The 222,029-nt window shown below is 62.1% G+C and carries 223 protein-coding genes and 1 tRNA gene (2 of these 224 running past the window's edge); 117 read left to right on the forward strand and 107 right to left on the reverse strand.

All coding sequences use genetic code 11. The features are described 5' to 3' along the window. From F1002_RS00545 to F1002_RS00565, 5 genes are all read left to right on the forward strand, one after another. Positions 1-388, forward strand: partial view of a 16S rRNA (uracil(1498)-N(3))-methyltransferase gene (locus tag F1002_RS00545; RefSeq protein WP_150427086.1) — the 3' portion only. It extends 350 nt beyond the left edge of the window; the window shows 388 of its 738 coding nt (coding positions 351-738); its start codon lies off the left edge, out of view; the stop codon is at positions 386-388. A 3-nt stretch (positions 389-391) separates the two neighbouring features. Further along, entirely contained in the window at positions 392-1,900 is a 1,509-nt protein-coding gene (pap, locus tag F1002_RS00550; protein WP_150427087.1) for a polyphosphate:AMP phosphotransferase, read from the forward strand. After that, on the forward strand, positions 1,897-3,216 hold the full coding sequence (gene argA / locus F1002_RS00555) for an amino-acid N-acetyltransferase (protein ID WP_150427088.1): 1,320 nt from the start codon (positions 1,897-1,899) through the stop codon (positions 3,214-3,216). The genes pap and argA overlap by 4 nt, the downstream gene beginning before the upstream one ends. A gap of 29 nt (positions 3,217-3,245) precedes the next feature. Further along, positions 3,246-3,518: an oxidative damage protection protein gene (locus tag F1002_RS00560; protein WP_150427089.1), complete on the forward strand. Its 273-nt coding sequence runs from the start codon at positions 3,246-3,248 to the stop codon at positions 3,516-3,518. A gap of 116 nt (positions 3,519-3,634) precedes the next feature. Next, complete coding sequence (locus F1002_RS00565; RefSeq protein ID WP_150427090.1) at positions 3,635-4,210, forward strand: 3'-5' exoribonuclease domain-containing protein; 576 nt, start codon at positions 3,635-3,637, stop codon at positions 4,208-4,210. Between the two features lie 7 nt (positions 4,211-4,217). On the opposite strand, the gene F1002_RS20900 is transcribed toward F1002_RS00565, so the two are convergent. The 4 genes from F1002_RS20900 to F1002_RS00580 all read right to left on the reverse strand — a co-directional run bounded on the left by F1002_RS20900 (position 4,218) and on the right by F1002_RS00580 (position 7,155). Next, entirely contained in the window at positions 4,218-4,385 is a 168-nt protein-coding gene (locus F1002_RS20900; protein WP_191090263.1) for a hypothetical protein, read from the reverse strand. Positions 4,386-4,399: 14 nt separating this feature from the next. After that, on the reverse strand, positions 4,400-6,322 hold the full coding sequence (locus tag F1002_RS00570; RefSeq protein WP_150427091.1) for a PhoX family phosphatase: 1,923 nt from the start codon (positions 6,320-6,322) through the stop codon (positions 4,400-4,402). 140 nt (positions 6,323-6,462) lie between these two features. Continuing rightward, positions 6,463-6,912 (reverse strand): GNAT family N-acetyltransferase, encoded by a 450-nt coding sequence (locus F1002_RS00575; RefSeq protein WP_150427092.1) that lies wholly within the window; start codon positions 6,910-6,912, stop codon positions 6,463-6,465. Between the two features lie 3 nt (positions 6,913-6,915). Then, entirely contained in the window at positions 6,916-7,155 is a 240-nt protein-coding gene (locus F1002_RS00580) for a hypothetical protein (protein WP_150427093.1), read from the reverse strand. 158 nt (positions 7,156-7,313) lie between these two features. Between F1002_RS00580 and F1002_RS00585 the strand changes: the two genes are divergently transcribed. Next, on the forward strand, positions 7,314-9,137 hold the full coding sequence (locus F1002_RS00585) for a GGDEF domain-containing protein (protein ID WP_223879403.1): 1,824 nt from the start codon (positions 7,314-7,316) through the stop codon (positions 9,135-9,137). A 70-nt stretch (positions 9,138-9,207) separates the two neighbouring features. Here F1002_RS00585 and phoR read toward each other — a convergent pair whose 3' ends face one another. The 8 genes from phoR to F1002_RS00625 all read right to left on the reverse strand — a co-directional run bounded on the left by phoR (position 9,208) and on the right by F1002_RS00625 (position 16,337). Then, complete coding sequence (phoR, locus tag F1002_RS00590; RefSeq protein ID WP_150427095.1) at positions 9,208-10,500, reverse strand: phosphate regulon sensor histidine kinase PhoR; 1,293 nt, start codon at positions 10,498-10,500, stop codon at positions 9,208-9,210. A 6-nt stretch (positions 10,501-10,506) separates the two neighbouring features. Further along, positions 10,507-11,193, reverse strand: a complete 687-nt coding sequence (gene phoB / locus F1002_RS00595) for a phosphate regulon transcriptional regulator PhoB (protein WP_150427096.1) — start codon at positions 11,191-11,193, stop codon at positions 10,507-10,509. After that, on the reverse strand, positions 11,190-11,879 hold the full coding sequence (phoU, locus tag F1002_RS00600; RefSeq protein WP_150427097.1) for a phosphate signaling complex protein PhoU: 690 nt from the start codon (positions 11,877-11,879) through the stop codon (positions 11,190-11,192). The genes phoB and phoU overlap by 4 nt, the downstream gene beginning before the upstream one ends. A 12-nt stretch (positions 11,880-11,891) precedes the next feature. Beyond that, positions 11,892-12,671 (reverse strand): phosphate ABC transporter ATP-binding protein PstB, encoded by a 780-nt coding sequence (gene pstB / locus F1002_RS00605; protein WP_150427098.1) that lies wholly within the window; start codon positions 12,669-12,671, stop codon positions 11,892-11,894. Between the two features lie 41 nt (positions 12,672-12,712). Continuing rightward, on the reverse strand, positions 12,713-13,651 hold the full coding sequence (gene pstA / locus F1002_RS00610) for a phosphate ABC transporter permease PstA (protein WP_150427099.1): 939 nt from the start codon (positions 13,649-13,651) through the stop codon (positions 12,713-12,715). A 1-nt stretch (position 13,652) separates the two neighbouring features. Then, positions 13,653-14,588, reverse strand: coding sequence for a phosphate ABC transporter permease subunit PstC (pstC, locus tag F1002_RS00615; RefSeq protein ID WP_191090264.1), 936 nt, complete (start codon positions 14,586-14,588; stop codon positions 13,653-13,655). 83 nt (positions 14,589-14,671) lie between these two features. Then, positions 14,672-15,670 carry a PstS family phosphate ABC transporter substrate-binding protein gene (locus F1002_RS00620; protein WP_150427101.1) on the reverse strand — a complete coding sequence of 333 codons (999 nt, stop codon included), beginning with the start codon at positions 15,668-15,670 and terminating at the stop codon, positions 14,672-14,674. Positions 15,671-15,776: 106 nt separating this feature from the next. Beyond that, positions 15,777-16,337, reverse strand: coding sequence for a hypothetical protein (locus F1002_RS00625; protein WP_150427102.1), 561 nt, complete (start codon positions 16,335-16,337; stop codon positions 15,777-15,779). 130 nt (positions 16,338-16,467) lie between these two features. On the opposite strand from F1002_RS00625, the gene rpiA reads away from it, so the two are divergent. The 3 genes from rpiA (at position 16,468) to F1002_RS00640 (ending at position 19,297) form a co-directional block, all read left to right on the forward strand. Continuing rightward, a complete protein-coding gene (rpiA, locus tag F1002_RS00630) occupies positions 16,468-17,136 on the forward strand; it encodes a ribose-5-phosphate isomerase RpiA (protein ID WP_150427103.1) in 669 nt (222 codons plus the stop codon). Positions 17,137-17,185: 49 nt separating this feature from the next. Next, the gene (locus F1002_RS00635) at positions 17,186-17,716 is read left to right on the forward strand and encodes a hypothetical protein (RefSeq protein WP_150427104.1); all 531 of its coding nucleotides are present in this window, start codon (positions 17,186-17,188) and stop codon (positions 17,714-17,716) included. A gap of 147 nt (positions 17,717-17,863) precedes the next feature. Next, positions 17,864-19,297, forward strand: coding sequence for an esterase-like activity of phytase family protein (locus F1002_RS00640; RefSeq protein WP_150427105.1), 1,434 nt, complete (start codon positions 17,864-17,866; stop codon positions 19,295-19,297). A 57-nt stretch (positions 19,298-19,354) separates the two neighbouring features. Here F1002_RS00640 and purT read toward each other — a convergent pair whose 3' ends face one another. Next, positions 19,355-20,554 carry a formate-dependent phosphoribosylglycinamide formyltransferase gene (purT, locus tag F1002_RS00645; protein WP_150427106.1) on the reverse strand — a complete coding sequence of 400 codons (1,200 nt, stop codon included), beginning with the start codon at positions 20,552-20,554 and terminating at the stop codon, positions 19,355-19,357. Between the two features lie 107 nt (positions 20,555-20,661). On the opposite strand from purT, the gene F1002_RS00650 reads away from it, so the two are divergent. Beyond that, positions 20,662-22,296 (forward strand): glycosyltransferase family 39 protein, encoded by a 1,635-nt coding sequence (locus F1002_RS00650; RefSeq protein WP_223879404.1) that lies wholly within the window; start codon positions 20,662-20,664, stop codon positions 22,294-22,296. After that, positions 22,293-23,126, forward strand: a complete 834-nt coding sequence (locus F1002_RS00655) for a phosphatase PAP2 family protein (protein ID WP_150427108.1) — start codon at positions 22,293-22,295, stop codon at positions 23,124-23,126. Before F1002_RS00650 ends, F1002_RS00655 begins: the two co-directional genes overlap by 4 nt. Positions 23,127-23,157: 31 nt before the next feature. Here F1002_RS00655 and F1002_RS00660 read toward each other — a convergent pair whose 3' ends face one another. Further along, the gene (locus tag F1002_RS00660) at positions 23,158-24,486 is read right to left on the reverse strand and encodes a heavy metal sensor histidine kinase (protein ID WP_150427109.1); all 1,329 of its coding nucleotides are present in this window, start codon (positions 24,484-24,486) and stop codon (positions 23,158-23,160) included. Next, the gene (locus tag F1002_RS00665; RefSeq protein ID WP_150427110.1) at positions 24,483-25,166 is read right to left on the reverse strand and encodes a heavy metal response regulator transcription factor; all 684 of its coding nucleotides are present in this window, start codon (positions 25,164-25,166) and stop codon (positions 24,483-24,485) included. Before F1002_RS00665 ends, F1002_RS00660 begins: the two co-directional genes overlap by 4 nt. Before the next feature lie 146 nt (positions 25,167-25,312). Between F1002_RS00665 and F1002_RS00670 the strand changes: the two genes are divergently transcribed. The 8 genes from F1002_RS00670 to F1002_RS00705 all read left to right on the forward strand — a co-directional run bounded on the left by F1002_RS00670 (position 25,313) and on the right by F1002_RS00705 (position 35,393). Continuing rightward, entirely contained in the window at positions 25,313-25,690 is a 378-nt protein-coding gene (locus F1002_RS00670) for a hypothetical protein (protein ID WP_150427111.1), read from the forward strand. 133 nt (positions 25,691-25,823) lie between these two features. Continuing rightward, entirely contained in the window at positions 25,824-26,168 is a 345-nt protein-coding gene (gene czcI / locus F1002_RS00675) for a cation efflux protein, CzcI family (RefSeq protein WP_150427112.1), read from the forward strand. A 125-nt stretch (positions 26,169-26,293) separates the two neighbouring features. Next, positions 26,294-27,613, forward strand: a complete 1,320-nt coding sequence (locus F1002_RS00680) for a TolC family protein (protein WP_150427113.1) — start codon at positions 26,294-26,296, stop codon at positions 27,611-27,613. Positions 27,614-27,628: 15 nt separating this feature from the next. Beyond that, positions 27,629-29,227, forward strand: coding sequence for an efflux RND transporter periplasmic adaptor subunit (locus tag F1002_RS00685; RefSeq protein ID WP_150427906.1), 1,599 nt, complete (start codon positions 27,629-27,631; stop codon positions 29,225-29,227). Between the two features lie 16 nt (positions 29,228-29,243). Then, positions 29,244-32,447, forward strand: a complete 3,204-nt coding sequence (locus F1002_RS00690) for a CusA/CzcA family heavy metal efflux RND transporter (RefSeq protein ID WP_150427114.1) — start codon at positions 29,244-29,246, stop codon at positions 32,445-32,447. A gap of 432 nt (positions 32,448-32,879) precedes the next feature. Then, positions 32,880-33,305 (forward strand): hypothetical protein, encoded by a 426-nt coding sequence (locus F1002_RS00695; protein ID WP_223879405.1) that lies wholly within the window; start codon positions 32,880-32,882, stop codon positions 33,303-33,305. Positions 33,306-33,403: 98 nt separating this feature from the next. Next, positions 33,404-34,213: a UDP-2,3-diacylglucosamine diphosphatase gene (locus F1002_RS00700; RefSeq protein ID WP_223879406.1), complete on the forward strand. Its 810-nt coding sequence runs from the start codon at positions 33,404-33,406 to the stop codon at positions 34,211-34,213. A gap of 1 nt (position 34,214) precedes the next feature. After that, positions 34,215-35,393: a glycosyltransferase gene (locus tag F1002_RS00705; protein WP_150427115.1), complete on the forward strand. Its 1,179-nt coding sequence runs from the start codon at positions 34,215-34,217 to the stop codon at positions 35,391-35,393. Between the two features lie 41 nt (positions 35,394-35,434). Here F1002_RS00705 and F1002_RS00710 read toward each other — a convergent pair whose 3' ends face one another. Further along, positions 35,435-36,751, reverse strand: coding sequence for a carbohydrate porin (locus tag F1002_RS00710; RefSeq protein WP_150427116.1), 1,317 nt, complete (start codon positions 36,749-36,751; stop codon positions 35,435-35,437). Positions 36,752-36,870: 119 nt separating this feature from the next. Here F1002_RS00710 and F1002_RS00715 point away from each other — a divergent pair, with 119 nt between their 5' ends. Continuing rightward, on the forward strand, positions 36,871-38,004 hold the full coding sequence (locus tag F1002_RS00715) for a glycosyltransferase family 1 protein (RefSeq protein WP_150427117.1): 1,134 nt from the start codon (positions 36,871-36,873) through the stop codon (positions 38,002-38,004). On the opposite strand, the gene F1002_RS00720 is transcribed toward F1002_RS00715, so the two are convergent. The 7 genes from F1002_RS00720 to glyQ all read right to left on the reverse strand — a co-directional run bounded on the left by F1002_RS00720 (position 38,001) and on the right by glyQ (position 44,158). After that, the gene (locus F1002_RS00720; protein WP_150427118.1) at positions 38,001-38,627 is read right to left on the reverse strand and encodes a hypothetical protein; all 627 of its coding nucleotides are present in this window, start codon (positions 38,625-38,627) and stop codon (positions 38,001-38,003) included. The genes F1002_RS00715 and F1002_RS00720 overlap by 4 nt on opposite strands. 71 nt (positions 38,628-38,698) lie before the next feature. Further along, positions 38,699-39,082, reverse strand: coding sequence for a lactoylglutathione lyase (gene gloA, locus F1002_RS00725; RefSeq protein WP_150427119.1), 384 nt, complete (start codon positions 39,080-39,082; stop codon positions 38,699-38,701). Positions 39,083-39,092: 10 nt separating this feature from the next. Continuing rightward, entirely contained in the window at positions 39,093-39,809 is a 717-nt protein-coding gene (locus F1002_RS00730) for a M48 family metallopeptidase (RefSeq protein ID WP_150427120.1), read from the reverse strand. Further along, positions 39,790-40,539 carry a 1-acyl-sn-glycerol-3-phosphate acyltransferase gene (locus tag F1002_RS00735; RefSeq protein ID WP_150427121.1) on the reverse strand — a complete coding sequence of 250 codons (750 nt, stop codon included), beginning with the start codon at positions 40,537-40,539 and terminating at the stop codon, positions 39,790-39,792. The genes F1002_RS00730 and F1002_RS00735 overlap by 20 nt, the downstream gene beginning before the upstream one ends. After that, positions 40,536-41,087 (reverse strand): D-glycero-beta-D-manno-heptose 1,7-bisphosphate 7-phosphatase, encoded by a 552-nt coding sequence (gene gmhB, locus F1002_RS00740; protein ID WP_150427122.1) that lies wholly within the window; start codon positions 41,085-41,087, stop codon positions 40,536-40,538. Before gmhB ends, F1002_RS00735 begins: the two co-directional genes overlap by 4 nt. Before the next feature lie 15 nt (positions 41,088-41,102). After that, positions 41,103-43,211, reverse strand: a complete 2,109-nt coding sequence (gene glyS / locus F1002_RS00745) for a glycine--tRNA ligase subunit beta (RefSeq protein WP_150427123.1) — start codon at positions 43,209-43,211, stop codon at positions 41,103-41,105. Between the two features lie 2 nt (positions 43,212-43,213). After that, positions 43,214-44,158, reverse strand: a complete 945-nt coding sequence (gene glyQ, locus F1002_RS00750) for a glycine--tRNA ligase subunit alpha (protein WP_150427124.1) — start codon at positions 44,156-44,158, stop codon at positions 43,214-43,216. Between the two features lie 129 nt (positions 44,159-44,287). On the opposite strand from glyQ, the gene F1002_RS00755 reads away from it, so the two are divergent. The 4 genes from F1002_RS00755 (at position 44,288) to msrA (ending at position 49,008) form a co-directional block, all read left to right on the forward strand. Next, entirely contained in the window at positions 44,288-44,965 is a 678-nt protein-coding gene (locus tag F1002_RS00755) for a TetR/AcrR family transcriptional regulator (RefSeq protein WP_223879407.1), read from the forward strand. Next, positions 44,962-47,538 carry a PEP/pyruvate-binding domain-containing protein gene (locus tag F1002_RS00760; protein WP_150427125.1) on the forward strand — a complete coding sequence of 859 codons (2,577 nt, stop codon included), beginning with the start codon at positions 44,962-44,964 and terminating at the stop codon, positions 47,536-47,538. Before F1002_RS00755 ends, F1002_RS00760 begins: the two co-directional genes overlap by 4 nt. Positions 47,539-47,702: 164 nt before the next feature. Next, positions 47,703-48,389: a transglycosylase SLT domain-containing protein gene (locus F1002_RS00765; protein WP_150427126.1), complete on the forward strand. Its 687-nt coding sequence runs from the start codon at positions 47,703-47,705 to the stop codon at positions 48,387-48,389. A 70-nt stretch (positions 48,390-48,459) separates the two neighbouring features. Next, positions 48,460-49,008: a peptide-methionine (S)-S-oxide reductase MsrA gene (gene msrA / locus F1002_RS00770; RefSeq protein ID WP_150427127.1), complete on the forward strand. Its 549-nt coding sequence runs from the start codon at positions 48,460-48,462 to the stop codon at positions 49,006-49,008. 238 nt (positions 49,009-49,246) lie between these two features. Here the strand turns inward: msrA and lnt are convergent, their stop codons facing one another. From lnt to miaB, 5 genes are read right to left on the reverse strand one after another with little or no spacing between them, the layout of a single operon-like run. Beyond that, positions 49,247-50,707 (reverse strand): apolipoprotein N-acyltransferase, encoded by a 1,461-nt coding sequence (gene lnt / locus F1002_RS00775; protein WP_150427128.1) that lies wholly within the window; start codon positions 50,705-50,707, stop codon positions 49,247-49,249. Then, entirely contained in the window at positions 50,688-51,533 is an 846-nt protein-coding gene (locus F1002_RS00780; protein ID WP_150427129.1) for an HlyC/CorC family transporter, read from the reverse strand. Before F1002_RS00780 ends, lnt begins: the two co-directional genes overlap by 20 nt. Before the next feature lie 5 nt (positions 51,534-51,538). After that, positions 51,539-51,904, reverse strand: a complete 366-nt coding sequence (gene ybeY, locus F1002_RS00785) for an rRNA maturation RNase YbeY (protein WP_370452081.1) — start codon at positions 51,902-51,904, stop codon at positions 51,539-51,541. A 55-nt stretch (positions 51,905-51,959) separates the two neighbouring features. Next, positions 51,960-52,952, reverse strand: a complete 993-nt coding sequence (locus F1002_RS00790; RefSeq protein ID WP_150427131.1) for a PhoH family protein — start codon at positions 52,950-52,952, stop codon at positions 51,960-51,962. Further along, a complete protein-coding gene (miaB, locus tag F1002_RS00795) occupies positions 52,933-54,270 on the reverse strand; it encodes a tRNA (N6-isopentenyl adenosine(37)-C2)-methylthiotransferase MiaB (RefSeq protein ID WP_150427132.1) in 1,338 nt (445 codons plus the stop codon). Before miaB ends, F1002_RS00790 begins: the two co-directional genes overlap by 20 nt. 119 nt (positions 54,271-54,389) lie before the next feature. On the opposite strand from miaB, the gene F1002_RS00800 reads away from it, so the two are divergent. The 5 genes from F1002_RS00800 to F1002_RS00815 all read left to right on the forward strand — a co-directional run bounded on the left by F1002_RS00800 (position 54,390) and on the right by F1002_RS00815 (position 59,957). After that, positions 54,390-54,466: transfer RNA gene (locus F1002_RS00800), tRNA-Met, on the forward strand. Positions 54,467-54,566: 100 nt separating this feature from the next. Then, positions 54,567-56,765: a hypothetical protein gene (locus F1002_RS21120; RefSeq protein WP_223879408.1), complete on the forward strand. Its 2,199-nt coding sequence runs from the start codon at positions 54,567-54,569 to the stop codon at positions 56,763-56,765. Further along, positions 56,743-57,255 carry a hypothetical protein gene (locus F1002_RS00805; protein WP_223879409.1) on the forward strand — a complete coding sequence of 171 codons (513 nt, stop codon included), beginning with the start codon at positions 56,743-56,745 and terminating at the stop codon, positions 57,253-57,255. Before F1002_RS21120 ends, F1002_RS00805 begins: the two co-directional genes overlap by 23 nt. 1,364 nt (positions 57,256-58,619) lie before the next feature. Next, positions 58,620-59,492, forward strand: a complete 873-nt coding sequence (locus tag F1002_RS00810) for a DUF6731 family protein (protein ID WP_150427134.1) — start codon at positions 58,620-58,622, stop codon at positions 59,490-59,492. Positions 59,493-59,495: 3 nt separating this feature from the next. Continuing rightward, positions 59,496-59,957: a hypothetical protein gene (locus tag F1002_RS00815; protein WP_150427135.1), complete on the forward strand. Its 462-nt coding sequence runs from the start codon at positions 59,496-59,498 to the stop codon at positions 59,955-59,957. Positions 59,958-60,039: 82 nt separating this feature from the next. On the opposite strand, the gene F1002_RS00820 is transcribed toward F1002_RS00815, so the two are convergent. The 3 genes from F1002_RS00820 to ahpC form a co-directional block, all read right to left on the reverse strand. After that, a complete protein-coding gene (locus F1002_RS00820; protein ID WP_150427136.1) occupies positions 60,040-60,528 on the reverse strand; it encodes an acyl-CoA thioesterase in 489 nt (162 codons plus the stop codon). Between the two features lie 72 nt (positions 60,529-60,600). Then, positions 60,601-62,154, reverse strand: a complete 1,554-nt coding sequence (ahpF, locus tag F1002_RS00825) for an alkyl hydroperoxide reductase subunit F (protein WP_150427137.1) — start codon at positions 62,152-62,154, stop codon at positions 60,601-60,603. A 124-nt stretch (positions 62,155-62,278) separates the two neighbouring features. Further along, positions 62,279-62,842, reverse strand: coding sequence for an alkyl hydroperoxide reductase subunit C (gene ahpC, locus F1002_RS00830; RefSeq protein WP_150427138.1), 564 nt, complete (start codon positions 62,840-62,842; stop codon positions 62,279-62,281). A 306-nt stretch (positions 62,843-63,148) separates the two neighbouring features. Between ahpC and F1002_RS00835 the strand changes: the two genes are divergently transcribed. The 5 genes from F1002_RS00835 to F1002_RS00855 all read left to right on the forward strand — a co-directional run bounded on the left by F1002_RS00835 (position 63,149) and on the right by F1002_RS00855 (position 67,581). After that, complete coding sequence (locus F1002_RS00835; protein WP_150427139.1) at positions 63,149-63,409, forward strand: chaperone NapD; 261 nt, start codon at positions 63,149-63,151, stop codon at positions 63,407-63,409. After that, positions 63,406-65,919, forward strand: a complete 2,514-nt coding sequence (gene napA, locus F1002_RS00840) for a nitrate reductase catalytic subunit NapA (RefSeq protein WP_150427140.1) — start codon at positions 63,406-63,408, stop codon at positions 65,917-65,919. The genes F1002_RS00835 and napA overlap by 4 nt, the downstream gene beginning before the upstream one ends. 66 nt (positions 65,920-65,985) lie before the next feature. Beyond that, positions 65,986-66,426, forward strand: a complete 441-nt coding sequence (locus tag F1002_RS00845; RefSeq protein ID WP_150427141.1) for a nitrate reductase cytochrome c-type subunit — start codon at positions 65,986-65,988, stop codon at positions 66,424-66,426. Then, positions 66,423-67,064 carry a NapC/NirT family cytochrome c gene (locus F1002_RS00850; protein WP_370452082.1) on the forward strand — a complete coding sequence of 214 codons (642 nt, stop codon included), beginning with the start codon at positions 66,423-66,425 and terminating at the stop codon, positions 67,062-67,064. Before F1002_RS00845 ends, F1002_RS00850 begins: the two co-directional genes overlap by 4 nt. 217 nt (positions 67,065-67,281) lie before the next feature. Beyond that, entirely contained in the window at positions 67,282-67,581 is a 300-nt protein-coding gene (locus F1002_RS00855; protein WP_150427142.1) for an HU family DNA-binding protein, read from the forward strand. Between the two features lie 160 nt (positions 67,582-67,741). Here the strand turns inward: F1002_RS00855 and F1002_RS00860 are convergent, their stop codons facing one another. Further along, positions 67,742-68,053, reverse strand: a complete 312-nt coding sequence (locus F1002_RS00860; RefSeq protein ID WP_150427143.1) for a hypothetical protein — start codon at positions 68,051-68,053, stop codon at positions 67,742-67,744. Between F1002_RS00860 and F1002_RS00865 the strand changes: the two genes are divergently transcribed. The 20 genes from F1002_RS00865 to F1002_RS00960 all read left to right on the forward strand — a co-directional run bounded on the left by F1002_RS00865 (position 68,052) and on the right by F1002_RS00960 (position 89,993). Next, on the forward strand, positions 68,052-69,215 hold the full coding sequence (locus F1002_RS00865) for a UbiH/UbiF family hydroxylase (protein WP_150427144.1): 1,164 nt from the start codon (positions 68,052-68,054) through the stop codon (positions 69,213-69,215). The genes F1002_RS00860 and F1002_RS00865 overlap by 2 nt on opposite strands. An 8-nt stretch (positions 69,216-69,223) precedes the next feature. Beyond that, entirely contained in the window at positions 69,224-69,928 is a 705-nt protein-coding gene (locus F1002_RS00870; RefSeq protein ID WP_150427145.1) for a DsbC family protein, read from the forward strand. A 73-nt stretch (positions 69,929-70,001) separates the two neighbouring features. Then, positions 70,002-71,972: a diguanylate cyclase gene (locus F1002_RS00875; RefSeq protein WP_150427146.1), complete on the forward strand. Its 1,971-nt coding sequence runs from the start codon at positions 70,002-70,004 to the stop codon at positions 71,970-71,972. A 303-nt stretch (positions 71,973-72,275) separates the two neighbouring features. After that, positions 72,276-72,722 (forward strand): division/cell wall cluster transcriptional repressor MraZ, encoded by a 447-nt coding sequence (gene mraZ / locus F1002_RS00880; protein WP_150427147.1) that lies wholly within the window; start codon positions 72,276-72,278, stop codon positions 72,720-72,722. Next, positions 72,719-73,645 (forward strand): 16S rRNA (cytosine(1402)-N(4))-methyltransferase RsmH, encoded by a 927-nt coding sequence (gene rsmH / locus F1002_RS00885; RefSeq protein WP_150427148.1) that lies wholly within the window; start codon positions 72,719-72,721, stop codon positions 73,643-73,645. Before mraZ ends, rsmH begins: the two co-directional genes overlap by 4 nt. Beyond that, positions 73,645-73,926 carry a cell division protein FtsL gene (gene ftsL / locus F1002_RS00890; protein WP_150427149.1) on the forward strand — a complete coding sequence of 94 codons (282 nt, stop codon included), beginning with the start codon at positions 73,645-73,647 and terminating at the stop codon, positions 73,924-73,926. Before rsmH ends, ftsL begins: the two co-directional genes overlap by 1 nt. Continuing rightward, positions 73,926-75,674 carry a penicillin-binding protein 2 gene (locus tag F1002_RS00895; protein ID WP_150427150.1) on the forward strand — a complete coding sequence of 583 codons (1,749 nt, stop codon included), beginning with the start codon at positions 73,926-73,928 and terminating at the stop codon, positions 75,672-75,674. The genes ftsL and F1002_RS00895 overlap by 1 nt, the downstream gene beginning before the upstream one ends. After that, complete coding sequence (locus F1002_RS00900; protein WP_150427151.1) at positions 75,671-77,149, forward strand: UDP-N-acetylmuramoyl-L-alanyl-D-glutamate--2,6-diaminopimelate ligase; 1,479 nt, start codon at positions 75,671-75,673, stop codon at positions 77,147-77,149. Before F1002_RS00895 ends, F1002_RS00900 begins: the two co-directional genes overlap by 4 nt. Then, complete coding sequence (murF, locus tag F1002_RS00905) at positions 77,146-78,516, forward strand: UDP-N-acetylmuramoyl-tripeptide--D-alanyl-D-alanine ligase (RefSeq protein WP_150427152.1); 1,371 nt, start codon at positions 77,146-77,148, stop codon at positions 78,514-78,516. Before F1002_RS00900 ends, murF begins: the two co-directional genes overlap by 4 nt. Next, complete coding sequence (mraY, locus tag F1002_RS00910) at positions 78,516-79,619, forward strand: phospho-N-acetylmuramoyl-pentapeptide-transferase (protein ID WP_150427153.1); 1,104 nt, start codon at positions 78,516-78,518, stop codon at positions 79,617-79,619. The genes murF and mraY overlap by 1 nt, the downstream gene beginning before the upstream one ends. Continuing rightward, positions 79,619-80,971, forward strand: coding sequence for a UDP-N-acetylmuramoyl-L-alanine--D-glutamate ligase (murD, locus tag F1002_RS00915; protein ID WP_150427154.1), 1,353 nt, complete (start codon positions 79,619-79,621; stop codon positions 80,969-80,971). Before mraY ends, murD begins: the two co-directional genes overlap by 1 nt. Further along, positions 80,968-82,131: a putative lipid II flippase FtsW gene (gene ftsW / locus F1002_RS00920; RefSeq protein WP_150427155.1), complete on the forward strand. Its 1,164-nt coding sequence runs from the start codon at positions 80,968-80,970 to the stop codon at positions 82,129-82,131. The genes murD and ftsW overlap by 4 nt, the downstream gene beginning before the upstream one ends. Positions 82,132-82,234: 103 nt before the next feature. After that, positions 82,235-83,293 carry an undecaprenyldiphospho-muramoylpentapeptide beta-N-acetylglucosaminyltransferase gene (gene murG, locus F1002_RS00925; RefSeq protein WP_150427156.1) on the forward strand — a complete coding sequence of 353 codons (1,059 nt, stop codon included), beginning with the start codon at positions 82,235-82,237 and terminating at the stop codon, positions 83,291-83,293. After that, a complete protein-coding gene (gene murC / locus F1002_RS00930; protein WP_150427157.1) occupies positions 83,290-84,681 on the forward strand; it encodes a UDP-N-acetylmuramate--L-alanine ligase in 1,392 nt (463 codons plus the stop codon). Before murG ends, murC begins: the two co-directional genes overlap by 4 nt. After that, the gene (locus F1002_RS00935) at positions 84,678-85,583 is read left to right on the forward strand and encodes a D-alanine--D-alanine ligase (protein ID WP_150427158.1); all 906 of its coding nucleotides are present in this window, start codon (positions 84,678-84,680) and stop codon (positions 85,581-85,583) included. Before murC ends, F1002_RS00935 begins: the two co-directional genes overlap by 4 nt. 15 nt (positions 85,584-85,598) lie before the next feature. Further along, on the forward strand, positions 85,599-86,339 hold the full coding sequence (locus F1002_RS00940; protein WP_150427159.1) for a cell division protein FtsQ/DivIB: 741 nt from the start codon (positions 85,599-85,601) through the stop codon (positions 86,337-86,339). A gap of 4 nt (positions 86,340-86,343) precedes the next feature. Further along, positions 86,344-87,573 carry a cell division protein FtsA gene (gene ftsA / locus F1002_RS00945; protein ID WP_150427160.1) on the forward strand — a complete coding sequence of 410 codons (1,230 nt, stop codon included), beginning with the start codon at positions 86,344-86,346 and terminating at the stop codon, positions 87,571-87,573. Between the two features lie 37 nt (positions 87,574-87,610). After that, the gene (ftsZ, locus tag F1002_RS00950; protein ID WP_150427161.1) at positions 87,611-88,798 is read left to right on the forward strand and encodes a cell division protein FtsZ; all 1,188 of its coding nucleotides are present in this window, start codon (positions 87,611-87,613) and stop codon (positions 88,796-88,798) included. Between the two features lie 85 nt (positions 88,799-88,883). Beyond that, a complete protein-coding gene (gene lpxC / locus F1002_RS00955; protein WP_150427162.1) occupies positions 88,884-89,798 on the forward strand; it encodes a UDP-3-O-acyl-N-acetylglucosamine deacetylase in 915 nt (304 codons plus the stop codon). 6 nt (positions 89,799-89,804) lie between these two features. Continuing rightward, complete coding sequence (locus tag F1002_RS00960; protein ID WP_150427163.1) at positions 89,805-89,993, forward strand: hypothetical protein; 189 nt, start codon at positions 89,805-89,807, stop codon at positions 89,991-89,993. Here the strand turns inward: F1002_RS00960 and F1002_RS00965 are convergent. Beyond that, positions 89,980-90,414: a DciA family protein gene (locus F1002_RS00965; RefSeq protein ID WP_191090265.1), complete on the reverse strand. Its 435-nt coding sequence runs from the start codon at positions 90,412-90,414 to the stop codon at positions 89,980-89,982. The genes F1002_RS00960 and F1002_RS00965 overlap by 14 nt on opposite strands. Positions 90,415-90,424: 10 nt before the next feature. Here F1002_RS00965 and F1002_RS00970 point away from each other — a divergent pair, with 10 nt between their 5' ends. The 4 genes from F1002_RS00970 to ydiK all read left to right on the forward strand — a co-directional run bounded on the left by F1002_RS00970 (position 90,425) and on the right by ydiK (position 96,639). Continuing rightward, positions 90,425-91,345, forward strand: coding sequence for a M23 family metallopeptidase (locus F1002_RS00970; protein ID WP_223879410.1), 921 nt, complete (start codon positions 90,425-90,427; stop codon positions 91,343-91,345). 100 nt (positions 91,346-91,445) lie between these two features. Then, positions 91,446-94,157 carry a preprotein translocase subunit SecA gene (gene secA / locus F1002_RS00975; RefSeq protein WP_150427165.1) on the forward strand — a complete coding sequence of 904 codons (2,712 nt, stop codon included), beginning with the start codon at positions 91,446-91,448 and terminating at the stop codon, positions 94,155-94,157. Positions 94,158-94,208: 51 nt separating this feature from the next. Next, the gene (gene argJ / locus F1002_RS00980) at positions 94,209-95,447 is read left to right on the forward strand and encodes a bifunctional glutamate N-acetyltransferase/amino-acid acetyltransferase ArgJ (protein WP_150427166.1); all 1,239 of its coding nucleotides are present in this window, start codon (positions 94,209-94,211) and stop codon (positions 95,445-95,447) included. Between the two features lie 43 nt (positions 95,448-95,490). Continuing rightward, positions 95,491-96,639: an AI-2E family transporter YdiK gene (gene ydiK, locus F1002_RS00985; RefSeq protein WP_150427167.1), complete on the forward strand. Its 1,149-nt coding sequence runs from the start codon at positions 95,491-95,493 to the stop codon at positions 96,637-96,639. Here the strand turns inward: ydiK and F1002_RS00990 are convergent. Beyond that, entirely contained in the window at positions 96,586-97,179 is a 594-nt protein-coding gene (locus tag F1002_RS00990) for a class I SAM-dependent methyltransferase (RefSeq protein WP_150427168.1), read from the reverse strand. The genes ydiK and F1002_RS00990 overlap by 54 nt on opposite strands. Continuing rightward, entirely contained in the window at positions 97,176-97,556 is a 381-nt protein-coding gene (gene apaG, locus F1002_RS00995; protein WP_150427169.1) for a Co2+/Mg2+ efflux protein ApaG, read from the reverse strand. The genes F1002_RS00990 and apaG overlap by 4 nt, the downstream gene beginning before the upstream one ends. Positions 97,557-97,592: 36 nt before the next feature. Between apaG and rpe the strand changes: the two genes are divergently transcribed. Further along, complete coding sequence (gene rpe, locus F1002_RS01000) at positions 97,593-98,294, forward strand: ribulose-phosphate 3-epimerase (RefSeq protein WP_150427170.1); 702 nt, start codon at positions 97,593-97,595, stop codon at positions 98,292-98,294. A gap of 95 nt (positions 98,295-98,389) precedes the next feature. On the opposite strand, the gene F1002_RS01005 is transcribed toward rpe, so the two are convergent. Further along, entirely contained in the window at positions 98,390-99,292 is a 903-nt protein-coding gene (locus tag F1002_RS01005) for a LysR family transcriptional regulator (protein ID WP_150427171.1), read from the reverse strand. A gap of 340 nt (positions 99,293-99,632) precedes the next feature. Between F1002_RS01005 and gdhA the strand changes: the two genes are divergently transcribed. The 3 genes from gdhA to F1002_RS01015 all read left to right on the forward strand — a co-directional run bounded on the left by gdhA (position 99,633) and on the right by F1002_RS01015 (position 101,497). Continuing rightward, positions 99,633-100,976: an NADP-specific glutamate dehydrogenase gene (gene gdhA / locus F1002_RS01010; protein WP_150427911.1), complete on the forward strand. Its 1,344-nt coding sequence runs from the start codon at positions 99,633-99,635 to the stop codon at positions 100,974-100,976. Positions 100,977-101,083: 107 nt separating this feature from the next. Then, on the forward strand, positions 101,084-101,233 hold the full coding sequence (locus F1002_RS20905; RefSeq protein WP_191090266.1) for a hypothetical protein: 150 nt from the start codon (positions 101,084-101,086) through the stop codon (positions 101,231-101,233). A gap of 6 nt (positions 101,234-101,239) precedes the next feature. Next, positions 101,240-101,497: a hypothetical protein gene (locus F1002_RS01015; RefSeq protein ID WP_150427172.1), complete on the forward strand. Its 258-nt coding sequence runs from the start codon at positions 101,240-101,242 to the stop codon at positions 101,495-101,497. Positions 101,498-101,564: 67 nt separating this feature from the next. Here the strand turns inward: F1002_RS01015 and F1002_RS01020 are convergent, their stop codons facing one another. Next, on the reverse strand, positions 101,565-102,476 hold the full coding sequence (locus F1002_RS01020; RefSeq protein ID WP_150427173.1) for a LysR family transcriptional regulator: 912 nt from the start codon (positions 102,474-102,476) through the stop codon (positions 101,565-101,567). A 115-nt stretch (positions 102,477-102,591) separates the two neighbouring features. Here F1002_RS01020 and rnk point away from each other — a divergent pair, with 115 nt between their 5' ends. From rnk to F1002_RS01040, 4 genes are all read left to right on the forward strand, one after another. After that, a complete protein-coding gene (rnk, locus tag F1002_RS01025; protein ID WP_191090267.1) occupies positions 102,592-102,999 on the forward strand; it encodes a nucleoside diphosphate kinase regulator in 408 nt (135 codons plus the stop codon). 93 nt (positions 103,000-103,092) lie between these two features. After that, entirely contained in the window at positions 103,093-103,338 is a 246-nt protein-coding gene (locus tag F1002_RS01030) for a hypothetical protein (RefSeq protein WP_150427174.1), read from the forward strand. A 77-nt stretch (positions 103,339-103,415) separates the two neighbouring features. Continuing rightward, entirely contained in the window at positions 103,416-104,102 is a 687-nt protein-coding gene (locus tag F1002_RS01035; protein ID WP_150427175.1) for a 2-phosphosulfolactate phosphatase, read from the forward strand. A gap of 211 nt (positions 104,103-104,313) precedes the next feature. Beyond that, on the forward strand, positions 104,314-105,174 hold the full coding sequence (locus F1002_RS01040) for a THxN family PEP-CTERM protein (RefSeq protein ID WP_191090268.1): 861 nt from the start codon (positions 104,314-104,316) through the stop codon (positions 105,172-105,174). Between the two features lie 55 nt (positions 105,175-105,229). On the opposite strand, the gene F1002_RS01045 is transcribed toward F1002_RS01040, so the two are convergent. Then, positions 105,230-106,018, reverse strand: a complete 789-nt coding sequence (locus tag F1002_RS01045) for an enoyl-CoA hydratase (protein WP_150427177.1) — start codon at positions 106,016-106,018, stop codon at positions 105,230-105,232. 166 nt (positions 106,019-106,184) lie between these two features. Here F1002_RS01045 and F1002_RS01050 point away from each other — a divergent pair, with 166 nt between their 5' ends. The 3 genes from F1002_RS01050 to F1002_RS01060 all read left to right on the forward strand — a co-directional run bounded on the left by F1002_RS01050 (position 106,185) and on the right by F1002_RS01060 (position 111,233). After that, a complete protein-coding gene (locus F1002_RS01050; RefSeq protein WP_150427178.1) occupies positions 106,185-107,180 on the forward strand; it encodes an SGNH/GDSL hydrolase family protein in 996 nt (331 codons plus the stop codon). 85 nt (positions 107,181-107,265) lie between these two features. Continuing rightward, positions 107,266-110,739, forward strand: coding sequence for a DNA polymerase III subunit alpha (gene dnaE, locus F1002_RS01055; protein WP_191090269.1), 3,474 nt, complete (start codon positions 107,266-107,268; stop codon positions 110,737-110,739). Then, the gene (locus F1002_RS01060) at positions 110,736-111,233 is read left to right on the forward strand and encodes a WbuC family cupin fold metalloprotein (protein WP_150427179.1); all 498 of its coding nucleotides are present in this window, start codon (positions 110,736-110,738) and stop codon (positions 111,231-111,233) included. The genes dnaE and F1002_RS01060 overlap by 4 nt, the downstream gene beginning before the upstream one ends. A gap of 57 nt (positions 111,234-111,290) precedes the next feature. On the opposite strand, the gene F1002_RS01065 is transcribed toward F1002_RS01060, so the two are convergent. Then, positions 111,291-112,808 carry a methyl-accepting chemotaxis protein gene (locus F1002_RS01065; RefSeq protein ID WP_191090270.1) on the reverse strand — a complete coding sequence of 506 codons (1,518 nt, stop codon included), beginning with the start codon at positions 112,806-112,808 and terminating at the stop codon, positions 111,291-111,293. A 219-nt stretch (positions 112,809-113,027) separates the two neighbouring features. After that, positions 113,028-113,453 carry a Cd(II)/Pb(II)-responsive transcriptional regulator gene (gene cadR / locus F1002_RS01070; protein ID WP_150427181.1) on the reverse strand — a complete coding sequence of 142 codons (426 nt, stop codon included), beginning with the start codon at positions 113,451-113,453 and terminating at the stop codon, positions 113,028-113,030. Positions 113,454-113,560: 107 nt separating this feature from the next. Between cadR and F1002_RS01075 the strand changes: the two genes are divergently transcribed. Continuing rightward, entirely contained in the window at positions 113,561-115,792 is a 2,232-nt protein-coding gene (locus F1002_RS01075; RefSeq protein WP_223879411.1) for a cation-translocating P-type ATPase, read from the forward strand. Between the two features lie 106 nt (positions 115,793-115,898). On the opposite strand, the gene F1002_RS01080 is transcribed toward F1002_RS01075, so the two are convergent. Both F1002_RS01080 and F1002_RS01085 read right to left on the reverse strand, forming a co-directional pair. Beyond that, entirely contained in the window at positions 115,899-116,486 is a 588-nt protein-coding gene (locus F1002_RS01080) for a response regulator (RefSeq protein WP_150427182.1), read from the reverse strand. 142 nt (positions 116,487-116,628) lie between these two features. Further along, positions 116,629-117,228, reverse strand: coding sequence for a peroxiredoxin (locus tag F1002_RS01085; RefSeq protein ID WP_150427183.1), 600 nt, complete (start codon positions 117,226-117,228; stop codon positions 116,629-116,631). A gap of 188 nt (positions 117,229-117,416) precedes the next feature. On the opposite strand from F1002_RS01085, the gene F1002_RS01090 reads away from it, so the two are divergent. From F1002_RS01090 to F1002_RS01115, 6 genes are read left to right on the forward strand one after another with little or no spacing between them, the layout of a single operon-like run. Next, the gene (locus tag F1002_RS01090) at positions 117,417-118,862 is read left to right on the forward strand and encodes a NuoM family protein (protein ID WP_150427184.1); all 1,446 of its coding nucleotides are present in this window, start codon (positions 117,417-117,419) and stop codon (positions 118,860-118,862) included. A 1-nt stretch (position 118,863) separates the two neighbouring features. Continuing rightward, complete coding sequence (locus tag F1002_RS01095; RefSeq protein ID WP_150427185.1) at positions 118,864-121,881, forward strand: DUF2309 domain-containing protein; 3,018 nt, start codon at positions 118,864-118,866, stop codon at positions 121,879-121,881. Continuing rightward, on the forward strand, positions 121,878-123,404 hold the full coding sequence (locus F1002_RS01100) for a proton-conducting transporter membrane subunit (protein ID WP_150427186.1): 1,527 nt from the start codon (positions 121,878-121,880) through the stop codon (positions 123,402-123,404). Before F1002_RS01095 ends, F1002_RS01100 begins: the two co-directional genes overlap by 4 nt. Then, positions 123,401-124,915 (forward strand): NuoM family protein, encoded by a 1,515-nt coding sequence (locus F1002_RS01105; protein ID WP_150427187.1) that lies wholly within the window; start codon positions 123,401-123,403, stop codon positions 124,913-124,915. Before F1002_RS01100 ends, F1002_RS01105 begins: the two co-directional genes overlap by 4 nt. Next, positions 124,912-126,369 (forward strand): NuoM family protein, encoded by a 1,458-nt coding sequence (locus F1002_RS01110; protein ID WP_150427188.1) that lies wholly within the window; start codon positions 124,912-124,914, stop codon positions 126,367-126,369. The genes F1002_RS01105 and F1002_RS01110 overlap by 4 nt, the downstream gene beginning before the upstream one ends. Before the next feature lie 43 nt (positions 126,370-126,412). After that, positions 126,413-127,564, forward strand: a complete 1,152-nt coding sequence (locus tag F1002_RS01115) for an FIST signal transduction protein (protein WP_150427189.1) — start codon at positions 126,413-126,415, stop codon at positions 127,562-127,564. Positions 127,565-127,577: 13 nt separating this feature from the next. On the opposite strand, the gene F1002_RS01120 is transcribed toward F1002_RS01115, so the two are convergent. Continuing rightward, positions 127,578-127,916 (reverse strand): zinc ribbon domain-containing protein YjdM, encoded by a 339-nt coding sequence (locus F1002_RS01120; RefSeq protein ID WP_150427190.1) that lies wholly within the window; start codon positions 127,914-127,916, stop codon positions 127,578-127,580. A 12-nt stretch (positions 127,917-127,928) separates the two neighbouring features. Beyond that, a complete protein-coding gene (locus F1002_RS01125; protein WP_150427191.1) occupies positions 127,929-129,620 on the reverse strand; it encodes a SulP family inorganic anion transporter in 1,692 nt (563 codons plus the stop codon). 108 nt (positions 129,621-129,728) lie between these two features. Here F1002_RS01125 and F1002_RS01130 point away from each other — a divergent pair, with 108 nt between their 5' ends. Beyond that, positions 129,729-129,920: a CopG family transcriptional regulator gene (locus F1002_RS01130; protein WP_150427192.1), complete on the forward strand. Its 192-nt coding sequence runs from the start codon at positions 129,729-129,731 to the stop codon at positions 129,918-129,920. Between the two features lie 20 nt (positions 129,921-129,940). Here the strand turns inward: F1002_RS01130 and F1002_RS01135 are convergent, their stop codons facing one another. Continuing rightward, positions 129,941-130,267 (reverse strand): hypothetical protein, encoded by a 327-nt coding sequence (locus tag F1002_RS01135; RefSeq protein ID WP_150427193.1) that lies wholly within the window; start codon positions 130,265-130,267, stop codon positions 129,941-129,943. Between the two features lie 408 nt (positions 130,268-130,675). Continuing rightward, positions 130,676-132,784 carry a methionine--tRNA ligase gene (gene metG / locus F1002_RS01140; protein ID WP_150427194.1) on the reverse strand — a complete coding sequence of 703 codons (2,109 nt, stop codon included), beginning with the start codon at positions 132,782-132,784 and terminating at the stop codon, positions 130,676-130,678. A 197-nt stretch (positions 132,785-132,981) separates the two neighbouring features. On the opposite strand from metG, the gene F1002_RS01145 reads away from it, so the two are divergent. From F1002_RS01145 to F1002_RS01160, 4 genes are all read left to right on the forward strand, one after another. Then, positions 132,982-133,665, forward strand: coding sequence for a response regulator transcription factor (locus F1002_RS01145; RefSeq protein ID WP_150427195.1), 684 nt, complete (start codon positions 132,982-132,984; stop codon positions 133,663-133,665). A 77-nt stretch (positions 133,666-133,742) separates the two neighbouring features. Next, entirely contained in the window at positions 133,743-134,834 is a 1,092-nt protein-coding gene (gene apbC / locus F1002_RS01150) for an iron-sulfur cluster carrier protein ApbC (protein ID WP_150427196.1), read from the forward strand. A gap of 71 nt (positions 134,835-134,905) precedes the next feature. Beyond that, positions 134,906-135,472 (forward strand): dCTP deaminase, encoded by a 567-nt coding sequence (dcd, locus tag F1002_RS01155; protein WP_028994900.1) that lies wholly within the window; start codon positions 134,906-134,908, stop codon positions 135,470-135,472. Between the two features lie 74 nt (positions 135,473-135,546). Then, positions 135,547-137,775 carry an arginine/lysine/ornithine decarboxylase gene (locus F1002_RS01160; RefSeq protein ID WP_150427197.1) on the forward strand — a complete coding sequence of 743 codons (2,229 nt, stop codon included), beginning with the start codon at positions 135,547-135,549 and terminating at the stop codon, positions 137,773-137,775. A gap of 71 nt (positions 137,776-137,846) precedes the next feature. On the opposite strand, the gene F1002_RS01165 is transcribed toward F1002_RS01160, so the two are convergent. Genes F1002_RS01165 through F1002_RS01175 form a run of 3 tightly spaced genes read right to left on the reverse strand, consistent with a single transcriptional unit; the run spans position 137,847 to position 140,713 of the window. Next, on the reverse strand, positions 137,847-138,323 hold the full coding sequence (locus tag F1002_RS01165) for a dihydrofolate reductase (protein WP_150427198.1): 477 nt from the start codon (positions 138,321-138,323) through the stop codon (positions 137,847-137,849). Beyond that, positions 138,320-139,915 (reverse strand): glucose-6-phosphate isomerase, encoded by a 1,596-nt coding sequence (gene pgi, locus F1002_RS01170; RefSeq protein ID WP_150427199.1) that lies wholly within the window; start codon positions 139,913-139,915, stop codon positions 138,320-138,322. Before pgi ends, F1002_RS01165 begins: the two co-directional genes overlap by 4 nt. A 3-nt stretch (positions 139,916-139,918) precedes the next feature. Then, the gene (locus tag F1002_RS01175; RefSeq protein WP_150427200.1) at positions 139,919-140,713 is read right to left on the reverse strand and encodes a thymidylate synthase; all 795 of its coding nucleotides are present in this window, start codon (positions 140,711-140,713) and stop codon (positions 139,919-139,921) included. Positions 140,714-140,839: 126 nt separating this feature from the next. Here F1002_RS01175 and F1002_RS01180 point away from each other — a divergent pair, with 126 nt between their 5' ends. Further along, entirely contained in the window at positions 140,840-142,390 is a 1,551-nt protein-coding gene (locus F1002_RS01180; RefSeq protein WP_150427201.1) for a hypothetical protein, read from the forward strand. Between the two features lie 9 nt (positions 142,391-142,399). Here the strand turns inward: F1002_RS01180 and mog are convergent, their stop codons facing one another. Beyond that, positions 142,400-142,984 carry a molybdopterin adenylyltransferase gene (mog, locus tag F1002_RS01185; protein ID WP_150427202.1) on the reverse strand — a complete coding sequence of 195 codons (585 nt, stop codon included), beginning with the start codon at positions 142,982-142,984 and terminating at the stop codon, positions 142,400-142,402. After that, complete coding sequence (gene yjgA / locus F1002_RS01190) at positions 142,977-143,513, reverse strand: ribosome biogenesis factor YjgA (RefSeq protein ID WP_150427203.1); 537 nt, start codon at positions 143,511-143,513, stop codon at positions 142,977-142,979. The genes mog and yjgA overlap by 8 nt, the downstream gene beginning before the upstream one ends. 69 nt (positions 143,514-143,582) lie before the next feature. Between yjgA and pmbA the strand changes: the two genes are divergently transcribed. Beyond that, positions 143,583-144,926 carry a metalloprotease PmbA gene (pmbA, locus tag F1002_RS01195; RefSeq protein WP_150427204.1) on the forward strand — a complete coding sequence of 448 codons (1,344 nt, stop codon included), beginning with the start codon at positions 143,583-143,585 and terminating at the stop codon, positions 144,924-144,926. 98 nt (positions 144,927-145,024) lie between these two features. After that, entirely contained in the window at positions 145,025-146,113 is a 1,089-nt protein-coding gene (locus F1002_RS01200) for a TRAP transporter substrate-binding protein (protein ID WP_150427205.1), read from the forward strand. A 192-nt stretch (positions 146,114-146,305) separates the two neighbouring features. Here the strand turns inward: F1002_RS01200 and F1002_RS01205 are convergent, their stop codons facing one another. The 7 genes from F1002_RS01205 to F1002_RS01235 form a co-directional block, all read right to left on the reverse strand. After that, a complete protein-coding gene (locus F1002_RS01205; protein WP_223879412.1) occupies positions 146,306-147,622 on the reverse strand; it encodes a citrate transporter in 1,317 nt (438 codons plus the stop codon). Positions 147,623-147,893: 271 nt separating this feature from the next. Continuing rightward, positions 147,894-148,670 carry a ferredoxin--NADP reductase gene (locus tag F1002_RS01210; RefSeq protein ID WP_150427206.1) on the reverse strand — a complete coding sequence of 259 codons (777 nt, stop codon included), beginning with the start codon at positions 148,668-148,670 and terminating at the stop codon, positions 147,894-147,896. A gap of 25 nt (positions 148,671-148,695) precedes the next feature. Beyond that, on the reverse strand, positions 148,696-149,385 hold the full coding sequence (locus tag F1002_RS01215) for a response regulator (protein ID WP_150427207.1): 690 nt from the start codon (positions 149,383-149,385) through the stop codon (positions 148,696-148,698). After that, a complete protein-coding gene (locus F1002_RS01220; RefSeq protein WP_150427208.1) occupies positions 149,382-150,869 on the reverse strand; it encodes a DUF4118 domain-containing protein in 1,488 nt (495 codons plus the stop codon). The genes F1002_RS01215 and F1002_RS01220 overlap by 4 nt, the downstream gene beginning before the upstream one ends. Positions 150,870-151,002: 133 nt before the next feature. Then, positions 151,003-151,467, reverse strand: coding sequence for a Dps family protein (locus F1002_RS01225; RefSeq protein WP_223879413.1), 465 nt, complete (start codon positions 151,465-151,467; stop codon positions 151,003-151,005). A 156-nt stretch (positions 151,468-151,623) separates the two neighbouring features. Then, positions 151,624-153,087, reverse strand: a complete 1,464-nt coding sequence (locus F1002_RS01230) for a TRAP transporter large permease subunit (protein ID WP_150427210.1) — start codon at positions 153,085-153,087, stop codon at positions 151,624-151,626. Next, positions 153,087-153,680, reverse strand: a complete 594-nt coding sequence (locus F1002_RS01235; RefSeq protein ID WP_150427211.1) for a TRAP transporter small permease subunit — start codon at positions 153,678-153,680, stop codon at positions 153,087-153,089. Before F1002_RS01235 ends, F1002_RS01230 begins: the two co-directional genes overlap by 1 nt. Positions 153,681-153,824: 144 nt before the next feature. Between F1002_RS01235 and F1002_RS01240 the strand changes: the two genes are divergently transcribed. From F1002_RS01240 to ribD, 4 genes are all read left to right on the forward strand, one after another. Then, positions 153,825-154,439 carry a histidine phosphatase family protein gene (locus tag F1002_RS01240; RefSeq protein ID WP_255584420.1) on the forward strand — a complete coding sequence of 205 codons (615 nt, stop codon included), beginning with the start codon at positions 153,825-153,827 and terminating at the stop codon, positions 154,437-154,439. A gap of 41 nt (positions 154,440-154,480) precedes the next feature. Further along, positions 154,481-155,731 (forward strand): serine hydroxymethyltransferase, encoded by a 1,251-nt coding sequence (gene glyA / locus F1002_RS01245; RefSeq protein WP_150427213.1) that lies wholly within the window; start codon positions 154,481-154,483, stop codon positions 155,729-155,731. Positions 155,732-155,815: 84 nt separating this feature from the next. Next, complete coding sequence (gene nrdR / locus F1002_RS01250) at positions 155,816-156,280, forward strand: transcriptional regulator NrdR (RefSeq protein ID WP_150427214.1); 465 nt, start codon at positions 155,816-155,818, stop codon at positions 156,278-156,280. Further along, positions 156,277-157,365, forward strand: a complete 1,089-nt coding sequence (gene ribD, locus F1002_RS01255; RefSeq protein ID WP_150427215.1) for a bifunctional diaminohydroxyphosphoribosylaminopyrimidine deaminase/5-amino-6-(5-phosphoribosylamino)uracil reductase RibD — start codon at positions 156,277-156,279, stop codon at positions 157,363-157,365. Before nrdR ends, ribD begins: the two co-directional genes overlap by 4 nt. On the opposite strand, the gene F1002_RS01260 is transcribed toward ribD, so the two are convergent. The 4 genes from F1002_RS01260 to F1002_RS01275 all read right to left on the reverse strand — a co-directional run bounded on the left by F1002_RS01260 (position 157,280) and on the right by F1002_RS01275 (position 161,434). Then, entirely contained in the window at positions 157,280-158,107 is an 828-nt protein-coding gene (locus tag F1002_RS01260) for a molybdopterin-synthase adenylyltransferase MoeB (RefSeq protein WP_223879414.1), read from the reverse strand. The two genes, ribD and F1002_RS01260, sit on opposite strands and share 86 nt — an antisense overlap. Before the next feature lie 66 nt (positions 158,108-158,173). Further along, positions 158,174-158,575 carry a hypothetical protein gene (locus F1002_RS01265; protein ID WP_150427216.1) on the reverse strand — a complete coding sequence of 134 codons (402 nt, stop codon included), beginning with the start codon at positions 158,573-158,575 and terminating at the stop codon, positions 158,174-158,176. A 22-nt stretch (positions 158,576-158,597) separates the two neighbouring features. Then, entirely contained in the window at positions 158,598-160,022 is a 1,425-nt protein-coding gene (locus F1002_RS01270; RefSeq protein WP_150427217.1) for a S41 family peptidase, read from the reverse strand. Next, complete coding sequence (locus F1002_RS01275; protein WP_150427218.1) at positions 160,019-161,434, reverse strand: murein hydrolase activator EnvC; 1,416 nt, start codon at positions 161,432-161,434, stop codon at positions 160,019-160,021. The genes F1002_RS01270 and F1002_RS01275 overlap by 4 nt, the downstream gene beginning before the upstream one ends. 75 nt (positions 161,435-161,509) lie before the next feature. Here F1002_RS01275 and F1002_RS01280 point away from each other — a divergent pair, with 75 nt between their 5' ends. The 6 genes from F1002_RS01280 to F1002_RS01305 are packed head-to-tail and all read left to right on the forward strand — an operon-like array spanning position 161,510 to position 164,445. Beyond that, complete coding sequence (locus F1002_RS01280; RefSeq protein ID WP_150427219.1) at positions 161,510-161,827, forward strand: helix-turn-helix transcriptional regulator; 318 nt, start codon at positions 161,510-161,512, stop codon at positions 161,825-161,827. Positions 161,828-161,836: 9 nt separating this feature from the next. Further along, positions 161,837-162,256 (forward strand): rhodanese-like domain-containing protein, encoded by a 420-nt coding sequence (locus tag F1002_RS01285; RefSeq protein ID WP_150427220.1) that lies wholly within the window; start codon positions 161,837-161,839, stop codon positions 162,254-162,256. After that, positions 162,253-162,513 carry a glutaredoxin 3 gene (gene grxC / locus F1002_RS01290; RefSeq protein WP_150427221.1) on the forward strand — a complete coding sequence of 87 codons (261 nt, stop codon included), beginning with the start codon at positions 162,253-162,255 and terminating at the stop codon, positions 162,511-162,513. The genes F1002_RS01285 and grxC overlap by 4 nt, the downstream gene beginning before the upstream one ends. 32 nt (positions 162,514-162,545) lie before the next feature. Beyond that, positions 162,546-163,007 (forward strand): protein-export chaperone SecB, encoded by a 462-nt coding sequence (gene secB / locus F1002_RS01295; protein ID WP_150427222.1) that lies wholly within the window; start codon positions 162,546-162,548, stop codon positions 163,005-163,007. An 11-nt stretch (positions 163,008-163,018) separates the two neighbouring features. Beyond that, positions 163,019-163,459 (forward strand): SH3 domain-containing protein, encoded by a 441-nt coding sequence (locus F1002_RS01300; protein WP_223879415.1) that lies wholly within the window; start codon positions 163,019-163,021, stop codon positions 163,457-163,459. Continuing rightward, the gene (locus F1002_RS01305; protein WP_150427224.1) at positions 163,456-164,445 is read left to right on the forward strand and encodes an NAD(P)H-dependent glycerol-3-phosphate dehydrogenase; all 990 of its coding nucleotides are present in this window, start codon (positions 163,456-163,458) and stop codon (positions 164,443-164,445) included. The genes F1002_RS01300 and F1002_RS01305 overlap by 4 nt, the downstream gene beginning before the upstream one ends. Here the strand turns inward: F1002_RS01305 and F1002_RS01310 are convergent. Both F1002_RS01310 and F1002_RS01315 read right to left on the reverse strand, forming a co-directional pair. Further along, the gene (locus F1002_RS01310) at positions 164,442-164,906 is read right to left on the reverse strand and encodes a tRNA (cytidine(34)-2'-O)-methyltransferase (RefSeq protein WP_150427225.1); all 465 of its coding nucleotides are present in this window, start codon (positions 164,904-164,906) and stop codon (positions 164,442-164,444) included. The genes F1002_RS01305 and F1002_RS01310 overlap by 4 nt on opposite strands. A 44-nt stretch (positions 164,907-164,950) precedes the next feature. Further along, positions 164,951-165,667 (reverse strand): ComF family protein, encoded by a 717-nt coding sequence (locus tag F1002_RS01315; RefSeq protein ID WP_223879416.1) that lies wholly within the window; start codon positions 165,665-165,667, stop codon positions 164,951-164,953. Positions 165,668-165,751: 84 nt separating this feature from the next. Here F1002_RS01315 and bioB point away from each other — a divergent pair, with 84 nt between their 5' ends. Together bioB and F1002_RS01325 are read left to right on the forward strand one after the other, a co-directional pair. Further along, entirely contained in the window at positions 165,752-166,738 is a 987-nt protein-coding gene (bioB, locus tag F1002_RS01320; protein WP_150427227.1) for a biotin synthase BioB, read from the forward strand. Further along, positions 166,735-167,613: a methyltransferase domain-containing protein gene (locus F1002_RS01325; RefSeq protein ID WP_150427228.1), complete on the forward strand. Its 879-nt coding sequence runs from the start codon at positions 166,735-166,737 to the stop codon at positions 167,611-167,613. The genes bioB and F1002_RS01325 overlap by 4 nt, the downstream gene beginning before the upstream one ends. 11 nt (positions 167,614-167,624) lie before the next feature. On the opposite strand, the gene F1002_RS01330 is transcribed toward F1002_RS01325, so the two are convergent. The 5 genes from F1002_RS01330 to F1002_RS01350 form a co-directional block, all read right to left on the reverse strand. After that, positions 167,625-168,290, reverse strand: coding sequence for a sulfite oxidase heme-binding subunit YedZ (locus F1002_RS01330; protein WP_150427229.1), 666 nt, complete (start codon positions 168,288-168,290; stop codon positions 167,625-167,627). Position 168,291: 1 nt separating this feature from the next. Further along, positions 168,292-169,245 carry a protein-methionine-sulfoxide reductase catalytic subunit MsrP gene (msrP, locus tag F1002_RS01335; protein WP_150427230.1) on the reverse strand — a complete coding sequence of 318 codons (954 nt, stop codon included), beginning with the start codon at positions 169,243-169,245 and terminating at the stop codon, positions 168,292-168,294. A 98-nt stretch (positions 169,246-169,343) separates the two neighbouring features. Then, complete coding sequence (locus F1002_RS01340) at positions 169,344-170,186, reverse strand: HDOD domain-containing protein (RefSeq protein ID WP_150427231.1); 843 nt, start codon at positions 170,184-170,186, stop codon at positions 169,344-169,346. 1 nt (position 170,187) lies between these two features. Further along, complete coding sequence (locus tag F1002_RS01345) at positions 170,188-170,619, reverse strand: CBS domain-containing protein (protein WP_150427232.1); 432 nt, start codon at positions 170,617-170,619, stop codon at positions 170,188-170,190. Positions 170,620-170,740: 121 nt separating this feature from the next. Further along, on the reverse strand, positions 170,741-171,376 hold the full coding sequence (locus F1002_RS01350; RefSeq protein ID WP_150427233.1) for a cytochrome c: 636 nt from the start codon (positions 171,374-171,376) through the stop codon (positions 170,741-170,743). 108 nt (positions 171,377-171,484) lie between these two features. On the opposite strand from F1002_RS01350, the gene yihA reads away from it, so the two are divergent. Together yihA and hemB are read left to right on the forward strand one after the other, a co-directional pair. Beyond that, the gene (gene yihA / locus F1002_RS01355) at positions 171,485-172,147 is read left to right on the forward strand and encodes a ribosome biogenesis GTP-binding protein YihA/YsxC (protein ID WP_150427234.1); all 663 of its coding nucleotides are present in this window, start codon (positions 171,485-171,487) and stop codon (positions 172,145-172,147) included. Between the two features lie 133 nt (positions 172,148-172,280). Next, on the forward strand, positions 172,281-173,285 hold the full coding sequence (gene hemB, locus F1002_RS01360; RefSeq protein WP_150427235.1) for a porphobilinogen synthase: 1,005 nt from the start codon (positions 172,281-172,283) through the stop codon (positions 173,283-173,285). A 48-nt stretch (positions 173,286-173,333) separates the two neighbouring features. Here hemB and slmA read toward each other — a convergent pair whose 3' ends face one another. From slmA to F1002_RS01435, 15 genes are all read right to left on the reverse strand, one after another. Further along, on the reverse strand, positions 173,334-173,942 hold the full coding sequence (gene slmA, locus F1002_RS01365) for a nucleoid occlusion factor SlmA (protein WP_150427236.1): 609 nt from the start codon (positions 173,940-173,942) through the stop codon (positions 173,334-173,336). A gap of 35 nt (positions 173,943-173,977) precedes the next feature. Continuing rightward, positions 173,978-174,616 carry a pyrimidine 5'-nucleotidase gene (locus F1002_RS01370; protein ID WP_150427237.1) on the reverse strand — a complete coding sequence of 213 codons (639 nt, stop codon included), beginning with the start codon at positions 174,614-174,616 and terminating at the stop codon, positions 173,978-173,980. 64 nt (positions 174,617-174,680) lie between these two features. Beyond that, on the reverse strand, positions 174,681-175,568 hold the full coding sequence (gene argB / locus F1002_RS01375) for an acetylglutamate kinase (protein WP_150427238.1): 888 nt from the start codon (positions 175,566-175,568) through the stop codon (positions 174,681-174,683). Between the two features lie 82 nt (positions 175,569-175,650). Further along, the gene (locus F1002_RS01380; protein WP_150427239.1) at positions 175,651-175,992 is read right to left on the reverse strand and encodes an Hsp20/alpha crystallin family protein; all 342 of its coding nucleotides are present in this window, start codon (positions 175,990-175,992) and stop codon (positions 175,651-175,653) included. Between the two features lie 60 nt (positions 175,993-176,052). After that, positions 176,053-176,505 (reverse strand): dihydroneopterin triphosphate diphosphatase, encoded by a 453-nt coding sequence (nudB, locus tag F1002_RS01385; RefSeq protein WP_150427240.1) that lies wholly within the window; start codon positions 176,503-176,505, stop codon positions 176,053-176,055. After that, complete coding sequence (locus F1002_RS01390; RefSeq protein WP_150427241.1) at positions 176,502-176,930, reverse strand: barstar family protein; 429 nt, start codon at positions 176,928-176,930, stop codon at positions 176,502-176,504. Before F1002_RS01390 ends, nudB begins: the two co-directional genes overlap by 4 nt. 5 nt (positions 176,931-176,935) lie before the next feature. Beyond that, positions 176,936-177,292 (reverse strand): ribonuclease domain-containing protein, encoded by a 357-nt coding sequence (locus F1002_RS01395; RefSeq protein WP_150427242.1) that lies wholly within the window; start codon positions 177,290-177,292, stop codon positions 176,936-176,938. A gap of 11 nt (positions 177,293-177,303) precedes the next feature. Then, complete coding sequence (gene aspS / locus F1002_RS01400; RefSeq protein ID WP_150427243.1) at positions 177,304-179,103, reverse strand: aspartate--tRNA ligase; 1,800 nt, start codon at positions 179,101-179,103, stop codon at positions 177,304-177,306. Between the two features lie 18 nt (positions 179,104-179,121). Continuing rightward, positions 179,122-179,736 (reverse strand): DUF502 domain-containing protein, encoded by a 615-nt coding sequence (locus F1002_RS01405; protein ID WP_150427916.1) that lies wholly within the window; start codon positions 179,734-179,736, stop codon positions 179,122-179,124. Next, positions 179,736-179,990: an FmdB family zinc ribbon protein gene (locus tag F1002_RS01410; protein ID WP_150427244.1), complete on the reverse strand. Its 255-nt coding sequence runs from the start codon at positions 179,988-179,990 to the stop codon at positions 179,736-179,738. The genes F1002_RS01405 and F1002_RS01410 overlap by 1 nt, the downstream gene beginning before the upstream one ends. Before the next feature lie 70 nt (positions 179,991-180,060). After that, entirely contained in the window at positions 180,061-180,912 is an 852-nt protein-coding gene (locus tag F1002_RS01415; RefSeq protein WP_150427245.1) for an A24 family peptidase, read from the reverse strand. Next, the gene (locus F1002_RS01420; protein ID WP_150427246.1) at positions 180,912-182,135 is read right to left on the reverse strand and encodes a type II secretion system F family protein; all 1,224 of its coding nucleotides are present in this window, start codon (positions 182,133-182,135) and stop codon (positions 180,912-180,914) included. Before F1002_RS01420 ends, F1002_RS01415 begins: the two co-directional genes overlap by 1 nt. 15 nt (positions 182,136-182,150) lie before the next feature. Continuing rightward, positions 182,151-183,866 (reverse strand): type IV-A pilus assembly ATPase PilB, encoded by a 1,716-nt coding sequence (gene pilB / locus F1002_RS01425; protein WP_150427247.1) that lies wholly within the window; start codon positions 183,864-183,866, stop codon positions 182,151-182,153. Positions 183,867-183,942: 76 nt separating this feature from the next. Then, positions 183,943-185,214, reverse strand: coding sequence for an HlyC/CorC family transporter (locus F1002_RS01430; RefSeq protein ID WP_150427248.1), 1,272 nt, complete (start codon positions 185,212-185,214; stop codon positions 183,943-183,945). Between the two features lie 3 nt (positions 185,215-185,217). After that, entirely contained in the window at positions 185,218-186,057 is an 840-nt protein-coding gene (locus tag F1002_RS01435) for an inner membrane protein YpjD (RefSeq protein WP_150427249.1), read from the reverse strand. Between the two features lie 29 nt (positions 186,058-186,086). Here F1002_RS01435 and ffh point away from each other — a divergent pair, with 29 nt between their 5' ends. Continuing rightward, a complete protein-coding gene (gene ffh / locus F1002_RS01440; protein WP_150427250.1) occupies positions 186,087-187,454 on the forward strand; it encodes a signal recognition particle protein in 1,368 nt (455 codons plus the stop codon). Between the two features lies 1 nt (position 187,455). Here the strand turns inward: ffh and F1002_RS01445 are convergent, their stop codons facing one another. Both F1002_RS01445 and F1002_RS01450 read right to left on the reverse strand, forming a co-directional pair. Next, complete coding sequence (locus F1002_RS01445) at positions 187,456-188,067, reverse strand: lytic transglycosylase domain-containing protein (RefSeq protein WP_150427251.1); 612 nt, start codon at positions 188,065-188,067, stop codon at positions 187,456-187,458. Further along, complete coding sequence (locus tag F1002_RS01450; protein WP_150427252.1) at positions 188,055-189,785, reverse strand: proline--tRNA ligase; 1,731 nt, start codon at positions 189,783-189,785, stop codon at positions 188,055-188,057. The genes F1002_RS01445 and F1002_RS01450 overlap by 13 nt, the downstream gene beginning before the upstream one ends. A 111-nt stretch (positions 189,786-189,896) precedes the next feature. Here F1002_RS01450 and F1002_RS01455 point away from each other — a divergent pair, with 111 nt between their 5' ends. From F1002_RS01455 to coq7, 3 genes are read left to right on the forward strand one after another with little or no spacing between them, the layout of a single operon-like run. Further along, positions 189,897-190,445, forward strand: coding sequence for an RNA pyrophosphohydrolase (locus F1002_RS01455; protein ID WP_150427253.1), 549 nt, complete (start codon positions 189,897-189,899; stop codon positions 190,443-190,445). Positions 190,446-190,447: 2 nt separating this feature from the next. Beyond that, positions 190,448-190,966, forward strand: coding sequence for a CNP1-like family protein (locus F1002_RS01460; protein WP_150427254.1), 519 nt, complete (start codon positions 190,448-190,450; stop codon positions 190,964-190,966). A 9-nt stretch (positions 190,967-190,975) separates the two neighbouring features. Next, positions 190,976-191,599 (forward strand): 2-polyprenyl-3-methyl-6-methoxy-1,4-benzoquinone monooxygenase, encoded by a 624-nt coding sequence (coq7, locus tag F1002_RS01465; RefSeq protein ID WP_150427255.1) that lies wholly within the window; start codon positions 190,976-190,978, stop codon positions 191,597-191,599. A gap of 10 nt (positions 191,600-191,609) precedes the next feature. On the opposite strand, the gene F1002_RS01470 is transcribed toward coq7, so the two are convergent. Continuing rightward, positions 191,610-192,038 (reverse strand): OsmC family protein, encoded by a 429-nt coding sequence (locus F1002_RS01470; RefSeq protein ID WP_150427256.1) that lies wholly within the window; start codon positions 192,036-192,038, stop codon positions 191,610-191,612. Between the two features lie 499 nt (positions 192,039-192,537). Here F1002_RS01470 and rplM point away from each other — a divergent pair, with 499 nt between their 5' ends. Further along, positions 192,538-192,966: a 50S ribosomal protein L13 gene (gene rplM, locus F1002_RS01475; RefSeq protein WP_150427257.1), complete on the forward strand. Its 429-nt coding sequence runs from the start codon at positions 192,538-192,540 to the stop codon at positions 192,964-192,966. A 9-nt stretch (positions 192,967-192,975) separates the two neighbouring features. Then, a complete protein-coding gene (rpsI, locus tag F1002_RS01480; protein ID WP_150427258.1) occupies positions 192,976-193,368 on the forward strand; it encodes a 30S ribosomal protein S9 in 393 nt (130 codons plus the stop codon). A gap of 131 nt (positions 193,369-193,499) precedes the next feature. Here the strand turns inward: rpsI and proB are convergent, their stop codons facing one another. The 4 genes from proB to rplU form a co-directional block, all read right to left on the reverse strand. Continuing rightward, the gene (gene proB, locus F1002_RS01485) at positions 193,500-194,618 is read right to left on the reverse strand and encodes a glutamate 5-kinase (RefSeq protein WP_150427259.1); all 1,119 of its coding nucleotides are present in this window, start codon (positions 194,616-194,618) and stop codon (positions 193,500-193,502) included. Further along, positions 194,615-195,688: an Obg family GTPase CgtA gene (gene cgtA / locus F1002_RS01490; protein WP_150427260.1), complete on the reverse strand. Its 1,074-nt coding sequence runs from the start codon at positions 195,686-195,688 to the stop codon at positions 194,615-194,617. Before cgtA ends, proB begins: the two co-directional genes overlap by 4 nt. Positions 195,689-195,820: 132 nt before the next feature. Next, positions 195,821-196,084: a 50S ribosomal protein L27 gene (gene rpmA, locus F1002_RS01495; protein WP_150427261.1), complete on the reverse strand. Its 264-nt coding sequence runs from the start codon at positions 196,082-196,084 to the stop codon at positions 195,821-195,823. Between the two features lie 21 nt (positions 196,085-196,105). After that, positions 196,106-196,417 (reverse strand): 50S ribosomal protein L21, encoded by a 312-nt coding sequence (rplU, locus tag F1002_RS01500; protein WP_011289195.1) that lies wholly within the window; start codon positions 196,415-196,417, stop codon positions 196,106-196,108. 128 nt (positions 196,418-196,545) lie between these two features. On the opposite strand from rplU, the gene F1002_RS01505 reads away from it, so the two are divergent. Beyond that, complete coding sequence (locus tag F1002_RS01505) at positions 196,546-196,890, forward strand: FKBP-type peptidyl-prolyl cis-trans isomerase (protein ID WP_150427262.1); 345 nt, start codon at positions 196,546-196,548, stop codon at positions 196,888-196,890. Continuing rightward, entirely contained in the window at positions 196,887-198,167 is a 1,281-nt protein-coding gene (locus tag F1002_RS01510) for a pseudouridine synthase (RefSeq protein WP_150427263.1), read from the forward strand. The genes F1002_RS01505 and F1002_RS01510 overlap by 4 nt, the downstream gene beginning before the upstream one ends. Positions 198,168-198,248: 81 nt before the next feature. On the opposite strand, the gene F1002_RS01515 is transcribed toward F1002_RS01510, so the two are convergent. The 6 genes from F1002_RS01515 to F1002_RS01540 form a co-directional block, all read right to left on the reverse strand. Continuing rightward, positions 198,249-198,686, reverse strand: coding sequence for a MaoC family dehydratase (locus F1002_RS01515; protein ID WP_150427264.1), 438 nt, complete (start codon positions 198,684-198,686; stop codon positions 198,249-198,251). Positions 198,687-198,757: 71 nt separating this feature from the next. Then, positions 198,758-199,957 carry an ABC transporter permease gene (locus tag F1002_RS01520; RefSeq protein WP_150427265.1) on the reverse strand — a complete coding sequence of 400 codons (1,200 nt, stop codon included), beginning with the start codon at positions 199,955-199,957 and terminating at the stop codon, positions 198,758-198,760. A 1-nt stretch (position 199,958) separates the two neighbouring features. Then, positions 199,959-201,167 carry an ABC transporter permease gene (locus F1002_RS01525; protein ID WP_150427266.1) on the reverse strand — a complete coding sequence of 403 codons (1,209 nt, stop codon included), beginning with the start codon at positions 201,165-201,167 and terminating at the stop codon, positions 199,959-199,961. Continuing rightward, positions 201,154-201,843 carry an ABC transporter ATP-binding protein gene (locus F1002_RS01530; RefSeq protein ID WP_150427267.1) on the reverse strand — a complete coding sequence of 230 codons (690 nt, stop codon included), beginning with the start codon at positions 201,841-201,843 and terminating at the stop codon, positions 201,154-201,156. The genes F1002_RS01525 and F1002_RS01530 overlap by 14 nt, the downstream gene beginning before the upstream one ends. A gap of 4 nt (positions 201,844-201,847) precedes the next feature. Next, complete coding sequence (locus F1002_RS01535; protein WP_150427268.1) at positions 201,848-202,996, reverse strand: efflux RND transporter periplasmic adaptor subunit; 1,149 nt, start codon at positions 202,994-202,996, stop codon at positions 201,848-201,850. 9 nt (positions 202,997-203,005) lie between these two features. Continuing rightward, on the reverse strand, positions 203,006-203,593 hold the full coding sequence (locus tag F1002_RS01540; protein ID WP_150427269.1) for a hypothetical protein: 588 nt from the start codon (positions 203,591-203,593) through the stop codon (positions 203,006-203,008). Positions 203,594-203,803: 210 nt separating this feature from the next. Here F1002_RS01540 and F1002_RS01545 point away from each other — a divergent pair, with 210 nt between their 5' ends. From F1002_RS01545 to F1002_RS01570, 6 genes are all read left to right on the forward strand, one after another. Beyond that, on the forward strand, positions 203,804-206,959 hold the full coding sequence (locus F1002_RS01545) for a response regulator (protein WP_191090273.1): 3,156 nt from the start codon (positions 203,804-203,806) through the stop codon (positions 206,957-206,959). Further along, positions 206,956-208,041, forward strand: a complete 1,086-nt coding sequence (locus F1002_RS01550) for a two-component system response regulator (RefSeq protein ID WP_150427271.1) — start codon at positions 206,956-206,958, stop codon at positions 208,039-208,041. The genes F1002_RS01545 and F1002_RS01550 overlap by 4 nt, the downstream gene beginning before the upstream one ends. Positions 208,042-208,047: 6 nt before the next feature. Continuing rightward, positions 208,048-209,331: a hypothetical protein gene (locus F1002_RS01555; RefSeq protein WP_150427272.1), complete on the forward strand. Its 1,284-nt coding sequence runs from the start codon at positions 208,048-208,050 to the stop codon at positions 209,329-209,331. A 78-nt stretch (positions 209,332-209,409) separates the two neighbouring features. Next, positions 209,410-209,754 carry a hypothetical protein gene (locus tag F1002_RS01560; RefSeq protein ID WP_223879417.1) on the forward strand — a complete coding sequence of 115 codons (345 nt, stop codon included), beginning with the start codon at positions 209,410-209,412 and terminating at the stop codon, positions 209,752-209,754. A 263-nt stretch (positions 209,755-210,017) separates the two neighbouring features. Beyond that, positions 210,018-210,362, forward strand: a complete 345-nt coding sequence (locus tag F1002_RS01565; protein ID WP_150427274.1) for a RidA family protein — start codon at positions 210,018-210,020, stop codon at positions 210,360-210,362. Beyond that, a complete protein-coding gene (locus F1002_RS01570) occupies positions 210,359-210,808 on the forward strand; it encodes an MEKHLA domain-containing protein (protein ID WP_150427275.1) in 450 nt (149 codons plus the stop codon). Before F1002_RS01565 ends, F1002_RS01570 begins: the two co-directional genes overlap by 4 nt. Positions 210,809-210,819: 11 nt before the next feature. On the opposite strand, the gene F1002_RS01575 is transcribed toward F1002_RS01570, so the two are convergent. Next, positions 210,820-211,134: a hypothetical protein gene (locus F1002_RS01575; protein WP_150427276.1), complete on the reverse strand. Its 315-nt coding sequence runs from the start codon at positions 211,132-211,134 to the stop codon at positions 210,820-210,822. A gap of 67 nt (positions 211,135-211,201) precedes the next feature. Here F1002_RS01575 and F1002_RS21365 point away from each other — a divergent pair, with 67 nt between their 5' ends. Further along, positions 211,202-211,330, forward strand: a complete 129-nt coding sequence (locus tag F1002_RS21365; RefSeq protein WP_255584426.1) for a hypothetical protein — start codon at positions 211,202-211,204, stop codon at positions 211,328-211,330. A 40-nt stretch (positions 211,331-211,370) separates the two neighbouring features. On the opposite strand, the gene F1002_RS01580 is transcribed toward F1002_RS21365, so the two are convergent. The 6 genes from F1002_RS01580 to F1002_RS01605 all read right to left on the reverse strand — a co-directional run bounded on the left by F1002_RS01580 (position 211,371) and on the right by F1002_RS01605 (position 217,118). Beyond that, the gene (locus F1002_RS01580; RefSeq protein ID WP_150427277.1) at positions 211,371-212,186 is read right to left on the reverse strand and encodes a peptidoglycan DD-metalloendopeptidase family protein; all 816 of its coding nucleotides are present in this window, start codon (positions 212,184-212,186) and stop codon (positions 211,371-211,373) included. Between the two features lie 70 nt (positions 212,187-212,256). Beyond that, entirely contained in the window at positions 212,257-213,111 is an 855-nt protein-coding gene (locus F1002_RS01585; RefSeq protein ID WP_150427278.1) for a neutral zinc metallopeptidase, read from the reverse strand. A 12-nt stretch (positions 213,112-213,123) separates the two neighbouring features. After that, entirely contained in the window at positions 213,124-213,936 is an 813-nt protein-coding gene (gene pyrF, locus F1002_RS01590) for an orotidine-5'-phosphate decarboxylase (protein ID WP_150427279.1), read from the reverse strand. Then, entirely contained in the window at positions 213,933-215,102 is a 1,170-nt protein-coding gene (locus F1002_RS01595; protein ID WP_150427280.1) for a class I SAM-dependent methyltransferase, read from the reverse strand. The genes pyrF and F1002_RS01595 overlap by 4 nt, the downstream gene beginning before the upstream one ends. Next, entirely contained in the window at positions 215,102-215,311 is a 210-nt protein-coding gene (locus F1002_RS01600) for a hypothetical protein (protein ID WP_150427281.1), read from the reverse strand. Before F1002_RS01600 ends, F1002_RS01595 begins: the two co-directional genes overlap by 1 nt. Before the next feature lies 1 nt (position 215,312). Then, entirely contained in the window at positions 215,313-217,118 is a 1,806-nt protein-coding gene (locus tag F1002_RS01605; RefSeq protein WP_150427282.1) for a glutamine--tRNA ligase/YqeY domain fusion protein, read from the reverse strand. Between the two features lie 69 nt (positions 217,119-217,187). Here F1002_RS01605 and crcB point away from each other — a divergent pair, with 69 nt between their 5' ends. Beyond that, entirely contained in the window at positions 217,188-217,595 is a 408-nt protein-coding gene (gene crcB / locus F1002_RS01610; protein WP_150427283.1) for a fluoride efflux transporter CrcB, read from the forward strand. Positions 217,596-217,682: 87 nt separating this feature from the next. Next, the gene (locus tag F1002_RS01615) at positions 217,683-217,937 is read left to right on the forward strand and encodes a hypothetical protein (RefSeq protein WP_150427284.1); all 255 of its coding nucleotides are present in this window, start codon (positions 217,683-217,685) and stop codon (positions 217,935-217,937) included. A gap of 13 nt (positions 217,938-217,950) precedes the next feature. Here F1002_RS01615 and F1002_RS01620 read toward each other — a convergent pair whose 3' ends face one another. The 3 genes from F1002_RS01620 to F1002_RS01630 form a co-directional block, all read right to left on the reverse strand. Beyond that, entirely contained in the window at positions 217,951-218,796 is an 846-nt protein-coding gene (locus F1002_RS01620; RefSeq protein WP_150427285.1) for an alpha/beta hydrolase, read from the reverse strand. Positions 218,797-218,815: 19 nt separating this feature from the next. Next, entirely contained in the window at positions 218,816-219,202 is a 387-nt protein-coding gene (locus tag F1002_RS01625) for a DUF1294 domain-containing protein (protein WP_223879418.1), read from the reverse strand. A 77-nt stretch (positions 219,203-219,279) separates the two neighbouring features. Beyond that, complete coding sequence (locus F1002_RS01630; protein WP_150427287.1) at positions 219,280-219,549, reverse strand: hypothetical protein; 270 nt, start codon at positions 219,547-219,549, stop codon at positions 219,280-219,282. Positions 219,550-219,645: 96 nt separating this feature from the next. Between F1002_RS01630 and F1002_RS01635 the strand changes: the two genes are divergently transcribed. Together F1002_RS01635 and hrpA are read left to right on the forward strand one after the other, a co-directional pair. After that, positions 219,646-220,113, forward strand: a complete 468-nt coding sequence (locus F1002_RS01635; protein WP_150427288.1) for a VF530 family DNA-binding protein — start codon at positions 219,646-219,648, stop codon at positions 220,111-220,113. 29 nt (positions 220,114-220,142) lie between these two features. After that, positions 220,143-222,029, forward strand: the 5' end (the start) of a protein-coding gene (hrpA, locus tag F1002_RS01640; protein WP_223879419.1) for an ATP-dependent RNA helicase HrpA. 2,061 nt of this gene lie beyond the right edge of the window; 1,887 of the gene's 3,948 nt are visible here — the first part of the coding sequence; the start codon lies at positions 220,143-220,145; its stop codon lies beyond the right edge, outside the window.

The raw sequence follows: 222,029 nt of genomic DNA on the forward strand, positions 1-222,029 counted from the left end.
GCGTCTGGCCGGAGAGCGGGCAGCCAAGCGCGTGGCGCACTGGCAGGGCGTGGTGGCTTCGGCCTGCGAACAGTGCGGGCGCAATCAGGTACCGCTGGTGGCGCCGGTGGAAAAACTGGAAAGCTGGCTGGCCAGGCCGGCAAACGGCGCCTTGCGCCTGATGCTCGATCCGGAGGCGGAAACCAGTTTCGCGTCGATTCGGCCGGAAGGGGCGGTGCAGTTGCTGATCGGCTCCGAGGGGGGGCTTGATCCGCAGGAAATGGTCGCCGCCAGGCAGGCCGGCTTCCGCGCCGTGCGCATGGGGCCGCGCGTGCTGCGGACGGAAACGGCTGGCTTGGCCGCTTTGGCGGTGATGCAGGCCTTGTGGGGTGATTTCAGGGAGGGGTAAATCATGTTTGAATCGGCAGAACTGGGCCACAAGGTCGACAAGAAAACCTTCAAGACCGAAGTCCCGAAGCTGCGTGCCGAACTGCTCGATGTCCAGTACGACATGCTGCAGAACAAGGAATTCCCGGTCGTCATCCTGATCTCCGGGGTCGACGGCAGCGGCAAGGGCGAGACCATCAACCTGCTGTATTCGTGGATGGATCCTCGCCACATTTCGACGCTGGCGTTTTCGGCGCCGAGCGACGAGGAGTCGTCGCGGCCTACCATGTGGCGCTACTGGCGCGCCCTGCCGCCCAAGGGCAAGGTCGGCATCTTTGCCGGTTCCTGGTATTCGCAGCCGATCACCGACCGCATCAACGGGGAAATGCGCCGCTCGGAACTCGACGGGCGTCTGGACGACATCAACCGCTTCGAAACCATGCTGGTCAACGAGGGAGCGCTGGTCCTCAAGTTCTGGTTCCATCTGTCCAAGGAAGGGCAGAAGACCCGTTTGAAGGCGCTGGAGAAAGACCCGCGCACGGCCTGGCGGGTGACCAAGGAAAGCTACGACCGCCTGAAAACCTACAACCGGCTGCAGCAGGTGGCCGGGCATGTGCTGCGGGTGACCAATACGGCGCATGCGCCGTGGATCATCGTCGAGGGAACCGACGACGAATACCGCTCGCTGACGGTAGGGCGCATCGTTCTCGAGGCCATGAAGCGCCGCCTGAACCAGGAAGGCCTGCAGCGCGTGCCGGTCGCTCCGCCCATCGTGCATCCGATCGACGAAAAGAACGTGCTCAGCGAACTCGATCTGACGCAGACGCTCGCCAAGCAAACCTACGAGACGCAACTGGCCAAATACCAGGCACGCCTGTCGGAACTGGTGCGCGACCCGCGCTTCGTCGGCCGGCGTTCGCTGGTGCTGGTTTTCGAAGGCTCGGATGCGGCGGGCAAGGGCGGCAGCATCCGTCGCGTTGCGGCGTCGATGGATGCCCGGCAATACCAGATCGTACCGATTGCCGCCCCGACCGAGGAAGAACGGGCGCAGCCTTATCTCTGGCGCTTCTGGCGCCACATGCCGCGCACCGGCAGGGCGGCGATCTTCGATCGTTCATGGTACGGCCGCGTGCTGGTCGAGCGGGTCGAGGGTTTCTGCAGCGAAGCGGACTGGTTGCGTGCCTACGCGGAGATCAACGATTTCGAACATCAGCTGTCCGATGCAGGCGCGGTGGTGATCAAGTTCTGGCTGCAGATCAGCGCCGACGAGCAGTTGCGCCGTTTCAAGGAGCGCCAGGCCACCGAGTTCAAGCGTTTCAAGATCACCGACGAGGACTGGCGCAACCGCGACAAGTGGGACGAGTACGTGTCGGCCGTGTGCGACATGGTTGACCGGACGTCAACCGGCTTGGCGCCCTGGACGTTGGTTGAGGCCAACGACAAGAACTTTGCCCGGGTTAAAGTGCTGAAAACCATTTGCGAGCGTCTGGAAGCAGCGCTCAAGGACGACGACGGGAAAACCACCGAAAAATGAGCGATACCCCTTACGACGAGCATTTCGTCTCCTGGTTCCGGGCGGTCACGCCCTACATCAATGCCTTTCGCGGCAAGACCTTCGTCATTGCCTTCGGCGGCAAGGCCGTCGAAAGCGAGTTCGCCAAGACTCTGGCCTACGACGTCAACCTCCTGGTCAGTCTGGGTATCCGCCTGGTGCTGGTGCATGGCGCGCGACCGCAGATCGAGGAAGAGTTGCGCGAAAAGAACCTGGAATCGATCTACCATCGCGGCTACCGGGTGACCGATGCGGCAGCGCTCGATTGCGTGCTCGATGCGGTGGGCAGCGTTTACCTCGAAATCGAGGCCATGCTGTCGCAGGGTCTGCCCAATACGCCGATGGCCAACAGCCGCATCCGCGTCATCGGTGGCAACTTCATCACCGGCCAGCCGATCGGCGTGCTCGACGGCATCGACATGCAGTACGCCGGCAAGGTGCGCAAGGTCGATAGCGAGGGCATCAACGCCCAGCTCGGCCTGGGCAACATCGTGCTCCTCAACTGCGAGGGACCGTCGCCGACCGGCGAAATCTTCAACCTGCAGATGGAGGAGGCCGCCGAAGCGGTGGCGACGGCCATCAAGGCCGACAAGCTGGTCTATCTGACCGACAGCCACGGCGTCACCGACAAGGATGGCGAGCTGCTGGACGCGATGACCGCCGACGAGGCCTCCCAATTGCTGCGCGATGCCGAATGGCTGAGCGCCGACATCCGCCGTTACCTGCCCTGCGCGGTGCGTGCCAGCCGGGCCAGTGTCGGCCGGGTGCACCTGATCAGCTTCGAGCAGGACGGCGCCTTGTTGCGCGAGCTGTTTACCCACGACGGCGTCGGCACCGTGGTTACCCGGGAGTCGCTGGAAAACATCCGCGAGGCGAAGCCGGACGATATCGCCGCGCTGATCGCGCTGATCGAGCCGATGGAAGAGGAAGGCATCCTCGTGCATCGGCCGCGCGAACTGCTCGAGCGCGAAATCGACCATTTCTCGATCATGCTGCACGACGGCATCATCGTCGGCTGCGCCGCGCTCTATTCGCATTCCGAGGAAGAGGCGGAGCTGGCCTGCCTGGCTGTCAGCCACGAGCATCGCGAGTGGGGTTACGGCGAGCAGTTGATGAAGCGCATCGAAAAACGCGCCCGCAAGGCCGGCGTCAAGCGGCTGTTCGTCCTGACCACGCGTACCGAGCACTGGTTCGTCGAGCGTGGCTTCAAGCTTGGTTCGGTCGACGACCTGCCCGCTGCCAAACGGGATATGTACAACTATCAGCGGAGGTCCAAGGTCCTGTTCAAGACCTTATAATCCTCCCCGTTAACCCCACGGAGTTTCACATGGCACGTACCGTCAATTGCGTCAAACTTGGCCGCGAGGCCGAAGGTCTCGATTTTCCGCCGTATCCCGGCGCGCTGGGTCAGCGCATCTTCGAGAATGTCTCGAAGGAAGCCTGGCAGCAGTGGATCAAGCTGCAGACCATGATCATCAACGAAAACCGCCTCAACCTGGTTGATGCCAAGCATCGCAAGTACTTGGCCGAGCAGGTGGAGAAGCACTTCTTCGGCGAAGGCGCCGACCAGGTTCAGGGTTACGTCGCCCCGAAGGCCTGATCCCGGCTGGCAGAAAGAAAAAACCCGCTGCGGCGGGTTTTCGTCTTTCTGGCGCGGCCTCCGCATGATCATCCCCCGGCTTGGCAAGGGGCTCGACCAGGCCCAATAATGCCTGCATGACCGCAAAGACTGCACTACCCGAAATCTATGTCAGCACCGATGTCGAAACCGACGGCCCGGTGGCCGGGCGACATTCCATGCTGAGTATCGGCTCGGCGGCATATGCCCCGGACAAGACCCTGCTCGGGACGTTTTCAGCCAATCTGGAAACGGTGCCCGGCCTGATGGCGGACGAACACACCGCCAAGTGGTGGGCGACGCAGCCGGCGGCGTGGGCGGCCTGCCGGCTGGATCAGGAAGCGCCGGCAGCGGCCATGCGGCGTTATGTGGCCTGGCTGAAGGCGCTGCCGGGACGGCCGGTGTTCGTGGCCTATCCGGCGGCCTTCGATTTTCCCTTCGTCCAGTGGTATCTCGACAGCTATGCCGATGAAAATCCGTTCGGCTATGCAGTCATCGATATCAAGACCTACGCCATGGCCGTGTTGCGCCGGCCTTACCGGGCCTGCGGCAAGCAGGCGATGCCGGCCGACTGGTTCGACCCGGCGCCCCATACCCATGTCGCGCTGGACGATGCGCTGGAACAGGGGGCGCTCTTCTGCAACATGCTGGCGGCCAATCTGGCGCGCCGCTGAAGCGTCGTCAGAACAGCCGGTGCAGCGTGTACAGAATGAACAGCGTGGTCGGCACGGCAAGGGCCAGTGCGAGGATGGCGCTAGTCCGCTTGAGGCCGGCGGCCTGCTCCTCGATGAATTCCTCCATGCCGTCGAACAGTTCGGGAAAGGCAGCGATGTCGTTGCGCTTTTCCATGGATCCTCCTTGCTTCAGCCGGTGACGGGTTTGCCGTCGTGGCGGGTGATGACGAGTGTGGCGGAGCGCGGGCGGCCGCCGGTTGCGGTCGGGAACTGATTGGCCGGCCAGGCCGAAACCGCGGTCGGGGCGTCGGGAGACGAGCGCTCGCTGGCCGTTTCACCGGGATGCTGGATGTTGACGAACAGCGTCCGGCCATCCGGAGTCGCCGTGATGCCGGTCAGTTCGCACCCCCTGGGCCCGGTCAGGAAACGACGGGTTTCTCCGCTCTTCACATCGGCGAGCAGCATCTGGTTGTTGCCGAGCCGCGCGTAGTCGCCCTGGTTCAGCACACTGGTCGACACGTCAGTCTGTATCCACAGGCCGCCGTTCGGGTCGAACCACAGGCCGTCCGGGCTGCCGTAGGCATCGCCCTTGATGGTGCCGCGCTTGCTGTCGTCGGCTGCCTGCGGATCGCCGGCGAGGGCGAAGATGTCCCAGGCAAAACTGTCGGCGGCGGCGTCGCGACCGGCTTCTCGCCAGCGGACAATGTGGCCGAAGACGTTGGCGGCGCGGGGATTGGCGGCATCGGTGCCGGGTGCGCCATCAGTGCCGCGCTTGCTGTTGTTGGTCAGCGTGACATAGACCTCGCCGCTTTGCGGGTGGACGGCGATCCACTCGGGGCGGTCCATTTTCGTCGCTCCGGCGATGTCGGCCGCCTGCCGGCAGCGAATGGCGACGTCGCCCTGGTCGGCGAAGCCGTTTGCCGTATCGAGCATTCCTCCGGGGTGGGACTCCCCGTGGCGTAGCGGCAGCCAGCGACCGGCACCGTTGTCCTCGAAGCGGGCGACGTACAGCGTGCCGTGGTCGAGCAGCGTGGCGGTATCGCTCTTGCCCGCCACATAGCGGTCGCGGGAAACGAATTTGTAGATGTACTCGAAACGCTCGTCATCGCCCATGTAGACCACGACACGGCCATCCTTGGCCAGGGTGACGGTGGCGCCTTCGTGCTTGAAGCGGCCGAGGGCGGTCCGTTTGACCGGTGCCCGCTCCGGATGCCACGGGTCGATTTCGACGATCCAGCCGAAGCGATTGCCTTCGTTGGGGTGGCGCGCCAGGTCGAAGCGTTCGTCATGCTCGTGCCAGCGGAAACCGAACCCGGCTTCGCTGAAGCCGTAGCGCTTCTGGTCGGCGCTCAGGGCCTTCGGGGCCTTGAAATAGCCGTTGAAATTCTCTTCGCAGGTCAGATAGGTGCCCCACGGCGTATGGCCCATGGCGCAATTGTTCAGTGTGCCCAGAACGATGTCGCCGCGCGGGTCGTAGGCGGTGCGCATGGCCGGGTTTCCGGCGGCAGGGCCGGCGGTGCGGCACGGTGTGCTCGCCGTGATGCGGCGCGCCCAGCGCGACGGGCGGACGACCTGCCAGGAGCCGCCCTTGTCCTGCCGTACCTCGATGACCGAAACGCCATGCGCCGCCTGCGATTTGGCGACCTTGGCGGCGCTCCAGTCCTGCATGCCGCCAACGTGAAGCAGGCCATCGTCGGTGTATTCGTGGTTGATGCACATCAGGCCGTGCGTCGACGAGGGCTTGCCCCGCTCGACAAAGGGGAAGAAGTGCATGCCGTCGTGATGCATGCCGGCTTGCTGCGACTGCGCGGTGGCATCGTCGCCGGCGTCGGCCCGGGCGGCGGGGCCGGCTGATACCGGGTCGCCCCAGGCGTAGAGCAGGCTGGCCGCGTGGCCGGGCGCCACGCGTACCTCATCGGCAGTGGAGACGGCCAGCGAAACAAAGTCGGCCAATGCACCCGATGCGCGCCCGGTGCTGGCGGCCAGTACGGGCAGGGGGACGCCAGCCGCGGCGGTACTCAGGATGGCGGCGGACAGCAGGCGGCGGCGGAAAGGATCGGCCGGCGCATCCTCCGCAATGGCGTCAATCGGGTCGAAGCAGGTGTTGGACATGGCGTTCAGGGTTGTGGTGTCGTCGTGATGGACAAACTATCGCCAGTCAATGTTGCAGGGGCGTGACGGTTTTCCGGGCGCCTGGCTTGCCATGGAGATCATGCGACAGGGTGAGGCAGGAATGCTTTTCGCGATGTCCGCTAAAAACGGCACAGCATCAGATGCTTGCCGTCGATATGGCCGTTGCGCAATTCGCGGAAACCCAGGTCGCGAAAACGCCGGGCCTTGCTCGCCGAAACGAGGATGCGCCCCGACTTGAAGGTGGCCTTCAGCCAGTCGAGGCGTGCCTTGATCAGCGCCCGGCCGATGCCTTGTCCGCGCTTTTCCGGGGCGACGGCGGAGAGGTAGAGGATGTGCGTCCGCGAGGCCCAGTCGGCGGCCTTGACGCCGCCGAGGGCGATGATCTGGCCGTTTTCGACGGCGATGAAAAAGCGCCGGTAGTACACCGGGTCGTCGCAACGCAACTCGCGGCGGATACGCTCGAGGTTGTAGCGCTCGGGGTCGGCAAAGGTGTTGGCGATCAGCGTGGCGCACGTGTCGAGCAAGATCTCGCTGCTGGTGTCCAGCGTATCGATACGGAACTTGGCCATGTTTCAGCCACTGGCCTGTGCATGTTGCCGCAGGCGTCGCGCAAAGTCGGCCGCCCGGTTCGCCGCTTCGTGATTGATGCGGGTCTGCTCCTCGCCGAACGCATCGCGTTCACGCGGGCTGCGCACCGCCGCCTCGATGCTGCGCACGCAGCGCCAGCGCTGTCCCTGGCGGGTCGGGAACAGGCGCATCTGCTCGATCGGATGGTGGGCGCGACAGCAATAACAGAACTTCATTTCCGGCATTGCAAGCTCCTTGGCGAACGGGTCACAGGACGTGATTCCGAGGATGCTGTTTCATTGTTACGGCCGGATGACGTCCCGGGAATCCTTGTCACGGCGTTGAAATCAAGCCTGCCTAAACTGGATGTTCAGTTTTTTTTGGATACGCTATGAGTTGTGTCATGGATGATGAGCGGGCCGAGTTGGAGCGACTGCTCGACGAAGCCCTTCTCAAACCGGTGTTTCAGCCCATTCTGGATTTCCGGGTGCGCGCCATTCTCGGCTATGAAGCCTTGATCCGTGGGCCGGAAGGCAGCCCGCTTTCCCGTCCGGACCAGTTGTTTGGCGTGGCTGCCCGTTGCGGCCTTTCGCTCAGGCTCGAACATGCCTGCCGCGAAGCCAGCCTGCGCGCCTTCGCCAGCCAGCGGCTGGCCGGCAAACTCTTCCTCAATGTGACGCCGGACTGTCTGCTCGATCCCCGGCTGATGAACGGCCGTACCCGCGATCTGCTGAGCGAACTGGGCATTGCGCCGAACCGGGTGGTGCTCGAGTTGACGGAGAACCAGCAGATCAGCGATATGCCTGGAATACTGGAGGTTCTGCTCCACTATCGTGGGCGAGGCTTCCAGATCGCCATCGACGATCTGGGCGAGGGCTTTGCCAATCTGCGCATGTGGTCGGAACTGCGGCCGGAGCTCGTGAAGATCGACAAGCATTTCGTCCACGGCATTGCCGATGACCGGATCAAGTTCCATTTCGTGCGCGCGATGCAGGACCTCGCCGAGATCGGCAATGCCTTGCTGGTCGCCGAAGGCATCGAGCGCGAGGAGGATTTCGTCTGTATCCGCGATATGGGCATCGCCTGCGGTCAGGGTTACTTCATCGCCCATCCGGAGGCCACCCCGATCCGCCAGTTATCGCGCCGAACCCTGTCGGCGCTGGACCAGCAGTCGCTGGCGCTGTCGCCGATGACGGGCGGCCCCGGGCGCCTGCCGACGGCCCGCAGCCTGCTCAAGGCCATCGTCCCGGTTCCCATCCATGCCAGCAACGCGGCAGTGATCGAGCGCTTCGAGGCCGATCCGTCGCTCGAGGTCCTGCCGGTCGTGCAAGGAAGCCAGCCGGTCGGCATGATCAACCGTCACAGCATGGTCGACCGCTTTGCCCGCCCGTTTCGCCGCGAGCTGTTCGGCCGCAAGAGTTGCGAGCTGTTCATGGATCACGCGCCCCTGGTGGTCGACCAGCATGCCACCATCCAGGAGTTGGCGATGATGTTGTCGCTGGCCCCCCGGCACTATCTGCTCGACGGTTTCATCGTTACCGGCGATGGCGAATACCTGGGTGTCGGCAGCAGCCACGACCTGATGGGAATGATCACCGAAATGCAGATCAGCGCCGCGCGCTATGCCAATCCGCTGACCCAGCTGCCCGGCAACGTCCCGATCAACGAGCATGTCGACCGCCTGCTCGCCGCCGGCAGCCCTTTCGTCGCGGTCTATGTCGATATCGACAATTTCAAGCCTTTCAACGACACCTATGGTTACCGGCGCGGCGACGACGTGATCCAGACCCTGGCTCGCCTGCTTTGCGAACAGGTCGACGAGCGCCTTGATTTTGTCGGGCACATCGGCGGCGACGATTTCTTCGTCATTTTCCGGAGTGCCGACTGGGAAATGCGCTGCTGGGAAACCATTTCGCGTTTTGCCGAGTCGGTGACCAACATGCTCGGCGTCGACGAGCGGCTGAGTGGCGGCTATATGGCGGAAAATCGTCGCGGCGAGCTGAGCTTCCATCCGTCGCCGACCCTGTCGCTGGGTGCCGTGCGGGTCGGTCCCGGCGATTGCGAGTCGCATCGAGAAGTTGCCGCCGCCGCCTCGGGGGCCAAGAAGCAGGCCAAGAAGCGCAGCCGTTCGGGTGTTGGCGAGCCGGCGGGAGGCTGCCTGTTCATCGAGCGCCGGCGATTGGGAGACGGGGCGAGCCACCTGTTTGCCCGGCCGCTGGTCAACTGAACGCTGCCCCGGTCCGGGGCAGCCTTTGCTTCGGAGAACGATCGGGCCGGGCAGCGATTCGCCCGGCTACTCAGGCGTTGGCCACCCGGCTGGCGGGGAAGCGTGCGGCGAAGCGACTGCCGACGCCGACTTCGCTCCTGATGTCGAGCTGGGCCTGGTGGCGGTTCAACGAGTGCTTGACGATGGCCAGGCCGAGGCCGGTGCCGCCCGAGTCGCGCGAGCGGCCACGGTCGACCCGGTAGAAGCGTTCGGTCAGGCGGGGGATGTGCTTGGCGTCGATGCCGGGACCGGTGTCCTGGACGGCGAATTCGGCACCCTGAGGCGAGCTTTTCCAGCTCAACGTGATCTTGCCGCCGGGCGGCGTGTAGCGCACGGCATTGGTGACCAGATTGGCCAGGGCGCTGACCAGTTCGGGTTCCGATCCGCGCAGGTCGCCGCTGCCATCCGACTCGACCGTGATGGTGTGGCGTCCGGCGGACAGGGCCTCGGCATCCCGGCGCAGCTTGTCGATCAGGTTGGGCATGTCGACGACGTTGTCGTCGGGCGGCGGCGCCGATTCGATGGACGACAGGGTCAGCAGGTCCTGGACGATGGATTGCATGCGCTGCGACTGGCCAACCATCATGCCCAGGTAGCGTTGGCGTTCGTCGTCGTCGAGGGCGATTTCCTGCATCGTTTCGAGGAAACCGGCGAGCACGGTCAGCGGCGTGCGCAGTTCGTGCGAAACGTTGGCGACGAAGTCGCGGCGCGTCTGGTCGAGGCGGTCGGCCTGGGTGATGTCCTTGATCTGCATGAGCCGGCGGCTGCCGGCGTAGGGAATGACATGGATGGCGTAGACGCGATCCTTGTAGCGTTCCGGGCGCAGGGTCAGCGGGCGGCTGAAGTCGAGGGCTTCGAGATAGGCGACGAATTCGGGCTGACGTACCAGATTGAGGATCGATTGCCCCTGGTCGGTATCGAGCTTCAGGCCGAGCTGGGTTTCCGCCGTGGTGTTGCAGAACATGATGTTGTTCTGCAGGTCGAGCATCACCACGCCGTCGGTCAGCGCCTGGGCGGCGGCACGCAGCAGCTGGATGGTTTGGTCGCGGTACTCGATCTGCGAGCGCAGTTCCTTCTCGTGGCGGTACAGGCGGCCGAAGATATCGTCCCAGGCGCCTTCGCCCTCCAGGCTGGCGTCGACCACCGGATTGCGCGTCCACCGGTCGAGCCGGGAAAAGTGGCGGAAGTGGATCAGTTGCTGCAGCATCAGGCCGACGCAGAAAACGGCCCAGCCATGCCAGGGACGGGAAAAGATGCCGACCGGGATGGCGATGGCCGCCGCGATGGCGGCCAGGATCACGGCGCGAATGACGAGCGAGGTCAAGAGAGGTCAGGCTCCCCGGAAGCGATAGCCGGTTCCACGCACGGTTTCGACCCGCTCATGGTGGCCGGATGTCTCCAGTGCGGCGCGCAGGCGGCGGATATGTACATCGACCGTCCGTTCCTCGATGAAGACATGATCCCCCCAGACCTCGTCGAGCAACTGGGCACGCGTGTAAACCCGTTCGGCATGGGTCATGAAGAAGAACAGCAGGCGGAATTCGGTCGGTCCCAGTTCGATCGGCAGGCTGCCGGCGAGCACGCGGTGGGTGGCCGGATTGAGCGAGAGGTTGCCGACCTCGACCGCCTCGCCGGCCAGGTGCGGGGCACGGCGGCGCAGTACGGCGCGCACGCGGGCGACCATTTCCTTGGGCGAGAACGGCTTGGTGATGTAGTCGTCGGCACCGGCTTCCAACCCTTGCACCTTGTCCTCTTCGTGGACGCGGGCGGTGAGCATGATGATCGGCAACTCGCGGGTCCGTTCGTCGGCGCGCAGCTTCTTGGCCAGCGCAACGCCGGACTGGCCGGGCAGCATCCAGTCCAGGATGACCAGGTCGGGCAGCGCGGCACGGATGGCGGATTCGCCTTCCTCGGCGCTGCCGGCGCGGACGACCAGGAAGCCGGCGTGCTTGAGGTTGATGGCGACCAGTTCCTGGATCGCCGGTTCATCCTCGACGACGAGAATCGTCGGGGTCACTTGGCCTGCCCCTTGACGTGGCGGATGTCGCGGCCTTCGACAACGAAGACGACCTGTTCGGCGACGTTCTTCGCGTGGTCGCCGATGCGTTCGATGGCGCGGGCGATGGAGATGATCTCGATCGACGTGGTGATGGTGCGCGGGTCTTCCATCATGTGGGTGATCAGCTGGCGGATGATCGACTTGAATTCGGTATCGACGTCACTGTCGGCACGGATCACCTCCTGGGCCTGGGCGGTGTCGAGACGGGCGAAGGCGTCGAGCGACTGGCGCACCAGGTTGAGCGCGGCTTCGGCCAGGTGGCGGATGCCAATACCGTACTGGGCAGGCAAATGGCCGGCTTCGTAGATGCGGCGCACGCCCTTGGCGATCTTCTTGGCCTCGTCGCCGGCGCGTTCGAGATCGGTGACGATCTTGCTGATGCCGAGCACCAGGCGCAGGTCGGAAGCGGTCGGCTGGCGCTTGGCGATGACGTGGGCGCAATCGTCGTCGATGGCCTTTTCCAGATCGTTGATCTTGCGGTCGGCTTCGACGATGGATTTGACGCTGGTCACTTCGCCCGAGCTGTAGGCGTCGATGGCGGACGAAACCTGGGTTTCGACCATGCCGCCCATCTGCAGGACGTGGGTACGCAGGCGGCCGAGTTCTTCGTCGAACTGGCTGGAGAGGTGCTGGTTTTCGTTCATGTCGGGTCTCCCTTAGCCCATGCGGCCGGTGATGTAGTCTTCGGTGCGCTTGTCGTTCGGCTTGATGAAGATTTCGTCGGTCTTGCCGAACTCGATCATCTCGCCCAGATACATGTAGGCAGTGTAGTCGGAGACGCGCGCTGCCTGCTGCATGTTGTGGGTGACGATGAGGATGGTGACGCGCTTCTTCAGTTCGTGCACCAGTTCCTCGATGGCGCCGGTGGCGATCGGGTCGAGCGCCGAGGTCGGCTCATCGAAGAGCAGCAGTTCGGGGTCGGTGGCCAGGGCGCGGGCGATGCACAGACGTTGCTGCTGGCCGCCGGACAGGTTGGAGGCGAGTTCGTTCAGACGGTCCTTGACCTCGTCCCACAGGGCGCCGCCCTTGAGTGCCTGCTCGACCTTGTCGTCGAGGACGCGCTTGTTGTTCTCGCCGCGCACGCGCAGGCCGTAGGCGACGTTTTCGTAGATGCTCTTCGGGAAGGGGTTCGGCTTCTGGAAGACCATGCCGACGCGCATGCGCACTTCGATGGGGTCGACTTCCGGCGACAGCAGGTTGGTGTTGTCCGGGTAGAAGCGGATCTCGCCCTCGTAGCGGTTGCCCGGGTAGAGGTCGTGCATGCGGTTGAAGCTGCGCAGGTAGGTCGATTTGCCGCAGCCGGACGGGCCGATCAGTGCGGTGACCTTCTTGTCGTAGATCGGCATGTTGATGTTCTTCAGGGCCTTGGCTTCGCCGTAGAAGAAATTGAGGTTGCGGGCTTCCGCCTTCAGCGCGGGTTGGTCATGAATCTGCATGGATAACTCCGTTCGATATTCGGTTCGGGCAGCGTGTTCGCTTACCACTTGATGTTCTTGCGCATCTTGTAGCGCAGCCAGATGGCGATGCCATTCATCGACAGCACCATGACCATCAGCACAAAGCCGGCGGCGGCGGCGTTGATTTCGAAGGCCGGGTCGGGGCGCGACGTCCAGTTGAAGATCTGGATCGGCATGACCGTGAAGGGCGACATCAGCCAGTCGAACAGGCCCGCATTGACGCCGGCGCTGACTTCGGTGAAGGGAGCGGGCGGCAGGAAGGCGATGAAGGTCAGGGCGCCGATGGTGATGATCGGCGCCGTTTCGCCAATGGCGCGGGCCAGGCCGATGATGACGCCGGTCAGGATGCCGGGCATGGCGTAGGGGATGATGTGGTAGCGGCAGGTCTGCCAGCGCGTCGCGCCGACGGCCATCGAGCCTTCGCGGATCATTGCCGGGATGGCGCGGATCGCTTCGCGGGTCGACACGATGACGATGGGCAGGATGAGCAGGGCGAGCGTCAGGCCGGCGGTCAGGATGCTCTGGCCGAAGCCGAAGGCATAGACGAAGATGCCGAGCGACAGCAGGCCATAGACGATGGACGGCACGGCGGCCAGGTTGGTGATGTTGATCTCGATGATCTCAGTCACCCAGTTGCGCTTGGCGTACTCCTCGAGATACACGCCGGCCGCGACACCGAGCGGGACGGCGGCGAAGGCGGTCACCGTCATCACCAGCAGCGAGCCGACCCAGGCCGACAGGATGCCGGCATTGGCGGCGCGCCGCGAGGCGAAGTTCATGAAGAAGTCGAGGTTGAGCCGCTCGGCGCCCCGCATCACCATGTCGCCGACGAGCAGGAAGATGACGATTAGGCCGATGCCGAGAAAGAAAATGCCGAGCGCCTGGAAGAGCGTGTCCTTGAGCTTGCCCTTGGCGATCAGCGCGCGGACTTGCTCGGCAGTCAGAGTGGAATGTTGCATATCAGTAGTTCTCCCGGAACTTGCGGCGCAGCCACTGGCCGAGGATGTTGAAGCAGAGGGTGATCAGGATCAGCGTCAGGCCGGCGGCGAAGATGGTCTGGTAGCCGATCGAGCCGTGCGGCAGGTCGCCCAGGGCCACCTGCACGATGTACGAGGTGATGGTGGCGGCCGGTTCGGTCGGGTTCCAGGTCAGGTTCGGCTGCATGCCGGCGGCGACGGCGAGGATCATCGTTTCGCCGACGGCGCGCGAGATGGCCAGGATGTAGGAAGCGGCCAGGCCGGAGAAAGCGGCCGGCACCACGACGTGGATGGCGGTGTACAGCTTGGTTGCACCCATGGCGTAGGAGCCTTCGCGCAGGCTCATCGGCACGGCACGCATGGCGTCCTCGGACAGTGAGGCGATGTAGGGCACGATCATGATGCCCATGACCAGGCCGGCGGAGAGCAGCGAGAAGCCCGGCAGTTCAGGAAAGATCTTCTGCAGCAGCGGGGTGACCATGAGCAGGGCGAAGTAGCCGAAGACGATGGTCGGGATGCCGCCGAGCAGTTCGAGGACCGGCTTGGCGACTTCGCGAAGCCTCGGTTTGGCGAATTCGGACAGGTAGATGGCGATCACCGTGCCCATCGGGATGGCGACGGCCAGGGCGACGGCGGACGACACGACGGTGCCGGAAACCAGGACCATGATGCCGAAGTGGGCATCGTCGAACAGCGGGGTCCATTGGGTGTCGGTCAGAAAGTCGACGATGCTGACGTTCTGGAAGAAATTGATCGACTCGGAGACGAGTACGTAGACGATGCCGACCGTGGTCAATACGGAGACGGCGGCGGCAGCGAACAGCAGCATCTCGATGATGCGCTCGCTGGCATGGCGCATGGCGTTCTTGGCCAGGCGGTCGCTGACCGTGGGTAGGTCGGAAGCGTTGTTTGCAGACATGGCGTGTGAATTCACGGACGGAATTCCCTATGATAAAAGCCCGACCCGATTCGGGGCGGGCTTTTGTGAGACGGAGACAGGAATCAGAGCTTGGCTTCGCGCTTCATCAGCTCTTCGATGGTGATGCCGACTTCGTTCTTGCCGCCGAACACGGAGCCGTACTTCTTCTTAGCGACGTGCTCGAGGTTGCCGGTGTAGGCGGCGGCCGGCAGCGGAACGTACTTCACTTCCTTGGTCAGCTTGGCGGCGTTCTTCATGTAGAACTCGATGAATTCCTTCACTTCCGGCTTGTCCAGCGACTTGGCCTTGATATAGACGAAGATCGGACGCGACAGCGGCTGGTAGGTCGACTTGATCACCGATTCCTCGGACGGCTCGACGGCGGCGTTGGTCTTCGGATTGACGATGGGCAGGGCCTTCAGGCGGGCCTTGTTTTCGGCGTAGTAGGCGTAGCCGAAGTAGCCGATGGCATTGACGTCGCGCGAGACGCCCTGGACCAGCACGTTGTCGTCTTCGGAGGCGGTGTAGTCGCCGCGCGAGGACTTGGCCTTGCCGACGACGGCTTCGGTGAAGTATTCGAAGGTACCCGAATCGGCGCCGGCGCCGAACAGCTTGATCGGGGCGTCGGGCCAGGCCGGGTTGATCTGGTTCCACTTGGTGACCTTGCCCTGGGCGGCCGGTTCCCACATGGCCTTCAGTTCGGCGACGGTGGCCTGCTTCAGGAAGGTGTTCTTGGGGTTGATGACGACGGTCAGCGCATCGAAGGCAACCGGCATTTCGACGTACTGCACGCCGGCAGCCTTGCAGTCTTCCATTTCCTTGGCGGTGATCGGGCGCGAAGCGTTGGAGATGTCGGTTTCGTCGCGGCAGAATTTCTTGAAGCCGCCGCCGGTACCCGAGATGCCCACGGTGACCTTGATCACGTTCTTCTTGGCTTTCTGGAATTCCTCGGCAACGGCTTCGGTGATCGGATAGACCGTCGAAGAGCCGTCGATCTTGATGACCTGGGCCTGGGCGGCCTGGGCGCCGAGTACGGCGATACCGGCAACGGCCAGGGTGGAAGCGAGCTTGGAATATTGCATGGGGTAACTCCTGCACGGGTTGGGTTTTTCGATGTGTGCAGGTTACCGGCCGATTATTACAGCCACGTGACAGGCTGTAATAATCGGGATTTTTACGCCTTTCGGCCTACTTGGTGGGGCGTCCCGTCTTGATGCGCTCGACGCGGCCCATCACGGCTTTCAGTTCGACATCGTTGAGCGCCGCGAGCAGGGCGATGCCGGCGCGCAGCAGTTCGCTCTTCTTAACCTCGTTGCCCAGCGCGGCGAGACGCTTCTTCAACTCTCCGATGCGGGCATGTTCGGCCTCCGGCATGGCATAGCTGTCGCGCACCAGCTTGATCTTCCTGGCTTTGGCCGGTTTCCCTTTTTTCGGAACGTCCTGCTTCATGACCTTCGGCTGGTCGTACTGGATCGCCTGCGCCTTGCTCAGGGCTTCGGCCAGAACCTTCTGGTGCTTGGCGACGGTCTCCTCGACGGCGCTCGGTTTGCGCGGCGCGCGGGGTTTGGTCGTCGGGGCGGCGGCTGGCTTTGCGGCCGCCCGGGGAGCTTTGGCTACCGACGGGGGGGTGTTGTTCTCTGCGGCCGGAGCCTGGGCGGCGGCCTTGGGGGCCGTGCGCGGGATCAGCTTTTTCGGTGCCTTGGCGGCACTCGCCGGTCCGGAGGGCGTTTTTTTGACGGTATCGTTCATCGCGTGTTCTCCCTGAAAAACGGTATGGCTAGTTTAGCGATTCGAGTTGTCCGCAACGTTAAACTTTTATGACCATTTCGCATCCCGGCGGCGGGGTAAAATGCGCTCCAAAACCATCAGGAGCGACAGCATGACCCAGGACGAACTCAAACAGGCGGTAGCCCAGGCCGCTGCCGATTACGTGGCCCGGAGCGCCCCCGCCGGCAGCATCATCGGCGTCGGCACCGGATCGACGGCCAACTTCTTCATCGATGCGCTGGCCGCCATCAAGGATCGCTACAAGGGGGCCGTGGCCAGTTCCGAAGCCACCCGCAAACGCCTTGAAGGCCACGGCATCGCCGTTTTCGATCTCAACGACGTGAGCGACATTCCGGTCTATGTCGACGGGGCAGACGAGATCGACGGCGGCCTGAACATGATCAAGGGCGGTGGCGGCGCGCTGACGCGCGAGAAGATCGTCGCGGCGGTGGCACGCGAGTTCGTCTGCATCTGCGACGCGAGCAAGCGGGTCGACGTGATGGGCAAGTTCCCGCTGCCGGTCGAGGTCATCCCGATGGCCCGCGCGCATGTAGATCGCGAACTGTCCAGGCTGGGCGGCACGCCGGTGCTGCGCGAGGGATTCGTCACCGACAACGGCAACGTGATTCTCGATGTGAAGGGCTTGTCGATTACCGACCCGAAAGGGCTGGAAGCGCAGATCAACCAGATCACCGGGGTGGTGACCAACGGCCTGTTCGCCGTTCGTCCGGCCAACCTGTTGCTGCTCGGTACGCCCGAGGGCGTGCGTTCGATCCGCTAGCCAGCTGTTTTTCCCGGCAGTCCGAGGCGTTCATTCACCGGAGTTTCCCATGTTGCTGTCTGCACAAGAAATATCGCTGGCCCGTGAACGCCTGTTGAACACCCAATTGGCGCTTTCCCTTGCCTGCATCGAGTCGGCGCGCCAGCTGACGCTTGCCGCCGCCGCGGCAGGCCGCGCGGGCCTGCAACAGGGAGGCGAGCACTGCGCTCGGCTGCCTGTGCTCGCGCCGGAACAGGCCGCGCAGCGCTCCGCCGCCCTTGTGCTGGATCAGGCGGCAAGGGCAGGCCGGTTGTTCCGGGAGGCCGTGCTGGTGGTCGGTGAAATGCAAAAAACGGTGATTCGATGCAGCGAGATGCAGGCACGTATTTTCGATGCCATGGCCGTCGCCGCGATCGAGCGTATCCGGAAAACCTCCCCGTGGGAGGCGGAACCGACCCTGGATGCATGGACGGAGTCCCTGGCCACGACAGAGCGCGCGTTGCGCGAACTGAGCGGGACTGCCATCGAGACCATCGAGCGTCTGGGGAACGGAATAAGCGATGCATCGTACGCACGCCCCGGCGGCTTGCCTTCGGCCTGACGGAGGTATTTTCCCGCCACGATCGGAACCCGGCACAAGCCGGGTTTTTTTGTCTGTCAAACCGGCGTAACACACGGCTTTTAATCTCGGACCTCGCAAGCGCCTCTCAGGTGGCTTGCATCCAAAAAATACGACGGGGGTCCGATCATGTTGCACCAATTTTCGCTGGCCGCGCTATTGCTGGCCGTATCCGTTTCCGGCCAGGCTGCACCGCTGTTGATTGCGACCGGGACTCTCGGTGGCACGACCGACAAGTCCGGTCTGGGCAGCTTGCTGGAAAACGGCGTCGATGCCAACAACGTGCTCGGCGGCACCGGCTCAGGGCTGGCCTGGGCCGGCGGCAATACCTTTCTTGCACTGGCCGACCGCGGCCCGAATGCCGCCGCGTGGAATGCGACTCTGGACAACACGACGTCGTACATCCCGCGCTTTCAGACCATGACGCTGGGACTGAGCCAGAGCGTCAGCGGAAACAATTACAGCTACGCCCTGACCCCGACCCTGAATGCGACGACCTTGCTCTACAGCGCCTCACCGCTGAACTACGGGGCTGCGACGCCGGTGGACAACGCGGCCGGCCGCTATTATTTCTCGGGCCGCTCCGACAATTTTGCGGCGGGCGGCTCGGCCAACCCCCTCAACGCCCGCCTCGACCCGGAAGGTATCCGGGTTGCCAACGACGGAAAGAGCGTCTTCATCTCCGACGAATACGGCCCCTATGTCTACCAGTTCAATCGCGCCACCGGCGAGCGCATGGCTACCTTTGCCCTGCCTCCGGCAATAGCGGTCGTTACGCCGGCTGCCACGGGGGCGGCCGAGATCGGCGGCAACACCAGCGGGCGCGTTGCCAACAAGGGTATGGAAGGCCTGGCCATCACGCCGGACGGCAAGACGCTGATCGGCTTCATGCAAAGCCCGTTGATCCAGGATGGCGGCGACGGCGGGCGCGCCAACCGGATCGTCACCATCGACATCGCCACCGGCAAGACGCGCCAGTTCGTCTACGACAACTACCTGGCGGATACCAGGAAGACCTACAACAGCAGCGAGATTCTGGCCATCAACGACCATGAATTCCTGGTTCTCGAGCGCGATGGCAAGGGCAAGGGCGACGGCTCCAAGGCCGTGGTCAAGCGTATCTACAAGATCGATCTCAGCGGCGCGACCGAAGTAGGCGCACTGAACAACGGCAACGGCATCAGCGGCGAAAGCGCCTTGCTGCCATACGCGGTCAACAAGACCCTGTTTCTCGATCTCAAGGTCGCGCTCAATGCAGCTGGCGTGGCCGATGCGAATATTCCGGCGAAACTCGAAGGCATGGCCTTCGGCGAGGATATTCTTGAGGGCGCGACGCGTTATCACACCCTGTATGTCGCCAACGACAACGATTTCCTGCCCGGTACGGCGGGGGACAACCTGTTCTACGTCTTCAAGTTCACCGACGGCGATCTGGGCAAGACCGGCGGCTTCGTCAATCAGCAGATATCAGCCGTACCGGAGCCGGGCAGTCTCGCCCTGATGGCGGGTGCCTTCGGTCTGCTGGGCCTGAGCCGGCAGCGCAAGCAAGCCTCCGTCTCCTGACCGCACCCTATCCTCTTGTGCCTTGGGGCTGGCGGCCTGGCCGACCAGCCTCTTTTTTCATGGCTTGATCGGGCGTACCTTGCCGGCGGCCAGTTTGGCGCGCTCGCGGGCCTGATCCGTGTTGTCGCCATTCGCTACGGCAACGCCCATGCGGCGCTTGACGAAGGACTCCGGCTTGCCGAACAGGCGCAGGTCGCTGCGCGGCACGGCCAGCGCTTCGGCCAGCCCGGCGAAGGCGATGCCTTTTTCTTCCATGCCACCGTAGATGACGGCCGAAGCGCCGGGTTCGCGCAGGGCGGTATCGACCGGCAGGCCGAGAATGGCGCGGGCGTGCAGTTCGAATTCCGAAAAGCGCTGCGAGCAGAGGGTGACCAGGCCGGTGTCGTGCGGCCGCGGGCTGACTTCGGAGAACCACACCATGTCCCCCTTGACGAACAGTTCGACGCCGAACAGGCCGCGCCCGCCCAGGTTGCCGGTCACGGCAGCGGCGATTTCCTGTGCCCGCTGCAGCGCGGCCGGGGTCATCGCCTGCGGCTGCCACGATTCGACGTAGTCGCCGGCAACCTGAACATGGCCGATGGGTTCGCAGAAGTGCGTTGCCACGTCGCCGGCCGCATTGCGGGCGCGAACGGTGAGCAGGGTAATTTCGTAATCGAAGTCGATGAAGCCCTCGACGATCACACGTCCCTGATTCACCCGGCCGCCGCTCGCCGCGTAGTCCCAGGCCTGCTGCACGTCGTCCGGGCCGCGCAGCAGCGACTGCCCCTTGCCCGACGAGGACATGGTCGGCTTGACGATGCACGGGTAGCCGATGCCGCCATCGATGGCGGCCTGCAGTTCGGCCAGCGAATCGGCAAACCGGTAGGGCGAGGTGGGCAGGCCGAGTTCCTCGGCGGCCAGGCGGCGGATGCCTTCGCGGTTCATGGTCAGCTTGGCGGCGCGGGCGGTCGGGATGACTTCGGCAAGGCCTTCCTGCTCGATCTCGACCAGTGTGTCGGTGGCGATGGCCTCGATCTCCGGCACGATGAGGTGCGGCTTTTCCTGTTCGACCAGCTTGCGCAGCGCGGCACCGTCGGTCATCGAGATGACGTGGGCACGATGGGCGACCTGGTGGCCGGGGGCATTTTCGTAGCGGTCGACGGCAATGACCTCGACGCCCAGGCGCTGCAGGGCGATGATCACTTCCTTGCCGAGTTCGCCGGCGCCGAGCAGCATGACGCGCAGGGCGGAAGGGGAGAGCGGGGTGCCGATATTCATGGGATGTCCTTGCCGGGCGGTAAGCGGAAACGGCCGAATTTAGGCGTCGGGCCGCCCAGCGTCAAGCATCGCCGGGGCGATGGGGTCGCTGCCTTATAATGCCGGCCATGCAAGCCCGTTCCCTTCCCTTCGCCATCGAGCGTTTCCTGCTGTCGCCGCTCAGCCTTGTGCTGGCCGTGCTGATCGCTTTCGTGCTGAATGCCTACAGCCTGCCGCTGACAGACGTCGATGAGGGCGCCTTTTCGGAGGCGACGCGCGAGATGATGGCGCGTGGCAATCTGGTGTCGCCTACCCTGAACGATGCGCCGCGCCACGACAAGCCCATCCTGATCTACTGGGCGCAGGCCGTGTCGGTCAGCGTGCTCGGCGTCAGAGAAATCGGCTTCCGCCTGCCGTCCATCGTCTTTGCCGTGCTGTGGATGCTGGCGCTCTACCGCTTCTGCGCGCGCCATGCCGACCGGCGGACGGCGCAGGTGGCGGCGCTGGTGATGGCGCTGTCGCTGGCTGTCGGCTTCATTGCCAAGGCGGCCATTTCCGATGCCCTGCTCAACCTGTTCATCGCCCTGTCGATGTTCGGCATCTATGACTATTTTTGCGCCGAGCGCGACGGTCGGCCGACCCGGCGCCTGCTCTATTACACCTACGCCATGCTCGGCCTCGGTTTCCTGACCAAGGGGCCGGTCGCCGTCTTCTTCCCGCTGCTGGTCAGTGGCCTGTTCTTCGTCTCGGCCGGCGCCTGGCGGGCCTGGTTGCGCGCCCTCTTTTTCTGGCCGGGCTGGCTGGTCTTCCTGGCCATCGTCGTGCCCTGGCACGTGGCGGTCTACCTCGACCAGGGCGACGCCTTCTTCCGCGGCTTCTACCTCAAGCACAACGTCAATCGCTACTCGAACACCTTCGAAGGCCACGGCGGCAAATGGTACTACTACCTGGTTGTACTGCCCTTCGTGCTGATGCCCTTCTTCGGGTGGCTGCTGGCCATCGTCGGCAAGGTCGGCAACCGGCTGCGGCGGACGCCGCTCGGCGCCAGGCAGGGCGACGGGCTGTTCGAACGCTTCCTGCTCATCTGGTTTGTCGTCGTCTTCGTCTTCTTCTCGTTTTCCGGCACGCAACTGCCGCACTACCTGCTCTACGGCTGCACGCCGGTCTTCATCCTGCTCGCTGCCTATCGGCCGGAAAGCGAGCGGCGCTGGCTGGCTTACCTGCCGCTGATTCTCTTCGCGCTGGTTTTGGCAGCCCTGCCGGAAATCCTTGCCTTGGCCGCCGGCAAGGCCGGCAAGCCGTTCGAGAAGACCCTGCTCGACGGCCTGGTACTGGCTTTTTCCGACGAGGCACGCTGGCTGCTGCCGCTGCTGGCGGTCGTTTCCATCGGGCTGGCGCTGTGGCGCAGCCTGCCGGTGTGGCAGGGCGTGGTGCTGGCCGGCCTGGTACAGGCACTGATGGTGACGGCCGTCATCGCCCCGCGCGCCATTGGCGTCACGCAGGGGCCGATCCGTGAGGCGGCCCGCGTGGCCAACGAGGCCGGCGGCAATGTCGTCGCCTGGCGCATCATCATGCCCAGCTTCAGCGTCTACCGGCAGGCGGCAACGCCGACGCGCGTGCCGGTCGAAGGCGAACTGGTACTCACCCGTACCGACCGCCAGCCGGAAGTCCAGGCCCTGCTCGCACCCGGCTTGCAGATGCGGAACCTGTACCAGAAGAGCTTTGTGACGCTGGCCCGCGTCGAGCGCGAGGAGCGGCCGTGAAGGACGACGCACTGCACGCCCGGCGTCCGGGCTTCGATGCCGCTCTGCTCGTCTGCTGCCTGGTGATGGCGATGGCACTGGCCGGCATCTGGTTCGGCGGTGCCTGGCAGGGTGGTTTCCTTTCCGGGCAGGCGCTCAGCAGCCATCTGCCGCCGGTTTTCTGGGAGTCGTTGACCACGCTCGGCGACGCCCGCGTCCAGCTTGCCCTGGTGCTGCCCTTCTGCCTGCGTTATCCGCGCGTGTTCTGGGCGCTGTTCCTCGGTGCATTGGTGGCTGCCGCGATCAGCCGGGGGCTCAAGGTGGCCTTCTCCTTGCCTCGCCCGGCGGCCGTGTTCGATGCGGCGCAAATCACCGTCATCGGCGCCAAGCTGACGGCGCACAGCTTTCCCTCCGGGCATACGGTATCGGCCTTTTCCTTTGTCGTCGCCTGGCTTGCACTGTTCGGCCTGCGTGCGGCACCGCTGGTCCTGATTGCGCTGCTGGCCGGTTTCTCGCGCGTGGCGGTCGGTGCCCACTGGCCGGTCGATGTGCTGGCCGGCGCCATGATCGGCCTGTTTGGTGGCTGGCTGGGCTTGCGCCTGAGCCGCCATTTTTGCTGGGGCCTGGGGGTGCGTGCCCACTGGTTCCTGATCGTCCTTTCCGTCATTGCGGTCGCGACCTTGCCATTCGACGGGCAGGGCTATCCGGATTCGCTGGCCTGGCGCGTGACGGCCTGCCTGTGGGGGCTGGGCGGCTTCGTCGCGGTCTATCTGCTGCCGCTGTTCCGGCAGGGGTGGCGCGGCGTGAATCGGGATTTATTGCGCTTGGCCCAAAAAACCGGACAGGCTTGAGGACAACGACCGCTCGGGGCGCCGGGCGGCCTCAGGCCAGGCGTACGCCGATCCTGGTTTCGCCCCGGGCCGATTGCGCGAATGCCTCACCGCCGTGCATGCGGGCGATGGCGCTCACGATGGCGAGGCCCAGTCCGTGATTCTGGTGGCCCTGGCTGCGCGCGGTGTCCACACGAAAGAAGCGGTCGAAGATTTGGGGCAGGCTGTCCGCCGGAATGGCCTCCCCGCGGTTGATCACCGAGAGTTCGATTCGTCCGTCGGCTTCAGGCCTGATGCGGATCACGATGGCGCTTCCGGGATAGGCGTGTCGGGCCGCATTGTTCAGCAGGTTGGACAGCAGGCGTCGTAGCAGCGCCACATCGAACTGGCCGGCCGCATCGCCGTCGATGGACCATTGAAGGTCGGTTTCCATGAATACGGCTTCGTAATAGTCGGCTACTTCGGCGCAAAGTTGCGCCAGGCTGGCAATGGGCGTCCGTCGGGCCTTGGCGCCCCGGTCGGCTTGCGACAGGAACAGCATGTCATTGACGATGCCCGACAGGCGGTGCATTTCCTCAAGATTCGAACCGATGCAGTCGCGCAGGTTTTCCTGCGTGTCGTTGCCGCGCAAGGCCAGCTCGCTGCTGGCGATGATGTTCGCCAAGGGGGTTCTCAATTCGTGGGCGACGTCGGCATTGAAGCCTTCGAGCTGTCGGTAGGCTTTTTCGAGTCGGTTCAGCAAATCGTTGAACTGATCGACAAGAACCTGCAACTCGGCGGGAATTCCCTTCGTTTCCAGGCGCTTGTCGAGGGAGAGAATGGCCAGGCTGCGCGTTTGTTCGGCCAATGTGCGAATCGGTGAGAGTCCCAGATATACGATCAGGTAACCGCCCACGGTGATCGCCGCACTGCCGATCAACGCGGCCGCCCAGAGGATGGCGGCCAGGCGGTCCAGGATCGCTTCGTCGGGCGCCGTGTCGAGCGCCAGTTCGGCAACGGTGAAGTCGGGTTGGCGCGCCAGCTCGGGAAGCTCGAACGAGTAAAAACGGGCCTGGGCCGGCCACGACCCCGGCGTCGACACGAAACGGGCTTCCCCGGATTGCTTGAGTAACTTGAGGTGCAAGTCCCGGTTGATCTTCAAGAGATCTTCCAGGTCGTGTTCCAGCGTTCCCGGCCGCAGGTGCGCCGGTGTTTCTTCAAACAGGTGCCGGATGGCCGTACTGAACTTTTCGAGGCGCAGATCCTGCTGTGTTTCGAGATTGGCTTTGACCGAGAAAAACACCCCGAGGCACAAACAGCCGAGGACCCCCAGGCTCAGGGAGGCGAGCCAGCGTATAAGGCGGGCGCTGAGTGTCGGATTGTTCTGACGGCCGAGTTTCATTCGCGCTTTTCGAGGACATAGCCCATGCCGCGTACGGTGTGCAGCAGCTGGAGGTCGAACGGAGTATCCATCTTGGCGCGCAGCCGTTTGATCGCGACCTCGACCACATTGGTATTGCTGTCGAAATTCATGTCCCAGACCTGCTCGGCGATTTCGGTCCTGGACAGGACTTCGCCCTGCTTTCTCAGAAACAGCGACAGCAGCAGGAACTCCTTGGCGCTCAGGTCGATGCGCTGGCCGTTCCGGGAAACCTTGCGGCGCGCCAGGTCCATTTCAAGGTCGTGCAGGCTCAGGCGGTTCGACGGGGTTTCCTGTTGGGGCGGCGCCGAGCGGCGCAGCAGTCCCTGAATCCGCGCGATCAGTTCGGAAAAGGCGAAGGGCTTGACCAGGTAATCGTCGGCGCCGGTCTGCAAGCCGTTGACCCGGTCTTCCACCTTGCCCAGCGCGGTGAGCATCAAGACCGGTGTTTGCTTCTTGGTCCGCAAGGCTGCCAGCAGGGAGAGTCCGTCCATGCCCGGCAGCATGGAGTCGAGGATGATGGCTGCGTAATCGAACTCCAGACTCATGTGGAGTCCGGTGACGCCGTCGTGGGCCAGGTCGACGACAAAGCCGGCGGTGCCCAGCCCCTTCTGCAGGTACTGGGCCAGTTTTTGTTCATCCTCGACAACCAATAGCTTCATATCGTCCCGAATTGAAAGATGTCAATTTTGTAAACTTCCTGTTGGCGTTCTGTCAGTGCCCGTTTTTTATAGTTCATCCATGCCGTTTCGTTGTCCGGCATGTCGCATAAGCCGATGAACCGCATGATCAGTGAAGGAGTTTTATCATGAACGTCAAACAAGTGCTTGCCCTCCCGGCTCTCTGTGCCGGATTGCTTCTGTCGGGCCAGGTTTTGGCCGAGTCCGTCATTCACGCCGCCCCGGGCGGCGCGACCAATATCTACCCGGAACACAAGCCAGGCAGCAAAAGTGCCCAGCAGGTGCAACAGGAGTTCGATAACTTCCGCCGCAATCCCGTCAGCGCGGATGGCCTCTATCGTTACGTAGGCGGCGATCAGGGCTGGGTACTCGCCCAGCACGAATATGCCTACCGCGACGGGAAATGGCAACACGTCGACAAGCTTCCGCACGATACGCCCGCGCCCTCTCTGAACATGACGCCGGAAGAACGGAAGCAGCGCGAGGCCATGTACCCCCCGGGTTAACCGGCCGTCAGGGGAAAGTCATGTTGCGTAGCAGACATCGGCCGGGGGAAACCCCGGTCGCCCGCACCCTGTCTTTCCACGCGCAATCGTCAGCCGGTCCGTAGCTTGAGCATCTTTCGATTCCCTTGATTCCATGCGTCGTTGGCTATCCGTTTTCCTGTTGATCCTCTTGCCGCTCCAGATGTCCTGGGTGGTGGCAGCGAGTTATTGCCAGCACGAAGCAGGGGCGCCTCACCACCTGGGGCACCATGAGCACAAACATGCGGCGGATAACGGCGAACAGCGTGCCGACGCGACGCCCGCCGATGCGGAAAGCGATTGTCCGTTCTGCCATGCCGCGAGTGTCGCCGCCTTGGTCTCTTTCGGCAGTGCCTTGCCCGAGGTCCGCTCCGTGACCGATTACTGCCGAACCAGCGGCCTCCTGGCCTCTCTGCCCGGCGACCAGCCCGAACGTCCCAATTGGAGCCGCTCCGCCTGACCGGCGGGGCTTGGGCATTTTCCCAGTCTTGAGTGCTGCGGCCGACGCCGCGCCCCCGTGCCATGCCGCTTGCCGGATGGTGCCCCGCCGATTTCCCAACGTGTCCTTCATCACCGGAGAATCGGATGTATTCAAAAAAACTCGCTGCCAGGCTGCTGTGCCGAACCCTGTTCGGACTCGCGGTCTTTGCCGGCGCACCGCTCGAGGCGCAGACGGTCGATTCATCGCCGTCAGTGCCTTCCCCCGTGTTGGCCCTGGAGGCCAGCCCGTCCCTGACCTTGTCGGCGGCGATTGATCTTGCCCTGACATTCAATCCGGAACTGTCCGCCGCGGCCAACGAATTGCGCGCCTTCGAAGGGAGCGTGATCCAGGCGGGCATCCTGCCCAATCCGGAAATATCGACGTCCGTCGAAGATACCCAGAACAAGGCCTCCCGGACGACGACGATCCAGCTCAGCCAACGGATCGAACTCGGGGGCAAACGCTCGGCCCGTATTGCCTCTGCCGAGCGGGGCCGCGATGTGGCTACCGCCGATCTGGCCGCCAAGCGCCTGGACGTGCGGGCGAGCGTGACGGGAGCTTTCTTCGATGTTCTGGTTGCCCAGGAACGCATCCAGCAGGCCGACGACTTGCTCGGCCTTGCCCGGCGCGTCACGCTGGCGGCTTCGCGGCGGGTGAGCGCCGGCAAGATATCGCCCGTCGAGGAAACCAAAGCCCGTGTCGCGGAAGCCTCGGCGCGGGTGGAGTTGAACCAGGCGCAACGAGAGCTGGCCGCTGCCCGCAAACGCCTGGCGGCCAGCTGGGGGAGTTCGACGCCTCGCTTCGGACAGGTCGAAGGCCGTACCGACAGCCTGCCGCCGCTTCTTTCCAGCGAAGAGATCGCCAGCCGCCTGAGTGCTTCCCCGTCGCTTCTTCGCGCGCGCCATGAGGCTGAACGTTTTGCCGCGCTCGCCGACCTGGAGCGCACGCGCCGGGTGCCTGACCTGACCGTCAGCCTGGGGTCGAAAACGTCCGAAGAGCTCGGGCGCAGCCAGACCATTGTCGGTATTTCGATCCCCTTCCCGATCTTCGATCGCAACCAGGGCAACGTGCTTGAAGCCCAGCGCCGGGCCGACAAGGCGCGGGACGAGCTGGGCGCCACCGAGGTTCGCTTGGGGGCGAACGTGACGCAGAACGAAGAACGCCTGAAGGCGCTGATCGTCGAGGCGGAAACCCTGCAAGCCGAGATCGTGCCGGGCGCCCGCAGCGCCTATGAGGCGGCCAGCAAGGGATTCGAGCTGGGGAAATTCAGTTTCCTGGAGGTACTGGACGCCCAGCGCACCTTTTTCCAGGTCAGGGCGCAGTACCTGAGAAGCTTGTCCGACGCGCATCGGACTGCTGCCGAACTGGAGCGTGTCCTGGGCTCCGTCGATTCAACCGCATCTGCCGCATCCGGCCGTCCGTAGGAGCACCTCGTGAAAATGAATTTCAACAAGAACACCTTCCGTCTTCCGCGGAAACAAGGGCTTGCCATTGCGGTAATCGTGGCGGCGGGGATTGTCCTGGGGGGCTGGATTCTCTGGGGCGGGACATCGGCGCCGAGCGGCGAGCAGCATGAGCACGCCAGCCACGCCGAGGCCAAGGGGCATGCCGATGCCGAGCACCATGGCAGCCAGGCAGGCGATGGGCATGACCATGCCAAGGAGCATGGAGATACCGAACACCACGAAAGCGCGCCCAAATCCGGGCCGCATGGCGGCAGGCTTTTTTCCGAGGACGGCTTCGGTCTGGAATTGCTGCTCTCCGAGGAAGGGGGCGAGCCGGGTTTCCGCGTCTGGTTGTTCCAGCAAGGAAAGCCGCTTGCGCCAAGCGCGGCAAAAGTCTCGATGGTATTGACGCGACCGGGCGGCGAGAAGCAGGACATCCTCTTCGTGGCCGAGAAAGACTACCTGAAGAGCACGGGCCCGATCGCCGAGCCGCATGTGTTCGAAGCATCCCTCTCGGTCCTGCTGGGGAACACCCCGTTCCTGTTCATCGATATCCGGGAAGAGGGAAAAATCGAGCTGACGGACGAACAAATCAAGGCGGCCGCCATCGGTATCGAGAAAGCGACGCCCGCCAAAATCAAGGTCGCCGCTCAGTTGCCCGGTGAGATCCGCTTCAACGAAGACCGTACCGCGCACGTCGTTCCCCGTGTGGCCGGCGTCGTCGAGAGCGTTCCCGCCAATCTCGGGCAGCCGGTCAAGCGCGGCCAGGTACTGGCGGTGATCGCGAGCATCGCGCTTTCCGAGCAGCGCAGCGAACAGCTGGCGGCCCAGAAGCGTTTGTCGCTCGCCCAATCGACCTATGAGCGCGAAAAGAAACTCTGGGAGGAAAAAATCTCCGCCGAGCAAGACTATTTGCAAGCCCGGCAGGCCCTGAGGGAAGCCGAAATCGCCGTTGCCAACAGCCAGCAAAAGTTGGTGGCGCTGGGGGCTGGCGCCACGGGTTCCGGGCGCCTCAACCGCTACGAAATCCGTGCTCCCTTTGACGGCATGGTCGTCGAGAAACACATCGCACTGGGTGAGGCGGTGAAGGAAGACGCCAGCATTTTCACCATTTCCGACCTGTCTTCCGTCTGGGCCGAGATCATTGTCCCGGCCAAGGATCTGAACATCGTTCGGGTGGGTGAAAAGGTGGTCGTCAAGGCGACGGCCTTCGACTCCCGGGCCGAAGGCAGCATTTCCTACGTCGGGGCATTGCTCGGACAGGATACGCGTACGGCCAGGGCGCGGGTTACCTTGGCCAACCCCAATATGGCCTGGCGTCCCGGGCTGTTCGTCACGGTCGATGTGGTTTCCGGCGAGGCCGAGGTGCCCGTCAGCGTTCTTGCCGAAGCCATCCAGACGATAGGCGACAAGAGCGTCGTCTTCATCAGGGTCTCCGACGGCTTCGTCGCGCAACCGGTGCGCCTGGGGCGCTCCGACGGCAAGCGCATCGAAGTGCTGAGCGGCTTGAAGGCGGGAACCCCTTATGCCGCGTCGGGCAGCTTCGTCCTGAAGTCGGAACTCGGCAAGGGCAGCGCCGAGCACAGTCACTGAGGCGGGAGAGAACAACATGTTTGAACGCATCATTCGCCTCGCCATCGAGCATCGCTGGCTGGTTTTGCTGGCCGTGCTCGGCATGGCCGGCCTGGGCATCTACAACTACCAGCGCCTGCCGATCGACGCCGTGCCCGACATCACCAACGTCCAGGTGCAGATCAATACGGCTGCACCCGGCTATTCGCCGCTGGAAGTCGAGCAGCGGGTGACCTTTCCGGTCGAGACCGTGATGGCCGGGCTGCCGCATCTGGAGCAGACCCGTTCGCTGTCGCGTTACGGCCTGTCGCAGGTCACGGTGATTTTCAAGGATGGAACGGACATCTATTTTGCCCGCCAGCTGGTCAATCAGCGGATCCAGGAAGCCAAGGAAAAACTCCCCGAGGGCATCGCGCCGGCCATGGGGCCCATCTCGACGGGGCTGGGCGAGATCTATCTCTGGACGGTGGAAGCGGAGGAGGGCGCCAGGAAACCGGATGGCACCGCCTATACGCCGACGGATCTTCGCGAAATCCAGGACTGGATCATCAAGCCGCAACTGCGCAACGTGACGGGCGTCACCGAAATCAACTCGATCGGCGGCTTCGCCAAGGAGTATCAGGTGGCGCCCAGCCCGGAAAAGCTGGCTTCCTACGGGATGACGCTGCAGGACGTGGTGCTCGCCATTGACCGCAACAACAGCAACGTCGGCGCCGGCTACATCGAAAAGCGCGGCGAGCAGTATCTGATCCGCGCGCCGGGCCAGGTCCGCAGCATGGAGGATATTCGCAATGTGATCCTCGGCAACGTCCAGGGCGTGCCGATCCGTATCCGCGATGTGGCCGAGGTCGGTATCGGTCGCGAGCTGCGCACCGGCGCCGCCACCGACAACGGGCGCGAAGTCGTCCTTGGCACCGTGTTCATGTTGATCGGCGAGAACAGTCGCACCGTCTCCCGGGCGGTCGACAAGAAGATGGCCGACATCAACCGCAACCTGCCGGAAGGGGTCAAGGCGGTGACCGTCTACGACCGCACCGTCCTGGTGGACAAGGCGATCAATACCGTCAAGAAGAACCTCCTGGAGGGGGCGGTTCTGGTCATCGTCATTCTGTTCCTGTTCCTCGGCAATATCCGCGCCGCGGTGATCACCGCCATGGTGATCCCGCTCTCCATGCTGTTCACCTTTTCGGGGATGGTGAGCTACCAGATCAGCGCCAACCTGATGAGCCTCGGCGCACTCGACTTCGGGATCATCATCGATGGCGCGGTCGTCATCGTCGAGAACTGTGTTCGCCGCTTGGCCCATGCCCAGGCGAACCATGGACGGCCGTTGACCCGGAGCGAGCGCTTCCACGAAGTCTTTGCCGCGTCGAAAGAGGCTCGCCGGGCGCTGCTCTTCGGTCAGCTGATCATCATGATCGTCTATCTGCCGATCTTCGCGCTCACCGGCGTCGAAGGAAAAATGTTCCACCCCATGGCTTTCACCGTGGTCACCGCGCTCGTCGGCGCCATGATCCTCTCCGTCACCTTCATTCCCGCCGCCGTCGCACTGTTCATCGGCACCCGGGTGAACGAAAAGGAAAATGTCCTGATGCGGGCCGCCAAGCGCTGGTATGAGCCGACGCTGGCCTACGTCATGGCCAACAAGCCGGTGGTGCTGGTGTTCACGACGGTCATGGTCCTGCTTTCCGGCTTGCTCGCTACCCGCTTGGGGAGCGAATTCGTCCCGAGCCTGAACGAGGGCGATTTCGCGATTCAGGCGCTGCGTATTCCCGGCACGAGCCTGTCGCAGTCGGTGGCCATGCAGCAGGTTCTGGAGAATCGCCTCAAGGCCGAGTACCCGGAAATCGAGCGGATTTTTGCGCGAACCGGTACGGCCGAAATCGCCTCCGATCCGATGCCGCCCAACATTTCGGATGGCTACATCATGCTGAAGCCCGAGGCGGAATGGCCCGAACCGCGCAAGTCCCGGGACGAACTGCTGGCCGCCATCCAGAAGACCGTCGGCAAGCTGCCGGGCAATTCCTACGAGTTTTCCCAGCCGATCCAGTTGCGCTTCAACGAGCTGATCTCCGGAGTGCGCAGCGATGTCGCCATCAAGATATTCGGCGACGACATGGATGTCATGAACGATACGGCCGGCAGGATTTCGGCCGTGCTGGAAAAGATCCCGGGCGCTTCCGAGGTCAAGGTCGAGCAGACGACGGGCCTGCCCATGCTGACCGTGAATATCGACCGGGAGAAAACGGCGCGTTACGGACTCAATGTCGGCGACGTCCAGGAGACGATCTCGACGGCGATTGGCGGTCGCGAAGCCGGAACCATGTTCGAGGGCGACCGGCGCTTCGATATCGTCGTGCGTTTGCCGGATACGCTGCGCTCCGATCTCGAATCCTTGAAACGTCTGCCGATTGCCCTGCCGAAGGGGGGCGTCGCTGGAAACGGGGGAGAGGCGCGCACGGCCTATATTCCCCTGAGTGAAGTCGCCAGTCTCGACATTGCGCCGGGGCCGAATCAGGTCAGCCGGGAAAACGGCAAGCGGCGTGTCGTGGTGAGCGCGAACGTGCGGGGACGCGATATCGGCTCCTTCGTCGGCGAAGCGCAGGTCCGTCTGGCCGAGGTCAAGATTCCGAGCGGCTACTGGACGGCCTGGGGAGGGACTTTCGAGCAGCTGGAATCGGCCTCGAAACGTCTCACCATCGTGGTGCCCGTGGCCTTGCTGCTGGTGTTCACGCTGCTGTTCGTGATGTTCGGGAACGCGAAGGACGGGCTGCTGGTATTTACCGGCATTCCCTTCGCGCTGACGGGCGGCGTTGTAGCGCTCTGGTTGAGGGATATTCCGCTCTCGATCTCGGCCGGCATCGGTTTTATCGCCCTGTCGGGCGTGGCCGTGCTGAACGGCCTGGTGATGATTTCCTTCATCCGCAATTTGCGTGAAGAAGGGCGCTCCCTGGATGAAGCGATCCACGAAGGAGCGCTGACGCGACTGCGTCCCGTGCTGATGACAGCATTGGTCGCCTCGCTCGGCTTCGTGCCGATGGCGATCGCCACCGGTACGGGGGCGGAAGTCCAGCGCCCGCTGGCCACTGTGGTGATTGGCGGCATCCTGTCGTCGACGGCACTGACGCTGCTCGTGTTGCCGTTGCTGTATCGCCTTGCGCACCGCAAGGATGCCGATGCGGCAACGCTCTTGCCTCCGACGGAGAAACCGGCCGGGCCGGGTGTCTCCTCCCATTCATGAGCGGGGCCCGGTTTTGTCCGTATTGCAGCAAGGTGCAACCGTCTTGGGGTTTATGCCAGCCATGCGTATCGAGTCCCTGTTCCACAGCCACCTTGAGCTCCGGTTCCTCATGCTGACCCTGGCGCTGATACTGACCTTCCTGGTGCTTTTCGGATGGGTTTGCTGGTGGGAAGACCGCCGCGGCAAGGCGCCCAAGTATTCGAAGAAGCTTCGGCGGCGCCTCCAATGGGGGAAGCGGAAGTTGAAGCGAAACCCCAATGATCCGGGGCGGAACGCATGAGTGCGTGCCGTCTCGATCTTCCCCGCGTTTGTCTTGCGGAAGCAGGCGCCGGGGACGTCAGGCGGAAGGTTGCACGAAGGTCGGCAGCCTATCCGTGCATGACGAAGAAGCCGATTTCCGTTAGCCGATAGATCAACCGACATGGAGTCCACATGAAACATTCCACCGTCCTCTCCGCCTTGCTTCTTGCTTTCCTCATCAATCCCGCATCCGCCGCGGAAGACCACAAAGGCCATGCCCATGCCGAGAAACCGGCCCAGGCCCACGCGCATGATGCGAAGCCCCGGCAGGGGGGCGTCGTTTCGGTCGTCAAGGACATCAACTACGAGCTGGTGGCGAGGCCCGATTCGCTCACGCTCTACGTGACCGATCACGAGCAGCCTGTCGATACCCGGAATGCCTCGGCGACCATCACGCTGTTGTCCGCCTCGGGCAGGACCGAGGCCAAGCTGCTGCCTGCGGGCGGTAACCTGTTGCGAGCCTCGGGCGCGTTCACTATCCAGGCCGGCACCAAGGCTGTCGCCCTGGTCAGGCTGGGTGGAAAGTCCAGCCACGAAGTCCGGTTCGTGCTGAATTAGGTCGCGGCCGGGCAAACGCCTTTCCGTTCCGGGGGGCTGCCATCAAACCGTAACCCGCCCGTAACCAACCGGTCACGGGCGGGTCGTATCTTGGTGCGATGCCCAAGGTCAGATCCGTCTTTCTTTCCGACATCCACCTCGGCACGCGGGCGTGCCAGGCGGAGCGTCTTCTCGAGTTCCTCCGCGAGCATCCCGCCGAACGGACTTACCTGATCGGCGACATCATCGACTTCTGGGCGATGAGTCGCAGCATCTGCTGGTCGCAGGCGCAGAACACGGTGGTCCAGAAGCTGCTGCGCCGGGCGCGGCATGGCGAGCGGGTGGTGTTCATTCCCGGCAACCACGACGAGGCGCTGCGCGAGTATTGCGGCATCGTCTTCGGCGATGTCGAGGTGGTCGACGAAATCGTCCATGAGACGGTCGACGGCCGTCGCTTCCTGCTCATCCACGGCGACCAGTTCGATCAGGTGACGTGTCATCACCGTTGGGTGGCCATCCTGGGCGACAAGGCCTACGACCTGCTGGTGCGTACCAATCACTGGCTGTCGTGGGGGCGCCGCAAGCTGGGTATTCCCGGCTACTGGTCGCTGGCCGGCTACGCCAAGCGCAAGGTGAAGACGGCGCTCAATTTCATTTTCGATTTCGAGGAATCGGCCATCCACCACGCCCGGGAACGGGGGCTGGACGGCGTGATCTGCGGCCATATCCACTGGGCCACGATCCGCGACATCGGCGGCCTGACCTATGTGAATTGTGGCGACTGGGTCGATTCCTGCACGGCCATCGTCGAGCATCCCGATGGCCGCCTGGAACTGGTGCGCTGGGGGGAGCCGGCTGCACCGGCCCTGCCGGTCGCGCCGGTCGATGTTCCGCTGGCGGCCCGGATCGAAGAAACACAGGAGGCGTGACATGCGTGTGCTGATGGTTTCCGATGTCTATTTCCCGCGCGTCAATGGCGTCTCGACCTCGATCGAGACCTTCCGGCGCTCGCTGCTGGCGCAGGGCGTCGGCGTGAAGCTGGTCGTACCCCGCTACGGCGACGAAGCCGAGGAGCAGGGGATTGTCCGGGTTGCCGGGCGTCCGGTTCCCGGCGATCCGGAGGACCGCCTGGTCGGCTGGCGTGCCATGCACCGCGCCGTCCTGGCCGAAGCGGCGGATTGCGACCTGATCCATGTCCAGACGCCGTTCGTCGCGCATTATGCCGGGCTGAAGGCCGGCGGGGCGCTCGGTTTGCCGGTCGTGGCAACCTATCACACGCTGTTCGAGGAGTATCTGCAGCACTATGCCCCTTTCCTGCCGGCCGACTGGTTGCGCGGCCTGGCGCGCCGCGTATCGCGCCGGCAGTGCAACGCGCTTGACGCGGTGGTCGTGCCGTCGACGGCCATGCGCGAGCGTCTCGAATCCTATGGTGTGACTTCGCCGCTCCACGTGCTGCCCACCGGCATTCCGCTGGCCCAGTTCGCCGGCGGCAACGGCCTGGATTTCCGCCGTCGCCACGGGATACCCGAAGACCGTCCGCTGGCCTTGTTCGTCGGCCGGGTGGCGCATGAAAAGAATATCGGCTTCCTGCTCGAAGCCATGGTGCATGCGCGGAAGCTGCGCCCGGACCTGTTGCTGATGATCGCCGGCGAGGGACCGGCGATGGGCGATCTGCAGAAACAGGCGGCGACCCTGGATTTGACCGGATCGGTGCGCTTCGTCGGCTATCTCGACCGCCGCCAGGGGCTGCCCGACTGCTATGCGGCCGCCGACGTGTTCGTCTTTGCGTCGCGCACCGAAACACAGGGCCTGGTCCTGCTCGAAGCCATGGCAGCAGGTCTGCCGGTCATCGCGCTCTCGGAGATGGGGACGACGGATATCCTGGCGCCGGGACGCGGCGCCTTTTCACCGCCTTGCGACAGCGAGGCATTTGGTGAAATGCTGGGCCATTTCATCGATCACCCTGCGGCCTGGCGCCATCTCGGCGACGAAGCGCCGATCTACGCGCAGGAATGGAGCGATGCGGCGATGGCCTGGCGCCTTGCCCAGCTGTACCGGCAGGTCGCCGGGAAGCCGGGCGCGGCATCGCCGCAGACGGTCACTGCCTGAGATCGCGTCTGGCCCGCTCGATGGCCGACGCGGCGGGTCGCTCAGAACTCGGCGTGCAGGCGCACTGAATAGATGTTGGCCGGGCCGCGGTCGGCGTTGTAGGCCGGATTCCCGATGTGCTGGTAGTTGGCGGTCAGCCACAGGCCGGCCAGGGCCTTCCAGCTGTAGTAGGTTTCAAAGATATGTTCGGGGCCGTAAGCCAGCTTGCCGTCGCCGATGAAGAAGGAGAGGCCGCCCTGGGCGAGATAGTCGCGGCGTTCGCTGGAAATGGTGTTGCGCATCCAGGCGATGCCGACGGTATCGTCGGGCCGGTTCCAGCGCCCGCCCTTGAGCGACAGGCCGGTCGAGAAGGAGCCGTCGGCCTCGGTGAAGGCATAGGTTTCGGTGCGTCCGTCGGCATGCATGGCGCGCAGGAACCAGCCGAGATCGTCGGCGACTTCCTGCTCGAGGTTGATGCCGAAGCCGTATTTGATACGTTCGCCGTTGCGCACATGGTTGATGGCCTGCACGTCGACGCCGGAGTTGGCGGCAAGCCAGTCGCTTGCCTCGGTGTAGGCGGCGAGCTTGGCGCGGTTGCGGAAGGCGAGCAGGCGGACCTTGCCTGGCCGCTCGGCGATCTTGTGGGCGTGTTCGATTTCGATCTGGTCGCCGTAGTGGCGCAGGATGCGGAAATCGACCTCGGTACCGTTCGGCAACTTGGGGCCGGTCATGCGCCCGAAGCGCAGCACCCAGTCGCCCTGGTACCACTCAGCGGCAAAACCCCAGCCGAAGCCGCGCGCGTCGGCGGCATAGTCGTAGGCGGTGTGCGCCATGTTGCTCCAGTTCATGAACTGGGTGCGCGGGTCCTTGGCGTAGGCGTTGTCGTCGAAGATGTCGAGGGCCGAGAAATTGCCGACCGTGAGCACGAAGCGATCCTTCGCGACGCGCCCCGCCATTTGGTTGAATTCGGATTCCTGGTATTCGGTTTCATCGCCCAGGCCCCAGGTCTGGCGCAGGAACAGGCGCTGGCGGTAGGCCTTGATGCTGTTGCCGGAGACGCGCGTCGCCTCACCGTTGGAAAAGCCGCCCAGGCCGACCAGACCGGACATCGGGTCACCCTGGCCGGCCTCGACGTTGAGGTAGGCCTCGGCACCTTTCCACAGTCGGGCGCCGAGATAGGCGGTGGACGTGAAGGTGTAACTGCTGTCGCCATCGCCGTTCAGACTGTTCTTGTCGCCGTAGGTGGAGCGGAAGTTCTTCAGTTTCTGCCCGATATACGTGGCCTGGCCCTTGAGCTGCCAGTCTTCGTGGACTTCTTCGGCGGCTTGAACGGTCGTTGCGATGCTCAGGGTGAGCACGAGGGCGGGATGGAGGCGCATGGCAGGGCGACAAATGGCAAACGGCGGATTATAGGGGGGGAACGTGACAGCCGGGTGACGAATTCTGTCATCGGGATGTCGCGATGGCTGGCTACGCTCCCTGCCAACCGGGAGCCATCATGCACACTTCGAATCTGCTCGATATCGCCTTTGTCACCGAAACTTTTCCCCCTGAAATCAACGGCGTCGCAATGACGGTCGGCCGGCTGGTCGGCGGCCTGCGCGAACGCGGGCACCGCGTGCGCGTGATCCGTCCCCGGCAAGGTCAGATTGACGCCGGCAGCGAAGAGGAACTGGCCTTGCCGGGCCTTCCCCTGCCGGGCTATGCCGGCCTGCGTTTCGGATTGCCGGCCGGTAGGCGTTTGCATCGCGAATGGAAAAAGCGCCGGCCGGATCTGGTGCATGTGGTCACCGAGGGGCCGCTCGGCTGGTCGGCCGTCAACGTGGCGCGCCGCATCGGTATTCCGGTGACTTCCGGCTTTCATACCAATTTCGACCGCTACAGCGTGCACTACGGACTGGGCTGGATGCGGCCGGCCGTTGCCGCTTATTTGCGCAGCCTGCATCGGCGCACATTGGCGACGATGGTGCCGACGGCGGCGCTGGCTGCCGATCTGGCCGGCGAAGGTTTGAACGGCGTGCGGGTTGTCGGCCGCGGCGTCGATACCCAGCTCTTCGACCCGCAGCGGCGTGATATGGTCTTGCGCGCCAGCTGGGGTGCCGCCCCCGATATGCCGGTTTGCCTCTACGTCGGCCGGCTGGCGCCGGAAAAGAACTTGAAGCTGGTCGAGCAGGCGTTCGCGGCCATCCGCCAGCGGCACGCACGGGCCATGATGGTGTGGGTTGGCGATGGTCCCTCGGCTCGGCAGCTCGCGATCGATCATCCGGACCATCATTTCGCCGGCATGCGTACCGGAACCGATCTGGCCGCCCATTACGCCAGCGCCGATCTCTTCCTGTTCCCCAGCCTGACCGAAACCTACGGCAATGTCGTGCCCGAGGCGATGGCCAGCGGCTTGCCGGTTCTCGCCTATCGCAGCGCCGCGGCCGCCGAACTGATTGTCGATGGCGACAATGGGCGGCTGGCGCCTCCCGGCGATGGCGAAGCCTACATCCGCATTGCCGGCGAGATGGCTGTGGCCGCAGGGGAGTGGTCGCGCATGGGTGCTGCCGCCCGGGAGTCGATGCGCGCGCATCGCTGGTCGTCCGTTGTCGAACGCTTCGAGGCGGTGGTGCGCGAAGCCATGCTCTAGTTTCCGTCGCGACCCGCGCCGTTTATCCGGGAAATCTCGACGATCTCGTTCCGGTCGGCGGTCAGGATGCGTTCGACCCGGTCCTGCCAGAGCGTGCGGAAGAGATGGCTTTCCTCCGCACTGGCGGTGCCGAGGATGACGTTCGGCAGCAGTTCGCCCAGGCGCGGGTCACCAGCCACCTTGTGCAGGCGTGCCACGCTATCCACCGCGGCACCGGTGTCGCGCCGGGTGAGGCGGATGCCGGAGACCTCCCGGAGTCCGAAGGAAAGCAGGTTGCGCCGACCGTATTGGCCGCCGAGTCCCTTGAAGCCGCCGGCAGCGGCGGCGCCCGTGAGCAGCGTCGCAACGCTGGCGATGACCCCGGCAACGCCTTCGTCGACGGCTTCGGGCAAGGCCACGGCAATGTCGCCGCGAACCGGTGTCGCGTCGCCGTACAGGGCCTCCAGCCCGCAGGCCACGGCCAGCCAGGCACCGGCTACCGTCGGACAGGCGTGGCCGGCCAGCTTGACGGCATCGGCAAAGCTGTAGTCGATCAAGCCATCCTCCGCGGCCCCGAGTACTTCCGCGAGCGGGTCGTACAGGGTGATGACGGGGAGGCGGGCGATATAGTCGGGCAGGTTCATGGCGGTCTCCTTTGGCCGGCATTGTTCTGCACCGCCGGAAATACCGCCTTGATGTGGATTGCCCGGGGCGATTACGCGCGCTGGATCAGTTCGATCTTGTAACCGTCCGGGTCTTCGACGAACGCAATGACCGTGCTGCCGTGCTTCATCGGCCCCGCTTCGCGCACGACCTTGCCGCCGCGCGCCTTGATTTCGGCGCAGGCGCCCGCCGCATCGGGGACGGCCAGGGCGATGTGGCCGTAGCCATTGCCCAGTTCGTAGTGCGGCGTATCCCAGTTGTGGGTCAGTTCAAGGACGGCTTCCTTGTCCTCGCTGCCATAGCCGACGAAGGCCAGCGTGAAGCGGCCTTCGGGATAGTCGCTGCGGCGCAGCAGCTGCATGCCGAGGATTTCGGTGTAGAAGGCGATCGACTTGTCGAGATCGCCGACGCGAATCATGGTGTGGAGGATGCGCATACGGGTTCCTTTACAGACGGGGGATGATCAGGGCTTGCTGGCGCAGGGCAAGGCGCAGGGCGCGCCAGTCCGGGCAGAGTTGTTCGACGACAGACCAGAAACGCGGGCTGTGGTTCATTTCCTTGAGGTGGGCGAGCTCGTGGCAGACGACGTAATCGACGACCGGTAGCGGCATGTGGATCAGGCGCCAGTTGAGCGAAATGCCGCCATGGTGGCTGCAGCTGCCCCAGCGCGTACGGGCCGACGACAGGCGCAGCGGCGGCACCGGCACGCCCAGCCGGGGCGCATGCACGGCAAGCCGCTCGGTAAAGATGGTTCGTGCCTTGTCGCGCAGCGCCTTTTCCAGCAGCTGCGCGGGCGGCAGATTGGCGCCGGGATGCAGGTAGATGGTGGTGGGGCCGAATTGCCAGCGGGCGCGGCCGATCGGGGTGAGGACGATGCGCCATGGCTCGCCGAGAAGCGGCATGGTGGTGCCGTCGGCAATCGGCGGCGCTTCGGGCGGTGTGCGTTCGCGCCAGGCGGCCAGCTTGTCGAGCACCCACTGGCCATGTTGGCGGATCAGGCTTTCGATATCGCCGAGCCGGGCGCGCGGCGGGGCGCCGACACGCAGGCCACGGTGGTCGATGGACAGGCCGATGGTTCGCCGTGCGCTGCGCCGCAGTTGGTAGGCGACCGTCTGGTCGCCGATGACAACGCTGCGCGCAGTTTCAGGTGCGGCTGGCGGCATCCGGGTAGCGATGCGGGGAGATGCGGTGCATTTCGCCTTCGATCCAGGCTTCGGCCTTTTCATTGACCTCCGCCTCGGTCATGCCGGTGGCGTCGAAGGCAGGGCCGATACTGATGGTGACGGTGCCCGGCTTCTTCAGGAAAGCCTGGCGCGGCCACAACTCGCCGGCATCGTGGGCGATGGGCACGACCTTGCAGCCGACACGGGTGGCCAGATAGGCGCCGCCCGGCTTGTAGCGCTTCTTCTGGCCTGGCGCCACGCGCGTGCCTTCGGGGAAGAGAATGACGTAGAAGCCCTGCTTGAGACGCTCGCGGCCCTGGCTGACAACCTGATCGAGCGCATCCTTGCCGGCGGCACGGTCGATCGAGATCATCTTCATGGCGGCCAGGCCCCAGCCGACGAACGGCACCTTGAGCAGTTCCTTCTTCAGCACGAAGACACAGTAGGCGCCGGCCGGCACGCAATCCTGCAAGGTCATTGTCTCCCACGCGGACTGGTGCTTGGAGAGGATGACGCAGGGCTCGGCCGGCATGTTTTCGCGGCCGATGACTTTCGGGCGGATGCCGAGGATGTTCTCGACGCCGAACTGGGTGCCGAGGCGCCACAGCTTGCCAAAGCGATAGGCCCAGATGCCGCGCAGAAGCGGTCCGGCGATGACCACCAGGGGAGCGGTCAGCACCGACCAGACGATGGCGTAGGCCATGAACAGGGTCGAGCGGATGGCGTTCATTTCTTGGCCTTGGCAAGGATGTGATCGACCGCCGCGGCGAGGTCGGCGAATTCCAGCGTGCCATCCGGCAGGCCGCCGTCGGCCTTGGTCTTCTCGCCCTTGCCCGACATCACCAGCATGGGCTGGCAGCCGAGCGCGACGCAGGCCTGCAGGTCGCGCAGCGAGTCGCCGATGGCCGGAACCCCGGTCAGGTCGATATTGAGCGTTTCCGAAATGCGTTTGAACATGCCCGGCTTGGGTTTGCGGCATTCGCACTTCGAGTCCGCCGCATGCGGGCAGTAGAAGATGGCATCGATCTGGCCGCCGACGGCGACCACCGCCTTGTGCATCTTTTTGTGGATGCTGTTCAGGGTATCCATGTCGAACAGGCCGCGCCCGACGCCGGACTGGTTGGTCGCGACAACCACGCGGTAGCCGTTCTGCTTCAGCCTGGCGATGGCTTCCAGGCTGCCCGGGATGGGCTTCCATTCTTCCGGGCTCTTGATGAACTGGGCGGAATCGAAATTGATCACGCCGTCGCGGTCGAGAATGACGAGCTTGGTGGGCATGGCGACCTCCCCGGGTTAGGCGGACAGCTTCGACAAGTCGGCGATCTGGTTCATCGCCGCATGCAGCTTGGCGAGTAGGCCGAGGCGGTTGGCACGCAGGGCCGGATCGTCGGCATTGACCATCACCCCGTCGAAGAAGGCGTCGACCGGGCTGCGCAGCGCGGCGAGCGCGGTCAGCGATTCGGTGTAGTCGCCGGTGACGAAGGCGGCATCGGCCTGCGGCACGACCTCGACCAGCGCGTCATGCAGGGTGACTTCGGCTGCTTCCTGGAGCAGGGCGTTGTCGACGACCGCTTGCGGCCACAGATCGAGCTTCTTCAGGATGTTGCCGACCCGCTTGTTGGCGGCGGCCAGCGCAGCGGCTTCCGGCAGCGTCGAGAAGGCGCGAACGGCGGCCAGGCGCTTGGGGATGTCGCCCAGACGCTGTGGGCGCTGCGACAGGACAGCATCGACTTCCTGGGCGGTGTAGCCCTGGTCGCGCAGGTTGCCGGCCAGACGGTCGTAGATGAAGTCGGCCAGGGCGTTGATGTTGAGCTGGAAGCCCTCGATCCCGTTGAAACGGGCGAAGGTGGCGTCCAGCAGTTGATGCAGCGGCAGGTCGAGATCGCCTTCCGCCAGCATGCGGATGACGCCCAGCGCATGGCGGCGCAGCGCAAACGGGTCCCTATCGCCGGTCGGGATCTGGCCAATGCCGAACATGCCGACCAGGGTTTCCAGCTTGTCGGCCAGAGCGACGACGGTGCCGACGCGGCCGCGCGGCAGGCTGTCGCCGGCGAAGCGCGGCTTGTAGTGGTCCTCGATGGCATCGGCCACGTCGGCGTTCAGGCCGTCGTGCTGGGCGTAGTAGCGGCCCATGATGCCCTGCAGTTCGGGGAATTCGCCGACCATGTCGGTCAGCAGGTCGGCCTTGGACAGCACGGCGGCCTGTTCGGCCTGCTGCGTCAGCGCGCCGCCGCCGAGGTGCTCGGCAATGGCGCGGGCAATCGCGGCGACGCGCTGCATGCGCTCGCCCTGGGTGCCCAGCTTGTTGTGATAGACGACCTTGGCCAGGCCGGCGACGCGGGATTCCAGCGACTTCTTGCGGTCCTGGTCGAAAAAGAACTTGGCGTCGGCCAGGCGCGGACGGACGACGCGCTCGTTGCCGCCGATCACGGCGGAAGCGTCGTCCGGGCTGATGTTGCTGACGACGAGGAACTTGTTGGTCAGCTTGCCGGCGGCGTCGAGCAGCGGGAAGTACTTCTGGTTCGCCTTCATGGTCAGGATCAGGCATTCCTGCGGCACGGCCAGGAATTCGGCTTCGAACTGGCCGATCAGCACGTTCGGGCGCTCGACCAGCGCGGTGACTTCATCGAGCAGCGCCTCGTCCTCGATCGGCTTGCCGCCGGCCTTGGCTGCTGCGGCTTCGAGCTGGTGCACGATCTCGGCGCGGCGCTCGGCGAAGGAGGCAATGACCGAACCATCCTTGAGCAGGGTGGCGGCGTAGCTGTCGGCATCGGCGATCACGACCGGATCGACGGCCGCTTCAAAACGGTGTCCCTTGGTGGCGCGACCGGAGTCCATGCCAAGTACGGACACCGGCACCACGTCGGTACCGTGCAGCGTAACGAGCGCATGCGCCGGGCGCACGAAATTGACGGTGCTCCAGCCATCGGCCAGCTGGTAGGTCATGACCTTGGGGATGGGCAGCGCGGCCAGTGCGGCCTCGACGGCCTTCTGCAGGCCTTCGGCCAATGTGGCGCCTTTGGCTTCGCTGTCGTACCAAAGCACCTCGGCCTTGCCGTCGTTTTCACGGCGCAGGCTGGCGACGGCGGAAGCGTCGGCGCCGAGGGCACCCAGTTTCTTGAGCAGTGCTGGCGTCGCGTTGCCGTTGGCGTCAAGGCCGACGGCGACCGGCATGAGCTTTTGCTTGACCTGCGCATTCGGGGCGACCGCTTCGACGTTGGTGATATGCGCGGCGAGGCGGCGCGGCGAAGCGTAAGGGGTGACGGTGCTGTCGCCCAGCAACAGGCGGGAGGCGGCAAGGGAGTTGGCCAGCGCGGCGGAAAAGGCTTCGCCCAGCTTTTTCAGCGCCTTGGGCGGCAGTTCTTCAACGAACAGTTCGACGAGGAGGTTCTTGGCGGTCATGATCAGGCTGCTTTCTTGGCGTTCTGTTCTTCGAGCTTGGCCAGCACTTCGGCGGCCCATTCCTTCGGCGCCATCGGGAAGCCGAGGCGGGCGCGGGAGTCGAGGTAGGCTTGCGCCACGGCACGGGCCAGATTGCGGATGCGGCCGATGTAGGCAGCGCGCTCGGTCACCGAGATGGCGCCGCGGGCGTCGAGCAGGTTGAAGGTGTGGGCGGCCTTGAGCACCTGTTCGTAGGCGGGCAGCGCCAGCTGGGCGCCCATCAGGTGCTGGGCCTGCTTTTCGTGCGCGCCGAAGGCGTGGAACAGGAAATCCACGTCGGAGTGCTCGAAGTTGTAGGTCGATTGCTCGACTTCGTTCTGGTGATAGACATCACCGTAGGTCAGGCCGTCGGTCCACACGAGGTCGTACACGTTCTCGACACCCTGCAGGTACATGGCGAGGCGTTCGATGCCGTAGGTGATTTCGCCGGTGATCGGCTTGCAGTCGATGCCGCCGACCTGCTGGAAGTAGGTGAATTGGGTGACTTCCATGCCGTTCATCCAGACTTCCCAGCCCAGGCCCCAGGCGCCCAGCGTCGGGTTTTCCCAGTCGTCCTCGACGAAACGCACGTCGTTCTTCTTCAGGTCGAAACCGAGAGCCTCCAGCGAACCGAGGTAGAGCTCGAGGATGTTGTCCGGCGCCGGCTTGAGCACGACCTGGTACTGGTAGTAGTGCTGCATGCGGTTCGGGTTCTCGCCGTAGCGGCCATCCTTGGGGCGGCGCGAGGGCTGCACGTAGGCAGCCTTCCAGGGTTCCGGGCCGATGGCGCGCAGGAAGGTCGCGGTGTGGCTGGTGCCGGCGCCGACTTCCATGTCGTACGGCTGGAGCAGGGCGCAGCCCTTGTCGCCCCAGTATTGCTGGAGACGCAGGATGATCTCTTGGAACGTGGGTTTCTTGCTGGTGGTCATGGGACGCACTCGGTCTTGATTCGAAACCCTCGATTTTACTTGCTTTTCCCGGCTATGTTCAGGGCTTCGCCCGCGCTTGCAAAATAGTGAACGACGTTCAATAATTAACGACGTTATGAAATTGTGGCGATGGCGATCGTCGTCGCACCGATGTTCAGGAAAGGAGTCGTCAGCATGGCGAAGCAGGTCAACACGAGCGTCGATCTTCCGGCCGAAGCCGGCCGTCGCGAACGCAAGCGCTTGCAGCAACTCGATCATCTGGCCGATACCGCGTGGGCATTGTTCGAGATCGAGGGCTTCGAGGCGGTGACCATGGAGCGCATCGCGACGGCGGCCGATGTCTCCAAGGTCACGCTGTACCGGCACTTCCCGGTCAAGGAGGCCTTGCTGCGCCATGTCTTTCACGGTGAATTGCGCGAGGCCTGGGCGGCCATCCAGCCGGAACTGGCGCAGGCGGCAGCCGGGCGGGCGCGACTGGCGCGCTTTCTCGAACTGCAGGCGGCGTGGTGCGAGAGCCGACGAAATTTTTTGCTGCCCTACGTCCGTTATCGCCTGGCCGATCATCGTCTGCCCGCCGACGGGCGCGAACGCAGCGGCATGGACCTGATCTTCGCCGAGCTGATCGCGCAGGGCCAGGCGGTAGGCGACTTCCGCGCCGATCTGCCGGCCTCCGTGCTGGCGATGCACTTCCAATTCGCCCACCTGGCCACCCTGTTGCGCTGCCTGAGCGACGAACGGCTATCGTTGGCCGCCGAGTTCGTCACCATGCTCGATCTGGTCTGCAACGGCTTGGGAGGGCGGCGATGATCAGCGAATATGCCTTGGTTTCGGCTGGCGAAACATCGCTGACTACGCCGGAACAGGTCGGCGGGAAGGGTTGGCGACTCGGGCAATTAAGGCGCTACGGCCTGCCGGTGCCCGATTTCTTCGTCATTCCCGCCGCGTGGAGCCGGCAGCGGAACGATGGCGTGGCGCCTGCCTTGCTCCAGCAATTGCAGGACGAACTGGCTGCCCGCGGCTGGCAGCAAACGGCGCTTGCCGTACGGTCGTCGGCTGTCGGTGAGGATGCGGCAAATGCCTCCTTTGCCGGGATCTATCGTTCCTGCCTGAATGTGACCGGCGCATCGGCGCTGGTCCACGCGGTGGCCGACGTATGGAGCTCTCTCGATACGCCGACGGCCGCCGCCTATCGTCAGCGTTTGCAGATTCAAGGCGAGCCGGTGATGGCGGTGGTCGTCATGCCGCTGCTCGCTGCCCAGGCGTCGGGCATCGGCTTCACCTGCGACCCGATCAGCGGCCGTGACGACCGTATCGTCGTCCATGCCCACTGGGGGCTCGGTGAAACGCTGGTTGGCGGCGAAGCGGCCGGCGACGAGTATGTGTTTGCCGAAGATTCGACCGATACCTGGCGCCTGATCGAATCCCGCTCGGGCAGCAAGGCGGCGATGTCCGTCCCGGCACCCGGAGGCGGCACGCAGCGGCTCGCGGTTCCTGCTGAACGGGCGGCGGCCCGGGTACTGGAGAATGTGCGGGCCGAATTACTGGCGGCGTTGCTGCGCGATGCGGCGTTGGCCTGCGATTTCGTCGAGCCTTTCTACGACCTCGAATGGGTGTGGGATGGCGGGCAATTCTGGCTGACCCAGGCGCGGCCCGTGACCCGGCGGCCGCACTATACCTACCCCAGCTTGCGCCAGCAGCCGGCGATCTGGACGCGTGGCAATACCTGCGAAGTGGTGCCCGAGCCCTTGCAGGCGATGGACTGGAATTTCTCTCGCCGCGGCTGCAACGACCTGCTCGAGCAGGGCTGGAAGCTGGCCGGCTACCCGCTGTTGCCCGGCGTGCAGCGTGCCGGGCTGTTCGACGGCAGGCTCTACCTCGAAGCATCGATCATGCAGTGGGAGGCCTGGGACGGCATCGGCCTGCCGCCCGAGCGTATCAATGCCCTGATGGGCGGCCACCAGCCGGTCATCGCCACGGCACTGCCGACCTGGCGCCAGCGCTTGGCGAGGGGCGCCAACACGCTGCGCTACCTACGCCATGCCCCGGCCATGGGGCGCCGCGGCGATGCAGAGGTGGCCGAGGCGCTGGCCGTTGCCCGCGAGTTGCGCAATGCACCCTTGCCGGAAAGCAATGCCGATATCACGGCATTGCTTCATCGCCTGCTCCGGCCGGCCCGCGAATTTGTCGGCATGTTCTTCCTGCAAGGCTCGGGCGGCAGCAGTTTGAGCTTGCTGCTCGATACGCTGGAGCGGGCCTTCCCCGGCGAGAGTGCGGCCATCGGCTCGGCGCTGCTGGCCGGCGGCGAGCCGAGCGTGACGGCGCAGCAGGGGTACGCGCTGCTCGAACTGGCCCGCCTGTCCAAGTCGGTGGCGCCCGGAAAGTCGTGGCTGGACGATCCGTGCTTTGCCGGGGCTTTTGCGGCCTTCCTGGATCAATACGGGCATCGCGGTCACTACGAAACCTATCTGCGCAGCCCGCGTTGGCATGAGCAGCCCGAGCGCCTGCTCGAACAGCTGCCGGCCTTGGCCGAGGTCGATGCTCAGGCGATGCGCACCCGGCAGCAAGCCGCGGCCGCAGCGGCGTGGGAGCGCATCCGTCGTGAGTTGCCGTTCTGGTACCGGCCCCTGCTGCGCGCCCAGGTCAAGGCTGCGAATCGCGACAGCAATCGGCGCGAGGCGGCGCGCAGCGCGATCGTTTCGTTGCTGTCGGCCGGCCGGCGTCTGTGGCTGCTGATTGGTGAGCGGCTGGTCGGCGAGAAGGCGCTCGACCGGCCCGGCGATATCTTTCATCTGATGCCCGGCGAGGTAGAGCGCTATGCTCTGGGCAGCCTGCCCCTGGCCGGGCTGCGCGCCCGTGTGGCGGATCGCGGGGCGCTGTTTGACCGTTGGCAGGCGACCGAGCCGCGCGAATGGCTGGCGCTGGTGCCGCACGGACAAACGGCGCAGGTGCCGCAAGCGATGGAGGCGCGATCGGTGAGACCGGGCGACGGGCGAGTGTTCCGTGGCGTCGCCACCGGCACCGGCGTGGTACGGGGCAGGGTCCGCCGCCTGCGCCATCCGTCCGAAGGGCTGGCCCTGCAGCCCGGCGAGATTCTCGTCGCGCCATCCACCGATCCCGGCTGGACGCCCTTGTTCCTCAAGGCTGGCGGACTGGTCGTCGAAACCGGTGGCTACCTGTCGCACGGCGCCATCGTTGCGCGCGAATTCGGGTTGCCGGCGGTGGTTAACCTGCCGGGCATTCTGGCGATACTCGAAGACGGTGACGAGGTTGAAGTGAACGGCTTGCAGGGAACGGTAAGCCGACTGTCGTGTTGTCGCGACGCAACATCCAATTCGTTAGATGAAAGGGGTTTGGTTGACCTAGATCAACTAAATCAATAAACTGGGTTGATGTTGCGGTGCAACATCGGCTACGCGGCGCCTGTTTTCTCCTGGCCTCGCTTTCGGGAAACCTTCCCTCCTCTTGCTTCCCGCCGATGTCGTGCCCCCCTGTAACCGTTCGCTGCGAGGTCGTTTTTCGCAGTGGCAACAGTCAAGGAGGTCGCATGAACGCTACGACCCTTACTTCGCCTTCCCTGCAGCGTGTTTCCGCGCTGGTGATGGTGGTTTTCCAAAAATTGCTGATGGCTGCCGGCGTGGTTTTCATTGCCGGGGTGATCGGCATCCAGAGCGGATTCATCGGCCCCGACGTGCCCTTGATCCAGAAATTGTGGCCGGCCGAAGAAGTGCTGGTCGACGAAGTCGATGTGGTCGAGGCTGATGAAGATGCCTCTGCCGAGGTGCTGGCGCCGCGTCTGCGTGGTGCCATGGACTACGTGACCCGCCGCTACAAGGTCTCCACCGAGGCGGTGCAGCCCATTTTCGCGACGGCGCAGGCCATCGGTCGGGAACTGCACATCGACCCGCTGCTGATCATCGCCGTCATTGGCGTCGAGTCGGGGTTCAACCCCTTCTCGCAAAGCGTCTTTGGCGCCCAAGGGCTGATGCAGGTGGTGCCGCGCTTCCATCAGGACAAGCTGCCGGAGGAGAGTGCTTCCTTCCTCGATCCGGTTACCAATGTCCAGATCGGGGCGCGGGTGCTGAAAGAGTCCATTCGCCGGCAGGGTGGCCTGGAAGAAGGCTTGCAGCAATTCGGCGGTGCCCTCGGCGATGCCGGCCGGCGTTATGCCGGCAAGGTGCTGGCCGAGCGTCAGCGTCTGGAGCAGGCGGCACAGCGTTTGCGCGCTGCCTGATACCCCGTCGGTCGCGGGAACTCCTTCGGCGCAGCAAGGTCGGAGCAGCATCCCCACGATACGTAGAGCCATGGAGCAAGCCCAACTGTCCGTAGCCACCCTGGCAGGTGGCTGTTTCTGGTGCCTGGAGGCTGCCTTCGAGCAACTCGAGGGCGTTGTGTCCGTATTGCCCGGCTACATGGGCGGCCATGATCCACGTCCGAACTACGAGGCGGTTTGTCGCGGCGATACCGGGCATGCCGAAGTGGTGCAGCTCCGTTTCGATCCGGCCATCATCGATTACGAAACCCTGCTGACGGCGTTTTTCACCATTCACGACCCGACGACCTTGAATCGGCAAGGCCACGATGTCGGCACCCAGTATCGTTCGGCCATCTACTTCCACGACGAGGGGCAGCGGGCGACGGCCGAGGTCCTGATCGCCCGCCTGAACGCCGAAGGCATCTGGTCGGCGCCTGTCGTGACCGAGGTGACAGCGGCGACGACCTTCTTCCAGGCCGAGGAATACCATCACCAGTATTTCCGCCGCAACCCCAATCAGGGCTATTGCGTGGCGGTTGTCGGACCCAAGGCGGCCAAGCTGCGCAAGGCCTTCGCCGATCGCCTCAAGGCAGGCTGATCCGGGGCCGCACTGAGGCGGCTTCGGGTCGGTCTGCTGACCACGCTGGTGCGGAAATTATTCGGGACGACTCTTTTTGGTGCGACGCAGCAATTCCCAGCTGGCGATCAGTGCAAGCGGTGAAAAGGCCCCGGCCGTGACGCCCAGGAAGATTTCGGTCAGTCCGCCGTCCATGATGTGTGCTCCTGCAGAGGGTTGATGCCTTCCTCTCTGCATGGAGCGTGCCAGCAAACAATTTCTAGCGTCTGCGCACCAGTCCGGCCAGCAGCAACAAGGCGATCAGGGCGATGGCCGGCCAATCTCCCAGCCGGCCGTACGGCGTCATGCCGCCATGGGCCCGGATGCTGCCATTCAGCACGCCGGTCGTGAACGGCGGCAGGGCGGCCTGCACGGTGCCGTCCGGGGTGACGATGGCGGTCATGCCAGTGTTGGTGGCGCGCAACATCGGGCGGCCGGTTTCCAGGGCGCGCATGCGGGCGATCTGCAGGTGTTGCGGCTGGGCCAGCGAATCGCCGAACCACGCGGTGTTCGACAGGTTGGCCAGGATGCCCGCCTCGGGCAGGGCGCGGATGATCTCGCTGCCGAAAACGTCCTCGTAGCAGATGTTGGCCGCCACCTGCTGTCCGGCAACGGCCAGCGGCGCCTGCTTTTCCGGGCCGCGCGAGAAGGACGAGGCCGGGATGTTGGCGTAGGCCATGAACCACGCGAAGCCGGGCGGGATGAATTCGCCGTAGGGCACCAGGTGGCTCTTGCTATAAGCCTGCAGCGGCGAGGCGCCGAGACTGACGGCGCTGTTGTAATAGGCGTTGCCGTCGCCCGTCAGCGTGCCGAAGATGACGTCGCCGTTCTGGCGGCCGGCCAGCGACTTCAGCGCGTCGATGTAGGCTTCCGGCAACTGCTCGAGGAAGACCGGGAAGGCGGTTTCCGGCAGGAGCGTCAATTGCGCCGGATTGGCCTCGATCAGTTCGCGATAGAGGTTCAGGGTGCGGACGAAGGCCTCGGGCCGGAACTTCATTTCCTGCGGGATGTTGCCCTGGATCAGTGCGACGCTGACCGGTTCGCCTTGGGGCGTCGTCCATTCGATCTGGCGCAGGGCGAATCCGGCGCTGGCCAGCACGGCCAGCATCGGCAAGCCGATCCGCCAGCGCAGCAACAGGGCGCCGCTCAACGCAAGCAGCGCCGACAGCCCGAATACGCCAAGCAGCGGGGCAAAGCCGGCCAGCGGGCTGGGCGGTGTCTGCGAATAGCCGATGGCCAGCCATGGAAAGCCGGTGAACAGCCAGCTGCGTATCCAGTCGCCGGCGGCGAGCAGGCCCGCGAAGAGGGCTGCCTGTTGCCAGAAACCGGCCGGCTGCCAGCGCTTGAAGACCCAGCCGGCGGCCATCGGAAACAGCGCCATGACCGTGCAGAACAGAAAGGCCGCCGGCCCGGCCAGCCACCACGGCATGCCGCCGAATACGGACAGGCTGACATAGACCCAAGACACGCCGCACAGGAAGAAGCCGAGCCCGAAGGCAAGCCCGGTCAGCCACCCCTGGCGGGGTGATTCGGCGCGCCGCAGCAGGGCGAAGAAACCTGCCCAGACGGCCGGTGCCAGCCAGAACAGTTCGAGCGGGGCGAAACACAGCACGCCCGCCGCGCCCAACAGGGCGGCCAGGGCAAGGCGTGCCGGCGACCGCTCAGGCAGTCTCGTCAGCACCGGTCTGCGGCTTGGGTGGATCGACGAGCAGGGTGTACAGCCGGCGGCTGTCGGCACGCAGTACCTGGAAGCGCATGCCGTCGATGTCGACGACCTCGTTGCGTTTGGGGACGCGGCCAAGATGGCGCAGCACCAGCCCGCCGACGGTGTCGAACTCGTCGTCGGAGAAGGTCGTCGAGAAGGCTTCGTTGAAGTCTTCGATCTCCGTGCGCGCCTTGACACGGTAACGGCCGGTCGAGTCCTGGCGGATGTTGTCGTGCGCTTCGTCGAAGTCGTATTCGTCCTCGATGTCGCCGACGATCTGTTCCAGCACATCCTCGATGGTGACCAGGCCGGCGACGCCGCCGTATTCGTTGACCACGATGGCCATGTGGTTGCGCGACACGCGGAATTCGCGCAGCAGCACGTTCAGGCGCTTCGATTCCGGAATGAAGACGGCCGGGCGCAGCCAGTCGCGCAGGTCGAAGCTCTCTTCGGTATGGATGCGCAGCAGGTCCTTGGCGAGCAGGATGCCGAGCACGTTGTCGCGGTCACCATCGACGACCGGAAAGCGCGAGTGGGCGGCCTCGATGACGGTCTTGACGATCTCGTCCATCGGATCGTCGACGTCGATGACGTCCATCTGGGCTCGCGGGATCATCACGTCGGTGACGCGGGTGTCGGAGGCGGCCAGCGCGCCTTCAATGATGGTCAGCGCATCGGCGTCCATCAGGTTGCGCTCGTAGGCCGAGTGCAGGATTTCAAGCAGCTGCTCGCGATCTTCGGGTTCGCGCAGCAGCAGGGAAGTCAGTCGTTCGATGAAACTCGGTTTACTGTCACTGTCCATATTTTTCAGGCGGCGTACGGGTCGGGATAGCCCAACGCGGCGAGGATTTCCTTTTCTTCGTTTTCCATGGCGTCGGCATCATCGTCATTGTCATGATCCCAGCCTTGCAAATGCAGCATACCATGCACCGTCAGGTGGGCGTAATGCGCCGCCAGCGGCTTGTTCTGCTCGGCCGCCTCGCGTGCCACGACACTCGGGCAGATGACCAGGTCGCCCTGTGTTACCGGTTCGACTTCATAGGGGAAGGACAGCACGTTGGTTGCGTAATCCTTGCCGCGGTACTCGTTGTTCAAGGCCTGGCCTTCTTCGGCATCGACCAGGCGGATCGTCACTTCGCCGCCGCCGACCAGCGCAGCGCGGGCCCAGCGCACGAAATCCGCCCGCAAGGGTAGGCCCTCGCGGTTACAGGCATATTGCACGGACAGGTTAAGCCGATTGCTGGCGTTTTTCATAGGCGTCGACGATGCGGGCGACCAGCGGGTGGCGCACCACATCTTCCTTCTTGAACTGGGTGAAGGCGATGCCGCGCACGTCGCGCAGCACCTCGATGGCCTCCTTGAGGCCGCTCTTGTGCCCCTTGGGCAGGTCGATCTGCGTCACGTCGCCGGTCACCACGGCCTTGGCGCCGATACCGATACGGGTGAGGAACATCTTCATCTGTTCCGGCGTCGTGTTCTGCGCTTCGTCGAGAATGATGAAGGCGTGGTTCAGCGTGCGGCCGCGCATGAAGGCGAGCGGGGCGATCTCGATGGCGCGCTTTTCGTACAGCTTGGCGACGCGGTCGGCGCCCATCAGGTCGTACAGCGCGTCGTATAGCGGGCGCAGGTAGGGGTCGATCTTCTGCGTCAGATCGCCAGGCAGAAAACCGAGGCGCTCGCCAGCTTCGACCGCCGGGCGGGTCAGGATGATGCGCTCGACCAAGTCACGCTCGAAGGCATCGACGGCGCTGGCGACGGCCAAGTAGGTTTTGCCGGTGCCGGCCGGGCCGATGCCGAAGGTGATGTCGTGTTCCTGGATCTGCTTCAGATACTCGACCTGGCGCGGCGTGCGGCCGTGCAATTCGGTCTTGCGGGTAACCAGTTGCGGCCCGTCCACCGGCCCTTCTGCGCTTCGCGAGATGCGGCGTACCGGAGCGTTGAGGAATTCGATCAGGCCGAGCTGGATTTCATCGACCGACAGCGGTTCGCGCGACAGGGCATAGAAGTGGCGGAGGGCATCCGCCGTCAGTTGCGCCTTTTCGCCGGTGATCGAGATACGTTCATTGCGGCGACGGATGATCACGTCGAAACCGGTTTCGATCTGCCGGATGTTCTCGTCGAGCGGACCGCACAGGTTGGCCAGCAAGGTGTTGTCGACCGGCGCGAGGGCGAACTCGACCGGTCTTTGTTTCGGGGCTGGCTTAACCTTCGCTGATGACAATTTCGCCTCGCAGGCTGTGCGGCAACGCTTCGGTGATGCGAACGTCGGCAAAGGTGTTGATCAGGCGCGGATTGCCGGCGAAATTGACGATGCGGTTATTGTCCGTGCGGCCGGCCAGTTCATTGGCATCCTTCTTCGACGTGCCTTCGATCAGGACGCGCTGCACGCTGCCGACCATCGATTTGCTGACGGCTTGCGCCAGTTCGTCGATGCGCTTCTGCAGGCGTGACAGGCGGGCCGACTTGACCTCGGCTGGCGTGTTGTCCTCCAGTTCCAGCGCCGGCGTGCCGGGGCGCGGGCTGTAGATGAAGGAGAACGAGGCGTCGAACTCGACGTCGTCGATCAGCTTCATGGTCTTCTCGAAATCCTCGTCCGTTTCGCCCGGGAAGCCGACGATGAAGTCGGTGGACATCGAGATGTCCGGCCGCGCGGCACGCAACTTGCGGATGATGGACTTGTATTCGAGCGTCGTGTAACCGCGCTTCATGGCCGCCAGCACGCGGTCGGAACCAGCCTGCACCGGCAGGTGCAGGTGCGACACCAGCTTCGGCACCTTGGCGTAGGTGTCGATCAGTCGCTGCGACATTTCGCGCGGATGTGAGGTAGTGTAGCGAATGCGCTCGATCCCTGGGACTTCGGCGATGTACTCGATGAGCATCGCGAGGTCGGCCTTCTCGTCGGTACCTTCCATGTCGCCACGGTAGGCATTGACGTTCTGGCCGAGCAGGGTCACTTCGCCGACGCCATGGGCGGCCAGGTCGGCCACTTCAGTCAGCACGTCGGTGAATGGACGCGATACCTCGCCACCACGGGTGTAGGGCACGATGCAGAAGGTGCAGAACTTGGAACAACCTTCCATGATCGACACGAAGGCGGTGGCGCCCTTTACTTCGGCCGGCGGCATGGCGTCGAACTTCTCGATCTCCGGGAAGGAGACGTCCACGGCTGCCTTGCCCTTTTCTTTGCGTTCGGCAATGAGCTGCGGCAGGCGATGCAGGGTCTGCGGGCCGAAGACGATATCGACGTAAGGCGCGCGGGCGACAATGGCGTCACCCTCCTGGCTGGCGACGCAACCGCCGACGCCGATGACCAGGTTCGGGTTCTGTTGTTTCAGGTGCTTGACCCGGCCCAGGTCGTGGAAAACCTTCTCCTGCGCTTTTTCGCGCACGGAGCAGGTGTTGAACAGGATGATGTCGGCTTCTTCGGGGTTGTCGGTTTTGACGACGCCTTCGGAGGCGTTGAGCACGTCGGCCATCTTGTCCGAATCGTACTCGTTCATCTGGCACCCGAAAGTGCGGATGAAAAGCTTCTTGGTCATGGAAATGCTTTGAAAATCAGTGGGTGCCGCTTGGGCAAGCCGGCCGCAGAAAAGTTGCGCATTATAACGCGGTTGACCATCCATCCGTCGCCCCTCTATAATTCGCGCCCTCCAAGTGTGGTGATGTAGCTCAGACGGTTAGAGCGATGGATTCATAACCCATAGGTCGGCAGTTCGATTCTGCCCATCACCACCAAAGCATACATAAACTCCTGTTATTATGAGAAACCCTCAGAATAACAGGAGTTTTTTTGCTCATGGGTGTGGCTCAAACTGTGGCTCAGAAAGAGTCCAAAATGCCCAAGTATGTTGAGCGCCGCGGCAATGTATTCTGCTTCCGCAGACGTGCCCCTTCCCCCCTCAAGCCTGGCGATACGATTTACCTGGATGACCGAAAAGAATCGGTTCACGCCAATGGCTATGTTCGTTTTTCCCTGGAAACCTCTGACGTCAAGGTCGCCGGCCAACTGGCGCGCAAGTACGCCCACCTTCTCGATGAAGCCGCCAAGGATGCCGCGGCCGGTGTGTTCAGGCCCAAAATGAAGGACTGGGCACCGGCTAAGCCGCTGGAGCCCGGGGCGCCAACGCCGGAAGAAATACGCTTCGCCGCAGAGTCGATGTATGTGAGTCTTCTCGGGACTGATGAGCTCGTCTTCAATAGCAGCCTGCAGAGGGCATTCGACCAGGCTTTCAGTGGCGCAGCGCCAGCAGACGAGGACGATGAAGAGCGTCAGTCTGACCGGCATCATTGGTCCGCTTCCGATTTGCCTCCACTGACACCGCAAGGCCAGGCAAAACTCATTAAGGACTGGATTGGTCCGATTACGTTTGCGCTCTACCAGCACACCGGCAAAACCATCACTGACCCAGGGCCAGCACTTCTCCCGTTCGCTGATGCTATTCGGCGCTTCGTAATCGCTATGGAAAAGCGGCGTGTTGAAGCGCATGTCCCAACCCCTGTACAACCCCACAAAGGTGAAATCTGGACGTGGCAACAAGCGCTTGAGTACAGCTTTGACCAACGGCCGAATTTGAGTGAGGCGAGCCGTGCAAACTATCGGATTGCTTGGAATAGTCTCGCTGAGTCGGCCAAAGGCACACCTGCCGGATTGACGAAGGCTGCAGTCGTTGCCTGGCGGGATGGGATGTTTAAGAACCTGGCGCGACGGACGGCAAAAAGTCGACTGACTCAAGCCGGGTCTATCTGGCGGGAGAGTTTAATCAACGCCAAGATTCCTCCAGGGGTAGCCGACCCATTCGTGGGCCTGCAGGTTCGTGTTGATGATAGTAAGGTGGGTACATCAAGGGAAGAGTTCAGCATCGACGAGCTTAAAAAGCTGTTTGGTGCCCCGCCTGTTAGCACAGAGCGTGCTGTAAGCGTTCAGGCTGGCTATTGGCTTCCATTGCTTGCGTTGTTCCACGGTTCTCGTCTGGAAGAGATTGCCGGGCTTGAAGTTCGAGACATCGAGGATTGGGGTGACTCGCTCGTTATGCATATCCGTGAGAACTCCATTCGAGAGAAGTTAAAGCATCGAAAACTCTCTGAGCGTTCAACCCCTATTCACCCGAAACTGATTGAATTGGGCTTCAAGGATTATGTCGAGGCAGCACGCGCGTCCGGGTTAGAGCGCTTATTCCCATGCTTCTCGCGCGGCGCCACATTCGGCGAGGCGTTTGTGGCGCATGCAAAGCAGTTGTTGTCACCGGCTGAAGGGCGTCTTGTTGGCATGCACTGTTTTAGACATTGCTGGGAAACGGCGCGCCGCAACGGTCGATTGGACACCTCGGCCGCTCAGTACATTACTGGAAGAAAGATGGAAAGGGGCTCGTCGGCTGATTACGGTAGCAATGCAGACCGGGGAGTCAGAGATACCGACGCCGCAAATTTCGCACAAGGCCACTTTATGGGCCGCGGGCAGGTCAACGGCGAGACCGAAATCATCGGTGCAAGCGCCGGAGGCCGTGTCTGGTCAAATGGAAAACTCTCAATTCCCGACATCCTGGACTGGATGCGTGCGCTACATGAACGTATAACCGCTGACCAGGTAAGCATCGGTCGGTCAGGCCTAGACCTGTTGTCATACGGGGAAACGCTTCTGAAAATTCCTGCCTCCACATGCATGGCTGACTGGCCTAAGGCTGCTTACAGGGACAATCCTTTGGTGCTCATTGGTGAAGGGGATGGTCTTGTTAGGACATGCTTATTGGACCTCGAAGTAACGGACATTGTCGTAAATGCGGATGGCGCCTCAATGACTTTTCGAATTGGTGAGGGCGGAAATAGTCAGCGAATTAGATACCGATTAAATCAAAGTCCGCACTACACGACTCTAGACGATGCACCACTTAGCCGACTGGCTGGGGCTGGCAGTGTGCGTCGGCATCGGGCAGAGCAAGACATTGGCGAAGCTGGCCAATCACGCTGCCAAGAAGAATCTGGCGGGTGCCAATGGGGTGTGCGACTTAACCACGATGACGCTTGCAGCACTGGATGAGCTATTCGAGCGCATCGAAGTCGGTGAGGTCTGGGGCATCGGGCGAAAGATAAATGCTGGGCTTGAAGCGATTGGCATTCGTACCGTTCGGCAACTACGAGATGCCGACGCGGAACTGATGCGGACCAAGTTCTCTGTTGTCGTTGAACGGACAGTACGCGAGCTGCGTGGTGTGTCCTGCCTGGAGCTACAGGAGGTGGTGCCCGGGAAGCAGCAAATCATGTCGAGCCGGTCGTTCGGCCAACTGGTCTATGAGTTGTCGGAGCTTGAGGAGGCGGTTGCCAATTACGTTGCGAAAGCGGCTGAGAAGTTGCGTGCGCAGGATTCACTGGCCGGCGCTGTTCAGGTCTACATACGAACGAACGTGTTCAAGCCCGAGGTGCCCCAATATCAACGAGCCGTCACGGTACCGCTTCCTGAGGCGAGTTCAGATACGAGAGTGCTCATGGGGCGTGTGGCGCTTGGGTCATATTTGCATGCAAGGGAGTAAGTGCAGTGATGCACGCGGTCAGGGAGCATGGTCGTGATAACCCCATCCTCATTGATACTGACGTAAGCGCCCTGGCACGGGATGAGTACTCGATGTCGATTTACCTTGGGGCTGCTTGCCAGTAGGTCAAGTTTTAAGGTTTCCCACGCTTGGCGAGCCGTGCTGCGGGAAAGGGAATCTGGCACCCGGCGTTTAATCCAGGCCAAGGTGGCTGCTTCGCCATATTTGTCCGAGATGAGCATCCAGTTGTTGCCGTTCCAGGTATAGATGACCTCGTTGATGCAAATGTACATCTCGTCGTCATTCATCGTTTTTAGGAAGTTCTGCATGTCGAGTTTTGTGCTCATGGTTTTCTTTCAATTCTTTGGTTGCTTGATTGTTGGGTGGGGCAGGGACACTGGTCGGCACCGGCCCGCGAAGTGGTTTTCGGCTGGCGCAGACGCGCCGAAGCCTGGCTGGCAGATAGCCGGCCAAAGGTGTTGCTAAATGCCGCAATCGAATGCGGCGAACATCGGAACATCGGAACAAGTGCGGAACACGCACAGCGAACGCGATGTAAAGCAAATCCGAGTTGTTAAAGAACAAGCACTGGAAAGGAAGAAAGTCGAACCAGAACGGCTTGACTGAATTGGTTCTGATGAACCAATAACTCCCGAACAGCGCTGACCAATCCCAAAGGGCGTAGTAATCCCATTGGCAGTAATGCCTTTGGGTAGTCAGCAGCTCGTGGCCATGGGCTGTACGAGAGTGAAGGTTGAGCCTTGCGCTCAGCTAGATTTGGGAATTTATCGCCGCGCGACATTTTTGTCAATAATGTTCAAATTATCACAAATATAACGGGCGTGTATGCCTGCTGGCGGATGTTCGGAATTAACGTCCGCTGATGCCTTGAGCTGCTCCCTGGTTGCCCTAGAGTCGGCAGGCTGACGAAGTGCTAACAGCTTGACTCCAAAGAGGCAGAATCGAACAGGTGACAACCAAAAACTGCTTGTATTTGGTGTTTTTTTTTAAAGTCTGTATAATGCGCCCCGGTAAGTTGGAGGTGTTTGAGTCATGGCTCTAGGGGTTGTGGCTCAAATTTAGGTTGGAATTGTGGCTCATGAGCTTTGTGAGCCAAAAATAGTGCCTTGTTTTCATTAGTTTTTCGATTCAAGCCCTGATTCTGCCCATCACCACCAGCAATACATGCGAAAGCCCAACCCTAACCGGTTGGGCTTTTTGCTTTCTGGTCCATTTCTGGTCCAGTACCGCCCTGTTTGCTGCCCTTCCGGCTCCCTTGCGTATGCCTATTGTGTATGCCAATTTTCTATTGGCGTCTGTTGCTGAAGGTGAAACAATCTCGCTATTGATCTTGGGAGGGATGCATGAGCAGGAAGGTAACTGTCAATTTATTCGAGGTGTCGAGAACAGAAGGTACGCAACCATTAAGCGCTACCCTCGACGAATTCGCCGCCTTGACCTTGGATCAACGGCTTCGGACGGATGTGCGTCTTGAGCATATCGACAAGCATCCACCAGACACTGTTCTCCCTTTCGTGGTGTATCTGCTGAATTTTGCAAAGGCGCGGGAAATTGGACCTGGCAAAATGGCAGCAGACCACCCTGTCTCCGATGTCGGGCTCAGCCCGGATGAACTATTCGGCGAGGAAACCGCAGCCCTTTATATCCCAGCAAAAAACTGGATTCTGGTCTTGAACAACCACTATGGAATTGGTCCAAGCAGAATGGCGACCTACTTCAATGCACTAGATCCGGGCAGTGACAGACACTTTTTCTACACTATCGCCCCAAAGATAGATCAGTCTGCCCTCGAAAAAATGCAAGCTATGCCTAACTTTGCCGAGGTCGAGATCACCGCAAATGTCGGTGCTTTTGAAACGGGCGAGATGGTTGGTGAGTCTGTGTATGAGGCAACTAGTGGCGTTGGTGCGCAACGCTTGAGTCTGAAACTATGTGCTAATGAGGCCCATAAAAAGGGGCACGTACTGAATCTTCAGAATATTCGTGGCTTTATTGATCGAGTGTTGGCAAGGAGTGATGACGTATCGGTACTGAAGGTCAAGTCTGCTGATCAGGCGGCTACTGATCAGGATAGAGTCATCAATCTGATTGAACACAAAATCAAGTTAAGGTATTCCGATAGCGCTCTGCAGGTATTCAACCATCGTTACACCTTGGCGTCCAAAATTAACTTATTGCGCCAATCCTGTAGGTATTGGCTCGATACGTTGACTTAAATAATGATCAGCAAACTAACCATCGAGCGGTTTGCCCCATATGTTGTGGGTTCAATCGCTGCTTTTATATGGTGGTTTAACGACCTATCGATTCCCGCCGCTTTTGCGAAAGAGCTCTTGTCAGCAGTAATTTCTGCGGCATCGGTCTGTGCGGGCTTCCTGACTACTGCATTGTCAATATTAATGACGCTGGGGTCGAGCGCAATCGGGAGGCAAATTGAGAGACGCAATAAGACCTCTCTGTTGTTCGGATATCTTCGAAATGCGATATACAGTTGCCTTTTGTTAGCAGCTGCTTGCGTCGCTTCTTATTTCTGGATAGAGGAAAACACGGGTATACCAACCCTTGCTTCGACCGTTTTGATTGGGATTTCACTATTCAGTATTGCTTCAATTGTGCGGATTATTGAAATTCTGATCCGTATATTTCAAGCCATGTCATCATCGTCGAATGGCGCTGGATAGTCGCCACAACATCAAATTTCTCAGTCCAACGCAGCCATATGCAAATCACATTGCTTTTTGTCGATGAGGATACGCTCTGAAATTAACCAGTGCTGCCGGCTAGCTGTTGCTTGTGCTTGGTCTCGAATTCCTTGCGTAGTTCCCGGCGCAGCTGAGCCCCCTGATAGCGACGGATATCGTCCGGGGTCTTGGGTTCGAGCGGCGGGACCGGGGTGGTCTGGCCGTTGTCGCCAACTGCCACCATTGTGAAAAAGCAGCTATTGGCGTGGCGGACGACCTGGTCGCGGATGCTTTCGGCCAGGACCTTGACGCCGATTTCCATCGAGGTGTTGCCGGTGTAATTCACCGAGGCGAGGAAGGTCACCAGTTCGCCGACGTGGATGGGCTGGCGGAACATGACCTGGTCGACCGACAGCGTGACGACGTACTGACTGGCGTAGCGGCTGGCGCAGGCGTAGGCAACCTGATCGAGCAGCTTGAGGATGGTGCCGCCATGGACGTTGCCGGAAAAATTGGCCATGTCCGGTGTCATCAGCACGGTCATGGCGAGTTGGTGTTTTGGTAAGTCCATTTTGCGGTTTCCGAAAGAAAAACGGCCAGGGACGGGTTGCCGTCGCTGGCCGTAGTTTAAGACATGGGCGAATCAGGCCGGAGCCGAGCTGCGGATCAGGTGGTCGAAGGCCGACAGCGAGGCGGTGGCGCCCGCACCCATGGCGATGACGATCTGCTTGTAAGGCACGGTCGTGCAGTCGCCGGCGGCGAAGACGCCGGGAACCGAGGTGTGACCCTTGGCATCGATCTCGATTTCGCCGAAGCGGCTCAGGTCGACCGTTCCCTTCAGCCAGTCGGTATTGGGCAGCAGGCCGATCTGGACGAAGATGCCTTCCAGCTCAACGAACTTGACCTCCTCGCTGTTCCGGTCCTTGTAGACAATGCCGTTTACCTTCTGGCCGTCGCCGGTCACTTCGGTCGTTTGGGCCGACTTGATGACCGTGACGTTGGGCAGGCTGTACAGTTTTTTCTGCAGGACGGCATCGGCGCGCAGGGTGTCGGCGAATTCGAGCAGGGTGACGTGGGCAACGATGCCGGCCAGGTCGATTGCCGCCTCGACGCCCGAGTTGCCGCCGCCGATGACCGCGACGCGCTTGCCCTTGAACAACGGGCCGTCGCAATGCGGGCAGAAGCAGACGCCCTTGGCCTTGTATTCCTTTTCGCCGGGCACGTTCATTTCGCGCCAGCGGGCGCCGGTAGCGAGGATGACGGACTTGCTCTTCAGCGTGGCGCCATTTTCCAGTTCCACTTCGATCAGTTCGCCCGGGGTCAGCTTGGCGGCGCGCTGCAGGTTCATGACGTCGACTTCATAGTCCTTGACGTGCTGTTCCAGCGCGGCGACCAGCTTGGGGCCTTCGGTGTGGCTGACCGAGATGAAGTTCTCGATGCCCAGCGTATCCATGACCTGGCCGCCGAAGCGTTCGGCGACGATGCCGGTGCGGATGCCCTTGCGGGCCGCGTAGATGGCGGCCGCGGCGCCGGCCGGGCCGCCGCCGACGACGAGCACATCGAAGGCGTCCTTTTTGCCCAGTTCTTCGGCTGCACGGGCGGCTGCCCCGGTGTCGACCTTGGCGAGGATTTCCTCGATGAGCATGCGCCCGGCGCCGAATTCGGCACCGTTCAGGTAGGTGGTCGGCACGGCCATGATCTGGCGGGCGTTCACTTCGTCCTGGAACATCGCGCCGTCGATCATCGTGCTCGTCACGCCGGGGTTGAGGACGGCCATCAGGTTGAGCGCCTGCACGACATCCGGGCAGTTGTGGCAGGACAGCGAGATGTAGGTTTCGAAGTCGAAGCTGCCGGGCAGTGCCTTGATCTGGTCGATGACCGACTGCTCGACTTTGGGCGGATGACCGCCGGTCTGCAGCAGGGCGAGGACGAGCGAGGTGAATTCATGCCCCATCGGGATGCCGGCAAAGTGGATGCGCGGCGCTTCGCCGGGCAGGCCGATGGCGAAGGAGGGACGGCGGGCGGCGTTGCCGTTCTCGCGCAGGCTGACCTTGGCGGAGAGGCTGGCGATATCGACCAGCAGGTCGCGCATTTCGCGGGCCTTGGCGCTGTCGTCGAAAGAGGCGACGAGTTCGATCGGGCGTTGGAGTTTTTCGAGATAGGCCGACAACTGGGCCTTGATGTTGGCGTCAAGCATGGTTTTTCTCCCTTTGCTGAATTTCACTGCAATGGCCCGCAGGTCGGGGCATTGCAGTGAAATCCCGCCGCCGGGGGGCGGCGGGTTTCTTTATTTCTTTGAATCTCTGTTGGCGGTTGGATGATTAGATCTTGCCGACCAGGTCCAGCGACGGTGCCAGGGTCTTTTCGCCTTCCTTCCACTTGGCCGGGCACACTTCGTTCGGGTGGCTGGCGGTGTATTGGGCGGCCTTCAGTTTGCGCAGGGTTTCGGAGACGTCGCGGGCGATTTCGTTGGAGTGGATTTCAACGGTCTTGATCACGCCGTCCGGGTTGATGACGAAGGTGCCGCGCAGGGCTAGGCCTTCTTCAGGGATGTGCACGCCGAAGGCGTTGGTCAGGGCATGCGTCGGGTCACCGACGAGCGGGAACTGGGCCTTGCCGACGGCCGGCGAGGTTTCGTGCCAGACCTTGTGCGAGAAATGGGTGTCGGTGGTGACGATGTACACCTCGGCGCCGGCCTTCTGGAACTCGGCGTAGTTGTTGGCGGCATCCTCGATTTCGGTCGGGCAGTTGAAGGTGAAGGCGGCCGGCATGAAGATCATGACGGACCACTTGCCCTTCAGGCTGGCGTCGGTGACTTCGATGAACTTGCCGTTGTGGAAAGCCTGGGCCTTGAACGGTTGAACCTGGGTGTTGATGAGCGACATTGCGTTTCTCCTTGCTTGGGTTTGGGTGCGTTGCTACGTTTGGGACAGAACGAATCTTAGGTAAACCTCCAGCATTGATCCAATTGATTGCTTCAATGTTGGTGATAGCGTTTGAGAATTGCCCGGGGAGAGAAGTTCGCTTCGCGGCATAGTTCAAAAGCACTAGATTTGTTTGGTCGTTGGTATTAGTGTGAGTCTTTCGTCCGGGTGGAATTGACTCAAATCAAGTGAATAGCCCTACTATTCAGAGAGATTACGCCCCGTGGCAGCAGAGGCTGCCGTCTGCATTTCAGGAGCTTGTCCAACATGAATATTTCCAGTGCCATTCTGCACATTGCACCGGCCCGTTTGGCGGAGGCGCGCGAAGCACTGCTGGCGCTTTCGGGGCTGGAAATTCATGCCGAATCTCCAGAGGGAAAAATGGTCGTCGTGCTCGAAGATGACGATCTGGAATCGGCTGCCAATAAATATGTAGCCCTGCATGGTGTTCCCGGCGTCGCAACGGTGGCCATGGTTTATCAGTACAGCGACGACGAATCAGTAGAAACCGAGGAGGTACAGGCGTGAAACTCAATCGACGCGATTTCATCAAGGCCAATGCGGCCGCGGCGGCCATGTCGGCAGCCGGGATGGCCGCTCCGGGAACGGTGCTGGCGCAGGGTAAGGACGATATCCGCTGGGACAAGGCAGCCTGCCGCTTCTGCGGCACCGGCTGCGGCGTGCTGGTCGGTACCCAGGAGGGCCGTGTGGTGGCCACCCAGGGTGACCCGGATGCACCGGTCAACCGAGGCCTGAACTGTATCAAGGGTTATTTCCTGTCCAAGATCATGTACGGCTCGGACCGCGTCAAGACGCCGCTGCTGCGCATGAAGGACGGCAAGTACGACAAGAACGGCGATTTCATGCCGATCTCCTGGAAGCAGGCCTTCGACATCATGGAAGAGAAGTGCAAGGCAACGCTTAAGGCCAAGGGGCCGAACGGCATCGCCATGTTCGGCTCGGGCCAATGGACGGTCTGGGAAGGCTATGCAGCAGCCAAGCTGTGGAAGGCCGGCTTCCGCTCCAACAACCTCGACCCCAACGCCCGTCACTGCATGGCTTCCGCCGTGGCCGGCTTCATGCGTACCTTCGGCATCGACGAGCCGATGGGTTGCTATGACGATATCGAGCACGGCGACGCCTTCTTCCTGTGGGGCTCGAACATGGCCGAGATGCATCCGATTCTCTGGACGCGCATCACCGACCGCAAGCTGTCGAACAAGAACGTCAAGGTGGGTGTCCTGTCCACCTTCGAACACCGCTCGTTCGAGTTGGCCGACATCCCGATGGTGTTCAAGCCGAATACCGATCTGGCGATCCTCAATTTCATCTGCCACCATATCATTTCGACCGGCAAGGTGAACCAGGACTTCGTCAGCAAGCACGTCAAGTTCAAGAAAGGTGAAGCCGATATCGGTTTCGGCCTGCGTCCGAACCACGAGCTGGAAAAGAAGGCGACCAATAACGGTTATCCGGGTGAAGATGGCAAGCCGAAGGGCAATCCGGGCAAGGCCGACGACATGACTTTCGACGACTTCAAGAAGTATGTCGCCGACTATCCGGCCGACAAGGTCGCCAAGATCTCCGGTGTTCCGGCCAAGGACCTGATCGCCATGGCCGAGCTGTACGCCGACCCGAAGGTCAAGTGCGTGTCCTTCTGGACCATGGGCTTCAACCAGCATACGCGCGGCACCTGGGTCAATAACATGATCTACAACGTGCACCTGCTGGTCGGCAAGATTTCCGAGCCGGGCAACAGCCCGTTCTCGCTGACCGGCCAGCCGTCCGCCTGCGGCACGGCGCGCGAAGTCGGTACCTTCGCCCACCGCCTGCCGGCCGACATGGTCGTCACCAATCCGGAGCACCGCAAGCACACCGAGGAACTCTGGCAACTGCCGGATGGCACCATTCCCGACAAGATCGGTTTGCACGCCGTGGCCATGGCGCGCGCCCTGAAGGACGGCAAGGTCAATTTCTACTGGCAGCAGTGCAACAACAACATGCAGGCCGGTCCGAACATCAACCAGGAGCTGTATCCGGGGTGGCGCAATCCGGATAACTTCATCGTCGTCTCCGATCCGTACCCGACGGTTTCGGCCATGGCCGCCGACCTCATCCTGCCGACTGCCATGTGGGTTGAAAAGGAAGGTGCCTACGGCAACGCCGAGCGCCGCACCCAGATGTGGCGCCAGCAGGTCAAGGCGCCGGGCGAAGCCCGTTCCGACCTTTGGCAGGTCATGGAGTTCGCCAAGCGTTTCAAGATGGAAGAAGTCTGGCCGGCCGAACTGCTCGCCAAGGCACCCAAGCTCAAGGGCAAGACCTTGTTCGACGCCCTGTTCGCCAACGGGACGGTCAACAAGTTCCCGGTCAAGGACACCCAGGCTGGTTTCGACAACGACGAATCCAAGCACTTCGGCTTCTATGTCCAGAAGGGCCTGTTCGAGGAATATGCGGCCTTCGGTCGCGGCCACGGTCACGATCTGGCACCGTTCGACACCTACCACAAGGCGCGCGGTCTGCGCTGGCCGGTGGTCGAAGGCAAGGAAACGCTGTGGCGCTTCCGCGAAGGCTACGATCCGTATGTCAAGAAGGGCGAAGGCGTCAAATTCTACGGGCACAAGGATGGCAAGGCGATCATCTTTGCCTTGCCGTATCAGGACCCCCCGGAAATGCCGGACAAGGAGTACAACCTGTGGCTGTCCACCGGTCGGGTGCTGGAGCATTGGCACACCGGTTCGATGACCCGTCGCGTGCCGGAACTCTACAAGTCCTTCCCGGATGCCGTGGTCTTCATGCACCCGGACGATGCCCGGGACCGTGGCCTGCAGCGCGGCATGGAGGTCAAGATCGCCTCCCGTCGCGGTGAGGTGGTCATGCGTGTCGAAACGCGCGGTCGCAACAAGCCGCCGCGTGGCCTGGTCTTCATTCCGTTCTTCGATGCCGGTCGCCTGGTCAACAAGCTGACGCTGGATGCGACCTGTCCGATTTCCAAGGAAACGGACTACAAGAAGTGCGCGGTCAAGGTGACCAAGGCCTGATGCCTGAAACGACAATAACGAACAGCGACCGGCGGCATCTGCCGGTCGCCACTCGGAGGTGAAAAGATGAAATTGATTACCACTCTGGCCTTGGCCGCCGGCATCGCCCTGGGCGGCATCGGCATGGCCAGCGCACAGGAACTGGTCAACGAAATTGGCGGCGTGACGATCGAGGGCAACTCCAAGGTCAACATGTTCAAGCCCGAGAAGGATCAGTCCAATATCCAGCGCAACTTCCAGAAGCAGCCGCCGCTGATCCCGCACAGCATCAAGGGTTACAACATCACGCAGAACTTCAACAAGTGCATGGACTGCCACTCCAAGGAGCGTGCCGAGGAAACCGGCGCCACCAAGGTCGCCAAGTCGCACTACCTCGATCGGGAGGACAACAAGTTGAAGAACATCTCGCCGCGCCGCTATTTCTGCATGCAGTGCCACGTGCCGCAGTACGACGCCAGGCCGCTGGTCGAGAATACCTATAAACCAGCCGCCAAGAAGGGGGAATGATGAGTCTCGAAAAATACATGCCCGCCTGGGTCAAGCGTATCGGCCTGGTCAGTGTCCTGTTGATTTTCCTCGCCGGTATCGTGTTCTGGGGGGGCTTCAACTGGGCTCTGGAGGCAACCAACAAGGAATCCTTCTGTATCTCCTGTCACGAAATGGAAGAAAACGTATTCCGGGAATATCAGAATACGGTGCATTACACCAATCGGACCGGCGTGCGCGCAACCTGCCCGGATTGCCACGTACCCAAGGAATGGGGCCCGAAGATGATCCGCAAGATCCAGGCTTCCAACGAAGTCCTGCACAAGATCCTTGGTACCATCGATACGCCGGAGAAGTTCAACAAGAAGCGTCATGAGCTGGCGCAGCATGAATGGGACCGCATGAAGGCCAGCGATTCCCGCGAATGCCGCAACTGCCACAACTATTCGTACATGGACTACACCGAGCAGGGCGACCGTCCGGCCCGCATGCACCCGAAGGCATTCGACGAAGGCAAGACCTGTATCGACTGTCACAAGGGTATTGCTCACCAGTTGCCGCAGATCGACCAGCATATCGGCAAGCAGAACGAAGGTGCACTGGAGATTTCGCACGGCGAGAAGCCGAAGGCTGCCGAAGAGGCTTCCGAGAAAAAGTAAGCTTCAGCGCAAGGGCATAAAGGGAACCCCGGTCTCAAGCCGGGGTTCTTGTTTTAGATAGCCCGATATGACGTATCCAAATTACAAAAATTCACGCCGGAACCTCTATAAACCCGCACCGGGACAACACTTATTCAAAAAGGTGTGCTACTTTTACCGTGCTGCCGTCAAGACGGCCAGTTTTCTTAAACGTTAGTAGGTAACAGGAGGCACTTAGATGAATAAATCCGAGCTGGTCGAAGTTGCTGCAAAAGAAGCTGGTATCACCAAGGCTGCTGCTGACAAGGCGTTGTCCGCCATCATCGGCGCAGTGGTCAAGACCGTATCCAAGGGCGAGTCTGTTACGCTCGTGGGTTTCGGGACCTTCAAGTCCGCAAAGCGCGCAGCGCGCACCGGCAAGAATCCGAAAACCGGTGCCACGCTCAAGATTCCCGCTACCACGGTGCCGAAATTTACAGCGGGTACGGCTTTCAAGGCTTCCGTTGCTGCCAAAAAAACTGCAGCCAAGAAAAAGTAATCTCGGTGTTTTTCAAATGCGGGGTTCGCCGATGGTGGGCTCCGCTTTTTAATTTCCAATGAACGATTCCAATCCTGAAAACCTTCCCGAAGACATCCCGGATAGCCAGCCCGTCGTAACGCCGCCGCTTGATTTGCGGCGTCGCCTCCGTGAATTGCTATCAGTTCCAGAGCGTGATCGCACCGACGAGCAATGGGACGAAATCATCGAGCTGGAAATCCAGCTTGCGCCAGGTAACCGTGTCTCCGGCAATGAATCGCATGGCGGTGGTGCGCCGGGGCGTGGCAACGCCCAGCACGGCAAGCAGGGTGCTGGAGGTGGCGGTGGTGGTGGCGGTCAGCAGCAGAAAAAGCATCGGCCGCGCGCCAACAATAATCGCCGGCCGCGTCAAAACAAGCCGCAGTCCGGTGGTGGCGGCAATCCTGCCTGAATCGCTTGTTTCATTCTCCTGAACCGGCATAATTGCCGACATGCAGCAGTTTGATCTGATCATTGTTGGCGGCGGACTTGCCGGGGCGAGTCTGGCGCTAGCCCTGCGCGATACCCGATTGCGTATTGCGCTGGTGGAAAGCCAGCCGCCGAAGCGTCCGGATGGCTGGGACGCTCGTATTTATGCGATCAGTCCGGCGAATATCGAATTTTTGAGCCGCATAGGCGCCTGGCGCCATCTCGACGCTTCTCGTATTGCGCCCATACGGGCGATGGAGGTTTTTGGCGACAGTGGCGGCAAACTCGGATTTTCGGCGTACGAAACCGGCGTGCCGGAATTGGGAAGCATCCTGGAATCTTCGCTGATGGCTTGCGAGTTTTGGGAGAGTGCCAAGCGGCAGAGCAATCTGGCGCTTTTCTGTCCTGCTCGTTCCGAGGCAGTCGAGTTTCGCCACGATGCCGCCGTATTGCGACTGAGCGACGGAACCTTGCTTGCGGCGCCCTTACTGGTGGGGGCCGATGGGCGCGATTCATGGGTTCGCGAGTCGGCCAGTTTGTCGGCAATCAATACGCCGTACGGTGAAAAGGGTGTGGTTGCCAATTTCGTCACCGAGAAACCGCATCGTAACTGCGCCTATCAATGGTTCAGGGATGATGGCGTGCTGGCATATCTGCCGCTGCCGGGAAACCATATATCGATTGTCTGGTCTACGCCCGATGCTCATGCTGACGAGTTGTGTGCCCTCGAACCCGGTCGCTTCTGCGAGCGTGTTGCCGAGGCGGGAAGCCAGACCCTCGGAGGCCTGCAGTTGCTAACGCCGCCTGCCGCCTTTGCGTTACGTCTGATGCGGGTGCCTCAGACGGTGGCGCCGCGTCTGGCGCTGGTTGGCGATGCGGCGCACGGTATTCATCCGCTTTCCGGGCATGGCATCAACCTCGGTTTTCAGGATGCGAGCACGCTGGCCTCACTGCTGTCGGCTGCGCAGCCTTGGCAGGATATCGGCGAAATGAGATTCTTGCAGCGCTATCAGCGGGCCCGGCGTGAGGAAACGCTGTTGATGCAGTCCACCACGGACGGACTGCGCCGCCTGTTCCGCGGCTCTTCTCCTGGCATGAGGCCTTTGCGCAATTGGGGCCTGACGCTTATGGATGGCCTTCCGTTTATCAAGAACGCGCTGGCGCGCTATGCGCTGGGCGGGATTTAGGAGCTTTCATGTTGAAGTCGATATTGTCCCTGTCGTTGGCCATGGCCTGCGCTTCGTTTGCCATGGCCGATGAGGCGGATATTCGGAAAGTCATGGAAGCCAAGCTTGGCACGAAGGTGGAGGGTGTGGCGAAGTCGGGCTATCTCGGGCTTTACGAGGTGTATGCGGATGGCACGATTTTCTACACCGACGAAAAGGTTTCCGCCATTGTGGTCGGCGGGCAGCTGATCGATGCGAAGACCATGAAGAACGTGACCGACGAGCGCATGCGGAAGCTGACGGCGATCCGTTTCGGCGACTTGCCGCTGGAGCGTGCCATCAAACAGGTCCGGGGTGATGGAAAGCGGGTTCTCGCTACCTTCGAGGATCCCAATTGCGGTTATTGCAAACGCCTAGCCAAGGAACTGCAGAAGCTCGACAACGTCACGGTCTATACCTTCCTGCTGCCTATTCTCTCCGAAGATTCCGTGCGCAAGTCGCGACAGATCTGGTGCGCACCGGACCGGGCAAAGGCCTGGAATGACTGGATGGTCGATGGCAAGGCGCCGGCCGGGCGCGAGGACTGCGACACGTCGGCGATTACCAAGAATCAGGATTTTGGTCGCAAGCTGAACATTTCCGGGACGCCCACCTTGTTCTTTGGCGACGGGGAGCGCATTCCGGGGGCTGTCCCCCTGGCGCGAATCGAGCAGAAGCTGAATCAGGTCAAGTAAGCATGCAGCACTGCCACACATTCAAGGAGACGTGTGGCAAGGGGTTGCCGGGCCGGTTCGGAGATCGTGCCTGATGGAAAGAGAAGCCTTCGGCCAGTTTTTGCTGCGGGCTTATCGCTCATCCAGCTTCCGGCTGATTCTTTTTTGCATCCTCACTTGGCTGGGGGTGGCTTCCCTGGTTTTTTTCCTGCTTCATGAGGGGCGGCAGCAGATCGAGCGCAAGGCCGAGATCGAGGTGCTGGGCGTTTCTGCCATCCTCGAGGCTCGCTTGTCCGGCGTATTCCAGCGCGTTCAATCCGATCTGGAGCAGCTGGCCGCAACCCTGCCGGCGGAGGCTTATGCGCCAAGCGCCGCGCCGGCTTCCCGAGGGGATGTCATCCGGACGCTGCGCATGCATTCCCGGCGCTTTTCCGAAGTGGCCGGGTTTCGTGTGCTCGACGCGAATGGCGTCTTGGTTTTCGACTCCAGAGGGGCAGCGGCAGGGAATAGCTTCGCTCAGCGAGACTACTTCAGGGTTTTTGACCGGGGAGGTGGAAACGAGCTTTTCTTTTCCGAGGTACACACTGATCCATTGCTGGGGCATTGGGTGCTCGGGGTGTCGGTCGCCGTTCGTCGCGATGGCGGAAATCTGGCGGGCGTGATTGTCGCGCTCCTCGATCTGTCCCATCTTTCATCGTGGTTTGAAAGTGTCGCCGTTGGGGAGCGGGGCGTCGTGTCGTTGCGCCGGCTCGAGAACGGTGAAGTGCTGTTGCGGCGGCCATTCTTGCCGGAACAGGCCAACAAGCCGCTGCCGGCCGATCCCTTGCAAAGGCAGGTGGAGTCGGGCGGGCGCTCGGGTTTCGTGCGTTTCCATGGGGTGACGGACGGGGTTGAACGGGTTTTCAGCTATCGCCGACTTGCCGACTATCCCTTGTATGTGGCGGCCGGGCTGGCGACAGAGGACTATCTTGTGGAGTGGCGTCGTACCCGGCTTTTTGGATGTCTGGCGGGGTTGGTGCTGTTCCTGGCCTTGGCCTTGTTACTGACGCGTGTTCTCAAGGCGGGAGGGCGAGAGGCGGAGACGGCAGGCCGGTTGCGCGAAAGCGAGGCACGCTATCGCATGCTGGCTGAAAACAGTCATGACGTCATCTGGACAGTCGATATTCCCTCACGCAGCTATACCTATGTCAGTCCGTCGGTTGGCGGAATGACCGGCTTTGCGCCGGAGGAACTGGTTGGTCAGCCCTTCGACGTACGCCTGACGCAGGAGTCTGCGCTACGCCTGGCGCGTGAGATCGATCTCCGCCTGCGCCGCATCGCTTCGGGGGACCGGGCGGCCAGCGTGGTGGTGAGCGAATTCGAGCTGGTTTGCAAGGATGGTGCGCAGATATCCACCGAAGTGGTATCGAGCTATCTGCTGGATGCGGATGGCGTGGCGAGAACGATTCTGGGGATCACCCGCAATATCAGCGAACGCAAGGCCGCCGAGCATGCGCTGAAAGAAAGCAACCGTCAGCTGCATGCCCGTATCGAGGAAATCGGTCGGTTGCAGGTCGCCCTTCAGGAATTGGCTGTTCGTGACAGTCTCACGGGGCTGTATAACCGTCGCTATCTCGACGAAACGCTGGACCGCGAAGTGTCGCGGGCACGGCGTGAAGGCAATCCCTTGTCGCTGGTCATGCTCGATATCGACTACTTCAAGCGGGTCAACGATACCTACGGTCATCAGGTGGGCGATGAGGTCCTGCGTACGCTCGCCGCGACGTTGTCGGCCGACATCCGGGCCGAGGACGTGCCTTGCCGCTACGGCGGTGAGGAGTTCCTCATCCTGCTGCCCAACATGCCGCTCGAGACGGCGATGATGCGTGCCGAGGCGTGGCGGGCGGCTGTCGAGAGACTGTCGATCGCGCATGGTAATTTCCAGCTGACCTTTAGCATTTCGCTCGGCGTCGCTGCCTATCCCGACCATGGCAAGACCCCTGACGAACTGACGCGCTGCGCCGACCGGGCGCTTTACCAGGCCAAGCACGACGGCCGTAACCGGGTCTCCGTCCACAGCCTCTGATCGACGCCCGGCAGCCTCGGCGCGTTGCGCCCGGGTGATTCCACATACCCCACTATTTACCACGCCAGCATGCTGGACGTGGTGGTCTTTTGACTTCGATCAACTCCTGATAAGTCACTTTAACAGTCCATTTTCTACTATTGATTTTTAAGGGAAAATTTTTCAAAAAATGGCTATCAAAACACTCCGTAAGTCCTTGTTGCATAAGAAAAAATTCGAGATTCTGCTATTGACGGAGGGGGTTTGTTGTTTTAAAGTGGGTAAACGTGTTGAAAAGTGGGTAAACGGGGAGCAAGACGAGGGATGTTCGAGGGCGCTGCGGCACTCAATCTGGATGCGAAAGGGCGGCTTGCCATTCCGGCAAGGCATCGCGAAGCCCTGCTCGCGGCCAGCGAAGGCTCGCTCGTCCTGACGGCGCACCCGCATCGCTGCCTGTTGCTTTACCCGTCGCCGGCCTGGCAGCCGATTCGCGACCAGATTCTCAAGGCCTCCAGCCTCGACCCGCGTGCGGCGTCGATCAAGCGTGTGCTGGTTGGTAATGCCCGTACCGAGGAGCCGGATTCTGCCGGCCGCATTCTGGTTGCTCCGGAACTGCGCGACTATGCCCAGCTCGAAAAGACCGTTTACCTGGTTGGTATGGGGTCGCATTTCGAGATCTGGAGCGAGGCCGGCTGGAAGCAGCAAAACGACCTAGCGGCGGAGGCCCTTTCGGGTGACATGCCGCCCGGCTTCGGAGATCTCGTGCTGTGACGCAGGGCAGCGCCCACGTCACGGTGCTGCTCGATGAGGCGGTGGAGTCCCTGGCGATCAAAGCTGACGGCGTTTACGTTGACGCGACGTTCGGTCGCGGCGGTCACAGTCGTCGCATTCTTTCCTGTCTGAATGAGCGGGGGCGCCTGGTGGCGCTTGACCGTGATCCGCAGGCGATTGCCGCGGGCGAGGCGATTGGCGATTCCCGTTTCCAGTTGGTGCACCGCGCTTTCGGCGAGTTGGCCGAGGCGGCGCATGAGGCCGGGATTTCCGGGGTTGATGGAATTTTGTTTGATGTAGGGGTGTCGTCGCCGCAAATCGACGACGGGGAGCGCGGCTTCAGCTTTCGCTACGACGCGCCGCTCGACATGCGTATGGATACGACGCAGGGAGAGACGGCGGCCGAGTGGCTGGCGCGGGCCGAGGTGAGGGACATAACGGAGGTCATTAGAAACTATGGCGAAGAACGGTTTGCTTTCCAGATTGCAAAGAAGGTTGTGGCTGCTCGGCTCGAACAACCTATTGTCACAACAGGTCAGTTCGCGGCCCTCGTACGCGAGGCCGTGCGCACCCGTGAACCAGGGCAGGACCCGGCGACGCGCAGCTTTCAAGCTCTACGGATTCATATCAACCAAGAGCTCCGCCAGCTGGAGGTAGCCCTGCCGCAGGCGCTTAGTCTGCTCAAGCCGGGTGGCCGTCTGGCAGTGATTTCCTTCCATTCGCTCGAGGACCGCATCGTCAAGACTTTCATGCGGGCGCAATCGACGCCGGATGCACTGCCCAAGAACCTGCCGTTGCGGGCCGATCAATTGCCGAAGCCCAAGCTTCGCCTGGTCGGCAAGGTGGTCAAGCCCGGTGCGGCCGAGATCGAAGCCAACCCCCGGGCGCGCAGTGCCGTCATGCGCGTGGCCGAGAAGTTGTAATGCTGCGTTTCAACATGATCCTTCTCCTGATCGTCGTCATTTGCGCACTGGGTGCGGTGACCTCCCAGCACCGGGCGCGCAAGCTGTTCCAGGCGCTGGAGGCGGAGCAGGAGCGGGCGCGTCAGTTGGATATCGAGTACGGTCAGCTGCAGCTGGAAATGTCGACCTGGGCAAATCATCCGCGGATTGAAAAAATTGCCCGCGACCGGCTGCGCATGGTGGCGCCAGACGCGCTGGGGCGTGTCGTGCAGCCGCAGGCACCCCGGAAGGGAGGGCGCTGATGGTTGTGCGCCGTCGTCCGCAGCGCGGTCATCGCTTTACTGAAAGTCCGGTCTTGCAACTAGCCTTGCAAGGTTGGCGTTCGCGCATGGTGGGCCTGCTCCTGATGGGCGCCTTCCTTGCGCTGGTGATGCGCGGTTTCTACCTGCAGGTGATTCATAACGATTTCCTGCAGCAAAAGGGCGACTCGCGCTACCTGCGCGACATCGAAATTTCCGCTTCGCGCGGCAAGATTGTCGATCGCAACGGCGACATGTTGGCCGTGTCCACCCCGATGAAGACCATCTGGGCCATTCCCGGCGATGCACGGACGATGAATGGCGAGCAGAAGCGCCAGTTGGCCGCGCTGCTCGACATGGGCATTCGCGAACTGGATGGCAAGATCGCCAGCGAAAAAACCTTTACCTTCATCAAGCGCCAGGTTTCACCGGAAACGGCTGAGCGCATCGCCGCGTTGAAACTGCCGGGCATCCATCAGGAGCGCGAATACCGCCGTTTCTATCCGACCGGCGACATGACGGCGCACATCGTCGGCTTCACCGGCGTGGACGACAAGGGCCTGGAAGGCGTCGAGCTGGCCTTCCAGAGCAGCCTGCTCGGCCGTTCCGGCAGTCGCACGGTCATCCGCGACCGTCGGGGCAATATCGTCGAGGATGTCGGTGCCACCAAGCCGCCGCAGGATGGCAAGGATGTTCGCCTGGCGCTCGATTCGAAAATCCAGTATCTGGCCTACACGCAGTTGAAGGAAGCCGTCGAAAAGCACGGCGCCAAGGCAGGGGGCGCCGTCGTCATCGATGCGCTGAACGGCGAAGTGCTGGCGCTGGTCAATTGGCCGACCTACAACCCGAACAACCGGGAAAAGCTCTCCGGCGCGCAATTGCGTAATCGTGCCATCACCGATACCTACGAACCGGGCTCGGTGATGAAGCCGTTTACGGCCGCGCTGGCGCTGGAGCGCGGCAAGGTCCGTTTCGATACGGTGATCAATTGCGCCCCGGGCAGGATGACCATCGGTCCGGCCACCATCTCCGATGCGCACCCGCACGGTGCGCTGACGGTTGCCCAGGTGATCCAGAAATCGTCCAACGTGGGTACCGCCAAGATCGCCCTCGGTTTCTCGCCCAAGGAAATGTGGGACATGTTCGACAGCGTCGGCTTTGGCCAGGCGCCGAATCTCGGTTTTCCGGGGGAGGTGAATGGCCGCCTGCGTCCCTGGAAGAACTGGCGCCCGATCGAACAGGCGACCATGTCCTACGGGCACGGGATTGCCGTGAGCCTGATCCAGATGGCGCGAGCCTATACGGTATTTGCCCGTGACGGCGAATTGATGCCCTTGTCGTTGCTCAAGGTTGACGACACGCCGCCGCGGGGCGTGCGTATCTTTTCACCGCAGACCGTCAAGGAATTGCGTGCCATGCTCGAAATGGCCGCCGGTCCCGAAGGTACGGCGCCCAAGGCACGCGTTCCGGGATATCGCGTCGGCGGCAAGACGGGCACGGCCCACAAGATCGAGGACGGTGTCTATGCCCGTAAATACGTGGCTTCGTTTGTCGGCATCGCGCCGATCAGCGATCCGCGTCTGGTCGTCGCCGTGATGATCGATGAGCCGAGCGCCGGCAGTCACTACGGCGGCGATGTGGCCGGTCCGGCATTTTCCCAGATCATGGGCGGCGCACTGCGCACCCTGGGCATTGCGCCGGATGCGCCGATCCAGGTGGCGACCGCCGAGCAGGAAAAGGGAAAGCTGTGAGTAACCCGCGCGAAATTCTCGACCGGTTCGACGCGTTGGGCGTTTCTCCGACCGGCGTAGCCGACGACAGTCGCCAGGTTCGTCCGGGCGATCTGTTTCTGGCTTACCCCGGCGACCTCTCCGACGGTCGTCGCTACATCGCCGATGCGCTGGCGAAAGGGGCCGTGGCCGTGCTCTGGGAGCCGGGTGGCGATTTTGCCTGGGATGCGGCCTGGAACGTTCCGCAACTGACGCATACGGCATTGCGTTCCCTGGCCGGACCGCTCGCCCACGCCGTGTACGGCCATCCCAGCGAGGCCCTGTCGCTGATCGCCATTACCGGCACCAACGGCAAGACGACGATCAGCCAATGTCTGGCGCGCGTCTATCCCAAGCCCTGCGCGATCATCGGTACGCTGGGTGCCGGTTTCCCGGATGCGATGACCGAAACCGGCTTCACGACGCCCGAGGCGACCACCCTGATGCGCTATCTGGCCGGCTTCCGCGAGCAGCAGGCGGCGGCCTGCGCACTGGAGGCCAGCTCCATCGGCATCGAGGAGGGGCGCATGAACGGTGCGCGTGTCGATGTGGCGGTATTCACGAACATCACGCGCGATCATCTCGATTATCACGGGACGATGGATGCCTATGCGGCGGCCAAGGCGAAGCTGTTCCATTGGCCGCGCCTGCGCACCGCCATCGTCAATCTGGACGACGCGTTCGGTGTGCAGTTGATGCGCGAAACCTCGGCGATGCGCGTTCTGGGTTACTGCATCGGCGAACAGCGTCGCGATTTCCATGCCGTGGTGCGTGCCGAGGATCTGGTCGATACGCCTTTCGGCCAGCGTTTCAACCTCGTCCTGCCGAATGGTCGGGCCATGGTCGATACCGTGCTGGTCGGGCGTTACAACGTTTCGAACCTGCTGGCGATTGCCGGCGTCCTGTTCGATGCCGGTTTGTCGGCCGAAGATGTGGCCCTGCGCTTGTCCGAGATCACTGCGCCGCCGGGACGGATGGAGCGTGTCGGCGGCAATGGCGAACCGCTGGTTGCCGTCGATTACGCCCATACGCCGGACGCGCTGGACAACGCGCTGACCGCGTTGCGCGATGTGGCCGCCGCGCGTGGCGGGCGCCTGTGTGTGGTATTCGGCTGTGGTGGCGATCGTGACAAAGGCAAACGCCCGCAAATGGGCGCGGTGGCCGAGCGCCTCGCCGACCGCGCGCTGGTGACCAGCGACAACCCGCGCAGCGAGGAACCGCTTTCGATTCTCAACGACATCGCGGCCGGCATGACGCACGCCGATCTGGAGGTCGATCGCGCTGCGGCCATTCGCCGGGCCATTCTTGAGGCCGATGTCGGCGATGTGGTCCTTCTCGCCGGCAAGGGTCACGAACCATACCAGGACATGGGCGGGGTCCGTCTGCCCTTTTCCGATGTCGAACAGGCCGAATCGGCCTTGGCGCTGCGCCGCAGCAAACAGGGGGATGCGGCATGAACTGGCTGCTTTCGCAAGTCGCACAGGCTGTTCAGGGTCGCCTGATCGGTGCCGATCTCAACCTGGAAGGTGTATCGACCGATACCCGGGCCATCGCCAAGGGGGCGCTGTTCGTCGCGCTGGCCGGCGAACGTTTCGATGCCCATGATTTTCTGGCGCAGGCTGTTGCAGGTGGAGCAGTCGCCGTACTGATTTCCGATGAGGCCAAGCGGCCTGCCGGCGTACCGGCCGTGGTGGTCGACGATACGCGTTTGGCGTTGGGTCGCCTGGCTGCCGCCTGGCGTGCCCGGTTCACCTTGCCCGTCATCGCCGTTACCGGCTCCAATGGCAAGACGACGACCAAGGAAATGATCGCCGCCATTCTCAAGGCGGCCTTCGGTGCCGCCGTGCTATCGACGCGCGGCAACCTGAACAACGACATCGGTCTGCCGTTGACGCTGCTCGGCCTGAGCGCATCGCATCACGCCGCGGTGATCGAGATGGGCATGAACCACCCTGGCGAGATCGCCTACCTGGCGCGCATCGGTGCGCCGACGGTCGCCATGGTCACCAATGCCCAGCGCGCTCATCTGGAAGGCATGGGCGACCTGGATGAGGTGGCTCGCGAAAAAGGCGCCATTTTCAGTGGGCTGCAGGACGGCGGTATTGCGGTTATCAACGCCGATGATGCCTATGCCTCGGCCTGGCGCGGCATGGTCGATGGCCATTCGGTGCGTACCTTCGCCATCGACGGTGCCGCCGATGTGGTCGCCGGCGTTCGCCAGCATGGACTGGAGACCGAACTGGATCTGCAGGCGCCCGAAGGGATGGCGACGGTCAAGCTGCGCATTCCCGGGCGTCACAACGCCCGCAATGCGGTTGCTGCCGCGGCCGCCTGTCTGGCCGCCGGTATCCCGCTTTCAGCCGTCAGTGAAGGCCTGGCCGCGTTTTCCGGCGTCAAGGGTCGCCTGCAGCGGCGCGCCGGCAAGCAGGGAGCCGAAATCCTCGACGACACTTACAACGCCAATCCGGATTCCGTGCGCGCCGGCATCGACGTGCTGGCCTCGACCATCGGCCGCAAGCTGCTGGTGCTGGGCGACATGGGCGAAATCGGCGAGGCCAGCGGCCAGTATCACGACGAGATCGGCGGCTATGCCAAGAGCCAGGGCATCGACCGCCTGTTCGCGTTGGGCGACACGTCGCAACTGGCGGTACGCAACTTCGGCGAAGGTGCTCGGCACTTCTGCAATGTCGACAAGCTGATCGCCGCCGTCGACAAGGAATTGGGGCCCGATACCACCGTGCTGGTGAAGGGCTCGCGCTTCATGAAAATGGAACGGGTGGCCGATGCCTTGGCAGCACCTGTCGCTCCCGAGGAGAAAAACTGATGCTTCTCGCATTGGCCCAATGGCTCGCCCAGGACGTTCGCTTCTTCAACGTCTTCAACTACATCACGCTGCGCGCCGTGCTGGCGGCGATGACGGCGCTGCTCATTTCGCTGGCCGCCGGGCCGCGCGTCATCCGCTGGCTGGCCGCCAAGAAGATCGGCCAGGCAGTGCGCACCGACGGGCCGCAGACCCACCTCGTCAAATCGGGAACGCCGACCATGGGCGGCGTGCTGATCCTGATCGCCATCGGCATCACCACCCTGCTGTGGGGCGACCTGACCAACAAGTACGTGTGGACCGTGCTGGTTGTCACCCTCGGCTACGGCATCGTCGGCTGGTACGACGACTGGAAGAAGGTGGTCTATCGTGATCCGAACGGGCTGGCCAGCCGCTGGAAGTTCTTCTGGCAGTCGGTGCTCGGCATCGGCGCCGCCCTGTTCATCGCCTTCTCGGCCAAGAGCCCGGCGCAGACTGAGCTGATCATCCCCTTCATCAAGACGATCAGCTATCCGCTCGGCGTCGTCGGTTTCATCACGCTGACCTACTTCGTCATCGTCGGCACCAGCAATGCGGTGAACCTCACCGACGGGCTGGACGGGCTGGCGATCATGCCGACCGTGATGATCGCCTCGGCTTTCGCGCTGATCGCCTACGTCACCGGCCACGCCGTGTATGCCAAGTACCTGCTGATCCCCTACGTGCCGGGGGCCGGCGAGCTGTGCATCCTGCTTGGCGCCATTGCCGGGGCGGGCCTCGGTTTCCTGTGGTTCAACGCCTATCCGGCCGAAGTGTTCATGGGCGACGTTGGTGCGCTGGCGCTCGGCGCGGCGCTCGGTACGGTGGCGGTGATCGTCCGTCAGGAAATCGTGCTGCTCATCATGGGAGGCGTCTTCGTCATCGAAACCCTGTCGGTGATGTTGCAGGTCAGCTATTTCAAATACACCAAGAAAAAATACGGCGAGGGCCGGCGCATCCTGCGCATGGCGCCGCTGCATCACCACTTCGAACAAACCGGCTGGAAGGAGACGCAGGTCGTCGTCCGCTTCTGGATCATCACCATCATGCTCGTGCTGATCGGGCTGTCTACCTTGAAGCTGCGCTAATGGAACTCAAGGGCAAACGCGTTCTGGTTGTCGGACTCGGCGAGTCCGGGCTGGCGATGGCCAAGTGGCTGCATCGCCAGGGCGCGTTCGTCCGCGTGGCCGATTCGCGTGCCAACCCGCCCAACGGCGAGGCCCTGCAGCAAGCGGCGCCGGGCGCCGAGCTGCTGGCCGGACCATTTGCCAGCCGGCCGTTCGCCGAGGCCGAACTGGTCGCCCTGTCGCCGGGCGTCCCCAAGGCGACGCCGGAAATCGCCGCCGTCGCCGACAAGCTGGTCTCCGAAATCGAATTGTTCGCCGCCGGTGTGCGCGAGCAGGTGCCGGGTTCGCAGATCGTCGCCATCACCGGCAGCAACGGCAAGACGACGACCACCGCACTGACCGCGCATCTGTTGAACGGTGCCGGCGTACCGGCCATCGCCTGCGGCAACATCTCGCCGTCGGCTCTTGATGCCTTGATGGATGCGCAAGATGCAGGCATGCTGCCGGAGGTGTGGGTCGTCGAACTCTCCAGCTTCCAGCTCGAAACGACGCACCATCTGAAGGCCGCCGCCGCGACCGTGCTCAACCTGTCCGAGGATCACCTCGACCGCTACGAAGGCAGCCTGGCCAACTACGCCGCCGCCAAGTCGCGCGTGTTCCAGGGCAAGGGCGCGATGATCCTCAATCGCGACGACGACTGGTCGATGGGCAACGGCCGTTGCGGCCGCAAGATGATCACCTTCGGCCTCAACCCGGCGCCGCGCGGCGTCGATTACGGCTTTGCCGACGGCGCCATCGTGCGCGGCAAGGAAGCGCTGGTCACCCTGGCTGACCTGCAGTTGTCCGGCCTGCACAATGCAGCCAACGCCATGGCCGCCCTGGCGCTGTGCGAGGCGGTCGGTGTTACGCCGCAGCGCCTGGTCGCACCGCTGAAAAGCTTCAAGGGTCTGCCGCATCGTGTCGAGACTGTCGCCGAGATCGACGGCGTGCTCTACGTCGATGATTCCAAAGGCACTAATGTCGGTGCCACGCTGGCCGCCATCGAAGGCATGGGCCGCAAGGTCGCCATCGTCCTCGGCGGCGACGGCAAGGGGCAGGACTTCTTGCCGCTCAAGCCGGCGCTGGAAAAGCACGGTCGCGCCGTGGCGCTGATCGGCCGTGATGCCGCCGCCATCGGCATGACGCTCGAAGGCAGTGGCGTACCAACCTGCATCGTCGGTGACATGGAAGCCGCCGTACGCTGGTTGGCTGCCCAGGCAAAGGCCGGAGATTGCGTGCTCTTGTCGCCGGCCTGCGCCAGCCTCGACATGTACAAGAACTACGCCCACCGGGCGCAGGCCTTCATCGATGCGGTGGAGGGCTTGAAGTCATGATGATCGGTGCCCTCGACGCGCCGCGCCGCCAGGTGGCCGAGATCGACTACGCCCTGCTGTGGAGCGTATTGATCCTGCTGTTCACCGGCCTGGTCTTCGTCTATTCGGCGTCCATCGCGATTGCCGAAGGCGGGCGTTCGACGGGTCATCAACCAGCCTACTACCTGATCCGTCAAGGCATCTTCCTGTGCATCGGCCTGGTTGCCGCCGCCGTGACCTTCCAGGTGCCGCTGAAACTCTGGCAGCGTTACGCCCCGTACCTGTTCATGGCTGGCGTCTTCTTGCTGGCATTGGTGCTGATTCCCGGTATCGGTCGCGACGTCAATGGCGCACGTCGCTGGATCTCGCTCGGTTTCGCCAACCTGCAGCCGTCCGAGTTGATGAAGCTGTTCGCCGTGCTCTACGCCGCCGACTACACGGTGCGCAAGATCAACGTCATGCATGACCTGAAGCAGGCCTTCCTGCCGATGTTCGGCGCCATGGCCATCGTCGGCATGCTGCTGCTCAAGGAGCCGGACTTCGGCGCTTTCGTGGTGATCATTTCCATCGCCATGGGCATCCTCTTCCTTGGCGGCCTCAAGGCCCGCCTGTTCGCTATGCTGATCGTCGGGCTGCTGATCGCTTTCACGATCATGATCATCGTCTCGCCCTACCGCCGCGACCGTGTATTCGGCTTCATGGACCCGTGGGCCGATGCCTTCGGTCGCGGCTATCAGCTGTCGCATTCGCTGATCGCCTTCGGTCGCGGCGAATTGTTCGGCGTTGGCCTCGGGGCCAGCGTCGAGAAGCTGTTCTACCTGCCGGAAGCGCACACCGACTTCCTGCTCGCGGTCATTGCCGAGGAACTCGGCTTTTTTGGCGTGCTCGCCGTGATCGCGCTGTTCGCCGTACTGGTGCAGCGCGCCTTCGCCATCGGTCGCCAGTGCGTGCAGCTCGATCGCCTTTATCCGGCCCTGGTGGCGATGGGCATGGGCGTCTGGTTCGGCGTGCAGTCCTTCATCAACATGGGCGTCAACATGGGCCTGCTGCCGACCAAGGGGCTGACCCTGCCGCTGATGAGTTTCGGCGGCTCCGGCGTGGTCGCCAACTGCATCGCGCTGGCCATACTGCTACGCGTGGATTGGGAAAACAGGCAGCTAATGAGAGGTGGGAAGCTATGACCACTTTTGTGCTGCCTGTTTCGGCGAAGGCTAACTTGCGAAGCAAGTTAAGGGCTATGCCCGGCCGTAGCCAAAATCGCCAATTGATGCGCGGAGGCAAGCTATGAGCAAGACCATCCTCGTCATGGCCGGCGGCACCGGCGGCCATATTTTCCCGGCTCTGGCCGTCGCGCACAAAATGCGCGATGCTGGCTGGCGCGTGGTATGGCTGGGCAATCCGGAAGGCATGGAAGCCAAGCTGGTGCCTCAGCACGGATTCGAGATGGTGTGGGTCAAGTTCTCGGCCCTGCGCGGCAAGGGCATCCTGCGCAAGCTGTTGCTGCCGCTCAACCTGCTGCGCGGTTTCTGGCAGGGGCTGAAGGCCATCCGTCAGGTCAGGCCCAATGTCGTGCTCGGCATGGGGGGCTACATCACTTTCCCGGGCGGCATGATGGCCGCGCTGACCGGCGTGCCGCTGGTCCTGCACGAGCAGAACTCGGTTGCCGGTCTGGCCAACCGCGTGCTGGCCGGTGTGGCCGACCGCATCGTGACCGGCTTCCCGAATGTTCTGAAGAAGGGCGAATGGGTCGGTAATCCGGTGCGGCCGGAAATCACGAAGATCGCAGCCCCGGCCGAGCGTTTCTCCGAGCGCAGCGGCGCCCTGCGCATCCTGATCATCGGCGGCAGCCTGGGGGCGCAGGCGCTGAATGAGTTGGTGCCCAAGGGCATGGCACTGCTCGGTGAGGCCGAACAGCCGCAAATCGTCCATCAGGCAGGCGAGAAGCACATTGACACCCTGAAGGCCAATTACGCGGCAGTCGGTGTCCAGGCGCACTGCGTTTCCTTCATCGAGGACATGGCCGGTGCCTATGAGTGGGCCGATCTGGTGATTTGTCGCGCTGGCGCGCTGACCATCGCCGAACTGGCCGCCGCGGGGGTGGCCAGCATCCTCGTGCCTTTCCCGCATGCGGTCGACGACCACCAGACCGGCAATGCCAGGTTCCTGGTCGGCGTCGGCGGCGCCTTCCTGCTGCCGCAGACCGAATTGACGGCCGAATCGATCGCGTTGATTCGCAACTATTCCCGGGGCCAGCTGCTGGAAATGGCCGAGAAGGCGCGCAGCATGGCCAAGCCCGATGCGACCGAGGCTGTCGCCCAACTTTGCACGGATATCGCCAAATGAAACACAAGGTCAAGAATATTCACTTCGTCGGCGTCGGCGGTTCGGGCATGAGCGGCATCGCCGAAGTGCTGGCCCACCTCGATTTCACCGTTACCGGTTCGGATATCGCCGCCAGCGCGACGACGCGCCGCCTGGAAGGCGAGGGCGTCAAGGTAATGCTCGGACACGCTGCCGAAAACATTGCCGGGGCCGATGCGCTGGTCGTGTCGACCGCCGTCAAGGCAGACAACCCGGAAGTGGTGGCTGCCCGCGAGCGGAAAATCCCGGTCGTGCCGCGCGCCCAGATGCTGGCCGAGCTGATGCGCCTGAAGAGTGGCATCGCCATCGCCGGCACGCACGGCAAGACGACGACCACCAGCCTGGTCACCAGCATCCTGGCCGAAGGCGGCGTCGATCCGACCTTCGTCATCGGCGGCCGGCTGAATGCCGCAGGTGCCAACGCCCGCCTGGGTAGCGGCGATTTCCTGGTGGCCGAGGCGGATGAGTCGGATGCCTCCTTCCTGTTCCTGTCGCCGGTCATCTCGGTGGTCACCAACATCGATGCCGACCACATGGAGACCTATGGCCACGACTTCGAGCGTCTGAAAACCGCCTTCGTCGATTTCCTGAACCGGCTGCCCTTCTACGGCGTGGCAGTGGTCTGCGGCGACGACGCCAACGTGCGCGACATCCTGCCGCGTGTGCCGAAGCAGATCATCACCTACGGCCTGTCGCCGGAAAACAACTTCTACGCCGAGAACATCGTCGCCGAGGACGGCCGGATGCGCTTCGACTGCGTGCGCGTCAATGGCACGACGACCCGCCTGTCCATCGTGCTCAACACGCCGGGCCTGCACAATGTGCTCAACGCGCTGGCCGCGATTGCCGTGGCGACCGAAGTGCAAGTGGCCGACGAGGCTATCGTCAAGGCGCTGGCCGAGTTCAAGGGCGTTGGCCGCCGCTTCCAGCGGTACGGTGAGGTCGCCTTGCCGGCCGGCGGCAATTTCACGCTGGTCGACGATTACGGCCATCACCCGGTCGAGATGGCAGCCACCGTGGCTGCCGCCCGGGGTGCCTTCCCGGGACGCCGGCTGGTGCTGGCTTTCCAGCCGCACCGCTACACGCGGACCCGCGATTGCTTCGAGGATTTCGTCAAGGTACTGAGCAGCGTCGATGCGTTGTGCCTGGCCGAGATCTACGCGGCCGGCGAAGCCCCCATCGTCGCGGCCGACGGCCGGTCGCTGGCCCGCGCCCTGCGCGTCGCCGGCAAGGTCGAGCCGGTCTTCGTCGAGGACATTGCGGCCATGCCGCAAACGATTATGGATGTTGCCCGCGATGGCGACGTAGTATTGACCATGGGTGCCGGTTCGATCGGTGCGGTGCCCGGCAAGCTGGTGGAAGGCAAATGAGCAGTTTCGGTAAAGTCGCAGTCCTCTTTGGCGGAACCTCCGCCGAGCGCGAGGTTTCCCTGAACAGCGGTTCGCGGGTACTGGCCGCGCTGCAGGGGCAGGGCATCGATGTCCATGCCTTCGATCCGGCCACGCAGACCCTCGACGACCTGAAGGGCTATGACCGGGCGTTCATTGCGCTGCACGGCCGCCATGGCGAGGACGGCACCATCCAGGGTGCCCTCGAGTTCATGCACATCCCCTACACCGGTTCCGGTGTGCTGGCCTCGGCGCTGGCCATGGACAAGTTCCGCACCAAGCTGATGTGGCAGGCGGCCGGCTTGCCGGTTCCCGAATATGCCCTGCTGACGGCCGAATCCGATTTTGCCGAAATCGAGGAGCAACTCGGTCTGCCGCTCTTCGTCAAGCCGGCGCGCGAAGGCTCTTCCATCGGCGTGACCAAGGTCAAGGAACGCGGAACGCTCAAGGCGGCCTATGAGGAAGCGGCGCGCCACGATTCGCTGGTCATCGCCGAAAAGGGCGTGATGGGCGGCGAATACACGGTCGGCATCGTCGGCGACGAGGTGCTGCCGATCATCAAGATCGTGCCGGCGACCGAATGGTACGACTACGAAGCCAAGTACAACCGCGATGACACCCAGTATCTGTGCCCCTGCGGCCTGCCGGAAGCCAAGGAAATGGAAATCCGCAAGGGCGCGCTGGAAGCCTTCCGCATCCTCGGCGGCCGCGGCTGGGGGCGCGTCGATTTCCTGATGGACGAGGCCGGCAATCACTACTACCTGGAAGTGAATACCGCGCCGGGCATGACCGACCATTCGCTGGTTCCGATGGGCGCCCGCGTCGCCGGAATGGAATATCCCGCGCTGGTTCGCCGCGTGCTCGAACTGGCTGCCAACGATTAACGACAGAGACGATGAATGTGGAACAAACCGCACCTGCTCAACGCCATCGCCGACCTGCTGATGCTGGTCGCGGCTGCGGCGTTGCTGGCTGCAGCCGCGGTCTGGCTGGTGCGGGTGCCGTCCTTGCCAGTGCGTCACGTGGTATTCGCCGACACATTGGCACATACCCGGCGTGCCGAGGTGGAGCAGGTGTTGCCGGCATCGCTGAAGGGCAATTTCTTCAGCATCAATCTGGAGTCGGTGCGCGGTGCGCTGGAAAAGCTGCCCTGGGTGCGCAAGGTGGATATCCGTCGCCAGTGGCCGGATCGGCTCGAGATCAGCATCGAGGAGCACAGGCCGGTCGCCCGCTGGGGCGAGGGGCGGGGCGAACTGGTGAACAGCTATGGCGAGGTTTTTGCGGCCAGCCTGCCGGAGAGCGAGGCGAGCGCCATGCCGCTGCTCTTCGGGCCGCTCGGCACGGCGCCGGAGGTGCTGAAGGAATACGGCGCGCTGCTTGGTGCCTTCAAGGCGGTCGGCGAAGTGCCGGTGCAGGTGACCTTGTCGCCGCGCCTGGCATGGACCTTGAAGCTGCAGAACGGCATGTTGGTCGATATTGGCCGCGAGCAGGCCAAATCGCCAGTCGGCGTGCGGCTGGCGCGCTTTATCGAGGTGTATCCGGAGATGGTCGCCAAGCGGGTGGTCAGGCCGGCCGTGGTGGATTTGCGGTATCCGAATGGCTTTGCGATGAGGGTCGCGGCCGAGGGGAAGGGAAAGTAAGGACATGAGCAGGGATAACAAGGATTTGGTCGTCGGCCTGGATATCGGTACCTCGAAGATCGTTGCGCTGGTCGCCGAGATCGACAACGAGGGCCAGCTAAACGTGATCGGCATGGGCTCGCAGGATTCCAAGGGCCTGAAGAAGGGCGTGGTGGTGAACATCGAGGAAACGGTGCACACCATCAGCCGCGTCATCCAGGAGGTCGAGTTGATGGCCGACTGCAAGGTGAGCAACGTCTATACGGGCATCGCCGGCAGCCACATCAAGAGCTTCAACTCCAACGGGATGGTGGCGATCAAGGACAAGGAAGTGACCGCCAGCGATGTCGATCGCGTCATCGAGACGGCACGCGCCATGCCGATTCCGGCCGATCAGGAAATCCTGCACATCCTGACGCAGGAATTCGTCATCGACGGCCAGGACGGCATCCGCGAGCCAATCGGCATGAGCGGCATGCGCCTGGAGGTGAAGACGCATATCGTCACCGGCGCCGTGTCGGCCGCCCAGAACATCGTCAAGTGCGTGCGCCGCTGCGGCCTGGAAGTGAATGACCTCGTGCTGCAGCCGCTGGCCTCCAGCTACGCCGTGCTGTCCGAGGACGAGAAGGATCTCGGCGTCTGCCTGATCGACATCGGCGGCGGCACGACCGACATCGCGGTGTGGACGCAGGGCGCCATCCGCCACACCTCGGTGATCCCCATCGCCGGTGATCAGGTGACCAACGACATCGCGATGGCCCTGCGCACGCCGACTCGCGAAGCGGAGGACATCAAGTGCAAGTACGGTTGCGCCTTGTCGCAACTGGCCGATATCAACGAAAACCTCGATGTGGCTGGCGTCGACGACCGTCCCAGCCGCAGCCTGAGCCGCCGTGCGCTGGCCGATGTGATCCAGCCGCGCGTCGAGGAGCTGTACGAACTGATCCAGAACGAATTGCGCCGCGCCGGCTTCGAGGAAGTGTTGTCCTCCGGCATCGTGCTGACCGGCGGCGCCAGCGTCATGCCGGGCATGGTCGAGCTGGGTGAGGAAATCTTCCATATGCCGGTTCGTCTCGGCAACCCGAAATACCACGGCAGCCTGGCCGACGTCGTGCAGAGCCCGCGCTTCTCGACGGCTTTCGGTCTGCTGCTCGAAGCGCAGGCCCAGCGCAAGCGCGGCCAGAAGATTCAGGAAAAGCAGGGCATCAAGGATGTCTTTTCCAGCATGAAAGATTGGTTCGTCAAGAACTTTTGATTTTTGAATTTAAACGGTTTTTTCAGAGGAGGTAGTCATGTTTGAGATCATCGAGAAGGACGAGGACGTCGGCACGATCATCAAGGTGTTCGGGGTCGGCGGTGCGGGTGGCAATGCCATCGAGCACATGATCAACGAAGGCGTGAACGGCGTTGAATTCATCGCCGCCAACACCGATGCGCAGGCCCTGAGCCGCAATGCGGCATCGAGCAAGCTGTCGCTGGGCAAGAGCGGCCTGGGTGCCGGCGCCAAGCCGGAAAAGGGCCAGGAAGCCGCGCAGGCGCACCGCGACGAAATCCGCGCTTCGCTGGAAGGTGCCCACATGGCCTTCATCACCGCCGGCATGGGCGGCGGCACGGGGACCGGTGCTGCCCCGGTGGTGGCCGAGATCGCCCGTGAAATGGGCATCCTGACTGTCGGCGTGGTCACCAAGCCGTTCAGCTTCGAAGGCGGCAAGCGCATGAAGGCAGCCGAAGCCGGCATCGCCGAATTCTCCAAGCACGTCGATTCGCTGATCGTCATCCTCAACGACAAGCTGATGGAAGTCATGGGCGACGACGCCGATGTCGACGATTGCTTCAAGGCGGCCGACGATGTGCTGAAGAACGCCGTCGGCGGCATTGCCGAAATCATTACCTACCCGGGCCTGGTCAACGTCGACTTCGAAGACGTCCGTACGGTCATGGGTGAAATGGGCCGTGCCATGATGGGCTCCGCCGCCGCTGCCGGCGTCGACCGTGCCCGCATCGCCGCCGAGCAGGCCGTTGCCTCGCCGCTGCTCGAAGGCGTCAATCTGTCCGGTGCCAAGGGCGTTCTGGTGAACATCACCGCCGCCAAGGGCAACCTGAAGATGAAGGAAGTCAACGAAGTGATGAACACCGTCAAGGCCTTTGCTGCCGAGGATGCTCACATCATCTTTGGTGCCGTTTACGACGAACTGATGGGCGACGCCCTGCGTGTCACCGTGGTTGCCACCGGCCTTGGCCAGGTTGCCGCTGCCGTACGTAGCAAGCCGGAAGTGTTTACCCAGCCGGTGCTGGTCCAGGCGCAGGCTACCGGTACGCACGATGCCGTCGCCTTCGGTGCCGGTCCGTCCATCGACTACAACCAGATCGCCGATGTGCCGGCCGTGGTGCGTAAACGCAACGTTACCGTTGAAGCCCTTGCCAATAGCGGCGTTGACCGCTACGACATCCCGGCTTTCCTGCGCAAACAGGCGGATTAAGGCATCACAAAAGCTTTCTCTGAAAAAGGGCGGCGGCGGCTTGTGTTACAATCCGCCGCCTTCCCCAATCATTCAAACACTTAGCATGCTCAAGCAACGCACGCTCAAGACGGTTATTCGTGCCTCAGGTGTCGGCCTGCATGGCGGCGTCAAGGTCAGCCTGACCCTGCGCCCGGCAGCCCCGGATACCGGCATCGTTTTCCGTCGCGTCGATCTGCCGGAGCCCAAGGATATTCCCGCCAAGGCCGTGCTGATTGGCGATACCCGCATGTGCTCCTGTCTCGAAGTGGACGGAGTCAAGGTGGGGACCATCGAACACCTGATGTCCGCCCTTGCCGGGCTGGGCATCGACAATTGCTGGATCGACCTGGATGCGCCGGAAGTGCCCATTCTCGACGGTTCGGCAGCACCCTTCGTCTTCCTGATCCAGTCCGCCGGCATCGAGGAACAGAACGCCGCGAAGAAATTCATCCGCGTCACCCGGCCCATCGAGGTCAAGGATGGCGACAAGTGGGCGCGCTTCGTGCCCTACGACGGCTACAAGCTGGCCTTCTCCATCGTCTTCAACCATCCGGCCATCGACAAGTCGGCCCAGAAGGCCGAAATCGACTTCGCGGAGCAGTCCTATGTCCGTGAGGTGTCGCGTGCCCGTACCTTTGGGTTCATGCAGGAAGTCGAATACCTGCGCGAAAACGGCCTCGCCTTGGGCGGCGGTCTGGAAAACGCCATCGTCCTCGACGAATTCCGCGTGCTGAACCAGGATGGCCTGCGTTACGGCGACGAGTTCGTGAAGCACAAGATTCTCGATGCGGTGGGCGATCTCTATCTGCTTGGACATCCGCTACTCGCCGCCTATTCGTCGCACAAGGGCGGCCATGCTCTGAACAACCAGCTGGCCCGCGCCCTGCTCGAGCAGCGGGATGCGTGGGAATTGACCACCTTCGATGAGGCGGCTCAGGCGCCAAGTGGTGTCACCCGCTGGCTGGCTCAGGCTGCCTGAGTCGCCATGTGGCTGCTGCGTCTGTTGGCAGTCGTTGTCGTCATCGCCATCGGCGTCGGGCTGCTCGTCTATGCCTTTACCGGCAATCGCCAATATCTCGCCTTCAGCTGGCGCCTGTTCCGCTACGGAGTCGTGTTTGCGCTGCTGATCTTTGCGCTGATGTTTGTTGAGCGACTGGCGATCATTCCGCTCTAGCGGCGCGCTCCAGCAGGGTTTTCAAGGCCTTTCGCAAAGGCCCCTCTGGCAGGTTGTCGGCCGTCGATTCGAGCAGGCCAAATGCCTTGCCGGACAGCGGCTTCAATGTTGAACTCGTTGATTGGTAAGGGATTTGGCGGGGTTGCACTTTGACTTCCAGGGCGCTACACTCCGCCCCTCCCTTGGATAATTCGTTGCACAAGCGCTGGCTCATCTGGCGAATCTTGGCGGCGACCGCACCGTTGTCGGTGTGGATAACGATAGTCCCCGACTTGTAATTGGCAACGCGTGCGGCGTGGCGCAACCCGGCAGGGGCGACCGCTTCGAACCGCCGCGAGAGCTTTTGCAGCAGGCGTGCGTGGGCCATGATGCGGCTCGTCGTCGCATCGCTGTTGAGGTATTGCTCTGGCCCTTTGTACATAGGAGGTTCCGTGCAGATTATTCTCGTTTCGCGCCATCTGAAGGCGGCGCGCACGATCACCATTATGCCCCGGCATGTGCTCGCGACGGTATTCGCGCTGCTGGTGCTGGTGTTTTCCACCTCGGCCCTGTTCTCGTGGTTGTCGGTGGCGCTGCGTTTGCCGTTGGTCGAGGACCTGCTGGTGACCTTGCATTTGCAGGAAGATCGCAAGACGCGCGATCATGTCGACAGCAACCTGCAATTGATGGCAACACGGCTTGGCGAACTTCAGGCGCAGGTGTTGCAGCTCGATGCGCTGGGCGAGCGTCTTTCCGGTCTGGCCGGCGTCAAGCGCGAACGTCGGGCCGACACGCTCAAGGCGGCGCAAGGCGGACCCTATGTGCCAGTGTCGATGAGCGCAGGGGATTTGCAGAAGGAAATCGAACGATTGGCCGCGCTGGTCGACCGGCGGAGCGATGATCTGGCACAGGTCGAATTCAAGCTGCTGGAAAAGCGGGTCCGAGACCGTCTGCTGCCAACGGTTCTGCCGGTCAAGGATGGCTATCTCGGTTCGCCTTTCGGCCATCGTGCCGATCCGATCATGGGTGTGCGGGCCATGCACGAAGGGATCGATTTCAATGCGGAAACGGGGACGCCGGTCGTTGCGGCGGCCGATGGGGTCGTTCTGGTGGCGGCTTACCATCCCGAATTTGGCAACATGATCGACATCGACCACGGCGAAGGCCTGGTTTCCCGCTATGCGCATCTGTCGCGCATCGATATCAAACCGGCGTCGCTGGTGAAGCGCGGGCAGTCGATCGGAGCCGTCGGTAATACCGGGCGCTCCACCGGGGCGCACCTGCATTTCGAGGTTCGCATGCAGGGCGTTGCCCAGAATCCGGCCCATTTTCTCAAGCAGGGCGAGGAATACGCGCATCTCAAGCGCCGCTAGCCTGATCTGGATCGTCTTGATTTAGGTCGTCATCATCGGGTAATGGGGGCGTGTTAGAATCGACGCTTTGCCGCCACCCGCGCAACCACCTTACATCGCGATGATATCCGGCCTACTCAAGAAGATTTTCGGCAGCCGCAACGATCGGCTGATCAAGCAATACTCCCAGACCGTCAAGCGCATCAATGCGTTCGAGCCGGCCCTGCAGGCGCTCTCCGACGAGCAATTGCAGGCCAAGACTGACGAGTTCCGCCAGCGCCATGCCAACGGCGAGTCGCTCGACGACCTGCTGCCCGAGGCATTCGCCGTCGTCCGCGAGGCCGGCAAGCGTGTCCTCGGCATGCGCCACTTCGACGTCCAGATGATCGGCGGCATGGTTCTGCACTACGGCAAGATCGCCGAAATGCGCACGGGTGAAGGCAAGACGCTGGTCGGCACACTGCCCGCCTACCTCAATGCCATTTCCGGCAAGGGCGTGCATGTCATCACGGTCAACGACTACCTGGCGACCCGTGACTCCGAGTGGATGGGGCGCCTGCACCGCTTCCTCGGCCTGTCGGTCGGCGTCAACCTGTCGCAGATGGACCACGAGGCCAAGCAGGCCGCCTACGCTGCCGACATCACCTACGGCACCAATAACGAATTCGGCTTCGACTACCTGCGCGATAACATGGTCTATACGGCCGATCAGCGCGTGCAGCGCGGCCTGAATTTCGCCATCGTCGACGAAGTGGACTCCATCCTCATCGACGAAGCGCGCACGCCGCTGATCATTTCTGGCCAGGCCGACGACCACACCGATCTCTACCTGCGCATGAAGGCCGTGGTGCCGCAACTGACCCGCGCCATGGAAGAGAACGGCGAAGGTGACTACTGGGTCGACGAGAAGGGCCATCAGGTTCATCTGTCGGAAACCGGCTACGAACACGCCGAGCAGCTGCTGGCCGAACATGGCCTGCTCAAGGAAGGCTCCAGCCTCTACGACGCCGCCAATATTTCGCTGATGCACCACCTGAATGCCGCCCTGCGCGCGCTGTCGCTGTTCCATAAGGACCAGCACTACGTCGTGCAGAACGGCGAAGTGGTCATCGTCGACGAATTCACTGGCCGTTTGATGGCCGGCCGCCGCTGGTCGGATGGCCTGCACCAGGCTGTCGAAGCCAAGGAAGGCGTCGACATCCAAGCCGAGAATCAGACCCTGGCCTCGATCACCTTCCAGAACTATTTCCGGATGTACAGCCGCCTGTCCGGCATGACCGGTACAGCCGACACCGAAGCCTACGAATTCCAGCAGATCTACGGCTTGGAAACCGTCGTCATCCCGACCCATCGGGCGATGGTCCGCAAGGACATGAACGACCTGGTGTACAAGACGGCCGACGAAAAGCATGCGGCGATCATTGCCGACATCAAGGATTGCTCGAAGCGCGGCCAGCCGGTGCTGGTCGGTACGACGTCGATCGAGAATTCCGAACTGCTGTCGCACCTGCTCGACAAGGAAAAGCTGTCGCACCAGGTGCTCAACGCCAAGCAGCACGCCCGGGAAGCCGAAATCGTCGCCGAAGCCGGTCGTCCGGGAATGATCACCATCGCCACCAACATGGCCGGTCGCGGTACCGACATCGTGCTGGGCGGCAGTATCCAGAAGCAGATCGACGCTGTCGCCAACGACGAGGTACTGGCGGCTGCCGACAAGGAAGCGCAGATCGCCGCATTGCGCGCCGACTGGCAGAAGGTGCATGAACAGGTCCTGGCCTCCGGCGGCCTGCACATCATCGGTTCCGAGCGCCACGAATCGCGCCGTATCGACAACCAGCTGCGCGGTCGCGCCGGTCGCCAGGGCGATGCCGGTTCCTCGCGCTTCTACCTGTCGCTCGACGACCAGTTGCTGCGCATCTTCGCCGGTGAGCGCCTGCGCGCCATCATGGACAAGCTGAAGATGCCGGAAGGCGAGGCCATCGAGCATCCGCTCGTCACCCGTTCGCTGGAATCGGCGCAGCGCAAGGTCGAGGCCCGCAACTTCGACATCCGCAAGCAATTGCTGGAATATGACGATGTTTCCAACGACCAGCGCAAGGTGATCTACCAGCAGCGCAACGAATTGCTGGAAACCGAAGATATTTCCGAAACCATCTCGGCCATGCGCCAGAGTGTCATCATCGAAACCTTCCGCACCTATGTGCCGGAAGAGTCGGTCGAAGAGCAATGGGACATGGAAGGACTGGAGCGCGCGCTCGCTTCCGAACTGCAGATCGCGGCCCCGGTCGCCCAGTGGTTCAAGGACGAGCCGACGCTGTCCGACGAGGAGATCCTCGCGCGCATCATCAAGGATGCCGACGAGGTCTATCAGGCCAAGGTCGAACTGGTTGGCGCATCGACCTTCCATCAGTTCGAGCGCAATGTCATGCTGCAAAGCCTCGACAGCCATTGGCGCGAGCACCTGGCGGCACTGGATCATCTGCGTCAGGGCATCCACCTGCGCGGCTACGCCCAGAAGAACCCGAAGCAGGAATACAAGCGCGAGGCATTCGAACTGTTCGAGGGGCTACTCGACCTGGTCCGCCGCGAAGTGACCCGCATCGTCTATACCGTGCAGATCCGTTCGCAGGAAGACGTCGAGGAAACCGCGCCGCATGCCGATGTGCAGAATGTGCAGTACCAGCATGCCGGTTACGACGAGGCGCTGGGTGAGGGCGAGGCGCAGCCGCAGGCTGTGGCACCGGCCGATGCCGGCCCGAAGATCGGCCGCAACGACCCGTGTCCTTGCGGCTCGGGCAAGAAATACAAGCACTGCCACGGAAAACTGTCCTGATCTGAACCCCAAGGCACCCGTCGGTGCCTTGATGCTTTTGGAGCCACGAGAATGCCTGTCAATTACGCCACGCCTGCTGTCGATCAACTCTTTCCGGTCCCTGGCGTCCGTCTTGGTGTTGCCGAAGCCGAAATCCGCAAGAAAAACCGCCGCGACCTGACCCTGGTGGCGCTGGATGCCGGCTGCACGGTGGCGGGCGTATTCACGCTGAACCGTTTCTGCGCTGCGCCGGTACAGTTGTGCCGCAAGCATCTCGCCGGCGGCAAGGAAATCCGCGCGCTGGTCATCAATACCGGTATCGCCAATGCCGGCACTGGCGAGCCGGGGCGCCAGACGGCCCAGGCCAGTTGTGCTGCCGTCGGCGAACTGTTGGGTATCGCCGCCGATCAGGTGCTGCCGTTCTCGACTGGCGTCATTCTCGAACCGCTGCCGGTCGATCGCCTGAAGGCCGGCTTGCCGGCCGCCCAGGCCGATCTGAAGGCCGACAACTGGCACGCCGCGGCGCACGCCATCATGACCACCGATACCGTCGCCAAGGCCGCTTCGCGCCGCGTCACCGTCGGCGGCAAGACGATCACGGTGTCCGGCATTTCCAAGGGCGCCGGCATGATCAAGCCGAACATGGCCACCATGCTCGGCTTCCTGGCCACCGACGCCGGTATTGCTCAGCCCCTGCTCGACAAGTTGGTCAGGGAAGCGGCGGATGCCTCGTTCAATTGCATCACGGTCGATGGCGACACCTCGACCAACGACTCCTACGTGATGATCGCTTCCGGGCAGTCCGGCGTCAGTTTTGCTGCGGAAAGCGATGCCGGCTGGGCCGAGGTCAAGGCGGCGATCATTGCCGTCTCCGTCGAACTGGCGCAGGCCATCGTGCGCGATGGCGAGGGCGCTACCAAGTTCATCACCGTCGCGGTGCAAGGCGGCAAGACGATCGAGGAGTGCCGCCAGGTCGGATACGCCATCGGCCATTCGCCGCTGGTCAAGACGGCTTTCTTTGCGTCCGATCCCAACCTCGGTCGCATTCTCGCCGCCGTCGGCTACGCCGGCATCGCCGATCTGGATGTCGATGGCGTCAAGGTCTGGCTCGCCAGTGGCGAAAACAGCGTGCTGGTTGCCGAAAACGGCGGCCGTGCCGCTGCCTACCAGGAAACTGATGGCGCCCGTGTCATGGCCCAGGCAGAGATCACCGTTCGCGTCGACCTCGGCCGCGGTGCCGCTCAGGCCAGCGTCTATACCTGCGATTTCTCGTACGACTACGTCAAGATCAACGCGGACTATCGTTCCTGATCCGCCGGGCGCGGAACGATCCGGCCCGACTGGAGTCAAGCGCATGACCAACATTCGCCGTGACTTGGCCAGGAATACCCTGGCCATCCTGTGCATTCTCGGGCTGATCGGTCTGAGCCTGTGGGTGCTGCGTCCGTTCCTGGCCGCTTCGGTGTGGGCGGCGATGCTGGTGGTTGCCACCTGGCCTCTGTTCGTCAGCCTGGAAGCGCGTCTGGGTAATCGGCGGAGCATCGCTGTGCTGATCATGAGCGTCGGCATGCTGCTCCTGTTGGTGCTGCCCTTGTGGCTGGCACTGGATACCATTCTAGATCACGCCGGGGAGCTGACGGCCGCCGGCAAGTCGGTGGCGAGCAATGGCCTTCCTTTGCCGCCCGACTGGGTCAAGACACTGCCCCTGCTGGGCGAGCGTCTGGCTGCCGCCTGGAGCCAGATGGCTGCCGGAGGCGCGGCCGGTATTGTCGCCAAGGCCACCCCCTATGCGGCCGATGCCGGTAAGTGGGTGCTCGCTCAGGTGGGTGGATTGGGCGGCATGCTGATCCAGTTCCTGCTGGTGGTCACGATCTCGGCCATCCTGTATTCCGGCGGTGAAACGGGGGCGCGCATGGCACGTCGTTTCGGGCGTAGGCTGGCCGGCGAACGGGGCGAGAATTCGATCGTTCTGGCCGGCCAGGCCATTCGCGGTGTGGCACTGGGTGTTGGTGTCACTGCCATCGTGCAGACCTTGCTCGGCGGGCTGGGTCTGGCCGTCGCCGGCGTGCCCTTCACCTCCTTGCTGTCGGCGCTGATGCTGATGCTGTGCATTGCGCAAATCGGTCCCATGCTGGTTCTGCTGCCGGCGGTCGGCTGGATGTATTGGATGGGTGATACCGGCTGGGCGACCTTCCTGCTGGTGTGGAGCCTGATCGTCGGCACCCTGGATAATTTCCTGCGCCCCATGCTCATCAAGCGCGGTGCAGACCTGCCGTTGCTGCTGATTTTCGCCGGTGTTATCGGTGGCATGCTGGGCTTTGGTCTGATCGGTATTTTCGTCGGCCCGGTCGTGCTGGCGGTGACCTGGACGCTGATGTTGGCCTGGATCGAGGATGCGCTGGGCAAGGATGAATCGCCGCCCGAAGCCATTGACGAACCGGCTGCCGTTTCAGAGCCGCCGCAGCCTGATCATCCGGAACCAGCCGCCGGCCAGGGTGGGTAGGTCGTGCTCCAGCGCCAGGCCGGGCGTTGCGACGAGTAAATCCTCGAACACCACATCCAGTCGCGTCGCGACACGACGCAGCAGCGGGTTGAACAGGCGGCGCATCAGTGCCGGCTGCCCACGACGCAGGAATTTGTCGAACACCAGGATGCTGCCGTCGGGCCGCACGACGCGTGCAATCTCGGCAAAGCAATCCGTCGGTTGCGGCACGACGGCCAGAATCAGATGCAATACCGCATGGTCGAAGGCGGCGTCGGCAAATGGCAGGCGCTGGGCATCGCCCTGGACCGGCGCGAAATCGATGTGCCCGGCACGCGGCAGGGCGCGCCGCAGCATGGCGTGGGTCAGGTCGAGTCCGACGTAGCGGTGCTGGGGCGGCAGGTGGGGCAGGTCGAGGCCGGTGCCGACGCCGGCGAGCAGCACACGCCCCGCTTCTGCCGGCAACGCGGCCAGGCTGCGCTGGCGGGCGGTCCGCGTTACCTGGCCGATGGCTGCATCGTAGAACGGCGCGATCAGCGTGTAGCTGTGTTTGAGGCTCAATGCAGGGCGCGTGGAATGGCGAGGACGAATTCGGGAATTTCCGCCTCGAAATGCGTGCCGTCTTCGGCGACCATCTGGTAGCTGCCTTTCATCGTGCCGATCGGGGTCGTCAGCGAGGAGCCGCTGGTGTACTGGTAGCTTTCACCGGGCTGGAGCAGCGGTTGTTGGCCGACCACACCCAGACCTCGCACTTCCTGCACGTGATTGTTGGCGTCGGTGATGATCCAGTGCCGGGAAACTAGTTGGGCCGGCACCTGGCCGACGTTGCGGATGGTGATCGTATAGGCGAAGAGGTAGCGGTCGTTCTCCGGGTCGGACTGATCGGGAATGAACTGCGGCATCGGGTGGACTTCGATTCGGTACTTGTTGTCGGGCATGGGATAATTTCGTTCGTTATTGTTCAGGGACACATCATGTCAGCCAAAGATTACGTCATTGCACCGAGCATTCTGTCCGCCAATTTCGCCAAGCTGGGCGAGGAAGTGGCCAACGTCATCGCCTCGGGGGCCGACTGGATTCACTTTGACGTGATGGACAACCATTATGTTCCCAACTTGACCATCGGTCCTCTGGTTTGCGAAGCCATCCGTCCGTGCACCACGGCGCCGATCGACGTGCACCTGATGGTCAAGCCGGTCGACCGCATCATCCCCGATTTCATCAAGGCCGGGGCCAACATCATCACCTTCCACCCGGAAGCCTCGGACCACATCGACCGCAGCCTGTCGCTGATCCGCGAAGGCGGCTGCCAGGCCGGCCTGGTCTTCAACCCGGCCACGCAGCTCGATCACATGGACTACGTCATGGACAAGCTCGACGTCGTGCTGCTGATGAGCGTGAACCCCGGCTTCGGCGGGCAGAAGTTCATCCCCGGCACGCTGGCCAAGGCCAGGCAGGCCCGTGCCAGGCTGGATGCCTACGAACAACAGACCGGCCGGCGCATCCGCCTGGAGATCGACGGCGGCGTGAACACCGCCAACATCGCCGAAATCGCCCGTGCCGGAGTCGATGCCTTCGTTGCCGGGTCGGCCGTCTATGGGGCCGGCAAGGACAGCGACCCGCACCGCTACGATTCGATCATCGGCGCCCTGCGTGGCGAACTCGGGAAGGTCTGAGCGCATCCTCGCCGCCCATCTCGACAGAATGCCGCTCGCCAATGCGGCTTCCTTCGGTCAATAGTGGCGCGCGGTTGGCGGCAAGCGTCGCAAGTTCAGCGGTCCCAGTAGGGGGTCGGTCCGAAGCGCTTCATCAGGAATTCGATAAAGGCGCGGACTTTTAGCGGCAAATGCCGATTGGGCAGATGAACAGCGTAGATGAAACGCTCGGTTGGTACATAACCGGGCAAAACTTCGACCAGGCGCCCTTCCTGCAGATCCTTACCGACGATGAAGGTCGGTAGCAGGGCCAGCCCCAGGCCGCCGAGTACCGCCTGGGACAAGGCCTCGTCGTCATTGATGCGCAGGGTGCCGGATACCGGAATCGAGACATCTCCGTTATAACCGTTGAGGTGCCACATCCCCTGGGTGTTCATGAAGGTGTAATCCAGACAGTTGTGCAGGACCAGGTCTTCCGGAATGAGCGGAATTCCGCGACGGGCGAGATAGGACGGGCTCGCACAAATCTTGCGGCGGATCGGGGCCAGTTGGCGTGCAACCAGATTCTGGCCCGGCTCGCGAGTGATGCGCAGGGCTATGTCGTATCCCTCGTCTGCAAGGTCGACCAGGCGGTCGCTGATCGTCAGGTCAACGCTGAGGTCGGGATACAGCGCCATGAAGTCGGGCAGGGCCGAGGCCACATGCATGGTGCTGAAGGCGACCGGGGCGCTGATCTTCAGCTGGCCGCGCGGCTCCTGGTGCAGTCGTGAAATCGTTGTGTCCGCCTGGCTGAGCTCTTCCAGTATGCGGTCGCAGTGTTCGAAATAGGCTTCGCCAACGTCGGTCAGGCTCAGGCTGCGGGTGCTCCGGTGCAACAAGCGTACTCCCAGGTCGCTTTCCAGGCGGGTAACGGCTTTGCTGACGCGCGATTTCGAGACGTTGAGACGGCGCGCAGCCTCCGAGAAGCTGTGAACTTTGACTACATGAGCAAAGAAAAGCATGTCGTTGATGTCGTGCATGGGGGGGGCGGATTGTTATAAAAACGGAAACAGTTTTGTTCAAATTCTATGGCTTATCAAGCCCGCTTTCCGGCTTTATGATCCAACTCTCGAAAAACGGCCGGATTGACTTCCTCAAAATAATCCAGAGAAGTCGCTGGGGTGCGGCCTGTTATGCATTGCCCGCGGCCGTTCTTGGCGGTTTCTGTGCAGCCACTGGCGGTAACGCTACTTTCTCCGCTGAGCCGGCAGCCGATTGTTGCTGAACGGCTATCAATGGTGGCCCGCTTTTCTGCGCTTGACGCGGTTGATTGCGCCGATTTTCGACAATTCACCCCGTACGACGAACCAGGGAGCAATGATGCGTTACCAGAGTTTTGATGATTTCATTCAGCAGGTAGCCGTGCGCAATCCGGGGCAGCCGGAGTTCTTGCAGGCGGTGACGGAGGTCATCGAAAGCTTGTGGCCGTACATTGCCCAGCATCCGAAATATGCCGAACACGGCTTGCTTGATCGTCTGCTCGAGCCCGAGCGCATCATCATTTTCCGTGTGTCATGGGTTGATGACAGAGGCGAGGTGCAGGTCAATCGCGGTTACCGCATCCAGCACTCGTCAGCCATTGGTCCCTACAAGGGCGGTATCCGCTTTCATCCCTCGGTCAATCTGTCCATCCTCAAATTCCTCGCTTTCGAGCAGACCTTCAAGAACGCGCTGACCACGCTGCCCATGGGCGGCGGCAAGGGCGGCTCGGATTTCGATCCGAAGGGGCGCAGCCCGGGCGAGGTGATGCGCTTTTGCCAGGCCTTCGTCAGCGAACTGTTCCGGCATGTCGGTGCCAGCACCGACGTGCCGGCCGGCGACATTGGCGTGGGCGGCCGCGAGGTCGGCTTCATGGCCGGAATGTACAAAAAACTGACGAACCGGGCTGACTGCGTGTTCACCGGCAAGGGACTGAGCTTCGGCGGCTCCTTGATCCGTCCGGAGGCAACCGGCTACGGCACCGTCTATTTCGCCGAGGAGATGCTCAAGCAGCAGGGGCGCAGCTTCGACGGCCTGCGCGTCAGCGTTTCGGGTGCCGGCAACGTTGCCCAGTACGCGATCGAAAAGGCGATGGCGATGGGGGCCAAGGTTGTCACGGTGTCCGATTCGAGCGGCACGGTGATCGATGAGAGCGGCTTCACGCCGGAAAAGCTGGCCGAACTGATGGAGGTGAAGAATCGCTGCTACGGCCGTGTCAGCGACTACGCCGAGCGGGTCGGTGCCATCTTCCAGCCGGGCGTTCGACCCTGGCATGTGCCGGTCGATGTCGCTCTGCCCTGCGCCACGCAGAACGAGCTGGACGCTGAGGATGCGAAGACATTGCTCAAGAACGGCGTCATCTGCGTTGCCGAAGGCGCCAACATGCCGTCGACCGCCGATGCGGTGAAGGTGTTCGAGGGTAACGGCGTGCTTTACGCTCCGGGCAAGGCCAGCAATGCCGGCGGCGTGGCGACTTCAGGCCTGGAGATGAGTCAGAACGCCATGCGCCTTTCCTGGCAGCGTGACGAAGTCGACGCCCGTCTGCATGAAATCATGCGCAATATCCATGAAGCCTGCTTGAGCTATGGTCTGACGGCTGGCGGTAAGGTCAGCTATGTCAATGGCGCCAATATCGCCGGCTTTGTCAAAGTCGCCGATGCGATGCTGGCCCAGGGCGTTATTTAAGTAATTCGCCAGGCAGGGAGGGCGGCATGTTCCATGAGTTTCACGACCTGACTAGCGAGTTGAAGGCGAGCGATCGGTATCTTCATGCTCTGTCCGGGAGGCGCGGCATGCTTGATCAGACGATCGGGAGCATGGAGGTTCGCATGGAGCCCGCCGCGTCGGACGAAATCCGGGTCCTCAATAACAAGAAGCGGGCGATCAAGGCTGAGCTCTACTCCTTGCTTTTGCCGATCAGCCTTGCCCGGACCGGTTCCTGAGGTCGCATGGGCAGCTTGCGTGGCAACGCCTCGAGTCCTGCGCACCGGCGCTACGAAAGATATCCGGTCAGCTGCGAAATCGATGGCGAGGTATTTTCCGGCTACTACTGGGTGGCCGGCATGATTCTCGTTGTCTCGACGGCAACGGGTGGTACCAGCCGCCAACTGGCCAACCGGCAACCGGATGATCTGGCAAGGACTCTGTTGCGGGATATGTTGTTGGCCAGTCGGGAGCGCGCCGCTACCCCTCCTCCGGCGCCGTGACCCCGGCAAGGCGGACATCGCCCGCCGCCGAACGATCACCTGCGACCTGTGACCAATGACCGGTGTTTCAGCCGGCCTGTCGATCCCAATAGGGCTCAGCGCCAATATGGGAAAGCATGAAATCAATGAAAACCCGGACCTTGTTGGGCAGGTGGCGCGTCGGCAGATACATGGCGTAGACATGACGCTCAACCGGGATGTACTCGGACAGGACGGCCTGCAGGTCTCCGTTCTGCAGCGCCTTGCCAACAATGAAAGTCGGCAGCAGTCCGACGCCCAGTCCGCCGAGGACGGCCTGCGACAGGGCTTCGTCATCATCGACGTGGAGCGGGCCGTTGATCGGCACGGATATTTCCCCCTCCGGGCCGGTGAAGCGCCATCGCCCGGGTTCGCCGGAGCGCGTGTAATCCAGGCAGTTGTGCTCGACCAGATCGGCAGGCGTCCGGGGAATGCCGCGGCGGCGAAAGTATTCCGGGGTGGCGCATAGCTGGCGCCGAACCGGTGCCAGCGGGCGCGCCACCAGATTCGGAGGCGGGTCGCCGCTGACGTGAATGGCCACGTCAAAGCCTTCCTCTGCCAGGTTAACCCAGCGATCCGTGATGCTGAGGTCGATCTTGAGCTCCGGGTGGCGCGGCAGGAATTCGGCCAGGGCCGGGGCGACGTGCAGGGTGCCAAATGCCACCGAAGCGCTGACGCGCAATATGCCACGCGCTTCGTTACTGAGGCTGCCGACCAGTTTCTCCGCCTCTGTTGCTTCCTCCAGAATGCGGGCGCAGTGCTCGGCCACTGCGGCGCCGATTTCGGTCAGGCTGAGGTGGCGAGTGGTTCGGTTCAGCAAGTGCGCGCCGAGCGATTTTTCCAGCTTGGCTACGGCCTTGCTGATCGATGAACGGGACGTCCCGGCCCGCCTGGCGGCCTCCGAAAAACTGCCGGCCTCGACGACCCGGGCAAAAACCGCCATCAGATTCAAATCAGCCATTGATGTCCGCTTCTCCTATTGGTGCCGTACCTCGATATTGTTTCCAGGTGGGATACATTTTGATGCCGGTTTGATGGCTACCGAGAGCCTCGCTCGAACGGTAGGATGCTATCCCATGAATACCACCGACTTTACAAAAACGCGCACATTGTCCAACGAATCATCGGGGCTCGGGGAGCCCGTGTTGAGCGTGGAAGACTACGCGCGCTTGCGTGAATATGCCATGAACGATGAGCTGGCGGATGAACTGGATCGTGCGATTGTAGTTCAAAGGGAACGGGTTCCTGACGATGTGGTGACCATGAACGCTCGTTGCAGCTATCTGGACGAGCGTTTGGGAACGCAGCGTGAAATCGAACTGGTCTTTCCCGAAGAGGCGGATCCGGCGGCAGGCAAGGTATCGGTGCTGACACCGGTCGGCAGTGCACTGATCGGCTTGAGGGTAGGCCAGGAAATCGCCTGGGATTTTCCCGACGGTTCCGTGCGGCGATTGAAAGTCACCGGCGTCTGCAAAGCTGCCTAGGTTCGCCGGTCGACGACGCTTGTTTTAGTGCGCACTTCTGCTGGCTCAACAGCGGGGCGCTCCTCCATTCATGACCATTCCACGGAGAGTTTGATGGTGCTTTTTATCGAAACCGTTGCGGAAACGCAGAAGACCACGCTGGCAGCTGCTGGCATTTTTGCGGAGAGCTTTCTGGCCGCTACCGAGAGAGTGATGGAACTCCATATCGAGCTGACTCGAACCGCCGTCGAGACATCCGCCGAGATGGCGCAGGAATGCATTGACGTTTGCCTCGTCAGGGAAAATGTGTTCTCCCCGAATTTCCTGCTGCCGTTCGTGAAGGCGCTACAACCCGAATAAGTGCCGGCCGGATTTTGCCGGAGAGGCGGCAAGCCGTTATCCTGAGCGGGTTTCGACCCTGCGTTTGTCGGCTTGCCATGAAATTTTCCCGCATTTTCCTGAACCGTTTGCAGAACCAGGCGAGTACCGACGACACGGTCGTCGTGGTCGACGTCTTGCGGTCGTTTACGACGGCGGCCGTTGCGCTCGATAACGGTGCCGCGGCTGTCTATCCCGTCGAGGGCATTTCGGCGGCGGCCCACCGGATGGCTACGCTGGACAATGCGGTCTCCGTTGGTGCGGTGGGTGGTGGCGACCCGGTTCCCGGTTTCGATTTCGGCAATTCCCCCTGGCAACTGATGCAGGCCGATCTCCGAGGCAAGAATGTGGTGATGACTACGGCGGCCGGTGTTCGCGGCCTCCAGCGCTTCCGGCGGGCGCGCCGGCTGTATGCAGCCAGCCTGGTGTGTGCCCGGGCGACGGCGGAAGCCATCCGAGCCTCGGGGGCGGGTGAGGTCTGCTTCGTGATTACCGGTGAGTGGGTCGATCGTGATGGCGATGAGGACATCGCCTGCGCAGACTACATTGAGGCGCTGTTGCGCGGTGGGCAGCCGGATCCCCAGCCATTTGTCCGGCGCGTGCGAAACTCCGATTTCGGGCTCCGCTTCTCAGCCGGGAACTGGCCCCATTTGCCTCGCGGCGACCTCGAACTGGCTGCGCACGCGGACTTGTTCGATTTCGCCATGCCCGTCGAGTCCGAGGCGGACCAATTGATCATCCGCTAACGACACACTCCAGTGTTCGGCAGGGTCGAGCAGCATTGATTCAATCGGTGATTTGCCCGGCGACTCCCCTCCGGAAGTGTCGGAAATTATTACATTGAGGCATGGCTGAGGCTTTGCGGATTTGTGACAGTTCTGTGTAAACAGATACTTGGTGTGGCGGGCCTGCTTTATGCGTTTAGATGAGTGCATCCACTGCTTTCGGGAGACAAAGATGAACTCGAATACCTGTGCACATCAAACGTTTAAGGCGCTGCTTGGAACGATTGCGCTGGCAGTGTCCGGCCATGCCGCTGCGGTGCCGGTTACCAACTGGGATTTTGAGGTAAACAGCGGATTTACCGCCTACCAGGGTAATGGTGGCGGGGCGCATGGCGGTGTAACGGGCTCGAATCCGAATACCCTTTTGGGTGCTCCTTCGCAGCTCTCCTGGGGCGTGTCGACAGGTTCTGGTCAATCGTCACTGGGGGTTGGCGCAGCGACGAACGGAAAATTTACCGGCTCGCTGGTAACCAATGCGGCAGCGGTGAATACCGTGGAACTCATCCATCAGAACAACCCCATCTTTGCGCCCAGTCTGCAGACGGCGGTTTTGACCGACGTGATATCGCTGAGAAGCACTGCCCCATTCCTGGGCGCCTTCGAAACTCCTGCTGCCTTGTTGTTCTCCATCAATTTCCTGGAGACCGATAACGACGGAAGTTGTGAGGCGGGAGGAAGCGGCGGTAACTGCAACGATATTTTCGTCATCAACGTGGCGGGGGCCGGCTTCAATCCTGCCGACGGTTCTCTGAACCAAACCTTCTGGTATGGCGGAGAGGACTACAACGCTATCCTGCATATCGCAGGCCTGGGCGTGCTGAGCAACTCGGCGTGCGATGCAGTCTTCGGTAACTCGAATCATCGCGGATGCATCGGGTTCACGACGATTGAGGGGCAGAGGAATTCCTTCCAGGTTTCGATGCAAATTACCGACACGCCGTATGTCGTGCCGGAGCCCGGCAGTCTTGCACTGATGGGACTGGGCTTGTTTGGTCTGGGTGCAGTCCGTCGGCGCTGGTCGTTCGGGGCGTAACTCGACGGTTTGGTCTTGAAGCGGGGTGCTGGGATTCAGCTCCCCGCTTCGTCCGTTAACGGCCCTTGTATTCCGGCTTGCGCTTCTGCATGAAAGCATCGATCCCTTCGCCGGCATCCTCGCTCATCATGTTGCATGCCATGACCTCGGCTGCATAGTCGTATGCGTCGCTCAACCCCATTTCCAGCTGCTTGTAGAACATGCCTTTCCCGATGCGGATAGCGACGGCGCTCTTGGCAAGAATGCTGCCAGCCAGGCGTTCGATTTCGGCGTCCAGCGCGTCGGCCGGCACGACGCGATTGATCAGCCCCCGGTTCTTGGCTTCCATGGCATCGATGAAATCACCGGTGAGCAGCATTTCCAAAGCGGCCTTGCGCCCGAGGTTACGCGCCAGACCGACGGCCGGCGTCGAGCAGAAGAGGCCGACGTTGATGCCGGATACCGCAAATTTGGCAACATCGGCGGCTACCGCCAGGTCGCACATGGAGACCAGTTGGCAGCCAGCGGCGGTGGCGATGCCATGGATGCGAGCGATGACGGGTTGCGGCATGCGGGTGATGGTGAGCATCAATTCGCCGCATTGCTTGAACAGCGCCTGCATGGCGGCCTTGCCGGGATTGGCGCGCATTTCCTTGAGGTCGTGTCCGGAGCAGAAGGCCTTGCCCGCGCCGGCGATCACGACGACGCGTACGGATTCGCTGGCGGCGATGGCATCGAGTTCGGCCTGCAGGGCTCCGAGCAGATCCCTGGATAGTGAGTTGAAGGCGTTGGGACGGTTGAGCGTCAGTGTCGTCAGGCCGTCGGCGCGGTCATTGCGCAGGACGAGGGGTTCGTTTTCGTTCATGGCGCGTCTCCTGTTTGTCGTATTGTAAAACGCTAATCTAGCAGAACTTTATTTCCGAGGGATGGCCGTAGTTTCCGGGGTGGGCGTTGTGGCAATACCCTGATTGCATATAATCGATGTGCTTGTTTGAAGTGGTCGATGTCCTTATCGAGGCAAAGGAGGCGAAATGTACGGATGGATCAGAAAAGGCCTGGCGATTCTTGCGCTGCTGGCGGGCGGATGGTGTTCAGGCGCTGCCTGGGCTTTGCCCTATAGCAGCATGGTGGTTTTCGGCGACAGCCTAGCCGACAGCGGCAACAATGCGCTGGCCCTCGGCGGAGCGCAAACATCGGTTCCGCTGGCCGGCCCGTCGATTCCGACCAATCCCTACGCCAACGGCCGCTACAGCAACGGGCCGGTGTGGACGGAGTATCTGGCGGGGAGCCTAGGTTTGTCGGCTACGCCTTCGCTGGCCGGCGGCAGCAATTTCGCCTTCGGCGGCGCGCGTACCGGGACTGCCGGTGTCGGCCAGCCTCCCGGTTTGAGCGATCAGTTGGGCATGTTCCTGCAGGCGACGCAAGGTGTCGCAGCGTCCAATGCCTTGTACGTGATCGAAGGTGGCGGCAACGATGCGCGCGATGTCATGGCGGCCGTGCTGCTGGGGATGGATCCGACGGCGCTGATTTCCGCCTACGCGTCGAATGTCTCGAAGATGATCGGTACGCTCCATGCGGCCGGGGCGGAGCACTTTCTGGTCTGGAATACGCCCGACATCGGCCTGACGCCCTTCTTTCGCAGTCTGGGCCCGGTCGCCGCCGGGGCTGGCAGTTATTATTCGGGCTTGATGAATGCCGCATTGGTGCGGGCGCTGGCGCTGCTGAGTCCGGATGTCACCGACGATCTGCGCCTGTTCGACGTCTATGGTGTCTTGAACCAGATCGTGGCGGCGCCGAACGCCGGCGGGTTCGCCAACGTGGCCGATGCCTGCGGGGCGACGCCGGGGTGCTACAACGATCCGTCGGTTGCCGGGGGCTACCTGTTCTGGGACGGCATTCACCCGACGACGGCTGCGCATGCCGAGATGGCGCGCCGGGCGATGGCGGAATTGCCCGAGCCAGGCAGCATCCTGCTCGTGCTGGTGGGCGGTTTTGCCTTGCTGGCGATGAGACGCCGCGCCGGCTGACGGCTTTATCCGTCGGTATTGCTGAGGACGGTGGTGTGTGTGCACCGATCCCTGCCGCTTCCTCCGGCAGGGTAAAATTGCGGTGATGAATTCCCCGCGCTACGTCCACCTCCGCCTCCATTCCGAATACTCCATTACCGACGGCATCGTCCGCATCGGCGATGCCGTCAAGCGCGCTGCCGGCGACGGTATGCCGGCGCTGGCGCTGACCGATCTCGGCAATCTCTTCGGGCTGGTCAAGATCTACACCGGAGCGCGTGGCAAGGGTGTGAAGCCGATCGCCGGTTCCGATGTATGGATCGCCAACCCGGACGTCCCCGAGGATGCCTGCCGCCTGCTGCTGCTGGTGCGCAACCGCAAGGGCTACCAGCAGCTTTGCGAACTGCTGACCAGGGCCTATCTGGTCGAAGGCCGGCGAGACCGGGCCGAGATTCGCCGCGAGTGGTTTTCCGAAGTCGGTTGCGATGGCCTGATCGCCCTGTCCGGCGCTCATCTCGGCGATGTCGGCGAAGCCCTGCTGAACGGCAATTTTGAAATGGCGGGCGAGCGTGCCAGGGCATGGGAGGCGATCTTTCCCGGCGCCTTTTATCTCGAAGTGCAGCGCTACGGCCAGCCGCAACAGGAGGCCATCGTCCAGCAGACGGCGGATCTGGCGGGGGAGACCGGTATTCCGCTGGTGGCCACGCATCCGGTCCAGTTCATGAACCGTGACGACTTTCAGGCGCACGAGGCGCGGGTCTGCATCGCCGAGGGCTACGTGCTGGGCGACACCCGACGGCCCAAGATCTATACCGAAGAGCAGTACTTCAAGTCGCAGGACGAGATGATTGAGCTCTTTGCCGATCTGCCGGAAGCTCTCGAGAACACGCTGGAAATTGCCCGGCGCTGCAATATCGAAATGACATTGGGCAAGAACTTCCTGCCCAATTTCCCGATTCCGCCGGGCATGACCATTGACGAATTTCTGGTCGATGAAGCGAAGAAGGGCCTGGAGGTCCGCCTTGCCGAGCTGTATCCGGATCCGGAGGTTCGTCGGCAGCGACGCCCCGAATACGACGATCGGCTGGCCTTCGAATGCAACACCATCGTCCAGATGGGCTTCCCCGGCTACTTTCTCATCGTGGCCGACTTCATCAACTGGGGCAAGCAGAACGGCGTGCCGGTCGGGCCGGGCCGGGGTTCGGGTGCCGGTTCGCTGGTCGCCTACAGCCTGCGCATTACCGATATCGATCCGCTCGCCTATGCCCTGCTGTTCGAGCGCTTCCTGAACCCGGAGCGGGTGTCGATGCCCGACTTCGACATCGACTTCTGCCAGGACAACCGCTGGCGCGTCATCGAGTACGTCCGTGAGCATTACGGGGCCGACGCGGTCAGCCAGATCGCCACCTTCGGTACCATGTCGTCGAAGGCGGTGATCCGCGACGTAGGCCGTGTGTTCGGCCTGCCCTACTCGATGTGCGACCGCATTTCCAAGCTGATCCCCATCGTCCAGAACAAGCCGGTGTCGCTGGCCGAGGCGCTGGAGCAGGAGCCGCAGCTCAAGCAGATGATGGAAGGCGACGGCGACGGCGAAACCGTCCGCGAACTGTTCGACCTGGCCGGACGTTTGGAGGATTTGACCCGCAACGTCGGCATGCACGCCGGCGGCGTGCTGATCGCGCCGGGCAAGATCACCGATTTCTGCCCGATCTATCAGGCGACCGGCGCCGATGCCTCGCCGGTATCGCAGTTCGACAAGGACGACGTCGAGAAGGCCGGCCTGGTGAAGTTCGACTTCCTCGGCCTGCGCAACCTGACCATCATCGAGCTGGCGCTCAAGTACATCGAGCGGATGACAGGCGAGAAGCTCGATCTGATGAGCCTGGGCTTCGAAGACCCGGGGGCGTACCAGATCCTGAAGGATGCCAATACGACGGCGATCTTCCAGGTTGAATCGGAAGGCATGAAGAAGCTGCTCAAGAAGCTGGCGCCCGACCGTTTCGAAGACATCATCGCTGTGCTCGCGCTCTATCGCCCCGGCCCGCTCGGCTCCGGGATGGTGGACGACTTCATTCTGCGGAAAAAAGGCCAGCAGAAGATCGACTATTTCCACCCCGACCTCACCGCCTGCCTGTCGCCGACCTACGGCGTCATTGTGTATCAGGAACAGGTGATGCAGATCTCGCAGATCATCGGCGGCTACACGCTGGGCGGTGCCGACATGCTGCGCCGGGCGATGGGCAAGAAGAAGCCCGAGGAAATGGCCAAGCACCGCGAGACCATCGCCGCCGGCGCCAAGGAGCGCGGCTACGATCCGGTGCTCGCCGAGCAGCTGTTCGACCTGATGACCAAGTTCGCGGAGTATGGCTTCAACAAGTCGCACACCGCCGCCTACGCCGTCGTCACCTACCACACGGCCTGGCTCAAGCGTTACCACTGCGCGGCCTTCATGGCGGCGACCCTGTCGTCCGACATGGATAACACCGATACGGTGAAGATCTTCTACGAAGACACCATCGCCAACAAGGTGAAGATGCTCGGGCCGGACGTCAATGCCTCGCCCTACCGTTTCGAGCCGGTTGACCGCGAAACCATCCGCTACGGCCTGGGGGCGGTCAAGGGTACCGGCGAGCAGGCGGTGACTGTCATCCTCCGGGCGCGCCAGGAGGGCGGGCCGTTCAAGGATTTGTTCGATTTTTGCCAGCGCTGCGACAAGCGCATGGTCAACCGGCGCACCATCGAGGCGCTGATCCGTGCCGGGGCGTTCGATTCGATCGCACCGCAGACGGCCGACGAGGCCCCCGGGCCCGATCGCGCCAAGTTGCTGGCGACTGTTGGCGTGGCCATGGATTTCGCCGAGCAGGCCGAGCGCAACGCCATGCAGACCAGCCTGTTCGATATCGCCGATGTAGCCGACGAACACGCGCCGGAATACGTCCCTGTCCGCCCGTGGGACGAAAAGACCCGGCTGATGGAGGAGAAGACGGCGCTCGGCTTCTTCTTCTCCGGTCATCCCTACAACACCAGCAAGAAAGAGTTGTCGCGCTTCATCCGCCGGCCGCTCAGCCGCCTCGAGCCGGCCAAGGAATTCACCCACATTGCCGGCATCGTCGTGGGCATCCGCACCCAGATGACCCGGCGCGGCAAGATGCTGTTCGTCCAGCTCGACGACGGCACCGCCATGGTCGAGGTGTCGGTGTTCAACGAACTGTTCGAGGCGGAACGCGACAAGATCGTTACCGACGAGATTCTGGTTATCGAAGGCAAGGTGCGCTACGACGAATTTTCAGGCGGCAACGCCGTGGTCGCCGAAAGGCTGATGACCCTGGGCGAGGCGCGCGCCCGTTTCGCCAAGCACCTCCTGCTCAGGATGAACGGGAATTCCGATGTCGGCAAACTGAAATCCTTGCTGTCACCCTTCGCGCCGGGGCCGGCAGCGGTACGCATCCGCTATCGCAACGAGCTTGCCGAATGCGAGATGGTGCTCGGCGAGTCGGCCCGCGTCCGTCTCGACGATGCGCTGCTTGATGCCTTGGGCGGCTGGCTGCAGCCGGAAAACGTGGAGATCGTCTATCAATGATCACGCTGATCGATCGTTCGCTGATGTCCGACCTGGAGGTCGCCGCCCGGCAATCGCCGCGTCGGCGCGTCCACCGCAATTTCCATCCCGATAACGATTATCCGGCGCATCGCTTGCTGATCGCCATGGAGCCGGAATCCTATGTTCCGCCGCATCGTCATCTCAGCCCGACCAAGGATGAAACCTTGCTGATCCTGCGTGGCAGCCTGGGCGTGGTATTTTTCGACGCCCTTGGCAAGCCGGAGCGCAGTTTTGTGCTACAGGCGGGCGGCGAGCGGCTCGGGGTCGATATTCCACATGGCGTCTATCACACGGTGGTCGCCCTGGCGCCGGGAACCGTCTTTTTCGAGGCCAAGGCCGGACCCTACGTGCCGGTGTCCGCCGAGGAGCGGGCATCATGGGCGCCGCAGGAAGGCGAGGCCGGCGTGCCTGCCTATCTGGCAGGCCTGTACGAATGCTGCGGCGGGATCGGCAACGCCGGCCTGAGCGACTGAGCGAGGGCTGGCGGCCAAGCGCCCGGAAGCGCCTGGCCGTTGCCTGTTTTTACCGGATTACTTGACCAGATCCGTCTTGAAGCCGATACGTACGCCGCCCCAGTGGCGCCCCTCGATCATGATCGGCATCGACAGATCATTGAGGATTTCGCCCGTATCGCGGACATAGGTCTGGAACAGCGAACTCTTCTGGTTCTTGGCCAGCTTGATGCCAACCGGATCGTTGAAGATGCGCTTGTGGCGGCACTTGAGCAGGTCGACCGCCGGGTCGCCCGACGGGGCGTTGGAGAAGACGCCGTTGTGTGCCGGGGCGTAGCCATTGGTGTCGACGGACAATGCATAGGTCAGGCCGGGTACGTCGCGCAGCAGGTCGTCGTACAGCCGGGTCAGTTCGCTGTCGCATTGAGCGTCATACGAAGTGGTGTAGCGCTTGGGGTTTGAACCGGCGATTTCCTTGTACGCCTGATCGAAGATATTGACGCCCCGGTCGGCCAGCTTTTGCAGGATGCCGGCCACATCGTCACGGAAGCGCGCACACTTGTCGTGCAGCGTGTCGAACATGTTGTTCCCGGTGCGGAAGTCGGCGAGCGTGCATTGCAGGTCTTCGGTCGACTCGCGCAGCGTTTTGGCCGATGCGATGCATTGTTTCATGCGGCCCGAAATATCGCGGGAGTGGTCGCGGATTTCCTCGACCTCGCTGTGGATGGCCTGGTTGCTCTCGCGCAGGTTGTAGATGGCGCTCGAGATGCTTGCCAGTTGCCCGGTCGTCAGCTTGAAGTCGCCGACCATGGTCGTCAGATCGTTCGCCGAGGTCTCGATGTAGCCGTTGGCCTTGGTGACTTCCCCGACGATGGTCTGCGTCTTGTCCGAGGTGTCGGCAACCAGGTTGATCATCGATTGCGTGTTCTGCCCGATGACCTGGGTGGCGGTCTTGACCTTTTCGGCAAGCTTGCGCACCTCGTCGGCAACCACCGCGAAGCCCCGTCCCGCCTCGCCGGCCCGGGCCGCTTCGATGGCAGCGTTGAGCGCGAGCAGGTTGGTCTGGTCGGAAATGTCGTTGATCAGCGAGACGATCTCGTTGATCTTCATCGAGCTGGTATGCAGTTCGGTAACCGTCGAGGAGAAGTGCTCGATGTGGGCGTTGGTCGAGCGCATGGTCGAGGCAACGGTTTCCATCTGCTCCAGCGAACGTTGGGCGAGATCGAGATTGTTCCGGGTCGATGCCTGGATGGCATCGGAATTCATGGCTACTTCGGCAACGGCCAGATTGACGCTGTTGCTCGATTCGAAGACGTTGGCGGCAAGCGTTTCCTGGCGTCGCACGGCCTCATCGGTCTGCTGCACCAGCTGGTTCATGCGCGCTGCGTCGGCGGCGATGCTCACGCTGCGTTCGCGGGCGTGTGAAATCAGCGAACGGACACGAGAGAAGAGGCGGTTGATGTTGGCGGATATTCTTCCCGCCGCGTCGCTCCCTGAAGAGCCGACCGAATGCGACAGGTCGGCCTGGCCTTCGGCGATCGCCGCGATATCCCGATCTACCTTGTCGAGTGACGCGTTGCGTCCAAAGAATCCCATTGAGTATCTCCTCCTTGTATGTTTTTTTCGGCTGCCGGGATGGGGCAAAGCCAGCCAGATCATACGCTTTCGACAGGGGGCTTGCCATACTGTTGCATGAATCTGAAGCTTGCTGCTGCGAGCAAGAACAAGATGCAGTGGTCATTGGGGGGGCATCCTGTGCGCGCCCGGTCGACCGGATTTTCGAGGCGCTCGGATGACTATCTGGCGAACTTCGGTTCAATTTTGATGGCAGACGCACGCCTCGCCATGTGCAGCGGCCACAAGGTCATGCAGGATGCCGCATTCCGACGCGTTATGCGGTCCCGTGCACTGCCCGCGCAAGGCCACTAATTGACGTTCCAGGGCATGCATGCTGGCGAGGCGCGCCCGTACCCTGGCCAGTTGGGCGTCAATGAGATGATCGATTTCACCACAGTCCGATTGCGGGCTATCGATGAAGCTCAATAGACGCTGCACCGCAGCCAAAGGAATGTCCAGCGCCCGGCAGTGGCGAATGAAGGCAAGGCGCTCCAGATGCGACTGGTTGTAGCTGCGGTAGCCATTGTCGCTGCGAGCGGGAGCGCTCAGTAACTGCGCTTTCTCGTAGTAGCGAATCGTTTCGATATCCACCCCGGTGGCCTTTGAAAGTTCGCCAATCCGCATCGCATGCTCCTTTATGAAAAAAACCGGTTTTTCCGCTTGACCCTGTAGTGACTCCAGGGATTCTAATAAGTGCATCTGAATTGGCAACTTGCTACAGGAGATTGCAGATGTCCTCCCTACCCGAAAGCAAAAATTCGAATGTCCATCCCGGTGAACGCCGTGGCGGCTGCGATGCCGCCTGCCGGAGCCACGTGGAGGCATCGGGTCAATCAGGCGTGCAGAAAACCACGGCCGGGGAACTTCTGTTACGGATTCCGGCCATGGATTGCCCGACGGAAGAGGGAGAAATTCGCCGTGCGCTGGAGCCGATATCCGGTATCCGTCGCCTCTCGTTTGACCTGGCGGGGCGGACATTGAGTGTGGACGCCCCTCCTGATGCCTGGTCCGGCATCGAGGCCGCCATCAAGCAGGTTGGCTTCGATTCGGAGCGCCTAGCCGAGCCGCCAGACGTCGATACCACGGCACCGAACCGGAACGCGTTTCTTCAACCCATGGTTGCGCTTTTGGTGGCGATCGTTGCCGAGGCGGTTGCCTATGCGGCACCGGAAATCCTGGCCTGGAAACTGGCGGGCATGGCGATCGCGGGGCTCGCCATCGCCTTGTCGGGGCTTGCGGTCTTCAAGAAGGGCCTGGCGGCCATTCTGCGCGGACAGTTGAACATCAACGCCCTGATGTCGGTCGCCGTGACGGGGGCCTTCGTGATCGGCCAATGGCCGGAAGCCGCGATGGTGATGTCCCTCTATTCGATCGCCGAACTCATCGAGGCCCGTGCCGTAGACCGCGCCCGCAATGCCATCAGGAACCTCCTTGAACTTTCTCCCCAGCAAGCGGAGGTGCGTCAATCAAATGGCGCATGGCTGTCCGTTCCGGCCAAGGACATTCAGGTTGGACAGATCGTCCGCGTGCGTCCCGGCGAGCGCTTTGCACTGGACGGCAAAGTCACCGCCGGCAACAGCGCCGTCGACCAGTCCCCGGTGACCGGCGAAAGCATGCCCGTTGAGAAAGAACCGGGTGACGACGTGTTTGCCGGCACCATCAACCAAAGCGGCGCGCTGGAATTCGAGGTAACGGCACCGGCCGGCGATACCGTCCTCGCTCGCATCATTCATGCAGTCGAGGAGGCGCAAGGTTCGCGGGCGCCGACACAGCGTTTCGTCGACCGCTTTGCGGCGATCTACACGCCGGGTGTCTTCATCCTGGCTCTCGGCATTGCCTTGGTCGGGCCGTTGGTGCTGGGGTGGCCCTGGATGGCCAGCTTCTACAAGGCATTGGTCATGCTGGTCATCGCCTGTCCGTGCGCCCTGGTGATTTCGACGCCGGTCACGGTGGTCAGTGGCCTGGCTGCCGCCGCGCGGCGCGGCATCCTGATCAAGGGAGGGGCCTACCTCGAGGAGGCTCGCAAGTTGAAGGCCGTCGCATTGGACAAGACCGGCACGGTGACCGAAGGGCGCCCCAAGCTGGTCGCCCAGCTCATCCTTGGCAAAGGACGTCCTGAACTCGACGTCTTGCACATTGCTTTTGCCTTGGCCGGGCGTTCGGATCATCCTGTCTCCAAGGCGGTCGCCACGGGCCTCGCATTGCTCGAACAGCCGGAGGTGCAGGACTTCGGCGCGGAACCCGGACGGGGCGTCCATGGAACGATTTCCGGCCACGACTATGTGTTGGGGAATCACCGCTGGATTCACGAGCGAGGTCAATGCTCCCCTGAGCTGGAAGCCCTTCTGGTCGAACATGAGCGCCAGGGGCGCACCGTTGCCATCCTGGCCGACCAGAAAGCTGTCCTGGCCATTTTTGCGGTAGCCGATACCATCAAGGCGAGTTCTCAGGAGGCCATCGGTGAGATGCGGCATCTCGGCGTAACTCCGGTTATGCTGACCGGCGACAATCCCGACACCGCCGCCAGCATCGCCGCCCTTGCCGGGATTCAGGATGTTCGCGCCAACCTGTTGCCGCAAGAAAAACTGGACGCCATCCGCGCGTTGGCCGGCGCCGGTCATCCGGTGGCCATGGTGGGGGATGGCATCAACGATGCACCGGCCCTCGCCACGGCGGATATCGGCTTTGCCATGGGCAGCGCCGGTACCCATACCGCCATGGAGGCCGCCGATGTGGTCATCATGAACGACGACCTGCGGCGGGTACCGGAAACCATCCGGTTGTCCCGGCAAACGCATGCCGTGCTCTGGCAGAACATCTCGCTGGCGCTGGGCATCAAGTTTGTCTTCCTGCTGCTGGCCATCTTCGACAGCGCCACGATGTGGATGGCGGTTTTCGCCGACATGGGAGCCAGCTTGCTGGTGGTGTTCAACGGGCTGCGGCTTCTGCGAGTCCGCAAGTAGAACCAGGCTTGCCGTACGGTTCGTTTCTACGGCATAGCCATGCCACGCCAAAAGAAAAAGCCCGGGCGCAACCCGGGCCTTTGGTGATGGTGCCGCCTGAGCGGGATCAGCCGATGCGTTGGCGGGCCGCAATGCGGCCAAGCAGGAAACCCTTTATTTCGTGGAAGGGAATCGGCTTGCCGAAGATGGTGATGTCGGCCGGCAGGCCGCGCTTGACGACTTCTTCGCGGTCGATGGCGCTGACCACGATGATGTCCATGCGGGCGAGGTCCGGATTGGCGCGCAGGCGGCGGATCATTTCGAAACCGTCCATGCCCGGCATCATCAGGTCGGCGATCAGGATGTCGGGAACGCGCTGTCCAACCTGCAGCAGGCCGTCGAAGCCGTTGGCGACGATGCGCAGCTTGATGGGCAGGCCCCAGCTGTCGATGGTCATTTGATAGAGCATCTGCAGGGTCTGGTCGTCCTCGGCAACGAGGATGTCGAGTTGACCGCTGCTTTCCTGGGCGCTTGGCGTCAGGTTGCGGCGACGGGCGAGCAGGGCTTCAACCGAGGCGACCGGAATCCGGCGGTGGCCGCCAGCCGTCTTCCACGCTTCAAGTGCACCGCTTTCCACCATGTTCTGAACGGTCCCAAGGGAAACGCCCAAGCGCAGGGCTGCTTGCCGGGTACTGAGGTATTCGGATTCCGCCATGATCAGAGTGTCTTCTATGAAATTGCAAATTCAGCAAATTCTATCCTGATATTGGAGAAAACTTCAACGAAAAAAAACCTCGGGCAAAAAAGTCCGAGGTTTTATAGATCAGCGCCTTAAATTCAGGCGCGACGCGAATGGCTTACAGTTTCTTGGCATTCTTGGCCAAGTAGGCGGCAACCCCTTCCGTCGAGGCAACCATGCCCGGCTTGCCCTTGTTCCAGCCAGCCGGACAGACTTCACCGTGCTCCTCGAAGAACTGCAGGGCGTCGACCATGCGCAGCATTTCGTCGATGTTGCGGCCGAGCGGCAGCATGTTGACGACCTGGTGCATGACGACACCGTTCTTGTCGATCAGGAAGGAACCGCGCAGGGCAACGCCGGCGGCTTCCAGTTCGACGTCGTAGGCACGGCAGATTTCGTGCTTGATGTCGGCAACCAGCGGGTAGCCGACCTGGCCGATGCCGCCTTCCTTGACGGCGGTGTTCTTCCATGCCAGATGGGTGAATTGCGAGTCGATGGAGACGCCGATGACTTCGACGCCGCGTTGCTTGAATTCTTCCAGGCGATGATCGAAGGCGATCAGTTCCGACGGGCAGACGAAGGTGAAGTCCAGCGGATAGAAAAACAGGACGACCGGCTTGCCCTTGAACTGGGAGAGCTTCAGTTCCTTGATTTCATTGTTGCCATAGACTGCGGTTGCGGTGAAATCGGGGGCTTGCTTGCCAACGAGAACGGCCATGGGGGAACTCCTTATCGTGTTTGGTTTCGGGGTTGGGGTAAATAATCAATTTAGCGAAGCGGGGATGCCATGTCAAACCGATGAAACGGGAAATCAGTACTTTCTGCTTGCCAGTGATGTCGTGCTCGCTGGCATAATCCTTTCATGAAAATAACGAATGCCGAGCAGGCTGGCGGAGGGGCCGGACCATGCTGAAGGTGCTGGTTTTCCTGCCGGTGGCGGGGGCGACCGTGCTGGCTGTCATGCCGGCCCGCCGCGCCTTGCCCATGTGGCAGGCGGCCATGGTATTCGCGCTGGCAGCGCTCGGTTATGCGTTGTGGCTGGCGACCCGCTTCGACCCGGCCGGGGCGGCGGTGCAAATGTTCGAAAGCCGGGCCTGGAACGTCCGGCTGGGTTCGTATTTCGCCCTGGGCGTCGATGGCATCTCGCTGGCCATGGTGTTGCTCGCCGCCCTGCTTTCCTTGATCGCCGTGCTCGTCTCGCGGCGCATGGAGGAGGGGGCGCGGCTCTATTTCGTGCTGGTGCTGCTGCTCGAATCGGCAATGTTCGGGGTGTTCACGGCGCGCGACTGGTCGCTGTTTTACGTCTTCTGGGAAGCGACGCTGATCCCGCTGTTCTTCCTGATCGACCGCCTGGGCGGTCCGAACCGGCAACGTGCCGCGCTCAACTTCTTTCTATATACGCTGGGCGGCTCGGTGTTCATGCTGGTGGCCTTGCTTTTCCTTTACGACGCAGCGCCGGGCCACAGCTTCGCGATGGCCGACATGGCAGCCGGTGGGCGCGGCTTGCCGCTGAATACCCAGCTGTTGATCTTTGCCGGCCTGTTCATCGGGTTCGGCGTCAAGATGCCGGTCTTCCCGTTGCACGGCTGGCTGCCGCTGGCCCACGTCGAGGCGCCCAGCCCGGTGTCCATCCTGCTCTCAGGCGTGCTGCTCAAGATGGGGGCCTACGGGCTGATCCGCGCCGCCGACACGCTGCCCGCCGCGCTGCTGGCGACGCAGGACTGGCTGGCCATCCTCGCCTTCGTCAGCCTGCTCTACGGTGGCATCCTGGCCTGGCGGCAGCAGGATCTGAAGGCGATGGTCGCCTATTCGTCCATTTCGCACATGGGCGTCGTGCTGCTCGGCATCGCCACCCTCAACGTCACCGGCCTGACCGGCGCGGTGGTGCAGATGGTGGCGCATGGCCTGACGGCCGGCACCCTGTTCCTGATTGTCGGCCTGCTCTATCAGCGCACGCACAGTCGCGACCTGGCCGACTATGGCTCGCTGCTCGGCCGGGCGCCGCGCTTCGCCTTCTTCGTTGCTTTCGGCCTGCTCGCCGCCATCGGCCTGCCGGGCAGCGCCGGTTTCATCGCCGAACTGCATGCGTTGGTCGCCGGCTACACCCGCTGGGGCGGCTGGGTGATTCTCCTCGGGCTGGCCATGCTGGTCGGCGCTGCTTACAGTCTGCGCGTCATCGGTCGCCTGTGCCTGAAAGGCGAGGGCATGGAACTGGCGGACATGACACGCACGGAAACCTTCGCCGCGGGTTTGCTGCTTGCCTGCATCGTGACCATCGGCCTGTGGCCGGCACCCTTGCTCGAGCTGGTGGCGGGCAGCGTGGGCCTGGTGGCCGGACGCTTCGGGGCGTGAGATGAGCGGCCAGCGCGATCTGCCCATCCGCGAGCGCCTGGCCTCCTGGGTCGATCACCTGGCGCATGTCCTGCCGGCGCAGGCGCCTATCCGCGATTTCGTTCATCACAATACCCTGCACGGCTTCCAGCACCTGCCGTTTGACGAAGCCCTGGCCGCTGCCCATCGCTTGACCGGAGCGCATACCTACTGGCCGGAAGGCCGTTTTCGCGCGTGCTTTGACCATGGGCGGGTGACGCGGGCCGATTTGTCGGCGGCGCTCGACGACGCGGGAGTGGCCGATCTGGAGTCCACCATCGTTCGCGGCCTGACCCGGCGGGATGTTCTGCTGGCCGCCCTGCTGGCCGGGGAGGAGGTTGCCGGGGAGCAGCGCATCGCCTGGTTGCGGCGCGAAGGGCGGCTCGATGACGACCGTTTGTTCCGGCATTGCGAGTCGGCGGTGGCATCGTTGCCGGTGGCGGACGAGCCTGGCGCGTGGGAGGGGCTCTGCGCCGAAGTCGGCGAGACCCGGACATGGCGCGCCGTGCTGGCCGAGGTGAGCGGCGAGGATGTGCTGGAACGGATACGGAGCATCCTGCAACGCCACCTCGCGGCACACCTCGATCTCGGCGTTGCCGCCTGGCGCAATCCGGCACGGGAGAAGGGGTTCTTTGCCGCCTGGCGGGCCAGCGCCGGTTTCGATCTCGCCTGGGAGTTGGACGAATTGCCCAATGTTCGCGACGAGATACTGCATTTGCCGGACGACCCGCTGGATGTCCTGCTCGACGAGTTGCCGCGCCTGCTGCCGGATGAAACCCGCTGGCATGGCTACCTGGAGCGCCTCAGCCTCGAATTGCCCGGCTGGTCGGGGATGTTCCTGTGGCGCGACCGCAATCCGGCACACGGTGACGGCACGCCGGTCGCCATGCTCGACTACCTGACCGTGCGCGTTCTCCTCGAGCGCCTGCTGACCGAGGATCTGGTGCGCCGGTTGGTTGGCTGGCCAATGGGCGTGGCCGAGCTGCCTGCGCATTTCATGGCCCGCCCGGACGAACTGCTCGTACGTCGGGCGGCACGCGAGGTGCATTTGCCGGAGGATCTGCTCGGTCAGGCGGCAAGCCTGGTCGAGCAGGCCCGGGTCGGTCATGTCGATGATTCGGCCTGGCAAGCGCTGGCCGAACGCCTGCGGCCGGCGCTGCGGCGTGTGCAGGCGAACGGGGCAGCCTGGCGCTTGTTGGCGCTGGCGCGTCAGCTGGGCCTGACGCCCGACGATGTCGATGCCCTGGGCGCGCAAGGCGTCGACGACCTGCTCGCCTGCTCGGCCAGCCTGAATTCGCTGCAGCGCGGTCAGGTCTGGCTGCTTGCCTACGAAGGGCATTATCGCGAGCAACTATTCTCGGCGCTGGCGGCCAATCATCCGCGCCGCCTTTCGCCGGCCGGGCCGTCGGCCCAGGTGGTGATGTGCATGGACGATCGCGAGGAAGGCACGCGGCGCCACCTCGAGGAGGTCGCGCCCGATGTCGAGACCTTCGGGGCGGCGGGCTTCTTTGGCGTGCCGATGTATTGGCAGGGACTGGACGATGCCGGCAGGACCGCCCTGTGTCCGGTCGTCGTCCAGCCGCAGCACCTGATCCGCGAGTTGCCGGCGCACGGCGCCGAGGGGCTGGCCGGGCGACACGCGGCGCGTCGGGCGCTGCGCCTGCGCTGGCGCGAACGCTTCTATCAGGCGACCCGGCGACGGGCGCTGGGCGGCCCGTTGCTGGCCGCAGCGGGCAGCCTGCCGGCGCTGGCCGCGCTGACGGCGGCGACACTCGTGCCCGGCTGGTTTGCCGAAACCCGCCAGCGCTGGCGGGAAAGATTCGAGGGTCGGGTGCCCACCCGCTTGGCCTTGACCGCCGAACGGGCCGATCCGGCGACGCCGGAACAGCCCCGCTCGGGATGGAGCGACGAGGAGCAGGTCGACCGGGTGGCGGCCTTCCTGCGCATGATCGGCCTGACCCGCGATGTCGCGCCGCTGGTCGTGATATTCGGGCATGGCTCGAGCAGTCAGAACAACCCGCATCTGTCGGCCTACGATTGCGGCGCCTGTTCCGGCAGGCATGGCGGGCCCAATGCGCGCGTCTTCGCCGCGCTGGCCAACCGGCCGGAAGTGCGTGCCGGTTTGGCACGGCACGGGCTGCAGGTCGGCGACGGCAGCTGGTTCGTCGCGGCCGAGCACAACACCTGCGACGACACGGTGGCGTGGTATGACCTCGAGGCAGTGCCCACCCGTTTTCAGGCGGGGCTCGACCGGCTGCTCGCGCAGGTCGGCGAAGCGTGCCGGGCGCATGCCGCCGAACGCTGCCGCCGTCTGGCGTCGGCGCCGCCCCGACCGACACCGTGGCAGGCGCGCCGGCACATGCTCGGCCGCGCCAACGACATCTCGCAGGCCAGACCCGAACTGGGGCACGCGACGAACGCAGCGGCCTTCATCGGGCGGCGACAGATGAGCCGCGGGCTTTTCCTGGATCGCCGGGTCTTCCTCATTTCCTACGATCCGGCGGGCGACGATGCGCAGGGGCGGATCGTCGAAAGCATTCTCCTCGCGGCTGGTCCGGTCGGGGCGGGGATTGCGCTGGAGTATTACTTTTCGTCGGTCGACAACGAGCGTTTCGGTTGCGGTTCGAAGGTGACGCACAACCTGACCGGCCTGTTCGGCGTGATGGAGGGGGCGGATTCCGACCTGCGCACGGGCCTGCCCTGGCAGATGGTGGAAATCCACGAACCGATGCGTCTGCTGGTGGTGGTGGAACAGAGCACGGCAGTGCTGACGGCGATTCTCCGGCGTCAGCCGCCCTTGCAGGAACTGATCGATAACGCCTGGATCACGCTGGCTGCCAAGGAACCGGACAGCGGGGCGATGGCGCGATATTGCCCGCGTCGCGGCTGGCTGCCCTGGTCGGGTTCTGCCGTGTTGCCGCAGGTGGCACGTTCGGCGGACTGGTTTGCCGGGGAGTCGGAAGCGCTGGCACCGGCGGTCATTCTGGGCGGGGGGGAATGATGGCCTTCGCGCGCTCGCTGGCCGACTGGATCTGGCTTGTCCCGGTCATGCCGTTGTTTGCCGTCGTTGTCACCGGCGCCCGCGTGCTGCTCGGGCGGGCTCACGGCGACGCCGCCGAGCCGCTGACGGCGCGCCTGACATCGCTGGCTGCCTTCGGCGGGCTGGCATTGATGCTCGCCATCGACGCGCTGGCGCTGGTGCACGGGGCGCCGGGGCATCGCCGGCTCGGCCACTGGTTCGGCAACGGTAACTGGGAGGCGACCTTCTCGTTCATGCTCGATCCGCTGTCGTTGACGCTGGGTACGCTGACCGCGCTGATCGGCTGGCTGGTCGTCCGTTTTTCGGCCAATTACCTGCATCGCGAGGCCGGCTTCCATCGCTTTTTCATCGCCCTGGGCTTCTTCCTGTCCGGCATCCAGTTCGTGTTGCTCGCCGGCAACGGCCTGCTCGCTTTCGTCGGCTGGGAGATGTGCGGCATATCGTCCTTCCTGCTTATCGGCTACGCCTGGCATCGCCCGGTGGCGACCGGCAACGCGCTGTTCGCCTTCGTCACCAATCGCGCCGGCGATGCCGGATTCCTGCTTGCCCTGGGCCTGGCCGCCGCCTGGCTGGGCGGCTTCGAGTGGACGGCATTGTCGCGGGCCAAGGAGATCAGCGTGGTCAATGACCGCCTGCTGGTCATCGGTTTCGTCATCGCCGCACTCGCCAAGTCGGCGCAACTGCCGTTCACCGCTTGGATCACCCGGGCGCTGGAAGGGCCGACGCCGTCGTCGGCCATTTTCTATGGCGCGGTGATGGTGCATGCCGGCGTGTACCTGCTGCTGCGCCTGGAGCCGCTGCTCGTCCAGGTGCCGGACGTCATGTTCGGCCTGGTCGTTGCCGGCCTGCTGACGGCCGCTTACGCCTGGCTGTGCGGGCTGGTACAGACCGACGTCAAGTCGGCCCTGATTTTCGGCGTCGTCTTCCAGGTGGCGCTGATGTTCGTCGCCATCGGCCTCGGCTGGACGACGCTGGCCTTGGTCCATCTGTGCCTGCATGCCGGCTGGCGGATCTGGCAATTCCTGCTCGCGCCGTCGTGGCTGTCGATCACCCGCGAGCGGCCGCCGCCACCGCCGGCCTGGCTGCGCAACAACCAGTTGCTGTACACCGTCGCCCTGCAGCGTTTCTGGCTGGACAAGCTGGCGCAGACCTTGCTCGTCGAGCCGACCCAGTCCTTCTCGCGCGACGTGCGCGGGCTGGAGGAGCATTTCATCGACCGTGCCATCGGTCAGCCCGGGCGCGGCCAGGCGCTGCATCACGACCGTCCCCTGGTCCGCGTCGACGGGTTGCCCGGCCGCCTCCTGGCGTCGCTTTCCGACAGCTTGCAGCACATCGAGTACCGCCTGCTGCTGCGCGGCAAGGGCGGCACCGCCGAAAAGCTGCTGCAGCGTGCCGGCGCCTATCTGCGGACCCTGGAAGGCCTGCTTGAACAGCCGCGCTATCTGATGATGGCGGTGATGGCGACTTTCGTGGTGATCCTATGACCGGCACGGTTTTCGGCGGCTTTACGGAAATCCTCTGGCAGCGGCAGGCCACGCTGCCGCTGCTCCTGTTGCTGCAGGTTCTGCCGCTGCTCGGTGCGGCGCTGATCTTCGCCTTCAAGGAGCGGACGACCGCCGTCGTGCTCGGCAAGGCGTTCGCGCTGGGCGAACTGCTGCTTGCCATCGTTGCCGTCGTTCATCTTGATCCGACCTTGCCGGCCCTGCAGTTGGCCGAGCGCTTCGCGCCGCTGGCCTACCATGTCGCGGTCGATGGCCTGAGCATGGTCTTCATCCTGTCGGCGGCGCTGCTGACCTTCCTGATGACCCTGTACGGCATGAGCCGCGGCATGATTTCGCCGGGCCGCCTGTTCGCTGTGCTGCTCATTGCCGAGGCCGGGCTGGTCGGCATGCTGGTCACCGTCAATGTCGCCTGGTTTGCCGGTTTTTCCGGGCTGGAGCTGTGGGCGGTGGTGTACCTGCTGCGCCGCTGGGCATCGTCGCGCGCCGAAATCCAGGCGCTGGCCCGTTTTGTCCAGTACCAGGGCTTCGGCTGGCTGCTGTTTGCCGCCGGTTGCCTGGTGCTCGGCTGGGGGCATGCCGAGATGACCGGCGGGCGGTGGAGCTTCGACCTGTTCGACCTGGTCGGCACCATCCCGGTCGGCAAATTCCAGACGGCGGCCTTCTACCTGCTGTTCTACGGACTGGCCGTGCGCACGCCGCTGTTTCCGCTGCACGGCTGGCTGCCCAACATGGCGCAGCACGGGCTGATCGCCGTCGCGCCGGCCCTGATGGTCGGCGTCAAGGTCGGCATCTACGGCATGCTGCGCTTCGTGCTGCCGCTGACGCCGGCGGCGGTGCAGACTTGGCAGCCCTACGTCGTCGGCTTCGCCATGGCCGGCGTATTCTTCACGGCGGCACTCGCCTTCCAGCAGACCAACCTGCGCCGCCTGCTCGCCTTCGCCGTGGTCAGCCATACCAGCCTGCTGGTCATCGGCCTGTTCAGTCTGCACGAGGCGGGCATTCAGGGGGCGGTGTTGCTGGCCGCCAACTTCGGGCTGGCGGTGACCGGCATGTGGTTCATCGTCGGCTTCGTTTTCCGGCGCACCGGGACGACCGAACTGCATGAACTGTCCGGCCTGTTCGAGCGCATCCCTTTCCTCGCCGTCGCCTTCCTGGCCTTCGGCCTGGCCATCGTCGGCATGCCGGGAACGCCGGGGTTCGACGCCGCCCACCTGATACTGGAAGCCTCCATCGACCAGTTCGGCGCCCTGTCCACCGTCGCCACCGCGCTCGGCAACGTCGCTGCGGCCGGCTTCCTGTTGTGGGCTTTCCAGCGTGCCTTCCTGTCGCAGGCGAAAGCCGGCGGCCACGATGTCGATCGCACGCTGCCCATGGAATACGTGGTCGGCGGCATCGCGCTGGCCGCCATGCTGGCCATCGGCTTCTTCACCGAACCCTGGCTGTTCCTGACCGAAACGGCAAGCCAGGCAGCGGCCGCGAGGTTTGTGCGATGACCTTGCCGCTGCTCTCCCTGCTCATTTTCCAGCCGCTGCTGGCGGCCGCCCTGCTGTGGCTGCTGCCGGCCCGCCGGGCGCGTCAGATGGCGGCATCGAGCATGCTCGTTTCGCTGGCGTTGGGCGTCGCCGCGCTGGTCGCCTACGATCCGGCCGGGGTGCGCTTCCAGCTGATCGAGTCGGTTGCCTGGATCGCCAGCCTGAACGTGCACTATCGGGTCGGCGTTGACGGCCTGTCCATCCTCTTCCTGCCGGCGACAGCCCTGCTTTTCCTCGGTTCGCTGGTTGCTTGCTGGGCCGCCGTATCGGATGCGCCGCGGTTTCATTTCAGCCTCTTGCTGCTCCTGCAGGCGGCGACCTTCGGTATCTTCTGCGCGCTCGACACGGTCCTGTTCTTCGTCTTTTGGGAAGCGACCCTGGTGCCGTTGTATTTCCTGCTCGGACGGTGGGGTGTCACGGCGGGCGCCGCCGCGGTGGCAACGCGCTATTTCCTGATCATGCTGGCCGGCGGCATTCCCCTGCTGCTCGCCTTCGTCATCCTGGCCGCCAGCCAGGCGGTGCCTACCTTCGACCTGACCGCACTGCTCGCCGTGCCCCTGTCACGGGGAACGCAGACGGCGGTGTTCCTGCTCTGCCTGGTCGGTTTCGGGGTCAAGGTGCCGCTGGTGCCGCTGCATACCTGGCTGCCGCAGTTCGCGCTGGCCGCACCCGGCTCCCTGACGGCACTGCTGGTCGGTCTCAAGCTCGGTGCTTTCGGCCTGATCCGCTTTGCCGTACCGCTGGCGCCCGATGCCGCGCTCGACCTGCACTGGCTGCTGGCCGGCCTCGGTACCGTGGCCATCCTGTACGGTGCGGTCGGCATGCTGGCGCAGACCAACATGCGGGTCAGCCTGGCCTACGCCAGCATCTGCCACGTTGGTTTGGCTGTGCTTGGCCTCGCTTCCTATACGACGCAGGGTGCGCAGGGGGCGGTGTCGCTGCTGCTCAGCTTTTCGGTGGCGACCGGCGGGGCCTTCCTGCTCCTCGAGTTCCTGCGCCAGCGAACCGGCTCGACCGACGTCAACGCCTTGGGCGGCGCTGCCAAAACCATGCCGCTGCTTGCCACCGGCTTCCTGATCTGCGGCCTGGCCGGCGTCGGCATGCCGGGAACGAGCAGTTTCCCGGGCGAGTTCATGCTCATCATCGCCGCCTTGCAGAGCCACACCGGGGCCGGCATGGCCGCCCTGTTCGGACTGTCCATCGCTGCCGCCGGCTTCCTGGCGCTTTACCGCAAGGCTTTCTTCGGACCGGTGGACAGGGTGGAGGTAGCCCAGGCCAGCGACCTGCGGCCGCGTGAGTGGGCGGTGCTGGTGGCGCTGATTGTCATGATCATCTGCATCGGCATCTATCCCGGACCGTGGATAGAGATCGTCCGACCGGCCGCCGAGGCCTGGGCGGCCGGCTTGAATCGTTGAACGGCGGCTGATGGTGAGCTATCCTTCAGCCCATTAGGCCCAGATGAATGCCATGATTGTCAGCCAGCAGTGGGTTCCTGCCCGTGAGCCCGACCTAGATGTTCTGTTGCGCGCGTGGAAGCTGCGCTGGCCTGGAGCGGGCATCCTGGCTTTGCTGCCGGAGGCCGAGAAGGATATCGTTCCGCTGCTGCAGGCGCGTTGCCGGGGTTTGTCGATGCCGCTCATCGGTGCCCTCTTTCCGGCCCTGGTGGCGAACGACGGCTTTCATACGGATGGACTCTGGTTGGTCTGTTTCGACAGCATGCCCACGCATTTCCTGGTCCCCGACCTGGCCTCTGGCGATGTACAGCCGCTGGCGCGTGCCATCCGGCAGGCGCTGCCCGGCGGTAGGGCGCCTATTTTGTTCATGCTGTTCGACAGCATGCTGCCGAATGTCTCCTCCTTGCTGTACGGTCTGTACGAGGAACTGGGCAAGGGTGTTTGCTATGCGGGCGTGTGCGCCGGTAGCGAAAGCTTTCAGCCGATGCCCTGCCTGTTCGATGGCGAAAGCCTGATCGGCGGCGGCGTGCTGGCCATGCTGCTCGGCGACGAAGTCGGGACGTTGGCGCTGCGCCACGATTACCCGGTATCCGAGACGTTGATGAGAGCAACCTCCAGCCAGGGCAATCGTGTCGAGCATATCGACGGTCGTCCCGCTTTTGCCGTCTATCAGGAGGTCATTCGTCGCGAGTTCGGCATCGATCTGACCCACGACAATTTCTACGACTATGCCGTGCATTTCCCGTTCGGCCTGATCACGGCGGTGGATGTGCTGGTCCGTATTCCCGTCGCTTTCGACGAGGCGGGAAGCTTGTGGTGCGTCGGCGAGGTGCCGCCCAACTCGTTGCTGCGGCTGCTCAAGGCGCCTCCTGCCGAGAACAGCCGTTGCATCGCCAGCCTGGCGGCAACGCTGGAGGCGGGCCAGGATGCGGTCCAGGGGCACCCCGTGCTGACCTTCTATTGCGCCGGACGCCGGATGCATCTGGGGGCAGCGGCTGTCAGCGAGGTTGATCAGCTCGTTCGCGCCACCGGTGCTTCATCATTGGTCGGCGCCTTGTCACTGGGCGAGATTGACCAGGAGAGTGACCTTCACATACCGCGCTTCCACAACGCGGCAATCGTTTGCCTGAGCCTGCCGGCCGAAGCCGGCAAGTGAGGGGAAGGGCCGGTCAGGCCTTCTTGACGAATTCCGACTTCAGCTGCATGGCGCCGATACCGTCGATCTTGCAATCAATGTCGTGATCGCCTTCGATCAGGCGGATATTCTTGACCTTGGTGCCGACCTTGACGACCGACGAGCTGCCCTTGATCTTCAGGTCTTTGATCACGGTGACCGAATCGCCGTCCTGCAGCACGTTGCCGTTGGCGTCCTTCCAGACGCGCTGTTCCTCGACGGCTTCGGCGGCTTTTTGCGGCCATTCATGGGCACATTCGGGGCAGACGAAGTTGTCGCCGTCCTCGTAGGTGTATTCGGAGTTGCATTGCGGGCATTGGGGCAGGGCGCTCATGGGGTTTCCTTGTCAGTAGTCTTCTTCGTCGCCGCCCATCAGGTTGGGCAGCAGGATATAGGCGCGTTGCAGCGCATGGCTCAGGTCCGGGCAAACGTTGTCGTCACCGAGATGGTCGATGAAGCCGGAGCGGTAGAGCAGCGAGCCGGGCTGTGAGTTGAGTCCGCAAACGAGCAAGGTGCAACCGCGTTTCTTCAATTTGTCGAGCAGATTCTCCAGGCCTTCGAGGCCCGTCGTGTCGAGCTGGATGAGCTGGGTCATGTCCAGGATGACCACTTCTGGGTGGCCGGCGGCCGGGTCGAGCAGGGCCTCCAGCTTGTTGACCGCACCGAAGAACAGCGAGCCGAACAACTGCCAGGCGGTGACCCGCATGCTGCCGTCCGGGTACAGGAAGCGCGGTTCGGAGGCTTCCTCGCGCAACGGGCGGCGCTCGATGCGGGTCAGTTCCGACATGCGGTAGATGAAGAACAGGCTCGCCAGTACCATGCCCAGTTCGACGGCGATGGTCAGGTCGAACAGTACGGTGACGAAGAAGGTGACGAGCAGGATGATCCGGTAGTTGTACGAATAGCGTTTCAGTTCGACGAATTCGTGCCACTCGCCCATGTTGATGGCGACGACCATGACGATGGCCGACAGCGTGGCGAGCGGCACGTAGGCGGCAAGCGGCGCGGCGAGCAGGACGATGGCGAGCAGCACGGCGGCGTGGATGATGCCGGCAATCGGCGTCCGCCCGCCGGTCCTGACGTTGGTGGTGGTGCGGGCGATGGCGCCGGTGGCGGCAAAGCCGCCGAAAAGCGGGGCAGCGATGTTGGCCAGCCCTTGGGCGACCAGCTCCTGATTGGGATCGTGGCGGTCGTCGATCTGGCTGTCGGCGACGCGGGCCGAGAGCAGCGATTCGATGGCGCCGAGCAGGGCGATGGTGATGGCCGGCGAGATCAGCTTGCCGAAATCGTGGATGGATAGCGCGGGCAACCCGAAACCGGGCAATTCCTGCGGAATGCCGTTGAAGCGGCTGCCGATGGTTTCCACCGGCAGGTCGAACAGGAAGGAAACCAGCGTGCCGACGACGAGCACGGCGAGCGGCCCCGGCGCCCGGCGCAGCACGGCGATACGTTGCGCCAGCCAGTTATAGGAAAGCAGGAAGGCGAAGCAGGCCGAGGCCAGGCCGAGCGTCGGCAGATCGACCGTGTCGGCGTAGGCGGCCAGGGTCTTGATGCGCAGGAAGAATTCGGCCGGCAGACTGTCGATTTTCAGGCCGAAGAAATCCTTGATCTGGGCGAGGAAGATGACCACGGCGATGCCGTTGGTGAAGCCGATGACGACGGTGACCGGGATGAAGCGGATGAGCTGCCCCATACGCGCCAGTCCCATGGCGAGCAGGAAGACGCCGGCCAGCATGGTGGCACCGAGCAGGTTGCCGAAACCGTGCACGGCGACGATGCCATAAACGATGGGGATGAAGGCGCCGGTCGGGCCGCCGATCTGTACACGCGAACCGCCGAATGCCGAGGTTACGAAGCCGGCGACGATGGCTGTCCAGATGCCGGCTGTCGGCGAGCAGCCGGAGGCGATGGCGAAGGCCATGGCCAGCGGCAGGGCGAGGATGCCGACCGTGATCCCCGCAGCGAGATCCTTGCCCAGCTGCGCCCGGTTATAGCCGGGCAGGCAATCGAGGAGCTTGGGGCGAAAAGCGATTTTCATGGCACGCGCTCGAGGAGTAAGCGGTGCATTATATGAGCACTGTATTAATCGTCAATGTTAATCATATGTTAACATGGGGCGATATAAATCCGACAAGAGCAATGCATCATGGAGAACCGCACGGCCCGTCTGACCCTGTTGATCGATCCGCGCAAGAAGAAGCTGTTCGAGGAAATCTGCAGCGAGCACGACCTGACGTCATCGCAGGTTGTACGCCGCTTGATCCGGCAATACATCATCGACAACGCCGGCAGCCGCGAATTGCCCGATTGGCTGAAGCCGGGCAGCAAGGCCGAGTAGCCCGCGCCGCACGAAGGGCGCTATTGTGCTTCGTCCTTGGGGCGCACCTTGTCAGGGTGTTGGACGGCGATATAGGCGTCGTAGCGCGCCTGCAGCTCGGGCGCCTGCTTGGCGATTTCGCGCAGAATGCGGGCGACCGCCCAGATCATGACCGCAGCACCGCCAGCGGTGCAGGCCACCGCTTCCGCCAGCGATGTCGGGAAGTTGGAGAGAATGGCTGGCTTGCCAGCGGCAAACCAGCTGGCACCGATGCCGACGCACGACAGGCCGAAGACATCGACCAAGGCGTAGGCCAGAATGGGGCCGGTCAGACGGGGGCGGGGCGGGCGTGTCACGTTGTTGAGCATGGCGGGTGCTTTCTATATGACAAAAAAACCTTCAGAGGGCTTGACAGGCGATGAGGAAGGTGTGAGTTATGCACAGAATTGAAGTTGTCTGGTTCGACTTGACAATTCGATGATGTTGAATTTGTTGTTTTGCTGTTGTGTGCCGCTAATTTATTTTAAATCAATAGCTTATAGCCAAGCTCAACTTTCAGGCAAGGTAAGGAAAATCCTTGTGAAACGGTGACTTAGTGCTGCTCGCCCATATTCATTCACAGAGTTATCCACAGATTTTGTGGATAGTTTGAAAAGAGTAAATCCTGGGGATGGATTGGGCGCCTAAGTTAAAGTGATACTTGAAGTAAAAGGCGGGATTGTTGCGCTGCAGCAGGAATATGGCTCGGGTTCCCAAGCCACATTCCCGGGGCGCGATTATTTGACTCGCATGCCCGGCTGAGCGCCCGAATCGGGTGACAGCAGGAAGAGTCCCGGCGTTTTGCCGTCCGTGTCGGATGCCGCGAGAACCATGCCTTCCGACAGGCCGAACTTCATCTTGCGCGGTGCCAGGTTGGCGACCATGACGGTCAAGCGACCAATCAACTGCGCCGGGTCGTAAGCGGCCTTGATGCCGGCGAAGACGTTGCGCGTCTTTTCCTCGCCAACATCCAGAGTCAGGCGCACGAGCTTGTCGGCGCCTTCGACGTGTTCGGCGTTGGCGATGCGGGCGATGCGCAGGTCGACTTTCATGAAGTCGTCGATGCCGCACAGCCCTTCGGCAACCGGGGCGGGGGGCGCTTTGCCATCCTTGGCCTTGGCCGCTTCCTTCTGCTGGTGTTCGCCGTGGCGCTGCTGGGATTGCTGTTCTGGTGCCGGGGCCAGCGATTCCTTGTTGGCCTCGACCAGCTTCTCGATCAGTTTCGGATCGACGCGCGTCATCAGGTGTTCGTAGGCGTTGATGGTGTGACCGGCGGCGAGCAGGCTTTGGACGTCATTCCAGGCCAGCGGGGCGATGTTCATGAACTGCTCGACCTTGCCGGCGACCACCGGAAGGATGGGCTTCAACAGCACGGTAAGCAGGCGGAACAGATTCAGCGCATTGGTGCACGCGGCATGCAGTTCGACTTCCTTGCCTTCCTGCTTGGCCAGCTCCCACGGCTTGACGCTGTCGACGTACTGGTTGGCGGCGTCGGTCAGGGCCATGATCTCGCGCATGGCCTTGCCGAACTCGCGGGCTTCGTACAGTTCGGCGATGCGCGGCGCGGCTTCCTGGATGGCCTTGATGGCCGGCAAGTCGGCGGCGGCCGGCGCCAGCTGGCCGTTGAAGCGCTTGGCGATGAAGCCGGCCGAGCGGCTGGCGATATTGACGTATTTGCCGACGAGGTCGGAATTGACGCGGGCGCAGAAGTCCTCGAGGTTGAGGTCGATGTCTTCCATCGTGGCGGACAGCTTGGCGGCATAGTAATAGCGCAGCCATTCCGGGTTGAGGCCGGTTTTCAGGAAGCTCTCGGCGGTGATGAAGGTGCCGCGCGACTTGGACATCTTGGCGCCATCGACGGTCAGGAAACCGTGCGCGAAAATCTTCGTCGGCGTGCGGAAGCCGGCGTGTTGCAGTTCGGCCGGCCAGAACAGGGCGTGGAAGTAGAGGATGTCCTTGCCGATGAAGTGGTACAGCTCGGTCTGCGAATCCGGCTTGAAGTATTCGTTGAAATCGAGTCCCTTTTGGGCACACAGGTTCTTGAACGAACCCATGTAGCCAATCGGTGCGTCGAGCCAGACGTAGAAATACTTGCCCGGTGCGTCGGGAATCTCGAAACCGAAATAGGGGGCGTCGCGCGAGATGTCCCAGTCGGTCAGCTTGTTGTCGCCCGGCGCGCCCAGCCATTCCTGCATCTTGTTGGCGGCTTCGTTCTGCAGCACGCCGCTGGCGGTGTATTGGCGGAGGAAAGCTTCGCAGCGCGGATCGGACAGTTTGAAGAAATAGTGTTCCGAGTTGCGCAGTTCCGGCTTTGCGCCGGAAATAGCGGAGAACGGTTCGATCAGGTCGGTCGGTGCGTAGGCGGCGCCACACACCTCGCAGTTGTCGCCGTACTGCTCCTTGGCGTGGCATTTCGGGCACTCGCCTTTGATGAAGCGGTCGGGCAGGAACAGCTGCTTGACCGGGTCGAAATACTGCTCGATGGTGCGCACCTCGATCAGGCCGGCGTCGCGCAGCTTCAGGTAGATGTCGTTGGCGCAGGCGCGGGTTTCCGGCGAGTGGGTGCTGTAGTAGTTGTCGAAACCGACGTGAAATCCCGAGAAATCCCGGTAGTGCTCGCCATGGACACGTTCGATCAGTTGCTCCGGCGTGATGCCTTCCTTCTCCGCGCGCAGCATGATCGGCGTACCGTGCGTGTCGTCGGCGCAGACATACCAGCATTCGTTGCCGGCCATTTTCTGGTAGCGCACCCAGATGTCGGTCTGGATGTACTCAACCAGGTGGCCGAGGTGGATGGCGCCGTTGGCATAGGGCAGAGCGGAGGTGACAAGGATCTTGCGCGGCATGGGAGGCGAATCTTGAAAGATAAAGCGTGATTTTACCGCGATGAAGGGGGGCGCGTTGCGGCAAACGGTGTCGGGAGGTCCGGAGTATGCTTTGTGAAGAAAGGTAAACGAATGTGTACGTTTGGTGAAATTGATGTTGCTATCATTGCTGAAAGGCGATAGAGGGGGCAGAATCTGCCGCGGATTGGGGAGGGACTATGAATTTCGTAGTAGTTGAGGATAGCCGGAGTCAGGCAGAAGTATTGAAAGCCCTACTGAAGAGCGAGGGGCACCAGGTTGATGTGTTTGCTGATGGGGCTTCGTGTCTTGAAGCAATCAAGAGTCGCAGCTTCGATTTTTTCATCATCGACTGGAACCTGCCGGACATGGGGGGCGACGAAGTACTCAAGCGCGTGCGTGAACAATGTGGGTGGGATGTGCCGGTTGTCTTCTGTACCGGACGTACCGACGAGGAAGCGGCCGCCGACATTCTGCGCCTCGGTGCCGATGACTACATCCCGAAACCGATCCGCTACATGGAGTTCATGGCGCGTATCCACGCGCTCCTGCGACGCCGCAAGCCGCGCGTCAGCACCCTGAATTTCGGGGGCATCGAAATCGACCTCGACGGGCGCCGCATTCGCCTGTCCGGTGCCGAGGTCGAGTTGACCCAGCGCGAATTCGAGCTGGCCGTCATCCTGCTTCAGAACATCGGTCGCGTGCTGTCGCGGGATGAATTGCTGACCAGCGTCTGGGCGCGCGATGCCGGGGTCGATACCCGCACGGTCGACACCCACGCCAGCCGCCTGCGCAAGAAGCTGGGCCTGTCGGGCGAAAGCGGCCTGATGCTGTCCTCGGTGTATGGGCAGGGCTATCGTCTCGATACGGTGCAGGGAAGCTGATTCTCGCTCCGGGTTTCGGTTATACTAGACAAAATTGCTCGGGTATTTCCCGGCCGTCCACCCAACCCGGAGTTTCCATGAGTTTCACTGAACAGCACATCAAGGCTGCGCTTTCTGCTGCAGTCGATCCCAATACCGGCAAGGATTTCGTTGCCGGCAAGTCGGCAAAGAACATCAAGATCGATGGTGACGATGTCTCCTTCGATGTCGAGCTCGGCTACCCGGCCAAGACGCAGATCGATGCCATCCGCAAGCAGGTGATTGCTGCCGTGCGCGCCGTGCAGGGCGTCGGCAACGTCTCCGCCAACGTGTATACCAAGATCGTTGCGCATTCGGTGCAGATGGGCGTCAAGCTGATGCCGGGTGTCAAGAACATCATCGCCGTGGCCTCCGGCAAGGGTGGCGTCGGCAAGAGCACGACGGCGGTCAATCTGGCCCTGGCCCTGGCCCAGGAAGGCGCCAGCGTCGGCATCCTCGATGCCGACATCTACGGCCCGTCGCAGCCGCAAATGCTCGGCTTGGCCGGCCAGCAGCCGGAATCGAAGGATGGTCAGAGCATGGAGCCGCTGCAAGCCTACGGCGTGCAGGCGATGTCGATCGGTTTCATGGTCGATGTCGAAACACCCATGGTCTGGCGCGGCCCGATGGTCGCCCAGGCACTCGATCAGCTGCTCGGTCAGACCAACTGGCGCGACATCGACTATCTGATCGTCGACATGCCGCCGGGTACTGGCGACATCCAGCTGTCGCTGGCCCAGAAGGTGCCGGTGACCGGGGCTGTGATCGTCACCACGCCGCAGGACATCGCGCTGATCGACGCGCGCAAGGGCCTGAAGATGTTCGAGAAGGTGAATATCCCCATCCTCGGTATCGTCGAAAACATGAGCATCCATATCTGCTCGAACTGCGGCCACGAAGAACATATCTTCGGCACCGGCGGCGGCGAGAAAATGTGTGCCGACTACGACGTCGAGTTCCTGGGCCGTCTGCCGCTTGAATTGGCCATCCGCGAGATGGCCGACGGGGGCAAGCCGACCGTGGTCGGCGCCCCGGATTCGCGCACGGCGGAGATCTACCGCGGCATCGCCCGCCGCGTGGCGGTCAAGATCGGCGAGAAGGCGAAGGACATGACGTCGAAATTCCCGAATATCGTGGTTCAGAACACGTAATTTGTAGACAATTCCAACGACAAAGGCGGGTAAAATCCCGCCTTTGTTTTTTGCAGCGCGGAATAGAAAAAATGGCCATCAAATCAGATAAGTGGATTCGCCGCATGGCGCAGGAACACGGCATGATCGAACCGTTCGCGCCGGACCTCGTGCGCGAGGTCAATGGCCAGAAGATCGTCTCCTACGGTACGTCGAGCTACGGCTACGATATCCGCTGCGCCCGCGAATTCAAGGTGTTCACCAATATCAACTCGACGGTGGTCGATCCCAAGAATTTCGATCCCAAATCTTTCGTCGAAATCGAGTCCGACGTCTGCATCATTCCGCCGAACTCCTTTGCGCTGGCTCGCACCATGGAATATTTCCGCATTCCGCGCTCGGTCCTGACCGTTTGCCTCGGCAAATCGACCTATGCCCGCTGCGGCATCATCGTGAACGTCACCCCCTTCGAGCCGGAATGGGAAGGCCATGTCACGCTGGAGTTCTCCAACACCACCCCGTTGCCGGCCAAGATCTACGCGGGGGAGGGCTGTGCCCAGGTGCTGTTCTTCGAGTCCGACGAAATCTGCGAAACCTCCTACAAGGATCGCGGTGGCAAGTACCAGGGGCAGGAAGGCGTCACCCTGCCCAAAATCTGACGTATTCCGGTAACCAACCCGACATATTCTTCGACCCGCTGCGGCGGGTCGCCGCTTTTTGAGGATTGAATCCCATGCGCTTCCACTTTCCCGTCATCATCATCGACGAAGACTTCCGTTCCGAGAATGCCTCGGGTCTAGGCATCCGCGCGCTGGCCGAGGCGATCGAAAAGGAAGGCATGGAAGTGCTGGGTGTGACCAGTTACGGCGACCTGACCTCGTTCGCCCAGCAGCAGAGCCGCGCCTCGGCATTCATCCTGTCCATCGACGACGAGGAACTGGCGCTGGAACCGGAGGAAACGCTGGCCGAGTTGCGCGCCTTCGTCACCGAAATCCGCCACAAGAACGCCGAGATTCCCATCTTCCTGCACGGCGAGACGCGGACCAGCCGCCATATTCCGAACGACATCCTGCGCGAGCTGCACGGCTTCATCCACATGCACGAGGACACGCCGGAGTTCATCGCCCGCAACATCAAGCGCGAAGCCAATTCTTATCTCGACAGCCTGCCGCCGCCGTTCTTCCGCGCCCTGACGCACTACGCGGCCGATGGTTCCTATTCGTGGCACTGTCCCGGTCACTCGGGCGGCGTCGCCTTCCTGAAGAGCCCGGTCGGCCAGATGTTCCACCAGTTCTTCGGCGAGAACATGCTGCGAGCCGACGTCTGCAACGCGGTCGAGGAACTCGGCCAGCTGCTCGACCATACGGGACCGGTCGCCGCCTCCGAGCGCAACGCCGCACGTATCTTCAACTCGGATCACCTGTACTTCGTCACCAACGGCACATCGACCTCGAACAAGATCGTCTGGCACTCGACCGTGGCACCCGGCGACATCGTGGTTGTCGACCGCAACTGCCACAAGTCCATCCTGCACGCCATCATGATGACTGGCGCGATCCCCGTTTTCTTGATGCCGACGCGCAACAATTTCGGCATCATCGGACCGATCCCGAAGAGCGAATTCGCCTGGGACAGCATCCAGAAGAAGATTGCCGCCAACCCGTTCATCGCCGACAAGAACGCCAAGCCGCGCGTGCTGACCATCACCCAGTCGACTTACGACGGCATCCTATACAACGTCGAGGACATCAAGGCCGAACTCGACGGCAAGATCGACACCCTGCATTTCGACGAAGCCTGGCTGCCGCATGCCGCCTTCCACGACTTCTACGGCGACTACCACGCCATCGGCGCCGACCGCCCGCGCTGCAAGGAGTCGATGGTCTTTTCGACGCAATCGACGCACAAGCTGTTGGCCGGCCTTTCGCAGGCCTCGCAGATCCTCGTCCAGGATGCCGAGAACAACAAACTCGACCGCGACATCTTCAACGAGGCCTACCTGATGCATACCTCGACCTCGCCGCAGTACTCGATCATCGCCTCGTGCGACGTGGCGGCGGCGATGATGGAAGAGCCGGGCGGCACCGCGCTGGTCGAGGAGTCGATCACCGAAGCCCTGGATTTCCGCCGCGCCATGCGCAAGGTTGATGAGGAGTGGGGCGCCGACTGGTGGTTCAAGGTGTGGGGGCCGGACGACCTCTCCGAGGAGGGCATCGAGGAGCGCGACGCCTGGATGTTGAAGCCCGGTGAGCGTTGGCACGGGTTCAACAACCTGGCCGACGGCTTCAACATGCTCGACCCGATCAAGGCGACGATCATTACCCCGGGTCTCGACGTCGACGGCGACTTCGCCGACGAAATCGGCATCCCGGCCGCCATCGTCACCAAGTATCTCGCCGAGCACGGCGTGATCGTCGAGAAGTGCGGCCTGTACAGCTTCTTCATCATGTTCACCATCGGCATCACCAAGGGCCGCTGGAATTCCCTGGTCACCGCACTGCAGCAGTTCAAGGACGACTACGACAAGAACCAGCCGCTGTGGAAGGTACTGCCGGAGTTCGTGCAGAAGAATCCGCGCTACGAGCGTGTCGGCCTGCGCGACCTGTGTACCCAGATTCACGGCGTGTACAAGAAGAACGATGTCGCCCGCCTGACGACCGAGATGTATCTGTCGGACATGGTGCCGGCCATGCGTCCGGCCGACGCCTTTGCCAGGATGGCACACCGCGAGATCGAGCGCGTGCCGGTCGACGAGCTGGAAGGGCGGGTCACCGCCGTGTTGCTCACGCCCTACCCGCCGGGTATTCCGCTGCTCATCCCGGGGGAGCGCTTCAACAAGACCATCTGCAACTACCTGAAGTTCGCCCGCGAATTCAATGCCACCTTCCCGGGTTTCGAGACCGACGTGCATGGTCTGGTCAAGGGCAAGGACGGCCGCTACTACGTCGATTGCGTGCGCTGAGCGCGATTGCCGGATAGCTAGGTGTTGTGCAAATGCCCGCCTCGGCGGGTATTTTGCTTGGTGCCGCCGTTTCAGCGCCGGCGATAGGTGACGAAGGCGTAACCCTCGCCAGGGGTGGTGGCCACCTTGTCCCAGATGGTGGCGGGAATTTCCGGGAACCAGGCATCGCCTTCCGGTTCGAGATCGACTTCGGTGATTTCCAGTCGATCGGCAAAGGCCATCGCCTGCCGGTAAATCTGCTCGCCGCCGATGACGAAAGCGGTTTCCGCGCTCGCCGCCAGGGCCAGCGCGGCCTCCAGCGAATCGGCCAGTTCGGCGCCGGGGGCGGCGTAGGCAGGCTGGCGGCTTATCACGATGTTGCGCCGGCCGGGCAGCGGACGAAAGCGCGGCGGCAGCGACTCCCAGGTCTTGCGCCCCATGATCACCGTCTGGCCGCTGGTCAGCGCCTTGAAATGCGCCATGTCGGCCGGGATGTTCCAGACCAGGGTGTTGTCTTTGCCGATGACCCGGTTATTGGCAACGGCGGCAATGATGGCGACTTCGCTCATGACGGATTCCTGAATTGGCGCAGATGCTCGATGAGTCCGCGTGTCGACGCATCCAGGCTGTCAGTCGCCGCGTCGCCACGAATGCACGGGGCCAGGCGGCCGGTCAGTTGCTTGCCCAGTTCGACGCCCCATTGGTCGAAGGAATTGAGGTTCCACAGGATGCCGAGGCAGAAGACCTTGTGTTCGTAGAGAGCAAGCAGTTGGCCGAGGGCGAAAGGCGTCAGCTCGGAGAGGACAATGGTGGTTGACGGCTGGTTGCCCGGAAAGCGGCGGAACGGCAGCAGATGCTCGGGAATGCCTGCGTTGCGGGCTTCTTCCACGGTCTGGCCGAAGGCCAGCGCTGACGATTGGGCCAGGCAGCTGGCCAGCAGGTCGCTGTGGTGGCCGAGCAAGGGGTAGTCCGAACGGCCGAGGGCGATGAAGTCGCTGGCGATCAGGGCGCTTCCCTGATGCAGCAACTGGAAGAACGAGTGCTGCCCGTTGGTGCCGGCCGCTCCCCAGAGAATGGGATTGGTCGCGTAGTCGACCGCTACGCCGTCACGGTTGGCCCGCTTGCCGTTGCTTTCCATCTCGAGCTGCTGGAGGTGGGAGGGGAGCAGGGCCAGGGAGTGGCTGTAGGGGAAGACCCCGTGGCTGTGGGCTTCGAGGAAATTGGTGTTCCACAGGGCGATGAGGGCGAGGGTCAGCGGCAGGTTTTCGCGGGCTGGTGCGGCGAAGAAGTGCTCGTCCATATCATGCGCGCCGGCCAGCAGTTGCTCGAAATGGTGGAATCCGACGGCCAGGGCGATGGGCAGGCCGATGGCCGACCACAGGGAGAAGCGGCCGCCGACCCAATCCCAGAATTCGAACACGTTTTGCGGCGTGATGCCGAAGGCCTGCGCGGCTTCCTGATTGCTGGATGTCGCGACAAAGTGCTGGGCGACGGCGTCGGCACGCCCTGCCGCAGCGAGCAGCCAGGAGCGGGCGGTGCGCGCATTGGCCATCGTTTCCAGTGTGGTGAAGGTCTTGCTGGCGACGATGAAGAGGGTGCTGCGCGGGTCGAGTTCGGTGAGCCTGCTGGCCAGGTCGGCACCGTCCAGATTGGAAACGAAATGGACGCGCAAATCGGGTTGCTGACACGCCGACAGGGCGTGGACGACCATGCGTGGTCCGAGGTCCGAGCCACCGATGCCCAGGTTGACCACATCGGTGATGCGTTCTCCGGAATAGCCCCGCCAGGATCCGTTGTGGATGCGCTCGCAGAAGTCGGCGATGCGCGCCAGGACCCGTTTGACCTCGTGAGGTGCTTTGTCGCCGGCGCGCAGTTCGACATGGCGGACGGCACGCTCCTCGGTGTGGTTGATCGGTTCTCCGTTGCGCATCCGCTTCACCCAGCCGCTCCAGTCGGCTTGCTCGGCCAGTTGGCGGAGCAGGGTCATGGTTTCCGGGTTGATGCGCTGCTTGGCGTAGTCGATGAGCAAGGCATCATGGCGGAGCGAGAAGCGGGTGAAGCGCTCCGGGTCATTGGCGAACAGGTCGCGCAGATGACGCGGTTTCAGGCTGCGGGCATGGTCGGTGAGCGCCAACCAGGCGGGACGAAGCGGTACCTGCATGGTTCAGACGGCGACCGGCGCCGCAATGTGGGGGTGCGGGTCGTAGCCGTCCAGGCGGAAATCCTCGAAGCGGAAGGCGAAAATGTCCTTCACATCCGGATTGATCCACATGGTCGGCAAGGGGCGAGGCTCGCGGCCCAGTTGCAGGCGTGCCTGCTCGAAGTGGTTCGAATAGAGGTGGGCGTCGCCGAAGGTGTGCACGAACTCGCCGGGCTGGTAGCCGCATACCTGCGCCAGCATCAGGGTGAACAGTGCATACGAGGCGATATTGAAGGGGACGCCGAGGAAAATGTCGGCCGAGCGCTGGTAGAGCTGGCAACTGAGCTTGCCGTTGGCGACATAGAACTGGAACAGGCAATGGCACGGCGGCAGCGCCATGTTGTCGACGTCGCCCGGATTCCAGGCCGAAACGATGTGGCGCCGGGAGTCCGGATTGTTCTTCAGGCCCTGCACCAGTTGCGTGATCTGGTCGATCAGGCGGCCGTCCGGCGTTTCCCAGCGGCGCCATTGCTTGCCGTAGACCGGCCCCAGATCGCCGTTCTCGTCGGCCCATTCGTCCCAGATGCGAACCCCGTTGTCCTGCAGGTACTTGATGTTGGTGTCGCCCTGGATGAACCACAGCAGTTCGTGGATGATCGACTTGAGGTGCAGCTTCTTGGTGGTTACGACCGGAAAGCCCTGGTTCAGGTCGAAGCGCATCTGCCAGCCGAATACCGAGCGGGTTCCGGTGCCGGTACGATCCGACTTGTCGTGGCCGTTTTCGAGTACATGGCGCATCAGGTCTAGGTAGGGCTGCATCGATTCGACTATCCGGGGAAAATACAGATCGGCTATTCTACCTCGGGGAGTGCATTCGGCTGTTTATCCGATTCGAATGCCGGGGCGGGAGCTCCCATCAAAAATAGGTTTTTCTGGAGAGGCGCCGTGTTCGAGAAGGTTGCAACGCTGGGAGGGATGTGGGGCGGGAAAAGCGATCATCCCTTGGCCAACCCGCGCGAGATGCGCAAGATTCTCAGTGAATTGCCGAAGGACAATGCCTTCAAGGCGCAGGATGAAATTACCGGCTGGCTCGAGTCGCTGGCCGGCATCGACGACTTCCCGGTGGGGCGCCTCTATGATGTGGCGCAGGCGCTGGAAGAGGCGGCCTACCCCCATCTCAAGCGCCTGTCTCGCGAGTATTTCCAGGCTGCCCGGCTTTCCCGTTCGGAGGAGAAGCGCCTGTGGTCCATCAATTATGGATTCTGGCGCCTGTTGTCGGCCGCCTACGCGCGCTGCCTCGGAGGGGTTGTGGACAAGCCGGGCGTTGGAGAGCTGCCGTCGAGCGTCGTGCCCGCCCTCTGTGTTCGTTTGATCGCGGCACTGGGCGCGGTGCTCAAGTGGGAGCAGTTCCACTATGGCCCCATGCGCGCCGAATTGTGGCGGCCGCTCGGTCAGGCACTGCTGGCCGCCGAAGCAGCCGATGCGGCCGAAAAACCGGTCCCGCTGATCGGCAAGGCGGGTATGACCTCGCCGGTCATCGAGTACCAGAAGGTCATGGTTTTCCAGGCCGCTTCGCTGGGCAGCCTGCTGCCGCTGGAGATTGAAATCGCTGAGCGGCTGATCGCCCATTTTCTGGGCGGTTTCGTCTTCACGCGCAGTGCCCTGGTCGACAGCGTGTATTGGTCCGATCTGCAACTAGCCCAGCCGCCGCTTCGTCTGGCCAGAATGCCGGCTTGTGCGACGCCGACCCAGCGCTTCATCAAGCCGGCCGGTGCCCACCAGGACATGCTGGCCCTGCTTGACGTCCTCAAGCGCGGTGGGGACGTGCCGGCGGAGCTGGATCTGGGCGGGCAATACCAGCCAAAGCTGGTGGCGCGCGTGCTCAATCATCTGACCAGTTATCTGGCGCCTGTCCCGCCGCAGCGCAAGCATGACCGGCATCGCGTGATGCACCGCATGTCGGTGCTGCACGGCCTGGTTAACGCCTTCGTCGTTTTTTCGGGCGAGTTTGGCGGGCGTCCCGCAGGATTGCCGATCGAAAGCTGGGTGGTCGAGAATGTCAGCAGAGGCGGGTTCGGTGCCGTGCTTGGGGATGTCCCGGGGGAGTGGTTGCGGGTCGGCGCGCTGATCGCCATGCAGCCGGAAGGCGGCGACAACTGGCTGATCGGCGTCGTTCGCCGCTATCACCGCGAATCGGAAAATGAAGCCCGGATCGGCATTGAGGCCTTGTCTCGCCAGGCCAATGCCCTGGAGGTGCATGTCCGTTCCGCTTCCAGCTATGGCGCGGCGGCGACAACGCCGGTGCTCCTGTTGCTGGACGGCAACGAAGCCGGCGAGTCGCGCGTGATCCTTCCATACGGCGCGTTCTCGCCGCGCGAGTCGCTGGAGTATGTGCGCGACGGACGCCGTTTCGTACTGGAGCCTGTTTCGTTGCTTGAACAGACAGCCGATTACGAACTGGCGCGCTATCGCCAGGGCGCCATCGGCACCGTGTGAGGTGGCGCTTTACTGCGGCCTGATGGCCGATTTGGGGCGGAAAGCCTTGACGATGGCCGGGTTGGTCTCGACGTAAGGGCCGCCGATCAGGTCGATGCAGTACGGCACGGCGGCAAAAATGCCGACGTGGCTGACCGTGCCGTCTGCGGCGCGGACGCCTTCCAGTGTTTCGCGGATCGACTTGGGCTGGCCGGGCAGGTTGATGATCAGCGCCTGCTTGCGGATGACGGCGACCTGCCGCGACAGGATGGCGGTCGGTACGAAATTCAGGCTGATCCGCCGCATTTCTTCGCCAAACCCCGGCATTTCCTTGTCGGCGACGGCCAGGGTGGCTTCCGGTGTGACGTCGCGCAAGGCCGGGCCGGTGCCGCCGGTGGTCAGCACCAGATGGCAGCCGGCGCGATCGACCAGATCGATCAGCGTCTGCTCGATGGTCGGCCGGTCATCGGCGATGAGCCGGGTTTCGGCGCGCCATGGCGAGGCCAGTGCAGACGACAGCCATTCCTGCAGGGCCGGGATGCCCTTGTCCTCGTAAACGCCCGTCGAAGCGCGGTCACTGATGGAGACCAGAGCGACGACGAGTTCTTCATTCATCGTCATTCTCCTCGGGAGCGGGGGCGGCCTTTTGGTCAAGCTCCTGCAGGACCTGGAAGATGGCGCGGAAGTTCTTCGGCGGCTTGTTGTTTTCCTTTTCCTTCAGCGCATTGCGACGCAAGGTGCGCAGATGCTGCAGGTCGACGGCCGGCCATAGGGCGGCGATTTCGGCGAGGACGGCCTCGTCTTCCAGCAGGCGGCCACGGAAGCGCTCCAGGCGATGCAGGCGCGCCGTTTCGGCGGAGGACTCGCCGCGCAGCATGGCCAGTCCGGCGCGGATCGGCTCATCGTCGACGCCGCGCATCAGTTTGCCGAGATAGGCCACCTGCCGGCGGCGGGCGCCGTGGGCGGTGATTTTCTGGCATTCGCGAACAGCATCGAAAATAGTCTCGGGGACGTTGATGCGCTTCAATTGGCCGACCGACAACTCGACCAGTTCGGCGCCCAGGTCGCGCAGTTCGTGCATCGCCTCCTTCTGCTTGGTTTTCGAGGGGCGGCCAGTATCTTCGGTGAAATCTTCGTCTTGCATGTGAACCAATCGGAGGCGGTCTAGGGCGGGCTGTTATGATAGCGATTTTACCGCTCCGACGCCGCCCTCATGTCCGAAACCGCCGCATTTTCCTACGCCTTCGCCACCCTGCAGCAACTTGCCGAGGATGTGCTCAAACACGCCAGCAACAAGGGCGCGACGGCCTGCGAGGTCGATGTCTCGGAGGGCTTCGGCCAATCGGTCACGGTTCGTTGTGACGAGGTCGAGACCATCGAGTTCAATCGCGACAAGGGTATCGGCATCACTGTCTACGCAGGGCAGCGCAAGGGCTACGCCAGCACGTCCGATTTTTCCGCGCAAGCGTTGCGTGAAACGGTCGAGGCGGCGCTCAATATCGCCCGCTTCACCGCCGAGGACGACTGTGCAGGCCTCGCCGATGCCGCGCTGATGGCCAAGGATTGTCCTGACCTCGATCTTTATCACCCGTGGGCATTGAGCGTCGAGGAAGCCATCGATACCGCGCGGCGTTGCGAACAGGCCGCCTTCGATGCCAATCCGCTGGTCAGCAATTCGGAAGGTGCCTCGATCTCGACGCAGCAGGCGCATTTCGTGTCGGCCAACAGCTTGGGCTTCATGGGCGGCTACCCGACTTCGCGCCACTATATTTCCTGTTCGGTCATTGCCGGCGAACAGGACGCCATGCAGCGCGACGACTGGTACACGACGCATCGCGACGCCAGCCGTCTCGACAACCCGCAGCAGGTTGGCCGTATTGCCGCCGAGCGCGCGGTGGCCCGCCTGGGGGGGCGCAAGGTCAAGACCGGGGAATTTCCGGTCATTTTCGAAGCCCAGCTCGCCGGCGGCCTGCTTGGCAGTCTGGTGCATGCCGCCAGTGGCGGAGCGCTCTACCGCAAGTCCTCCTTCCTGATCGATCATCTGGGCAAGCGGATCATGCCGGACTTCGTGCAGATCGCCGAACGCCCCCATATTCCCTGCGGCCTCGGCAGCGCAGCCTTCGACAGCGACGGCGTGGCGACGCGCGATCGCGATATCGTGACCGATGGCATCCTGCAAGGCTATTTCCTCAGCGCCTACACCGCGCGCAAACTGGGTATGCAGACGACCGCCAACGCCGGCGGCAGCCACAACCTGATCATCCAGCCCGGCCAGTACGACCTGGACGGCCTGCTCGCCCAGATGGGGCGAGGCCTCCTGGTGACCGAACTGCTCGGCCACGGCATCAACTACGTGACCGGCGACTATTCGCGCGGCGCGGCCGGCTATTGGGTCGAGAGCGGAAAAATCGTCCATCCGGTTGAGGAGATCACGATTGCCGGCAACCTCAAGAACATGCTGGCCGGGATTGTCGCGGTCGGCAACGATGTGCAGATCCGTGGCACCAAGCAGACCGGCTCGATCATGATCGAGCGCATGACGGTCGCCGGCGAGTGAACGATTAGGGTTTTCCACCACTCGCAAAAGCATTGGGATTGGTGAAAAATAGGACCAGCCAACAGGCTTGACGTGACTTACCTTCTGGAGGAGACAATATGCAACGTCGCGATTTTCTGAAAAAAGCATCCGTAGGCGCCGCCGCAGGTGCAGCAACCACTCTGGCCGCCCCGGCCATTGCCCAGTCCGCCCCGAACATCAAATGGCGTCTGACCTCTTCCTTCCCGAAGAGCCTGGATACCATCTACGGCGGCGCCGACGTGCTGGCCAACCGTCTGCGTGAAATGACCGGCGGCAAGTTCGACATCCGCGTTTTCCCGGGCGGTGAAATCGTTCCGGGCCTGCAGGCGCTGGACGCCGTGCAGCAGGGCACCGTCGAGGTTTGCCACACCTGCTCGTACTACTACGTCGGCAAGGACAAGACCTTCGGTTTCGGCACGGCCGTTCCGTTCGGCATGAATGCCCGCCAGATGAATGCCTGGATCTACTACGGTGGCGGTCAGAAGGCCCTCGACGATTTCTACGCCAACTACAACGTCGTCTCCTTCGCCGGCGGCAACACCGGTACCCAGATGGGCGGCTGGTGGCGCAAGGAAGTGAAGACCCTGGCTGACCTCAAGGGTGTCAAGATGCGTATCGCCGGCCTGGGCGGCACCGTCTTCAACGAACTCGGCGTCGTGCCGCAGCAGATCGCCGGTGGCGACATCTATCCGGCGCTGGAAAAGGGCACCATCGACGCCGCCGAATGGGTTGGTCCGTACGACGACGAAAAGCTCGGTTTCTACAAGGTCGCCAAGAACTACTACTACCCGGGTTTCTGGGAATCCGGCCCGGTCATCCACTTCTTCGTCAACAAGAAGGAATGGGACAAGCTGCCGAAGGAATACCAGGCCGCTTTCCAGGCTGCCGCGTACGAAGCCAACGTCACGATGATGGCCGAATACGACCACAAGAACCCGATCGCCCTGTCCAAGCTGCTCCAAAGCGGTGTCAAGCTGCACTCCTTCTCCGACGAAATCCTCGAGGCCGCCTACAAGGCAGCCCAGCAGATCTACGCCGACGAAGCTGGCAAGAACCCGGCATTCAAGAAGGTCTACACCGAGTGGGAGAAATATCGGAAGACGCAGAACGCCTGGTTCAGCGTTGCCGAAATGCGCATGGACCGCTTCCTCCAGTCGCACAAATAAGCGGCTCTCGCCCAACAAAAAACCCGCGGATTCCGCGGGTTTTTTTGTGGCGTCATTTCCATGGCGGACCCTTGCTTCAAAGATCGTCATCCTGCCGGCGTTTTCCCTTGCTGCCAAAAATCAGGGTCAGCAAGGCAATTGCGCTTGTAAGGATCGCAATGTAGGTCAGTATGCGCCAGATAGAGGCCATGATTACCGAGGTGCTGTTGTTGTTGGCGAACTCGGGACTGCCGTACTTTTGTGTGGCGCTTGCGGATGCCAGCCGAGAACGGCGAGCATGAAGAAAAAACCGGCAACGTAAGCCACGGTTACATGCCATCCCTGAAGTAGCCATTGCTTGGCGGATCGTCCTTCGGGGAACATGCTGACTAGCGCCACGCCGGCGGATGAGCCAAACCACAGCATGGAGCCGCCAAAGCCCACGGCATAAGCCAGGAATCCCCAGTCAAAGCCACCTTGGCGCAAGGCCAGCGCGGTAAGCGGAATATTGTCGAATACGGCCGAGACGAAGCCCAACGTCATGGCGCTTTGCCATGAGGCGGCAGGGAGTTCCTCGACCGGCATCATCGAGGCGCAGGTTACCAGCGACAGCAGAAAGATGGAGCCTTTGATCGTGTCGGGCAGGATCTCCCAGTCGTGACGGCGAACCGGGATGGTTATCGCGATAGCCAGCCAAACGGCGACGCCAATAAAGGGGAAGCGGTCAGCGATTTGCGGACATGACACGTTGATGGTGATGTTGGCTGTAATGGCAAATCCGAGCATCAGCAGGACGATGAACAAACGTCCCCAGTCCAGTCGGGTATGCTCATGGGCTGCCTTGATAATGGGCGAGTAGGCATGTTGCTGTTTCGCGGCAAAGTAGGCTGTGATCACCAGCGCCAGGCCGGCGGCGGTATAGGCATGGAAAACTGTGGCGGGGTCGATGCCGTCAATCCACATCATGGTTGTTGTGGTGTCGCCAACCACAGAGCCCGATCCACCCGCATTCGAGGCTGCGACAATGGCAGCCAGAAAACCGACATGGAGTTTTCCCTTAAAGAGCTGGTGAGCCATGGCGCCACCGATCAAGGCCGCGGCGATGTTGTCGAGGAAGCTTGAAATGATAAACACCATGACCAGCAGGACAAATCCGCCTTTCCAGTCATTCGGTAGGAATTTCGGCAGAATCACCGGTATATGGCTCTTTTCAAAATGCCTTGCCAGCAAGGCAAAGCCGGTCAGCAGGCAGAACAGGTTGGCCAATGTGACCCATTCATGTCCCAGATGTCCGATGAGGCCGGGCAGTCCGGTACCCGTCTTGAAACTGCTGAAAAAAATCTTGTAGAGACTGATCGTGATCAGCCCCGTCAGGGCAACGTACAGGGTTGCGTTATGAAACAGTGCGACGCCCAGCAGCGTTAAGGCGAACAGGATGAAATCGACCGGAATGCCGCTCATGGCATGCAGCCCGTCGTCAGCGAATGCAGCGAGGGGAATGATGGCGAGAAGCAGTATCGAGCGGTGCATCGCTTTCTTTCAGTCAGCTTGACGGGGCCAGGCTTTTTCCGCGAGTTCCAGCAAATGCCGGAGCGTTGGCAGGGTGGTTTGAAGGGGGGCGGGGAGCTGTGCCAGAGCCTTGGACCAGACGCAGGCTTGGGTTGAGGAGCCCATCTCGTGCTTGAGCAGGGCATCCTCCAGCAGCAACCAGCCTTGTCTGACGGGAGCGTCTTTTCCGACTGTTGCGCATGGCGCAGACGCAACACCAGGAAGCGGTGAGCCACGGTCCCGTTGCATGTGATTACTGTTCGACGAATGCGCGTTCGATGACGTAATCACCCATTTCGCCAATGCGGTGCGAAATTTCGAAACCGAAACTATCCAGCATCGCGGAAATTTCCTTGAGCATGGCCGGGCTGCCGCAGATCATGCCCCGGTCGGTTTCCGGGTTCAGTGGCGCAATGCCAAGATCTTCGAACAGCTTGCCGGAGAGGATCAGGTCCGTCTGGCGCCCCTCGTTCCGGAAGGGTTCGCGGGTTACCGTCGGGTAGTAGATCAATTGTTCGCGGATCATGTCGCCGAGATATTCATGGTCGCGAAGGTCCTGCTCGATGTAGTCATGGTAGGCTAGTTCGCTGGTCCAGCGGACGCCATGAATCAGGATGACTTGCTCGAAGCGCTCATACGTTTCAGGTTCGTGAATCAGGCTCATGAATGGTGCAAGGCCGGTACCGGTAGCGAACATGAAAAGACGCTTGCCGGGTTTCAGATCACGGAGGACCAGCGTGCCGGTCGGCTTTTTGCTGATCAGAATCGGGTCACCTACCTTCAAATGCTGCAAGCGCGAGGTCAGCGGGCCGTTTTCTACTTTGATACTGAAGAACTCCAGGTGCTCTTCGTGGCTGGCGCTGGCGATGCTGTAGGCTCGGGTCAAGGGGCGACCATCGACTTCGATGCCGATCATTACGAATTGACCGCTCGTGAAGCGCAGGCCCGTCCCGCGCGTGCAACGGAAGCTGAACAGGGTGTCGTTCCAATGGTGGACGGAAAGGACGGTTTCGGTGGAATAGGCGCTCATGACAGGATCGTATTGAAGGGAGGAATCAGGGTTGGAAACGGTAGCCGACACCAATTTCAGTCAGGATGTGGCGGGGTTGTGCGGGACTTTCTTCTATCTTCTGACGTAAATGGCCGACGTAGACGCGAAGGTATTGAGGGTTTTCGACTGCCTGTCCTCCCCATACTTGAGCCAGAAGGTGGCGGTGGGTCAGTACCCGGCCGGGGTTGGCGGCAAGGAAAGCCAACAGGCGATACTCGATTTGCGACAGATGAATAGCTTCGCCCTGACGGGTAACCACGCGATTGACGCAATCGATGGTGTAGTTGCCAAACAGGAGGGTGGGCTGGGGTTCGGCCGTGTTGAGTTGGCGTCTGCGCAGCAGGGCGCGAACCCTGGCCAGCAACTCGGCGATGCCAAAAGGTTTGGTCAGGTAGTCATCGGCTCCTGCATCAAGTGCATCGACCTTGCTGCCTTCCTCGCTGCGAGCGGAGAGAATCAGGATCGGCGTTGACGACCAGGCCCGATAGTCGCGAATGAAGTCGACGCCATCGCGGTCCGGCAACCCGAGATCGAGAATGACCAGTTGGTGCTTCTGGCTTGCTGCCTGGAGTGTGGCGTGGCTGGCCGAACCGGCTTGGCAGACTTGAAAACCCTCGCATTCAAGCGCCATGGCGACCGCTTCGCGGATTTGCCGCTCATCCTCGACGACCAGTATGTTTTCTGATGGGCTCATGGGCGTTCGTCGATCTCGGTAAATTCAGGAGGAGGTTCGACCGGCAATAAAATCTCGAAGCAACTGCCGCCGCCGTCGCGATTTCTGGCGAAGATCCTTCCACCGTGGGCTTCTACGATGGTTTTTGCAATGGAGAGACCTAAACCCAGACCGGGTACGCCGGATTCGGTTTTGCCGCGTAGGAACAATTCGAACAGTTCCTCCCTGCGCTCATGTTCGATGCCGGGGCCTCTGTCGCAGACTTCGATCGCGATATGTGCCTCGCTGCGTTTGGCGTTGACGCCGACGATCGTGTTGTCCGGGCTGTATTTGATTGCGTTCTCGATGAGATTCCACAGTACGCGTTCAATCAGCACGGCATCGATGTTGAGAGGAGGGAGGTCAGATGCAACGGTGACCTGGAATTTTCGGGCCGGCCAGTGTAGTTCGGCTTGCTGCAAGCTGGCGCCGACAACTTCCTCTATCGGTTGCCAGTCCGCATTTAGCTCGAATTTCCCTGCGCTCAGTTTGGCCATGTCGAGTAGCTTGGTCATTTGCTGGCTGATCGACAGGGCTTGGTCGCGAATGGCATCCAATAGAGGCTTCTGGCGGTCCGCCGGGGCTTTGCCCATGGCCACCGTTTCGGCCATTCCAACCAGTGCCGTCAGAGGGGTGCGCAGATCGTGCGATAGTGCGGAGAGAATCGAACTACGCAATGCTTCCGCCGCATGTTTAACCTCGGTTTCCTGGGCCTTGACGGCCAAGAACGAGCGCTCCAGCGCAACGGCGACGACTGAAGCAACGGTCTCGATATACTCCACGGCCGGTTCGGAGGAGAGTAGGCTGGCTTCCACTTCGAGCGCCAGTACGCCTTGCACTCCGCTTGCCGCGGTTAGCGGCATGACCGCATAGAAATTGCCGTTGTCGGTGGGGCGCGAGAGAACCTGGGCTCGTTGGACGCATTCCTTGAGCAGGGATGGTGAGATGGGCCCGGTTGCCGTATCGAATTCGTTCGGGAAATGGACGTTCACCTGCCGGGCACGCAATGAGGTGGCAAAGAATTCGCGTGCCAGGGCAATGACGGCGTCGGGCGTCATGGCTCCGGCCAACGCTTGCGAGAGTTCGTAGAGCTTGGTGCTTTCGTTGGATTTCCGGTTGGCGTAGTCGGCGTGTTGCTTCAGATGGGATGTCAGGTGGCTCACCATCAACGCGACGACCAGCATGATGATGCTGGCGAGGAGGTGCTGGATTTCGGTAATTACCAGCGAGAAATGGGGGGGTACAAAAAAATAGGCGTAGCACAGCGAACTGATAAGTGCACAGAGGACAGCGGGGCCGCGGCCGTAGGCGGCGGCTACCGTGACGACTGCCAGGACGTAGAGCAGAGCAATATTCGATAGATCAACGCGGTCATGAAGCGGACTCAGCAGCAGGCTGCCGGTGGTAGTTCCGAGAACTGCCCACAGGTAACCTGCTGATGAAGGTTCATGTTTGACGATGTGCATGGCCCAGGATGCTAAGAAACCGGGTATAAAAATGCCATCAAAACGATCAGGCGTTTTTTGAGGGCTGTGAAGTTGAGGGAAAAAAATAGCCCGCGTTATGCGGGCTATTTCCTTACCAACTGTGCGTCGTTGCTCAGCTTTCCAGCAGGCTGCGCAACATCCAGGCATTCTTCTCGTGAATCTGCATGCGCTGGGTCAGCAGGTCGGCCGTCGGTTCGTCGCCAGCCTTGTCGACCAGCGGGAAGAGGCTGCGTGCCGTCTTGGTCACGGCTTCCTGGCCTGCCACCAGTTGCTTGATCATCTCTTCGGCGCTGACCTTGCCTTCGCTTTCCTTGATCACCGTCAGCTTGGCGAATTCCCGGTAGGTTCCCGGTGCGGCCACACCCAGCGCGCGGATGCGTTCGGCGATCAGGTCGAGGGCATTCCACAGCTCGGTGTATTGGTCCATGAACATCACGTGCAATGTGTTGAACATCGGGCCGGTCACATTCCAGTGGAAATTGTGTGTCTTCAGGTACAGCGTGAACGAGTCGGCGAGCAGGCGCGACAGTCCCTCGGCAATTTTCTCGCGATCCTTTTTGGTGATTCCGATATCCATGGCAACCTCCTGATGTTGTGAGTTGATGGTGAGCATTGTCTGTCCGTCGGGCGGTTGACGCCAATGAGCAATGTCGATGGCAATCATAGACCGATTCAATGGCGAAAAAAAAGCGGGGCCTGTGCCCCGCTGAAGTTGGTTCCGTGTCGATAAAGCTTACTTGTTTTCGCTCTGCAGGTTTTTCAGCAGATCGGCTGCCGAATCCTCCGTGGGCGCCTTGGTGCTGTCGCCATCCTGCATCATGGTGCTCAGGTCCACTTCGCCTTGTTGTTCGATCCGGGCCTTTTCCTCCGGATCGCCGTAGCTCACGATGTTCGGGAAGATGATGATGATGGCAACCATCAGGATCTGGATACAGACGAACGGTATGGCACCCCAGTAGATGTCGGTGGTCTTGACCGAGCTTGGCGCGACCGAGCGCAGGTAGAACAGCGCGAAACCGAACGGCGGGTGCATGAACGAGGTCTGCATGTTGACCGCGAGCAAGACGCCGAACCAGACCAGGTCGATGCCCAGCTTGTCGGCCACCGGTGCGAGCAGCGGCACGATGATGAACGACAGTTCGAAGAAGTCGAGGAAGAAGGCCAGCACGAAGACCAGGATGTTGACCACGATCAGGAAGCCGACCTGGCCGCCCGGCAGGCCGAGCAGCAGGTGTTCGACCCACAGGTCGCCGTCGACACCGCGGAAGACCAAGCCGAATACCGTCGAGCCGACCAGGATGAAGACCACGAAGGACGACAGCTTGCCGGTGGTTTCCATGGCTTGCTTGAGCAGCTTGAAGGAAATCCGTCTGCGGGCAATGGCCAGGATCAGCGCGCCGGCCGCACCCATGGCGCCGCCTTCGGTCGGCGTTGCGATACCGAGGAAGATGGTGCCGAGAACCAGGAAGATCAGTACCAGCGGCGGGACCAGCGTGGTGATGACGCGCAGGAACAGCTTGGCGCCGCGCAGGGTGCGGGCTTCCGGCGGCAGGGCCGGGCAGCTCGAGGGTTTGAAGAGGGCGAGCAGGGCGACGTAGCCGACGTAGAGTCCGGTCAGTACGAGGCCCGGCACCATGGCGCCTTCATACATGTCGCCCACGGAGCGACCGAGCTGGTCGGCCATGATGATCAGCACCAGGGACGGTGGGATGATCTGGGCCAGCGTGCCGGAAGCGGCGATGACACCGGAGGCCAGGCGCTTGTCGTAGCCGTAGCGCAGCATGATCGGCAGCGAGATCAGGCCCATCGAGATGACGGAGGCAGCGACCACGCCGGTCGTCGCGGCGAGCAGTGCGCCGACGAAGATGACGGCAAAGGCCAGGCCGCCGCGTATCGGGCCGAACAGCTGGCCGATGGTGTCTAGCAGGTCCTCCGCCATGCCGGATCGTTCGAGAATCAATCCCATGAAGGTGAAGAAGGGGATGGCCAGCAGCGTGTCGTTGGCCATGATGCCGAAAATGCGCTCGGGCAATGCCTGGAACAGGGCCGGCGTGAGCAGGCCGAGTTCGATGCCGATCAGGCCGAAGACGATACCGTTGGCAGCGAGCGCAAAGGCAACCGGGTAGCCGAACAGCAGGAACAGAACCAGGGCGCCGAACATCAGCGGCGCCATGTTGGCGATCATGAACTCAGCCATTATTTGGCCTCCTGTGCTTTGGCGGCGGCAATGGCGGCGGCCAGTTCCTCTTCGGCGCTCGGACCCTTGCTCTTGCTGTTCGGGTCGTCGATCCGGCCTTGCAGGAAGGCGATGCGCTTGATCAGCTCGGAAATGCCTTGCAGGGCGAGCAGCGTGAAGCCGATCGGCAGCAGGATCTTGACCGGCCAGCGGATCAGGCCGCCGGCGTTGGCCGACATTTCGCTGATGTGATAAGAGTCGGCAACGAGCGGGATCGAGAGATAAAGCACCAGAACAACCATCGGCAGCAGGAAGAACAGGGTGCCGATGATGTCGATGACAGCCAGGCCGCGCGGCGAGAGCTTGCCGGACAGGACGTCGATGCGGACGTGTTCGTTCTTCTGCAGCGTGTAAGGCGAGCAGAGCAGGAAAACGGCGGCAAACAGATACCACTGGATTTCCAGCAGCCCGTTGGAACTGTAGTTGAACACAAAGCGCACCACGGCGTTGCCCGCACTGATCACGGTCATGAGCAGTATCAGCCAGAATGCGCCTTTGCCGACTCGCTCGCTGATCCAGTCGATCAGCTGCGAGAGCTTGAGCAGAAGGGTCACGAAAATTCCTCCTCGGTTGATAAAATTCCCGACTTCTTGAATTGGTCGGGGTTAATGAAAATCCTAGTGGGCCAAATTTACAGCGAAGGTCATAGACGGAACATGGTGGAAATCCCTACAAACCGCCCAACCCGCATCTGTCTGGTGCGCCACGGCGAAACCGAATGGAACGCGGAGCGCCGCATCCAGGGGCAAATCGACATCGGCCTCAACGAAACGGGGCGCCGTCAGGCCGCAGCCGCCGGCCGATGGCTGAAGCGGGCCGGAATTTCAGCGCTCTACAGCAGCGACCTGAAACGGGCGTGGACCACTGCCGAGGCCATCGGTGCGGAGATCGGCCTGGTGCCGACAGCGGTGCCCGAAATGCGCGAGCGGCGTTACGGCGTCTTCGAGGGACTCACCTACGACGAGGCGCGGGCACGTTATCCGGACGGCTACGGTGCCTTCGAGGGGCGTAATGCCGACTATGCCTTCGAGAATGGCGAGAGCCTGACGGCCATGTTCGCCCGGGTGACCGGCAAGCTGAAGGAGATCGCTGCCGCCCACCCGGGACGGAACGTGGCGGTTGTGTTGCACGGCGGCGTGCTCGATGTCATCAATCGTTTCGTGCGCGGCAATTCGCTGGAAATGCCGCGCGATTTCCTGATTCCCAATGCCGGCATCAACTGGATTTCGGTCGTTGATGACAGTTGGCATCTCGACACCTGGGGCGAAACCGAGCACCTGGAGCCGGGCGCCCTTGACGAACTGCCTTCATGATAGAATCTTCCCCCTTTTCTTCAATGGCTTGAGGCTATCCCATGTTTTCCGCGAAAGACACCCTGGCAAAAGTTGACTCCGAACTCTGGAAGGCTATCGAAGCCGAGAACCAGCGTCAGGAAGAGCACATCGAACTGATCGCGTCCGAAAACTACGTCAGCAAGGCTGTCATGGAAGCCCAAGGCTCCCAGCTGACCAACAAGTATGCCGAAGGCTATCCGGGCAAGCGCTACTACGGCGGCTGCGAGCACGTCGATGTCGCCGAGCAGATCGCCATCGACCGCCTGAAGAAGCTGTTCGGCGCCGAAGCGGCCAACGTCCAGCCGAATTCCGGTTCGCAGGCCAACCAGGCCGTGCTGATGGCCTTCGCCAAGCCGGGTGACACGATCATGGGCATGAGCTTGGCCGAAGGCGGCCACCTGACCCACGGCATGGCGCTCAACATGTCCGGCAAGTGGTTCAACGTCGTTTCCTATGGCCTGAACGAAAAGGAAGAAATCGACTACGACAAGATGGAAGCGCTGGCCCGTGAGCACAAGCCGAAGATCATCGTCGCCGGTGCCTCCGCCTACGCCCTGCGCATCGATTTCGAGCGCTTCGCCAAGATCGCCAAGGAAGTCGGTGCCATTTTCTGGGTCGACATGGCCCATTACGCCGGCCTGATCGCTGCCGGCTTCTACCCGAACCCGGTGCCGTTCGCCGATGTGGTTACCTCGACCACCCACAAGACCCTGCGCGGCCCGCGCGGCGGCGTGATCCTGATGAAGGCCGAGCACGAAAAGGCCCTCAATTCCGCCATCTTCCCGGGTCTGCAAGGCGGCCCGCTGATGCACGTCATCGCCGCCAAGGCCGTTGCCTTCAAGGAGGCCGCTACCCCGGAATTCCGCAATTACCAGGAGCAGGTGGTCAACAACGCCCGCGTCATGGCGCGGGTGCTGGGTGAAGAGCGCGGTCTGCGCATCGTTTCCGGTCGTACCGAAAGCCACGTTTTCCTGGTCGACCTGCGTGCCAAGAACATCACCGGCAAGGATGCCGAAGCTGCTCTCGGTCGTGCCCACATCACGGTCAACAAGAATGGCATCCCGAACGACCCGCAGAAGCCGTTCGTTACCTCCGGCATCCGTATCGGTTCGCCGGCCATGACGACCCGCGGCTTCACCGAAATCGAGGCCGAGCAGATCGCTCACCTGGTGGCCGATGTGCTCGACGCCCCGAACGACGAAGCGGTTGCCGCCACAGTGCGCGAGAAGGTTTCCGCCCTGTGCAAGCGCTTCCCGGTCTACGGTGCCTGATCAGGATCGAGGATTGAGGATCGAGCGGATTGGAAAATCCGGCCGATCCTCCGTCCAAATCCTCATGGCCAACAGCTAACCACGATGAAATGTCCTTTCTGCGGTGCGGAAGACACGGCGGTCGCCGATACCCGTCTGAACGACGAGGGTGATGTCGTCCGTCGCCGCCGGAAGTGCAATGCCTGCGACAAGCGCTTCACGACCTACGAGCGTGCCGAAATTCAGTTGCCGCAGGTGGTCAAGAAAAATGGCCTGCGTACCGAGTTTCAACGGGCCAAGCTGCGCGCCAGCCTGGAACTGGCGCTGCGCAAGCGCCCGGTTTCCATTGAATCGGTCGATGCCGCCGTCGCCGATATCGAGGAAATGCTGCTGTCGGCCGGCGAGCGTGAAGTCAGTACCCAGCAATTGGGCGAGCTGGTCATGCGCGAGCTGAAGAAGCTCGACAAGGTGGCCTACATCCGCTTTGCTTCGGTGTACCGCAATTTCGAAGACGTGGATGCCTTCTCCCGCGCCATCCGCGAAGTTTCACCCGCCGCCAAGAAAAAATGAGCTTTACTGCCGTCGATCACGGCATGATGGCCCGCGCCCTGCAACTTGCCGAGCGCGGCCTGTGGACGACATCGCCCAATCCGCGGGTCGGCTGCGTGCTGGTTCGCGACGGTGATGTTGTCGGCGAGGGCTGGCATGAGAAGGCCGGCGAGCCGCATGCCGAAGTCCATGCCTTGCGCGTGGCGGGCGATAAGGCTAAAGGGGCCACCGCTTATGTGACCCTGGAGCCGTGCAGCCATTACGGTCGTACGCCGCCTTGCGCCGAGGCGCTGATTACCGCTGGCGTGTCACGTGTCGTGGCGGCGATGACCGATCCCAATCCGCTGGTCGCCGGCAAGGGCCTGGCTCTGTTTCAGGCCGCCGGGATCGAAACGGCCAGTGGCCTGCTCGAAAACGAGGCGCGTGAATTGAACATCGGCTTCGTCTCGCGCATGACCCGTGGCCGTCCCTGGTTGCGGTTGAAGGTGGCGGCCAGCCTCGATGGCAAGACGGCATTGAACAATGGCGTCAGCCAGTGGATTACCAGTCCCGATGCGCGCCGTGACGGCCATGCTTGGCGGGCGCGGGCCTGTGCGGTTCTGACCGGTATCGGCACGGTGCGCGACGACGATCCGCAATTGAACGTCCGTGACGTCGAAACATCCCGCCAGCCCTTGCGTGTCGTCGTCGATAGCAGGCTGGAAACGCCGCTCGCCGCGCGCATTCTGCAAGGTGGTCCCACCCTGATTGCCGGGGCGGTCGACAATGCCGGGAAAGTCGAACAGTTGCGTGCGGCAGGCGCCGACGTGTTGATCCTGCCCAATCCGTCCGGCAAGGTCGATCTGGCGGCCTTGCTCGCCGCGCTGGCCGAGCGCGGCATCAACGAGGTGCACGCCGAAGCCGGCTTCAAGCTGAATGGTTCGTTGCTGCGCGAAGGCCTGGTTGATGAGGTGCTGCTTTACCTGGCGCCGTGCCTGATCGGCCACGAGGCCAGCGGCCTGTTCAACCTGCCGGAACTGGCTACGCTAGACGGCAAGCGCCGTCTGCAGATTCGCGATCTGCGTCAGGTCGGGGCAGATATCCGGGTGCTTGCCCGTCCTTTGTAGGCCCGCAAACCGTACAGCCGCTATCTTTCTTGAAGCGGATGGTACGCCATTCCATCTCCAGAGCATCGAGCAGCAATAGCCGGCCGTTCAGCGATTCACCGATGCCAGCCGCCAGCTTGAGCGCCTCCGCGGCCTGCATGGTGCCGACGATGCCAGTCAGCGGCGCGAAAACCCCCATGACCGCGCAACGTACTTCCTCGACGTCCTCTCCCTCCGGAAACAGGCAGTGGTAGCACGGCGAGTCGTCCTGGCGCAGGTCGTAGACGCTGATCTGGCCGTCGAAACGAATGGCAGCGCCAGAAACCAGCGGCTTCTTGTGATGCACGCAGGCCCGATTGATGGCATGCCGTGTCGCGAAGTTGTCAGTGCAGTCGAGCACGAGGTCCGCGGTGGCAACGAGAGCATCCAGCGCAGCCCCGGAAAGACGTTGCTGCAAGGGCACGATATTGATTTCCGGATTGATCGCCTGCAGCGCCTGCTTGCCGGATTCGGCCTTGGCCATGCCGACACGGGCCTGGGTATGCAGGATTTGCCGCTGCAAATTGGTGAAATCGACCGTGTCGTCATCGACCAGCGTAATCTTGCCGATCCCGGCCGAAGCCAGGTAAAGGGCTGCCGGGGAGCCCAGTCCGCCAGCGCCGATGATCAGTGCGTGGGTGGCCAGAATGCGTTCCTGGCCTTCAATGCCCAAGGCGTCCAGCAGGATGTGGCGGCTGTAGCGAAGTAGCTGGTCGTCGGTCATGGGTGCGTTGGCGGCTTGTGATGGGTTGCTGGCAAGTGAGGCCGTCAACGGCAAACCGGCCGGCAACTACTTGTATTCGCGCCACTCCGGCGGGGTGTCGTCGTGGTCGCCGTGCGGGTGATGCTCCCATGCCTGAACGTAGGCTTCCTGCGAGGAGCGCTTCAGACGGCGTTCCGGGGCATCCATGTTGTGCAGCTGGGTGTCTTCGACGTAATAGATCAATGCGCGGGTGAGCTTGGTGAGCAGGGTGTTGTCGAGGTGATAGCCTTTGTCGACCAGATGCTCGTCGAGTTCGCGCAGGGTGTGCAGCTGCAGGTCGTAACTGACGCCAAGCGAACGCTCCTCGTGCCTGCGCTGAACCTCCAGCGCCTCCAGACGCTGCAGGTCATCGGCTGCCTCGGGGACCTGGCCGGGGGGGAACTTGGAGAACAGGATTTCCCGTTTCTTTTTGAGGTCAGTTCCTGGCATGTTCCCTCCCGATCGGTGAGTGTTACTTCGCCTTATTCTGCATGATCTGCAGGCCCTTGAGAAGATTCAGCGCCTGCTGGAATTGATAGTCGGTTTTGGAGGTGTATTCAAGGCGCTGCGGCAGATCGTCGTCGGCCTCTTCCTTGCTTCCCTTCTCCTTGTCCTTGCCCGACTTGGCCGGTGTCTTGGCTTGCGGCTTCGGTTCGGCCTTGGGGGCTTCCTTCTCGCGGTCATTGTTCAGGTGACGGTCGAGATCGGCTTCGCGGATGCGCATGCTCGATGCCGCGCTGCTCCCGTTGGCGCTCTCCTCGACAACGATGTCCGGGGTGATGCCCTTGGCCTGAATGGAGCGGCCGGCCGGCGTGTAGTAGCGGGCGGTAGTCAGCTTGATTGCCGTATTGCCGGGGAGCGGCAGTACGGACTGCACGGAACCCTTGCCGAACGTTTGGGTGCCCACGACGACGGCGCGTTTGTGGTCCTGCAGCGCGCCAGCGACGATTTCCGACGCCGATGCCGAGCCGCTGTTGACCAAAACGACCATCGGAACATTCTTCGCTTCGATAGGCAGGAGCTTGAGCGGGTCTTCCTTGGTGCCGCGCTGGTAGTCCTGCGGGCGGGCCTTGAATTCCTGCTTGGCATCTTCGGTGCGGCCGTCGGTCGAAACGACCTTCACGTCCGGCGGCAGGAAGGCGGCAGAAACGCCGATGGCACCGTGAAGCAGGCCGCCCGGGTCGTTGCGCAGGTCGAGCACGAGGCCGTTCAGTTTGGTGCCGTCCTTGTACAGACCGGCGACATGCTTGGCCAGTTCGGCAATCGTGTTTTCCTGGAACTGGGTGATGCGCACCCAGCCGTAGCCCGGCTCGACGAGCTTGGATTTGACGCTTTGCACCTTGATGACTTCGCGGATCAGGGTCAGTTCGATGGGCTTGTTTTCACCCTTGCGAATGATCGACAGCTTGATCGGGGTCTTCGGTTTGCCGCGCATTTTCTTGACGGCTTCGGACAGGGTCAGGCCCTTGACCGGCGTTTCGTCGAGCTTGAAGATCAGGTCGCCGGCCTTGACGCCGGCGCGATAGGCCGGGGTGTCCTCGATCGGCGAAACCACCTTGACCAGTCCATCCTCCATGCCGACCTCGATGCCCAGGCCACCGAACTCGCCCTGCGTACCGACCTGCAGGTCCTTGAAGGCATCGGCATCGAGGTAGGTCGAATGGGGGTCGAGGTTGGAGAGCATGCCGGAAATGGCATTGGTGATCATCTTCTTGTCTTCGACCGGCTCGACGTAGCCTTGCTTGATGGCGCTATAAACCTCGGCGAAAGTGCGCAGTTCATCGATGGGGAGGCCTGGCTTCACTTCCTTTTCGGCCAGGGCCGGAATGTGAAGGCTGATGAGGGCTCCGGCGACGAAGGCGCCGACAGTCAGACTGATAGTTTTCGCTTTGTTCATTTCAAACTTGCCCATTTCATCGGGTCGATCGGTTGCCCTTGGTGGCGGAGCTCAAAGTATAAACCGGATTCCGGGTTGCCCCCGCTGTTGCCCACGGTGGCCACGGTTTCTCCGCCCTTTACCTGTTGTCCGACCTGCTTGAGCAGCGATTCGTTATTGCCGTAGATCGACAGATAGGCGTCGCCATGGTCGACAATCAGCAAATTTCCGAAGCCGCGCATCCACTCGGAGAACACCACGCGTCCGCTGGCGATGGCCTTGACGTCGCCGCCGGCGCCGGCCTTGATGAATAATCCTCGCCAAGTGCCGCCTCCTTCACGGGGTGTGCCGAAGCGCCCGGACACGGCGCCGCGCACGGGCAGCCGCAAGTTGCCGCGTAGCCGGGAGAAACTGCCGTCGCTGGCGACCGGTTCGTAGCGATTCTCGGCTTCGGCCTGGCGGGGACGCGACGGTTCGACGGTGGCGGGCGTGCGGGCGGTTTCTCTCTCTTCCGCAGCGGCTGATCGGTGTTTCTCTCTTTGCTGCTGGGCTGCCGCACGAGCCGCTTCGGCTGCCCGGGCTGCTTCGGCCGCCTTGGCGGCCTTGGCCGCTTGCGCGGCCTGGGCAGCCAGGATCTTGGACAGGCGATCGATCAGGTTGGTCAGCCGTTTTTCGTTCTGTTGCAGGTTTCCGATTTCCTTGCGCTGGGCATTGACCTTGCTGGATATCTGCGCGTACAGGTTTTTGCGTTCCTCGCGCTGCTTCTGCAATTCTGCGTGGCGCTTCTGCTGTTCGGCTTCAATCTCGGCCAGTTCCGCGGAGCGCTCCTTGGCGTCGGCGGCAAGGGCTTTTTTCTTGTCCAGCGTGGCGTTGATCTCGCCCATCAATTCGGCGCGGGTGAGGGCAATGGCCGACAGATAGTGCAGGTCGCGAGCTACCTGGTTCGGGTCGTCGCCATTCAGGATCAATTGCAGCGAGTCGGGCGTGCCGCGCAGATATTGTTTGTAGAGCAGCTTCTCCAGCTGGGCCTGTTGCTGGCCGAGCGTGACGCCCAGTTCCTGGGACTGCTGTTCGAGATTTTTCAGTTTGCGCTGCGACTGACTACGTTGCTCGTTGAGCTCGTGCAGTTCGCGCTGGAGTCGGGAGATCTGGCGCTCGGATTCGCGCAGGCGGTCGCCGGCGTCGGCCCGGCTTTCCTCGCTGCTGGATAGCTCCTTGCGCAAGCCTTCGATGCGGCTGCGCAACTCGCCGAGGTCCGCCTGTTTCTCGGCGATTTCCGGTGTCGCAGGAGCCGGGGCCGTCTTGCGTTCGGTTGGTGGTTTGGCTGACGCCGGTCCTGCTGTGGCCAGCATGGCAACGATCAACACCGTCGCCACCCTGATGCAGCTGTGCGCGCAGAGGTGTTTGCCGAACGCCGGATTACCGGAAAACATTGAGATTGATTTCGATTAAGCTAAACGGGAGTCGCTATTTTATAATGTGCCCTTCTCAGCTCACGAGGTTTTATCTTGGAAACGCCGTCCTTTAGTCTGATCGACAAGCAGGAACACATCGAGTTGGCTGCGCGCGCCTTGAAATCGATTGCCCATCCGCTGCGCCTGAAGATTCTGTGCGTCCTGGGCGAACAGGAAGCCTGCGTGCAGGAAATCGTCGATGCGGTGGGTACCTCGCAAAGCAATATTTCACAGCATCTTGCCATCCTGCGCGAGAAAGGCGTGCTGGTGACGCGCAAGGACGCGAACCGCGTTTTTTACCGGGTCGGCGATCAGCGCACATTGCAACTGGTCAGCATGATGCGCGAAGTTTTCTGCGGGACGGAGGGCTGAGCGATGCCGATGGAATTCATTAACCAGAACATCCTGCTCATTTCGCTGGTCGTGGTCAGCGGCTTGTCCCTCCTCTGGCCGGCTTTCGCCCGTCCATCCGGCAACAGCGTGTCGCCGGGTGCCGCGACGCAGCTGATCAACCGCGAGGATGCGCGGATCGTTGATGTTCGGGATGCCGAAGAGTTTGCCGGCGGTCATCTGCCGGATGCCATCAATATTCCGGCCGGCAAACTGGCTGAGCGGGTTGCCGAGCTCGAGAAGTTCAAGGACAAACCGCTCATTGTCTGCTGCGCAGCCGGCATGCGTTCGAGCAAGGCTTGCGGAGAACTCAAGAAGCAAGGTTTCGAGAAGCTCTATAACCTGGCGGGTGGCGTGGATGCCTGGGTTGGCGCCGGTTATCCGATCAAGAAGGCGGGCAAGAAAAAATGAGTGCGCGCGTGCTGATGTACACCACGGCGGTTTGCCCGTATTGCGTGCGTGCCAAGCAGTTGCTGAAGGCGCGGGGCGTGACCGAGATCGACGAGGTGCGTGTCGACATCGATCCCGAGCGGCGCGATGAAATGATGCAGAAAACCCAGCGGCGCACCGTGCCGCAAATCTTCATCGGCGATACCCATGTGGGTGGCTGTGATGACCTCTATGCACTCGATGCGGCCGGCAAATTGAAGCCGCTGCTCGAAAGCTGAACCCAAACGATTCATTTTTCAGAAAGAAAACCATGGAACAAAACGATCAGCCCGTCTTCGGCATTGAAAAGCTCTACGTCAAGGACCTGTCGCTCGAAGTGCCGAACGCGCCGGAGATCTTCCTCGAGCGCGATCAGCCGCAAATCGAAATTCAGCTGAATACCAGCGGCCGCGGTGTCGGCGAGGGTGTTTTTGAAGTGGTGCTGACGGTTACCGTGACCGCCAAGATGGGTGAAAAAACCGTGTTCCTGGTCGAAGTCGGCCAAGCGGGCATCTTCCGCATCCAGAATGTTCCGGAAGAGCAGCTGGAGCCGCTGATCGCCGTTGCCTGCCCGAACATCCTTTTCCCGTATGCCCGCGAAGCCGTTTCCGACGCGGTTTCCCGCGCTGGCTTCCAGCCGATCGTCCTGCAGCCGGTCAATTTCGAAAGCATGTACATGCAACGCCTGCAGCAGGCAGAAGCCGGCGCTTCGGCCGAAGTGCCGATCCAGTAAAGGTGATGGCCATGTGGCGCCGCACGCTTCTCGCTCTTTTGCTGGTCGGTACAGCCGGTGCTGCACAGGCGATCGACTATCGTTCGGTCAGCGTGCCGGCCGCCATTCTCTATGACGCGCCATCCCAGGCCGGCAAGAAGCTGTACCTGATCAAGGCGCAGACGCCGGTCGAAGTGATTGTCCGCCTCGACGGCTGGTTCAAGGTACGCGATGCCGAAGGTACGCTGGCCTGGATCGAAAACAAGAATCTTGCCGATAGGCGCACGCTGGTCGTGACCGCGCCGCGAGCCGAAATTCGCCAGGCGGACAAGCCCGAGGCAGCGATCCTGGCCGAACTCGACAAGTGGGTCGCAGTCGAATTTATCGAGCCTGCTTCGGCGGGTTGGGCGAAGGTCCGCCATCGCGATGGCGCGACGGGCTATATTCGTTCGACACAGGTCTGGGGTCTATGAAGATCACGCTGCTCGGGGCCGGCGCATGGGGTACCGCGCTGGCGATTGCCTTTGCCGGCAAGCATGCGGTGACCCTATGGTCGCGTGAAGAAGACGTGGCGGCGGAGTTGTTGTCCAGCCGCGAAAATCGACGTTTCTTCCCGGGTTATCGGCTACCGGAGTCGGTAGCGGTTTCGACCGACTTTGCCGCGGCCGTAGCCGGAGCGGAGTTGCTGGTCATCGCGACGCCGACTGCCGGGTTGCGGCCGACGGCGGAGCGTCTCAAGGAACTGGGTTGCAGTACGCCGGTTATTTGGGTTTGCAAAGGTTTCGAGGCAGGCAGCGGCAAGCTGCCGCACCAGGTGGTCGGCGAGGTGCTGGGCCAGACGGTGCTTTGCGGTGCTTTGTCCGGACCGAGCTTTGCCGAGGAAGTGGCAGCCGGCCAGCCGACGGCCGTTGCGCTTGCCGCCAACGATCCGGCATTCGCTCGCGAGGCAGCGCGTCAGCTGCATACAACGCGCCTGCGTATCTACGCCAATGACGATCTGATCGGCGTCGAGGTCGGCGGTGCGGTCAAGAACGTGCTGGCAATTGCCACTGGTGTTTGCGACGGCCTCGGTTTGGGCCTGAATTCCCGCGCCGCGCTGATGACCAGAGGGCTGGCCGAAATCGCCCGCCTGGGGCTGGCCTTGGGCGCCGACCGCCAGACCTTCATGGGCCTGGCCGGCATGGGCGACCTGATCCTGACCTGTACCGGCGACCTGTCGCGCAACCGGCGCGTTGGTCTGGCGCTGGCACAGAACAAGTTGCTGCCGCAGATACTGGAGGAGCTGGGGCATGTCGCGGAAGGTGTCTATACCGCGCGCGAAGTTGATCGGCTGTCGAAGACGCTTGCCGTCGATATGCCTATCGGTGTTGCCGTCGCTGCCGTTCTCGACGGCCGTCTGACGGCAGCGCAGGCGGTGGAGCAGCTGATGGCGCGCGACCCGCGCGAAGAGCTGGCTTAGGTCGTTCCGGGGAAGCCAAGCTGCCGCCAGGCTTCGAAGACGGTGACGGCAGCAGCATTGGACAGGTTCAGCGAACGTTGTCCCTCCAGCATGGGCAGGCGCAGGCGGTTTTCCTGGTTGAACTCGGCCATGATCTCGGGCGGCAGGCCGCTGGTCTCCCGCCCGAATACAAAGACATCGTTTTCCAGAAACGTCGTGGTGTAAGGGCTGGCCTTGCCCTTGGTCGTCATGGCGAACAGGCGTCGGCCGGCGAGGGCCTGCTTGCACGCCGCCCAGTCGGCATAGCGCGCGACACGAGCGTACTCGTGGTAATCGAGTCCGGCTCGGCGGCACGACTTGTCGCTGATGTCGAACCCGAGCGGTTCGACCAGATGCAGTTCCGCCCCGGTATTGGCGCACATGCGAATGATGTTGCCGGTATTGGGGGGGATTTCCGGCTGAAAAAGAACGACGGCGAACACGCAGCGATATTCCTGAATTGAGGGTGGCGGATTAAAGCATGAATTCAGTGCTTGAACGCACGGGCCGCGACGGCAACGGTCACCGAGCGGGCTCCATGAATTTTCAGGGTACGGGCACATTCGTTGGCCGTGGCCCCGGTGGTCATCACATCGTCGATCAGCAGCAAGCGCTGCTGGCTGAGGTCGCCCCCGCATTCGAATGCGCCGCGCACATTGCGCAGGCGCTCCTTGTCCGTCAGATCGGCCTGGGAGGGCGTGGCGCGCGTGCGCACAAGCGTTTGAAGGTCGACCGGGAGGTCGAGCAGTGCGCCGAGCGCCTTGGCGATTTCGCCCGCTTGATTGAAGCCGCGCTCGCGCAAGCGATCAACGTGCAGCGGGAGGGGAACTATCCGGTCGCAAGCATGGTCTGTGAGGCTGACTTGCATTTGTGCCGCGAACCATTGGGCGAGTGCCAGCTGATGCCCGTATTTCAGGGCATGAATGACGCGGTCGAGAGGAAAGTCGTAGCGGAATGCCGCGACGGTCCGGTCGAAATGAGGCGGGTCTTTCAGGCAGGCACCGCAGCGTTCCCCATGGGTGGTCCGGTCGGCACAGATGGGGCAGGTTCGGGGTGGCGGCAGTGGAAGGTCGGATCGGCAAGGCGGGCAAATCGCTTCGTTGTTGCTGTCGGCGCCGCAAAGCAGGCAACTGCCCGGCAAGAGCCGGGTGGCTATGCGACGGCTGGCTGCCTTGATAAGAGACGGGTAGGGTAAAATTGACATTCCGATGAACTGTCCGCGATAATTCATAATTACCGATGCGCTTCGCATCTGATTCTTATAGCATTTTCTCACGCAAGGCCTCTCATGCAAGCTAGCTCCCTCGCCGCTGTTTCCTGTGATACCAAGTCCGCGACCAACGGCCGTCGCTGGGCTGTCGAGGATGTTCTCGCCCTCTACGACATGCCGCTGATGGATTTGATCTGGCGTGCCCAGGAAGTGCATCGCGAGCATTTCGATCCGAATGCCATTCAGCGTTCGACCTTGCTGTCGGTCAAGACCGGCGGTTGTTCGGAGGATTGCAGCTATTGCTCGCAGTCGGCGCGCTATGAGACGGATACCGCCCGCGAGCGCCTGATGCCGCTCGACGAAGTCGTCGCTGCCGCCAAGGCCGCCAAGGACAAGGGCGCTTCCCGCTTCTGCATGGGTGCCGCCTGGAAAGGTCCGAAGGACAACGATCTCGACCGCGTGCTGGACATGGTGCGTGAGGTGAAGGCCCTTGGCATGCAGACTTGCGTGACCCTCGGCATGCTCAAGGAAGGCCAGGCGGAAAAGCTCAAGGAAGCCGGTCTCGACTACTACAACCATAACCTGGATACCGACAAGGAGTTCTACGGCCAGGTCATCAAGACCCATACGCACGATGACCGCCTGGATACTCTGGATCAGGTGCGCGATGCCGGCATCAACGTCTGTTCGGGCGGCATTATCGGCATGGGCGAGTCCCGCAAGAACCGTGCGGCCCTGATCGTGCAACTGGCCAACCTGCCGAAGCCGCCGGAGTCCGTGCCGATCAACAATCTGGTCCCGATTCCGGGAACGCCGCTGGCCGACAACCCGCGTCTCGACCCGTTCGAGTTCGTACGCACCATCGCGGCTGCTCGCATCACCATGCCGACCTCCTGGGTGCGTCTGTCGGCCGGCCGCCAGGAGATGAGCGACGAGCTGCAGGCCCTGTGCTTCCTGGCTGGCGCCAACTCGATGTTCTACGGCGATTTTCTGCTGACCACCGGTAATCCGGACATCGAGCGGGACGATGCCTTGTTTGCCCGTTTGGGTATCAAGGCAGTTTGAGTGCTGGCTTCGTCGACCGGCAGCAGGTCGGTCGACGTTTCTCCCGCGTTGCCGGCGCCTATGCCGAGGCCGATTTTTTCGTCCGGGAGGTCGACGGGCGGATGCAGGAGCGTCTGGACTACGTCAGTCTCAAACCGAAACGGATACTCGATCTCGGATGCAGTCGGGGAGGCAGCTTTTCCGCCTTGATGACGCGCTATCCCGATGCGGAGCTGATTGGCCTGGACCTTTCTCCGGCCATGCTGCGCGCCGGGCGTTTGCAGCCGAGCGGATGGCGCCGTTGGTTGGGAGGCGGAAAAAAATCAGACCCCTGGCGTCTCGCGGCAGATGCCGCCCAGCTTCCGTTGGCCGCCCGTTCGACCGCGCTGGTCTGGTCCAATCTCCTGCTGCACTGGCTGGATGATCCGATTCCGGCATTGGCCGAGGCGCATCGGGTTCTGGAGGTCGGCGGACTGCTGATGTTCTCGACGCTGGGTCCGGATACGCTCAAGGAGCTGCGTTCGGCATTCGGTGACGGTTATGCCCACACCCAGCGTTTTGCCGACATGCACGATCTTGGCGATATGCTGGTCGGCTGTGGTTTTGCCGATCCGGTGATGGATATGGAGGTCATCACGCTGACCTACGACGATCTTGATGCGATGCTCACCGAATTGCGAGCTGCCGGTTCGATGTGCGCCATGAAAGATCGCCGCCACGGGCTGACGGGCCGCCAGGCCTGGGCGACGGCGCGTGCCGCCTACGAACGGTTGCGGCAGGACGGCAAGCTTCCTGCCACGTTCGAGATTGTCTATGGCCACGCCTGGAAAGCCGCACCGAAGCAGACGCCCGATGGTCGGGCAATCGTGCGTTTCGACTTGCCGCGCAAGGGCTGAACGTCCGGCGCTTACTCCGGCTTCTGCTTGAAGAATTTGACCGGTTTGGCCGTCGCGAAGCGCGGCACCGGGATGGCCTTGCGGCGGCGCTCCCGAACTCGCCAGCCGAGCAGCAGGGCAACGGCGACCGAGTACCCCAGAGGCCATAGCAAGGCGGTTGCCTTGACCAGCCAGAAGTAATGTACGCAAGCCAGAATACTGATCAGGTAGATGTTGCGATGCAGCTCCTGCCACTTGCGTCCGCCCAGCTTGCGGATAGCCCATTGGTTTGACGTCACCGCCAGCGGTACAAGCAGCACAAACGCTGCGAAGCCGACGGTGACGAAGGGGCGTTTGGCGATATCGCGGGCGATGTCGGTGATTTCGAAGGCATGATCGAAGCCGATGAACGACAGGAAGTGCAAGCCGGCGTAGAAAAAGCAGAACAGACCGAGCATCCGGCGCAGGCGGGTCAGCCAATGCCATCCTGTGATTGTCCGTAGCGGAGTCACGCACAAGGTGATGAGCAGCAGGTTGAAGGTCCAGATGCCGGTCCATCGTTGTACGAACTCGACCGGGTTGGGGCCGAAGTCGCCGGTATAGGCAGCCCAGCCCAGGCGGACGAGGGGCAACAGGCAGATCAGGAAGAGCGCGACCTTGATCCGGGCGAGCTGTCGGGCGTTGGGTGTAGGGGGCATGTCAGAAATGTTTGCGCAGGTCCATGCCAGCATACAGGCTGGCCACTTGTTCCGCATAGCCATTGAAAGGCAGCGTCTTGCGCTTGAAGAACTCGCCCAGGCGACGCTCGTGGCTCTGGCTCCAGCGTCTGTGAGGAACGTCTGGATTAACGTTTGAGTAAAAACCGTATTCTTCCGGACCGGCCTTGGTCCACGTAGTTTCCGGCTGTTTCTCGACGAAGCGGATGCGGACAATCGATTTGGCGCCCTTGAAGCCGTATTTCCAGGGAACGACCAGTCTGATCGGCGCGCCGTTCTGCTTGGGCATTGTCTCACCGTACATGCCGACGGCCAGGATGGTCAGCGGGTGCAATGCTTCATCCAGGCGGATCGCCTCCATGTAGGGCCAGTCGAGGAAGGGAATCCGTGTGAAGGGCATCTGCTCGGGATCGGAGAGCGTCCAGAATTCGACAAACTTGGCGTTGCCGGTGGGTTCGACGCGCTTGAGCAGTTCGCTGAAAGGAAAGCCGGCCCAGGGGATGACGGCGCTCCAGCCTTCAACGCAGCGCATGCGGTAGATGCGTTCCTCCAGGGGAGCCCATTTCAGGATGTCTTCGATGGCGAAAGTTTTCGCTGTTTTGACCTCGCCATCGACAGTGATGCTCCATGGGCGTGTCCGGAGCCGGTGGGCGTGCTTGGCCGGGCTTTCCTTGTCGGGGCCGAATTCATAGAAATTGCCGTAGCCGGTGACCGATTTGAGAGGCGTCGCTTTCTCGTCCGTGAGCGAAAGCGGGCTGCTTTGCAGTTTGCCCAGGCTGGCGCCCGGCACACTGTCCAAGGGGTTTCCGTGAGCCATGCCCAGAGCGCCGGCACCACCGGCCAATAGCAAGGTCTGGATGAATTTCCGGCGCGCGGCGTAGTGTGCAGGGTCGGTGATGTCTGAAGGAGGGATGTCGTGAGGGTGGCGGATCAGCATGTCAGTTCCCGAAAGCGGTGTACTGATTGGTCGGCGATCGACGCAATTTCTTACAGTTGCTTCCGTGTTGCCTTGTGACCACTCTCGAGGTGGGACGTTCAGCCACCCAGCGTAGCGTACAACGCTTCGATGTCTTCCCTGGCTTCGGTCAGCAGGTCGATATAGCGTTCGCGATCGGCTGTTCGGGCCGCTTCCTCGGTAGGTGACAAGGAGGGGCCGGGAAGCCAGCTCATGTCGTCGTCCGCCAGCAGGTTCGCAAAATGCAGCGCATCACACACCGTACAGGGCACCTCTACCCGCTGCAGGTGCTCGTGGTCGCGCACGGCCAGTATGATCTGCTCCGGCATGCCCAGAATATGCAAGAGGCTTTCGCCGATGCTTTCATGCCAGCCGGCGAGCAGTTCCAGCATGGCTTCCGGGGTGTCGCGGTATTCCGCGTATTCAGCAGCGCGGTACAGCAGGTAGAAAATGCCGATGTTGTGTACCAGGCCTGCCAGCATGGCATCGTCGGGATTGATTCGACCCAGGCGGCGAGCGAGGACGCGCGCAATGGCGGCAACGTGGATGGCGTGCTCCCAGGTCGCCCGCGAAATCTTGTTGTAGGCCGACAGGTTGCGCGACTTGAGCATCTGCTCCAGGGCAACGGCCAAGGAAGTCGTGCGTACCACCTCGAAGCCCAATCGCGACACGGCCGCATCCAGGTCGGTGATTGTCGTTCCCGAGGGGTTGTAGGCGACTGAGTTGGCGAGCCGCAACAGTTTGCTTGAAATCAACGGCTCGGCACTGATCGCGCGAACGACCAGCGGGATGCCAACCATCGGGTCGCGTAACGTGTCGCGAACCATCATGGCGGCATCCATGCATGTCGGGAAGTTCACATCGCCCGACAGGTCGCGGGCGATGTCTTCCAGAATACGGAAATGAGAAAAGCCGCTTGTCATCTCAGCCGGCGATGTAGCGCTCCAGTTGGTCGATCAGGAATTTCTGGTCGCTGATGGTTTCCTTGACCAGGTCGCCGATCGAAATCATGCCCGTTACGCTCCCGTCCTCGGAAAGTACAGGCAGGTGGCGGAAGCGCTTCTCGGTCATCAATGCCATGCATTCGTCCATGGTGGTACCGGGTGTGACGTAGGCGACGCGATCGCTCATGATTTCCCGAACGAGCGTTTCCTTGGAGCTCTTGCCTTGCAGGATGATCTTGCGTGCGTAGTCGCGCTCGGAAAAGATGCCGACCAGTTGCTCGCCTTCAAGCACGAGCAGCGCGCCGACGTCGTGTTGGGCCATGACGGTTAGTGCGTGAAACACCGTATCTCTGGGGGTGACGACTGCCAGGGGGCGGGTGCGACTGGCAAGGAGTTGTTTGAGCGTTTTCATTGGTTTTGTCTCCTGATCCGAGGTGGGATGGAGTGCTCAGTCTATGCCGCGCGGCCTGGCATGCCAAGCGCCGAAAAACAAAAAGGCAGCCGGAGCTGCCTTTTTCTGAAGCAAAGCCGGATTAGCGCAGGCCGGCGGCGTACTCGGATACGGCCTTGATCTCGACGTCGGAGAGCTTGGCGGCGATCATGCGCATCATCTTTTCCGGGTCGTTGGCGCGTTCTTCGGTACGGAAGGTCTTCAGCTGGGCTTCGGTGTATTCCGGGAACTGGCCAGCCAGGCGCGGATACTGCGCCGGCAAACCGGCACCGGCCGGGCCGTGGCAACCGGCACAGGCCGGAACGCCCTTCTTGAAGTCACCCTGACGCCAGAGCTTCTGGCCCAGTGCGATCTGCTTCTCATCCTTGGCGGCAACCGGCTTCATCTTCTGGCTGGCAAACCAGGCGGCGACGTTCTTCATGTCGTCGTCGGAGAGCGCGGCAACCATGCCGCCCATGATCGGGTTGTTGCGGGCTGCCGGCTTGCCGTCGGCGGCCTTGAAGTTCTTCAATTGCTTGTAGATGTATTCTTCGACTTGCCCGGCCAGGTTCGGGTTGGCCGAGGCGGCGCTGTTGCCATCGGCGCCATGGCAGGCGACACAGATGGTTTCAGCGATGACTTTGCCTTTGGCAGGGTCAGCCTTGGCTTTGGCTTCTTCGGAAGCGTGGGTGAGGAAACTGGTGGCAAGAAGAATTGCCATTGCCGCGGTACGAATCATTTTCGAACTCCTAATGCGCGTTTATGGGCGCTTTGGCCGGAACGGAAGTTACAAACCTGTTATTCTATATCACTTCCCCTTCTCCTAGGCGGGTCTTCGGAGTTTTTTATGCCCTTGTTTCAGAACGCGGTCTTTTTGACGACCGTCGCCAATCTCCGCGATTTGCCTCAGGATGCTTTGCGCGAAGTTGCCTTCGCCGGTCGTTCCAATGCCGGAAAGTCCTCCGCCATCAATACCCTGGCCGGACGTGTCCGGCTGGCGTATGTCAGCAAGACGCCGGGCCGTACACAACACCTGAACTATTTCACCTTGGCCGAGGGCAAGTATTTTGTCGACCTGCCGGGCTATGGCTTCGCCAAGGCGCCAGAGGCGATACGCTCGCAATGGGAGGGGCTGATCGGTCCTTATCTCAGCAAACGCGATCAATTGGTCGGTTTGGTGGTCATCATGGATTCGCGCCGACCGTTTACCGAACTCGACGTCCGCCTGATCGACTGGTTCCGGCCAACCGGCCGGCCGATTCACATCATGCTCTCGAAGGCCGACAAGCTGAGCCGCCAGGAGCAGACCAAGGTGCTGCGCTCGGTGAAGGCGGAAATTGCGACCTGGGGCGATGCCGAACTGTATTCGGTGCAGTTGTTCTCCAGCCTGAAGAAGACTGGTGTCGAAGAGGCCGAGCGGGTATTGGCCAGCTGGCTGGAGATCGAAATCAAGACCAAGGAAAACAAAGAGCCCCCGGATAAGGGGGGTCCGGGGGCCAAAATGCCCTAACGTAGTCAAGGCACCCGCTCAGGGAGGTGAAGCGGGAGACAGCGCGTGCCATCTGCGTACTCTGACGCGGGTCAAAGCGATAAGTTCCATGGTGTCCGAAAATTTTATTATCTGAATTTCTAGAGGTTGCAATATGGCAGTCGTGACAGGCGGTTTCCCCGGAACCCGGATGCGCCGGATGCGGCGCGATGACTTTTCGCGTCGCCTGATGCGTGAGTCGGTGCTGACGGCGAATGACTTCATCTACCCGGTTTTCGTGCTCGAAGGAGAGGGGCGTATCGAGAAGGTCGCCTCGATGCCCGGCGTCGAACGCCAGTCCCTGGACGTCTTGCTGAAGACGGCCGAGCGGGCTGTCAGGCTGGGGATTCCGGCGTTGGCGCTGTTTCCGGTGATCGATGCTTCCCTGAAAACCCTCGGGGCGGAGGAAGCCTACAATCCGCACGGTCTGGTGCCGCGTGTGGTCCAGGCTCTGAAGCGTGAGTTTCCCGATCTCGGGGTGATTACCGATGTGGCGCTCGACCCCTATACCAGCCACGGTCAGGATGGCCTGATCGACGAAAGCGGTTATGTCCTGAATGACCAGACTCTGGACGTGCTGGCCAAACAGGCGCTTTGCCACGCCCAGGCCGGTGCCGACGTGGTTGCGCCATCCGACATGATGGATGGACGCATCGGCCGGATTCGTGCCGACCTGGAGTCTGCCGGCCAGATTTACACCCGTATTCTGGCCTATTCCGCCAAGTACGCCTCCAGCTTCTACGGCCCCTTCCGCGATGCGGTGGGCTCGGCCGGTAATCTAGGCAAGGGCAACAAGTACACCTACCAGATGGATCCGGCCAATACGGACGAGGCCTTGCGCGAAGTGGCGCTCGACCTTGAGGAAGGGGCCGACATGGTCATGGTCAAGCCGGGCATGCCCTATCTCGACATCGTGCGCCGCGTGAAAGACGAGTTCAAGGTGCCGACCTACGCCTATCAGGTGAGCGGCGAATACGCGATGCTCAAGGCTGCTGCCCAGAACGGCTGGCTGAACGAGGAGGCGTGCATGCTGGAAAGCCTGCTTGCCTTCAAGCGGGCCGGGGCCGACGGCATCCTGACCTATTTCGCGCTCGATGCGGCGGAGTGCCTGCAGCGCTGAGCGTGGCTTCGTCAATTATTGGGGCGGCTGCGGTCGCCCCTTGTCTTTTCAGGCGCCCGGGGCGCCGGATTGCGACAGGCAGGCGAAATACAGCATCGGCCATTGTTGCGGCCATTGGGCCAGCGGCTCGCGGCTGAAGCCGCTGCGGGCATACTGCTCCCAGCGGCCGACGGCATAGCAGCGCAGCAGATTGGCCAGGGCGCCGAAATCGGCGTCCGGCTTGAGGTTTTCCTGTGTGGCGGCAATGCGCAGTGCCTGCTTCAGCGCGGCTTCGATCTTGTCGAGAAGGGCGTTGATGCGAACCTGCAGGCGCTCGTTTTCGTTGACCAGCGCGTCACCAATCAGGACACGGGTCATGCCGCGGTTCTTTTGGGCAAAACGGAGCAACAGGCCGATGATCAGTTCGACCTGTTTGAGGCCCTCGCTTTCCTCCGAGGTGATCTGGTTGATGACGCCGAACAGGCTGGCCTCGATAAATTCGATGAGGCCCTCGAACATCTGGGCTTTGCTGGCGAAGTGTCGGTAGAGGGCGGCTTCGGAGCATTCGAGCGCCGCTGCCAGGGCTGCCGTGGTGATTTTTTCCCCTTTGGGCTGTTCCAGCATTTCGGCCAGTGTTTGCAGGATTTTCAGGCGGCGTTCGCCCGGTTTTGTCGCCATGGTGTCCCTCTCCTTGGTTGTGATTTTTCCGAAAATTATAGATGAGTGCAGCGCCCGGGCAAATCGAGGACGCTGGCAATCTTCACGTCGACAAAAGGAGACTGGCGTAAGCCAGTACTCACCCACACGGTCTTCATGCGCAGCTTCTTGGCCGTAACGAGGTTGGGCAGGCTGTCTTCGACCATGATGCAGTTGCGCGGGTCGAGCCGCTCGGCGCGAAGCAGCGCGAGAAATCCGGCGCGCATGGGTTTGGGTTGATAGCGAACGTTTTCGACGGCGTAAACGGTATCAAAGCACTGCCGCAGGCCGGTGATGTCGAGGACTGCTTCGGCGTACCGGCGCGGGCCATTGGAAAAGACGATTTTTCGGCCGGGCAGTCGGCGCAGGGCGTGGGCCAGTGGTTTGTCGAAAACGAGCATGCGTTTCAGATCAGGGAATTGATGAGTCTCGTGCAGAAAGTGATCCGGGTCGGTCCGGTGATGGCGTATCAATCCCAACAGCGTCGCACCGTAACGAACCCAGTAATCCTGGCGGATGCGCGTTGCCTCGTGTGCGCCGACACCGAGGTGGCGCTCGATGTATTCGCGCATTGACCGGTTGATGTGAGGGAAGATGTGCGCCGACGCATTGTGCAGGGTGTTGTCGAGGTCAAAGATCCAGACATTTCTTTTCATCGGAGGCGCTCGGTGAGCCATTGAAAAAGCCCGCTTGCGCGGGCTTTGAAGGCGATGCTGTGGGTCAGTGCGACTTGATCATCGTCCCGACGCCGTGGTCGGTCAGTATTTCGAGAAGCAGCGCGTGTTCGACGCGGCCGTCGATGATATGCACGCCTTTGACGCCGTTGCGTGCGGCGTCCAGTGCCGATCCGATCTTGGGCAGCATGCCGCCGGACAGCGTGCCGTCATCGACCATTTCGTCGATCTGCTTGGGGGTGATGCCGGTGATCAGGTTGCCCGCCTTGTCGAGTACGCCGGGCGTGTTGGTCAGCAGAACCAGTTTTTCGGCCTTCAGCACTTCGGCAATCTTGCCGGCGACGACGTCGGCGTTGATGTTGTAGGTTTCCCCTTCCTCCCCGACCCCAATCGGGGCGATGACCGGAATGAAGGCACCCTTGTCGAGGTGGTCGATCAACGAGGGGTCGATCTGGGTGATTTCGCCGACCTGGCCGACATCGATCAGGTCGCCCGGGTTGTCCTTGTTTTCCAGCATCAGTTTCTTGGCGCGGATGCAGTTGCCATCCTTGCCGGTCAAGCCGACGGCCTTGCCACCATGCTGGTTGATCAGGTTGACGATGTCCTTGTTGACCTGGCCGCCGAGGACCATTTCGACGACTTCCATGGTTTCGGCGTCGGTAACCCGCATCCCCTGAATGAATTCTCCCTTCTTGCCGACGCGGCTGAGCAGGTTTTCGATCTGCGGGCCGCCACCGTGCACGACAACGATGTTGAAGCCGATCAGTTCGAGCAGGACGACATCGCGAGCGAAGCAGTTTTTCAGATGCTCGTCGGTCATGGCGTTTCCGCCGTATTTGACGACGATGGTCTTGCCGTGGAAGCGCTTGATGTAAGGGAGGGCTTCGGCCAGGACGGCGGCCTTCGTGCCGGGGGAGAGGTCTTCGATGCTCATGGCGTGCTCCTGATGGAATCGCCGCGGATTGTACAAAGAAAAAGGCCGGAGCGGGGTCCGGCCTTTGGGGGGCGATGGGGGCTCAAGCGATTGTCAGTCGTTTGCTGGGATTGGTGGTGCGTTTGAGCAAGGTGAGTTCCAGTATGTCATCGTTGAGTCGGGCGCTGGCCTTGGTGTCGTCCAGGTTCTGCTCTGGCTGGAAGGAGCGCGATACCTCATCGAAACGGCGTTCCGAGCCCAACAGGCGGTCCCCCTCCTTCTTCACACCGGGAAGTTCGGCGTGAACGAGATAGCTATCGCCTTGTTCCTTGACGTCCATCTTGATCGATGGGGTTTGCGCCGGAATTCCGTTGAACGCGACTGGGCGCAAGAAAAAACTGCAGAACGGGTCGTCGAACACGGCGGTACGGGTGATGTCTGCCATGCTAATCTCCTGGGTGAGTCAAGCTTTACTGGACCTAATGCAGGAGAGGGTTGGACAGTTTCAAGTCCCCTGTTGTACGCGTTCCGGGAGCATCAGGATGGCATCCCGGTTGCTCCAGGAAAAGCAGAGCGTGGCCGCTTCCTGCCAGGGAAACCATTGCCAGGCGCGGTGTTCACTGGGGCTGGCCGTGATGGCGGCGGGCTTGGGCAGGCACAGACTGAATACATGCTCGACATTCGACGTGACACCCGGGGCATAACGATGCCGCCACTGCTGAAAAATCTCGTAAGTATTGGTTAATGACCAGTTACGGTAGCTTGCCAAGGGGAGGGAAATACCGGTTTCTTCGAAGACTTCACGTTGGGCTGTGATTTCCGGTGATTCGTCGGTTTCGCGGCTTCCCGTGACGGATTGCCAGTAGCCCGGATGGGCTGCGCGTTCAAGAAGCAGGACGTCGAGTTCGGGCGTGTGAATGACCACCAACACCGAAACAGGTTGTTTCGGGGCTGTCATGCCTCGATAAAGGTTGGAATGCCCCGGGCCGGGGTGTCGAGGAGAATCCAGAATGGTGACTGGGCCGCCTTGCGTGCTTCTGCGGCAGCACCCAATACGTCAATCAGTGTGGAGAAATCGTCCGGGTTGGCCGTACGCAATTCAGCCATTCCCTTGATCATCAGGACATGCGCTTTGGCGGGTTGCCAGTCCGGGTCCGTGAGGCAATCGAAGAGCGCATCGAAATTGCTGCCGTACCAGATAGGGAAGTCGAGATCGGCGCCCAGTTGAGCAAGTCTTTTTTCAGTGGCGACACGGGGAGGGAGTTCGGCTTTCAGAAGCCGTACTTTTTCCTTGGTTGCGGCGCTTTCAATGGCCAGCCACCGCGCGGGCGGAAGGTAGTAAACACCGGATGTTTCGTTCGTCCTGAACAAGTGGCTGCTCATGGGGCTTAGTCCTTGATCCGTCGGAATGTCCGATAGTGGTCTTCCGTGTAGAAGTATTCGCCTCGTTCTCCGGCAATGATGCGGCGCGGGCCGCGGTCTCTGCGCCACGGGGATTTTACGGTGTATTCCCGATAATAGCCGCGGGGCTGCAGAGGCAGCCGCTTTTCGAAGTTGCCAAAAACGATGCCATCGCGCTCATAGGGAAACGGACCGCCTTCCTTGATCAAGGCCAGCGTCTGGCGAGCTTCGCGCGGGAGATCGGCGACCGATACCGGCTCGTCGGCCACGTTGTCCCGCGTGAACGCAAAAGCGCTTCCAACCGCCAGCCAGAGGACGAGAAGGAAGCGCAGCCAGGTCGGCATGGCGGTGGCCTTTAACCCTGGGTGATTTCGACCTGGGTTTCCACCTTCTGACGCAGGCGGACGTGCAGTTCACGCAGTTGCTTCTCGTCGACCGCCGACGGGGCGTCGGTGAGCAGGCACTGGGCGCGCTGGGTCTTCGGGAAGGCGATGACGTCGCGGATCGACTCGGCGCCGGTCATCATGGTGACGATGCGGTCGAGACCGAAAGCCAGGCCGCCGTGGGGTGGGGCGCCGTACTTCAGCGCGTCGAGCAGGAAGCCGAACTTGGCCTGCTGTTCTTCCGGACCGATGTTGAGCGCGGCGAAAACCTTCTCCTGCACGTCGGCGCGGTGGATACGTACCGAGCCGCCGCCCAGTTCCCAGCCGTTCAGCGCCAGGTCGTAGGCCTTGGCCAGGCACTTGCCCGGATCGGTGGCGAGGAGTTCGAGGTGCTCGTCCTTCGGGCTGGTGAAGGGGTGGTGGCAGGCGGTCCAGCGCTTCGATTCGTCGTCGTACTCGAACATCGGGAAGTCGATGACCCACAGCGGCGCCCACTTGGCGCCGGTGACGAAGCCCTTCTCGTGGCCGATCTTGATGCGCAGCGCGCCGAGGGCGTCGCTGACGATCTTGCCCTTGTCGGCGCCGAAGAAGATCAGGTCGCCGGATTGCGCGCCGGTGCGTTCGAGCACGGTGCGTAGCGAGGCTTCGGAGAGGTTCTTGACGATCGGCGACTGCAGGCCGGTTTCATTGACCTGAGTGACGTCGTTGACCTTGATGTAGGCCAGGCCCTTGGCGCCGTAGATGCCGACAAACTTGGTGTATTCGTCGATCTCACCCCGGGTCAGCGTAGCGCCGCCCGGAATGCGCATGGCGGCGATGCGGCCGCCCTCGCTGTTGGCGATGCTGGCGAAGACCTTGAAGGCGACGTCCTTGAAGGCGTCGGCGACGTCAACCAGTTCGAGCGTGACGCGCAGGTCCGGCTTGTCGGAGCCGAAGCGGCGCATGGCTTCGGCGTAGGTCATGCGCGGGAATTCCGGCAGCTCGACGTCGATGGCTTCCTTGAACACGGTACGGATCAGCTTTTCCATCAGCGCGGTGATCTCGGCCTCGCTCATGAACGAGGTTTCGATATCGACCTGGGTAAATTCGGGCTGGCGGTCGGCGCGCAGGTCTTCGTCGCGGAAACACTTGGTGATCTGGTAGTAGCGGTCGAAGCCGGCGACCATCAGCAGCTGCTTGAAGAGCTGCGGGGACTGCGGCAGCGCGAAGAATTGGCCGGCATGAACGCGCGACGGAACCAGGTAGTCACGGGCGCCTTCCGGGGTCGACTTGGTCAGCATCGGCGTTTCGACGTCGATGAAGCCGTTGTCGTCGAGGAAACGGCGGAAAGCTCGGGCCGTCTTGTAGCGCAGCATCAGGTTGTTTTGCATCTGCGGGCGGCGCAGATCGATGACGCGGTGGGTCAGGCGGACGTTCTCGGAGAGATTTTCCTCATCAAGCTGGAACGGCGGGGTGACCGACGGGTTCAGCACCTCGATCTCGTGGCAGAGCACTTCGATTTCACCGGAGGCCAGGTTGGCGTTGGTCGTGCCTGCCGGACGCGGGCGCACCTTGCCGGTGATCTTCAGGCAGAACTCGTTGCGGACGGATTCGGCGATCTTGAATGAGTCGGCACGGTCCGGGTCGCAGACAATTTGGGCCAGACCTTCGCGGTCGCGCAGGTCGATGAAAATGACGCCGCCGTGGTCGCGGCGACGGTGGGCCCAGCCGCACAGGGTGACGATCTGGCCGTCGAGAGAAGCGTTGAGTTGTCCGCAGTAATGGGTACGCATGAAGCTTTCCGGTTTGTTTCAGGTGTTGGTGATGACACGGGCGTGCGGCGGCGGAGCCACGACACCCATGGATATGATGTATTTGAGCGCTTCATCGACCGTCATGTCGAGTTCGACGACATCCTTGGCCGGCATCATCAGGAAGAAGCCGGAGGTCGGGTTGGGCGTGGTCGGTACATACACGCTGACGTGCTCGCCGCGCAGATGATTGACGATGTCGCCACCCGGCGCGCCGGTCAGGAAGGCGACTGTCCAGCTGCCTTCTCGTGGGTACTGGACCAGCAGCGCCTTGCGAAAGGCATTGCCATTGGGGGAGAAGAGCGTATCGGAGACTTGCTTGACGCTGTTGTAGACCGAATTGACGACCGGAATGCGGGCGAGCAGCTTTTCCCACCAGACGACCAGTTTCTGGCCGATGAAGTTGGCTGCGAGCAAGCCGGTGAGGAAGATCATGGCCAGTGTCAGTACGGCTCCCGCGCCCGGAATGGCGAATCCGACCAGGGTTTGCGGGTGAACCGACGACGGCAGCAGGCGCAACGATTGATCCAGTGTGCTGACGATAAGCGACAGAACCCAGCCGGTAATGACCAGCGGAACCCAGATCAGCAGGCCGGTGATGAAATAGCGCTTGATCAGTTGGCCACGCACGACGAGCAGCTTCCTTCCCCGGTTTGGCAAGGGGGCGGTGTGTCAGCTTTCTTGCTGCCACCTTTGAAGTCGGTTGCGTACCAGCCATTGCCCTTGAGCTGGAAGCCGGCTGCAGACAATTGCTTGCTGTAGCTGTCCCTGCCGCACTCGGGACAGGTGGTCAACTGCGGGTCGCTCATCTTCTGCAGATGTTCTTTCTGGAAACCGCAGGAGTCGCAGCGATATTCGTAAATCGGCATGAGAGTCCTCCAAAACCTTGAATTATAACCGAGAGTTGCAGTCGGTTATATCAGGGCCGATGCGTCGTTTTCAACCGATCATGCCGAGATAGGTGCGGGTGATCTGCTGTCCCCAGAAAAGAGCGATCATGCCGGCCGCAGCGAGATAGGGGCCGAACGGGATCGGAATGTTCCGGCCGTGACGTGCGGCGGCGATCAGTGTGATGCCGACAGCAGCGCCAACGATGGAGGAAAGCAGGATGATCGCCGGAAGCATTTGCCAGCCGAGCCAGGCACCGAGGGCGGCGAGTAGCTTGAAATCGCCGTAGCCCATGCCTTCCTTGCCGGTGACTAGTTTGAATAGCCAGAAAACGCTCCACAACGCCAGGTAGCCGGCCATCGCGCCGATGACGGCGGACGGAAGATCGCAGTAGATGGCCCACAGATTGAATGCCAAGCCCAGCCATATCAGCGGCAGGGTGATCGAATCGGGAAGAAGCTGCGTATCGAGGTCGATACCGGACAGGGCAATCAAGGCCCACAGCAGTAGAAGGGCGCCAACTGCCTGGGCGGTGGGGCCGAAGTGCCAGGCTGCATAGGCCGACAACAATCCGGTCAGTGCTTCGATAAAGGGATAGCGCGCCGAAATGGCTGCGCCACAACCGGAGCATTTGCCGCGCAGGATCAGCAGGTAGCTGATGAGAGGAATGTTTTCCAAGGCGGTAATCCGGTGGCCGCAGGATGGGCAGCGGGAGCGCGGTTTTGCGAGCGACAGCGTTTCCGCTGGCGCGGCTTCTTCGCCGCGGAGTTCCGCGCACTGGGCTCGCCAGTCGTTTTCCATCATCCTCGGCAGGCGGTGGATGACAACATTCAGAAAGCTGCCGACGCAAAGGCCCAGCAGGCCGGCGGCGAGCGCTAGCCCCCCCAGAGTCTCCGGAATCATCAAACGATCGCCCCGAGTTTGAAGATCGGCAGGTACATGGCTACTACCATGCCACCGATCAGGGTGCCAAGGATAACCATGATTATCGGCTCCATCAGGCTGGACATGGCTTCGACGGCGTCGTCGACTTCCTGTTCGAAGAAGTCGGCAACCTTTCCGAGCATCGAATCCAGCGCACCAGACTCTTCGCCGATAGCGACCATTTGGGTGACCATGTTGGGGAACAGGTTGGTGTTTTGCATCGACGTCGTCAGGTTTGTACCGGTGGCGACCTCGCCCTGGATTTGCCGGGTAGCCATCTTGTATACGAAGTTGCCGGACGCGCCGCCTACCGACTCCAGGGATTCGACCAGAGGAACACCGGCGGCAAACATGGTCGAGAGTGTGCGGGTCCACCGTGCAATGACCGATTTGCGAACGATATCACCAAAAACCGGTATTCTCAGCAAGAGGCGATCCATCGCCATCTGTACCTTTTCGGAGCGTCGCCAAGCTTCCAGGAAGGCGTACAGGCCGCCACCAATCGCACCAAAAATGGCCCACCAGTAGGCGACGAAAAAATCGGATATGGCGATGACGAGCAGCGTGGGGATCGGTAGGTCCGCGCCGAAGCTCTGGAATACTTCCTTGAAGGCAGGAATCACGAAAATCATGATGACGGCCGTAATGATGAAGGACACCACGATCACTGCGATAGGGTAGAAAAGAGCGGATTTGATCTTGCTCTTGATGGCAAGAATTTTTTCCTTATAGGTTGCCAGGCGGTCAAGCAGGGTGTCGAGAATACCCGCCTGTTCACCGGCGGCTACCAGGTTGCAAAACAAGGCGTCGAAATACAGCGGATATTTGCGGAATGCCTGGGACAGTGAACTGCCGGTCTCCACGTCGGCCTTGATGTCCAGCAGGAGTTTGCCTACGGCAGGATTGGCATGGCCGCGGCCAACGATGTCGAAGGATTGCAGGAGCGGGACCCCGGATTTCATCATCGTCGCCAGTTGGCGGGAGAACAGGGTGATGTCCTTGTCGGTGATCTTGCCGCCGGTCTTGAAGCGCAGCTTCTTGACCTTGGCGTTGGTTATGCCTTGGCGACGCAAGGTCGTTTGGACGACCGATTCGCTGGCTGCGCGCATTTCGCCGCGTACAGCTTTTCCATCCTTGTTCTTGCCTTCCCATTGAAAAGTACTTTCCTTGACTGCCGAGGCCTTTGGTCGAGCGGTAGCCATGTGTTGTCCCTTTTATTAAGCGTTGGTGGTGCTGAGAACCTCGTCGAGCGAGGTGACACCTTGTTTGACTTTTTGCAATCCGGACTCCCGGAGGTCCTTGACGCCTTCGGCCTTGGCCTGAACCGCCAGATCCAGCGCCGATGCGCCACTCATGATCATGCGCTGCATGGATTCCGAGATGGGCATGACTTGATAGATGCCAACCCGTCCCTTATACCCGGTTCCCTTGCAACGCTCGCATCCCCCGGGGCCGTATAGGGTCCACGAGCCATCGAGTTCGCCTTCGGCATACCCGGCGTCCAATAGCGCCTGCCGCGGGATTTCCATGGGTTTCTTGCAATTACAAAGACGGCGCGCCAGGCGTTGTGCCGTGATCAGCAAAACGCTGGAGGCGATGTTGAAGGTGGGGACGCCCATGTTCATCAAGCGGGTCAGGGTCTGTGGGGCGTCGTTGGTATGCAGCGTCGAAAGAACCAGGTGGCCGGTCTGGGCTGCCTTGATGGAGATCTCAGCGGTTTCCAGGTCGCGGATTTCGCCGACCATGATGATGTCCGGATCCTGCCGTAGGAAGGCTTTCAGGGCGACCGGGAAGGTCAGTCCGGCGCGGTCGTCGACGTTGACCTGGTTGATGCCGGCCAGGTTGATTTCGGCCGGATCTTCCGCCGTCGAAATATTGATGCCGTCCTTGTTCAGGATGTTCAGGCAGGTGTACAGCGAAACGGTCTTGCCGGAGCCGGTCGGGCCGGTGACCAGCACCATGCCGTAGGGACGGCTGATGGCGTCGAGCAGGGCGGCCTTTTGGTCCGGTTCGTAGCCCAATGCCTCGATGCCGAGTGTGGCGGAGGTCGGGTCTAGAATACGCATCACGATTTTTTCGCCTTGCAAGGTCGGCAAGGTGCTGACCCGGAAGTCGATGGCTCGGGTCTTGGATAGGACAAGCTTCATCCGGCCGTCCTGCGGCACACGTTTTTCGGCGATATTCAGTCGCGAGATGACCTTGATACGCGATGCGATTTTTTCCTTGATGGCCAGTGGTGGTGTGGCGACTTCGCGCAGGATGCCGTCAACGCGGAAACGAATCCGGTAGAACTTTTCGTAAGGTTCGAAATGGATATCCGATGCGCCATCGTTAATGGCATCGAGGAGCATTTTCTGGATGAATTTGACGACCGGTGCGTCGTCGATCTCCTGGCCGGCGGCATCGTCTGTCTTGGCGGCGGCTTCTTCATCGAGAAAGTCAAGGTTGATATCATCGCTGGCCAGATTCTTCAGTGTTTCGGCGGCCGACTCGGCGTACTTGCCGACAAGCGGAGCCAGCTTGGGATGTTCGACGACGATCGGGTCGACGGCAAGGCCTGTCTGGAAGCGGATTTCATCCAGGGCGCGCAGATTGGTCGGGTCGGCGATGGCGACAGATAGCCGGTTGCCGCGCTTGTTGAGCGGAATGACCTTGTGCGTGGCGATCAGCTTGCGGTCAATGGCGTCGGCAGGGATGTGCGCCTCGTCGAAAGCATTCAGGTCGAGCAGCGGATAGCCGAAGGTGTCGGCGACAAAACGGGCTACATCGAGCGCACTGGCTTTCTGGCTGGCAATGATCTGTTCGATCAGCGACGTTTTGCTGTTGTTGGCTTGTGCCAGCAGTTGCTCGGCCTCGGCCTCCTTGAGCTGCCCGGCCTGTACAAGCGCGCGCGCCAAGCCGCTAAGAGGAGGATTTTGAGGTGTTGCTGCCATCGAATGAGCTTAAATGCCGTATAGATCGGTTGATAATGCTACGCAGCAGGCTGTTTGTAAAGGTTCGCCCGCCGGTTTAGCCCGGCGCTGGACGGAATATGCGGACGGTTACCACCCTCCGGTCTTTCGTCTGCAGAATTTCTACGGCAATGCCCGCCAGTTTGATGCTGATTCCCGATTCCGGGATGTCCTGGAAATGCTCAAGTATCAGTCCGTTGAGTGTCTTGGGGCCGTCCAGCGGAAAGTCGAGACCGAGCATCCGGTTGATGTCGCGCAATTGACGCGAACCCTCGACAATCGCTTCACCCTTTTCGGACCAGTTGAGTTCCTGTCCAAGACCTGGAATGGAGGTCGTGAAATCGCCGACAAACTCCTCAATGATGTCTTCCAGAGTCAATAGGCCGAGAATTTCGCCGTATTCGTCGACAACAAATCCGATGCGTTGCCTGTTTTCCTGGAAAAAGGCCAGCTGGGAAAAGACCGGAGTGCCGGCGGGAATGTAATACGGTGGCTGCACCTGCTGCATCAGCGTGCTCTCGTCGAACGAATCGTCGCCGATACTTCCCAGCAGGCGGCGAACCGGAAGTATGCCGAGCAGTTGGTCGAGGGATTCGCGGCAGGCCGGCAGGCGGCTGTGGTGGCTGGTGGCCAGCTGGCTTTTTACCTCCTCCCATGGGCGGTCGAGGTCGAGAATCTCGATGTTGCCGCGGGGGGTCATTACGTCTTCGACGGTGATTCGATTCAACTCGAACAGGCTGGACAGTATAGTCCGGTGTTTCTGCGGGATGATGTGCGACGACTCAAGGACCAGGCTGAGCAGTTCCTCCTGGGATAGCTGGGGTGGCTGGTTGTTGGCCGACGGAGTCAGCCGCAGTGTGCGCAGCAGCATGCTGGCGAACAGGTTGATGAACCAGACGATCGGGTAGAACAGCCGCAGCAGCGGCGTAAGGATGTAGCCGAGCACCAGGGCCAGCCGGTCGGCATGGGTTGCGCCGATGATCTTGGGCGTGATTTCGGCGAATACCAGGATGGCGAAAGTTACCGCCAGTGTTCCCGCACCGAGAGCCCATTTTCCTTCGCCGAACAATTCGATCGTGATCACGCTGACCAGCGTAGCGGCAGCGGCGTTGATCAGGTTGTTGCCGAGCAGAATGACCCCCAGCATTTTGTCCGTCGTGTTCAGGAGCGACAGCGCCTTCTGGGCACCGTTGTGTCCATTTTGAGCAAGATGTCTCAGGCGGAAACGATTGGAGGCCATCATGGCCGTTTCGCTGAGCGAGAAAAAGGCGGAAATGGCCAACAGCAGCGCGAGCACGCCCAGCTGCACCGTTAAAGGTATGTCGTCCACCGATCAAATACGCCCGAGCACCACTTCTGCTACGAAGCGACTGCCGACATACGCTAGGATCAGCAGGGCGAATCCAGCCAGCGTCCAGCGCAGGGCGCGTTTGCCGCGCCATCCCCAAGCATGTCGTCCGATCAGCAAGGTGGCGAAAATACCCCAGGACGCAAATGCAAACAGCGTCTTGTGATCAACCGACAACGGCTTGCCGAACAGCGCTTCGGAGAAGAAGACGCCGCTGCCGACCGTGAGTGTCAGGAGAACGAAGCCAATCAGCAGCATCTTGAAGAGCAGGGACTCCATGGTCAGTAGCGGGGGCAGGCTGGCCAAGCTGCGTTTGAGTGAGCGATTGTGCAGCGAACGTTCCGTGAAGCCCATGAAGATGGCGTGCAGGGCTGACAGGGTGAGTAGGCTGTAGGCCAGCATGGCGGCCAGGAAATGCAGCTTGAACCCGGTGGCGCTGGCGTGGGCCACGAGGTGTACGTTCGGGAAGATGACCGGGAGCACGGCACAGCCGGCCGCCAGGGGCAAGACCATCGGTTGCATGCCCTCCATCCGTGCCATGAAGCTTTCCAGCCAGTAAATCAGCACCGCCAGCCACATCATCAGCGATAGCGCGAAGCTGAAAGAAAATCGCATGCCGGCCTCGGTAAACAGGGCGTCGTAGAGTCCTGCGGCGTGGATGGCGAGTGCCAGCGCAATGGCAGAGCGCTCCCATGTTTGCATGGGGCAGGCGACACATTGGCCCTCGACTTCACGCCAGCGTGTGTTCCAAAAGTGGAAACCGAGGGCGCCATATATCAGGGCGGCGAGGATGTGCGGCAGAAGCTGAATTACAATATCGGCCATCCTTGAATTCTACTAGAAGCCCAACTCACATGCTTGATAACCTGACTAATCGCCTTGCCCGCGTCATGAAAACGCTGAAGGGCGAGGCGCGCCTGACAGAATCCAATATTTCCGAAGCCTTGCGCGAAGTTCGCATGGCCCTGCTGGAGGCCGATGTTGCCTTGCCGGTGGTCAAGGATTTTATCGCTGCGGTCAAGGAAAAGGCGGTCGGCGAAGAGGTCATCGGCTCGTTGAGCCCGGGGCAGGCCTTGATCGGCGTCGTTCATGCCGAACTGGCCAAAATCATGGGCGATGCGCATGAGGGCATCAATTTCAATACCCAGCCTCCCGCCATCGTGCTGATGGCCGGTTTGCAAGGGGCGGGCAAGACGACAACAGTCGGCAAGTTGGGCAAATTCCTCAAGGAAAACCACAAGAAAAAGGTTCTCGTGGTGTCATGCGACATTTACCGGCCCGCCGCTATCGAACAGTTAAAGTCGGTTGCCGGCCAGGCCGGTATCGATTTCTTCCCTTCCTCCGTTGGCGAGAAACCTGAGGTCATTGCGGCGGCAGCCATTGACTGGGCGAAGCGTCACTACCACGATGTTCTGCTCGTCGATACGGCGGGCCGTCTGGCTATCGATGAAGAAATGATGGCCGAAATCAAGCGTCTGCATGCAGCCATCAACCCGATAGAAACCTTGTTTGTCGTCGATGCCATGTTGGGTCAGGATGCCGTCAATACCGCCAAGGCCTTCAACGAAGCCCTGCCGCTGACCGGTGTCGTACTCACCAAGCTCGATGGCGATGCACGAGGCGGCGCGGCGCTGTCGGTACGTCATATCACCGGCAAGCCGATCAAGTTTGCCGGCGTTGGCGAGAAGCTCACTGGCCTGGAGGCCTTTCATCCGGAGCGGATGGCTTCGCGCATCCTGGGCATGGGCGATGTCCTGTCGCTGATCGAGGAGGCACGCAAGGGGCTGGATGAGGAAAAGGCCGTTGCCTTCGCCAAGAAGCTGAAATCCGGCAAGGGCTTCGACCTGAACGATTTCAAGGAGCAGATCGCCCAGATGCGCAACATGGGCGGCCTGACGGCCCTGATGGACAAGATGCCGGCGCAGGTCGCGCAGGTGGCCGGGGCGTTGCCGGCCGGCGCCGAGGGCAAGATCATCGGTCGCGTCGAAGGCATCATCAATTCGATGACGCCGCAGGAGCGCGCCAAGCCGGAACTGATCAAGGCCAGCCGCAAGCGCCGTATCGCCATGGGGGCTGGCGTTCAGGTTCAGGAAGTCAATCGTCTGCTTAACCAGTTCGAGCAGACACAGAAGATGATGAAGCAGTTTTCCAAGGGTGGCATCGGCAAGCTGATGCGCGGCATGAAGGGCATGCTGCCCGGTATGGGCGGCATGGGGCGCTGAGTCAGGTGCCGGCCTGCGCTAGGCGGGCCGGCTTGTCGTAACCCCACTGGTTCTGCCAGGCGGCTCGAACCATGTTCGGATACTCCGGTTTGCCCAGGCTGCCGTTGTAGCGACCGAGGGCGCGGAAAAGGTCGCCCTTCTCGATATCCAGGTAGTGGCGCAGGATGGTGCAGCCATAGCGCAGGTTGGTGCGCAGGTCGAACAAAGAGTCTTCAGGTCTGCCGATCAGTTTGACCCAAAAAGGCATGACCTGCATGTAGCCGCGTGCCCCGGCCGATGACACCGCATATTTCCGGAATCCCGACTCGACTTGCATCAAGCCCAGTACGAGCTGCGGGTCGAGGCCGGCGCGCGTTGCTTCGTAATGCACGCTACGCAGCAGGTCGATCCGGTATTCGCGATTGGGTATGCGCTTTTCCAGGCGTGGCGACATGGCGGCCAGCCAGTCGACGGCTTCCATTGGCGTCTTGAAGGAACTGACGCTCGGTCGGGAGTCGGAAACGGCTTTGTGCAGGGCAGCCTGCGCGCTGGCCGAGAGTGCTTCGTATTTCTGCGCGCCGGCGTAGGCCGCCGACGCGCTTACTAACAACAGTGCGGCGATCAGGCGGCGCACAATTTCTCTTGGAGAGTCGACACAATGTCGGTCTGCGCGATCATTGTCGGCTCGGCATCGCGGCGGCCCTTGTATTCGAATTGGCCGTCCTTGAGCCCGCGCTCGCCGATCACGACGCGATGCGGAATGCCGATCAGTTCCATGTCGGCAAACATGACCCCTGGACGTTCGTTGCGGTCGTCGAGCACGACATCGAGTCCGGCCTTCTTCAGGTCGCCGTACAGCTGGTCGGCAGCGAACTTGACCGCCTCGCTTTTGTGGTAGCCCATCGGCACGATACACACCTCGAATGGGGCGATGGCGGCGGGCAGTACGATGCCCTGTTCATCGTTGCCTTGTTCGATGGCGGCGCCGACGATGCGCGAAACGCCGATGCCGTAGCAGCCCATCTCCATCGTCTGGCTCTTGCCGTTTTCGTCAAGGTAGCTGCAGCCGAGGGCTTGGGCGTATTTCTGGCGCAACTGGAAGATATGGCCGACTTCGATGCCGCGGCAGATATCCAGCGTGCCTTTGCCATCGGGTGACGGGTCGCCGGCGACGACGTTGCGGATGTCGAACACTTCCGGTTCCGCCAGGTCGCGCCCGAAGTTGACGCCGGCCATGTGATAGCCGGCTTCATTCGCGCCACAGACAAAATCGCTCATGACGGCGACGCTGCGGTCGGCAAACACGGCGACCCTTTCCCGGTCGATGCCAACAGGGCCGATAAAGCCAGGCTTGCAGCGCAGGTGAGCGATCACTTCCTCTTCGGTGGCAAAGCGGAAGGGATTGATTGCGGCAATCTTGCTGGCCTTGATTTCGTTCAGTTCGTGATCGCCGCGCACCAGCAGCAGCGCGAAGGTCGGTTGGCCTTCCTCTTTTTCACTGACGACGGCGATGGATTTGACGATCTTGTCGAGCGGCAGGTTGAGAAATTTGGCGACATCGAGGCATGCCATCTTGCCCGGTGTGTGCGTCTTTTCCATTGTTTGACCGGCGGTGGCGCGGGGCGTGGTCGGCGCAAGCGCTTCGGCGAGTTCAACGTTGGCTGCGTAGTCGGAGGCCGGGCAGAAGGCGATGTCGTCTTCGCCGGATTCGGCCAGGACATGGAATTCATGCGATCCGGTACCGCCGATGGAGCCGGTGTCGGCGGCGACGGCGCGGAACTTGAGGCCCAGACGAGTGAAGATGCGGCTGTACGTATCGTACATGTTGCCGTATTCACGCTTCAGGTCGTCAAATGAGGTATGGAAGGAATAGCCGTCCTTCATCAGGAACTCGCGACCGCGCATGACGCCGAAACGGGGGCGGATTTCGTCGCGGAACTTGGTTTGCACCTGATAGAGGTGAATGGGCAGTTGGCGATAGCTTTTTACATCGCGGCGGACAACGTCCGTGATGACTTCTTCATGCGTCGGTCCGATGACAAAGTCACGCTGATGGCGGTCCTTGAAGCGCAGCAGCTCAGGGCCGTATTGTTCCCAGCGGCCGGACTCCTGCCACAGTTCTGCCGGCTGAACGGCCGGCATCAGCAGCTCCAGCGCACCGGCATTGTTCATCTCCTCGCGAACGACATTTTCGACCTTGCGCAGGACGCGCAGCCCCAAGGGCATCCAGGTATAGATACCGGCGGCGGCGCGCTTGATGTAGCCGGCGCGCAGCATCATTTTTTGACTGATGACTTCGGCGTCTGCCGGCGCTTCCTTGAGAGTGGTAAAAAAGAACTGCGAAGTGCGCATGGGATGCTCTTGAATTCGTTGGGAAACCTTCATTTTACACGGTCCCGCTTCTTTGCATGTGAACGCCCTTTGTGAAAGAATCGGGGCAACCATTAATTTTGCAGGATTTCTATGCTCGATCGCGAAGGCTATCGCCCGAACGTCGGCATCATTCTTTGTAACGCCAAAAACGAGGTTTTCTGGGGTAAACGCATACGGGAGCATTCCTGGCAGTTTCCGCAAGGTGGCATCAAGCGCGGTGAAACGCCGGAAGAAGCCATGTATCGGGAACTGCACGAAGAGGTCGGGCTGATGCCCGAACATGTGCGTATCCTCGGGCGAACCAAGGGCTGGTTGCGTTATGAAGTGCCGACACACTGGATTCGCCGCGAGTGGCGTGGTTCATACAAGGGCCAGAAACAGATTTGGTTCCTGCTGAGGCTGGTCGGGCGCGATAGCGACGTCAGTTTGCGGGCAACGAGCAAGCCGGAGTTCGATGCTTGGCGCTGGAATGACTACTGGGTGCCCCTCGATGCGGTGATCGAGTTCAAGCGTAGCGTATATGAGCAGGCGCTGAACGAACTCGTCCGTTTTCTCGATTTTGACCGCAAGGGACTTCGCATCAAGCGCGAGGCAGAGGCTTTTTTGCCGGAAGCGGCAATGGGTGAAGAGGAAAAGTAGCCATGAGTTTACGTGTGCTTGTCTTTTCCGTACTTCTCCTGCTTGTGCCACTTGCCGGTAATGCGGCGGACGAGCAGGAAGAGGATGGTGTGCCGCGGCAGTGGCAGGAATTGGATGTGCAGTTTCCCGCGCCGCCTGCCAAGGGTGCCTTGATACCGCTTTATGTGAGTGCGGCAACCGACAACCGCTTCTACATCGATGGTTCGAGTCTGAGTGTCGGGGCTGATCAGGTGATCCGCTACGTCATGGTTGTCGAGACGCCCGGTGGTGCGCGTAACGTGACCTATGAAGGGATGCGCTGCGAATCGAAGTCGCGTCGCATCTATGGTTCCGGACGCTTGGATGGGACGTGGTCAAAGGCACGTAACAGCGACTGGGTCCGCATTCTCGATGCTTATGCCAATCGGCAGCATGCGGCATTGTTTCTCGAGTACTTCTGCCCGTTCGGCAATTCGGTGCGGACTGCCGCCGAGGCGCGCGATGCCTTGTTACGTGGTGGGCATCCGGATGTCCGTCGCTGAGTCATTGCTATGTCGCCGGATCAACTGATACTTGAATTCGACCGCGCGCTGCGTACGGTTTTTGCGCAGGCCCGCACGGTTCGCCCTGTTCCCGGCATGGATTTGCCGGAGCCGGCCATGAGCGAGGTGGAGCGCAGGCATGCCTGTGGGCTGATGCGGGTCAATCATTGCGGAGAGATCTGTGCGCAGGCCCTGTATCAAGGGCAGGCGCTGACTTCGCGTGACCCTGCGGTCAAGGAGTCGCTTCGTGGCGCCGCGGAAGAGGAGACAGAGCATCTGGCCTGGACCGAGTCTCGTATCAAGGAGCTTGGCGGGCGTAAAAGCCTGTTGAATCCGCTGTGGTATGTCGGTTCGCTTTCCCTGGGGGTTGTCGCCGGGGTGATGGGCGACAAGTGGAACCTGGGTTTTTTGGCAGAAACCGAAAGGCAGGTCGAGGCGCATCTCGATGGGCATCTCGTTGATCTTCCGGCGCAGGATGGAAAATCTCGGGCAATTGTTGACCGTATGCGGCTCGACGAAATTCAACATGCCGAAATGGCCATCCGCTTCGGCGCCGCAGAATTGCCAGCGCCGATCAAATTGGGAATGAAGGCGATGGCGAAGGTCATGACTCTCGCCGCCTATCGCATCTAGGCCGGTCGAGTCAGGCTTCCTCGATAATCTCGAAATCGGCGGTGATGTCGGCTGTCTTGCCGATCATGATGGATGCCGAGCAGTATTTGTCCTTCGATAGTTCGATGGCGCGCGCTACGGCGTCCGGCTTCAGGTTTCGTCCCTTGACCCGATAGTGGAAGTGGATGCGCGTGAATACCTTGGGGTCCGTTTCCGCGCGCTCTGCGGCGAGGCTGACGTCGCAGCCGGTGACTTGATGGCGCCCTTTCTTCAGGATCAGCACGACATCGAAAGCGCTGCAGCCGCCAGTGCCGGCCAAGACCATTTCCATGGGGCGCAAGCCAAGGTTTCTACCGCCGGCTTCCGGGGCGCCGTCCATAACCACAGAGTGCCCACTGCCGGTTTCTGCCACAAATGACATGCCGGCATCGCTTCCCATCCATCTTACTGTGCATTCCATTTCGATCTCCTTGCTGGGGGTCCGATTCTAGCGGAATTGCCGAGTGGGCGATGTAGTGCTTAAGAATGCTGCAATGCAGCAATATGGGTTTTGCCTGAGCCGGGTTATTGAGGCTTGCCTGGAGTTGTTCAATGATTAATTGATGTTGAAATATTGTTATTTATTTAAATTAAACAATTATATATTTGCAATAATTTTTATTGATTTATTCATTGAAATATTGGTTGTGCAATGCACAAGAATAGCTTGCTGATGACCATGTGTTCGGGCAGAATGTGAAGCGTACGAACTGTAGTGACTTGTCAGCGATGAGTTCTTCGGTTCAGATTTGTCTCCTCCACCCTCCTCCTTTGGTGTGGATTTAACGCGGCTCAGCGAGCCGCGTTTTTTTTGCCTGATTTGCCATGAGTGGTTGAAAAGGATTGACAGCGATGTAATTTGTCGACTAAAATCCGCGCCTTTCTCCAATCTGCGCCCAATTTTTCAGGACGGCACACACATGAAAACGTTTTCCGCCAAGCCACATGAGGTGAAGCGCGAGTGGTTTGTGGTAGACGCCACAGACAAGGTGCTCGGCCGCCTCGCCACCGAAATCGCTCGTCGCCTTCGCGGCAAGCACAAGGCTATCTATACCCCGCACGTTGATACCGGCGACTTCATCGTTGTCACCAACGTTGAAAAGCTCACCGTTACCGGTAACAAGGCTGAAGATAAGAAGTACTTCCGCCACTCCGGTTACCCGGGCGGTATCTACGAAACCAACTTCAAGAAGATGCAGCAACGCTTCCCGGGCCGTGCTCTGGAAACCGCCGTCAAGGGCATGCTGCCGAAGGGGCCGCTGGGCTACGCCATGCTCAAGAAGCTGAAGTGCTACGCCGGCGACCAGCATCCGCACACTGCCCAGCAGCCGAAGGCTCTGGAAATCTAAGGGGATATCATGGCTGAAGCTTATTTCTACGGTACTGGCCGTCGCAAGAGCGCCGTTGCTCGTGTTTTCATGAAGCGCGGTTCTGGTGCCATTGTTGTTAATGGCAAGCCGGTTGATCAGTTCTTCTCCCGCGAAACCGGTCGCATGATCGTTCGTCAGCCGCTTGAGCTGGTCGAGCAATTGAATGGTTTTGATATCAAGGTCAATGTCACCGGTGGTGGTGAGTCCGGTCAGGCTGGTGCTGTTCGTCACGGCATCACCCGTGCCCTGATCGAATACGACGCAGCCCTGAAGCCCGCGTTGTCGAAGGCTGGGTTCGTTACCCGCGATGCCCGTGAAGTCGAGCGTAAGAAGGTCGGCTTCCACAAGGCACGTCGCCGGAAGCAATTCTCCAAGCGTTAATACGCTTGTCAAAAAAAGGCCGCCTTGGGGCGGCTTTTTTTGTTGCCTGTTCTTGAGGTGTGGGTTGAACCTTGGGTGTAAAAAAGCCTCGGCAAATGCCGAGGCTTTTTTTAATTTGAGTGCAGCCTGCCTCAGGACAGGATGAGGTTATCGCGGTGGATGATTTCCGGTTCGTCTACGTAGCCGAGGATGTTTTCGATGTCGGCTGTCGTTTTTCGGGCGATCAGGCGCGCTTCGCCGCTGCCGTAGTTACTCAGGCCGCGGGCGATTTCACGGCCGTCGGGGCTGGTGCAGGCGACTGCGGCGCCGCGTTCAAATTCGCCTTCGGCGGCAATGACGCCGATGGGGAGGAGGCTCTTGCCGGCGCGAAGGGCTTCCACGGCGCCGGTGTCGAGAATCAGGCGTCCGGCGAGTTGCAGGTGGTCGGCCAGCCATTGCTTGCGGGCGGCCAGTGGCGGCGTGGTAGAAACCAGCAAGGTGCCGACTGATTCGCCGGTTGCCAGACGGAGGATCGGGTCGGTTTCGTGGCCGCTCGCGATGGCTGTGTGGGCGCCGCTGCGGGCGGCGCGTTTGGCGGCAATGACCTTCGTGATCATGCCGCCGGTGCCCACCTGGCTACCGGCGCCTCCGGCCATGGCTTCGAGCGACGTATCACCGGCGATCGCCTCCTGGATCAGGGTGGCATTCGGGTCTTTGCGTGGGTCGGCCGTGTATAGGCCTTTCTGGTCGGTCAGGATGATCAGGGCGTCGGCTTCGGTCAGGTTGGCGACGAGGGCGCCGAGGGTGTCGTTATCGCCAAACTTGATTTCGTCGGTGATGACCGTGTCGTTTTCATTGATGATTGGCACGATGCCAAGACCAAGTAGCGTCGTCAGGGTCGAGCGCGCATTCAGGTAGCGCTTGCGGTCGGCCAGGTCGTCGTGGGTAAGCAGGATCTGTGCGGTGTGTACACCGTGTTTGCCGAAGGCGGCCTCGTAGGCCTCGACCAGTCCGGCTTGTCCGACGGCGGCGGCTGCCTGTTTTTCATGGACGGTCTTCGGGCGGCGGCCCCAGCCGAGGCGTTGCACGCCGCAGGCGACCGCGCCGGAGGAGACGAGAATGATTTCGCGTCCTTGTTCGCGCAGGCTGGCAATCTGGCGAGCCCAGTCACCGATGGCGTTCAGATCGAGGCCTGTGCCATTGTTGGTGACAAGTGCCGAGCCGACCTTGACGACCAGGCGCTTGGCGTTGGCGAGGCGGGTCTGGCTCATGTGGTTTCCGTCATCCCTTCGTCTTCGTCGTCTGCGACTTCAGGAACGGCCATCTGCTCGAGAGCCTCCTGGATGGCGTAGATCAGCGGCTTGGTCCCTTCGCCATTGATGGCGGCGATGCTGAATACCGGGCCGTCGAATTTTGTTGCCTTCTTGTAGGCTTTCAGGAAGTCCTCGGTGGTCTTTTCGCGATCCTCTTCGGGGATCAGGTCGAGTTTGTTGAGAATCAGCCAGCGGGGCTTTTCGACCAATTCCGGATCGTGCTTGGCCAGTTCGCCGACGATGGCCTTCGCATCGCGAACCGGATTGGCGTCGGGGTCGATCGGAGCGATGTCGACGAGGTGCAGCAGGATGCGGGTGCGCTGCAGGTGCTTGAGGAAGCGGATGCCGAGGCCTGCGCCGTCGGCGGCGCCTTCGATCAGGCCCGGTACGTCGGCGACGACGAAGCTCTTTTCTGCGCCGACGCGGACGACGCCCAGGTTGGGGTGCAGCGTGGTGAAGGGGTAGTCGGCGACCTTGGGGCGGGCCGCGGAAATGGCGCGGATCAGCGTGCTCTTGCCGGCATTGGGCAGGCCGAGCAGGCCGACATCGGCCAGTACGCGCAATTCGAGGCCGAGCTCGTGCTCTTCGCCCTGTTCGCCCTTGGTGCATTGGCGGGGCGCGCGGTTGGTTGAGGACTTGAAGTGGGTGTTTCCGAGGCCGCCCTTGCCGCCCTTGGCGATCAGAACCTTCTGGTCGTGCTCGGCGAGGTCGGCCAGGACTTCTCCGGTGTTGAGGTCGGTGACAACGGTGCCGACCGGCATGCGCAGCACAATGTCTTCCCCGCCGGCGCCGTAGCAGTCGGCGCTGCCGCCGTTTTCGCCGCGCTGGCCGAGGAATTTACGAGTGTAGCGGTAATCGACCAGCGTGTTGATGTTGCGGTCGGCAATGACGTAGACGCTGCCGCCCTTGCCGCCATCGCCACCGTTGGGGCCCCCCATGGGGATGTATTTTTCGCGGCGGAAGGTGGCGATGCCGTTACCGCCGTCACCGGCCTTCACATAGATTTTTGCTTCGTCGATGAACTTCATGGTTTGTTCTTCCTGCCTCGGTCAAGGCGTTGATGCTTTATGGGGCTGGGCTCTTCGGGAAAGCGCAGGCCGATAAAGCAAAAAGCCCTATCCAGGCGGATAGGGCTTTTCTGAATCTTCCGCCGGGCCGAATTATTCGGCGGCCGGAACGATCGAAACGGTGCGGCGCTTCTTTTCGCCCTTGATGGCGAACTGGATCACGCCATCCTTCAGTGCGAACAGGGTGTGATCCTTGCCGCAGCCGACGTTTTCGCCCGGATGGAATTCGGTGCCACGCTGGCGAACGATGATGTTGCCAGCCAGGACGAATTGACCGCCGTAGCGCTTGACGCCCAGTCGTTGGGCTTGTGAGTCGCGGCCGTTACGTGAACTACCGCCTGCCTTTTTGTGTGCCATTTCTTAGCTCCTTGTCTGAACTTAGGCAGCGATCGTGTCGATGCGCAGTTCGGTGTAGTTCTGACGATGGCCTTGACGCTTCTGGTAGTGCTTACGACGACGCATCTTGAAGATCTTGACCTTGTCGTGGCGGCCGTGGGAAACCACGGTGCACTTGACGGTGGCGCCAGCAAGGAAGGGGGCGCCGATCTTCACGGACTCGCCTTCGCCTACCATGAGGATCTGGTCGAGAGTGACTTCTGCGCCAACGTCTGCCGGTATCTGTTCTACTTTGAGTTTTTGGCCAGCGGAAACGCGATACTGCTTGCCGCCGGTTTTTATGACCGCATACATGGGTTGGACTCCGAAAATAAACCAAAGGGTGCTACAAAGAACCGCGCATTATACGGAGAAATTCCAATAAGTCAAAGGCTTTTCAATGGCTTATGGTAAACTCACCGCCTTTCGCAAAGGAGCTGTTCATGGCTGAAATCACCACGGCATCGGGCCTGATTTATGAAGATACTGTCGAAGGCACGGGCGCTGTAGCCAAGGCCGGCGATTTCGTCACGGTGCATTACACCGGCTGGCTGACCAACGGCAGCAAGTTCGACTCGAGCAAGGATCGCAACGATCCTTTCCAGTTCCCGCTCGGCCAGGGCCACGTCATCAAAGGCTGGGACGAAGGCGTTCAAGGCATGAAGATCGGCGGTACGCGCAAGCTGACCATTCCGGCTCAACTCGGCTACGGCGCACGCGGCGCGGGCGGCGTGATTCCGCCGAACGCGACGCTGGTTTTCGAGGTTGAACTGCTCGACCTGCAATGAGCGGTAGTGAAGATCCTTGGGGCAAGTGGCGCAAGCCGGGTGACCCGGCTGAGGCGCCCAAGCCAATTGCCGATACGGCGCCCGCGGACGACCCGGAAAAACCGGCAAAACGCCCGGCTGCCCGCGTTGTCGATGCACCTGAAAAGCCTGCCGGCACCCTCGGTGTGAACAAGGCCGCCGTCGCGCGCGATGCCGAGAAACAAGCTCGCAAGCCGCTACGCGGAGGTCCGCCGCGTGTGCGGCCGACCTTGCAGGAAAAACAGGAGGCCGATGCCAAGGCAAAGGCCGAGCGTGTGCAGCGTAACGAACGAACGCGCGACAGCGCAGCGTCCTCCTCGGATCGCAAGCCGCGCAGCGCCTCTCGTGCGCCGGCGCGCAGCGAAGCCAATGCGGAGTCGCCGTGGGCCAGAGCGCAGGCCTTGAGCAAGGCGCCTCGGCCGGTACGCAGCCGCGACGATACGCCGCGTGCCGGAAGCGATCGCCCTGTGCGCCGTGACGCCGATGCCGGACGTTCGGCAACGCCGCCCGCCCGCCCGGAGGGGCCGCCGCCGGAGGGTGTTCGTCTTTCCAAGGTCATGTCCGAGCGTGGCTTGTGCTCCCGCCGTGAAGCCGATCTCTGGATCGAGCGTGGTTGGGTGTTCGTCAACGGCGAGCAGGTCAGCGAACTCGGGACGCGTATCGATCCGGGTGCCGATATCACGGTTTCGCAAGAGGCCAAGAAGGATCAGGCCAAGGCTGTCACCATCCTGTTGCACAAGCCGGTCGGCTACGTATCCGGCCAGCCGGAGCCTGGGAGTGTGCCGGCTGTGACGCTGATCACCGCCGAAAGCCAGGTGCCGCAGTCCGGCGGTCCGGAGTTCAAGCCGTGGATGTTGCGCGGTCTTGCGCCGGCGGGGCGTCTCGACGTCGACTCCACCGGATTGCTGGTGCTGACCAGCGACGGCCGTGTCGCCAAGCGCCTGATTGGCGAGGATAGCGATGCCGAGAAGGAATACCTGGTGCGCGTTTCGGGCGAGATGATCAAGGGTGGGCTGGATCTGCTGCGCCACGGTCTTGAGCTTGATGGCAAGCCGTTGAAGCAGGCGTGGGTCAAGCAGCTGAATGAGGACCAGCTCCACTTCATCCTGAAGGAAGGCAAGAAGCGCCAGATTCGCCGCATGTGCGAACTGGTGGGGCTCAAGGTTATCGGCCTGAAGCGCGTGCGTATCGGCCGTATTCGCCTGGGCGACCTGCCGATGGGGCAATGGCGCTTCCTGCGTGCCGACGAGGCATTCTGACCCGTCGTCTGCAGATGCTCCAGAAAAAGACAACGCCGGCTTCAAGCCGGCGTTGTTGTTTGTGGTGCTTCTAGTGGCGAATCAGACGGTACCGGTTGGCTTGGCGGCACGGACCGGCGGCATCATCAGGCATTCGCCGTCAATGACGGTCTTGCCGCCGACGGTGCATACGGTGTCGAGAATCACGCGGTTCTTTTCGACATTGACTTCACGCACGGTGACGGTGGCGGTGACGGTGTCGCCCGGCTTGACCGGCGCCTTGAACTTCAGCGTTTGCGACAGGTAGATGGTGCCCGGGCCGGGCAGTTTGTTGGCCAGGGTGGCGGAAATGAAACCGGCCGACAGCATGCCGTGCGCGATGCGCGTGCCGAACATCGTGCCCTTGCAGTATTCCTCGTCGAGGTGGGCCGGGTTGACGTCGGTCGAGATGCCGGCAAACAGGATGATGTCGGCTTCGGTGACGGTCTTCGAGGTGCTGGCGGACATGCCGGGATGCAGCTGATCGATGTGATAGGTCATGCTGAACTCCTTGCTTTTATCGGTTGGGAAAAGGGTACTCTACCATACCGGTGCGTATGGATGAATGGGGGTCATTCGGCACGCAGCGCCTCGACCGGGTCGAGGCGTGCTGCGCGCCGTGCCGGCAGGACGCCGGCAGCCAGGCCGATGGCGATGGCCAGACCTTCAGCGAGGCCGACGAAAGTCAGCGGCGTATGTACCGGCAGGGCGGGTAGCAGCAGATGGATCAATTGGGCCAGGCCAACCCCGATACCCAGACCCATCAGGCCGCCAATGGCGGAGAGCGCGATGGCTTCGCCGAGAAAGAGCAGCAGGATGGTGCGCCGGGGAGCGCCGAGGGCGACCAGCAGCCCGATCTCACCGGTCCGTTCGCTGACGGCGATGGTCATGATGGTGACGATGCCGACCCCGCCGACCAGCAGCGAGATACCGCCCAGCGCGCCGACGGCCATGGTCAGCACGTTGAGGATATTGGACAGCGTCGCCATCATCTCCTCCTGGGTGACGATGGTGAAATCCTCGTGGCCGTGGCGCGCGATCATGCGTTCACGCACCGCATCGGCGACGATCCGTGACGGGATGCCCTCTTCGGCGGCCAGATTGATTTCGTTGAGGCCGTCGCGATTGAAGATTTCGAGTGCCCGCGCTGCCGGTATGAAGGCGGTGTCGTCGAGGTCGATGCCGAGGAACTGGCCTTTCGGCTCGAGAATGCCAATGACGCGGAACTGGTCGGGGCCGATGCGCAAGCGTGTACCGAGGGCGTTTTCGGCACCGTAGAGCTCCTCCTTCAGTTTGGGGCCGAGGACAACCAGCGCCCGCGCATTCTCCGCATCATCGTGCGGCAGGAACTGGCCGACGCGTATCTTGCCCTTGAAGACGTCAAGCATCTGCGGACCGACGCCATAGACCAAGGTGCGGCGCAGCCGGCCGTTGGCCCCCACTTCGGCGTTGCCCCAGGTGCTGGGTGTGCTGGCAACGACGTGAGGCAGGGTGGCCAGCGCCCTGGCGTCGTCGAGCGACAGGGGACGGGCGCTGGTCGGCAGGCCGGACGAAGTGCCGCCGGTCTTGGTCTTTCCCGGGTGGACGGCAACGACATTGGTGCCGAACTGGCTGAATTCGGCCAGCACGAAGCGATGGATGCCTTCGCCGATCGAGGTGAGCAGGATCACCGCGGCAATGCCGACGGCGATGCCGAGGAGCGTCAGGAAGCTGCGCAGGCGTTGCGCTGTGACGGCGCGGAGGGCTAGTTGGAAGGCGTCGGCGGCCAGCATGTCAGTGCTTCATCAGCGCCAGAACCGGTTCGAGGCGGGCAGCTTGGCGAGCCGGCATGACGCCGAACAGCAGGCCGGTTGCTAGGGCGGTGCTCAGACCGGCGATGACCGCCCAGTCGGGCGGATAGGCCGGAAAGACCGGAAAGGCCTGGCGCAGGGCAAAGGCCCCGAGTTGACCGAGCAGGTAGCCGAGCAGCGCGCCTATCCCCGAGAGCATGGCCGCCTCGGCCAGAAATGCAAGACGGATGGTGTCGGCGGAGGCGCCGAGCGCCTTGAGCAGGCCGATTTCACCGGTACGCTGGGTGACCGCGACGAGCATGACGTTCATGACGAGTATGCCGGCAACGGCCAGGCTGATCGCCGCGATCCCGGCAACGGCCAGGGTCAGCGCCCCGAGCAGCTTGTCGAAGGTGGCGAGAACGGCATCCTGGGTGATCACGGTGACATCCTCCTCGCCGCGATGGCGCTGCTTGAGGAGCTCCAGCGACTGCGTCCGGGCGGCCGGAATGGCTTCGCGACTGTTGGCTTCGATCAGGATGCGGAAGAGGGTGTTGGAATTGAACATCGCCTGGGCCAGAGAGACCGGCACGATGACCAGTTCGTCGGTGTTCATGCCCAGTCCCTGGCCGAGCGGCTTGAGAACGCCGATGACGCGCAGGCGCCGGTCGCCGACCCGCACCAGTTGCCCCACGGCAGGTTCCGTACCGAAAATTTCCTGGCGCAGCTTGGCGCCGATGATGGCGACCGATGAGCCGCGATTCCAGTCTTCATCGGGCAGGGGGCTGCCCTGGGCAAGCTCGAAATTGCGGATGGGGATGAATTCGGCGGTCGAGCCGGCGACCATGGCTTCGCGCAGCTTGCCGCCGTGGGCGATTTCCGAGGTGCCGACGGCGAGCGGCGCCACGCGGCGGACGCTGGGCAGGCGGCGCAGGCTGGCGGCGTCGTCGATGGTCAGGTCGCGCGGCGTCGAGGTGATGGCGTTGGCCGGATTGAAGCCGCCGGTGCCGGAACGGCCGGGCAGCACGATGACCAGGTTGGTGCCGAGTGACGAGAACTGGCCGACGACATAGCGCCTTGCGCCGTCGCCCAGGGCGGTCAGGATGACGACGGCGGCAACGCCGATCGACATGGCGAGTACCGAGAGTGCCGTGCGCACGGGGTAGCCGGCGGCAGCGTCGCGGGCAAAACGCAGGGTGTCAGCCAGGCGCATGGGCGCTGTCGTGCTTCAGCCGGCCATCCTCCATGACCAGCTGGCGGCCGGCGCGGGCGCCTAGCGCCGGGTCGTGGGTGACGACGATCAGCGTGACGCCCTGGCTATTCAGGGCCTCGAGCAGGTGAACGACCTCGTCGCCGGTGTGGCGGTCGAGATTGCCGGTCGGTTCGTCGGCAAGGATCAGGGCCGGCTGCATGATGGTGGCGCGGGCGATGGCGACGCGCTGGCGCTGGCCGCCGGAGAGCTGGTCGGGCTTGTGATCGGCGCGTTTGTCCAGGCCGAAATCCGTCAGCGCCTGCGCCACGCGCTGCTTGCGTTCGGCCGGAGCAATCCCGGCCAGCATCATCGGCAGGGCGATGTTTTCCGCCGCCGTGAGGCGCGGCACCAGATGGAAGCTCTGGAAGACGAAGCCGATGCGCCGGCTGCGCACGGTGGCCTGTTCCTCAGGCGACAGGGTGGTGACATCGCGTCCTTCCAGCCGGTAACTGCCGGCATTCGGGCGGTCAAGCAGGCCGAGCAGGTTGAGCAGGGTGGATTTTCCCGAACCCGATGGGCCCATCACGGCGACATACTGGCCGGCGTCGATCTGCAGGTCCAGCCCGTTCAGCGCATTCACGGTAGTGTCGCCGAGCAGGAAGCGCCGTTCGATGCCGGACAGTTCGATCAGCGCCATGAGGCTACTTCGTCCCGCTCTTGTCGTCCGGTGTCGCGCTGGCGCCGGCCTTGACGCCGGCTTTGTCGAGCGAGGTCACGATACGCTCGCCGGGTTTCAGGCCATCCAGTACCTCGGTGTACTCCCAATTGGCCAGCCCGGCCTTGATGCGTCGTTCCTCCAGCTTGCCGCTGTCGGGGTTGTAGATCAGGACACGCCCGCCCTCCTGGATGGCGGCGGTCGGGGTACGAATGACCTTGTCGCGGCCGGAGAGGATGATTTCGACATCGGTGCTGTAGCCGACGAGCAGTTTGCCGGCTTCTTCGGGGTGTTCGAAGTCCACTTCGATGTCGACCGTTCGTGCCTGCTTTTCGACGGCGGAAACGTAAGGTGCAACCCGCCGGACCTTGCCGGGCAGGGTCTTGCCGGGCAGGGCATCCAGGGTGATGCGCACGGCCTGTCCAACGCGGATTTTGGGGGCGTCGACCTCATCCATGGGGGCCTTGACGTAGAGGCAGGAGTCGTCGATCAGGTCGATGGCGGGGGGAGTCGGCACGCCCGGGGGCGAGGGCGTCGAGTATTCGCCCAGTTCGCCGACGATCTTGGCAACGGTCCCGTCGAACGGTGCATAGAGCACGACGCGCCCCTGTTCGACGCGTGTGGCCTTGAACTTCGCTTCGGCCTGGGCGACATCGGCTTTTGCCGTGTTGCAGGCGGCGCGGTGGATTTCGGCGTCGGTGCGGGCGGCTTCTTCCTTGCTGGTCGAGACGAATCCCCTGTCGCGCAGTTCGCTCTGGCGGCGGGCTTCCTTTTCCGCATTGGCAGCGGCGATGCAGGCCTCGTCAACGCGGCGGGCGCTGAGCGCCATCTGTGCCTGGGCCAGCGCGGCATTGGCCTGTTGGTCGTCGTTCCATAGCTTGAGGAGCAATTGCCCCTTCTTCACCTTGTCGCCTTCCTTGACGCTGAGGTATTCGATTCGCCCGCCGACGATGGTCGACAGCTTGGTTCGCTGGCAGGCTTCGATGGTGCCGGCGCGGGTGTTGGCCAAGGTCGCCTCGACCTTGCCTTCGTCGACATCCTTGAGCGTAACCGCGACCGGCGTCGGGCGAGTCGCCGCGAAAATCCCGAGGCCGAGTACGACAAGAATCGCGAGGGCAATGGCAATCCGGCGCATGGGTGTGTCCTATCGAAAGCCCGGCAGCCATCCCGACTGCTGGTGGCCCCAGACCGGCTCGAGCACCCCCTGGTAGAGCGCTTCGATGACCGGGGGTTCGTGCCAGGGTTCGTTCATGAAGGTCAGGCCGACTTCTTCGACGGTTCTGCCGGACCAGTAGTAATCGGCTACTTCGTCCAGCGCGGTCAGCGACAGGCTGTGCGGCAGGCGCAGGTAGTCCAGCCAGCTGGCGTCGTGGAAAGAGCAGAGGTAAGCGCCCTTCGTTTGCGCGCAGACGAGGTTCTTTCCGAAAACGCGCTGCGGGTGCTTGGTCCGGAAGGTCATGGCATCGGTTCGCGTGGCGAACTGGAGCATGGCATGCAGGCGACTCGGGAAATGGTTGTAGCGACGTTGGCGGAAGTACTCGAGGTGGTACTCGGCAAAGTAATTCTGCACCGACAACAGCTGGTCTCCCGCGCTGGGTTCGCCACCCTCAGGAGCGGCCAGCGTGGCGCCAAACGGGCTGCCCTTCAGGATGTCCCAGCCGGGCAGGTCGGCACCCGGCTCAAGCCAGCAAAACAGCTCCAGCGTAGCGGTGTCCTTGATGAGGTTGTCCATGGGGCCAGAGGGGGTGGGCGAATAGCGGTATTTTGAACCAATGCCGCGATTAGGCCAATCGGCTTGATGCGCCCTGACCGAACTCATACCAAATATTTTGAACTGTCATATGATTCGGTTTTCATCGCTGCAAATGGGGAGACAGGGCTGGTGGGTGTTTTTTCCCAAAGGAAGTCGGATGACATAGTCTTTCGCCAGCGGCATCTCAGCTTGCGCAAGGCCTTGCTGACCGTACTTCTGGCGCTGGGAGGCATGTTGGCGATGATCAGTGTGGCGACCTTGAGCGCCTTGTCGGCGTATACCGACGCCTATGAAGCGGCCCGCCACAGGCAGGAGTCGATGGAGTTGATGGTCGAGGTGCATCGCGAGGTGGAACTCCTCAGCCGCCTGGTGTCTTCCTATGTGACGACAGCGAATCCACGCTACCTGATTTATTACTACGACATCCTGGCCATCCGCGAAGGCAGCAAACCGCCTTTGCAAGGCGTTTCCGCGACTTACTGGGAGGAGGTCGTCAGCGGCATGCGCAGCTATGTGCCGCCGCCGCCCGGGCAGGGGGATGCACTTTTCCAGCGCGGCAGCCGGCTGGGTTTCGATGCGGCGGAGCAGGCCATCCTGCAGCGGGTATTCCGCATTACCGATGCAATGAAAGAAGTCGAACAGGTCGCTTTCGCTGCCACGCAGGGTTTGTACGATCCGGTAAAGAAGGAAATGGTCTCCGAGGCCGAGCCGCAAACCGAGTTCGCGAACGCCTTGTTGCATGAGCCGCAATATCTCAAACATCGTGCGGATCTGGCGATCGCGGTTGCCGCCTTGTCTGCGCAAGTGGACCAGCGGACCAAGCTTGCACTCGTACAGGCGGGGGAAAAGCTCCGGCGCTGGATTGTTATTGCCTTGATGCTGCTCGTGTGGGCCGTTTTCGTGCTGATCTTCGGCTATTACTACCTGAAGCGGAACCTTTTGGCACCGTTGACTTCCCTTCACCAGACGGCGCTTGCCCTTGCCGAAAAATCTTATGGCAAGCGTGTCGGCGATATTCATGGTGTCGAGGAGGTGCATTCGCTGGCGACGACCATCGACAGCATGGCGACAGCCATCGAGGCCGACCTCGCTCAGCGCGAGCTCGTGCAGCGCGCCTTGCGCCAGGCGAGGGCCCGGGCCGAGGTGGCGGCCGAAACCAAGGCCATTTTCCTGGCCAACATGAGCCATGAAATCAGGACCCCGATGAATGCCATCATCGGCATGGCTTATCTTGCATTGAATTCCGGCCTGCCGGCGCGTCAGCACGATTACGTTTCCAAAATACACGTGGCAGCGAAATCCTTGTTGGGCATCCTCAACGATATCCTCGATTATTCAAAGATCGAGGCGGGCAAGGTGGCACTCGAAGCGGTGCGTTTCGATCTTGAAGAGGTTGTGCAAAACGCCTTGTTCATGGTGCAGGCCAAGGCGGAGGAGAAGGGGCTGGAGCTGATTCTCGACTTTCAGCCTTCGCCAGCCTTGCGTTGCCTGGTCGGCGATCCGTTGCGTCTGGGCCAGGTGTTGATCAACCTGCTGAGCAATGCCGTGAAATTCACGGAGCACGGCCACGTGTGCCTGCGGGTCATCCAGACGACCAATGAGTCTTCCCGGGCCATTGTTGCGTTTTGTGTCGAAGATACCGGTATCGGCATGACATCCGAGCAGCAGGGGCGCTTGTTCGGCGAGTTCACCCAGGCGGATGGCTCGACGACCCGAAAGTACGGTGGAACAGGCCTTGGGCTGGCTATTTCGAGGCGCCTTGTACTCGCGATGAGTGGCGATTTGCAGGTCGAGAGCACCTTTGGCGTGGGGAGCTCCTTCCGTTTTACCGTCGAGGTCCCGGTGGTGCCCGACGAGATCCCTGATGGGGGCCGCCAGGGGCTGGCGGTCCGTCGTGCATTGGTGGTGGACGATTACCCGGGCGCCCGGGAGTCGATGGCCAGGCTGCTGTCGGCAATGGGGTGTCCCTGTGTGGATTGCGTTGGGAGCGGAGAGGAGGCCTTGCTGCGTCTTACGGATGCCGGGGATGATTTCGAAGTCTACGATTTGCTGATCGTGGACTGGTTGCTGCCGGACATGACAGGCGGCGAGTTGATCGAGCGCTTGTCTTCAACGGCGGTCGGCTTGCCCGATTGCGTGATTGTCGTTTCTCCGAGCGATCCGGCACTCCTGCGCCAGGAGGCGGTCCAGGATGGAATCACCGAGGTCGTGCAGAAGCCGCTGATGCCTGGCGAGTTGACCAGAATATGCCTCAGTGCGGGAGAAGAGGCCGCGAGGGCTGTACCGTCTCATGCCGTGCCGCGGCTTGTTGCCCGGGTACTGGAAGGGATGAATGTCCTGTTGGTCGAGGACAACGCGATGAGTCAGCAGATTGCCTGCGAAATGCTCGGCGGCTGGGGGGCGCGCGTTGAAATAGCCGGCAACGGCCAGGAGGCTCTCGATTGCGTTGCGGCACATGCGCCGCAATATTTTGCAGCCGTTCTCATGGATATCGAGATGCCGGTGATGGATGGCCGGGAGGCGACGCTGCGCCTGCGCGGGGATCGTCGTTATGCCGATCTGCCCATCATTGCCATGACGGCCCACGTGGTGGGTCATGGCATGAATGACACGCTGGCACAGGGGGTGTCGGCCTATATTGCGAAGCCGTTCGAACCCGAGGTCTTGCTGGCCATGCTTCAGCGTTATTGGCATGGCGTTGACGCCCATGAGGCGTCGGCTCCCCGCTTGTGCGAGGGCGAAGATGCGTTGTTCTTGCGGGCGCTGGAGGGAGTCGCCGCAATCGACTCCGGTATTCTGCTACGTCGCTTTGCCGGGCGTATTCCGTTCCTGAAAAGGGCGTTGCGGCAGTTTGTCGATGATTACCTGCGCTGGCTCGAATCCGTCGAGGCCAACCTGGCGCGGGGGGATACGGATACCGCACGGCGTCAGGCGCATACGCTGAAAGGATTGGCCGGTACCTTTGCCATGACTTCTCTGCAGTCGGCACTTGCCGTTCTGGAGTCGGCCTTGGCCGAGGGGGGCGGAGTCGACACAGAGCTATGCGCCGTACGCAGCCACTTGTCCGCCTTGCTTCCGTTGTTGCAAGGATTACCCTTTGCGCATGGCGAGACGCTTGCCCGTGATGCCGAATCACTTGATTCGGTGCTTGAGCATCTGCGCCAGCAACTGCACGAAGGGGACGGTGAAGCCGAGGAACTATGGCGTCAGAACAAGGAGCGCCTGACGGTGTTGTTCAGTCCGCGTCAGATCGCGGCAATTGATTACGCCATCAGGCAATGGAATTTTGCCGAAGCACTGGATATTCTTGGTAGCTTCGAGCGGAGAAGCGGAGGAGCGCCATGAGCGACGAACGCGCAAGCATCCTGGTGATCGACGATACCCCGGGGAATCTCAGCCTGTTGAACCAACTGTTGCGTACCCAGTATCGCGTCAAGCTGGCCAATAGCGGTGCGCGCGGGCTCGAACTGGCCGCGATGTCGCGACCGGACCTGATCCTGCTTGACATCATGATGCCGGAAATGGACGGCTACGAAGTATTCCGCAAGCTGAAGGCCGATCCATCCACCAGCAAGGTTCCCATCATATTCCTGACGGCCAAGTCGGGGGCCGAGGATGAGGAGCGGGGCTTGGCCATGGGGGCCGTCGATTTCATTCACAAACCGATTGCGCCATCGGTTGTTCTGGCTCGGGTACGAACCCATTTGCAAATCCGGAACTGGCAAATTTTTCTTGAAGACAAAAGCGCCTGGCTCGAGAAGGAGGTGGAGGCGCGTGTCAGCGAAGTGTTCCGTTTGCAGGAGGCGACCATCAGGGTGATGGTGTCGCTTGCCGAGTTTCGTGACGAATGCACCGGTAATCATATTCGACGCACTCAGGATTACGTCCGTCTGCTGGCCGAATACCTGAGCCGTCAGCCCAGGGATGGTGCATTTCTCGGGCGCGACCAGATCGATCGTATCGCCAAGGCTTCCCCTTTGCACGATATCGGGAAAATTGCGATACCGGACCACATCCTGCTCAAGGCGGGGCGCCATACGCCCGAAGAATTCGAAATCATGAAAACCCACAGCATCAAGGGTGAAAGCATGTTGCAGCGCTCCTTGCGGGAAATGGGCGGAGACAACGAAATGCTGGTGTTTGCCTGCCAGATTGCGCGTAGCCACCATGAGCGCTGGGATGGCAGCGGATATCCGGATCGACTGGCCGGTGAAGCAATACCGCTTGCTGCACGTCTCATGGCTGTTGCCGATGTTTACGATGCCCTGCGCTCAAGGCGCCCATATAAAGAAGCATTCAGTCATGCCGAGGCAGTGGAAATCGTCGTTCAAGGGCGCGGCACTCACTTCGATCCCCTGCTGGTAGAGGCTTTTCTCGCATTGGAGAGCGTTTTTGCGGAAATTGCCATTAAACTGGCGGACGAGTAATTTGTCATGACAAGAGTATCCGAAGTGAATATGCCGAATCGTATTCTTGGGGGAGTGGCTGCCTTCGTCTTTGTTGCGCATGCCGCACCCGCGCTGGCCGTAGACCTCACGTGGTCGGGATTCGGAACGCTGGGCTATGCCCAGTCCGATCAGCCGGTCAACTATCAGCGCTTCATTGATGAAAAAGGGACATTCAAGCGCGATAGCATTCTCGGTGCGCAAGTCGACGCGCGTTTCTCGCAGCAGTGGGGTGCAACCGTTCAGGCCAAAGCGGCACCATCGGATCACTACGATACGCAATGGCAGGCTTCGGTGGCTTGGGCTTTCGTTTCCTGGCGACCGAGCGACGATTGGTTGATTCGCGTCGGAAAATTGCGCCTTCCGTTCATGTTGAATACCGAAAACGCCGATGTCGGCGCAACCTACGATTTTGTGCGGCTGCCGTTGGAGGTCTATTCGATTGCGCCAACCACCGACGTGGTGGGCATCAGCGTCAGTAAAACCTGGTTCGGAGAGCAGTTGGACTGGACGGCCGAGGGCTATTCCGGGAAAGCCAGTACGTATTGGCGCTATTACGGGCGAGACCGGACGCTCGAATCCACTTCGCCAGGCAGCTGGTTCTTGCCGGTGGACATGAAAAGCACAGGATTGGTCCTGACGGCACGTAACCTGGAGCACGTTTTCAGGGTTGGCTACCATGAGGGAGAGGCTTCTCGTCCGGGGGTGAAGAGCGGCGCAGGTTTTGAGCTCGGAAACTGCCCGGGCGCCCCTGTCCCCGGGTGCTACAACCTTTCCAGCGGTGGTGTCGACAGTCTGCGGGTGCCCATTCTGACCTTGGGGGCGAGTGTGACGCTTCCGGAGAATTTCAAGTTAACCGGCGAGTTCGGCAAGGCCAGGATCGAAAGTGCCAGCCGAGGGCTGAGTCGTTGGGGGGCATATCTGGCGATATCAAAGCGTATCGGCGCCTGGACGCCATACGCCTACTACGCCAAGGTCAAGTCGTCCGGGGAGGCCCTCGATTTGTACCAGCGCATCAACGGAAATGCATCAAACGTAGCGTCGCCGTGGCGAGGCTATCAACGCGTTCTCGCCGATATTACCGTCCCCTATGACCAGACAACCCTGGCGCTGGGAACCTCTTTTTGGGTGACGGCGAAAAGCGTGCTCAAGGCGGAATGGTCGCGCATCGATACGCAAGTGGCGTCCAGTTTTATTGATGCGCCGGTGGGGGGGGAAAGCGGCAACAGGCATATCGACGTGTTCTCGCTGTCGTATAGCTTTACCTTCTAGTCCATGAAGTTACACTTTCTGACCCTTGTGACCAGTCTGCTTCTTCTGAGGCCGGCTGTCGTCTATGCGGGGGAAGAAGTGCTGATCATCGGACATTCGGCATTGCCGAAGACCGACAAACTGACCGTGCAGCGCCTTTACACCGGACGCGCCGTCAGCATCGGGCAGCAGCAGGTGCTGCCAATCAACCTGCCGACCGGCAACCCGGTCCGTGATGATTTTCTGTTGACTTGCATGGAGCAAAGCGAGGAGCAGTACACAGGGTACTGGCTGGTTCGGCGCTATGTTGGCAAGGGTGCGCCACCGCAGGAGATGGGCAGTGTCGATGAGGTGATCAAGTATGTCCAGGCGACGCCCGGAGCGATCGGCTATGCTCCCGCGTCGAAAGTGCCTCGTGGCGCCAATGTGATTTTCCGGCGCTGATCTGCTCGAGTGATACTGGCTTTTTTTGCTGGGCGTGCTAATCTGAAAGCGTGTGAGGTGTGCAGCAAATCTTGCATGTTGTGGTCGTACCCGCTGCGCTGCTGGAGATTCTATGGCAGTTTTCGCAGGGAATATTTCTTGAGATTACCGAGTAGCACTCCTTGACGGCGAATAGCCGTAATGCCCCGGCCGAAAGAGCAGGGGCCGCAGTAACCGAAGCCCGTGCCTGAACAGCATGGGCTTCACGTTTTTGGGATCAGCAAATGCAGATACAGCGTCACGGCACGACACGCCGTTACTCCGACAGTGTGGTGCACAATGGAACCGTCTATCTGGTTGAAGTGCCTGCGAACCCCGACGGCGATATCGCCGAGCAGACAGGCAACGTGCTGGCCAGCGTAGACCGCTTGCTGGCCCAGGCCGGAAGTGCGCGGGACCGCTTGTTGATGGTCACGATCTATCTGGCGGACATGGCCGATTACGATGCGATGAATGCCGTCTGGGACGATTGGGTGCCGGCGGGCTGTGCGCCGACTCGCGCTTGTGTCCAGGCCCGCTTGGCCAATCCGGACTGGCGTTTGGAATTGGCTGTGACAGCTGCAACATGAGTGCCGGTATTCAGGACGATCCTCGCCTGGCCTTGATTGCAGAAAGCTACCATCGCCTGATCGGGCGGCCGCTCGTCCATTCCGCTCCGGATGTCGCATTGGCCTTGTGGGAGGCGCCACGGGTGATCGTCGCGCACGGTATGCAGGACGATCCCGTGTTTTTCTACGGTAACCGGCTGGCCTTGCAGGTGTTCGAGATGGATTTTTCCGCCTTTGTGCAGCTTCCTTCACGCTATTCGGCGGAGCCGCTGGCGCGCGACGAACGGGCGCGCCTCCTGGAACGCGTTGCACGCGATGGTTTCATCGACGACTACGCCGGCGTGCGTATTTCCGCCACGGGGAAACGTTTTCGTATCGTGCAGGCAGAAGTCTGGAATCTGGTGGACGCCGATGGTGTCTGCCATGGGCAGGCAGCAAGCTTTGCGCATTGGCAGCCGCTTCCGTAAAGGCTGGCCGCTCAATCCGCCAATTCTGCATCGCTATCGCAGCCTTGGCCGGCGGCGATGCTGCGGGCAAAAAAGCGCCGCGCCAAGCTATGCGCTCCTGCGGGTAGCGGCAGGTAGCGTTCCGGGTGGTCCAGCAATCCGCAGGTGTAGCGTCTTCCTTCCTCGGACCACGCCAGCGCCGGGCATGGGCCGCGGCGTTTCAGGAAGCGAAGCATGGCAAGCGGGCAGGTCTCCAGCGCGCAGCACACGCCGCAGCCGTTGCAGGGAGCGCCGATGGCCGGTTTGGTCGGGGCTTCGGCATGCAATTCAATGATCCGCTCTTTCATGCGGTGTAATGAACCACTTTCCGGGGAAATGATCAAACGCCTACCCCTGTCCGGAAAGGAGTTTGCGATGAAGAAACTGTTATGCGGATTGTTGGCCCTTGCATTTTCCCTGACGAGTCTGAATGTGCTGGCCTGTTCTGGCGACAAGGCAAAGGACGAAAAGCAGATGAGTACACCGAGCAAGCCCAAGGTCTGAGCGGCGTTCCATCAAACGAAGGCGGCAGTGGCCGCCTTTTTTATTTTCGGCGTGTACTCAGGAAAAGTTCGGGATCGACCGGGGTGTTGTTGAGGATCACCGCCCAGTGCAGGTGCGGCCCGGTCACCCGGCCGGTCGCGCCGATGGCGCCGAGCGGCTCGCCGCGTTTGACTGTCTGGCCGGGGCGTACGTCGATGCGCGAAAGGTGCATGTAGGCCGTGATCAGCCCTTGTCCGTGGTCGAGGAAAACGGTATTGCCGTTGAAGAAATAGTCGCCGGTGTTGGCGACGACCGCATCGCTGGGGGCATGGACGAGCGTTCCGCTGCTGGCGGCAACGTCCAGACCGGCGTGCGGATTACGCGGCTGGCCGTTGAAGAAGCGGCGCAGGCCGAAGCGCGATGACAGCGGCCCGGGTGAGGGCTGGTCGAGCGCGGTGTCCGGCGGGGTCTCCGAAAAACGCTTCTTTACCGCCTCGGTCACCTTTTGCTCGCGCTCGATACGAACGATGTCCTCCGGCGAGGGTTCGACCTTGCGCTTGTCCTTGATGGTCAGGCGTTGTTCCGGGTAATTCCTGATGCCGATGGCGACGGTTTTGGGTTCGATGGCGCCGCCCTTGCTCACACGGATTTCCAGCTCTCCGGGCAGGGTATCGAGCGGGATGCCAAGCAGGGCGAACCAGCGGCCCCGTTCATTGACCACGGCCAGTGCTTGTTCGCCCCAGCGCGCCAGCGGAGCCGCTTGTGTGGCAGGTCCGAGGTCGATGACCGCTACGCCGCCGGGGACCGGCGCATTCTGCGGCAGGGCAAAGGCCTGCAGGGCGTTGGCCAGCAGCAATGGCGGGATGAGGCGTTTCATGTCGCGTTTTGTCGGGTAGGCCCGCATCAGCCGAGGCTACCGGCTGCGTCGGGATTCAAAAAGGCCGGAATTAAAGACTGGCGGCCTTGAACGTGTTGCACTGGTTCATGTCGCCGCTGTCAAAGCCGCGTTTGAACCAGCGCACGCGCTGTTCCGAGGTGCCGTGGGTGAAGCTCTCCGGTACGATGCGCCCTTGTGCCTGTTGCTGCAGGCGGTCGTCGCCGATGGCCGTGGCAGCGGTCAGGGCCGCTTCAAGATCGCCCGGTTCGAGCACCTTCTTCATCGTGTCGGTGCGCTTGCCCCAGACGCCGGCCAGGCAGTCGGCCTGCAATTCCATGCGTACGGACAAGGCGTTGCCCTCGGCCTTGCCGGCCTGCTGGCGGGCCTGGTGGACCTTGTCGGCGATGCCGAGCAGGTTCTGGATGTGATGGCCGACCTCGTGGGCGACGACGTAGGCCTGGGCGAATTCGCCGGGGGCGTGGAAGCGCTCCTTGAGCTCGCGGTAGAAGGCGAGGTCGATATAGACCTTGTGGTCGCCGGGGCAGTAGAACGGCCCCATGGCGGTCTGGCCGGTACCGCAGGCGGTCGGCGTGGCGCCAGTGAACAGCACCAGCTTGGGCGCTTCGTACTGGCGGCCGTTCTGGCGGAAGGTCTCGGTCCACACATCCTCGGTAGATGCCAGCACCTTGGAGACGAAACGCGCCGATTCGTCATTGGCTGGCGGTTTGTGCGCGGCCGGCGCCTGCTGGTGGGCAATCGGCGTCTGCTCGATGATGCCGAGCAGGGTCATCGGGTTGATGCCGGTAAAGTAGCTGATGGCCAGCGCCAGGATGACCCCGCCGATGCCGACTCCGCCCACGCCAACGCCGCCGCCCCCCCGGCGGTCTTCGATGTTGTCGCTTTCGCGGTAGTCGTCCATGCGCATGGCAATTTCCTTTTAGCGGTATTGATTGATGGCGTCGCGGGTTTCCTGCGCCACTTTACGGGCGGCTGCGGCAAACCCGTCGTCCTTGCCAGCGTACAGGATGGCACGGGAGGAATTGATCATCAAGCCGGTACCATTGCCGGTTTTCCCCGCCTTGACGGTGGCCTCGATGTCGCCCCCCTGGGCGCCGATGCCCGGCACGAGCAGGGGCATGTCGCCGACGATGGCGCGCACGCGGGCGATTTCGGCCGGGAAGGTGGCGCCGACGACGAGGCCGATCTGGCCCGTACTGTTCCAGTCGCGGGCGGCCAGAGCGGCAACGCGCTCATACAATTTTTCACCATTTACTTCGAGGAACTGCAGGTCCGAGCCACCCGGGTTGGAGGTACGGCAGAGCAGGATGACGCCCTTGTCCGGATAGGCGAGGTAGGGTTCCACCGAATCGCGGCCCATGTAGGGGTTCACGGTAACGGCATCGGCCTTGTAGCGCTCGAAGGCCTCGACGGCGTACTGCTCGGCGGTGGAGCCGATGTCGCCACGCTTGCTGTCGAGGATGACCGGGATGCCCGGATGTTTTTCATGGATATGGGCGATCAGCGCTTCCAGCTGGTCTTCGGCGCGGCGGGCGGCGAAGTAGGCGATCTGCGGTTTGAACGAGCAGACCAGGTCGGCCGTGGCGTCGACGATGGCGGCGCAGAATTCGAAGATCGCGTCGTCGCGGCCCTTCAGGTGGGCCGGGAATTTGGCCGGGTCGGGATCGAGGCCGACGCAGAGCAGGGAATTGTTTTTCCGCCATGCGGCGTTCAGTTGGTCGATAAAGGTCATGCGGAATCCTTCGGGAGATAGCGGGAAAACTTGTCCGGCAGCAGGCAGGTCTGCAGGCTGCGCTGGGTGAAGATGAAGCGGCCGTCGCAGACGAAACCGAGTTGCTGCCAGTCCACTTCCTTGTTGAGCATCATCGTGCATTCGATCAGGTCGCGGCGCTGCATGCGGCGGTTGTTGGTGAACAAGGCCAGGATGGAACCGTCGAAAGCATGACAGTCGTGCAGGAAGAAGGGTTCCTGTCGGCGGGTGCGACCATTGACGTAGATACGCGGCAGTTCGTTGATCGGAAAATGGCGGCCCCACTGCCACCAGTTGCCTTCGTCGAACTTGCGTACGCGGCGGGCGAGCAGCTCATCCTTGTGCTTGTCGAGGTGCGGGTGCTTGATGCCGTACAGCATGCGCCGGGTGTCGCCGGTTTCGCCGGTCTTCGAATACACGAATTCCATGTTGCCCTTGGGGTGGGCAAACAGGTGGTCGGCCCCGGACACGGCGCCGACCTTGACGGTGAATACGTCGGCAAAGCGGACGCGATGATTGTCGCGCAGGAACATCAGCTGGCCGTCGACCTCGGTGAAAATCCGCCCGTCGGCCATGTGGCGGTCCAGGCGTCCCTTTTCAAAGCGGAAAATGGCGCAGTTGGGCGTTGCCCCGTCGAATACGCGGACATCGCCGGTCTCGTAGAAGTGCGTGATGCTGCCCTGTTGGTATAGCCAGGCATTCAACTTCTTGGCGGCCGTCAGCTTGATGAACTCGCGCGGTACGATGAAGACCAGCTCGCCGCCCGGCTTCAGATGGCGCACGGCCTTCTCGATGAAGAACAGGAAGAGGTTGCTGCGCGCATCGAAGAGCTCGGACTTCAGGCGCTTTTTGGTGTCGGCTGCGACATCCTGATAGCGCACGTAGGGCGGGTTGCCAACGATGGTGTCGAACTGCTCGCTGAGCGGATAGGCGAAGAAATCGCGTACCGTGGCCCCTTCCGGTGCGACGCGGGCGTCGATCTCAATGCCCACGACATCGGCACCACGTTGGCGCAGGGTGGCGAAAAAGGCCCCGTCGCCGGCCGACGGTTCCAGGACCCGGCCCTTGTTTTGGCAGAGGTCGAGCATGAAAGCCACCACGTCGGGGGGCGTGAATACCTGGCCGAGTTGTGCGACGTCCAGCGGCATCAATGGCTATTGTCGGGTTTCCGGGCGGCAAGGTCGGCCGCCGCCTTCTCGCGCGCCCTCTTTTCCCAGTAGCGCTCGTTCTTGCTCTCGTCGGCGAAGCGGAAGCGGCCGGCGAGCTCGCAGCCTTTCATGCCGGGGTTGCATGGCAGGTTGTTGATCTTGGTGCACCGGTCATCGACTTCATGCGGGCAGCCCCAGCTTCCGGCCATTTCAGTCCACCTTGCCCCACGAGTCCTTGAGCGTCACGGCCCGGTTGAAGATCGGGGCGCCGGGCCGCGAATCGACGCGGTCGGCGGCGAAGTAGCCGTGGCGCTCGAACTGGAAGCGCTGCTCGGGCAAGGCCTCCTTCAGGCTGGGCTCCAGTTGGGCGGTGATGATGGTCTTCGAAGCCGGATTGAGATCGTCGAGGAAGTTGCGCTCCAGCTCCGGTGCATCGCCCTCGCGGCGTGCGCCGGGGGCGGCGACGCTGAACAGGCGGTCGTAGAGGCGAACTTCGGCCGGGTAGGCATGGGCGACCGATACCCAGTGCAGGTTGCCCTTGACCTTGACGCTGTCGGCGCCCGGCGTGCCGGACTTGGTATCGGGCAGGTAAGTGCAATGCACGGCGACGACCTTGCCGTTCTCGTCCTTGTCGCAGCCGGTGCATTCGACGATGTAGCCGTACTTCAGGCGTGCCTTGTTGCCCGGGAAAAGTCGGCGGAAGCCCTTTTCCGGAACCTCCTGGAAGTCCTCGCCCTCGATCCACAGCTCGCGGCCGAAGGGCATGATGCGCGTGCCGAGTTCCGGATGCAGCGGGTGGTTGGTGACCGTGCAATCCTCGAACTGGCCTTCCGGGTAGTTGTCGATGATCAGCTTGAGCGGATCGAGCACGGCGACGCGGCGCTGGTCGGATTCGTTCATGACCTCGCGCATGGCGTCCTCGAACAGCACGTAGTCGATCAACGAATCGTTCTTGGTGACGCCAATGCGGTCCATGAACAGCTTGAAGCCTTCGGCCGAGTAACCGCGGCGGCGGGCGCCGACCAGGGTCGGCATGCGCGGATCGTCCCAGCCTTCGACGTGCTTTTCCTCGACCAGCTGGATGAGCTTCCGTTTGGAGAGGACGACGTAGGTCAGGTTGAGGCGTGAGAATTCGATCTGCTGCGGCAGCGGGCGTTGCAGCAGGCCGCCTTCGGCCAGGCGTTCGAGCAGCCAGTCGTAGAACGGGCGCTGATCCTCGAATTCCAGCGTGCAGATCGAGTGCGTGATGTTTTCCAGCGCGTCTTCGATAGGGTGGGCGAAGGTGTACATCGGATAGACGCACCACTTGTCGCCGGTATTGTGGTGGGTGGCGTGGCGAATGCGGTAGATGGCCGGGTCGCGCAGGTTGATGTTGGGCGAGGCCATGTCGATCTTGGCGCGCAGGATGTGGGCGCCGTCCGGGAATTCGCCCGCCTGCATGCGCTTGAAAAGGTCCATGTTCTCGGCGACGCTGCGGCCGCGGAAGGGCGAATCCTTGCCCGGCTGGGTCAGGGTGCCGCGGTTGGCGCGCATTTCGTCGGCCGACTGGCTGTCGACGTAGGCGTGGCCGGCACCGATCAGGTATTCGGCAAATTGGGCCATCCAGTCGAAGTAGTTCGAGGCCTGGTAGAGGTTGGTTTCGCCGGCCTGTTCCCACGAGCAGCCGAGCCATTTGACCGAATCGACGATGGCGTCGACATATTCCTGCTCTTCCTTCTCCGGGTTGGTGTCGTCGAAGCGCAGGTGGCAGCGGCCGCCGTAGGCCTGGGCGAGCCCGAAGTTGAGCAGGATGGACTTGGCGTGGCCGAAATGCAGGTAACCATTCGGCTCGGGCGGGAAGCGGGTGCGGATTTTCGCCGGATCGAGCGGTGCGGCGGCATGGTCGGCGGCGGTGCCGGGCCGGCCGGCCCAGTGGCGCTGGGCGTGCTTGCCGGCGGCGAGGTCGGCCTCGACGATGTTTCTGATGAAATTGGCGACAGGTGTCGGGGTGCTGGCGGGCTGGTTGGGGCTGCTCACGGGTTGAACCTCTTTGATTAAGCGCGTTATTTTAACCGCCTGGGGCGCTTCAGACAGTAGAATTCGGGCATGTCCTTCCTGCCCCAGCTCTCCGCGCTCAACTTCCTCGCCGTCGGCGCCGGTGCCGCGCTCGGTGCCTGGAGTCGCTGGTTGCTCGGTTTGGCCCTCAATCCGCTGTTCATCGCCCTGCCGCTCGGTACGCTGGCGGCAAATTTGCTCGGCGGCTACCTGGTTGGTGTTGCGGTCGGCGTCTTTCACCTCAATACGCATTTCCCGGCGGCCTGGAAGCTGTTCGCGATCACCGGTTTTCTCGGTGGCCTGACCACCTTCTCGACCTTTTCGGCCGAAGTCGTCGAGCGTTTGCTCGCCGGCCAGCCGGCCTGGGCTATCGGCCTGGCCATGGTGCATCTGGCCGGCTCCCTGACGGCGACCTGGCTGGGCCTGCTGACGGTCGGTGCTACCCGCATCTGGGCTTGAACCGGCAGGGCAAGGCTGGCCTGTCACGAACCTGCAATACAAAACCGGAAAAATACGCGCCTCACTAAACCGAAGCGGGAGAATTCCATGCGTGCTTTTCTGGCAACCTCTGCCATTGCCCTCGGCCTGACCGGCTGTGCCACCCAAGCCCCGGCACCAGCCGACAAGCCGCTTGCCCCGGCCGCTGCCGCACCGGCTCCGAAGGCGCCGCAATGCTGGAACGGCGATGCCGGCAAGTTTGAAGATGTCGGCAGCAAGGCCAGCATTTCCGGCGTTGTCGTGGTCTGCGAAAAGACCTCGGATGGCAAGAACGCCCAGTGGATGGGCGCCGGCAAGAAATAAGCCGTAGCGCCTGCTAGCGCAGGCGTTTGCCGAAGGCGGCCGACCAGTTGCCCAGATGGCGCTCCACTTCGGTCGTATAGCCTGTGTCTTCGCCTAGTTGGGCGTTGATCTCGGCGTGTGTCTTGTCCATGCGCAGCAGCTCGGCCGATGTGCCGAGGCCTCGTGCCTTGGCGACAAACGCTTCCGCCTGCGGGCAGGCATTTGCCCGGCGGCTGGAGCAGACGGTCAGCAGCGGGGCGGTGGCCTGGTGCAACTGCTGGTGGGGCGAGGCGGCCAGCCAGTCAGCCGGAGCGCTGCCGAAGGCGCGGTCGTAGAGCCGCGGGTGCCGACCCTCCATGACGGCCGGCACGTCGAGGGCGCCGCTGTCGAGCAGCACCGTGCCGCGCCAGGGACGTACCCCGGCTTCGTCCTGCAGGTCCGGGCGGGCGGCAAGCAGGGCGATCAGGTGTGCCCCGGCCGAATGTCCCATCAGCACGATATTGTTGCGGTCGATGCCGAGTTTTTCCGCATCCTGCTGGATGGCAGCCAGTGCCTTGGCGACATCCCTGGCCTGTTCGAGAGGGGGCGCCTTGGGTTGCATGCGGTAGTTGATGCTGGCGAAGGCGATGCCGCGCGGCACCCAGCGCGCCACCTTGTTGTCCACAACACGGCCCATTTCCTTGTCGCCGAGGCGCCAGGCGCCGCCATGCACCATCAGGATCAGCGGTGCTGTCTTGCTCTGCGGCGGTGCATAGAGATCGAAAAGCTGCTCCGGTGCCGGGCCGTAGGGGATGTCGGCCAGCGTCGGCGGCGTTCCGGCTGCGGTCGCGGCGCATTGTCCGAACAGCAGGAGGGCGACGATCAGGCGGGGTAGCGGCATGGAGATTTCTCGCCTTGTGTCAGACGGAGGACAGCATCGAGCGCAGGGCTCCGGCTTGTGTCGAAAGCAGGCCGAGTGCACCGCAGTTGAGCAGCACCGTGGCCCCGAAGACCAGCTGGAACGAAGTCTTCGCGGATTTGTGGCGCAGATGCTGTTGGGCAATCAAGGCGCCCGGCCAGCCGCCCATCAGGGCAAGCAGGTGCAGCGTGCTTTCCGGCGTACGTCGGCTGCCTTGGCGCGCCGCAGACTTGTCGATCCTGTAGGTGACGAAGGTGACGAGACTGGCGGCGGCATAAAGCCAGATCATGGGCCACGGCAGCTTGCCGGTCAGCGCGGCGAGCGTCAGGATGGCGAAAAACAGGCTGCATGCCCCCATCGGCCACCAGTTCAGACTTTGGGATGTCACACGCCCGTTTCTGCCGCGTCCCCGCGCATCAGTCGATTGGGTGATTCGTCCTTGGTGGCGCATGCGGGGCGGGGCAGCTAAAACAAGCGGATCAGGTGATTGGCCAATTCACGCTCGCTGACAAAGGTCAGGTCGTACATGGCGGTGAATGCCCTGGCGTTGTCATCGCTCAGTCCGGCAATGCACATGATGAAATGACGAGCATCAACCCCCAGGCGCTTTCTGAGAGCGAGATGGCGTTCAATGTTCTGACGGAACTCACCGCTTCGCATTCGATGCAGATTGATAGGGGTGGATAGGTAGCGGGCAGTATATCGACTGCCGTGTGTAACAAAAACAGGTAGCATGCCGCCCCTTATCTGGCAGACTCGGGGAAGGGCGCGGTGGCCGTTTCCTTGCTTTCCGCGTCTGACTGAACGAATGCGTAACCGCCTGGAAAAGACATGACACACGATCTCGACTACCAAAACAATCCACTGCACGGCGTCAGCCTGAAACAACTGGTGACTGAGGTAGCCCAGCACTATGGATTCAAGATTCTCTACGCCTACTTGAACATCAATTGTTTTGCGAATAACCCGAGCGTTGAATCCGCCGTGAAATTCCTGAAAAAAACCGATTGGGCGCGGGAGAAGGTCGAGGCCTTTTATTTGTATCAGTTCAAGGGCTTGCCGCGAGCGTCCGCCGAGCAATTTGAGCTGCCGCCGCGCGACCGTGTCGTGCCGCCGGACCAGAAGCCGGGCCGGCCGGCTGAATTGAGCCTGGAAGACGCGGAGCGGCTGCGCGAGAAGCGCGCCAAGAAGGCGGCCCAGCATGACCGCGCAGCGGCCCCGCGTACCGCTTCTGGCAAGCGTGTCGAGCGTGTGGCGGAGGCTCCTGATGCCGACCCTTGGGCCAAGTGGAGAAAATAGCGGCGGCCGGGCGAATATAATGCGGCCCCATGGCTACTCCCTCCCGCAAGCGCGCTGCGCACGATGAGCTTTCCCGCACCTTTCTGACGGCTGACGCCAGGCGCCTGCTGGCTGTCCGGCGTGAGTTGTCGCGTTCTGCCGGGGAAAAGCAGCAGAAGCTGCAGGACGATCTGGCAGCCTTGCTGGGAGCCTCGCAGGCCGGCGTCGAAGCACGCCGCACCCGGCTGCCGAAACCTGAGTTCCAGGCAGAGCTGCCGGTCAATGAGCGGCGGGCCGATATTGCCGAGTTGATTGCCCAAAACCAGGTGGTGATCGTCTGCGGTGAAACCGGCTCGGGGAAGACGACGCAGCTGCCGAAGATCTGCCTCGACCTCGGTATCGGCGCGCGCGGCCTGATCGGCCATACCCAGCCGCGCCGTCTGGCCGCCCGTTCGGTGGCGACCCGACTGGCACAGGAGCTGAAAACCCAGGTCGGCGCTGGGGTTGGCGTCAAGATTCGTTTTCACGACAAGACAACGCCGGAGAGCTGGGTCAAGCTGATGACCGACGGCATCCTATTGGCCGAGTCGCAGAGCGATCCCTATTTGAACGCCTACGAGGCGATCATCATCGACGAGGCGCACGAGCGCAGCCTGAACATCGACTTCCTTCTCGGCTATCTGAAGCAACTGCTGCCGAAGCGGCCGGACCTGAAGCTGATCATCACCTCGGCGACGATCGATGCCGAGCGTTTCTCGCAGCATTTCAACGGCGCACCGGTTATCGAAGTGTCCGGCCGTCTGTATCCGGTCGAGGTGCGCTATCGCCCGGTCGACGATCTCGACAAGCAGGACGACGAGCGCGACCTGTACGACGCCATCGTCGATGCGGCCGATGAGGTTTCCCGGCTGGGGGCGGGCGACATCCTTGTCTTCCTGCCCGGTGAGCGGGAAATCCGCGAGGCGGCGGAAGCCTTGCGCAAGCACGCGCTGGCCCGGCCTGGACTCAGTACGGCGCATGCGCCGGAAATCCTGCCGCTGTTCTCCCGTCTCTCGGCCGGCGAGCAGGACCGCATCTTCAAGCCTTCGGGCAACCAGCGGCGCATCGTCTTGGCGACCAACGTCGCCGAAACCTCGCTGACCGTTCCCGGCATCCGCTACGTCATCGATACCGGGCTGGCCCGGGTCAAGCGTTATTCGTACCGCAACAAGGTCGAGCAGTTGCAGGTTGAGAAGATTTCGCAGGCGGCGGCACGCCAGCGCGCCGGCCGTTGCGGCCGGGTAGCGGCCGGTGTCTGCGTGCGGCTCTACGACGAGGCGGATTTCAACGCCCGGGCACCGTTTACCGATCCGGAAATCCTGCGTTCCTCGCTGGCCGGGGTCATCCTGCGCATGAAGTCGCTGCGCCTGACCGACGTCGAGACTTTCCCGTTCATCGAGCCGCCGCCCAACAAGGCGATCAGCGACGGCTACGCGCTGTTGCAGGAATTGGGTGGGCTGGACGACGAGAATCGCCTGACCAAGGTCGGCGAGGCGCTGGCCAGGTTGCCGCTCGATCCGCGTATCGGGCGCATGCTGGTCGCCGCCCGCGACCTCGGCTGCCTGACCGAGGTGCTGATCATCGCCGCCGGCCTGTCGACGCAGGACCCGCGCGAACGGCCGCAGGAGCGTCAGCAGGCTGCGGACGAAAAGCACAAGCTGTTTGCCGACGAAAAGTCGGAATTCCTCAGTTGGGTGAAACTGTGGGCCTGGTTCAAGAACGCCGTCGACCACAAGAAATCGAACAAGTCGCTGGTCGACACCTGTCATGCCCATTTCCTGTCCTACCTGCGCTTGCGCGAATGGCGTGAGGTGCATGGCCAGTTGCACGCCATGGTCACCGAGCTGGGCTGGAAGGAAAACGACATCCCGGGTACTTACGATGCCATCCACATGGCC

This window comes from Dechloromonas sp. CZR5, from assembly GCF_008711155.1.
Classification (GTDB): domain Bacteria; phylum Pseudomonadota; class Gammaproteobacteria; order Burkholderiales; family Rhodocyclaceae; genus Azonexus.

Bases quoted from the DNA above. Each gene is read 5' to 3' on its own strand.
- F1002_RS00565 (WP_150427090.1), top strand. From the start codon at position 3,635: ATGACCGCAAAGACTGCACTACCCGAAATCTATGTCAGCACCGATGTC.
- ahpC (WP_150427138.1), bottom strand. From the start codon at position 62,842: ATGTCGCTCATCAACACCCAGGTTCAACCGTTCAAGGCCCAGGCTTTC.
- grxC (WP_150427221.1), top strand. From the start codon at position 162,253: ATGAGTGCGCGCGTGCTGATGTACACCACGGCGGTTTGCCCGTATTGC.
- rpmA (WP_150427261.1), bottom strand. From the start codon at position 196,084: ATGGCACACAAAAAGGCAGGCGGTAGTTCACGTAACGGCCGCGACTCA.
- F1002_RS01315 (WP_223879416.1), bottom strand. From the start codon at position 165,667: ATGTCAATTTTACCCTACCCGTCTCTTATCAAGGCAGCCAGCCGTCGC.
- F1002_RS01550 (WP_150427271.1), top strand. From the start codon at position 206,956: ATGAGCGACGAACGCGCAAGCATCCTGGTGATCGACGATACCCCGGGG.
- F1002_RS00710 (WP_150427116.1), bottom strand. From the start codon at position 36,751: ATGCGCCTCCATCCCGCCCTCGTGCTCACCCTGAGCATCGCAACGACC.
- F1002_RS01075 (WP_223879411.1), top strand. From the start codon at position 113,561: ATGTCCTCCCTACCCGAAAGCAAAAATTCGAATGTCCATCCCGGTGAA.
- gmhB (WP_150427122.1), bottom strand. From the start codon at position 41,087: ATGCCCACCAAGCTCGTCATTCTCGACCGCGACGGCGTGATCAATTTC.
- F1002_RS01265 (WP_150427216.1), bottom strand. From the start codon at position 158,575: ATGCCAGGAACTGACCTCAAAAAGAAACGGGAAATCCTGTTCTCCAAG.
- F1002_RS01135 (WP_150427193.1), bottom strand. From the start codon at position 130,267: ATGCTCAACAACGTGACACGCCCGCCCCGCCCCCGTCTGACCGGCCCC.
- aspS (WP_150427243.1), bottom strand. From the start codon at position 179,103: ATGCGTACCCATTACTGCGGACAACTCAACGCTTCTCTCGACGGCCAG.
- F1002_RS01020 (WP_150427173.1), bottom strand. From the start codon at position 102,476: ATGGCTGATTTGAATCTGATGGCGGTTTTTGCCCGGGTCGTCGAGGCC.
- F1002_RS01345 (WP_150427232.1), bottom strand. From the start codon at position 170,619: ATGAAAACGCTCAAACAACTCCTTGCCAGTCGCACCCGCCCCCTGGCA.
- F1002_RS01225 (WP_223879413.1), bottom strand. From the start codon at position 151,467: ATGGATATCGGAATCACCAAAAAGGATCGCGAGAAAATTGCCGAGGGA.
- mraY (WP_150427153.1), top strand. From the start codon at position 78,516: ATGCTTCTCGCATTGGCCCAATGGCTCGCCCAGGACGTTCGCTTCTTC.
- F1002_RS01540 (WP_150427269.1), bottom strand. From the start codon at position 203,593: ATGGACAACCTCATCAAGGACACCGCTACGCTGGAGCTGTTTTGCTGG.
- F1002_RS01120 (WP_150427190.1), bottom strand. From the start codon at position 127,916: ATGAGCGCCCTGCCCCAATGCCCGCAATGCAACTCCGAATACACCTAC.
- F1002_RS01455 (WP_150427253.1), top strand. From the start codon at position 189,897: ATGCTCGATCGCGAAGGCTATCGCCCGAACGTCGGCATCATTCTTTGT.
- F1002_RS00690 (WP_150427114.1), top strand. From the start codon at position 29,244: ATGTTTGAACGCATCATTCGCCTCGCCATCGAGCATCGCTGGCTGGTT.
- ydiK (WP_150427167.1), top strand. From the start codon at position 95,491: ATGACCAACATTCGCCGTGACTTGGCCAGGAATACCCTGGCCATCCTG.
- F1002_RS20900 (WP_191090263.1), bottom strand. From the start codon at position 4,385: ATGGAAAAGCGCAACGACATCGCTGCCTTTCCCGAACTGTTCGACGGC.
- F1002_RS00720 (WP_150427118.1), bottom strand. From the start codon at position 38,627: ATGAACCTGCCCGACTATATCGCCCGCCTCCCCGTCATCACCCTGTAC.
- F1002_RS01050 (WP_150427178.1), top strand. From the start codon at position 106,185: ATGTACGGATGGATCAGAAAAGGCCTGGCGATTCTTGCGCTGCTGGCG.
- hemB (WP_150427235.1), top strand. From the start codon at position 172,281: ATGGCAGTCGTGACAGGCGGTTTCCCCGGAACCCGGATGCGCCGGATG.
- mog (WP_150427202.1), bottom strand. From the start codon at position 142,984: ATGAATGAAGAACTCGTCGTCGCTCTGGTCTCCATCAGTGACCGCGCT.
- purT (WP_150427106.1), bottom strand. From the start codon at position 20,554: ATGAATATCGGCACCCCGCTCTCCCCTTCCGCCCTGCGCGTCATGCTG.
- argJ (WP_150427166.1), top strand. From the start codon at position 94,209: ATGCCTGTCAATTACGCCACGCCTGCTGTCGATCAACTCTTTCCGGTC.
- pyrF (WP_150427279.1), bottom strand. From the start codon at position 213,936: ATGACCTTTATCGACCAACTGAACGCCGCATGGCGGAAAAACAATTCC.
- F1002_RS01115 (WP_150427189.1), top strand. From the start codon at position 126,413: ATGAATGCCATGATTGTCAGCCAGCAGTGGGTTCCTGCCCGTGAGCCC.
- F1002_RS01570 (WP_150427275.1), top strand. From the start codon at position 210,359: ATGAGTGCCGGTATTCAGGACGATCCTCGCCTGGCCTTGATTGCAGAA.
- F1002_RS00835 (WP_150427139.1), top strand. From the start codon at position 63,149: ATGAATATTTCCAGTGCCATTCTGCACATTGCACCGGCCCGTTTGGCG.
- F1002_RS00815 (WP_150427135.1), top strand. From the start codon at position 59,496: ATGATCAGCAAACTAACCATCGAGCGGTTTGCCCCATATGTTGTGGGT.
- F1002_RS01555 (WP_150427272.1), top strand. From the start codon at position 208,048: ATGACAAGAGTATCCGAAGTGAATATGCCGAATCGTATTCTTGGGGGA.
- F1002_RS00585 (WP_223879403.1), top strand. From the start codon at position 7,314: ATGGATGATGAGCGGGCCGAGTTGGAGCGACTGCTCGACGAAGCCCTT.
- ftsL (WP_150427149.1), top strand. From the start codon at position 73,645: ATGCTGCGTTTCAACATGATCCTTCTCCTGATCGTCGTCATTTGCGCA.
- F1002_RS01275 (WP_150427218.1), bottom strand. From the start codon at position 161,434: ATGTTTTCCGGTAATCCGGCGTTCGGCAAACACCTCTGCGCGCACAGC.
- F1002_RS01370 (WP_150427237.1), bottom strand. From the start codon at position 174,616: ATGAAAAGAAATGTCTGGATCTTTGACCTCGACAACACCCTGCACAAT.
- ftsW (WP_150427155.1), top strand. From the start codon at position 80,968: ATGATGATCGGTGCCCTCGACGCGCCGCGCCGCCAGGTGGCCGAGATC.
- F1002_RS21120 (WP_223879408.1), top strand. From the start codon at position 54,567: ATGCCCAAGTATGTTGAGCGCCGCGGCAATGTATTCTGCTTCCGCAGA.
- F1002_RS00935 (WP_150427158.1), top strand. From the start codon at position 84,678: ATGAGCAGTTTCGGTAAAGTCGCAGTCCTCTTTGGCGGAACCTCCGCC.
- pstA (WP_150427099.1), bottom strand. From the start codon at position 13,651: ATGCAACATTCCACTCTGACTGCCGAGCAAGTCCGCGCGCTGATCGCC.
- F1002_RS01160 (WP_150427197.1), top strand. From the start codon at position 135,547: ATGCGCTTCCACTTTCCCGTCATCATCATCGACGAAGACTTCCGTTCC.
- F1002_RS01580 (WP_150427277.1), bottom strand. From the start codon at position 212,186: ATGAAACGCCTCATCCCGCCATTGCTGCTGGCCAACGCCCTGCAGGCC.
- F1002_RS01620 (WP_150427285.1), bottom strand. From the start codon at position 218,796: ATGCCGCTACCCCGCCTGATCGTCGCCCTCCTGCTGTTCGGACAATGC.
- gloA (WP_150427119.1), bottom strand. From the start codon at position 39,082: ATGCGCATCCTCCACACCATGATTCGCGTCGGCGATCTCGACAAGTCG.
- F1002_RS01535 (WP_150427268.1), bottom strand. From the start codon at position 202,996: ATGCGCCGGATTGCCATTGCCCTCGCGATTCTTGTCGTACTCGGCCTC.
- glyQ (WP_150427124.1), bottom strand. From the start codon at position 44,158: ATGACCACCAGCAAGAAACCCACGTTCCAAGAGATCATCCTGCGTCTC.
- F1002_RS01350 (WP_150427233.1), bottom strand. From the start codon at position 171,376: ATGATTCGTACCGCGGCAATGGCAATTCTTCTTGCCACCAGTTTCCTC.
- F1002_RS00560 (WP_150427089.1), top strand. From the start codon at position 3,246: ATGGCACGTACCGTCAATTGCGTCAAACTTGGCCGCGAGGCCGAAGGT.
- apbC (WP_150427196.1), top strand. From the start codon at position 133,743: ATGAGTTTCACTGAACAGCACATCAAGGCTGCGCTTTCTGCTGCAGTC.
- F1002_RS01230 (WP_150427210.1), bottom strand. From the start codon at position 153,087: ATGGCTGAGTTCATGATCGCCAACATGGCGCCGCTGATGTTCGGCGCC.
- pmbA (WP_150427204.1), top strand. From the start codon at position 143,583: ATGTCCGAAACCGCCGCATTTTCCTACGCCTTCGCCACCCTGCAGCAA.
- F1002_RS01060 (WP_150427179.1), top strand. From the start codon at position 110,736: ATGATCACGCTGATCGATCGTTCGCTGATGTCCGACCTGGAGGTCGCC.
- F1002_RS00695 (WP_223879405.1), top strand. From the start codon at position 32,880: ATGAAACATTCCACCGTCCTCTCCGCCTTGCTTCTTGCTTTCCTCATC.
- F1002_RS00760 (WP_150427125.1), top strand. From the start codon at position 44,962: ATGATCAGCGAATATGCCTTGGTTTCGGCTGGCGAAACATCGCTGACT.
- F1002_RS01575 (WP_150427276.1), bottom strand. From the start codon at position 211,134: ATGAAAGAGCGGATCATTGAATTGCATGCCGAAGCCCCGACCAAACCG.
- F1002_RS00680 (WP_150427113.1), top strand. From the start codon at position 26,294: ATGTATTCAAAAAAACTCGCTGCCAGGCTGCTGTGCCGAACCCTGTTC.
- murD (WP_150427154.1), top strand. From the start codon at position 79,619: ATGGAACTCAAGGGCAAACGCGTTCTGGTTGTCGGACTCGGCGAGTCC.
- F1002_RS00960 (WP_150427163.1), top strand. From the start codon at position 89,805: ATGTGGCTGCTGCGTCTGTTGGCAGTCGTTGTCGTCATCGCCATCGGC.
- F1002_RS01090 (WP_150427184.1), top strand. From the start codon at position 117,417: ATGCTGAAGGTGCTGGTTTTCCTGCCGGTGGCGGGGGCGACCGTGCTG.
- F1002_RS01340 (WP_150427231.1), bottom strand. From the start codon at position 170,186: ATGACAAGCGGCTTTTCTCATTTCCGTATTCTGGAAGACATCGCCCGC.
- F1002_RS00755 (WP_223879407.1), top strand. From the start codon at position 44,288: ATGGCGATCGTCGTCGCACCGATGTTCAGGAAAGGAGTCGTCAGCATG.
- yjgA (WP_150427203.1), bottom strand. From the start codon at position 143,513: ATGCAAGACGAAGATTTCACCGAAGATACTGGCCGCCCCTCGAAAACC.
- F1002_RS01505 (WP_150427262.1), top strand. From the start codon at position 196,546: ATGGCTGAAATCACCACGGCATCGGGCCTGATTTATGAAGATACTGTC.
- F1002_RS01585 (WP_150427278.1), bottom strand. From the start codon at position 213,111: ATGCGCATGGACGACTACCGCGAAAGCGACAACATCGAAGACCGCCGG.
- rplM (WP_150427257.1), top strand. From the start codon at position 192,538: ATGAAAACGTTTTCCGCCAAGCCACATGAGGTGAAGCGCGAGTGGTTT.
- nudB (WP_150427240.1), bottom strand. From the start codon at position 176,505: ATGACAGCCCCGAAACAACCTGTTTCGGTGTTGGTGGTCATTCACACG.
- F1002_RS00765 (WP_150427126.1), top strand. From the start codon at position 47,703: ATGAACGCTACGACCCTTACTTCGCCTTCCCTGCAGCGTGTTTCCGCG.
- F1002_RS01065 (WP_191090270.1), bottom strand. From the start codon at position 112,808: ATGGGATTCTTTGGACGCAACGCGTCACTCGACAAGGTAGATCGGGAT.
- pap (WP_150427087.1), top strand. From the start codon at position 392: ATGTTTGAATCGGCAGAACTGGGCCACAAGGTCGACAAGAAAACCTTC.
- F1002_RS00685 (WP_150427906.1), top strand. From the start codon at position 27,629: ATGAATTTCAACAAGAACACCTTCCGTCTTCCGCGGAAACAAGGGCTT.
- F1002_RS01105 (WP_150427187.1), top strand. From the start codon at position 123,401: ATGACCGGCACGGTTTTCGGCGGCTTTACGGAAATCCTCTGGCAGCGG.
- F1002_RS01175 (WP_150427200.1), bottom strand. From the start codon at position 140,713: ATGCAGCCCTACCTAGACCTGATGCGCCATGTACTCGAAAACGGCCAC.
- F1002_RS01270 (WP_150427217.1), bottom strand. From the start codon at position 160,022: ATGAACAAAGCGAAAACTATCAGTCTGACTGTCGGCGCCTTCGTCGCC.
- F1002_RS01015 (WP_150427172.1), top strand. From the start codon at position 101,240: ATGGGCAGCTTGCGTGGCAACGCCTCGAGTCCTGCGCACCGGCGCTAC.
- czcI (WP_150427112.1), top strand. From the start codon at position 25,824: ATGCGTCGTTGGCTATCCGTTTTCCTGTTGATCCTCTTGCCGCTCCAG.
- glyA (WP_150427213.1), top strand. From the start codon at position 154,481: ATGTTTTCCGCGAAAGACACCCTGGCAAAAGTTGACTCCGAACTCTGG.
- dnaE (WP_191090269.1), top strand. From the start codon at position 107,266: ATGAATTCCCCGCGCTACGTCCACCTCCGCCTCCATTCCGAATACTCC.
- F1002_RS01635 (WP_150427288.1), top strand. From the start codon at position 219,646: ATGACACACGATCTCGACTACCAAAACAATCCACTGCACGGCGTCAGC.
- F1002_RS00735 (WP_150427121.1), bottom strand. From the start codon at position 40,539: ATGAACGCCATCCGCTCGACCCTGTTCATGGCCTACGCCATCGTCTGG.
- F1002_RS00965 (WP_191090265.1), bottom strand. From the start codon at position 90,414: ATGTACAAAGGGCCAGAGCAATACCTCAACAGCGATGCGACGACGAGC.
- rpe (WP_150427170.1), top strand. From the start codon at position 97,593: ATGTCAGCCAAAGATTACGTCATTGCACCGAGCATTCTGTCCGCCAAT.
- F1002_RS00705 (WP_150427115.1), top strand. From the start codon at position 34,215: ATGCGTGTGCTGATGGTTTCCGATGTCTATTTCCCGCGCGTCAATGGC.
- argB (WP_150427238.1), bottom strand. From the start codon at position 175,568: ATGAGCATCGAAGACCTCTCCCCCGGCACGAAGGCCGCCGTCCTGGCC.
- F1002_RS01145 (WP_150427195.1), top strand. From the start codon at position 132,982: ATGAATTTCGTAGTAGTTGAGGATAGCCGGAGTCAGGCAGAAGTATTG.
- F1002_RS01035 (WP_150427175.1), top strand. From the start codon at position 103,416: ATGAAATTTTCCCGCATTTTCCTGAACCGTTTGCAGAACCAGGCGAGT.
- F1002_RS01215 (WP_150427207.1), bottom strand. From the start codon at position 149,385: ATGAGCCCATCAGAAAACATACTGGTCGTCGAGGATGAGCGGCAAATC.
- slmA (WP_150427236.1), bottom strand. From the start codon at position 173,942: ATGGCGACAAAACCGGGCGAACGCCGCCTGAAAATCCTGCAAACACTG.
- yihA (WP_150427234.1), top strand. From the start codon at position 171,485: ATGCCCTTGTTTCAGAACGCGGTCTTTTTGACGACCGTCGCCAATCTC.
- rplU (WP_011289195.1), bottom strand. From the start codon at position 196,417: ATGTATGCGGTCATAAAAACCGGCGGCAAGCAGTATCGCGTTTCCGCT.
- F1002_RS01110 (WP_150427188.1), top strand. From the start codon at position 124,912: ATGACCTTGCCGCTGCTCTCCCTGCTCATTTTCCAGCCGCTGCTGGCG.
- F1002_RS00850 (WP_370452082.1), top strand. From the start codon at position 66,423: ATGATGAGTCTCGAAAAATACATGCCCGCCTGGGTCAAGCGTATCGGC.
- F1002_RS00855 (WP_150427142.1), top strand. From the start codon at position 67,282: ATGAATAAATCCGAGCTGGTCGAAGTTGCTGCAAAAGAAGCTGGTATC.
- rnk (WP_191090267.1), top strand. From the start codon at position 102,592: ATGAATACCACCGACTTTACAAAAACGCGCACATTGTCCAACGAATCA.
- F1002_RS01220 (WP_150427208.1), bottom strand. From the start codon at position 150,869: ATGCACATCGTCAAACATGAACCTTCATCAGCAGGTTACCTGTGGGCA.
- nrdR (WP_150427214.1), top strand. From the start codon at position 155,816: ATGAAATGTCCTTTCTGCGGTGCGGAAGACACGGCGGTCGCCGATACC.
- murC (WP_150427157.1), top strand. From the start codon at position 83,290: ATGAAACACAAGGTCAAGAATATTCACTTCGTCGGCGTCGGCGGTTCG.
- rpiA (WP_150427103.1), top strand. From the start codon at position 16,468: ATGACCCAGGACGAACTCAAACAGGCGGTAGCCCAGGCCGCTGCCGAT.
- pilB (WP_150427247.1), bottom strand. From the start codon at position 183,866: ATGGCAGCAACACCTCAAAATCCTCCTCTTAGCGGCTTGGCGCGCGCG.
- F1002_RS01040 (WP_191090268.1), top strand. From the start codon at position 104,314: ATGAACTCGAATACCTGTGCACATCAAACGTTTAAGGCGCTGCTTGGA.
- F1002_RS00650 (WP_223879404.1), top strand. From the start codon at position 20,662: ATGCAAGCCCGTTCCCTTCCCTTCGCCATCGAGCGTTTCCTGCTGTCG.
- msrA (WP_150427127.1), top strand. From the start codon at position 48,460: ATGGAGCAAGCCCAACTGTCCGTAGCCACCCTGGCAGGTGGCTGTTTC.
- F1002_RS00660 (WP_150427109.1), bottom strand. From the start codon at position 24,486: ATGAAACTCGGCCGTCAGAACAATCCGACACTCAGCGCCCGCCTTATA.
- F1002_RS01615 (WP_150427284.1), top strand. From the start codon at position 217,683: ATGCGTGCTTTTCTGGCAACCTCTGCCATTGCCCTCGGCCTGACCGGC.
- F1002_RS00865 (WP_150427144.1), top strand. From the start codon at position 68,052: ATGCAGCAGTTTGATCTGATCATTGTTGGCGGCGGACTTGCCGGGGCG.
- F1002_RS21365 (WP_255584426.1), top strand. From the start codon at position 211,202: ATGAAGAAACTGTTATGCGGATTGTTGGCCCTTGCATTTTCCCTGACG.
- gdhA (WP_150427911.1), top strand. From the start codon at position 99,633: ATGCGTTACCAGAGTTTTGATGATTTCATTCAGCAGGTAGCCGTGCGC.
- F1002_RS01390 (WP_150427241.1), bottom strand. From the start codon at position 176,930: ATGAGCAGCCACTTGTTCAGGACGAACGAAACATCCGGTGTTTACTAC.
- pstC (WP_191090264.1), bottom strand. From the start codon at position 14,588: ATGTCTGCAAACAACGCTTCCGACCTACCCACGGTCAGCGACCGCCTG.
- F1002_RS00635 (WP_150427104.1), top strand. From the start codon at position 17,186: ATGTTGCTGTCTGCACAAGAAATATCGCTGGCCCGTGAACGCCTGTTG.
- apaG (WP_150427169.1), bottom strand. From the start codon at position 97,556: ATGCCCGACAACAAGTACCGAATCGAAGTCCACCCGATGCCGCAGTTC.
- F1002_RS01095 (WP_150427185.1), top strand. From the start codon at position 118,864: ATGAGCGGCCAGCGCGATCTGCCCATCCGCGAGCGCCTGGCCTCCTGG.
- F1002_RS00780 (WP_150427129.1), bottom strand. From the start codon at position 51,533: ATGGACAGTGACAGTAAACCGAGTTTCATCGAACGACTGACTTCCCTG.
- F1002_RS01510 (WP_150427263.1), top strand. From the start codon at position 196,887: ATGAGCGGTAGTGAAGATCCTTGGGGCAAGTGGCGCAAGCCGGGTGAC.
- F1002_RS00940 (WP_150427159.1), top strand. From the start codon at position 85,599: ATGTGGAACAAACCGCACCTGCTCAACGCCATCGCCGACCTGCTGATG.
- F1002_RS01130 (WP_150427192.1), top strand. From the start codon at position 129,729: ATGGAGAACCGCACGGCCCGTCTGACCCTGTTGATCGATCCGCGCAAG.
- F1002_RS00670 (WP_150427111.1), top strand. From the start codon at position 25,313: ATGAACGTCAAACAAGTGCTTGCCCTCCCGGCTCTCTGTGCCGGATTG.
- F1002_RS01600 (WP_150427281.1), bottom strand. From the start codon at position 215,311: ATGGCCGGAAGCTGGGGCTGCCCGCATGAAGTCGATGACCGGTGCACC.
- F1002_RS01395 (WP_150427242.1), bottom strand. From the start codon at position 177,292: ATGCCGACCTGGCTGCGCTTCCTTCTCGTCCTCTGGCTGGCGGTTGGA.
- phoU (WP_150427097.1), bottom strand. From the start codon at position 11,879: ATGAACGAAAACCAGCACCTCTCCAGCCAGTTCGACGAAGAACTCGGC.
- F1002_RS00700 (WP_223879406.1), top strand. From the start codon at position 33,404: ATGCCCAAGGTCAGATCCGTCTTTCTTTCCGACATCCACCTCGGCACG.
- coq7 (WP_150427255.1), top strand. From the start codon at position 190,976: ATGTCGCCGGATCAACTGATACTTGAATTCGACCGCGCGCTGCGTACG.
- F1002_RS01530 (WP_150427267.1), bottom strand. From the start codon at position 201,843: ATGGCGCTGATCGAACTGTCCGGCATCGAACGGCGCTTCCTGCTCGGC.
- F1002_RS01200 (WP_150427205.1), top strand. From the start codon at position 145,025: ATGCAACGTCGCGATTTTCTGAAAAAAGCATCCGTAGGCGCCGCCGCA.
- murF (WP_150427152.1), top strand. From the start codon at position 77,146: ATGAACTGGCTGCTTTCGCAAGTCGCACAGGCTGTTCAGGGTCGCCTG.
- F1002_RS01450 (WP_150427252.1), bottom strand. From the start codon at position 189,785: ATGCGCACTTCGCAGTTCTTTTTTACCACTCTCAAGGAAGCGCCGGCA.
- cadR (WP_150427181.1), bottom strand. From the start codon at position 113,453: ATGCGGATTGGCGAACTTTCAAAGGCCACCGGGGTGGATATCGAAACG.
- secA (WP_150427165.1), top strand. From the start codon at position 91,446: ATGATATCCGGCCTACTCAAGAAGATTTTCGGCAGCCGCAACGATCGG.
- F1002_RS00895 (WP_150427150.1), top strand. From the start codon at position 73,926: ATGGTTGTGCGCCGTCGTCCGCAGCGCGGTCATCGCTTTACTGAAAGT.
- F1002_RS00625 (WP_150427102.1), bottom strand. From the start codon at position 16,337: ATGAACGATACCGTCAAAAAAACGCCCTCCGGACCGGCGAGTGCCGCC.
- F1002_RS00575 (WP_150427092.1), bottom strand. From the start codon at position 6,912: ATGGCCAAGTTCCGTATCGATACGCTGGACACCAGCAGCGAGATCTTG.
- ribD (WP_150427215.1), top strand. From the start codon at position 156,277: ATGAGCTTTACTGCCGTCGATCACGGCATGATGGCCCGCGCCCTGCAA.
- F1002_RS00820 (WP_150427136.1), bottom strand. From the start codon at position 60,528: ATGGACTTACCAAAACACCAACTCGCCATGACCGTGCTGATGACACCG.
- cgtA (WP_150427260.1), bottom strand. From the start codon at position 195,688: ATGAAGTTCATCGACGAAGCAAAAATCTATGTGAAGGCCGGTGACGGC.
- F1002_RS01515 (WP_150427264.1), bottom strand. From the start codon at position 198,686: ATGACCTATCACATCGATCAGCTGCATCCCGGCATGTCCGCCAGCACC.
- murG (WP_150427156.1), top strand. From the start codon at position 82,235: ATGAGCAAGACCATCCTCGTCATGGCCGGCGGCACCGGCGGCCATATT.
- F1002_RS20905 (WP_191090266.1), top strand. From the start codon at position 101,084: ATGCTTGATCAGACGATCGGGAGCATGGAGGTTCGCATGGAGCCCGCC.
- F1002_RS00570 (WP_150427091.1), bottom strand. From the start codon at position 6,322: ATGTCCAACACCTGCTTCGACCCGATTGACGCCATTGCGGAGGATGCG.
- glyS (WP_150427123.1), bottom strand. From the start codon at position 43,211: ATGACCGCCAAGAACCTCCTCGTCGAACTGTTCGTTGAAGAACTGCCG.
- F1002_RS01125 (WP_150427191.1), bottom strand. From the start codon at position 129,620: ATGAAAATCGCTTTTCGCCCCAAGCTCCTCGATTGCCTGCCCGGCTAT.
- proB (WP_150427259.1), bottom strand. From the start codon at position 194,618: ATGAGCCAGACCCGCCTCGCCAACGCCAAGCGCCTGGTCGTCAAGGTC.
- pstB (WP_150427098.1), bottom strand. From the start codon at position 12,671: ATGCAGATTCATGACCAACCCGCGCTGAAGGCGGAAGCCCGCAACCTC.
- F1002_RS00665 (WP_150427110.1), bottom strand. From the start codon at position 25,166: ATGAAGCTATTGGTTGTCGAGGATGAACAAAAACTGGCCCAGTACCTG.
- F1002_RS01100 (WP_150427186.1), top strand. From the start codon at position 121,878: ATGATGGCCTTCGCGCGCTCGCTGGCCGACTGGATCTGGCTTGTCCCG.
- F1002_RS01470 (WP_150427256.1), bottom strand. From the start codon at position 192,038: ATGGAATGCACAGTAAGATGGATGGGAAGCGATGCCGGCATGTCATTT.
- lpxC (WP_150427162.1), top strand. From the start codon at position 88,884: ATGCTCAAGCAACGCACGCTCAAGACGGTTATTCGTGCCTCAGGTGTC.
- F1002_RS00640 (WP_150427105.1), top strand. From the start codon at position 17,864: ATGTTGCACCAATTTTCGCTGGCCGCGCTATTGCTGGCCGTATCCGTT.
- F1002_RS01565 (WP_150427274.1), top strand. From the start codon at position 210,018: ATGCAGATACAGCGTCACGGCACGACACGCCGTTACTCCGACAGTGTG.
- metG (WP_150427194.1), bottom strand. From the start codon at position 132,784: ATGCCGCGCAAGATCCTTGTCACCTCCGCTCTGCCCTATGCCAACGGC.
- ffh (WP_150427250.1), top strand. From the start codon at position 186,087: ATGCTTGATAACCTGACTAATCGCCTTGCCCGCGTCATGAAAACGCTG.
- bioB (WP_150427227.1), top strand. From the start codon at position 165,752: ATGCAAGCTAGCTCCCTCGCCGCTGTTTCCTGTGATACCAAGTCCGCG.
- F1002_RS00715 (WP_150427117.1), top strand. From the start codon at position 36,871: ATGCACACTTCGAATCTGCTCGATATCGCCTTTGTCACCGAAACTTTT.
- F1002_RS01165 (WP_150427198.1), bottom strand. From the start codon at position 138,323: ATGAGCGAAGTCGCCATCATTGCCGCCGTTGCCAATAACCGGGTCATC.
- F1002_RS01420 (WP_150427246.1), bottom strand. From the start codon at position 182,135: ATGGCTACCGCTCGACCAAAGGCCTCGGCAGTCAAGGAAAGTACTTTT.
- F1002_RS01285 (WP_150427220.1), top strand. From the start codon at position 161,837: ATGGAATTCATTAACCAGAACATCCTGCTCATTTCGCTGGTCGTGGTC.
- F1002_RS01525 (WP_150427266.1), bottom strand. From the start codon at position 201,167: ATGCGCCTGGCTGACACCCTGCGTTTTGCCCGCGACGCTGCCGCCGGC.
- rpsI (WP_150427258.1), top strand. From the start codon at position 192,976: ATGGCTGAAGCTTATTTCTACGGTACTGGCCGTCGCAAGAGCGCCGTT.
- F1002_RS01005 (WP_150427171.1), bottom strand. From the start codon at position 99,292: ATGCACGACATCAACGACATGCTTTTCTTTGCTCATGTAGTCAAAGTT.
- F1002_RS00730 (WP_150427120.1), bottom strand. From the start codon at position 39,809: ATGCCGCCAGCCGCACCTGAAACTGCGCGCAGCGTTGTCATCGGCGAC.
- F1002_RS01205 (WP_223879412.1), bottom strand. From the start codon at position 147,622: ATGCACCGCTCGATACTGCTTCTCGCCATCATTCCCCTCGCTGCATTC.
- F1002_RS01330 (WP_150427229.1), bottom strand. From the start codon at position 168,290: ATGCCCCCTACACCCAACGCCCGACAGCTCGCCCGGATCAAGGTCGCG.
- F1002_RS00805 (WP_223879409.1), top strand. From the start codon at position 56,743: ATGACGCTTGCAGCACTGGATGAGCTATTCGAGCGCATCGAAGTCGGT.
- secB (WP_150427222.1), top strand. From the start codon at position 162,546: ATGGAACAAAACGATCAGCCCGTCTTCGGCATTGAAAAGCTCTACGTC.
- F1002_RS01030 (WP_150427174.1), top strand. From the start codon at position 103,093: ATGGTGCTTTTTATCGAAACCGTTGCGGAAACGCAGAAGACCACGCTG.
- F1002_RS01460 (WP_150427254.1), top strand. From the start codon at position 190,448: ATGAGTTTACGTGTGCTTGTCTTTTCCGTACTTCTCCTGCTTGTGCCA.
- F1002_RS01520 (WP_150427265.1), bottom strand. From the start codon at position 199,957: ATGCTGGCCGCCGACGCCTTCCAACTAGCCCTCCGCGCCGTCACAGCG.
- dcd (WP_028994900.1), top strand. From the start codon at position 134,906: ATGGCCATCAAATCAGATAAGTGGATTCGCCGCATGGCGCAGGAACAC.
- F1002_RS01595 (WP_150427280.1), bottom strand. From the start codon at position 215,102: ATGCCGCTGGACGTCGCACAACTCGGCCAGGTATTCACGCCCCCCGAC.
- F1002_RS01410 (WP_150427244.1), bottom strand. From the start codon at position 179,990: ATGCCGATTTACGAATATCGCTGCGACTCCTGCGGTTTCCAGAAAGAA.
- F1002_RS01085 (WP_150427183.1), bottom strand. From the start codon at position 117,228: ATGGCCGTTCTCGTTGGCAAGCAAGCCCCCGATTTCACCGCAACCGCA.
- ahpF (WP_150427137.1), bottom strand. From the start codon at position 62,154: ATGCTTGACGCCAACATCAAGGCCCAGTTGTCGGCCTATCTCGAAAAA.
- F1002_RS00860 (WP_150427143.1), bottom strand. From the start codon at position 68,053: ATGTCGGCAATTATGCCGGTTCAGGAGAATGAAACAAGCGATTCAGGC.
- pgi (WP_150427199.1), bottom strand. From the start codon at position 139,915: ATGCAGGTACCGCTTCGTCCCGCCTGGTTGGCGCTCACCGACCATGCC.
- F1002_RS01080 (WP_150427182.1), bottom strand. From the start codon at position 116,486: ATGGCGGAATCCGAATACCTCAGTACCCGGCAAGCAGCCCTGCGCTTG.
- argA (WP_150427088.1), top strand. From the start codon at position 1,897: ATGAGCGATACCCCTTACGACGAGCATTTCGTCTCCTGGTTCCGGGCG.
- F1002_RS00620 (WP_150427101.1), bottom strand. From the start codon at position 15,670: ATGCAATATTCCAAGCTCGCTTCCACCCTGGCCGTTGCCGGTATCGCC.
- crcB (WP_150427283.1), top strand. From the start codon at position 217,188: ATGTCCTTCCTGCCCCAGCTCTCCGCGCTCAACTTCCTCGCCGTCGGC.
- ftsA (WP_150427160.1), top strand. From the start codon at position 86,344: ATGAGCAGGGATAACAAGGATTTGGTCGTCGGCCTGGATATCGGTACC.
- msrP (WP_150427230.1), bottom strand. From the start codon at position 169,245: ATGCTGATCCGCCACCCTCACGACATCCCTCCTTCAGACATCACCGAC.
- F1002_RS00810 (WP_150427134.1), top strand. From the start codon at position 58,620: ATGAGCAGGAAGGTAACTGTCAATTTATTCGAGGTGTCGAGAACAGAA.
- F1002_RS01630 (WP_150427287.1), bottom strand. From the start codon at position 219,549: ATGCTACCTGTTTTTGTTACACACGGCAGTCGATATACTGCCCGCTAC.
- miaB (WP_150427132.1), bottom strand. From the start codon at position 54,270: ATGACCAAGAAGCTTTTCATCCGCACTTTCGGGTGCCAGATGAACGAG.
- F1002_RS00875 (WP_150427146.1), top strand. From the start codon at position 70,002: ATGGAAAGAGAAGCCTTCGGCCAGTTTTTGCTGCGGGCTTATCGCTCA.
- mraZ (WP_150427147.1), top strand. From the start codon at position 72,276: ATGTTCGAGGGCGCTGCGGCACTCAATCTGGATGCGAAAGGGCGGCTT.
- F1002_RS00870 (WP_150427145.1), top strand. From the start codon at position 69,224: ATGTTGAAGTCGATATTGTCCCTGTCGTTGGCCATGGCCTGCGCTTCG.
- F1002_RS01380 (WP_150427239.1), bottom strand. From the start codon at position 175,992: ATGGCAGACATCACCCGTACCGCCGTGTTCGACGACCCGTTCTGCAGT.
- F1002_RS01300 (WP_223879415.1), top strand. From the start codon at position 163,019: ATGTGGCGCCGCACGCTTCTCGCTCTTTTGCTGGTCGGTACAGCCGGT.
- F1002_RS01260 (WP_223879414.1), bottom strand. From the start codon at position 158,107: ATGACCGACGACCAGCTACTTCGCTACAGCCGCCACATCCTGCTGGAC.
- F1002_RS01415 (WP_150427245.1), bottom strand. From the start codon at position 180,912: ATGATTCCGGAGACTCTGGGGGGGCTAGCGCTCGCCGCCGGCCTGCTG.
- ftsZ (WP_150427161.1), top strand. From the start codon at position 87,611: ATGTTTGAGATCATCGAGAAGGACGAGGACGTCGGCACGATCATCAAG.
- F1002_RS01305 (WP_150427224.1), top strand. From the start codon at position 163,456: ATGAAGATCACGCTGCTCGGGGCCGGCGCATGGGGTACCGCGCTGGCG.
- F1002_RS01210 (WP_150427206.1), bottom strand. From the start codon at position 148,670: ATGAGCGCCTATTCCACCGAAACCGTCCTTTCCGTCCACCATTGGAAC.
- F1002_RS01435 (WP_150427249.1), bottom strand. From the start codon at position 186,057: ATGGCCGATATTGTAATTCAGCTTCTGCCGCACATCCTCGCCGCCCTG.
- F1002_RS00845 (WP_150427141.1), top strand. From the start codon at position 65,986: ATGAAATTGATTACCACTCTGGCCTTGGCCGCCGGCATCGCCCTGGGC.
- F1002_RS00580 (WP_150427093.1), bottom strand. From the start codon at position 7,155: ATGCCGGAAATGAAGTTCTGTTATTGCTGTCGCGCCCACCATCCGATC.
- F1002_RS01045 (WP_150427177.1), bottom strand. From the start codon at position 106,018: ATGAACGAAAACGAACCCCTCGTCCTGCGCAATGACCGCGCCGACGGC.